Below are 230,686 nucleotides of genomic sequence, written 5' to 3'. Positions count from 1 at the left end.
GCGGGAACGGCGAGGGCGACGACGGCACCAGCCCCGAGAAGCTGCTCACCCCGGTCCTCTCGGCCTTCTGGGACCAGCCGGAGTCCTGGACCCTGGAGACGTACAAACGCCACGACGGGTACGAGGGGCTGAAGAAGGCGCTCGCCATGGCGCCCGACGACCTCATCGCCTACGTCAAGGACTCGGGCCTGCGCGGGCGCGGCGGGGCCGGCTTCCCCACCGGGATGAAGTGGCAGTTCATCCCGCAGGGCGACGGAAAGCCGCACTACCTCGTCGTCAACGCCGACGAGTCGGAGCCCGGGACCTGCAAGGACATCCCGCTCCTCTTCGCCAACCCGCACTCCCTCATCGAGGGCATCGTGATCGCCTGCTACGCGATCAGGTCGTCGCACGCCTTCATCTATCTGCGCGGCGAAGTCGTCCCCGTACTGCGGAGGCTGCACGAAGCCGTACGCGAGGCGTACGAGGCGGGCTACCTCGGCAAGGACATCCTGGGCAGCGGACTCGACCTCGAAGTCACCGTGCACGCGGGGGCCGGCGCGTACATCTGCGGTGAGGAGACCGCGCTCCTCGACTCCCTGGAGGGCCGCCGCGGCCAGCCCAGGCTCCGGCCTCCCTTCCCCGCTGTCGCCGGGCTCTACGCCTGTCCCACTGTGGTGAACAACGTGGAGTCCATCGCATCGGTTCCCGCGATCCTGAACCGGGGCAAGGACTGGTTCAAGTCGATGGGCACCGAGAAGTCCGCCGGTTTCACGCTGTACTCGCTCAGCGGCCATGTCACCAGCCCCGGACAGTACGAGGCACCCCTCGGCATCACGCTGCGCCAGCTGCTCGACATGAGCGGCGGGATCCGCCAGGGCCACCGGCTCAAGTTCTGGACGCCGGGCGGCTCTTCGACGCCGATGTTCACCGACGAACACCTCGACGTACCGCTGGACTACGAAGGTGTGGGCGCCGCCGGATCGATGCTCGGCACCAAGGCGCTCCAGTGCTTCGACGAGACGACCTGCGTGGTGCGGGCCGTCACCCGGTGGACCGAGTTCTACGCGCACGAGTCCTGCGGCAAGTGCACACCGTGCCGCGAAGGGACGTACTGGCTGGTCCAGTTGCTCCGCGACATCGAGGCCGGGAAGGGCGTGATGTCCGACCTCGACAAGATCAACGACATCGCGGACAACGTCAACGGCAAGTCGTTCTGCGCGCTCGGCGACGGCGCCGCCTCACCGATCTTCTCCTCGCTCAAGTACTTCCGCGAGGAGTACGAGCAGCACATCACCGGCAAGGGCTGCCCGCTCGACCCGGCCCTGTCGACCGTCTGGGCCGACGAGCCCCGCCACACCTCGGAGGTGAACGCATGACAGTGACGACAAACAGTGCTCCCTCCGGGGGCGGCGAGGCCGCGGTGCCGCCCGAGGACCTGGTGTCGCTGACCATCGACGGCATCGCGATCTCCGTCCCCAAGGGGACCCTGGTCATCCGCGCCGCCGAACAGCTCGGCATCGAGATCCCGCGCTTCTGCGACCACCCGCTCCTCGACCCCGCGGGCGCCTGCCGCCAGTGCATCGTCGAGGTCGAGGGCCAGCGCAAGCCGATGGCCTCCTGCACCATCACCTGCACCGACGGCATGGTCGTCAAGTCGCAGCTGACCTCGCCGGTCGCCGAGAAGGCCCAGCACGGTGTGATGGAACTGCTCCTCATCAACCACCCGCTGGACTGCCCGGTCTGCGACAAGGGCGGCGAGTGCCCCCTGCAGAACCAGGCGATGTCGCACGGCAACGCGGAATCCCGGTTCGACGGCAAGAAGCGGACCTTCGAGAAGCCCGTACCGATCTCCACCCAGGTCCTGCTCGACCGCGAGCGGTGCGTGCTGTGCGCCCGCTGCACCCGCTTCTCCAACCAGATCGCCGGCGACCCGATGATCGAGCTGATCGAGCGCGGCGCGCTCCAGCAGGTCGGCACCGGTGAGGGCGACCCCTTCGAGTCGTACTTCTCCGGCAACACCATCCAGATCTGCCCGGTCGGCGCGCTCACATCGGCGGCCTACCGGTTCCGCTCCCGCCCCTTCGACCTGGTGTCGTCGCCCTCGGTGTGCGAACACTGCGCGGGGGGCTGCGCGGCCCGCACCGACCACCGGCGCGGCAAGGTCATGCGGCGGCTCGCCGCCAACGACCCCGAGGTCAACGAGGAGTGGCTCTGCGACAAGGGCCGCTTCGCCTTCCGCTACGCCCAGCGCCCGGACCGGCTCACCACACCGCTCGTACGCAACGAGGACGGTGTCCTGGAACCGGCGAGCTGGCCGGAGGCGCTGGAGCGGGCCGCGAACGGCCTGGCGGCGGCGCGCGGCCGGGCCGGGGTGCTGACCGGTGGCCGCCTCACCGTCGAGGACGCCTACGCCTACGCCAAGTTCGCGCGCGTCGCCCTCGACACCAACGACGTCGACTTCCGCGCCCGGGTGCACTCGGCCGAGGAGGCCGACTTCCTCGCCGCCCGTGTCGCGGGCCGCGGCCGGGATCTCGACGGACAGGGTGTCACCAACACCTCGCTCGAACAGGCTCCGGCCGTCCTGCTCGCCGGATTCGAGTCCGAGGAGGAGGCGCCCGGCGTCTTCCTGCGGCTGCGCAAGGCGCACCGCAAGCACGGGCAGCGCACCTTCTCGCTCGCCACCCACGCCACCCGCGGTCTGGAGAAGGCGGGCGCCACCCTGCTGCCCGCCGCGCCCGGCACCGAGACCGAGTGGCTGGACGCCATCGCGGGCGGGGTCGGTCTCGACGCCGACGGGCAGCGGGCCGCCGAAGCCCTGCGTACGGAGGGCGCGGTGATCGTCGTCGGCGAACGGCTCGCCGCCGTGCCCGGCGCACTCACCGCCGCCGTCCGCACCGCGACCGCCACCGGCGCCGCCCTGGTCTGGGTGCCACGCAGGGCGGGCGAGCGCGGTGCGATCGAGGCGGGCGCGATCCCCGCGCTGCTGCCCGGCGGCCGGCCCGCGACCGACCCGCGGGCCCGTGAGGAGGTGGCCGCGGTCTGGGGCGTACGCGAACTCCCGCACCGCTTCGGCCGGGACACCGGACAGATCATCGAAGCGGCCGCCACCGGCGAACTGGGCGCCCTGCTCGTCGCCGGGGTCGAGACCGCGGACCTGCCCGACCCGGCGCGCGCCGAAGAGGCGCTCGACAAGGTGGGTTTCCTGGTCTCGCTGGAACTGCGGCCGAGCGCCGTCACCGACCGGGCCGACGTGGTCCTCCCGGTGGCCGCGGCCGCCGAGAAGGCGGGCACCTTCCTCAACTGGGAAGGCCGGGTAAGGCCCTTCGAGGCGTCGCTCAAGCCCGAGCAGATGACACGCACCCTGGCCCCGGCCGACTCACGGGTGCTGCACATGCTCGCCGACGCGTTGGACGTCCATTTCGCGATGCCGGACATCAAGTCCGTACGCAACGAGCTGGACCGGCTCGGCGCCTGGACCGGACAGTACGCCGCCGACCCGGCGGGCACGTCCGCCCCGCTGCCCCGCCCGTCCGAGGGCGAGGCCGTCCTGGCCGGCCACCGGCTCCTGCTCGACCAGGGGCTGCTCCAGCAGGGCGACGACGCGCTGGCAGGCACCCGGCACGCGGCCGTCGCCCGGCTGTCGGCCGCGACCGCCGGGGAGACCGGCGTCAAGGACGGAGACCTGCTGGCCGTTTCCGGCCCGGCGGGCGACGTACAACTGCCGCTCCGCGTCACCGAGATGCCCGACCGGGTGGTCTGGCTCCCGCTCAACTCGACGGGCGGCGGCGTCCTGCGCGACACCGGTGCCCGCCCCGGTGAACCGGTGCGGATCTCCGCCGCACCGCCCGCACCCGCCGCACCCGCGGCCACGACGGAGGTGGAGGCGTGACGAACTACTACCTCGCAGCGACCGAGGACCTGTCGATGTTCGGCCGGGACCCCTGGTGGCTGGTTGTCATCAAGGCCGTCTTCTGCTTCGCCTTCCTGATGATCACCGTGCTCTTCTCCATCGTGTGGGAGCGCAAGGTCGTCGCCTGGATGCAGCTGCGCATCGGCCCCAACCGGCACGGCCCCTGGGGCATGCTCCAGTCCCTCGCCGACGGCATCAAACTGATGCTGAAGGAGGACCTGGTCGTCAAGCGGGCGGACAAGTTCGTCTACGTCCTCGCGCCGGTCGTCGCCGCGGTGCCCGCCTTCATGGCGATCGCGGTGATCCCCTTCGGCCCCGCGGACAACGAGGTGTCGGTCTTCGGACACCGTACGACGATGCAGCTCACCGACCTGCCGATCGCGATGCTCTACATCCTCGCGGTCGCCTCGGTCGGCATCTACGGCATCGTCCTGGCCGGCTGGTCGTCCGGGTCGACCTACCCGCTGCTCGGCGGGCTCCGCTCCTGCGCGCAGATGATCAGCTACGAGATCGCGATGGGCGCCGCCTTCGCCTCCGTCTTCCTCTACTCGGGGTCGATGTCGACATCGGCGATCGTGGACGCACAGAAGGACCGCTGGTTCATCGTGCTGCTGCCGGTCTCCTTCATCATCTACATCGTCACGATGATCGGGGAGACCAACCGCGCCCCGTTCGACATGCCGGAGTCCGAGGGCGACCTGGTCGGCGGCTTCAACACCGAGTACTCGTCCATCAAGTTCGCGATGTTCATGCTCGCCGAGTACGTCAACATGGTCACCGTCTCGGCGGTCTCCGCGACCCTCTTCCTGGGCGGCTGGCGGGCCCCGTGGCCGGTCTCCACCTTCTGGGAGGGCGCGAACCACGGCTGGTGGCCGATGCTCTGGTTCGTCATCAAGGTCCAGCTCCTCCTCTTCTTCTTCATCTGGCTGCGCGGCACGCTCCCACGGGTGCGCTACGACCAGCTGATGAAGCTGGGCTGGAAGGTCCTCATCCCGGTCTCCGTGGTCTGGCTGATGCTGGTGGCGACCGTACGGGCGCTGCGCAACGACAACTACGACTACTCCCGGATCGTGCTCTACGGAGCCGGGGCCGTCGTGGCCATCCTGCTGCTCTCCTTCGTCTACGACATCTTCCGCGACAAGCAGGAGAAGCAGGGCAGGGCCGCGGAGGAGGCGGCGGGCCCCGGACCGGCCTTCGACCCGATGGCGGGCGGCTACCCCGTACCGCCCCTGCCGGGACAGACCCTTCCGCCGGTACCCCGGCGGCGCTCACGCACCCAGCGAGAGCTGATTGTCAGTGGCGGCGTGGACACTGTGAGTGACGGAAAGGAGGCCGGTGATGTCTGACCGCTCTACTGGGGCTTCCGGGGACGACGCCCCCAAGACTCCTTGGCAGAATCCGGTGGCCGGCTTCGGCGTGACCTTCAAGGCCATGTTCAAGAAGCGGCTGACCGAGCAGTACCCGGAGCAGGAGAAGACGACGGCGCCGCGCTTCCACGGGCGGCACCAGCTCAACCGCCATCCGGACGGGCTGGAGAAGTGCATCGGCTGCGAGCTGTGCGCCTGGGCCTGTCCGGCGGACGCCATCTACGTGGAGGGCGCGGACAACACCGAGGAGGAGCGCTACTCCCCGGGCGAGCGGTACGGCCGCGTCTACCAGATCAACTACGCCCGCTGCATCCTGTGCGGACTCTGTATCGAGGCCTGCCCCACCAGGGCGCTGACGATGACCAACGAGTTCGAACTGGCCGACAGCAGCCGCGCCAACCTGATCTACACCAAGGAGCAGCTGCTCGCCGGGCTGGACGAGGGCATGGTCGACTCACCGCACTCGATCTTCCCGGGCACCGACGAACAGGACTACTACCGCGGCCTGGTGACCGAGGCCGCCCCCGGCACGGTCCGCCAGACCGCCGTGTCCAAGGGCGAGACGGCGGCCGAACCGGGCGACCGGACACCGGACGAGGGGGCGAGGGCGTGACTTACCTGACCTCCACCGGTGAGGCCGTCCAGTTCTGGGTGCTGGGCACGGTCGCCGTGATCGGCGCGCTCTCCACCGTACTGATGCGGCGGGCCGTGCACAGCGCGCTGAGCCTCGCCGGGACCATGATCATCCTTGCGGTGTTCTACCTGGCCAACGGCGCGTACTTCCTGGGCATCGTCCAGATCGTCGTCTACACCGGCGCGATCATGATGCTCTTCCTCTTCGTGGTCATGCTGGTCGGCGTCACCGCGGCCGACTCGCTCAAGGAGACCATCAAGGGCCAGCGCTGGCTCGCGGTGCTCTGCGGGATCGGCTTCGGCGTGCTGCTGATCGCGGGGATCGCCAATGCCTCGCTCAAGAGCTTCACGGGCCTCGGCAAGGCCAACGCGAACGGCAATGTGCAGGGCCTCGCCGCCCTCATCTTCACCAAGTACGTCTTCGCCTTCGAGATCACCGGCGCGCTGCTCATCACCGCGGCCGTCGGCGCGATGGTGCTCACCCACCGGGAGCGCACCGAACAGGCCAGGACCCAGCGGCAGATGTCCGAGGACCGCGTCCGCAGCAAGCAGCTGCCGCCGCTGCCCGCGCCCGGTGTCTACGCCCGGCACAACGCGGTGGATGTCGCCGGACTGCTCCCGGACGGCACCCCCTCGGAGCTGACCGTCATGCAGACGCTGCGCCAGCGCGGCCAGATCCGCGATGTGTCGAGCGAGGCCATGGCGAACCTCAGGGCGCTGGAGCAGCGCTCCGAGGAGCGGCTCGGCCGTACGTCGGGCCACGGCCACGACGCCGTGGCCCCCGACGACGGCCCGGCCGGCCGTGACGGGCTCGACCGGGAAGAGGAGGAGGCGAAGTGAATCCGGTCAACTATCTGTATCTCGCCTCGTTGTTGTTCACCATCGGTGCGGCCGGGGTGCTGATCAGGCGGAACGCGATCGTGGTGTTCATGTGCGTCGAGCTGATGCTCAACGCCTGCAACCTCGCGTTCGTCGCCTTCTCCCGTATGCACGGAAACCTGGACGGCCAGATCATCGCCTTCTTCACGATGGTCGTTGCCGCCGCCGAGGTCGTGGTCGGGCTCGCGATCATCGTGTCGCTCTTCCGCTCCCGCCACTCGGCCTCGGTCGACGACGCCAGCCTGATGAAGCTGTAAGGGGTCGCTGAACAGTGGAGAACCTGATTGCGCTGCTGATCGCAGCGCCTTTGCTCGGAGCGGCGGTGCTGCTCTGCGGCGGGCGGCGGTTCGACCGTGCCGGCCATCTGCTCGGCACGGTGTTCGCCGCCGCGTCGTTCGTCCTGGCAGCCGTCCTCTTCGTGAACATGCTGGGGAAGAACGCGGACCACCGCACCCTGCACCAGCACCTGTTCAGCTGGATCCCGGTGGGCGGCTTCCGGGCCGACGCCGCCTTCCAGCTCGACCAGCTGTCGATGACCTTCGTCCTGCTGATCTCCGGTGTGGGCACGCTCATCCACATCTACTCGATCGGCTACATGGAGCACGACGAGCGGCGCCGCCGCTTCTTCGGCTATCTGAACCTCTTCCTCGCGGCGATGCTGCTGCTGGTCCTCGCCGACAACTACCTGCTGCTGTACGTCGGCTGGGAGGGCGTGGGCCTCGCCTCGTACCTGCTGATCGGCTTCTGGCAGCACAAGCCCAGTGCGGCGACGGCGGCCAAGAAGGCCTTCATCGTCAACCGGGTCGGTGACATGGGCCTGTCCATCGCGATCATGCTGATGTTCACCACCTTCGGGACCTTCGCCTTCGGTCCGGTCCTGCACTCCGTGGGCGGCGCGTCCGAGGGCAAGCTCACCGCCGTCGGACTGATGCTCCTGCTCGCCGCCTGCGGCAAGTCGGCCCAGGTGCCGCTGCAGTCCTGGCTCGGTGACGCGATGGAGGGCCCGACCCCGGTCTCGGCCCTGATCCACGCGGCGACCATGGTGACCGCGGGCGTCTACCTCATCACCCGCTCCGGGGCGATCTTCAACGCGGCGCCCACCGCGCAGCTCGCCGTCGTGGTGGTCGGCGCGGTGACGCTGCTCTTCGGGGCGATCGTCGGTTGCGCCAAGGACGACATCAAGAAGGCTCTCGCGGGCTCGACCATGTCGCAGATCGGCTACATGATCATGGCGGCGGGCCTCGGCCCCATCGGATACGCCTTCGCGATCATGCACCTCGTCACCCACGGCTTCTTCAAGGCCGGGCTCTTCCTCGGCGCCGGATCGGTCATGCACGGCATGAACGACGAGGTGGACATGAGGAAGTACGGCGGCCTGCGGAAGTACATGCCGGTGACGTTCGTGACCTTCGGCCTCGGCTATCTCGCGATCATCGGCTTCCCCGGCCTCTCCGGCTTCTTCTCCAAGGACAAGATCATCGAGGCCGCCTTCGCGAAGGGCGGCACCGAGGGCTGGATCCTCGGCGGAGCCGCCCTGCTGGGCGCCGGTATCACCGCGTTCTACATGACCCGGGTCATGCTGATGACGTTCTTCGGCGAGAAGCGCTGGGTGCCGGACGCGGAAGGCCACGAGCCGCACCCGCACGAGTCGCCCAGGTCGATGACCATCCCCATGATCATCCTGGCCTTCGGCTCGGTCTTCGCCGGTGCGTTCTTCGGGATCGGCAACCGCTTCCTGCACTGGCTCGAACCCGTCACCGGCCACTCCGAGGGCAACTCACCCATCGGGGCCGGCGTCGTCACCGCCGGGACGATGGTGGTCCTGGTCATCGGCGTCGCCATCGCCTGGCTCGTCTACGGACGCAAGCCGGTGCCCGCGGTCGCCCCCAAGGGCTCGCTGCTCACCCGCGCCGCCCGGCGCGACCTGCTCCAGGACGACTTCAACCATGTGGTCCTGGTCCGCGGCGGCGAGCACCTCACCCGGTCGCTGGTCTACCTCGACCACTCCCTGGTGGACGGCGTCGTCAACGGCACGGCCGCATCCGTCGGCGGGCTCTCCGGCCGGCTGCGCAGACTGCAGAACGGCTACGCCCGCTCCTACGCGGCCTCGATGTTCGGCGGCGCAGTGATCCTCGTCGCCGCGACCCTGCTGATGAGGGCGGTCTGATCACCATGTCCTTTCCTCTCCTGACGGCGACCGCGGCGCTCCCGGCGATCGGTGCGATCGCTACCGCCGCCGTCCCGGCCGCACGGCGCACCGCGGCGAAGTGGCTCGCGCTGCTCTTCTCGCTCGGCACACTCGCCCTGGGCGCCGTCCAGCTCGTCCGCTTCGACCCCGGCGGCGCCCGCTACCAGCTCACCGAATCGCACGCCTGGATCAAGGACTTCGGCGTCCGGTACGAGCTGGGCGTGGACGGCATCGGGCTGGTGATGCTCGCCCTGACCGCCCTGCTCATCCCGTTCGTCATCCTGGCGGGCTGGCACGACGCGGATCCCCTGGAAACGCACAGCTCGCGCTGGCGCCCCACACAGGGCTTCTTCGCCCTGATCCTGGCCGTGGAAGCGATGGTGATCCTCTCCTTCGAGGCCACCGACGTCTTCCTCTTCTACATCCTCTTCGAAGCCATGCTCATCCCGATGTACTTCCTCATCGGCGGCTTCGGGGACCGGGCGCACGCGGGCGGCGACGAGGCGGCGGCCACCCAGCGCTCGTACGCGGCGGTCAAGTTCCTCCTCTACAACCTGGTCGGCGGACTCCTCATGCTGGCCGCGGTCATCGGGCTCTATGTGGTCGCGGGGAACTTCTCGCTCCAGGAGATCGCCACCGCACGGGCCAACGGCTCACTGCACATGGCGACCAGCACCGAACGCTGGCTCTTCCTCGGCTTCTTCTTCGCCTTCGCGGTGAAGGCGCCGCTCTGGCCGCTGCACACCTGGCTGCCCAACGCCATGGGCGAGGCGACCGCCCCGGTCGCCGTGCTGATCACCGCGGTGGTCGACAAGGTCGGCACCTTCGCGATGCTGCGCTTCTGCCTCCAGCTCTTCCCGGAGGCCAGCAAGTGGGCCACCCCGGTGATCCTGGTGCTCGCGCTGATCAGCATCGTCTACGGCGCGCTCCTGGCGGTCGGCCAGCGCGACATCAAGCGGCTGATCGCCTACGCCTCGGTTTCGCACTTCGGCTTCATCATCCTCGGCATCTTCGCGATGACCACCCAGGGCCAGTCGGGCGCGACGCTCTACATGGTCAATCACGGGATCTCGACGGCCGCCCTGATGCTGGTGGCCGGCTTCCTGATCTCGCGGCGCGGCTCGCGGCTCATCGACGACTACGGCGGGGTGCAGAAGGTCGCCCCGGTCCTCGCCGGGACCTTCCTGATCGGCGGTCTCGCCACCCTGTCACTGCCCGGACTCTCCCCGTTCGTCAGTGAATTCCTGGTCCTGGTCGGCACGTTCAGCGCCTACCCGGCCGCCGGGATCGTCGCGACGGTCGGCATCGTGCTGGCCGCGCTCTACGTCCTCGTGCTCTACCAGCGCACGATGACGGGCCCGGTCAGGGCCACGGTGCAGGGCATGGCGGACCTCAAGGTCCGTGAACTGGTCGTCGTACTGCCGCTGATCGCGCTCCTGGTCTTCCTCGGCGTCTATCCGAAGCCGCTGACGGAGATCGTCGACCCGGCCGTGAAGCACACCATGTCCGACGTCCAGAAGAAGGACCCCCAGCCCACCGTGGAGGCCGCGAAGTGAGCGCAACAGCTGTCCACAGCCTGTGGACGACGCAGGCGGCGAGCCCCATCGGCAAGATCCCCACCCCGCACATCGAGTACGCGCAGCTCACCCCCGTGCTGATCGTCCTCGGCGCCGCGATGCTGGGCGTCCTCGTCGAGGCCTTCGTGCCGCGCAAGGGCCGCTACTACGCCCAGGTGTTCCTCACCGTCGTCGCGGTGGTCGCCTCCTTCGCCGCGGTCGTCGCACTGGCCGCCGGCGGGTACGGCTCGACCAAGGCACACATCGCGGCGATGGGCGCGGTCGCGGTCGACGGGCCCGCGCTCTTCCTGCAGGGCACCATCCTGCTGGCCTCGCTGGTGGCGGTCTTCACCTTCGCCGAGCGCAGGCTCGACCCGGAGGTGCACGGCAACCGTACGGACTCCTTCGCCGCGCAGGCCGCTTCCGTACCGGGCAGCGACAGTGAGAAGGAAGCGGTCAGGGCCGGGTTCACCACCACCGAGGTCTTCCCGCTGGCGCTGTTCGCCATCGGCGGCATGCTGGTCTTCCCCGCTGCCAACGACCTGCTGACGCTCTTCGTGGCGCTGGAGGTCTTCTCGCTGCCGCTCTACCTGCTCTGCGCCGTCGCCCGCCGCAAGCGGCTGATGTCGCAGGAAGCCGCCGTGAAGTACTTCCTGCTCGGCGCGTTCTCCTCGGCCTTCCTGCTCTTCGGGATCGCCCTGCTCTACGGGTACGCGGGCTCCGTCTCGTACGCCAGGATCGCCGACGTGGTCGACGGCACCGTGCAGAACGTCGACCCGGCGCTCGCCGACACCATGGGCAACGACGCGCTGCTGCTCATCGGCGGCGCGATGATCCTGCTCGGGCTGCTCTTCAAGGTCGGCGCCGTGCCGTTCCACATGTGGACCCCGGACGTCTACCAGGGCGCGCCGACCCCGGTCACCGGCTTCATGGCGGCGGCCACCAAGGTCGCCGCGTTCGGTGCGCTGCTGCGGCTGCTCTACGTGGTGCTGCCGGGGATGCGCTGGGACTGGCGGCCGGTGATGTGGGCCGTCGCGATCATCACCATGCTGGGCGGGGCGATCGTCGCGATCACCCAGACCGACATCAAGCGGATGCTGGCCTACTCGTCCATCGCGCACGCCGGGTTCATCCTGGCCGGTGTCATCGCCACCACACCGCAGGGCATCAGCTCGGTCCTCTTCTATCTGGTGACGTACTCGTTCGTGACGATCGGCGCCTTCGCCGTGGTCACGCTGGTACGGGACGCGGGCGGCGAGGCCACCCACCTCTCCAAGTGGGCGGGGCTCGGGCGGCGTTCACCGCTGGTGGCGGCGGTCTTCGCCGTCTTCCTGCTGGCCTTCGCGGGTATCCCGCTGACCAGTGGGTTCAGCGGGAAGTTCGCCGTGTTCAAGGCGGCGGCCGACGGCGGGGCCGGCGGTCTGGTCGTGGTCGGTGTGATCTCGTCCGCCATCGCCGCGTTCTTCTACATCCGGGTCATCGTGCTGATGTTCTTCAGCGAGCCGAAGGCGGACGGCCCGACCGTCGCCGTGCCGTCGCCGCTGACGATGACGACGATCGCCGTGGGGGTCGCGGTCACGCTGGTGCTGGGGCTCGCCCCGCAGTACTTCCTTGACCTGGCGGGCCAGGCGGGATCCTTCGCCCGGTAGCCGTACGTCCGCACACGATCTCCGCCGTCGTACGCCGCTGTGTCCGGGGATGTCGGTGCGGGACCCTATCGTGGCAGGAGTGAGATGCGGCGGCCGTGACCGGTGGGAGTGACCGGCCGCCCGGGAGAACGGCGCGACGGGGGACGGACCGATGGAACGCGGGGCGGAACGATGAGCGGGAGTGGCGAGGCAGTGGCCGAGCATACGGAGCAGGCCGGGAGCACGGAGCAGGCCGGGAGCACGGAGCAGGCTGGGCGGACCGCGTCTGCGCGGGGCGCGGAGAGCGAGGCGCTCAGCACTCTGCACCGGGTCTTCGGCTACGAGGCCTTCCGTGGCGAGCAGGAAGAGATCATCGGGCAGGTGGTGGACGGCGGGGACGCCGTCGTGCTGATGCCGACCGGTGGCGGAAAGTCCCTCTGCTACCAGATTCCCGCCCTGGTCAGACCAGGTACCGGCGTGGTGATCTCGCCGCTGATCGCCCTGATGCAGGACCAGGTGGACGCGCTGCGCGCCCTCGGTGTGCGGGCCGGCTTCATGAACTCCACGCAGGACTTCGACGAGCGCCGCACCGTGGAGGCCGAGCTGCTCGCGGGCGAGCTGGACCTGCTCTATCTGGCGCCCGAACGGCTCCGGGTCGACGCCACGCTCTCCCTGCTGAGCCGCGCGAAGATCTCCGTGTTCGCGATCGACGAGGCGCACTGTGTCGCCAGCTGGGGGCACGACTTCCGCCCCGACTACCTGGCGCTCTCACTGCTCGGCGAGCGCTGGCCCGACGTCCCGCGCATCGCCCTGACGGCCACCGCCACCCGCGCCACGCACCAGGAGATCACCGAGCGGCTCGGGATGCCGGACGCCCGGCACTTCGTGGCGGGCTTCGACCGGCCCAACATCCAGTACCGGATCGTCCCCAAGAACGACCCGAAGAAGCAGCTGCTCGCCTTCCTCAAGGAGGAGCACGCGGGGGACGCGGGCATCGTCTACTGCCTCTCCCGGGCCTCCGTCGAGCGGACCGCCGAGTACCTCTGCAAGAACGGCGTGGAGGCCGTGCCCTACCACGCCGGGCTCGACGCGGGCACCCGCGCCGTCCACCAGTCGCGCTTCCTGCGCGAGGACGGCCTCGTGGTGGTCGCGACGATCGCCTTCGGGATGGGGATCGACAAGCCGGACGTCCGGTTCGTCGCCCACCTCGACCTGCCCAAGTCGGTGGAGGGGTACTACCAGGAGACCGGGCGCGCCGGGCGGGACGGGCTGCCGTCCACGGCGTGGATGACCTACGGGCTCCAGGACGTCGTACAGCAGCGGAAGATGATCCAGAGCGGTGAGGGCGGCGAGGCGTTCCGCCGCCGGGCCGCGGCGCATCTCGACGCGATGCTGGCGCTCTGCGAGACGGCGGACTGCCGCCGCGCCCAGCTCCTCCAGTACTTCGGCCAGGAGGCGGCGGCCCCCGCCTGCGGGAACTGCGACACCTGCCTCACCCCGCCCGAGACCTGGGACGGGACGGTGGCGGCGCAGAAGGTGCTGTCGACGGTGGTGCGGCTCGAACGCGAGCGCAGACAGAAGTTCGGCGCGGGCCAGATCGTCGACATCCTGCTGGGCCGCCGGACGGCCAAGGTCATCCAGTTCGACCACGACCAGCTCTCCGTCTTCGGTATCGGCGAGGACCTGTCGGAGGCTCAGTGGCGCGGTGTGGTGCGGCAGTTGCTGGCACAGGGTCTGCTGGCGGTCGAGGGTGAGTACGGCACGCTGGTGCTGACCGGGACCAGTGGTTCGGTGCTTTCGGCGGAGACCGAGGTCCGGCTGCGCAAGGAGCCGGAGAAGCCGGTGGCGGTCAGGGCGGCCAAGGGGGAGAAGAAGTCCAGGTCGGCTGCCGTGGCGGCCGAGCTGCCGGCCGAAGCGGTGCCGGTCTTCGAGGCGCTGCGGAGCTGGCGCGGCAAGCAGGCCAAGGAGCAGGGCGTCCCGGCGTATGTGATCTTCCACGACGCGACACTGCGGGAGATCGCCACGGTGCGGCCCGGCACGCTCGGTGAGCTCGGCGGGATCGGCGGCCTCGGCGAGAAGAAGCTGGCGACGTACGGGGAGGGCGTGCTCGGCGTGCTGGCCGAGCTGGCCGAGCTGGCGGGTACGGGGGCGAGTGCGGGTGCGGACGCGGATGTGACCGCACCGGCATCGTCCGCCTCGTCCGCGCCGTCACCGGGGGCGGCCCGGCCCGGCGGCCCCGGCCCTTCGGCCCCGGCCCGACCCTCCGCCCAGGGTGACCCGGAGGACCCGGGCGCCTGGGACGAGCCGGACTTCGCGGATCACCCGGACGATCCGGAGGCGTTCGGCGGGGCCTGAGCCGGGGAGGACGGAGGAGGCGCGCGGGGGGTGGGGCCGGGCGCCCGCAGCCGTGGCCGCCCCGGGGACGCTCGCCGCCTTGGCCGCCCGCAGCTGCCTGGGTCCAGCCAGTCGCCGTCTTGACGGCCAACCGCAGTCACCGGTTGGCCGACCACCGGCTCTTGGGCCGGCCAACTGCCGCCCCCGGCCGGCCGACCGGCCCTGGGGCCGGCCAACTGCCGCCCCGTCAGCCGCCGGCCCGGGCGGGGCAGCGGCCGACCGCCACCCCGCTCCCCGTCACCCCCCGCCGCTCCGGTTGGCGCGGTCGCGTTGGATGGTGCGGTGGACCGCGTAGGCCGCCCACTCCTCCTTGACCAGGTGGCGCATCGCCGAGCGGGACTTCCAGCCGTCCCTGGCGGCGATCCGGGAGAGGCCCACCGCCGAGACGAGCGCCGCCAGGGCGCGGCTGCGCGGGTCCGGGAAGCCGGCCGCCTCCGCCGTCAGGAAGCGGTCGCGGGCCTGGGCCGACCAGTTCAGCGGGCCCGCCGGATGGCGGTGGTAGGGCAGCAGCCCCGCGAGGCGGTGCGTCTCACGGGTCAGTACGTCCCCGTCCACCAGGTGGTCCAGATACAGCCCCTCCACCGTGCGGCCGGACCGCCGGATCCAGTAACGGGCGCCGACGCCCCCGCCGGACTTCCGCTTCTCCGGGGCCGGCAGCAGCTCCAGCACCCGCCCCAGCACCGGATCGTGCGGCAGCAACGGCTGGTCCACCGTCACCTTGCCGCGCGCCTCGGAGATCCGCCCCTGCAGCTCCAGTTCGGCCAGGGCCGCACCGGCCATCCCGAACTCCAGATAGCGGTTCCGGCAGAACGGCTTGCCCCGGCGCGGGTCCAGGGCGAGGAGCAGCAGCTCCTCGGGGAGCGTCGGCGCTTCCTGGCTCATCGCGCGGGCACGATCCTTCCGGTCACCTCACCGAGGCCGACCCGGGTCCCGTCGGGCCCCGGCGCCCAGGCCGTCATCGTCACCTCGTCGCCGTCCTCCAGGAACGCCCGCTTCCCGTCGTCGAGTTCGAGAGGCCGGGTGCCGTTCCAGGTCATCTCAAGGAGTGAACCGCACTGCTCGGGCGAAGGGCCGCTGACCGTGCCCGAGCCGAACAGGTCCCCGGTGCGGAGCGAGGCGCCGTTGACGGTCGTATGGGCCAGCATCTGGGCAGCCGTCCAGTACATCCCGGCGAAGGGCGGCTCGGATACCGGCTGTCCGTTGACGCTGACCGTGATCCGCAGGTCCAGGCCGCCCGCTTCCTCGGCCGTCGCGTCGTCCAGGTAGGGCAGCAGGGGCAGTTCGCGGGCGGGCGGCGCGGTCCGTGCCGCGTCCAGTGCCTCCAGCGGAGTCACCCAGGCCGAGACCGAGGTGGCGAAGGACTTCCCGAGGAAGGGGCCCAGCGGCACGTACTCCCAGGCCTGGATGTCCCGCGCCGACCAGTCGTTGAGCAGCTGGAGGCCGAAGACATGGTCCCGGTAGCCGGAGAGCGGGACCGGCTCGCCCTGCCGGGACGGGACGCCGACGACGAAGCCGACCTCCGCCTCGATGTCGAGCTTGACCGAGGGCCCGAAGACCGGCGCCGGGTCCGACGGCGCCTTGCGCTGCCCGGAAGGACGTACGACATCGGTGCCCGACACCACGACCGTGCCGGAACGGCCGTGGTAACCGATCGGCAGATGCTTCCAGTTGGGCGTCAGCGCCGCCGAGTCGGGCCGGAAGATGCTGCCGACGTTCGTCGCGTGGTGCTCGCTCGCGTAGAAGTCGATGTAGTCGGCGACCTCGTACGGAAGGTGCATCGTGACGCCCGCCACCGGGTGCAGCAGCGGCTCTATGACCGGCCGGTGCGCCGGGACGGTCACCCAGGCGGTCAGCGCGCGCCGCACATCGCGCCACGCCGTACGGCCCGCCGCGAGCAGCGGGTTGAGCGTGGGGTGTGCGAGCAGCCTGCTGTACGGGGAGCCGAGCGCGGTCGCCGCCGCCCCCGCGTCCAGTACATGGCCGCCGATCCGCACCCCCACCCTGCGCCGGCCGGGATCCTCAAGAGTGGAGAAGACTCCGTACGGCAGGTTGTGCGGGCCGAAGGGGTCGCCTTCGGGGAGGTCGAGCGGGCTCTGCTCAGGCATGGGGTGCTGCCTCGCTTTCAGGTCTGTGGACAGCCCCACGGTACGGGGGCGGGGCGCGCCGCGTCAGCCGCTGAAAGGTTCAGGGGCGTCCCGCCATTTCAAGCCCGTCCGGCGCTTGAGGACACCGGGGGCCGGGGGCTCGCCCCGGCTTCGGGAAGGGGCGGGGAGGGGACAGGCCCGCCGCAGGCGCTCACCCGCACCACGTCCCGGCCGCATCACAACCCACCCGCACCACGCCCCGGCCGCATCACAACCCACCCGCACCACGCCCCACCCGCACCACGCCCCACCCGCACCACGCCCCGGCCGCATCACGCTCCCCGAGCACTGCCCTCCCCGGAGCACCACACTCCACGCCCCGGGCCACCCACGTTTTCGGCCCCTCGGCACCACGCCCGGACAAGGGCCACGCCCCCAGGCACCACGCCCCGGGCCGGGCCCCGTCCCAGGCACCACGCCCTCACGCGCCACCCCGGAGAGGAGGAAGGCGAGAGGAAGAGCGGCCCCATCCCCCCTACCCCGCGATACGCGGAATCCGTTTCTCCCAGCTCCGCCGGAAGACCACCTCGTCCCCCTCCTGGCACACCACCTCGCTCGACGTGATGAAGTCCTGGGCGTCACAGGTGATCTCGGACCGGGTCCGCACGCGGGCGTCCCAGCCGGTCTCCGGGCGGTGCAGCCGGATCGACCAGTCCGAGCGGGTGCGCGCCGACAGCGGATCCGCCTCGTTGATCGTGTACGTCTCCAGCGCGTCCTCGCTGAACTCCAGGCCGTCCGGGTAGATCCGGGTACCTCCGTACCTCGGGTCCACCTCAAGTCGCCAGTCGCCCTTGGCCACATCGCGTACGACAAGACGCTCCGGGCGCTCCTCCGGGTTGTCCGGGTAGACCACCGCGAGCGGCTCCGACTGCTCGGGCTCGTCGAAGGTGATGTGGTCATCGGTGTGCGCGCGGACCGGGAGTTCCATGGTCGAGGCCGCCGGGTCCAGGATCCAGCCGTGCGCCGAGTCGGGCTGCGGCCAGATCCACGGCCAGTACGCGGAGGAGACCGAGAGGCGGATGCGGTGGCCCGGCGGGAAGGTGTGACCGACGCCGTTCAGCTCGAAGGTGAGCGACTCGGTGGTGCCCGGCTCCCACGGATCCGACCGGTCCCGGCCGTGCCGCGCCGAGAAGTTGAGCGCCCCCCGGGTGACCAGTGTGGACGCCCCGTCCGGCGCGACGTCGCAGAGCCGGGCGATGACCTGCCCGGTGGGGACGTCGGAGCGCACCGAGAGATGCACCTTCGCGCGGCCCAGGATCTCGATGGCGGCCTGGCGGACCGGGAATTCGAAGCAGACGGACTTCGCGTCCTCGTCCCGCTGGTCGGGCGGCAGATCGGAGTCGTTGCCGAACGGGAAGAACCGCCCGGCGTCCAGACCGGTCTGCATCGGTGACCTGACCTCCATCGGGTCGCCCTGGAGCGCGTACGACACCGGGGTGACCTGCGGCGACGGCCAGGCCGTATCACCGACCCAGCGGCCGGGCAGCTCCGGGTAGACCGTGGCGGGCGGGTGCGACTCGCTGATCCACGAGCGCAGCAGCGGCTCGGCCATCACCCCGTTGTCCTCGCCCTTGAGGTGGTGGTCCCACCAGCGCAGGGTCTCCTGGAGGAAGCCGATCGCGGGTCCGGGCGGCAGCCCCCGGTCCGGGTACTGGTGCGACCACGGGCCGATCAGCCCCCGTACCCGCGACGGGTCGAGGTTCCCGACCAGCCGCAGGACGGTGTCCCGGTACGGGTCGTGCCAGCCGCCGACGGCCAGGACGGCCGGCTGGACGGCCCGGTAGTCCTCGCAGACGCTGCCGTGCTTCCAGTAGTCGTCGCGCGTCTGATGGGCGAGCCAGGTGTGGATGAACGGCTCGACGGCCTCAAGACGGTTGAGCCACATGTCCCGCCAGACCGAGCCGACCTGCGCCGGGTCCGGGGGGCGCGACACGAAGGCGAGCATCGTGGCCGCCCAGGCGTGCATGTCGACGGCGAGCACCGAGCCGCCCATGTAGTGCACGTCGTTGTCGTAGCGGTCGTCGGCGGAGCAGACCGTGACGATCGCCTTCAGCGGCTCCGGGGCCAGGGCCGCGATCTGGAGCGAGTTGAAACCGCCCCAGGAGATACCGAACATCCCGACCTTGCCGGTGCACCACTCCCTCCCGGCCAGCCAGTTCACCACCTCGACCCCGTCGGCCAGCTCCTGGGCGTCGTACTCGTCACCGGGCATGCCGGTCGAGTTGCCGTGACCGCGTACGTCCACCCGGACGGACGCGTAGCCGTGGCCCGCGTACCAGGGGTGCCGCTGCCAGTCCCGCGGTGCCGTCCAGTCGGACAGCCGGTACGGAAGGTATTCGAGCAGGGCGGGGACCGGTCCGGCCGCGTTGACCGGGCGCCAGATCCTGGCGTACAGCTGCGTGCCGTCCGCGAGCGGGATCCAGACGTCCTCGCGGCGGGTCTCGTACGGGAATTCGGTGCGGATTCGGGCCACGGCAGGCGCTCCTCAGTGGACGGGGTGCATGGTGCGCCTGAGCCAGGGGGCGGCGGCGACGACCGCGAGCCCGGCGACGACGGCGACGGCGCCGTTGACTCCGAAGTACGCCGGGTCGGAGACCTCGCCGTACAACTTCACGATCTGCGCCTGGACGCCGTTGGCCAGGGCGAGGGACAGGAACCAGAGCGCCATCGTCTGGCTGGCGAAGGCGGCGGGCGCGAGCTTGGTGGTGGCGGACATGCCGGAGGTCTCGACGAGGATGTCGCCGAGCCCGAGCAGCGCGTACGAGCCGACGATCCACCAGACGGACATCAGCCAGTCGCTGCCCGTGCGGCCGGACGTGGCGGGGACCATGATCAGGAAGGAGAGCCCGCCGAGGATGGTGCCGATCGCGATCTTGTTGGAGGCGTGCGGCTGGTGCCGGCCCATCCGGACCCAGACGGCGGCGACCACCGGGGCCAGCGCCACCTCGAAGGCGCCGAGCGCCGACGCGTACCAGCCGGCCGGGAAGTGGAAGCCGAAGATGTCCGTCCTGGCGTTGGTCGACGCGAGCAGGATCATCGTCGAGTACGCCTGGAAGAGGATGAAGTTGAAGACCACCGAGGCGAGGAACAGCACGATGTAGGGGCGCAGATGAGCGCGTTCGGGCCTGGTCACGCGGGGGCTGCGGAACATCACGGCGAAGAAGACGACCGGCGCGATCACCGAGACGATGGTCAGCGCGTCGACGGTGCGGTCCAGCGTCAGCCAGCCGGAGAGCCCGAGGACCACGGCGACCACGGCGACGGCCAGCACGCCGCCGACGATCATCCGGACCGCACGGCGCATCGCGGCCGGCGGCAGCGCCTGCTCGGCGCGCTCGGTGCGGCCGGCGATGGTGCGGCGACCCAGGACGTACTGGATCAGACCCAGCGTCATCCCGACGGCGGCCGCCGAGAAGCCCCAGTGCCAGCCCTCGTGGTCACCCAGCCAGGCGGTGACCAGGGGGCCGAGGAAGGCGCCGATGTTGATGCACATGTAGTAGAGCGCGAAACCGGCGTCGCGGCGCTGGTCCTCGGTCCGGTACAACTTGCCGACCAGGGTGGCGACATTCGGCTTCAGCAGCCCCGTGCCGAGCGAGATGAGCCCCAGACCCACCCAGGTCATCCCGGCCGTCGGGACCGCCATCGAGTAGTGGCCGAGTGCGATGAGGATGCCGCCGCCGAGTACCGCGCGGTACGAGCCGAGGATGCGGTCGGCGAGCCAGCCGCCCGCCACCGAGACCAGATAGACCAGCGTGCCGTAGGCGGCGGAGATGGAAGCGGCCGCCCCCGGCGACATGCCGAGACCGTCCTGGTCGACCGCGGCCGTGAAGTAGAGGACGAGGATGGCCTGCATCCCGAGGAACGAGAACCGCTCCCAGATCTCCAGTCCCGACAGGGTCGCCAGACCGCGCGGCTGGCCGAAGAACGAATGGTCGTCGCCCGGCTCCGGCGGGGGCTGGGACGGTGGTGCGAGTCCCGGCTGCGGCTCTGTTCCGGACAAAGGTACTGCTCCCATTCAAATCGAGTTGTTTTGAACATACCGGTCACGCCCGGCATGTGCTCGGGGTGGGCGGGCAGGCGCTCATGGTGATCGAAAGAGGACCGGATACGCTGACTTGAGTGCGGACAGCGACACATCGACAATCCGTGTGATCGTCAGCAGACAGGAGATCCCCTCGTGACCGTCGTCGAGCCATTCGGGCTGAACGTGCGGGACCAGGCACTTGAGGCCGATGTCCAGGCCGGATTGGCGGCTGTCGAGGCCGGGCTGCTCGATGCCACCAAGAGCGACGTCCCTTTCATCACGGAGGCCGCGCAGCATCTGGTACGGGCGGGGGGCAAGCGCTTTCGTCCGCTCCTGGTGATGCTCGCCGCCCAGTTCGGTGACCCGTATGCGCCCGGGGTCGTACCCTCCGCCGTCGTGGTCGAACTGACGCATCTGGCGACGCTCTACCACGACGACGTCATGGACGAGGCGGAAGTGCGCCGCGGGGTCCCCAGCGCCAACGCACGCTGGGACAACTCGGTCGCGGTCCTCACCGGCGACTTCCTCTTCGCACGCGCCTCGCACATCCTGGCCGACCTGGGGCCGGAGGCCGTACGGATCCAGGCCGAGTCGTTCGAACGCCTGGTCACCGGCCAGATCCTGGAGACCGCCGGCCCGCGCGACGGGCACGACCCGGTCAGCCACTACCTCGATGTCATCGCGGGCAAGACGGGATCCCTGATCGCGGTCTCCGGGCGGTTCGGCGCGATGATGTCCGGCGCCGACGAGAGCGTGGTGAACATCCTCACGCAGTACGGCGAGCGGCTCGGTATCGCGTTCCAGCTGGCCGACGACGTACTGGACATCGCGAGCGACAGCCACGAGTCGGGTAAGACACCCGGCACGGACCTGCGGGAGGGCATCCCCACCCTGCCGGTGCTGCGGCTGCGCGCCCAGGCCGCCGAGCACGGCCGCCCGGACGATCTCGCCCTGGTCGAGCTGCTGTCGGGCGATCTGACGGACGACGCCCGGCATACCGAGGCGCTGCGGCTGATGCGGGCCCACCCGGCCCTGGAGCAGGTACGCCAGGACACCGTGCGGTACGCGGAGGAGGCGCGGGCCTCACTGGCGCCGCTGCCCGAGTGCTTCGCGAAGACGGCGCTTGAGGAGCTGTGCGGCGCGGTGGTGCACCGCGTGGGGTGAGGGTGTCGGCTCGATGTCAGTGGGCTCGACGCCAGCCGGCCCCCGATATCAGTCGGTTCGGTGGCAGTCGGTTCGATGTGAGTCGGTTCGATGGCGCAGGACCCGGTCGCGTGTCAGCGGCCGGGTCCTCTGCTGTTCTTCGGGTGCTGTCCGGTGGGCGCCGTCCGTCGAGACCTGTCGGTTGGGCCGGTCGCACGGGGCGGGTCCTTCGGACGGGTGGCCCCTTCCCTGCCGGGCGCTCCCCCTACGGGGCGGTGCGGGTCGCCCGTGGCGCCTGTCATACCGCAGCAGTAGGCGCAGTTGCTCCCGGGGGCTGACGCTTACCGTCCGGGAATTTGGTGAGATGGACGGCACCACACCCCACCGATTCGGGTGAGAATGGCGGCGCGGGGTGGACAAGCGTGACCGTACGGATCGCCGCCGATCACGGAGGTAGGGCACACATGGCACCGAACGACAGTGCAGAGGGCACCGGAAGCGCACAGGACACCGGAGAGGCCGGGAACTCCGCCGCGGGCCGCCGGAAGGCCGCGCGTTATCTCGTCCCGGTCGGAGTGGCGGGGGTGGCGGCCGTGACGATCGGTCTCGTACCCGCACTCGCCAGCTCGGGCGACCCCAGCCTGCCGAAGATCTCGGCGCAGCAGCTCATCGCGAAGATGGCCGCATCGGACACCCAGCAGCTGTCCGGCACGGTGAAGGCCGACGCGGACCTGGGCATCCCGTCACTCGGCGGCCTGGCCGGCACCTTCGGCGGGGGCATGGGCGGCAGCGGTGGTGACGGCGGCGGCAGCGGCGGATCGAGCGCGTCGCCCCAGTCCAAGCTGATGGAGCTGGCATCGGGCACGCACACCCTGCGGGTGGCCGCGGACGGTCCCGACAGGCAGCGGGTGTCCATCCTGGACAGCGCGGCCGAGTACAGCCTGATCCACAACGGCCGGCAGGTCTGGGCGTACGACAGCAAGTCGAACGAGGTCTACCACGCGAAGGCCCCCGCCCGGGCGGGCGGCTCGGCGGGCGGCCGCGAGGACCGTACCGACAAGCTCCCGGCCACCCCGAAGGATCTGGCCGAGCAGGCGCTCAAGGCGGTCGGCCCGACGACATCGGTGAGCGTCGACGGCACCGAACAGGTGGCGGGCCGTGACGCGTACCAGCTGCTCATCAAGCCGAAGCAGTCCGGTTCCACGATCGGTTCGGTCCGGGTCACGGTGGACTCGAAGACCGGCACTCCGCTGAAGTTCACGCTGACGCCGAGCAGCGGTGGCAAGGCCGCCATCGACGTGGGCTTCACCAAGGTCGACTTCGCGAAGCCCGCGTCCTCCGCCTTCTCCTTCACTCCGCCGAAGGGCGCGAAGGTGACGGAGGGCGCCGCCCCCGGGGCCGGTACGCACCGCTCTCCGCAGGGTCCCGGGAAGGACCTGAAGTCCGCCTCGCCGGAGGACTTCAAGGGCCTGAACATCATCGGCAAGGGCTGGACGTCGGTGGCCAGGATCGACACCGGCAGCGGCAAGGGCATCGGCGGCATCGGCGGTGGCACCGGCGGGCTGGGCGGATCCACGGGGAAGAGCGGCTCCGCCGGACAGGGCGGCTCCGCCGCGGACGCGCAGAAGTTCCTCAGCTCGCTGGGAGACAAGGTGACCGGCTCGTTCGGCTCGGGGACGGTGTTCCACACCCGGCTGGTGAACGCGCTGATGACCGACGACGGAAAGATCTTCGTCGGGGCGGTCGACAAGGGCGCACTGGTCAAGGCGGCCAACACGGCCAAGTAGGCCCGACTCGGCCAGTAGGCCCGACACGGCCAGCAGGCCCGACACGGCCAAGTAGGCCCAACACGGCCAAGTAGACCCGACTCGGCCAGCAGGCCCGACACGACGGCGGGTCCGGCACACGCCCCTGGGGCGGCCGGACCCGCCGGGTGTTCTCTGCTCCGTGCGACCGGGGGGCTGGCCGCCCGCTCCGGGGCGCGGCGCTCCGGTCCGGGTGCGTCCCGTTAGCCTGGATCGCACCGTGCGCCGAACACCGCGCCGCCCGGACCGCACCGTGCGCCCCCGCGCCGAACGACGGGACCGTCGCCATGCCAGAAGCCGTCATCGAAACCCATGCCCTGACCAAACGCTTCCGCGGCGGCCAACTCGCGGTGAACCGCCTGGACCTCGCCGTCCCGCGCGGCAGCGTCTTCGGCTTCCTCGGGCCCAACGGCTCCGGCAAGACCACCACCATCCGGATGCTCCTCGGCCTCATCGCCCCGACCTCCGGCACCGCCACCCTGCTGGGCCGGCCGATGCCGCGCGCCGCCCACAGTGTGCTGCCGGACGTCGGCGCGCTCATCGAGGGCCCCGCGCTGTACGGGTTCCTCTCCGGCCGCGACAACCTGCTGCGCTACGACTCCGCCGACCCGCGGGCCGACCCCCGTACCCGGCGCGCCCGTGTCGATGCCGCCATCGAACGGGTCGGGCTCGCCCACGCGGCGGCCAAGAAGGCCAAGGCGTACTCACTCGGTATGAAGCAGCGCCTCGGTCTCGCCTCCGCACTGCTCCAGCCGCGCGGACTGCTCGTCCTGGACGAGCCGACGAACGGGCTCGACCCGCAGGGTATGCGGGAGATCCGGACCCTGGTCAGGGAGTTGGCGCAGGACGGCACCACGGTCTTCCTCTCCTCCCACCTCCTGGACGAGATCGAGCAGGTCTGCACCCACGCGGCTGTGATGGCCCGGGGCACGCTGCTCGCCCAGGGCCCGGTCGCCGAACTCGCGACCCGCGGCCGTCTCGCCGTGGGCACACCCGACCCCGCGGTGGCCGCCCGGGTACTCAAGGAGCGGGGCATCTCCGATGTGGAGGTGGCCGGCGACCGGGTGACGGGGGACATCCCGCCCGCGGACACCGACGTGGCGGACCTGAACGCGGCCCTGGTACGGGAAGGCGTACGGGTCAGGTCCTTCGGCGTCGAACGGGCCTCCCTTGAGGACGCCTTCGTCGCACTCACCGGAGAGGGTTTCGATGTCGCAGGCTGAGGCACCCCGCCAGAAGCAGACCGAGGGCCGCGTGCCTGAGAGCACCGCGCCTGAGGGCCGCATGCCCGAGGGCCGCGTGCGCCAGGCCGGTGCGGACCAGGCCCCCGCCCCCGGGGCGGTGCGTGCGCTGCTGCGCCCCCGTCGGCAGCTCGCCCTCCTCCGCTCCGAGCTGACCACCACCTTCCGCCGCTGGCGCACCCTCGCCCTGCTCGCCGTGCTGGCCGCGGTCCCGGTCCTCATCGGTATCGCCGTCAAGCTGGAGTCCGACCGGGGTTCGACGGCCGGCGATCCCAGCGGCAACGGTCCCGCCTTCCTCTCGGACATCACCAACAACGGCCTCTTCCTCGTCTTCGCGGCACTCGCCGCGACCCTGCCGGTCTTCCTCCCGATGGCCGTCGGTGTCATCGCGGGGGATTCCGTGGCGGGCGAGGCCAGTGCCGGGACGCTCCGCTATCTGCTGGTCGCCCCGGCCGGCCGGACCAGGCTGCTGCTCGCCAAGTTCGTCTGCGCCGTGGCCTTCTGCCTGGCCGCGACCCTGGTCGTGGCGGTCTCCGCGCTCGTGGTGGGGGCGCTGCTCTTCCCGCTCGGCGATGTCACGACGATCTCGGGCACCCGGATCCCGTTCACCGACGGGCTCGGCCGGGCCGCGCTGATCTCGGCCGTGGTCGCCGCCTCGCTCGTCGGCGTCGCGGCCATCGGGCTGTTCGTCTCGACCCTCACCAGCAGCGGAATCGCGGCGATGGCGACGACGGTCGGTCTGGTGATCACGGTGCAGATCCTGGACGGGATTCCCCAGCTGCACGCACTCCAGCCGTATCTGTTCCCGCACTACTGGCTGTCCTTCGCGGATCTGCTGCGGGCACCGGTCTACTGGGACGAGATCGTCAAGAACCTCGGTATGCAGGGCCTTTACGCCGTGGTGTTCGGCTCGGCGGCCTGGGCGCGGTTCACCACGAAGGACATCGCGGCCTGACCGGGAAAGCCCCGGCGGAGCGGGGAAAAGGGAGGGCACGTGCCGTACCGAGAACCGTCCCCCGACGCGGCTCGACACGACACGTACCGTTTCCCCGCCGATATTCTGGAACGCGCACCTTCTGCTGTCAAGACGCTACGTATCGTCCCCGGTCGCGACGGGTGAATAGACTTATGCGGTGAACCTCACGCCCAATCCCGCGCGCCGGAGCGAGAAATCGCAGCAGGCGATTCTCGCGGCCGCCCTCGCGCTCTGTATCGAGCGGGGGTACGCCCGCGTCACGATCGAGTCCATCGCCGCCCGCGCCGGAGTGAGCAAGAAGACGATCTACCGCTGGTGGCCGTCGAAGGGCGCCCTGGTGCTCGAAGCGCTGGACGACGCGGTCATCCGGACCCGTCCCTTCCCGGATACCGGCGACCTCGCCGCCGATCTCCACTCCCAGATGACCGGCGTGGTGCGGCTCCTGGCACATCCGCCGCTCGGCCCCGCGTACGCCGGGATCCTCACCGAGATCCAGTACGACGAAGAACTCGCCAGGACCGTGCAGGAACAGTTCATCGACCCACGGGTCAAGGGGGCCACGGCCCGGCTGCGCAGCGCCCAGGAGCAGGGCGTGCTCCCCGGGGACGCGGACGTCAACCTCGCTGTGGAACTGCTCTACGGCCCGCTCTACTACCGGCACAGCCTGCGCAGACCGCCGCACAACGCGGAGGAGATCACCCGGCTGATCGCCCAGGTCCTGAAGTCCCTGGGCGGCTGAGGCCGGTCGGGTCCAGCCGCTCCGGCGGCGCGGCGGGGCCGTCCGCTGCCAGCAGCTCGGCCGCGAGCCGGGCCGCCCGCGCCCGTGTCCGGTGCGCGTTCCGCAGGGCATCCCAGGTCAGCAGCGTCAGCGCCAGCCACACCAGCGCGAAGCCCGCCCAGCGCTCCGGCGGCATCGCCTCATGGAAGTACAGGATGCCGAGGCCGAACTGGAAGACCGGCGCCAGATACTGGAGCAGGCCCAGGGTCGAGAGCGGTACGCGGATGGCCGCGGCGCCGAAGAGGATCAACGGGATCGCGGTGACCAGACCCGTGGACGCGAGGAGCGCCCCGTGGGCGGGGGAGCCGAACGTGGCCTCGCCCCGGGCCGTGAGGAACACCAGATAGGCCAGCGCGGGCAGGAACTGCACCGCCGTCTCGGCCGTGAGCGACTCCAGACCGCCGAGGTTCACCTTTTTCTTGGCCAGCCCGTACGTCGCGAAGGAGAAGGCCAGCATCAGCGAGATCCAGGGCGGCTTGCCGTATCCGATGGCCAGGACGAGGACCGCAACCGCCCCGGTGGCGACGGCCGCCCACTGCGCGGGGCGCAGCCGTTCGCCCAGGATCAGGACGCCCATCGCGATGGTGACCAGCGGGTTGATGAAGTAGCCGAGCGACGCCTCGACGACCTGACCGTTGTTCACGGCCCAGATGTAGCCGCCCCAGTTGACGCTGATGACCGCCGCGGCGACGACCACGAGGCCCAGCCTGCGCGGTGTACGGACCAGTTCGCCGATCCACGCCCAGCGCCGTGTCACGAGCAGCGCGATCAGCACGACGCCCAGGGACCACACCATGCGGTGGGCCAGGATCTCCATGGCGCCGGACGGCTTGAGCAGGGGCCAGAACATCGGGACGAGCCCCCACAGCACATACGCCGCCGCACCGTTCAGGAACCCCGCACGCTGCTCGCTGCTGCCCTTCACGGACCCTCCCCTGAGATCGCCCGGCAGCCGCCGCCGGAGGCGTGGCACATGCCCAGGGCGTGACACCTGCCGAAGGCGTGACACATACGGAGTCGAAGGTACGGGAGGAGGACCCGCCTGTCATGCCCGTGTCGTCATACGGTCATGACAGGCATACGGCCGTACGGTCGCGGCGCGGGTCCGCGTGGGTTCGCGCCCCGCTTACGCGAGCGCCGCTCCGCTTACGCGAGCGCCGCCGCGATCGAGTCCGCGATCGGGGTGGTGGGGCGCCCCGTCAGCCGGGCCAGATCGCCGCTCGTGGCGGCCAGCCGGCCGCGCTCGATGGCCTCGTCCACGTCCACGAGGATCGCCGCGAACGCCTCCGGCAGACCCGCACCGACCAGGACCTCCTGGTGGGCGGCGGCCGGGACGTTCCGGTAGGTGATCTCCTTGCCGGTGGCCTTCGCGACCTCGGCCGCGTACTCGGAGAGGGACCAGGCGACGTCACCGCTCAGCTCGTAGGCCCGGCCCAGGTGACCGTCCGACACGAGCACGGCGGCCGCGGCCGCCGCGTAGTCCGCGCGGGCCGCCGACGCGATCCGGCCGTCCCCCGCGTTGGCGACGACCGCGCCGTGCTCCAGGACCGGCGCAAGGTTCCCGGTGTAGTTCTCGTTGTACCAGCCGTTGCGCAGGAAGGTGTACGGAAGCCCGGAGTCCAGGATCAGCTGCTCGGTCACCTTGTGCTCGGCGGCCAGCTCGAAGTCGGCATCCGGGCCGCCCAGGATGCCCGTGTACGCGAGCTGGGCGACGCCCGCGGCCTTCGCCGCCTCGATGACCGCGGTGTGCTGTGGCACGCGCCGGCCGACCTCGCTCCCGGAGATGAGGAGCACCCGCTCACCGGAGCGGAACGCCCCGGTGAGGCTCGCCGGGTCGTTGTAGTCGGCGATGCGCAGCTCGACCCCGCGCGCCGCCAGACCGGCGGCCTTCTCCTTGCTGCGGACGACGGCGGCGACCTGGTCCGCGGGGACCCTGGTGAGCAGCTCATCGATGACGAGGCGGCCGAGTGCCCCGGTGGCTCCGGTGACGACGATGCTCATGTGGTGATGCTCCCTGGTTCGGAATTGCTGCGCCGCGGTTCGGATCCCCGCGCTCTTGAGCCCGGATCTCCGCGCTCTCGCACTCACCCTACGAGGGGTACTAACCAAAGGAAAGTACCCACTTTGAGGTAAGGTACTGGCATGGACGTAAGTGAACGGGTGGCGGGCCGGTGGCCCGACGTCAACCAAGCGATGTGCCCCTCGCGGCTGATCCTGGAACATGTCACCAGCCGCTGGGGTGTGCTCGTACTGGCCGCGCTCCTGGAGCGTTCGTACCGCTTCAGCGAGCTGCGCCGCCACGTGGGCGGGGTCAGCGAGAAGATGCTCGCCCAGACGCTGCAGACGCTGGAGCGGGACGGTTTCGTGGACCGCGACGCCAAGCCCGTCATCCCGCCGCGGGTGGACTACTCGCTCACGCCGCTCGGCAGGGAGGCCGCCGAGCAGGTGTGGGGGCTCGCCCGCTGGACCGAGCAGCGGATCGATGAGGTGTTCACGGCACGCGAGACATACGACAGGGCCCGGCCCTGAGGGAACGGGACCGGGCCCCGGGCGGCGCCTGCTGACGCCCGGTCGGAAGCTGAGGCGTCCTCAGCCCGCGACCGTCCAGGTGTCGTTGCCGGCGAGCAGCGCGGCGAGGTCGCCCTTGCCGCGCTGCTCGACCGCCGCTTCGAGCTGCGTGTTCATCAGGGTGTCGTAGACGGGCCGCTGGACGTCGCGGAGCACGCCGATGGGGGTGTGGTGCAGGGTGTCCGCGTCGGCGAGGCGGGAGAGGGCGAAGGCGGTGGTCGGTGAGGCGGCCCGCGCGTCGTGGACCAGGATCCGCGCTTCGTTCTCCGGGGTGACGTCGACGACTTCGAGGTCGCCGGTGGCCTGGTCGCGGACGACGCCCTTGGGAGCCTCGGGGGTGCCGAAGCGGATGGGCTGCCCGTGTTCCAGACGGATGACCGCCTCCTGGGCCTGCTCACGGTCCTTGAGTGCCTCGAAGGCGCCGTCGTTGAAGATGTTGCAGTTCTGGTAGATCTCGACCAGGGCCGTTCCGGGGTGGTCGGCCGCCGCGCGCAGCACGCTCGTGAGGTGTTTGCGGTCGGAGTCGACGGTGCGGGCCACGAAGGACGCCTCGGCGCCGATGGCCAGTGACACCGGGTTGAAGGGGGAGTCGAGCGAGCCCATCGGCGTCGACTTGGTGATCTTGCCGACCTCGGACGTCGGTGAGTACTGGCCCTTGGTCAGCCCGTAGATCCGGTTGTTGAAGAGCAGGATCTTGAGGTTGACGTTGCGGCGCAGGGCGTGGATGAGGTGGTTGCCGCCGATGGAGAGCGCGTCGCCGTCGCCCGTGACGACCCAGACGGACAGGTCGCGGCGGGAGGTGGCCAGGCCGGTGGCGATCGCCGGGGCGCGGCCGTGGATGGAGTGCATCCCGTACGTGTTCATGTAGTACGGGAAACGGGACGAGCAGCCGATGCCCGAGACGAAGACGATGTTCTCCTTGGCGAGGCCGAGTTCGGGCATGAAGCCCTGTACGGCGGCCAGGACCGCGTAGTCGCCGCAGCCGGGGCACCAGCGGACTTCCTGGTCGGACTTGAAGTCCTTCATGGACTGCTTGGCCTCGGCCCTGGGCACCAGGTGCAGGAGTTCGTTGGTGTCAGGCATCGGTGGCCTCCTTGAGTGCCGTCGCGAGCTGTTCCGCCTTGAACGGCATGCCGTTGACCTGGTTGTAGGAGACCGCGTCGACCAGGTACTTCGCCCGGACGAGCAGGGCGAGCTGACCGAGGTTCATCTCCGGGATCACGACCTTGCCGTACCGCTTCAGGACCTCGCCGAGGTTGGCGGGGAAGGGGTTGAGGTGGCGCAGATGGGCCTGGGCGATGGGGACGCCGTCCCTGCGGAGCCGGCGTACCGCCGCGGTGATCGGTCCGTATGTCGAGCCCCAGCCGAGGACCAGGGTGCGCGCGCCGTCCGGGTCGTCGACGGTCAGGTCGGGGACCTCGATGCCGTCGATCTTGGCCTGGCGGGTGCGGACCATGAAGTCGTGGTTGGCGGGGTCGTAGGAGATGTTCCCGGTGCCGTCCTGTTTCTCGATCCCGCCGATGCGGTGTTCGAGCCCCGGGGTGCCGGGCACCGCCCAGGGGCGGGCCAGGGTCTGCGGATCGCGTTTGTACGGCCAGAACGCCTCGGTGCCGTCGGCCAGCTCGTGGTTGGGGCCGGTGGCGAACTGCACGCGCAGGTCGGGGAGTTCACCGGTCTCGGGGATGCGCCACGGCTCGGAGCCGTTGGCGAGGTAGCCGTCCGAGAGCAGGAGGACCGGCGTCCGGTAGGTCACCGCGATCCGGGCGGCGTCCAGGGCCGCGTCGAAGCAGTCCGCCGGGGTCTTCGGCGCGATCACCGGGACGGGGGCCTCGCCGTTGCGGCCGAACATGGCCTGGAGAAGGTCGGCCTGTTCGGTCTTGGTGGGCAGTCCGGTGGAGGGGCCGCCCCGCTGGATCGCGACGACCAGCAGCGGCAGTTCGAGCGAGACGGCCAGGCCGATGGTCTCCGACTTCAGCGCGACACCCGGACCCGAAGTGGTGGTCACCGCGAGGGACCCGCCGAATGCGGCGCCCAGGGCGGCGCCGATGGCGGCGATCTCGTCCTCGGCCTGGAAGGTCCGCACCCCGAAGTTCTTGTGCTTGGAGAGCTCGTGCAGGATGTCCGACGCCGGGGTGATCGGGTACGAGCCGAGATACAGCGGCAGATCCGTCTGCCGGCCGGCGGCGATCAGCCCGTAGGACAGGGCCAGGTTCCCGCTGATGTTGCGGTAGGTCCCGGCCGGGAACGCGGTGGCGGCCGGTTCGACCTCGTACGAGACGGCGAAGTCCTCCGTCGTCTCACCGAAGTTCCACCCCGCGCGGAACGCCGCCACGTTCGCCTCGGCGATCTGCGGCTTCTTCGCGAACTTGGCCCGCAGGAACTGCTCGGTGTTCTCGGTCGGCCGGTGGTACATCCACGAGAGCAGCCCCAGCGCGAACATGTTCTTGCTGCGCTCGGCCTCCTTGCGGGAGAGCCCGAACTCCTTGAGCGCCTCGATGGTGAGGGTCGTCAGCGGGACCGGGTGGACCTGGTACGCGTCCAGCGAGCCGTCCTCCAGCGGGGAGGCCGGATAACCCACTTTCGCCATCGGGCGCTTGGTGAACTCGTCGGTGTTGACGATGATGTCCGCGCCCCGCGGCACATCGGCGATGTTCGCCTTGAGCGCGGCCGGGTTCATCGCGACGAGGACGTTGGGCGCGTCGCCCGGGGTGAGGATGTCGTGGTCGGCGAAGTGCAGCTGGAACGAGGAGACACCCGGCAGAGTGCCGGCGGGCGCACGGATCTCGGCCGGAAAGTTCGGCAGCGTCGAGAGGTCGTTGCCGAACGAGGCGGTCTCCGAGGTGAACCGGTCTCCCGTGAGCTGCATTCCGTCACCCGAGTCGCCCGCGAAGCGGATGATCACCCGGCTCAGCCGGCGTACCTCTTTGGGGCTCTTGGCGGTCTTGGGGCTCTTGGCGCCTTCGGCACCGCTGCGCACTTCGGTGCTGCCTTCTCCGGCGGTGCTGCCTTCTCCGGTGCCGGCCTGTGCGGTGCTGCCTTCTCCGGTGCTGCCCTGTTCGGTGCTGCCGTCCTTCTCGATCGGATCGGCGCTGCCGTCCTTGTCGATCAGAAGGGCGCGTCGTTCGCCGACAGCGGTCTCGTCGGATCCGTCGGCCTGCTCGGCTGGGCTACTGACCTGGCTGGTCACTGAACTGGACCTCCCTCGGGCGGCTGCTCGGATGTGCCCGGCTGCGCGGGCACACCGGAACCCACCCTACGACGGTAAGGGTGGCCTTCCCTGGAAGACTCATAGGGCGGACGTCTTTTTGAGACGGTGGATTGCCCCGATTTAATGCCATTAAAGCCGCCCATCCCGGCCCCCGGTGTCATCGGATGCTTGCGCTCGGTACTCATCCTTTGGTTCTAGGTCCAGGTCGGGGCCGCTCCTGCGGTACGGCCCCGACCTCGGTGTCTGACAGGGTGTCAGGTAATTACGACTTCAGATAGGTCAGCACCGCGAGCACCCGACGGTGATCCCCGTCACTCGGGGAGAGCCCGAGCTTCAGGAAGATATTGCTGACGTGCTTCTCCACCGCCCCGTCACTGACGACCAACTGCCTGGCCACCGCCGAGTTCGTACGCCCCTCGGCCATCAGCCCCAGCACCTCGCGCTCACGCGGAGTCAGCCCGGCCAGCACATCCTGCTTGCGGCTGCGGCCGAGTAGCTGCGCCACGACCTCCGGGTCGAGGGCGGTCCCGCCCTGTGCCACCCGGACCACGGCGTCCACGAACTCCCTGACCTCGGCGACCCGGTCCTTCAGCAGATAGCCGACGCCCCGGCTGGATCCGGCCAGCAGCTCGGTGGCGTACTGCTCCTCCACGTACTGCGAGAGGACCAGCACCCCGACCCCCGGGTACTCCTTGCGCAGCCGTACGGCCGCCCGTACCCCCTCATCGGTATGGGTGGGCGGCATCCGTACGTCCGCGACCACCACATCCGGCAGCGACTCCTGCGCCGCCAGGTCCCCGACCGTCTTGATCAGCGCCTCCGCATCCCCGACCCCGGCGACGACGTCATGACCGAGGTCGGTCAACAACCGGGTCAGGCCCTCCCTCAGCAGCACTGAATCCTCGGCGATGACCACACGCACTCTGTCCTCCACGACGCTGAAGCCCCCCACTTGATGACAATCCCTGCCCGCCGGTCCCTGCCTGCGCCCACCAGCATCCCAGCTTCGGGGGCCTAACGGGCGTGAGCCGGGATCATCGGGTGCGGCAGGACGGCGGGGGAGATGGCGGGGAGATGGCGGGGGAGACGGCGGGCCGTCCGGGTTTTCAGTCGCGCCAGGGCAGTTCGGCCGTGATGGTCGTCGGGCCCCCGGGCGGTGAGTCCACGACCAGCAGCCCGTCGACGGCGCCGAGCCGCTCCGCGAGCCCCGCGAGGCCGCCGCCCGCCGCACCCGCGGTGAGGTCGCCACCGCCACCGGCACCGCCCCGGCCGTCGTCGGTCACCTGGAGCATGATGCGGTTCTCCACCCGCCAGACGTCCACGCTCGCGCGGGTGGCCCGCGCGTGCTTGCTGACGTTCTGCAGGAGCTCCGAGACGGTGAAGTACGCGATGCCCTCGATTGCGGCGGCGGGCCTGGCCGGCAGATCCACCTCCACCTGCACCGGAGCCGTGCACCGGGTGGCGATCGAGGAGAGCGCCGCGTCGAGGCCGCGGTCGGTGAGGACGGCCGGGTGGATACCGCGGGCCAGATCCCGCAGCTCCTGCAACGCCGTCTTGACCTCGCCGTGCGCCTCGTCCACCATCCGGGCCGCCGCCTCCGGGTCCGCCGTCAGCTTCTCCCTGGCCAGCCCGAGGTCCATGGCGAGCGCCACCAGGCGGGCCTGTGCGCCGTCGTGGAGGTCCCGTTCGATACGGCGCAGATCCGCCGCCGCCGTGTCCACGACCACCCCGCGGTCCGACTCCAGCTCGGTCACCCGGGTGTCCAGCGGCGACGGGCCGAGCAGCCCGAGCACCAGCATCCGGTCGACCCCGGCCAGCCCGCGGATCACCCACGGCGTGGCGAGGACGAAGGCCAGACCGCTCAGGCTGGTCAGGGCTATCTCGAAGGGACTGTCGAGATAGACGCTGTGCGTGGCGTCGCCGTACAGCTGGATGCCGCCCGTGTTCGTGAAGGCCGGGAACACCCACTGCCACAGCGGGTACGTGAACATCGCCCACGCGTACGTCCACAGGACCACCGAGACCGAGAAGGCGAAGACGGCCCACGGGAAGTGCACCAGCGCGTAGACCAGCTGACGCCAGGACGACCCGCTCTTCAGCACGGCACCCGCCCACGACATCATGCCGCCGGTCCTGCCCCGTACCGGAGCGGGCTCCGCGATGTCCACCCGCAGCAGCGCCCGCGCCCTGGCCCGCTCCATCACCCCCAGGCCCCGGCACACGGCCAGGCCGACGGCGAGCAGCGGGATGCCGATGAAGGTCACCAGGAGACCCGCACTCAGCGAGAACATCGTGATCCCGAAAACGAAGAGCACGGTGCTGATCGGCAGCGAGAGCAGCAGATACCCGAACTCCCGCCAGGTGCGGCCCTCGAACGGCGCACGCAGCACCGCTGGTACGCGGTGGTCCCGGGTACTGATGCCGTGATACGTGGCCATGGCGATGTCCATTTCTCTTCGTCCGGCGTGACCGGTGTGGTGGGCACGCCCGGCTGTCCGTGTCCATGCTTCCGGCCCGGAGCGCCCGCGACCATGAGGAGGGGGCCCGTCTTCGAGCGGGGGTTTTCCCCACCCCTGGGCTGTAGCCAGTGCCCGTGTCCGTGCCGGTGCCCGTGATGGCGCCTGTGCCCGTGTCCGTGCCGGTGCCGGTGCCGGTGCCGGTGCCGGTGCCAGTGCCCGTGGTGGTGGCGTGGTGTGCGGCGAACCGGTTGCGTGAGGCGGGCGGGCCGGGGCCGCGCTGCGGGACGACCCCGGCGCGCGCAGACCGCTCGGCCGGTGACGCGTCAGCCGCGGTCGCGCCAGGGCAGTTCGGCCGTCACCGTGGTCGGGCCGCCGACCGGGGAGTCCAGGACGAAGAGGCCGTCGACGGCGCCGAGCCGGTCGGCGAGCCCCGCCATACCCGTGCCGCCGTCGAGCCGCGCCCCGCCGCGTCCGTTGTCCTCGACCCGGATCAGCAGCCGGTCGGCCGAGCGCCACACCTCCACCGAAGCGGAGCGCGCCTGGGCATGCTTGCTGATGTTCTGCAGGAGTTCCGAGACGGTGAAGTACGCGATGCCCTCGATGGCCTCGGCAGGCCGCTCCGTGAGATCGACACGTACCTGCACCGGAGCCGTGCACCGGGTGGCGATCGAGGAGAGCGCCGCGTCGAGGCCGCGGTCGGTGAGGACGGCCGGGTGGATACCGCGCGCCAGGTCCCGCAGCTCCTGCAGGGCCAGTTTGACCTCGCCGTGCGCCTCACCGACCATCACGGCCGCAGCGTCCGGATCCTCCAGGAGCTTCTCCTTGGCCAGGCCGAGCCCCATGGCGAGCGCGACAAGGCGGGCCTGTGCGCCGTCGTGGAGGTCCCGTTCGATACGGCGCAGATCCGCCGCCGCCGTGTCCACGACCACCCCGCGGTCCGACTCCAGCTCGGCGATCCGGCGCTCCAGCTCGTCGGAGGGCGCGAGCAGCCCGCGGACCATGGCCCGGTCGACGTTGGCCAGACCGCGCGCGAGGAACGGCAGCACCGGCCAGAGCACGAACAGGCTCGTCAGGACCAGTGCGAAGGTCAGCACACCCCACGGCAGCCGGATGAACCCGTACAGCATGGCCCGCCATCCCACCGGGTCCTTGAGGCTCATCCACAGCCGGGTGAAGAAGCTGCCGCCGCGCTTCACGAACAGCGGGCTCGGCTCCTCCATCCGGACCCCCAGCAGCCGCCGCGCCCTGGCCCGCTCCGCGCGGCCGAACTGCCGCGCCCCGAGCAGCCCGACCGCGAGCAGCGGCAGCCCCACCACGGTGACGGCCAGCCCGCCGCCCAGGGCGATCATGAACAGGACGTAGACGAAGCCGACGATCGCGTACGGCAGGTTCACCAGGAGGTGGGCGATCTCCTTCCAGGTGTACCGGTCGAACGCGAAGCGCGCGGGCGGTGGCCGGTCGGAGTCGAGAGGGCGGGAGCTGATCGCGGTCATGCGCCAAGAGTGCCGGGCCCCCGGGGCGGATGCCATGGGGCGGATTGGTGGGACGAAGTAGGGATAACCCCACCATGCGGCGGGCCGGGTGCCGGACGCTGTGCAGGATCCGGCTGCTTACCAAGTCTTTATCAGGGCCTAGACTCCCGTGCGTACGGATCGTCGGGAGCGGCGGACGTGGCGGATATGACGGTTGTGACGGACGAGGCGACGAAAAGGGCGCAGGGAGCGAGGGCCGGACGTGCCGGGACCGATCGTTGCCGCAGCGGACCGGGTGGCGCTCGCCGCAGGTCACACGAGTCACGCGGGTCACACGAGTCACACGGGTCACATGAGTCATGCGGGTCATGCGGGTCACATGGGCTATGCGGCTCACGCCGAGCACGCTGGCTATACGCACTACTTCCACATGTACTCGGTCGTCGGTGTGCTCGCCGTCGTCGGTGTGCTCTTCGTCGCCGTGGCCTTCGGGGCCGGGCGGCTCCTGCGGCCCGTGGTGCCGACGCCCGAGAAGCTGCTCACCTACGAGTGCGGTGTCGACCCCGTCGGCGAAGGCTGGGCGCACACCCAGGTCCGCTACTACGTCTACGGCTTCCTCTACGTGATCTTCGCGGTGGACTCGATCTTCCTCTTCCCGTGGGCGACCGTCTTCGCGGCCGACGGATACGGGGCTGCGACGCTGGTGGAGATGTTCATCTTCCTCGGCTTCCTGGCCGTGGGACTGCTCTACGCATGGAAGAAGGGCGTCCTCGAATGGACGTGACGAACCCCGCCGGCCTCCCGGGCCCGGCCGACCTGCCGGACCCGCAGCTGCCGGGTGCTCAGTTGCCGGGTACTCAGCCGCAACGTCTCGGTGTGCTCTCCCGGCTGGCCCCCGAGCCCATGAAGGTGGTCCTCAACTGGGGCCGCCGGTACAGCCTGTGGGTCTTCAACTTCGGCCTCGCCTGCTGTGCCATCGAGTTCATCGCCGCCTCGATGGCCCGGCACGACTTCATCCGGCTCGGCGTGATCCCGTTCGCCCCGGGCCCCCGCCAGGCCGACCTGATGATCGTCTCGGGCACGGTCACGGACAAGATGGCACCCGCGGTCAAGCGTCTCTACGAGCAGATGCCGGAACCGAAGTACGTCATCTCCTTCGGCGCCTGCTCCAACTGCGGCGGCCCGTACTGGGACTCGTACTCCGTGACCAAGGGCGTCGACCAGATCATCCCCGTCGACGTGTACGTACCGGGCTGTCCGCCCCGCCCTGAAGCGCTGCTCCAGGGCATCCTGAAGCTCCAGGAGAAGATCGCCAGGGAGTCGCTCGGCGAGCGCTACTCGGCGCCCTCAACCGCCCAGTTGACCAGCGGCCTCATCACCCCGCCGCCGGTGCCGGGGGCCGGACAGTGACCCACCCCTACGACCGGCTCCCCGAAGCCGTCACCGAACTCTTCGGCGCGGAAGCCACCGCCGGGCACAGCTACGACCTGCTCACCGTCGACGTACCGGCCGCCTCCTGGCTCGCCGCGCTGGAGACCGCAAGGGACCGGCTCGGCTGTACGTACTTCGACTGGCTGACCGCGGTCGACGAACCGGACACCGGCTTCCGGGTCTGCGCCCATGTCGTGGCGCTCGAAGGCCGTACGGTGCGCCGGCTGCTCGTACGCACCACGGTCCCGCACACCGCGCCCGTCCTGCCGACCGCCGTGGAGCTCTACGCGGGCGCCAGCTGGCACGAACGCGAGACGCACGAGATGTTCGGCGTCACCTTCACCGACCATCCGCACCTGGTGCCGCTGTTGCTGCCCGAGGGCTTCGAAGGCCACCCGCTGCGCAAGGACTTCGTCCTCGCGGCACGCGTCGTGAAGGCCTGGCCGGGTGCGAAGGAGCCGGGAGAGTCCACGGCCGGGCACGGCGCGGGAGCCGGTGGCGCGAGGCGCCGCCAGATGCTGCCGCCCGGCGTCCCCGACCCGAACGAGTGGGGCCCGCAGAAGGGCCAGCTGCCCCCCGCCCCGGCCCGTCCGGCCCGCGCCGCACGGGCGGCGGGTGCCGCACGGGCGGCGGGCGACCGCCCGGCCCGGCGCGCCCGCACCGCGAACGAGGGCTCGGCGAGCCAGACACCGGCCACGGCGGGGGACGGGGAGAACCAGGCGTCGGCTCCTGCGCCTGGGCCGGCCCCGGCACCGGACCGGTCCGAAGGGACAGCGGACCGGCCCGAAGGAACAGCCCGGTCGCGTACCCGTACGGAGAGGACGGGCGCCGGTACGGAGGAGACGGGTACCGGTACGGAGAGTCGGGCGCCCGGCACGGAAGCGCGAGGCACGGTTGCGCCGGGCACGGGTACGGATGCGCCGGGTACGGCTGCCACCGAGGCGCCGGGCGCGGCTACCGGCGCGCGGGCTGCGGGTGCGCGGGGTACGGCTGTGCAAGGTACGGAAACTCCGGGTGCGTCCCCGAGGGCGTCCACCGGACGGCGACCCTCCGGTCCCCGGCGGAGCCGGAGCGTGTCCGAGGGGTCCACCTCCCAGCGGGCGCCCGGGAACACAGCGCCCCCGGCGTCCTCACCCGCCCCGGCGGGCAGCGACGACGCGCCCTGGCGCAACGCCCGCCCGGCCTTCGAACCGCCACAGAGCCCGGCCACGGGGGAGGAGCCCACCGAGGCCCCGGCCCCGGCCGACCGGGCACCCGAGACCCCGGCCGCCCCGGCCGGTCAGCCACCGGAAGAGCGGCCCGCCGGTGACGACGCCACGGGTGACGACGCCACGGGTGACGACACGACCGGAACCGAGGCCGGACCGCAGCCGGACGGCGGAGAATCCGCGCCCGGCTCCGGGACCGCATCCGCCCCCGACACCACATCCGCCCCGGAAACCGCGCCCGGCCGCGAAACCACACCCGGCCCCGCCCCCGAATCGGCCCCCGGCCCCGCCACAGACACCCCTCAGGGCGAGGGCAGCCATCAGGCCCCCCGCCCGGACACCCCCGCCGGAGGCGATACCGCGTGAACGACGTACTCGGCGTCGCCATCCGGCTGGTCATCGTCTTTGTGGCTTTCCTCGTGCTCCCGCTGCTCGTGGGGCAGACCGAGCACAAGGTCATGGCCCATATGCAGGGCCGCCTCGGCCCCATGTATGCGGGCGGGTTCCACGGCTGGGCCCAACTCGTCGCGGACGGGGTGAAGTTCGCGCAGAAGGAAGACGTCGTCCCGGCCGATGCCGACCGGCGGGTCTTCCAGCTCGCTCCCGCCGTCGCCCTCCTCCCGTACCTGCTCGTCCTGCTGGTCATCCCGATCGGGCCGGGCGAGAGTGCCGTCGGGCAAGTGGTCGACGCGGGGATCTTCTTCGTGCTGGCCGTGCTGGGGGTCGGCGTGCTCGGCTCGCTCATGGCGGGCTGGGCGTCGGCCAACAAGTTCTCGCTCCTCGGCGGGATCCGTACCGCCGCACAGCTCCTCGCCTACGAACTGCCGATGCTGCTCGCCGCCGCCTCCGTCGCGATGGCGGCCGGAACGGTCTCGCTGCCCGGCATCCTGGACGCGTTCGCGTGGTGGTGGATCCCGTGGCAGATCGTCGGCGGGCTGGTCTTCTTCACCGCGGGGCTGGCCGAACTCCAGCGCCCGCCCTTCGACATGCCCGTCGCCGACTCGGAGATCATCTTCGGCGCCTACACCGAGTACACGGGGCTGCGCTTCGCGCTCTTCCTGCTCTCCGAGTACGCGGGCATCGTCATCCTCTGCGGACTCACCGCCGTGCTCTTCCTCGGCGGCTGGCACGGCCCCTGGGGCAGCGACGGACTCGGCTGGGTCTGGATGCTCCTCAAGACGGCCGTTCTGGCTTTCGGGGTGATCTGGCTCCGGGTGACCTATCCGCGACTCCGTGAGGACCAGCTCCAGAAGCTGGCCTGGACCGTACTCATTCCGCTGGCCCTCGCGCAGATCGCGCTCACCGGCATTGTGAAGGTGGCGATCGGCTGATGCCCCCCGTTCCCGGCTCCGGTCTGGCCAAGGGCCTGGCTGTGACGCTCCGCACGATGACGAAGAAGACGGTCACCGCGCAGTATCCGGACGTCCAGCCCGAACTGCCGCCGCGTTCGCGCGGCGTCATCGGGCTGTTCGAGGAGAACTGCACCGTCTGCATGCTCTGCGCCCGTGAGTGCCCGGACTGGTGCATCTACATCGACTCGCACAAGGAGACGCTCCCGGCGGCCGCGCCGGGCGGCCGCGAGCGCAGCCGCAATGTCCTCGACCGGTTCGCGATCGACTTCGCCCTCTGCATGTACTGCGGTATCTGCATCGAGGTGTGCCCTTTCGACGCGCTCTTCTGGTCCCCGGAGTTCGAGTACGCGGAGACGGACATCCACGAACTCACCCACGAGCGCGACAAGCTCCGCGAGTGGATGTGGACGGTACCCGCGCCGCCCGCGCTCGACCCGGGGGCCGAGGAGCCCAAGGAGATCGCCGCGGCCCGCAAGGCAGCCGACAAACTCGAAGCCGCCCACCAGGCCGAACAGGCGGCCCAGCAGGAGCAGCAAGCCCAGCAGGAACAAGACACCCAGCAGCAACAGGAGTCCCAGCAGTCCCAGCAGGAACAGGAGGGGGAGGCGTGAGCCGCGCAGCAGACATGGTTGCCGTCGCAGCCGCGAGCCACCCCGGGTTCCTGTCCCCGACGGGCGTCGAGATCGCCTTCCTCCTCGTCGGTGTCGCTACCTTCGGCGCCGCGCTCATCACCGTCACCACCAAGCAGCTGGTGCACGCCGCCCTCTGGCTGATCGTGGCGCTCGGCGGTCTTGCCGTCGAATACCTGCTGCTGACGGCCGAGTTCATCGCCTGGGTGCAGGTACTGATCTACGTCGGTTCCGTCGTCGTCCTCCTGCTCTTCGGACTGATGCTCACCAAGGCCCCTATCGGCCGCTCCCCGGACGCCGATTCGGAGAACCGCTGGGTGGCGCTCGTCGTAGCTGCCGCAGCGGCCGCCGCTCTCGTCTGGGTGGTCGCCGACGCGTTCCGTACGACCTGGATCAACCTCCACGGACCGGTCCAGGGCTCCACCGAAGTCACCGGGGAGATCCTCTTCCGCAACTGGGTACTGCCCTTCGAAGCGCTCTCGGTGCTCCTGCTGGCCGCCCTCGTCGGGGCAATCGTCCTGTCCCGGAAGAACAGCGCGGCGACCGGAGGCAGCGCAGCACCCAGCAACATCGCAGTACCCGGCGGCAGCGCAGCACTCAGCGACAGCGCACCCACGGGAGCCACCCCCACGACCGGGGACAGCCCGGCCACGGGAGCGACCCCCACGACCGGGGACAGCGCGGCCCCCGGGAACGGCGCCCCCGGGAACGGCGCACCCCGGGACAGCAGGGGGCAGCGCTGATGCACCTCGTCTATCCGGCTGTGCTCGCAGCCCTCCTCTTCTGCACCGGGCTGTACGGAGTCCTCGCCCGCCGCAACGTCATCCTGATCCTGATGTCCGTCGAGCTGATGCTCAACGCCGTCAACCTCAACCTCGTCGCCTTCGACGTATGGCTGCGCGACAGGCTCCACTCCGGGCAGGCCCTCACCCTCTTCACGATCGCCATCGCCGCCGCCGAGATCGGCATCGGCCTCGCGATCGTCCTCGCGGTCCACCGGAACCGCGGTACGACGGACATCGACCAGCTCCGCGACACCGCCGAATCACCGGCCCCGGACGACCCGGAAGAACCCGACGACCCGGACGGCCCCGACGACCCGGGCGGCCCTGACGACCCCGGCCACCCGGACGGACCGGACGACCCCCACGGACCCGAACACCCCCACGGCCCCGACGACCCCCACGGAGACGCCCGCGAGGAGAAGGCAGAGGCTGCCGCGTGACCACGACGACCCTCGCCGTCCTCGTTCCCCTCCTTCCCTTCCTGGGAGCGGTGGCAGGACTCCTGCTCGGCCGTGTCGCGCCCGGATTCGTCCGGCCCCTGGCCATCCTTCCGACGCTCGCCGCAGCCGCGCTCGCCATCACCGTGGCCGTCCGGCAGAGCGGCGGGCGCCCCATCGAAGCGGCCACCCGGCTGACCCCCACCGGCTCCGTACCCGTCGACCTGTCCCTGTACATCGACGGCTTCGCCGCGCTCGTCGCCGTCCTGGTCGTGGTCGTCGCCGGATGCGTGCAGATCTACTCGACCGCGTACCTCCGCGACGACCCGCGCTACCCCTCGTACGCGGCGATCGTCTCGCTCTTCACCTCCGCGATGCTGCTCGTCGTCTACTCGGGCGACCTGATGGTGCTGCTCGTCGGCTGGGAGGTCATGGGTATCTGCTCGTACTTCCTCGTCGGCCACTACTGGGAGACCCCCGAAGCCCGCTCCGCCTCCCTCAAGGCGTTCCTGGTCACCAAACTCGGCGATGTCCCCTTTCTGATCGGCCTGTTCGCGCTCGCCACCGACGCCGGAACGTTCCGCATCACCGGCATCCTGCACACCGTCTCCGAAGGCGGGCTCCACCACCCGACAGTGACCGCCCTGCTGCTGCTCGCCGGCGTCGCCGGGAAGTCCGCGCAGTTCCCGCTGCACACCTGGCTGCCCGACGCGATGGCAGGCCCCACCCCCGTCTCCGCCCTGATCCACGCGGCCACCATGGTCGCCGCCGGTATCTACTTCACCGCCAGGCTGCTCCCTGTCTTCGCGGCGTCGGCCGCCGCCATGACCGTCCTCGCCGCCATGTCCGCCGTCACCATGATCGGATCGGCGCTCGCCGCCCTCGCCCAGGACGACATCAAACGCGTACTCGCCTACTCGACCATCGGCCAACTCGGCTATATGTCGGGCGCCCTGGCAGCCGGCGACCGCGGGGCCGCCGTCTTCCACCTCCTCTCGCACGGCGCGTTCAAAGCACTCCTCTTCCTCGGCGCCGGTGTCGTCATCCACGCCGCGGGCACCAACTCGCTGGCCGCCATGAGCCGCATGGACAACCTGCCCCGGCGCATCCCCGACGCCTTCTGGACGATGACGATCGCCCTGCTCGCACTCGCCGCGATCCCGCCCTTCGCCGGATTCTTCTCCAAGGAGTCCGTCCTCGGCGCCGCCGAGAACACCGCACTCGGCCACAGCGCCACCGCCCCGGCGGGCGCAGGCTGGACCGTGCTCGTCGCAGGACTCGTCACCGCCCTGCTGACCGCCGCCTACGCCACCCGGCTCTGGCTGCTCGCCTTCCGCGGCAAGGGCAACGAAGCCCCCGACCACGGCAAGCAGCCCCTCGCCATGAACGGTGTGCTCTGGCTCCTCGCCGTCCCCACCATCGGCTTCGGCCTCACCGCAGGACGCCTGTCCGGCTGGTTCGACGGCCACAGCCTCACCCCGACCCTCACCACCTCCGTCCTCGGAACCGGAGTCGCGCTCGTCGGCGGACTCGTCACCTACGGCACCTGGCGCCACACCACGGCCATGGCCCAACAGCCCCCGATCGGCGCCGTCACAGCCCACCCCGACGCCGACCCCGGCACCGTCGAAGCCGAAGCCATCGCGACCCACCGCTCCATCTACGGCAGCATCGCCTCGGCCCCCGACCCCCTCGACCCCGGCAGACTGCTCCTCGGCCCGCTCCACCGCCACGCGGCGTCCGGCTTCCACCTCGACGCCCTGTACACCGCCGTATGCGTACGCCCCGTACTCGCCGCGGCCCAACTGGTCCGCTTCCTGGACCGCGAGGTCATCGACACCTACGTACGCGGTGCGAGCGCCGCACCCCGCTGGCTGGGCGCCGCCTTCCGCCGCGCCCAGACCGGCAATCCGCAGACCTACCTCAGCGCCCTGCTCGCCGGATCCGTCGTCCTGGTGATCGCCGCCGTCGCCCTTGCCAACGCCTACGCCGGATCGTGAGCCGTGATCGATATCAGCGCGTCCGTGATGCAGTTCCTTCTGGCGTTCATCGTCGCCGCCCCGGCCATCGGCGCCGTCGCCGCGCTCCTGCCCGCACCGCCCGGACTCCGGGGCCGCTCACCCCGGCAGGCCGTACTGCGCCACGGTGTGATCGTCACCGGCGCCGTGCTCATCGCCGCGATCGTCCTCGCGCTCGGCTTCGACCGTGACCACCCGTCGAAGATGCAGGCCACCACTGACATCAGCTGGATCCCGGCGCTCCACGTCCGCATCCATCTCGGTACAGACGGCATCTCGCTCCCCCTCCTCGTACTGACCGCGCTGCTGACCTTCCTCTGCGCGCTCTACTCCTGCTTCAAGCTCCCCGCGGGCCCGTCCCCCAAGGCGTTCGTCGCGCTCGTCCTCCTCCTCGAATCGGGGACGCTCGCCACCTTCGCCGTCCTCGACCTGGTCCTCTTCTTCCTGGCCTTCGAGATGGTCCTCATCCCGATGTACTTCCTCATCGCCCGCTGGGGCGGCGCCGGACGCACCGCGGCCGCCCGGAAGTTCATCCTCTACACCCTGCTCGGCTCCGTCGTCATGCTGCTCGGTCTCCTCCTCATCGGCGTGAAGAGCGGCACACTCGACATGGTGGCACTCGCCACTGACAACGGCCGCGGCCTCACCCACGGCACCCAGGTCGTCGCGGTGCTCGCCATCGCCGCCGGCCTCGCCGTGAAGGCCCCGATGTGGCCGCTGCACAGCTGGCTCCCCGACGCCCACACCGCCGCCCCCACCGCGGGCTCGGTCCTCCTCGCCGGGGTCATGCTCAAGATGGGCACGTACGGACTGGTCCGCATCGCCCTGCCCGTCGCACCCGAGGGCATGCACACCTTCGCCCCCTACCTGGCGGCCTTCGCCGTCACCGGGATCATCTACGGATCGCTCGCCTGCCTCTCGCTCGCCCGGCGCGGCAACAGGGGCGACCTCAAGCGGCTCATCGCCTACTCGTCCGTCGGCCACATGGGATTCGTACTCCTCGGCATCGCCTCGATGACCCCCACCGGAGTCAACGGGGCGCTCTTCGCCAACATCGCGCACGGCCTCATCACCGGACTGCTCTTCTTCCTGGTGGGCGCGGTGAAGGACCGGCACGGCACCGCCGACCTGGACACGCTCGCCGGAGCGGCCGGCGCCGCCCTCTACGGCCGGGCCCCCCGGCTCGGCGGTCTCCTCGCCTTCGCCGCCGTCGCCTCGCTCGGCCTGCCGGGACTCGCCGGATTCTGGGGCGAGATGCTCACCATGTTCGGCGCCTTCGACCCGGCCGCGGGGCTCAGCCGTCCCGCCTTCCTCACCTTCATGTCCCTCGCTGCCCTTGGCACCCTGCTGACCGCCGCGTACCTCCTCCTCGTCGTACGCCGTGTCTGCATGGGCGGGACACCACCGCAGGCACAAGCCGCCACCGCCGGCACCCGGGAAGCCCCCGGCCACGCGCCCCGGAGCGACGGGCCCCGGAGCCACGCACCCCAGGCCCATGAGATCCCGGGCGCCCGGATCCAGGACGTCCAGGGTTACGAGCTCGCCACCTGGAGCCCCCTCGTCGTCCTCACCGTCCTCGCCGGACTGTGGCCCGCTGCCCTGCTCGGCCTCACCGACCCGGCCGTGCAGAAGCTCCTCGCAGGAGGCAAGGCATGAGCTCCCTCGTCCAGTCCGTCGACTGGCTCGCGATCGCGCCGCCCGTCATCGTCGCCGGGACCGCGCTGATCATCCTGGTCGCCGACCTCTTCGTCCCCGAACACCGCAAGCCGCTGCTCGGCTGGACCGCGGTCGCCGGGCTCGTCGCCGCCGTCCTCATGCTGCTGCCCCTGCGCCACGGCGACCGCTCCACCTTCTGCCTCACCACCGGAGGCGCGGCCTGCAGCTACACCGCGGACCACTTCACCCTCGCCATCCAGCTGCTCGTGCTCGGCGGCGCCCTGCTCACCGCTCTGCTCTCGATGAGCGACACCGGCGGCGACCGTCTCCCGGCCGGCGAGTTCTGGTTCCTGCTCCTCGCCTCCGCCTCCGGCGCCGCGCTGCTGCCCGCCTCCCGGGACCTCGCCACCCTCGTCGTCGCCCTCGAAGTGGCCTCCCTGCCGGCCTTCGCCCTCGTCGGCCTCAGACGCGGCGACCGCCTCTCGTCCGAAGCGGCCCTCAAGTTCTTCCTCTCGTCGGTCACCGCGACCGCCGTCACCCTGCTCGGCGTCAGCTTCGTCTACGCGGCCACCGGCACCCTGTACCTCACCCGTATCGCCACCGCCAGGACCGACCCGCAGCTCGACACCCTCGCCGAGGCCGGAGTCGTCCTCACCCTCGTCGGCTTCGCCTTCAAGACCGCCGCCGCGCCCTTCCACTTCTGGGTCCCCGACACCTACGCCGGGGCGCCGCTGCCCGTCGCCGCCTACCTCTCCGTCGTCGGCAAGGCCGTCGGCTTCTCCGGGCTGATCCTCGTGACCGTCGTCGCCTTCCCCGGCTACGCCGACATCTGGGGCCCCGCCGTCGCCGTACTCGCCGCCCTCACCATGACCGTCGGCAACACCGCGGCGCTGCGCCAGCGGGCCGCCCGCGCCCACAGCGCGGTCCGGCTCCTCGCCTGGTCCTCCATCGGCCAGGCCGGATATCTGCTCGTACCGGTCGCGGCCGCCGCGTACACCTCGGACGGTGAGATCGGCTCCACCGTCGCGTACGCCCTCATGTACGCCGTCGTGAACATCGGCGCCTTCGCCACCGTGGCGCTCGTCGCGCGCTCCTGCCCCGGCAGGCGCCTCGGCGACTACCGCGGCCTCTACGCCACCCGGCCCCTCACCGCCCTCGCGCTCGCCTTCTTCCTGCTCTGCCTGGCCGGGCTGCCTCCCGGCATCATCGGACTCTTCGCCAAGGTCACCGTCTTCCAGAGCGCGGTCGACGCGGGCCTCGGCTGGCTGGCCGTCGTCATGGCCGTCAACGTCGTCATCGCCCTCTCCTACTACCTCCGCTGGACGGCTGTGCTATTCCGCACACCCTCCGCGACGACAGCCACCCCCGCACCCGCCGCCACCGCCGGAACCCCGGCCGGCGAAACCCGTACAGGCCCCCGCATCCCCCTCCCGCTCACGCTCACCGTCGCCCTCACGGCCGCCGCCGGCGCCGTACTCTCCGTCGCCCCCCAGCTGGCCCTGCACTTCGCGTCCGGCAGCCTCTTCTGAGTTTTGCTACGGTCTTCGGCCGGGCGCACACCACGGACGGCGCTCCGGCGCACACTCCGGGGCACCGGCGGTACGACACCGGAGAGCACCACCCGATGGCCCGCCGCGGAGCCGTGCGCAGGGACTATGGGGCTACAGGGCTCTACGGGGCCACCGGGAACTACGAACGAGGAGCAAGCAGTGCTGAGCGGGTTCAAAGACTTCATCCTCCGCGGGAACGTCATCTCACTGGCCATCGGCCTCGCCGTGGGATCCGCCTTCACCGCGGTCGTCACCGCGCTCAGCACCGCCTTCATCACCCCCCTGATCGGCCTCGCCACCAGCTCCGCCATGGGCGACTTCAGCAAGGCCGAGTTCACCGTCGACGGCGCGCACTTCCGCTACGGGCTCCTCATCAACGCCGGAGTCGCCTTCCTGGTGACCGCCGCTGTCCTCTACTTCTGCGTCGTCGTCCCGCTGGCCAAGATCCAGTCCCGCTTCACCGCCGACAAGCCCATCGACATCAAGGCCGCCCTCCGCGACTGCCCGTACTGCTACACCGAGATCCCGGCCATCGCCTCCCGCTGCGCCCACTGCACCAGCCAGATCGAGCCCCTGCCGGAAGCCCTGGAACTGGCGAAGATCCCCGCCCAGGGCTGATCCACCCGTACGGCGCACACCACCGGACGCGCGCACAAGGGAACTAGCCTCCCTCGCCTGGCGTTGACCAGTGAGGGAGGGTCCACTGGACAGTGGACCGGACTGAGCGAAGGTTCCCCGCCGCACGATTTGGAGGGCGTACCGTGCACCGCCGGCACAACGGGCTGAGGACCGCAGTCCTCCTCGGGGGCCTCTCGGCCCTCCTCATCGTCATCGGCAGCTTCTTCGGCCGTACGGGCCTGATCGTCGCGCTCGTCGTCGCACTCGGCACCAACGCCTACGCCTACTGGAACAGCGACAAGCTCGCCCTGCGCGCCATGCGGGCCCGCCCTGTCAGCGAGTTCGAGGCCCCGGCGCTCTACCGGATCGTCCGCGAGCTCTCCACCGCGGCCCGCCAGCCCATGCCCCGGCTCTACATCTCGCCGACCCAGGCGCCGAACGCCTTCGCCACCGGGCGCAATCCGCGCAACTCCGCGGTCTGCTGCACCGAGGGCATCCTCCAGATCCTCGACGAACGCGAACTGCGCGGCGTCCTCGGCCATGAGCTCAGCCATGTCTACAACCGCGACATCCTGATCTCGTCGGTCGCCGGCGCCCTGGCCTCCGTCGTCATGTTCCTCGTCAACTTCGCCTGGCTGATCCCCGTCGGCCGCTCCGAGGACGACGAGGGCCCCGGCCTCATCGGTATGCTGCTGATCATGATCCTGGGCCCGCTGGCCGCGTCCCTCATCCAACTGGCCGTCAGCCGCTCACGCGAGTACGAGGCCGACGCGTCGGGCGCCCAGCTCACCGGTGACCCGCTCGCTCTCGCGGGCGCCCTGCGCAAGCTCGACGCCGGTACGAAACAACTGCCGCTGCCCCCCGAGCCCCGGATCGAGACCGCGAGTCACATGATGATCGCGAACCCTTTCCGTCCCGGTCAGGGACTGTCCAAGATGTTCTCCACGCACCCGCCCATGACGGAGCGCATCTCCCGACTCGAACAGATGGCAGGCCCCCGTCCATGAAGACCATCCTCAACGTCATCTGGCTCATCCTCTGTGGCTTCTGGCTGTTCCTCAGCTATGTGCTCGCGGGTGCGTTGCTCTGCGTCACGATCATCGGCATCCCCTTCGGGATCGCCGCGTTCCGTATCGGGGTCTACGCGCTCTGGCCCTTCGGCTACATGGCGGTGGACCGCTCCGACGCCGGCGCCCCCTCCTGCGTGGGCAACGTCCTGTGGCTGGTCCTGGCCGGCTGGTGGCTCGCGCTCGGCCATATCGTCACCGGGATCGCCCTGTGCGTCACGATCATCGGGATCCCGCTCGGTATCGCGAACTTCAAGCTGATTCCCCTCTCCCTGATGCCCCTGGGCAAGGAGATCGTCCCCACGGACCAGCCCTTCACCGCCCGCTGAGCCGGACCGGACAGCTTCCCCCGGGCCCGCACCAGGACCACAGGTCGCGGTGCGGGCCCCGCCACGACCTGCGACGCAACCAGCCATGCCGCCCCGGCGTCCCTGTTTAAGACACCGAACGTAAGGCAGGCTCTGCTCATGGGAATCATCAGTTGGATCATCCTCGGACTGCTCGCAGGAGCCATCGCCAAGATCCTGCTCCCCGGCCGTGACCCGGGCGGCATCGTCGGCACCACCCTGATAGGCATCGTGGGGGCCTTCATCGGCGGCTGGGGCGCCTCCCATTTCTTCCACCACCCGGTGACCAAGCACTTCTACGACGGCGCGACCTGGATCTCCGCCATCGCGGGCGCCCTGGTCCTGCTGATCGTCTACCGGCTGCTCTTCGGCAACTCCCGCTCACACCGCTGACCGTGTACCGGCCCCGGACCCCGCGTACCGGAGTACCCGGGGCGCCGGACACCACCGGTCATCCGCGGCCGGCCGGGCCTCCGAGCCCTGTCTCCCGCAGTGTGATGTTCAACCGTCCGCCCCGCAGCCCCACCGCCGGATCAGCCGTCCCGGGGAGGACCTTCGGCACACCGTGGTACGCGAACCGCGAAGGTCCTCCGAAGACGAAGAGATCCCCGGACGCCAGCTCTACATCCGTATAGGGCCGCCCCCGCCCCTCCGGATTCCCGAACCGGAAGACGCACGTATCGCCCAGGCTCAGGGACACCACCGGGGCGGCGCACCGCTCCTCACGGTCCTGGTGCATACCCATCCGCGCGTCACCGTCGTAGAAGTTCACCAGCGCCGCATCGGGCGCGTACCCGGCACCGGCACCCCTGGTCTCCCGGGCATCTCCGGTCCCCCTGGCACCCGCGGTCTCCCGGGCACCCGCGGTCTCCCGGGTGCCCCCCGCGTCCCGGGCGCCCCTGGTCTCCCCGGCACAGCCGGCCTCCCCGTAGGCCTCCGTCACCGCGGACCGCCCCAACTCCGCCAGCCACTCCGGGAGTTCGGCCACCCGTGCGCCGTTCACATCATCGGCGGTCCGTGCGTACCGGTACGGCTGCCAGTGCCACCCCAGACACACCGTCCGTACGGACATCACGCCCCCGCCCGGCAACCGCGTATGCCGCAGCGGCACAGGCCCCCGCGCCCACTCCCGGCACGCCGCGACCAGCTCCCCTTGGCGCTCCACCGACAGCCACTCCGGCACATGCACCGCCCCGGGAGCGACCTCCGCCCGGTCCCGCGGAAACAGCCCGGTCATACCCCGGCACCCGCCCCGCCGTCCCGGCCGCCCCAGCGCCGCGTTCCGCCCCAGCGCTGATTGCGGCCCCAGCGCCCAGTGCGCCCCCGGCGCCCCGTTCGGCCCCAGCGCCCCGCCCTCACGACGCCGGTACCCCTTCGAGCCCCAGCAGCCACCGCTTGCGCTCCAGCCCGCCCGCGTAACCGCGCAGCGCCCCGTCCGCCCCGATCACCCGGTGGCACGGCCGTACGACCAGCAGGGGATTGCGCCCGATCGCGGTGCCCACGGCCCGCACTCCGGCGCCCGCGAGCCCGATGCGCCCCGCCAGCTCCCCGTACGAGACCGTGGCGCCGTACGGCAGACCGTCCAGCGCCGCCCACACCCGCTGCTGGAACGCGGTGCCACCGGCCGCGTAATCGATCGCGAAGCGGGTCGACCCACCGGTGAAGTAGGCCCGCAGCTGTTCGGTGATCCAGTCGAAGGCGGCCGGATCCCGCCGCCACCCCGCCCCGGCAGCGTCCTCGGCGGTCACCCCGCCCTTCTGTCCCGGCACGGACAGCGAGGCCAGCGCCACACCGCCGCGTGCTTCGGCCGACTCCTCGCCCACCAGCAGCAGCTCACCGAGCGGACTGTCGGCCGTCGTGTAGACCGTCATCGGTCGCTCCCTTCCTCGCAGCGCCCCGGCGGCAGTTCCACCGGGACACCTACGAGTCTGCGATCCCCCGACCATCCGGACCGGCGGATTTCGGACGCCACATGTCCCGCCGGACAGCGGCAGCGCCGGATCGCCGTAGCGTCGGACCGCCGGGGGAGCAGGAGATCAGCGGTAGTTCACGAACTGCAGCGCGAAGTCGAAGTCCTTGCCCTTCACCAGCGCCTGCACGGCCTGCAGATCGTCCCGGCTCTTGGAGCTGACCCGCAGCTCGTCGCCCTGGACCTGCGCCTTGACGCCCTTCGGGCCCTCGTCGCGGATGACCTTCGCGACCTTCTTGGCGTTGTCCTGCGAGATGCCCTCCTCGATGGAGGCGAAGATCTTGTACTCCTTGCCGGACAGCTGCGGCTCGCCCGCGTCCAGCGCCTTGAGCGAGATCCCGCGCTTGATCAGCTTGGTCTGGAAGACATCGAGAATCGCGGTGACCCGCTCCTCGGTGTTCGCCTGCATCAGGATCTTCTCGCCCGACCAGTCGATCGAGGCGCCGACGTTCTTGAAGTCGTAACGCTGGGAGATCTCCTTGGCGGCCTGGTTGAGGGCGTTGTCGACCTCTTGCCGCTCGACCTTCGAGACGATGTCGAAACTGGAGTCGGCCATGTCCTGTGGCTCCTTGTATCGGGGTGCGATGAATCGGATGTGGTGAAACGGATGTACTGAATCCGGTGTGCTGAAACGGGTGCGCCGAGGGGGACGACCGGCGTCCCGGCCTGCTGCGCGCAAGCCTAAGCGCTGCGCCACGGCCGCCCCCGCCCGTCCCTGATCAACCGGGTGGCGAAGCACCCCGGGTCATCAGGTATCGTTTACGTCGTTGCCACGGAGTCCCGCGACACAGCGGTTCCGTAGCGGCAAACCCCCGGCGGTGTGCCCGAGTGGCCAAAGGGAGCAGACTGTAAATCTGCCGGCTCAGCCTACCCAGGTTCGAACCCTGGCGCCGCCACCGGAATCAGCCTCTGACCAGCATGTCTGGTCAGAGGCTTTCTGGTTTTCCGGGGCTTTCCGGGGCTTTCCGGCTTTCTGGCTTTCTGGTTTTCCGGCGGTCCGAGCCCGTGCCTCGCCGCTACGGCTTTCCGCGCGGCCGGCAGCTACGGCTGCGCCCCGGCGTCCGCGAGCCGGAAGGCCAGCTCCGTCTCCCACTTGGACATGTCCGGCTCCTCCCGCGGATCCGTCTTGTAGATCTCCAGCCGGCAGCCCCACTCCTCGACCACGTCGGCCTTCTCCACGTCCCACTCCATGCCGCGCGCCGCGGCATACTCCAGTAGGCCCGCCGTCACCCCCAACAGCTCATCCGGGTGCCCGATATGGGTGACCGTCAGATACCGGCCGGCGGGCAGTGTCCCGGCGAAGACCTCACCCGTGTCGGCGTCCATGGAGTCGGTGCCCCCGGCCGCGCCCTCCGGTGGACGCGCCACCGGTACGCCCGCCTCGACCTCCATACCGCGTTCCACGTCGATGACGTCGTACCGGAAGAACGGCGCACCCGCTGGTTCGATCCCGCGTTCCGCGAGCCAGCCGAACACCTCGGACAGCCGGTCGGCGACCACCGGGAACGTGTCCATGGTGACGGTCTCCTTGATCGCCGCGTACGGCTGCGCCGCCCGCTCGGCGGCCACGGGTGGGTTCTGCATCAGTTGCCCGCCACATCCTTCACGGCGACCGACACCGGCACCGAGCCGCCGATCAGCTCCAGGGTCAGACCCGCCGTCGCCGGGGTCTCGATCAACTCGGCCAGTACCGCGGCCACATCGTCGCGGGGGACCTCGCCCCGGCCGGTCGTGGCCTCCAGGCGTACCTGCCCGGTGCCCGCTCCGTTCGTCAGCGCGCCGGGGCGCAGCACGGTGCAGTCGAGAGTGCGCCGGGCGCGTACGGCGTCGTCTGCCGCGCCCTTGGCCCGGAGGTAGGCGTCGAAGACCTCGTCGCCCCGGTGGGCGGTGTCGGCGCCCATGGCCGAGACGATGAGATACCGGCGTACGCCCGCCTGTTCGGCGGCGTCCGCGAGCTTGACCGCCGCGTCGCGGTCCACGGTGTCCTTGCGCTCGACGGTGCTGCCGGGGCCCGCGCCCGCCGCGAAGACCACCGCGTCGGCGCCCGACACCGCCTGGGCGACCTGGTCGACGGTGGCCGATTCCAGGTCCAGGACGACCGGCTCGGCCCCGGCGGATCTCAGGTCGTCGGCCTGTCCGGCGGCGCGGATGATGCCCGCGACCTCGTCACCGCGCGCGGCGAGCAACCGCTCCAGCCGCAGCGCGATCTGACCGTGTCCACCTGCGATGACAATGCGCATGTTTCCGACGGTACGCTCCGGCGGCCCCGCGCGCTCAGGAACCCCGTACGGAGGCCTCGGATACACCACTTGCGCGAGTGGCGGCCTGGCGGGCCGGGCCCGAGCACCCGCCGACGCCCCACGCTGGGGCGCCGTGCTCGGAGGCCGCGCTCAGGCGCCGGGGCCGGTCCGCCCCTGGCGCGGCAGTCCGAGCGTGCCGGGTGCGGTCGAGTCGCAGTACTCGCGCACCGCGTTGGTCCGTGCCACGACCCGCCCGCGGTGGATGACGATCCTGCTGTACGCGAGGGACAGCACCGCGGAGAGCTGGTCGCCGCGTACGGCGAGGAGCTCGGCGGGGAAGCCCGCCTCCACCCGCACCTCGGGGAGCGCCATGGCCTCGCGCGGCGCCGAACTGACCGCGCCGTACGCCTCGTCGGGCCGTAGCCCGCTCTGGGACGCCAGCAGATACGCGGCCTCCAGCGGGTCCCCGCGGCCGACCGGATTGGTCAGGTCGCGCAGCGCGCCGCTGCCCGCGGCGACCCGTACCCCCGCGGAGCGGAGCAGTCGTACGGGCGCGGTCCCGCGGCTCTCGACGCCGCCGCACCCGCCCTGCGGCTGGCAGACCACGGTGACGCCCGCGGCGGCAAGCCGCCCCGCCGCACGGACCGCGGTGTCGTGCGGAAGCCGGGAGAGCCCGCCGCAGGGGCCGATGGCGACGCCGGGGCGCAGCCCGCCGCACATGGCGGCGAGCCGGGCCAGCCGGGCCGGGTCGTCACCCTCGGTGTGCAGATCGACGGCGCAGCCGTGCTCGGCGGCGACTTCGAGGACGGCCTGGGTGTATCCGGTCGGGTCGGGATCGAGGTCCGGGCAGCCCCCGACCACCGTGGCGCCCATCTTTACGGCGTCGTGCAGCATGGCGAGGCCGTCCGCGCCCGCGACGCCGGTGAGCAGCCGGGGTACGGCGACCGTGGTGAGGTCGGTGAGCCCGCGCAGCGACCGCCGGGCCTGGAGTACGGCCTCCATCGCGCCGAGCCCTTGGACGTCCCCGATCCGGATGTGCGAGCGCAGCGCGGTGGCCCCGTGTCCGAGCTGGAGCAGGGCGGCTTCGGTGGCGCGGCGCTGGATGTCGGAGACCGCCCCGCTGGTGTCCGGCCCCGGACCCGGCCCGGCGACGGCGGTGAGGGCGGTGTCGCTGTGGGCGTGCGGTTCGGCGGGCGCGGGGAGCAGCAGATAGCCGTCGAGCTCGATACGGGGGGCGGCGGAGGCGCGGGAGCCGGGCACGGTGAGGCTGCCGGCGGTGCCCACGGCTTCGATGTACCCCTGGCTGATGCTGACGTCCACGGTGCGGCCGTCGGCCAGGCGGGCCCCGCGAAGCAGGAGCGCGGTGGTGTCTGCGGTGGCTCCTTCGGGAGGCCGCGGCTGGCTGTCGGGCATCGCGCTCCTGGGTACTGGGCCGGGCGTGACGTGCGAGGTCACGCAGCGTGAAGCGAGCCTATGGGGAAGGCTGGCCCCGCTTCGAGGAGGGGCGGATTAGTCGTACTGGGAGTGACTCCGGTGGCCGACGGGCCTTGTGGGCCGAACGGCGGTGGAAGGGGCTGGTGGGAGCCGGGCGGGAGGCGGGACGGCGTGGTGGAGAGAGGGCCGGGAGAGGGGTGAAGAGAGGGCCGGGAGAGGACGGGGAGAGGGGTGGAGAGAGGGCCGGGCGAGGGGCCCTCATAAGGATTTGGGCGACGGCGAATGACCGTGTAATGTCTTCATCGCTCGCCCCAATAGCTCAGTCGGTAGAGCGTCTCCATGGTAAGGAGAAGGTCTACGGTTCGATTCCGTATTGGGGCTCTGGTGCGGGAGCCCTCACCTTCGGGTGAGGGATTCCGTAGCAAAGCGGTGTAGCTCAGTCGGTAGAGCAAGCGGCTCATAATCGCTGTGTCACCGGTTCAAGTCCGGTCACCGCTACACACGGTAGCCGATGGTGGGCTCGGTCCTTCGATCGGCTACTCTTTTATGCGTTCATCCGTCCATCCGTCCAAGGAGCACTCACGTGGCTGCCACCGACGTCCGCCCGAAGATCACGCTGGCCTGCGTGGAGTGCAAGGAGCGGAACTACATCACCAAGAAGAACCGGCGTAACGACCCGGACCGTCTTGAGATGAAGAAGCACTGCCCGCGCTGTAACTCGCACACCGCGCACCGCGAAACCCGCTGACCCGAGCTTTCTCCACGGGTACAGCTCTCCACAGGCACAGACATGAGGTCGCCCCCTAGCGGGGGGCGGCCTCATGTCATTTCTGCGGTTACTCGCGGTTATTGTGATTCTTTCTGATTCCCGGCACTCCACCAGGAGGTAGTGAGCCATGGCGCTCGACCAGTCGTTCGTGGGGCGGACCTATCCGCCCTCCGCGCCGTACGAGGTGGGCCGGGAGAAGATCCGCGAGTTCGCCGAAGCGGTGGGCGACCCGAATCCCGCGTACACCGACACGGAGGCGGCGAAGGCGCTCGGGCATGCCGATGTCATCGCCCCGCCGACGTTCGTCTTCTCGATCACCTTCAAGGCCGCGGGCGTCGTCGTGCAGGATCCGCAGCTGGGTCTGGACTACACGCGGGTGGTGCACGGCGACCAGAAGTTCGCCTACCGGCGCCCGGTCCGGTCCGGGGACCGGCTGACGGTCACTTCGACCATCGAAGCGATCAAGTCCCTTGCCGGAAACGACATCATTGATATTCGCGGTGAGGTGCACGACGAGTCAGGTGAGCTCGTCGTGACGGCGTGGACGAAGCTGGTCGCGCGTGCGGCCGGGGAGGCGTGACGGTGGCAGCGAAGATCTCCTACGAGAGCGTCGAGGTCGGCACCGAGCTGCCGGCGCAGTCGTTCCCGGTGTCGCGGGCGACGCTGGTGCAGTACGCGGGTGCCTCCGGCGACTTCAACCCGATCCACTGGAACGAGAAGTTCGCGGTGGAGGTCGGACTCCCCGATGTCATCGCACATGGGATGTTCACCATGGCCGAGGCGGTCCGGGTGGTGACCGACTGGGTCGGCGACCCGGGCGCGGTCGTGGAGTACGGCGTCCGCTTCACCAAGCCGGTCGTCGTCCCGAACGACGCCGACGGCGCAGTGATCGAGGTCAGCGCCAAGGTCGGAGCCCTCGTCGGTGAGCCCGACGACAGAACGGTGCGGGTGGACCTGACGGCGATGAGCGACGGCAAGAAGGTACTGGGCATGTCCCGCGCCGTGGTGCGCCTCGCCTGAGGCGCGGTGCCGGGGGCCGTGCGGGCCCGGCGCGCGGCGGCGGAAGCCGTGGTGTGCTGACACGGGCAGGGGGCGCTCGCGTGGGCGGGCGCCCCTTGCCGCGTACCGGAACGGTCCGGGCGGGCGGCCGCGCCCTTCGTCCGCGCATGGGGATGGGTCCGGGCGGGCGGCCGTCAGCGCCTCTTGACTTAGTTAGTTATCAGCCACTAACTTACTCGTATGGTCAGGATGAGCGCAGAGGAGCGGCGCGAGAGCGTCATCCGCGCGGCGATGGTCGAATTCGCCCGCGGTGGCTATCGCGGCACCTCCACCGAGGTGATCGCCAAGCGGGTGGGCGTCTCCCAGCCGTATCTCTTCCGGCTCTTCCCGAACAAGGAGGCCATTTTCCTGGCGGCGTCCGAGCGCTGTGTCGAGGAGACCACGGCCGTCCTCACGAGGGCGGCGGACGGGTTGGCGGCGGAGGAGGCCCTCCATGCCATGGCGCGGGCCTACCAGTCGCTCATCGCCGAGGACCCGGACAAGCTGCTGATGCAGATGCAGGTCTATGTGGCGGCGGCCTCCGCGGCGGCGTCGGGGGACCGTGAGTTCGGGGAGGCGGCGCGTGCCGCGTGGATGGGGCTGTACGACGCGGTTCATCTGGCTCTGGGCGCCGACGTCGACGAGACGACGACGTTCCTGGCGTACGGGATGCTGGTCAACACGCTGGTCGCGCTGGGGTTCGCCCCGGAGCACCGGGTGTGGACCGGCTTCTACGACTCGGCGCAGCCCAAGAAGTGAGTGAGCGGCGGCACTACTGAGGGCCCCGGTGGGGGAGCATCCGGACCCATGGCCGCGAAACTTAGTAATCAATAACTAATCAAGCCGGACGGACCACCGCCCGGCCCGCCAGCAGGGGGAGAAGTGAACGGACCGACAGCCCGGCGCGCAGGCGCCACCTGGGCTCTGATCATCACCAGCGTCGCGGGATTCATGGCGGCCCTCGACAACCTCGTCGTCACCACAGCACTGCCCTCGATCCGCCAGGATCTCGGCGGCGCGCTGAAAGACCTCCAGTGGACGGTGAACGCGTACACGCTCACCTTCGCCGTCCTGCTCATGTTCGGCGCCGCCCTCGGCGACCGGTTCGGCAGGCGCAGGCTCTTCCTCACCGGCCTCACGGTCTTCACCGGCGCCTCGGCCGCGGCGGCCCTCGCCCCGGGGATCGCCCCGCTCATCGCCGCCCGTGCCGTGCAGGGCCTCGGCGCCGCGGTCATGATGCCGCTCACCCTGACCCTGCTCACCGCCGCCGTACCCGCCGCGCGCCGGGGCGCCGCCCTCGGGATCTTCAGCGCCGTCACCGGCCTCGCCGTGGCCAGCGGCCCGCTCATCGGCGGCTCCCTCACCGAGCACCTCTCCTGGCAGTGGATCTTCTGGCTCAATGTGCCGGTCGGCCTCGCCCTGCTCCCGCTCGCCCGGCTGCGCCTCGCCGAATCGCGCGGACCCGGCGCCCGGCTCGACATTCCCGGCACCCTCCTGGTCAGCGGCGGCCTGTTCGGTGTCGTCTACGCCCTCGTCAACGGGCAGACGGACGGCTGGTCCAGTACGCCGATCCTCACCAGCCTCCTCGCCGGTCTCGCCCTACTGGCCGGCTTCGTCCACCACGGCTTCCACCACGCCCGCCCCATGCTCCCCATGCGGCTCTTCCGCAACCGCGCCTTCGCAGGGATCAACGGCGCGTCCCTGCTGATGTTCCTGGGCATGTTCGGCTCGATATTCCTGCTGAGCCAGTTCTTCCAGGGCGTCCTGGGCTACTCGCCGACCCAGGTCGGACTGCGGATGCTGCCCTGGACCGGGATGCCGCTGATCATCGCGCCGTTCGCGGGCGCCCTCTCCGACCGGATCGGCGGCCGGCCCGTCGTCGCCGCGGGCCTCGCGCTCCAGGCGGCCGGGCTCGCGCTCTTCGCGCTGCTCATCGGCCCGGACGTGTCGTATCCGACGATCCTCCCGGCACTGATGCTCGGCGGAGCCGGCATGGCGCTGTACTTCGCCCCCGCGTCCAGCGTGGTCATGTCCAGCGTCCGCCCCGCCGAGCAGGGCATCGCGTCCGGCGCCAACAACGCCCTGCGCGAGGTCGGCGGCGCGCTCGGCATCGCCGTCCTGGGCGCGGTCTTCGCGGCCCGCGGCGGATACGGAACGCCCGCCTCCTTCACCGACGGGACAGTCCCCGCCCTGTGGATCGGCGCCGCAGCGGTCGCGGTCGCGGCGCTCGTCGCCCTGCTGATCCCGCGGCGCGGCGCACCGGGGCCCGCGGACCTGGCACCGGAGCCCGGCACGGACCGCGAGACGGCCGCCGTCCGAGCCGCCGCCTGAGCCGCCGCCTGAGCCGCTCGCCTGAGCCGCCGTCCGAGCCGCTCGCCCGAGTCACCCGTACGTGAATGATCCTCCGCACCAGAACGGCCCCGCCCGACCGGCGGGGCCGTTCTCGTACGCTGGGCCCGTGCAGGAACTCCTTGAAGCCCCACTCGCCCCCCTGACCACCTTCCGCCTCGGCGGCCCCGCGACCCGGCTGGTCACGGCGGAGACCGACGCCGAAGTCGTCGAGGCCGTCCGGGAGGCCGACGCCGAAGGCACCCCGCTGCTCGTCATCGGCGGCGGCTCCAATCTGGTCATCGGCGACAAGGGGTTCGCCGGCACCGCCCTGCGGATCGCGACACGCGGCTTCTCGCTCTCCGGTACGGCGCTGGAACTCGCGGCCGGCGAGACCTGGAGTGACGCCGTCACCCGTACCGTCGAAGCCGGACTCGCGGGCATCGAGTGCCTGGCCGGGATCCCCGGCTCCGCCGGTGCCACCCCGATCCAGAACGTGGGGGCGTACGGCCAGGAGATCTCGTCGACCCTCACCGAGGTCGTCGCGTACGACCGTACGACCGGCGAGACGGTCACCCTCTCGAACGCCGAGTGCCGGTTCTCGTACCGTCACAGCCGCTTCAAGGCCGAACCCGACCGCTATGTGGTGCTCCGGGTGCGTTTCGCGCTCGAAGACGCGGACGGGCTCTCGGCGCCCGTCAAGTACCCGGAGACGGCCCGCGTCCTCGGGGTCGAGGCGGGCGACCGGGTACCGGCGGCGACGGTCCGCGAGACCGTGCTGAAGCTGCGCGCGGGCAAGGGCATGGTGCTGGACGCCGACGACCACGACACCTGGTCGGCCGGATCGTTCTTCACCAATCCGATCCTCGACGACACCCAGTTCGCCGCGTTCCTGGCGCGCGTGCGCGAGCGACTCGGAGCGGAGACCGCGCCGCCCGCCTTCCCGGCGGGGGAGGGACTGACCAAGACATCGGCGGCCTGGCTGATCGACCGGGCGGGCTTCACCAAGGGGTACGGCACCGGCCCCGCCCGTATCTCCACCAAGCACACACTCGCCCTCACCAACCGGGGCCGGGCCACCACCGAGGACCTGCTCGCACTCGCCCGCGAGGTGGTCGCGGGGGTGCACGAGGCGTTCGGCGTGACCCTGGTCAACGAGCCGGTGACGGTCGGCGTCAGCCTGTAACCGGGGCCGGGGCCGGGGCCGGGGCCGGAGCCGGGGCGGGAGGCTGCGGCCGCCCGCCCCTCATAGGCGTACGCACATACGCACGCACGTACATACATACGCGGGCTCAGCCGGCAAGCCAGTCGTCGATGCCGGAGAGCAGCTTCCGCCGGACATCTACGGGCGCCGCCGAGCCGAGCACCGACTGCCGCGCCAGCTCGGCCAGTTCGGCGTCGGTGAAACCCTGCGCCCGCGCCAGCTCGTACTGGGCCGCCAGCCGCGACCCGAACAGCAGCGGGTCGTCCGCACCGAGCGCCATCGGCACCCCGGCCTCGAACAGCTTTCGCAGGGGTACGTCCTCGGGCTTCTCGTAGACGCCGAGCGCCACGTTCGACGCCGGGCAGACCTCACAGGTCACCCCGCGCTCGGCCAGCCGCCGCAGCAGCATCGGGTCCTCCGCCGCCCGCACCCCGTGCCCGATCCGCGCCGCGTGCAGATCGTCCAGACAGTCCCGCACCGACGAGGGCCCGCTCAGCTCACCTCCGTGCGGTGCCGCCAGCAGACCGCCCTCCCTGGCGATCGCGAACGCCCGGTCGAAGTCCCTCGCCATACCCCGGCGTTCGTCGTTGGAGAGACCGAAACCGATCACCCCGCGGTCCGCGTACCGCACCGCCAGCCGCGCCAGGGTCCTGGCGTCCAGCGGGTGCTTCATCCGGTTCGCGGCGACCACCACGCGTATGCCGAGCCCGGTCTCCCGCGACGCCGCGTCCACCGCGTCCAGGATGACTTCGAGCGCCGGGATGAGCCCGCCGAGGAACGGGGCGTACGACGTGGGGTCCACCTGGATCTCCAGCCACCCCGAGCCGTCCGCGACATCCTCCTGGGCGGCCTCGCGCACCAGCCGCTGGATGTCGTCGGGGGTGCGCAGACAGGACCGCGCGATGTCGTACAGCCGCTGGAAGCGGAACCAGCCGCGCTCGTCGGTGGCCCGCAGCTTCGGAGGCTCACCGCCGGTCAGTGCCTCAGGCAGGTGCACGCCGTATCTGCCGGCCAGCTCCAGCAGCGTGGTGGGCCGCATCGAACCGGTGAAGTGCAGGTGCAGATGGGCCTTGGGCAGCAGCCGGATGTCACGTACTCGCTCCATCCAAGGATCCTGCCGTACGGAACCGCCGCACCGGTAGCCGCTTTCCCCCAACGAGGAGACGGCCGAACGAAGAAACGGGCCCCCGGTGAGAACCGGAGGCCCGTTTTTCGGCAGTCGGCCCGTGTCAGTCCGTCGCCTCGGCCAGCAGCTTCTGGATCCGGGAGACGCCCTCGACCAGGTCCTCGTCACCGAGCGCGTACGACAGACGCAGGTACCCGGGTGTGCCGAACGCCTCACCGGGGACCACGGCGACCTCGACCTCGTCCAGGATCAGCGCGGCCAGCTCCACCGAGCTCTGCGGGCGCTTGCCGCGGATCTCCTTGCCGATGAGCGCCTTCACCGACGGGTACACGTAGAACGCGCCCTCCGGCTCAGGGCAGAGCACACCGTCGATCTCGTTGAGCATCCGCACGATGGTCCTGCGGCGCCGGTCGAAGGCGGTACGCATCTCGACGACGGCCTCCAGGTCCCCCGACACTGCGGCGAGCGCGGCCGCCTGCGAGACGTTGGAGACGTTGGAGGTGGCGTGCGACTGCAGATTGGTCGCGGCCTTCACGACGTCCTTCGGGCCGACGATCCACCCCACGCGCCAGCCGGTCATGGCGTACGTCTTGGCCACGCCGTTGACCACGATGCACTTGTCGCGCAGCTCGGGCACGACGGCGGGCAGCGAGGTGAACTCGGCGTCGCCGTAGATCAGGTGCTCGTAGATCTCGTCCGTCAGTACCCACAGGCCGTGCTCGACGGCCCAGCGGCCGACGGCCTCGGTGTCGGCGCGGCTGTAGACGGCGCCCGTCGGGTTGGAGGGCGAGACGAAGAGGACGACCTTCGTCCGCTCCGTACGGGCGGCCTCCAGCTGCTCGACGGAGACCCGGTAGCCGGTGGTCTCGTCGGCGACGACCTCGACCGGGACACCGCCCGCGAGCCGGATCGACTCGGGGTACGTGGTCCAGTACGGGGCCGGGACGATGACCTCGTCGCCCGGGTCGAGGATCGCGGCGAACGCCTGGTAGATGGCCTGCTTGCCGCCGTTGGTGACGAGCACCTGGGCTGCCTCGACCTCGTAGCCCGAGTCGCGCAGGGTCTTGGCGGCGATGGCGGCCTTCAGCTCGGGGAGCCCCCCGGCCGGGGTGTAACGGTGGTACTTCGGGTTGCGGCAGGCCTCGATCGCGGCCTCGACGATGTATCCGGGCGTGGGGAAGTCGGGCTCACCGGCACCGAAGCCGATCACCGGTCGCCCGGCGGCCTTCAGCGCCTTCGCCTTGGCGTCGACGGCCAGGGTGGCGGACTCGGAGATGGCACCGATGCGGGCGGAGACCCTGCGCTCGGTCGGAGGAGTTGCGGCGCTCATGGGGCCCATGGTCCCAGACCGGAATCGGACTCGGCACACAGGTTTCGATGGGCGGACACCGGGCCGGACCCCGGCCCGGCGGACGACCGGACAACAGCCGTACGCCGCGCGGGAACCGGGCCGGAACCGGGCCGCGACCGTAAGGACACGGGCCGGCCGGGGCCGTCCCGGCCGAAGCTGTTCGACGTCAGGCCCCCGACCACGTACACTCACTCGTCGTTGGCCTCCACCAGCCGGCCGGCCGAGCGCACTCCGTGCACCTGGTCGGATGCGGTAGGTTGGGGGAACCACAAAGGGTCGTAGCTCAATTGGTAGAGCACTGGTCTCCAAAACCAGCGGTTGGGGGTTCAAGTCCCTCCGGCCCTGCTACACACACCTTCGCCAGGCTGTGTGCGCATGTACGTACATCTATGCACCGCCGTGCGGCTCCACCGGGCGCGGCACGGCCACGACCCGGAATCAGGTGAGAGATCGTGACGGACGCCGTCGGCTCCATCGACGTGCCTGATGCGCAGGATGAAGCGCCGGAGTCGAAGAAGGCGCGCAAGGGCGGGAAGCGCGGCAAGAAGGGGCCCTTCGGCCGCCTCGCGCTCTTCTACCGCCAGATCGTCGCGGAACTGCGCAAGGTCGTCTGGCCGACTCGTAGCCAGCTCTCGACCTACACCACCGTGGTGATCGTTTTTGTCGTCATCATGATCGGCATCGTGACCGTGATTGACTATGGCTTCAACCAGGCCGCCAAGTACGTCTTTGGCTGATCCGCGAAAGACGCCGGGAGCGGCGTCTTTTTCGCATGTTCCACCCGATTTGTATCCAGGAAGAAGCAGCCACCGTGTCTGACCCGAACCTGAACGAGGCCGTCGAGCCGGGCGAAAGCTTCGAGTCCGCAGAGGACGAGCTCGACATCGTCGAGGCGGCAGACGCTGTGGAGCCGGACCGGGCCGAAGCCGCCGACGCCGTCGCCGGTGAGCCCGCCGAGGAGTCCGCCGTGCACGCCGAGGGCGACGCCGAGGCCGTGGCGGAGACCGCCGACGACGCCCAGGCCGCCGCCGATGTGGCAGCCGCCGCGGAAGAGGCCGAGGACGAGGAGGCCGCCGAGGCCGCCGCCGACGTGCCCCCGGTCGACCCGGTCGAGGCCCTGCGCCAGGAGCTCCGCGGTCTGCCCGGCGAGTGGTACGTCATCCACACGTACGCCGGTTACGAGAAGCGTGTGAAGGCCAACCTGGAGCAGCGCGCCGTCTCGCTGAACGTCGAGGAGTTCATCTACCAGGCCGAAGTGCCCGAGGAAGAGATCGTCCAGATCAAGAACGGCGAGCGCAAGAACGTCCGCCAGAACAAGCTTCCCGGTTACGTCCTGGTCCGGATGGACCTCACCAACGAGTCCTGGGGCGTCGTCCGTAACACCCCCGGAGTCACCGGCTTCGTCGGCAACGCCTACGACCCGTACCCGCTGACGCTCGACGAGATCGTCAAGATGCTCGCCCCGGAGGCCGAGGAGAAGGCCGCCCGCGAGGCCGCCGAGGCCGAGGGCAAGCCGGCTCCGGCCCGCAAGGTCGAGGTCCAGGTGCTCGACTTCGAGGTCGGCGACTCGGTCACCGTCACGGACGGCCCGTTCGCGACGCTCCAGGCGACGATCAACGAGATCAACGCCGACTCGAAGAAGGTCAAGGGTCTCGTCGAGATCTTCGGCCGCGAGACCCCGGTCGAGCTCAGCTTCGACCAGATCCAGAAGAACTAGGGTCTGTCCGGCCGATCTTCGTGGGCCCGCGACGCCTGGCACGGCACCTCGCGGCGTTGTCGGCGTCGCCCCGGTACGTCCAGTACAGGGGCGATCCTCCGCCTTGCGAGGTACCGCACCAGACGCCGCGGACTGATCCACGAAGATCGGCCGGTCAGACCCTGGCGGCCCCTGCCGCACGGAGCTTCCGGTACACACACCTTCCAAGCAGGTCAGACCCGGCTCACGCCCTGTCTGACCTGCTTGGTTTTTGGTCGCGCAGCTATACCCGTTATCGTTGCGCGGTATGCCTCCGTCCGGATGACCGGATGGCGGCGAAACACTCTCACTAGGACCCGGAGAGAGCAATGCCTCCCAAGAAGAAGAAGGTCACGGGGCTCATCAAGCTCCAGATCAAGGCCGGCGCGGCCAACCCGGCTCCGCCGGTCGGCCCCGCGCTGGGCCAGCACGGCGTCAACATCATGGAGTTCTGCAAGGCCTACAACGCCGCGACCGAGTCGCAGCGTGGCATGGTCGTGCCGGTGGAGATCACGGTCTACGAGGACCGCTCCTTCACCTTCGTCACCAAGACCCCGCCGGCCGCGAAGCTGATCCTCAAGGCCGCGGGCGTGGAGAAGGGCTCCGGCGAGCCGCACAAGACCAAGGTCGCCAAGATCACCGGCGAGCAGGTCCGTGAGATCGCCACGACCAAGATGCCCGACCTGAACGCCAACGACATCGAGTCCGCGGCCAAGATCATCGCCGGCACCGCCCGTTCCATGGGCGTCACGGTCGAGGGCTGATCAAGCCCCCCTCAGCACCACAGTGGAAGGGCCAGCGCCGGCCCGTACCACGACTCCCACTCCCCAACTAGGAGCAGAAGTGAAGCGCAGCAAGACTCTCCGCGCTGCGGACGCCAAGGTCGACGCGGACAAGCTGTACGCCCCGCTCGAAGCCGTCCGCCTCGCCAAGGACACCTCCACGACCAAGTTCGACGGCACCGTCGAGGTCGCCATGCGTCTGGGTGTCGACCCGCGCAAGGCCGACCAGATGGTCCGTGGCACCGTGAACCTGCCGCACGGCACCGGCAAGACCGCCCGGGTCCTGGTCTTCGCGACCGGTGACCGTGCTGCGGCCGCGGAGGCCGCGGGCGCCGACATCGTCGGCGCCGACGAGCTCATCGACGAGGTGGCGAAGGGCCGTCTGGACTTCGACGCCGTCGTCGCCACCCCGGACCTCATGGGCAAGGTCGGCCGCCTCGGCCGCGTGCTCGGTCCGCGTGGGCTCATGCCGAACCCGAAGACCGGAACGGTCACCCCGGACGTGACGAAGGCTGTCACGGACATCAAGGGCGGCAAGATCGAGTTCCGCGTCGACAAGCACTCGAACCTGCACTTCATCATCGGCAAGGTCTCCTTCGACGAGACGAAGCTGGTCGAGAACTACGCCGCCGCGCTGGAGGAAGTCCTCCGTCTGAAGCCGTCGGCCGCCAAGGGCCGCTACATCAAGAAGGCCGCGCTGGCCACCACGATGGGCCCCGGCATCCCGCTGGACGCCAACCGCACCCGCAACCTCCTCGTCGAGGAGGACCCGGCCGCCGTCTGATCCTGCGGATCGGCAGGCAGCCGCAGGACGCGCGCTGTGAGCCGGGCCCCGTACCTCTCCCGAGGTACGGGGCCCGGCTTCGTCGTGCCGGCCCCGTTGCCGCTCTTCCGGTCTTCGCCGGACGCCGCCCCGCCGCCCCGGCAGAATGGTCCGTACGGCCAACGGGACCTGAGGGGCGGGCACTTCATGGGCGGCACGACGGTACGGTGGCGGCGCTCGGCGGCTGTGACGGCGCTGGCACTGGCCGCGCTGGCAGGCTGCTCGACGGGCGGGGGTACGGGCGCCGGCGCGGGCGGTACGAGCGCAGGCCCGGCGTCGCCGGGGCGTACGGCCGCACGGGGCTCCGTACCGCGCCCCGTCACCGCGCTTCAGGCAGTCGACCGGAGCACCGGCCGCGCCCGGTCCGCCAGGGTCGAGGGGACGGCCGTCCTGGGCCCGGGGATCTCCACCCGGATGACGGGCACCATGGCGTGGGACGGCTCAGTCACCGGCTCCCTGGACATCACGTACACCGGTGGCGCCCTGGCGGACACACTGCGGCAGGCAGGCGCGGGCAGCACCGTCAGGGCCCGCTACCGGCGCGACGCCTACTACGCCGACATGGGTCCCGGCTTCGCCGCGAGGACGGGCGGCAGGCGCTGGATCAGATACGGCTACGCGGACCTCACCCGGCTGATGGGGCCCTCCGGCGCCGCACTGCGCGACCAGATGCGGAAGGCCGCCCCCGACCAGGGTGTGAAGGCGCTGCTGGCCTCGGGTGACGTGCACCGGGCCGGGCAGACCGACATCCGGGGGGTGCCGGCCACGCACTACTCGGGCACGCTCGACGTCGCCGCGCTGACCGAGCGGGACTCGGCGCTCACCCCGGCCGCACTGAAGGCGGTCAGGGCCCAGCTCACCGCTGCCGGGATCAGCACCGAGACGGTCGACATCTGGGTGGACCGGAACGACCTGCTGGTCAAGAAGACGGAGCGTGGCAGGCTGAAGACCGGGACGTACAGCTCCACCGTGTACTACTCCGACTACGGCACGGCGGTACGCGCCGACGCACCGCCCGCGGGTGACACCACGGACTTCACCGACCTGCTGAAGACGCCGGTCTCTACCCCCGCGCCGGGTGCCTAATCCGCTGCCGGGGAACGGATTTGCTCGGCGTGCCCCCGTTCACGTACTCTTCCGAGGAAGCCAAAGACCGCTGGTCGTTGCCGTGTGCTCGTAAGAGGGCGCGGTGGCCGAAGGATCCGCTGGAAGCGGGCGACTCGCGTAGGTGATCGTGGAAGTGCTCCCGGATCCGTCCGGTCGAGCGCGCGCCCCGTGCACCTGTGCCGGGGCGTTTCGTCTGTCCAGCCCCTTCTGAGCGGTCCTCATCACCCGGAAGGAGGCCGACGCTCTATGGCAAGGCCCGACAAGGCTGCCGCGGTAGCCGAGCTGGCGGACAAGTTCCGCAGCTCGAACGCCGCTGTGCTGACCGAGTACCGGGGTCTCACCGTGGCCCAGCTCAAGCAGCTGCGCCGTTCGCTCGGTGAGAACGCCCAGTACGCCGTGGTGAAGAACACGCTGACCAAGATCGCGGCCAACGAGGCCGGGATCAACACGCTGGACGACCTGTTCGCAGGTCCGACGGCGGTTGCCTTCGTCACCGGTGACCCGGTGGAGTCGGCGAAGGGTCTTCGTGACTTCGCCAAGGAGAACCCCAACCTCGTCATCAAGGGCGGTGTCCTTGATGGCAAGGCGCTGTCCGCGGATGAGTTCAAGAAGCTCGCGGACCTCGAGTCCCGCGAGGTTCTGCTCGCCAAGGTGGCCGGTGGAATCAAGGCGTCGATGGCCAAGGCCGCGGCGACTTTCCAGGCCCCGCTGTCGGAGTTCGTCCGTACCGCGGACGCCCTTCGCGCCAAGGTCGAGCAGGGCGGTGCCGGTACGCCGGCTCCCGCCGAGGCCGACGCCGAGTAATTCGGCTTCGCGTCGCAGCGGGCCCGTACGCCCGCCGTCATATACACCCGGCACCTGCCGAAAAAGTGGAAGGACGCCATCATGGCGAAGCTGTCCCAGGACGAGCTGCTCGAGCAGTTCGAGACCCTGACCCTCATCGAGCTCTCCGAGTTCGTGAAGGCCTTCGAGGAGAAGTTCGACGTCAAGGCTGCCGCCCCGGTCGCCGTTGCCGCCGCCGGTGGTGCCGCCGCCGGTGCCGCCGAGGCCGTCGAGGAGCAGGACGAGTTCGACGTCATCCTCACCGGTGCCGGCGACAAGAAGATCCAGGTCATCAAGGTCGTGCGTGAGCTGACCTCGCTGGGTCTCAAGGAGGCCAAGGACCTCGTGGACGGCGCCCCGAAGCCCGTCCTCGAGAAGGTCGCCAAGGAGGCCGCTGACAAGGCCGCCGAGTCCCTCAAGGGCGCCGGCGCCTCGGTCGAGGTCAAGTAATTCCCGGGAGTCTCCGGACTCCCTCGTACGTCATCGGCGTACACCGCACAGCGAAGGGCGATCACCCATCCGGGTGGTCGCCCTTCCGCGTGCCTGACGCCCCTCCCGCCTGCCTTGCTCTTCCCGCCGTGGCGAGTATGGTGATCTTCGTTGCGCGCCGGGCCTGGTGCCCCCTCTCGCTCCCGCAGCGTGGCCGACGGCGACCCCCGAGGGGTGGGGGGCCTTGACGAACCGCACGGAGCGCGCAATTCTCAGGACGCGTCGTCACATCGATCCGTATCCGAGGCATGGATCGGCGGCGAAGAGGGAAGCTTTGACGCAGGTGTTGAGAAGAAGAATGAGGGTCTCCCAGAACCCGCTCTGGACATCAGTGAGCCCAGTGGCTACACTGACCCTTTGCGCTGCCTGTTAGCTGCCTCCTGCCCGTCACCAGGGGCATGCCCACGCTTGAGCATCGATGACTGCCCTCCCTGACCTGGGATGTCTTCCTCTGTGCCCCGCTTGGGACCGGTACGCGCGTAGTGAGTCCGAGCCCTCGGAAGGACCCCCTCTTGGCCGCCTCGCGCAACGCCTCGACCTCCAATACGAACAACGGCGCCAGCACCGCCCCGCTGCGCATCTCCTTTGCAAAGATCAGGGAGCCCCTTGAGGTTCCGAACCTTCTTGCGCTGCAGACCGAGAGCTTTGACTGGCTGCTCGGAAATGCCGCCTGGAAGGGTCGCGTCGAGGCCGCTCTCGAGAGCGGACAGGACGTTCCCACCAAGTCCGGTCTGGAAGAGATCTTCGAAGAGATCTCGCCGATCGAGGACTTCTCGGGGTCGATGTCGCTGACGTTCCGCGACCACCGTTTCGAGCCCCCGAAGAACTCGATCGACGAGTGCAAGGACCGCGACTTCACGTTCGCCGCCCCGCTCTTCGTCACGGCCGAGTTCACCAACAACGAGACCGGTGAGATCAAGTCTCAGACGGTCTTCATGGGCGACTTCCCGCTCATGACCAACAAGGGCACCTTCGTCATCAACGGCACCGAGCGTGTCGTGGTGTCCCAGCTGGTCCGCTCGCCCGGTGTCTACTTCGACTCCTCCATCGACAAGACGTCCGACAAGGACATCTTCTCGGCCAAGATCATCCCGTCCCGGGGTGCCTGGCTGGAGATGGAGATCGACAAGCGCGACATGGTCGGTGTCCGCATCGACCGCAAGCGCAAGCAGTCCGTCACCGTCCTGCTCAAGGCGCTCGGCTGGACCACCGAGCAGATCCTGGAGGAGTTCGGCGAGTACGAGTCGATGCGCGCCACCCTGGAGAAGGACCACACCCAGGGCCAGGACGACGCACTGCTCGACATCTACCGCAAGCTGCGTCCGGGCGAGCCGCCCACGCGCGAGGCCGCTCAGACGCTGCTGGAGAACCTCTACTTCAACCCGAAGCGCTACGACCTCGCGAAGGTCGGCCGCTACAAGGTGAACAAGAAGCTCGGCGCCGACGAGCCGCTCGACGCCGGTGTGCTCACCAGCGACGACGTCATCGCCACCATCAAGTACCTGGTCAAGCTGCACGCAGGCGAGACCGAGACGGTGGGCGAGTCCGGCCGCCAGATCGTCGTCGAGACCGACGACATCGACCACTTCGGCAACCGCCGTCTGCGCAACGTCGGCGAGCTCATCCAGAACCAGGTCCGTACCGGCCTGGCCCGGATGGAGCGCGTCGTGCGTGAGCGCATGACGACCCAGGACGTCGAGGCGATCACGCCGCAGACCCTGATCAACATCCGGCCGGTCGTCGCCTCCATCAAGGAGTTCTTCGGCACCAGCCAGCTGTCCCAGTTCATGGACCAGAACAACCCGCTGTCGGGTCTCACCCACAAGCGCCGCCTGTCGGCTCTTGGCCCGGGTGGTCTCTCCCGTGAGCGGGCCGGCTTCGAGGTCCGTGACGTGCACCCGTCCCACTACGGACGCATGTGCCCGATCGAGACGCCCGAAGGCCCGAACATCGGTCTGATCGGTTCGCTCGCCTCCTACGGCCGGGTCAACGCGTTCGGCTTCGTCGAGACGCCGTACCGCAAGGTAGTCGACGGTGTCGTCACCGACGACGTCGACTACCTGACGGCCGACGAGGAAGACCGCTTCGTCATCGCCCAGGCCAACGCGACGCTCTCCGACGACATGCGGTTCACCGAGCCGCGCGTCCTGGTCCGCCGCCGTGGCGGCGAGGTCGACTACATCCCCGGCGACGACGTCGACTACATGGACGTCTCGCCGCGCCAGATGGTGTCGGTCGCGACCGCGATGATCCCGTTCCTGGAGCACGACGACGCCAACCGTGCCCTCATGGGCGCGAACATGATGCGTCAGGCCGTGCCGCTCATCCAGTCCGAGGCGCCGCTGGTCGGCACCGGCATGGAGTACCGCTGCGCGGTCGACGCCGGTGACGTCCTCAAGGCGGAGAAGGACGGTGTGGTCCAGGAGGTATCCGCGGACTACGTCACCATCGCCAACGACGACGGCACGTACTCCACGTACCGGATCGCCAAGTTCTCCCGCTCGAACCAGGGCACATCGGTCAACCAGAAGGTCGTCGTCAACGAGGGCGACCGGGTGATCGAGGCCCAGGTGCTGGCCGACGGTCCGGCGACCGAGAACGGCGAGATGGCGCTCGGCAAGAACCTCCTTGTCGCCTTCATGCCGTGGGAGGGTCACAACTACGAGGACGCGATCATCCTGTCGCAGCGCCTCGTCCAGGACGACGTCCTCTCCTCGATCCACATCGAGGAGCACGAGGTCGACGCCCGTGACACCAAGCTCGGCCCGGAGGAGATCACCCGGGACATCCCGAACGTCTCCGAAGAGGTCCTCGCCGACCTCGATGAGCGCGGCATCATCCGTATCGGTGCCGACGTCGTCGCCGGCGACATCCTGGTCGGCAAGGTCACGCCCAAGGGCGAGACCGAGCTCACCCCGGAGGAGCGTCTGCTCCGTGCGATCTTCGGTGAGAAGGCGCGCGAAGTGCGCGACACCTCGCTGAAGGTGCCGCACGGCGAGATCGGCAAGGTCATCGGCGTCCGCGTCTTCGACCGCGAAGAGGGCGACGAGCTGCCGCCCGGCGTGAACCAGCTGGTCCGCGTCTACGTCGCGCAGAAGCGCAAGATCACCGACGGTGACAAGCTCGCCGGCCGTCACGGCAACAAGGGCGTCATCTCGAAGATCCTGCCGATCGAGGACATGCCGTTCCTGGAGGACGGCACCCCGGTCGACATCATCCTCAACCCGCTGGGTGTCCCGTCCCGGATGAACCCGGGCCAGGTCCTGGAGATCCACCTCGGCTGGCTCGCCAGCCAGGGCTGGAAGGTCGAGGGCAACGAGGAGTGGATGGAGCGCCTCAAGTCCATCGGCGCCGACCACGTCGCCCCCGGCACCAACGTCGCCACCCCGGTCTTCGACGGTGCGCGCGAGGACGAGATCTCCGGTCTCTTCGAGTCCACCATCCCGAACCGCGACGGTGACCGCATGGTCCTCCCGTCCGGCAAGGCCCGGATGTTCGACGGCCGCTCCGGCGAGCCGTTCCCGGACCCGGTCTCGGTCGGGTACATGTACATCCTCAAGCTCCACCACCTGGTCGACGACAAGCTGCACGCGCGTTCGACCGGCCCGTACTCGATGATCACCCAGCAGCCGCTGGGTGGTAAGGCTCAGTTCGGTGGACAGCGCTTCGGTGAGATGGAGGTGTGGGCGCTGGAGGCATACGGCGCCGCCTACGCCCTCCAGGAGCTGCTGACGATCAAGTCCGACGACGTGACCGGCCGCGTGAAGGTCTACGAGGCCATCGTCAAGGGCGAGAACATCCCCGAGCCCGGCATTCCCGAGTCCTTCAAGGTGCTCATCAAGGAGATGCAGTCGCTCTGCCTCAACGTGGAGGTGCTGTCCTCGGACGGTATGTCCATCGAGATGCGCGACACGGACGAGGACGTCTTCCGTGCAGCGGAGGAGCTCGGTATCGACCTGTCCCGGCGAGAGCCGAGCAGCGTCGAAGAGGTCTGACGGGTTGGCCGGCCGCCTCGCGCTGAGGCGGCCGGCTCTCCCCGGACCCGTTCAGACCATTGCTGAAGTGCCCATTTTTCTCGCTGACGCGAGGGGCTCGAACCCCCGAAAGAGGGATTGACGACAAGTGCTCGACGTCAACTTCTTCGACGAGCTGCGGATTGGCCTCGCCACCGCGGACGACATCCGGACCTGGTCCCACGGCGAAGTGAAGAAGCCGGAGACCATCAACTACCGCACCCTCAAGCCCGAGAAGGACGGACTCTTCTGCGAGAAGATCTTCGGCCCCACCCGGGACTGGGAGTGCTACTGCGGCAAGTACAAGCGTGTCCGCTTCAAGGGCATCATCTGCGAGCGCTGCGGCGTCGAGGTCACTCGCGCCAAGGTGCGTCGTGAGCGGATGGGCCACATCGAACTGGCCGCTCCCGTCACCCACATCTGGTACTTCAAGGGTGTCCCGTCCCGTCTGGGCTACCTGCTGGACCTCGCGCCGAAGGACCTCGAGAAGGTCATCTACTTCGCCGCGTACATGATCACCTTTGTGGACGAGGAGCGCCGGACGCGCGACCTGCCCTCGCTGGAGGCGCACGTCTCCGTCGAGCGCCAGCAGGTCGAGAACCGCCGCGACTCGGACCTGGAGGCCCGCGCCAAGAAGCTCGAGACCGACCTGGCCGAGCTGGAGGCCGAGGGCGCCAAGGCCGACGTGCGCCGCAAGGTGCGCGAAGGTGCCGAGCGCGAGATGAAGCAGCTGCGCGACCGTGCGCAGCGCGAGATCGACCGTCTCGACGAGGTGTGGAGCCGCTTCAAGAGCCTCAAGGTCCAGGACCTGGAGGGCGACGAGCTGCTCTACCGCGAGCTGCGTGACCGCTTCGGCACGTACTTCGACGGCTGCATGGGCGCCGCCGCGCTGCAGAAGCGCCTGGAGTCCTTCGACCTCGACGAGGAGGCCGAGCGCCTCCGCGAGATCATCCGTACCGGCAAGGGCCAGAAGAAGACCCGTGCGCTCAAGCGCCTCAAGGTCGTCTCCGCGTTCCTGCAGACCAGCAACAAGCCCAAGGGCATGGTGCTGGACTGCGTACCGGTCATCCCGCCGGACCTGCGTCCGATGGTGCAGCTGGACGGTGGCCGCTTCGCGACCTCCGACCTGAACGACCTGTACCGCCGTGTGATCAACCGCAACAACCGCCTCAAGCGTCTCCTCGACCTCGGCGCCCCCGAGATCATCGTGAACAACGAGAAGCGGATGCTGCAGGAGGCCGTCGACGCGCTGTTCGACAACGGCCGCCGCGGTCGCCCGGTCACCGGTCCCGGCAACCGGCCCCTGAAGTCCCTGAGCGACATGCTCAAGGGCAAGCAGGGCCGTTTCCGTCAGAACCTCCTCGGCAAGCGTGTGGACTACTCCGCGCGTTCCGTGATCGTCGTCGGCCCGCAGCTCAAGCTGCACCAGTGCGGTCTGCCGAAGGCCATGGCGCTGGAGCTCTTCAAGCCGTTCGTGATGAAGCGCCTGGTCGACCTGAACCACGCGCAGAACATCAAGTCGGCCAAGCGCATGGTCGAGCGCGGCCGCACCGTGGTGTACGACGTCCTCGAAGAGGTCATCGCCGAGCACCCGGTGCTGCTGAACCGTGCACCGACCCTGCACCGCCTGGGCATCCAGGCCTTCGAGCCGCAACTGGTCGAGGGCAAGGCCATCCAGATCCACCCGCTCGTCTGCACCGCGTTCAACGCGGACTTCGACGGTGACCAGATGGCCGTCCACCTGCCGCTGTCGGCAGAGGCGCAGGCCGAGGCCCGCATCCTGATGCTGTCCTCGAACAACATCCTGAAGCCGGCCGACGGCCGTCCCGTCACCATGCCGACCCAGGACATGGTGCTCGGACTGTTCTTCCTCACGACCGACGAGGCGGAGCGCAAGGTCATCGGCGAAGGCCGGAACTTCGGTTCCGCGGCCGAGGCGATCATGGCCTTCGACAACCGCGAGCTGTCGCTGCAGGCGAAGGTCGACATCCGCTTCCCGGTGGGCACCATCCCGCCGCGCGGCTGGGTGCCGCCGGTCGCCGAGCCGGGCGAGCCCGAGTACCAGCCGGGCGACACCTTCCGGCTGCGTACGACCCTGGGCCGCGCGCTCTTCAACGAGCTGCTGCCCGAGGACTACCCGTTCGTCGACTACTCGGTGGGCAAGAAGCAGCTCTCCGAGATCGTCAACGACCTGGCCGAGCGCTACCCCAAGGTCATCGTGGCGGCGACGCTCGACAACCTGAAGGCGGCGGGCTTCCACTGGGCGACCCGGTCCGGCGTCACCGTCGCCGTGTCGGACATCGTCGTCCCGGAGGCCAAGAAGGCCATCGTCCAGGGCTACGAGGCCCAGGACGAGAAGGTCCAGAAGCAGTACGAGCGCGGTCTGATCACCAAGGACGAGCGCACGCAGGAGCTCATCGCGATCTGGACCAAGGCGACCAACGAGGTCGCCGAGGCGATGAACGCGAACTTCCCCAAGACCAACCCCATCTTCATGATGGTTGACTCGGGTGCCCGAGGAAACATGATGCAGATGCGGCAGATCGCCGGTATGCGTGGTCTGGTGTCGAACGCGAAGAACGAGACCATCCCGCGTCCCATCAAGGCGTCCTTCCGTGAGGGTCTCTCCGTCCTGGAGTACTTCATCTCCACGCACGGTGCCCGTAAGGGTCTCGCGGACACCGCCCTGCGTACCGCCGACTCGGGTTACCTGACCCGTCGTCTGGTGGACGTCTCGCAGGACGTGATCATCCGCGAGGAGGACTGCGGCACCGAGCGCGGTCTGAAGCTCAAGATCGCGGTCAAGGGCGAGGACGGTGTGCTCCGCAAGACGGAGGACGTCGAGACCTCGGTCTACGCCCGCATGCTCGCCGAGGACGTCGTCATCGACGGCAAGGTCATCGCGCCGGCCAATGTCGACCTCGGCGACGTCCTGATCGACGCCCTGGTGGGCGCCGGTGTCGAGGAGGTCAAGACCCGCTCGGTCCTGACCTGCGAGTCCGCGGTCGGCACCTGTGCCTTCTGCTACGGACGTTCGCTGGCCACCGGCAAGCTGGTCGACATCGGTGAGGCGGTCGGCATCATCGCCGCCCAGTCCATCGGTGAGCCCGGCACCCAGCTGACGATGCGTACCTTCCACACCGGTGGTGTGGCCGGTGACGACATCACGCAGGGTCTGCCGCGTGTCGTCGAGCTCTTCGAGGCCCGTACGCCCAAGGGTGTCGCGCCGATCTCCGAGGCTGCGGGCACCGTCCGCATCGAGGAGACCGAGAAGACGAAGAAGCTCGTCGTCACCCCGGACGACGGCAGCGAGGAGACGCCCTTCCCGATCTCCAAGCGGGCCCGTCTGCTCGTGGGCGAGGGCGACCGCGTCGAGGTGGGCCAGAAGCTCACCGTGGGTGCCACCAACCCGCACGACGTGCTGCGTATCCTCGGCCAGCGCGCGGTCCAGGTCCACCTGGTCGGCGAAGTCCAGAAGGTCTACAACTCGCAGGGCGTGTCGATCCACGACAAGCACATCGAGATCATCATCCGGCAGATGCTCCGCCGGGTGACGATCATCGAGTCCGGCGACGCGGAGCTGCTGCCGGGCGAGCTCGTCGAGCGCTCGAAGTTCGAGACCGAGAACCGTCGTGTGGTCACGGAAGGCGGCCACCCGGCCTCCGGCCGTCCGCAGCTGATGGGTATCACCAAGGCCTCGCTGGCCACCGAGTCGTGGCTGTCGGCGGCGTCCTTCCAGGAGACGACCAGGGTCCTCACCGACGCGGCGATCAACGCCAAGTCGGACTCCCTGATCGGCCTCAAGGAGAACGTCATCATCGGTAAGCTCATCCCGGCCGGTACGGGCCTCGCCCGCTACCGCAACATCCGGGTGGAGCCCACCGAGGAGGCCAAGGCCGCGATGTACTCGGCCGTCGGCTACGACGACATCGACTACTCGCCGTTCGGCACCGGCTCCGGCCAGGCCGTTCCGCTGGAGGACTACGACTACGGTCCGTACAACCAGTAAGGCGCATGTCTGACGAAGGGCGGTCACCCTGCGGGGTGGCCGCCCTTCGGCGTACCGGCGTGCTGTCCTCCCGGTGCTGTCGTACGCGCCTGTCTCTCAGGGGTGCTGCTGGAGGTACGGCTGGAGATGGTGCAGCCGGGTGTAGTAGTCGGGGTGGGAGGAGAGCAGCTTGCTGAGCTGTCCTTCTTCCTTCCGGGACGGCATCACAGCCCCTTGCGGCGGGTACTGGCCGTACTGCCCATACTGCGAGTACTGCGAGTACTGCGCGTACTGGGCTGCTTGGGCGGCGGCCGCCCTCTGCTGCTCCTGTGCGTAGTGCAGCTTGTTCAGTACGGCCGCGAGCATGGGAGCGAACCCCAGGGCCGCGGCGTGCTGGTCGGCGCGGAGTTCGGCACGCCGGCTGACGGCGGCCAGGGCGTACGGCACGGCCAGGAGCAGCAGCGGGATTCCGTACAGGCTGCTCAGGGTGGCGATGGCCAGGCTGCCGAACACCAGGGCGAGGATTCCGCCGAGGAAGCACGAGCAGCCCCGGGAGGCACGGAAGACGCCCGAGGCGATGGCCCGCACCGCTCGCCACACGAGCCTGCCGGGCAGCGCGTACCAGTAGCCGAGCAGCGACGACCAGGTGTGGCCTCCGACGTGGTGGCCGAGTTCGTGAGCCAAAACCGCGGCGAGTTCACCGTTGGGCAGGTTGTCCAGGGCGAACCGGGTGACGCCGACGATGTGGCCGGCCGCCCCCACCGCGTTGAGACTGGTGCTGTCCTCGATCCACAGCTCGTACGTGCGGACCTCGACGCCCGCGCGTGCGGTGACCTCACGCCAGACGGGCTCCAGGCGGGCCCGTTCGTACGGAGTGGGGTAGCGCAGCCGCAGGACGTGACGGGCCAGAGCGCTCTCGGTCGGGCGATGGAAGATCAGGACTCCGCTGACCAGCCAGATCAGTACGAGAATCAGGCCGATCCCGCCGAAGAACGCGGAAAGCAGCACCATGACGAGCAGGCTGCACAGCAGGTTCGGGAGGTGCAGCAGCAGGTTTCCGACAGCCGCGGCGTCGGCCCCCCGCTGGTGCGCGGCGATATGGACGCGGCGCTGGGCGGTGCTGATGTGGTGGGGATGGACGGGGGGCTCCGGTGGGGGCGGGGCCGGCGCCGCCGCCGGGGGCGGAGCGTACTGCGGCGGTACGGCGGCCCGGAATGCCGTATCGCTCGGGTACTGCGGTGGTGCGGGGGTGTGCGGTGGTTGGGGGTGCGGGGGTGGTTCCGGGGTTTCGGTCGGGCCGGGGTACTGCGGTGGTTCTGGTGGTTGGGGGTGCGGGGGTGATTCCGGGGTTTCGGTCGGGCCGGGGTACTGCGGTGCGTCCGGGGTTTCGGTTGTGCCTGGATACTGCGGCGGTACGGGCGCTCGGGGGTACGCCGGTGGGGCCGGGGGGTTCCCGGTGGGCGGTGGCTGGGCAGGTTCGGGCGACTGGACCATGGCGATGTTCCTTCGGAGTGGCGTGACGTCAGCCGATGAGCAGTGAAGCGGGCAGGAGCGCGGTGCCGACGCAGAACGCGATGAGGCCGGTACGGATCCAGCGGTGCTTCCGGACGGCGATCCGGCTGGTCTCGGCGAGGGCCACCGTGAACACGGCAGTAGGATTCCGGGCGGTGTCCGCGAGCGCGGTTTCCAACTGGCCTGCCCTGACCGCCTGTTGGATGTCGCCGAAGTAGCAGAGCGGCTGCCCCGGGGCCCAGTCGCGGGTGCGGTAGCGCGGCAGCACGGCCAGTAGCAGGGCGAACAGCGAAAGGGCGAGCCCCGCCGCGCCCGACCACCAGAAGAAGGCAGCCGGCACCGACAGCGCGTTCGGCGTCCAGCCGTGCCCGGCGAGCAGCGCGCTGAAGACACCCGCGGTCATGCCCAGCGCCGCCACCAGCACGGCTGCCTTGTTGTCGGCGCGTGCTATCTCCGCCCGCAGCTCCACGAGAAGCCGCTCGGCCGGCAGTTGCTCCGCGGGCGGGGCGCCGGGTGCGCAGGCGGGGACGCGCGCGTCCGGCAGGGGACCGGGCGCCGGGCCCGGTCCGGGTATGGGCTCGGGGGAGGGTGAGGGTAAGAGGCCAGGCGCGTCCGGCAGGGAATCGGGTACGGGCCCGGCGCCGGTGGCCGGTGCGGTCGCGGGCCCGGACCCGTCGCCGTCCCGGGGCCCCCGCGGTGCCGGAAGGGTCTCCGGGGCGGTCATACCGGGGCACCTCCCGAAGGGGGGTGCGGCGGCATGGGGGGCGCCGGGGGTGTCTCGCGCCCGTACGTGCCGGGGGCCGGCGGCGCGCCCTGGGGGCTGCCCGGTTCCGGCGCACCGTAGGGCGGCCGGGACTCCTCCCCGGTCGGCAGCGCCTGCGCCTCGCCGGGCATGGGCGGCGCCATCCCCGGCCCCACCTGCTGACGGATGAGATCGTTCACCACGCGCAGCGCGTACTTGGCCGACTCCGCCTTCTGATAGTCCTCCAGGGCGTCCCCGCCGATCAGTTCGAGCTGGCTCTGGATGAGAGAGAGCTGGTCGCGGCGGATCCCGCTGGTGGCAGCCTGGGTGTCCTCCGGATGCTGGGCGAGATGCAGAGCCCAGGCGGCCACCCCGCCGTGCTGAAGATGGAACTGGTAGAACTCGATCTTCTTGGCCATCAGTTCGTGCTCATTGCGCAACTGTGTCGCCCGCAGCTCATGTTCCTGCTGCGCCAGCCGCATCCGGTACTCGTGCTCCGGGGCGAGCATCTCGTTCTCGTACCGCAGATCCCGCTTGCGGCGCCGGTGGGCGATCGCCTCGTCGTCCTGGCGCATCCGGACCGTGCAGGTGACCTGGACGCCGATACCGGCGGCGAAGTCGACCGTCTGGAGTTCCTTCTGCACGGCGGACTCTGCACCCGCACTGTCCTCGATCGGGTACTGGCGGCCGACCGGCCGGGTGAGCTGCTGCAGTTCCCTGGTGAGCCGGGCCGGCACATCGCGTTCGCCTGAGGTCACGAAGCGGACCGGATCAGCGACCCGCCAGGTCAGATCGGCGCTCACACCGAAGGAGAACGCGTCGTCGTCACTTGGCAGTTGCACCTCCAGCTGGACGCTGTGGCTGCCCATGTCCACTTCGTACACCGAGGTGTAGCGGCGGCTCGCGGCCTCCGAGCGGGTGGGCCGGTGCGGCGGCAGGAAGGCGTCGTACTCACCCTTCGCCGTGGTGAAGACCAGCGCGTGGTCGATCGCGGTCATCGTCCTGCGGGCCGTGTAGTCGAACCGCGAGACGGGCCGGTACGTGAGCACGGGGTCGATCAGATGGCTGTGCCGGTCGGCGTTCTGCTGCCACTCCGGCTGACGGCGGAAGTCCGCCATGCGGGTCAACTCCTCGATGGATCTGATGGAAGACGGACATACCCCGGCTCAGGCACTCCGCGGACTGAGGACCGACAGCAACCGGTCGGCGATCCGGGGACGCTGCGGTGAGCCGTCCGCGGACCGGAGGGTGCGCAGCAGATGGTCCAGCCGGCCGCGGTCGGCGGCCGTGGTGACCAGCTCCGGAAGCAGCAGGGCCAGCGCCTGTCCGGCTTCGGGCCGGCGCTCACCCGCGTACAGCCAGGTCCGCAGCGCGTCCAGCGCCTCCCTGGTGTGTGCGCGGTCCCCCAGGGCAGTGCGCCACAGCGTGGCCAGATCGCGGGCCGGGCCGGCGTCATAGCTGCCGGACTCGGCGTACCAGTCGACCAGGCTGCCTTCTTCGTCGCTGTCACAGGCGCGTACGAAGGCGGCGAGGGCGAGCCCGCGGACCGGAGCGGTGTCCTGGAGCAGCCTGACGAGCTCGGCGAGCATCTCGCCGCGGTTGCCGCCGGAGAGCAGCAGGGCGGTGGACTCCGTGAGATTGCGGCTCTCCGCCGCGCTGCTGTCCTCGGCCCTGGCGCGGGCCGCGAGCGCCTGGAGCGCCGGCGCCGCCAGGTCCGGGCGCACCGGAGCGAGCAGCGCGAATGCCCGGATGGCGGTCCAGCGGCGGGCCCAGTGCGCGTCGCTGCACCACTGCGTCAGCAGCCGCAGGATCGCGGGTGCCTCCAGCAGCTGGGCCAGAGTCAGCGCGTTCGCCGCTGTCACCCGGGGTCCGAAGGAGCGGGAGAGTGCCCACCCGTCGACCAGGGCTGCGATCGCCGACGGGAGATCGGCCGCCGCCAGCATCGCGGCCGCGGCTGCCGCCCGGGTGCGGACGAGCGGCCGGCCGTCCCCGGCGAGCTGTTTCAGCCAGTCCACCAGGGCGGGGCGCGCGGAGGGGTGGCCGGTCCATACCTCGGTGAGCAGGGTGTGCGCTGTCCGCGGCTCCCGGAAGTGCGCCAGATACTGCGGGACGGGCCCCCAGTCGGTCGACTCGTTCCGGGTCACGCCCTCGGCGCGGGCCAGGGCGAGTCGGTCGGCCGCCGACGGTCCGAACACGGGGATCGAGGGCTCCTGCTCGGGATGCTGGAGACGCTGGAGGTTGACGAAGAGCCGGTCGCCGAGCTCGGCGGCCAGAACGTAAGGAGCGCCGTCGAACACGGAGAGTGAGATCAGGAACGCCTTGTCCCGCAGCCCCAGTTCGCTGTCCGGGGCACCCAGCCAGTCGCGGCACTGCTTCTCCACCGCGCCGAGGCTGAAGCCGGCGAGCCCTGCGAGCGCTGCCGGGGTGCCGTCGTACGCGGCCAGGCGTCCGGCGAATTCGGCGGCCTCCGCGCACCGGTGGTGGCCGTGCGCGAGGAACTCCCGCACCGGATCGAGTGCCAGCAGTCGCTCGGTCTCCGCGCCACCGCGGTGCCGCGCGGCGAGGAAGGCCCGCAGCACCTCCTCGGCGGGTGGCGGCTCCCAGCAGAAGGGCGTGACACCTGGCAGGTACGGGGACGCTTCGACGGTGATCACCAGATAGCCGTCGTCGAACTGCTTGAGCCGGTCCGCCGCCGCGTACAGATGGGCGTCCCGCAGCGGCCTGTTGCGGCTCAGTGGCATGTCGCACAGCACGTGCCCGCCGGAGCTGGTGAGCTGGGCGGGCAGCGCCGAAGGGCCGGTCTCCGGCTGCAGCGCCCGGACCGTGGGCACCCCCAGCCGGTCCAGCAGCATCAGCGCCGCTGTCCGGCGGCCGGTCGCGTGCTGACCCGACAGTACGAGGACCCGCTCGGTGCGCAGGCGCCGCAGGGCGTCCGCGAAGGCCGGGCCCTCGACGAAGTCGCCGGACAGCCGGTCCAGTTCCGCGCGCGGGATCTCCCCGGCGGAGTAGACGGAACCGGCCGCCGAGGTGTGGTGGTGGATCTCGGTCTTGCCGCCCATGAAGACGTCGCCCGCGACCTGGCCACCGGATACACCGTGCTGCGCCCCGCCGACCAGGGAGCCGCCGAAGGACGCCGCCGATTCGAGGATGAACTCCGGTGCGTGGGCGAAGAGTTCGCGCTGCGCCGCACGTGCCTCCTGGGACCGTTCCTCCGGCTCGGCGGGTTCGGCGGGCTGCGCGGACCCGGCGGGGCGGCTGTCGCCGGGCGGCGGCTGCGGCGCGTCCGGTGCGGCCGCGCTCTGCGGGCCGGCGGCGGGCTGCGACGGTGCTGTTGCGCTCACGGTCGCCCCGTCCCCTCCGGCTCGCCCCTGCCGCCCAGGTGTACGTCGCCGGTCACCGTGCCGCCCGAGACCCCGTGCTGGTCACCGCCGACCAGGCTGCCGCCGAACCGGGGAGCGCCGGCACCGAAGTTGAAGACGGCTCCGGCGCTCCTCGTGCCGGCGGTGCCCGCTGTGCTGCCCGAGGTACCGGCGGGCCGGGACGCGGCCCCGCCGGGCAGGGGCACGGGGTCCTGGTCCGGCGCCGGGCGGTCCCCCGATCCGTCCGGCGCCGGAGTCTCTGCCGTCCCGCCGGGCCCGGTGCCCGGCACCGGGCCGTGCAGCCAGGCCGCCAGTGGCCCGTTCTTGCCGGTCGCGGTGATGGCGTGGAAGGCGCTCCTGGGAATGCCGGGGTGGTCGTGCCGGATGATCCCGTCGTGCACGCTCTGCGCGACACAGAGCGCGAAGTCGTCCGAGCGCTCCCGCAGGGCGGCTCGCAGCACCTCGGCGTCGAGCAGCCGGCAGGCGTGGTTGAGGTCGGTGCCCACCCAGCCGTTCTGGTCGATCGCTACGTACCCGGTGGAGACCACGGCACGCAGCCGGATCTGCGCCGACCGGGACGCCATCCGGTTCACCGCGCGCAGCTGGGCCGGAACCTCGGTCAGCAGCGCCCGCAGCAGTGCGGTCACCGAGGCGTTGGCATCGATCAGTTCCATCACGCAGTCACCGCGGTCGGCACGCAGCCGGTACGTCTCGTCGATGCCTGCGCTCTCCAGGGCGCGGTCGGCGATGCCGTACAACATACGTCGCAGGTACGCCTGCTCGATGTCGTCCCGGTCGCTGTACTTCTCGATGTCCAGCAGCAGGATCGTCCGGCTCACGGGGTCGTTCATGGTCACCTCTCGGGCGGTATTCCGGCGTGGGCAGCAGCTTCGGCTCTGCGAGCGCGCAGTGGTGAGGGCACCTGACGCACTGGAAGTGTGACCGTGTGCACAGAGTCGCTCCGGATGAACGGACGCTCACTCTCAGTCAGCGGTTCCCGTGCGACGGGCGTCCATGGCGGGCTGCCCGGCACGCGCGATCAGGCGCAGCACATCCGGCCGGGTGATCACCAGAGTCCGTCGTCCGGTGACCACGGCTCCGCGCTCCCGCAACTCCTTGAGCAGCCGCTGGACCATCTCCCGTGAGGCGCCGACGGAGCCCGCGAGCTCCTGTTTGCTCAGGGGTACGGTCAGCTCGATTCCCTCTTCGGTGCGCCGGCCGTGCGTACGTGCGAGATCGAGCAGCAGCACGGCGAAGCGTTCCCGCACGGCCATGGAGGCGAATTCCAGCCGGCGCCGGTCCGCGGCGCGGGTCCGGTCCGACGCCAGCCCGAGGAGGGCGAAGGAGATGGCGGGAGAGCGGCCGAGAAGCCCGGTGAAGCGCTCGTGCTCGACGGCCACGGCGCGGACCGGCTCCAGTGCGGTCACCGTCGCCGAGCGGGGGCGGCCGGTCAGCGCGGCGGACTCGCCGATGACGTCGCCGGGCCCGCGCAGGGCGAGCAGGGCCTCGTACCCGTTGGCGGCCGATGCGGTGACCTTGGTCCAGCCGGTCAGGATGAACAGCACATGGGAGGACGGCTCGCGCTGATGGAGCAGGGTGACTCTGGCCGCGAAGGCCAGTTCATGACCGAGCGCGAGCAGCGCCGCCCGGTCCTCGCTCTCCAGCCGGGCCAGAAACGGAACGCGATCGTCCAGTCCTCCGTCGCCGGGTAAGTACGCTGCTGTCATATCGGCCCCCGAATCAGCACAGCGGATCGATCAACGTAGCCGACGGAGCGCTGCTCCGGGTCCGGAGGGCCGGGTCGATCCGGGATGATCTCCGGGCGGGCCGGTCCGGGCCCCGGAAGCCGCCGCGGCGGAGGTGTGACGTCTCGGTGCGTTACGGCCCGGGGCATTTGTTTTGACCGCAGTCGATGCGGTAGGTACGCTCTGACCTTGTGCCTGGGGTGTGCCCTGGCTCCTGTGCGTGTCTTCAACCGCATGACGAGCTGTAAGTGACCACCGCAATCTGCTGCCCTTCCCGCTGCTTCGGCGGGGGTCTGCGGTATTCGACACACCCGACCGCGTGGGTCGGAGTGGTTCCAGGTTAGTTTCACTACACGGCACACAGAAACCGGAGAAGTAGTGCCTACGATCCAGCAGCTGGTCCGTAAGGGCCGGCAGGACAAGGTCGAGAAGAACAAGACCCCCGCGCTCGAGGGCTCGCCCCAGCGTCGTGGTGTCTGCACCCGTGTCTTCACGACCACCCCGAAGAAGCCCAACTCGGCGCTCCGCAAGGTCGCGCGTGTTCGTCTGACCTCCGGCATCGAGGTCACGGCCTACATCCCGGGTGAGGGACACAACCTGCAGGAGCACTCGATCGTGCTCGTGCGTGGTGGCCGTGTGAAGGACCTGCCCGGTGTTCGCTACAAGATCATCCGCGGTTCGCTCGACACCCAGGGTGTCAAGAACCGCAAGCAGGCCCGCAGCCGCTACGGCGCCAAGAAGGAGAAGTAAGAATGCCTCGTAAGGGCCCCGCCCCGAAGCGCCCGGTCATCATTGACCCGGTCTATGGTTCTCCTCTTGTCACCTCGCTGATCAACAAGATCCTGCTGAACGGCAAGCGTTCCACCGCCGAGCGGATCGTGTACGGCGCCATGGAGGGTCTTCGCGAGAAGACCGGCGCCGACCCGGTCATCACGCTGAAGCGTGCCCTTGAGAACGTCAAGCCGTCTCTTGAGGTCAAGTCCCGCCGTGTCGGTGGCGCCACCTACCAGGTGCCGATCGAGGTCAAGCCCGGTCGCGCCGCCACCCTCGCGCTGCGCTGGGTCGTCGGCTACTCCCGCGCCCGTCGCGAGAAGACGATGACCGAGCGGCTCACCAACGAGCTGCTCGACGCCTCGAACGGTCTTGGCGCTGCCGTCAAGAAGCGTGAGGACACCCACAAGATGGCCGAGTCCAACAAGGCCTTCGCGCACTACCGCTGGTAGTCGCTACCCACATCGAGACCGAGAGAAGATTGAGCCTTATGGCCACCACTTCGCTTGACCTGGCCAAGGTCCGCAACATTGGGATCATGGCCCACATCGACGCGGGCAAGACGACCACCACTGAGCGGATCCTCTTCTACACCGGTGTGAGCTACAAGATCGGTGAAGTCCACGACGGCGCAGCCACGATGGACTGGATGGAGCAGGAGCAGGAGCGCGGCATCACGATCACGTCGGCCGCGACGACCTGCCACTGGCCGCTCAACGATGTCGATCACACGATCAACATCATCGACACCCCGGGTCACGTCGACTTCACCGTCGAGGTGGAGCGTTCGCTCCGCGTCCTCGACGGCGCCGTCACCGTGTTCGACGGTGTCGCGGGCGTCGAGCCGCAGTCCGAGACCGTCTGGCGTCAGGCGGACCGCTACGGCGTTCCGCGTATCTGCTTCGTCAACAAGCTGGACCGTACCGGTGCCGAGTTCCACCGCTGCGTCGACATGATCGTCGACCGCCTCGGTGCGGTGCCGCTGGTCATGCAGCTCCCGATCGGCGCCGAGGCCGACTTCAAGGGCGTCGTCGACCTCGTGACGATGAAGGCCTTCGTCTGGTCCGCCGAGGCGACCAAGGGCGAGATGTACGACATCGTCGACATCCCGGAGACCCACATCGAGGCGGCCGACGAGTGGCGCGGCAAGCTGCTCGAAGCCGTCTCGGAGAACGACGACGAGATGATGGAGCTGTACCTGGAGGGCGAAGAGCCCACCGTGGAGCAGCTGCACGCCGCGATCCGCCGTATCACCCTTGCTTCCAAGGGCAGCGCGGACTCCGTCACCGTCACTCCCGTCTTCTGTGGCACGGCCTTCAAGAACAAGGGCGTCCAGCCCCTGCTCGACGCGGTCGTCCGCTACCTGCCGTCCCCCCTGGACGTCGAGGCCATCGAGGGCCACGACGTCAAGGACCCCGAGACCGTCGTCAAGCGCCAGCCGTCCGACGACGAGCCGTTCTCCGGTCTTGCGTTCAAGATCGCGAGCGACCCGCACCTCGGCAAGCTCACCTTCGTCCGGATCTATTCGGGCCGCCTTGAGGCCGGCACCGCGGTGCTGAACTCGGTCAAGGGCAAGAAGGAGCGCATCGGCAAGATCTACCGCATGCACGCGAACAAGCGTGAGGAGATCGCGTCGGTGGGCGCGGGCGACATCATCGCCGTCATGGGGCTGAAGCAGACCACGACCGGTGAGACGCTCTGCGACGACAAGCAGCCGGTGATCCTGGAGTCCATGGACTTCCCGGCGCCGGTCATCGAGGTCGCCATCGAGCCCAAGTCCAAGGGTGACCAGGAGAAGCTGGGTGTCGCCATCCAGCGGCTCTCGGAGGAGGACCCCTCCTTCCAGGTCCACTCGGAGGAGGAGACCGGCCAGACCATCATCGGTGGTATGGGCGAGCTCCACCTTGAGGTGCTCGTCGACCGCATGAAGCGCGAGTTCCGCGTCGAGGCGAACGTCGGCAAGCCCCAGGTCGCGTACCGCGAGACGATCCGCAAGACCGTCGACCGTATCGACTACACGCACAAGAAGCAGACTGGTGGTACCGGCCAGTTCGCGAAGGTGCAGATCGCGATGGAGCCCATCGAGGGCGGCGACGCAAGCTACGAGTTCGTGAACAAGGTCACCGGTGGCCGCATCCCCCGTGAGTACATCCCCTCGGTGGACGCGGGTGCGCAGGAAGCCATGAAGTTCGGCATCCTGGCCGGTTACGAGATGGTGGGTGTCCGCATCACCCTTCTCGACGGTGGCTACCACGAGGTCGACTCCTCGGAGCTCGCCTTCAAGATCGCCGGTTCGCAGGCGTTCAAGGAGGGTGCCCGCAAGGCGTCCCCCGTGCTCCTGGAGCCGATGATGGCCGTCGAGGTCACCACGCCCGAGGACTACATGGGCGATGTCATCGGCGACCTCAACTCCCGCCGTGGCCAGATCCAGGCCATGGAGGAGCGCAGCGGCGCTCGCGTCGTGAAGGGCCTCGTGCCCCTCTCGGAGATGTTCGGCTACGTCGGAGACCTCCGCAGCAAGACCTCGGGTCGCGCAAGCTACTCGATGCAGTTCGACTCCTACGCCGAGGTTCCGCGGAACGTCGCCGAGGAGATCATCGCGAAGGCCAAGGGCGAGTAACTCTTCCGAGTCCACGCTTTAGGCTTGTCACCGGAGCCACTGGGGCATTCGTCGCAGAGCACAAGCAATGCGACGGGTGCCCCGGGCCCCGGCATCCCAGCAAAGATCACCTGGCGCCGATGAAGCAAGGCGTACAGAACCACTCCAGGAGGACCCAGTGGCGAAGGCGAAGTTCGAGCGGACTAAGCCGCACGTCAACATCGGCACCATCGGTCACATTGACCACGGTAAGACGACCCTCACGGCCGCCATTACCAAGGTGCTGCATGACGCGTACCCGGACCTGAACGAGGCCTCGGCCTTCGACCAGATCGACAAGGCTCCCGAGGAGCGCCAGCGCGGTATCACGATCTCGATCGCGCACGTCGAGTACCAGACGGAGCAGCGTCACTACGCGCACGTCGACTGCCCGGGTCACGCGGACTACATCAAGAACATGATCACGGGTGCGGCGCAGATGGACGGCGCCATCCTCGTGGTCGCCGCCACCGACGGCCCGATGCCGCAGACCAAGGAGCACGTGCTCCTGGCCCGCCAGGTCGGCGTTCCGTACATCGTCGTCGCGCTGAACAAGGCCGACATGGTGGACGACGAGGAGATCCTTGAGCTCGTCGAGCTCGAGGTCCGTGAGCTCCTCTCCGAGTACGAGTTCCCGGGCGACGACCTGCCGGTCGTCAAGGTCTCGGCGCTCAAGGCCCTTGAGGGCGACAAGGAGTGGGGCAACACCGTCCTCGACCTGATGAAGGCCGTCGACGAGTCGATCCCGCAGCCCGAGCGTGACGTCGAGAAGCCGTTCCTGATGCCGATCGAGGACGTCTTCACGATCACCGGTCGTGGCACCGTCGTCACCGGTCGTATCGAGCGTGGTGTCCTCAAGGTCAACGAGACCGTTGACATCGTGGGCATCAAGCAGGAGAAGACCACCACCACGGTCACCGGCATCGAGATGTTCCGCAAGCTGCTCGACGAGGGCCAGGCCGGTGAGAACGTCGGTCTGCTCCTCCGTGGCATCAAGCGCGAGGACGTCGAGCGCGGCCAGGTCATCATCAAGCCCGGTTCGGTCACGCCGCACACCGAGTTCGAGGGCCAGGCCTACATCCTGTCGAAGGACGAGGGTGGCCGTCACACCCCCTTCTTCAACAACTACCGCCCGCAGTTCTACTTCCGTACCACGGACGTAACGGGCGTCGTGACCCTTCCCGAGGGCACCGAGATGGTCATGCCGGGCGACAACACCCTCATGAGCGTCTCGCTGATCCAGCCCGTCGCCATGGAAGAGGGCCTGAAGTTCGCCATCCGTGAGGGTGGCCGGACCGTCGGCGCCGGCCAGGTCACGAAGATCATCAAGTAATCACTTGACGGTCTGACCTGGTCGCTCACACAGAGCACCTGGTAACAGCAGAGGGCCCCCGGCCCGCCGTTCGCGGCGGACCGGGGGCCCTTCTGTGTGTGCGTGTTGTTCGTTTTGTTCATGTTGTGCGTGTGTTGCGCGGGTGTGTTCCCGTACGTGGTTCTGTTCGCGTACGCGGGGTGTGTTCGCGTACGAGGGCGTGCGGGGGAGCGGGTGGTGCGGGGCCGGGCGGTGTGCCGTACGGCTACACGTCCCTGACCGGCCGCCACAGCCAGGGGAGCGCACCCGGGCCGAGGCCGGCCACGGTCGGCCCGGCCGGGTTCCCGGCGGTCCCGGCTGTCCTGGCGCCCTCGGCCAGCAGCGCGGCGCCCTGGAGTGGTACGACGCCGTCGGTGCGGCGCAGCACCTTCCCGTTCAGCAGGAGCTGGAGGCGGCCCCGGTCGTCCTGGCCGAGCAGTGCGGGCGCCGTGGACCGGGCGCTGGTGCGGTCGCCGGTGCGGTCGCCGGTGCGGTCACCGGTGCGGTCGCTGGTGCGGTCATCGCCCAGGTGCACATGGGTCGTCGCGGCCGTCGCCGGCCTGCGGTAGTACACGTCCACCCCGCCGCCCGGCGCGGCGACCGCGGTGGGGACGTCGCCGGGGAGCGGCAGCAGCGGTTCCGGGCGCAGCGCCACCGGTCCGCCCGCCGTGGTCTGGGCCCAGTGGTGCACGGTGTCCCGGCCCGATGCGAACACATGGACCAGGCCCGCCGAGTCGACCGTGGCGGAGAGCCCGTCCTGTATCTGGCCGCCGCCCAGGCTCCGCCAGGGGGACCAGTTCCCCGCGGTGGACCGTACCCGGGTGCTGATCGACTGGGCGGCGTCGCGCAGGAAGAGATGCACCTGGCCCGTACGGTCGGTGACCGCGACCGGGACGCCCGTCCTGCGGCCCCGGTCCGGGTCGCTCTCCGGATTGCCGAGCCCCGTCCACGCCGCGAACTTCCCGCCGGGCGTGCGCTGTTGGAGCAGCACTATCTCGCGGGTGTTGGCCGATCCGTGCCCGGCAATCGAGGAGAAGCGCAGCCCGAACAGCAGCTGCCGGCCGTCCTTGAGCGCGGTCGCGCCGAGGGTGGGGGCCAGCGGCCCGCCGCCCAGGTCGTCAGGCGGCCCCCACTGCCCGCTGCCCGGCGTCGTCTCCCGCCAGCGCACCGCGCGCAGGCCGAGGACCCCGTACCCGACGAGCCGCCCTTCCTCCTCGGTGGTGAGCACGGGGCGCGGGCCCGGATAGCGGTAGTGGGTGGACCGGACCCACCCCTTCTTGTTGGTCAGGGGTCGGCCGATACCCACGTTGTAGTCGCCGCAGCCGCCCGGATTCCCGCACTCCCAGGCCTCGTTGCCGCCGTACGGGAGAAGATTCGCGGCCTTCTGGGCGAGCACCCCGGGGGACAGGTTCTTCGGCCAGTGGCGGTTGTAGTAGCCGCGGTACGCGGTGGCGACGAAGGCCGGCACCTCGCCCTTGCCCCGGGTCGCCTCCGCCACCCAGCGGATCATCGCCGCCCAGCTGAACGAGGCGGTGGCGGTGTGGTCCGCGTGGTCGGAGTAGCCGACCTGCTCGCTGTCCTTGCGGCGCACCGCGGTCGGGCTGTGCTGGATGTCCGGATCCGGGTCCAGGGTGTGGATCACGGTCGGCCGGTACTGAACCATCAGCCCGGTGAGCACGTCGACCAGGGCGTCGTACGTGTACGAGTCGGTCTCCTGGAGCGGGGAGCCCTCGGCCACCACGGTCGGGAGGTTGAGCCCCCGGTCGGTCCAGAGCGACGGAAGGCCGAGCCGGCCGTGCGAGGTGTGCATGGCCGTGTTGAGGAAGACCAGTTCGACCCGGCGGGCGCCCCGCGCCAGTGTGTTGACCTCGGCCCGGCGCCCGCCGCGCAGGGTGACGACGTCCTTCTGCCACGCGGTGAACGGCGGGAGGCCCAGCTGCACCGCGTACGCCTGGCGCAGGCCCTGGTGGCGGGCCGACGAGTAGGCGGGCTTGTCGGGGGCGGGGTGCGGCTGCCCCGCGACGACATTGATACCGGTGGCCTCGCCCGCGGTGACGTACACACAGACCAGCGGGGTCCCGGAGTCCAGCATCCGCTGGGTGTCCGGATTCATGAAGTACATGTCGTCGTCCGGGTGAGCCAGTATCTGCATCAGCCGGTCATGCCTGGCTATGGATATCGCCTTGCCCGGCATCGGGTCCGCGGTGCCGGTGGTGCGGCGCGGCGACTCGGGTACGGAGCACGCGGTGAGCGCGGCTGACACCGCAGCCGTACCCAGCCCACCGAGCACGAGGCGACGGGAGGGGCCGGACCCCTGGTCAGTGGGGCCTGGCCCCTGCGGTATCCCCGGCGATATCCCCATGGTGAAGGTGCTCCGTCCGTTCCCCTGCACGGGCCCTCCCGTGCTCTCCCGGTCTGCTTGACGGGGTTCTCCGACCGGAGGTTGCTTCCGGCCGGGCCGCCGCCCCTCCGTACCGCCCGTCTCAGCAACCGGACGGCTGGGCACAGGCGTTCTCGCCGGGACGATTGTGGAGGGGAGACACTGGGGCGGACGACCGCCCGCCGCACACGGGCGGCCGCCGTCTGCGCCCGACAGGAAGGGACACCTGTGACACCGCCAACCACGAGTTCTTCGAAGGACAAGCTCGCTGCCCTGCGCAACGAGATCGAGCACCGCAACCCGGCCCAGCCCGAGTTCCACCAGGCAGTCCACGAAGTGCTGGAGAGCCTGGCGCCGGTGCTGGCCGTGCGGGACGACTACGCGCAGGCGAGCCTGGTGGAGCGCCTCTGCGAGCCCGAGCGGCAGATCATCTTCCGGGTGCCGTGGCAGGACGACCGGGGGAGGGTCCACGTCAACCGCGGTTTCCGGGTGGAGTTCAACAGCGCGCTCGGCCCGTACAAGGGCGGTCTGCGCTTCCACTCGTCGGTGAACCTCGGCATCGTGAAGTTCCTCGGCTTCGAGCAGGTCTTCAAGAACGCGCTGACCGGTCTGGGCATCGGCGGCGGCAAGGGCGGCAGCGACTTCGACCCGCACGGCCGCTCCGACTCCGAGGTCATGCGCTTCTGCCAGTCCTTCATGACGGAACTCCACCGTCACATCGGCGCGCACACCGACGTGCCCGCCGGTGACATCGGCGTCGGCGGCCGGGAGATCGGCTATCTCTTCGGCCAGTACCGCCGCATCACCAACCGCTGGGAGTCCGGCGTCCTCACCGGCAAGGGCCTCTCCTGGGGCGGCTCGGCGATCAGGCCCGAGGCGACCGGCTACGGGAACGTCTACTTCGCCGCCGAGATGCTGCGCCGCCGGGGCGAGGACGTACAGGGCCAGACCGCGGTGGTCTCCGGCTCCGGCAATGTCGCCATCTACACCATCGAGAAGCTCAAGGACCTCGGGGCCAACGCCCTGACCTGCTCAGACTCCGGTGGTTACGTCATCGACGACAAGGGCATCGACGTCGAACTCCTCAAGCAGGTCAAGGAGGTCGAGCGCGCCCGCATCAGCGAGTACGCGGAGCGCCGCGGTGCGTCCGCCCGGTACATCACCGGCGGCAGCGTCTGGGACGTCCCCGCCGACATCGCACTGCCGTCGGCCACCCAGAACGAACTGGACGCCGACGCCGCCGCCACCCTCGTACGCAACGGGGTCAAGGCGGTCTCCGAGGGCGCCAACATGCCCGCCACCCTGGAGGCCGTGGACGTCCTGCGCGAGGCGGGGGTCGCCTTCGGCCCCGGCAAGGCGGCCAACGCGGGTGGCGTCGCGGTCAGCGCCCTGGAGATGCAGCAGAACGCGGCCCGCGACAGCTGGACGCCCGCACGCGTCGAGGACGAACTGCTGCAGATCATGCGCGACATCCACCACACCTGCTACGAGACCGCCGAACGCTACGGCGCCCCCGGCGACTACGTGACCGGCGCCAACATCGCCGGTTTCGAACGGGTAGCGGACGCGATGCTGGCCCAGGGCGTCATCTGACGGGCCCGCTGAAACACCTGGTGGGACTGGCCCCGCTCCCGGTGGAGCGGGGCCAGTCCGCTGTGCGATGTGCGGCGTTGCCGCGAGCCGGGCGGGTCAGTCCTCGACGAAGAGGTCGTCCGCGGTGGTGGCGGTGAGCGCCCGGTCGAGCCAGGTCAGGAGAGTCTCCGGGTCGGTGCAGCTGGTGACGCGGTCGGCCACGGCCTGACTGGTCTCGATCCCGCGCCGGTCAAGGATCCGCAGCACGGACTTCGCCTCACCTTTCGCCTCGCCCTTCGCCTCACCCTGGGCTTCCCCTTCCGCACGACCCTCCGCCCGCAGGCGCTGGGAGGTCTCCGAACGGAAGAAGGAGAGGTCGGCGGCCATGAGTTTCCTCCAGATCGCGGCGGCCGGGTTGTCCCCCAGGCCGAGTTCGGTGAGTTCGGCGAGAATCGTCGCCGTATCGGGGTCGACGGTCTTGAGTGCGGGTGCCAGCGCCTTCAGTATGGCAGGCGCATACGGCTTCTTACCGTGTGTGATCGCGGAGAACACGGCGAGCGGTACGTCACGGGCCGCGGCCGACACCTCGGTCACGACCGGGACGTTGTGCGGGCCCAGCACCAGGGGGCGCACCGTGAGAGAGGGCCATTCCGGTGGGCCGATACGGATCGGTCCGGTCGCCCAGCGTGCGGTGGCCTCGTCCTGGCAGACCACCAGCAGGACCGGACCCAGACCGTACTTGGCGTGCAGATGGGCCAGGTAGTACGCCCAACTGCTGTATTTGGCCGGGTCCTTCCTGCCCTGGGCCTCGACGGCCAGCAGATAGCCGTCGCCTCCGGCCGTGTCCACCCGTAACAGCGTGTCGAGGCGGCGCTCCAGCGGCTTCGTCTCGGTGAGATCAGTGGGCAGCTGGGAGACGGCCACGGCCTCGGGGAACGGGATGCCCAGCGTCCCGAAGGTCCGGGTGAAGATCCCCGGGTCCTCCTGGAAGATGCGGTGCATCGCCTCGTGTGATGAGTTGACCATGGAGAAGAGACTGGGGGGGATAGGTCCCTGGCATATGCCAAACCGGCGTGGTTCACTCGATGAGGTGATGGAGGCGACGCCGGCGGTCTCTGCCGGAACCTCGCCCGGCGCCCCTGCCTCGTTCTCCAGGCGCCCCGCGGCCGCAGTGGCGAGGGCTGGGGTACAGTCTCCGGCCGCGATTGGCGTCCGTGGTGACCCGTATGGCAGACTATCGGGGTTGCTCGGTTGAGTGCCGATGCTGCGCGCCTCCCGTCGGGAGGACTGGAAGCAAGTCCCACAGTACTCGTCGCCCCAACTGCCGTAAGGCAGCGCTGAGGCGGACGTACGGGAATCTTCCGGGAAGTGTCAGCGGGGTGCCGACCAGGCGCCCGGTGGGTGTTCGTCCCCCGGCTCGCGGTCACTGGCCCGCACCCCTTTGCTGGGAAATCCTCCGGGAGATCTTCGAAGAGGGAATGCGACACGCCCGACCGCGTGGGTCGGAGGCGGATGCAGGACCTGCCGGGTCCCAGAGCGTTACGAGAGACAGGACTACTGAGTAGCCATGGCGGGACAGAAGATCCGCATCCGGCTCAAGGCCTACGACCACGAGGTCATCGACTCTTCGGCAAAGAAGATCGTCGAGACGGTGACGCGCACTGGTGCGTCGGTCGCAGGCCCGGTGCCGCTGCCCACTGAGAAGAACGTGTACTGCGTCATCAAGTCGCCGCACAAGTACAAGGACTCGCGCGAGCACTTCGAGATGCGCACGCACAAGCGCCTCATCGACATTCTCGACCCCACGCCGAAGACGGTCGACTCGCTCATGCGTCTCGACCTGCCGGCGGGCGTCGACATCGAGATCAAGCTCTGAGGTGACGCGCGAGATGACTAAGAACATCAAGGGCGTCCTGGGCGAGAAGCTCGGCATGACCCAGGTCTGGGACGAGAACAACCGGGTCGTCCCGGTGACCGTCGTCAAGGCCGGGCCGTGCGTCGTGACGCAGGTCCGTACGAACGACACCGACGGCTACGAGTCGGTCCAGATCGCCTTCGGCGAGATCGACCCTCGCAAGGTGAACAAGCCCCTCAAGGGTCACTTCGCCAAGGCCGACGTGACTCCGCGCCGCCACCTGGTGGAGCTCCGCACCCCTGACGCCAGCGAGTACACGCTGGGCCAGGAGATCACCGCCCAGGTGTTCGAGTCCGGCATCAAGGTCGATGTCACGGGCAAGAGCAAGGGCAAGGGCTTCGCCGGTGTCATGAAGCGCCACAACTTCAAGGGTGGCAAGGCTTCCCACGGTGCCCACCGTGTGCACCGCAAGCCGGGCTCCATCGGTGGCTGTGCCACCCCGGGCCGTGTCTTCAAGGGCATGCGCATGGCGGGCCGCATGGGCAACGAGCGGGTCACCACCCAGAACCTGACCGTCCACGCCGTTGACGCGGAGAAGGGTCTGCTGCTCATCAAGGGCGCGGTCCCCGGTCCGAACGGCGGCCTCGTCCTGGTCCGTACCGCGGCCAAGGGGGCTTGAGGAACCGATGAGCACCATTGACATCCTTTCGCCGGCAGGCGACAAGGCCGGGACCGTCGAACTCCCCTCGGAGATCTTCGACGCCAAGGTCAGCATCCCGCTGATCCACCAGGTCGTTGTCGCACAGCTGGCCGCGGCCCGTCAGGGCACGCACAAGACCAAGCGTCGCGGCGAAGTCCGCGGTGGCGGTAAGAAGCCTTACCGCCAGAAGGGCACCGGCCGCGCGCGCCAGGGTTCGACCCGTGCGCCGCAGTTCGCCGGCGGTGGCGTCGTCCACGGCCCGCAGCCGCGTGACTACTCGCAGCGCACCCCCAAGAAGATGAAGGCCGCCGCCCTGCGCGGAGCCCTCACCGACCGGGCGCAGAACGCTCGCATCCACGTCGTCTCCGGCGTGGTCGAGGGCGCTGCCTCCACCAAGGCCGCGAAGTCCCTGCTGGGCAAGGTCAGCGAGCGCAAGCACGTGCTCCTGGTCGCCGAGCGTTCGGACGAGGCCGCGTGGCTCTCCGCCCGCAACCTGCCCCAGGTGCACCTCCTGGAGCCGGGCCAGCTGAACACGTACGACGTGCTCGTATCCGATGACGTGGTCTTCACCAAGGCCGCCTTCGAGTCCTTCGTGTCTGGCCCCAAGGCCACCACTGAGACCGAAGGGAGCGCCGTCTGATGGCTGAGACGACCGTTACCAGCAAGACCTTCACGGACCCGCGCGACGTCCTCGTCAAGCCGGTTGTTTCCGAGAAGAGCTACGCGCTGCTCGACGAGAACAAGTACACGTTCATCGTCGCGCCGGGCTCCAACAAGACCCAGATCAAGCAGGCCGTGGAAGCGGTCTTCTCGGTCAAGGTCACCGGAGTCAACACGATCAACCGCCAGGGCAAGCGCAAGCGCACCCGCACCGGGTTCGGAAAGCGCGCTGACACCAAGCGCGCCATCGTGACCCTTGCCGAGGGCGACCGTATCGACATCTTCGGCGGTCCGACCGCCTGACGGCGGTCTGGATCGTCCGGAATCGGACGAGGACTGAGAAATGGGTATCCGCAAGTACAAGCCGACGACCCCGGGCCGTCGTGGCTCCAGCGTCGCCGACTTTGTCGAGATCACGCGGTCCACGCCGGAGAAGTCGCTGGTTCGCCCTCTGCACAGCAAGGGCGGCCGTAACAACACCGGCCGGATCACCGTTCGCCACCAGGGCGGCGGACACAAGCGTGCCTTCCGTGTGATCGACTTCCGTCGTCACGACAAGGACGGCGTGCCGGCCAAGGTCGCGCACATCGAGTACGACCCGAACCGCACCGCGCGCATCGCGCTGCTCCACTACGCGGACGGCGAGAAGCGCTACATCCTCGCCCCGGCCAAGCTGGGCCAGGGCGACCGGGTGGAGAACGGTCCGGGCGCAGACATCAAGCCGGGCAACAACCTGCCGCTGCGCAACATCCCGGTCGGTACGACCATCCACGCCATCGAGATGCGTCCCGGTGGCGGAGCGAAGATCGCCCGCTCCGCGGGTGCTTCGGTCCAGCTGCTCGCGAAGGAAGGCGCCATGGCGCACCTTCGTATGCCGTCGGGCGAGGTCCGCCTGGTCGACATCCGCTGCCGCGCCACCATCGGCGAGGTCGGCAATGCCGAGCAGTCGAACATCAACTGGGGCAAGGCCGGCCGTATGCGCTGGAAGGGCGTCCGCCCGACCGTCCGCGGTGTCGTGATGAACCCGGTCGACCACCCGCACGGTGGTGGTGAGGGCAAGACCTCCGGTGGTCGCCACCCGGTCAGCCCGTGGGGTCAGAAGGAGGGTCGTACTCGCTCGCCGAAGAAGGCTTCGAGCAAGTACATCGTCCGCCGCCGCAAGACGAACAAGAAGCGCTAGGAGCGGGTTTAGATGCCGCGCAGTCTCAAGAAGGGGCCTTTCGTCGACGGACACCTTGTCAAGAAGGTGGACGTACAGAACGAAGCAGGCACCAAGAACGTCATCAAGACCTGGTCCCGGCGCTCGATGATCATCCCGGACATGCTGGGACACACCATCGCGGTGCACAACGGCAAGATCCACGTCCCGGTGTTCGTCACCGAGTCGATGGTCGGCCACAAGCTCGGCGAGTTTGCGCCGACCCGCACCTTCCGCGGCCACGTCAAGGACGACCGCAAGTCGAAGCGCCGCTAAGGCGGGGTGCGAAGACTATGAACGACACCGAAGGGACAACCATGGAAGCCAGGGCCCAGGCGCGGTACATCCGCGTCACGCCCATGAAGGCCCGCCGCGTGGTGGACCTTATCCGTGGCATGGATGCCACGGAGGCTCAGGCGGTCCTGCGTTTCGCCCCGCAGGCCGCGAGCGTGCCGGTTGGCAAGGTGCTTGACAGCGCCATCGCCAACGCCGCACACAATTACGACCACACCGACGCCGGCAGCCTCGTCATCTCCGAGGCGTACGTCGACGAGGGCCCGACCCTGAAGCGGTTCCGTCCGCGCGCCCAGGGCCGTGCCTACCGGATCCGCAAGCGGACCAGCCACATCACCGTGGTCGTCAGCAGCAAGGAAGGAACCCGGTAATGGGCCAGAAGGTTAACCCGCACGGGTTCCGGCTCGGCATTACCACGGACTTCAAGTCCCGTTGGTACGCCGACAAGCTGTACAAGGACTACGTCAAGGAAGACGTCGCCATTCGTCGCATGATGACGAAGGGCATGGAGCGCGCCGGTATCTCGAAGGTGGAGATCGAGCGCACCCGCGACCGCGTCCGCGTCGACATCCACACCGCTCGTCCGGGCATCGTCATCGGCCGCCGCGGCGCCGAGGCCGACCGCATCCGCGGCGAGCTGGAGAAGCTGACCGGCAAGCAGGTCCAGCTCAACATCCTTGAGGTCAAGAACCCCGAGACGGACGCTCAGCTGGTGGCCCAGGCCGTCGCCGAGCAGCTCTCCTCGCGTGTCTCCTTCCGTCGCGCCATGCGCAAGAGCATGCAGTCGACGATGAAGGCCGGCGCCAAGGGCATCAAGATCCAGTGCGGTGGCCGTCTCGGCGGCGCCGAGATGTCCCGTTCGGAGTTCTACCGCGAGGGCCGTGTGCCGCTGCACACGCTCCGCGCGAACGTGGACTACGGCTTCTTCGAGGCCAAGACGACCTTCGGCCGTATCGGCGTGAAGGTCTGGATCTACAAGGGCAATGTCAAGAACATCGCCGAGGTCCGTGCCGAGAACGCCGCGGCCCGTGCGGGTAACCGCCCGGCCCGTGGTGGCGGCAGTGACCGTCCGGCAGCCGGCGGCCGTGGTGGCCGTGGCGGCGAGCGTGGCGGCCGCGGCCGCAAGCCGCAGCAGTCCGCTCCGGCAGCCGAGGCCCCCAAGGCCGAGGCTCCCGCCGCCGCTGCTCCGGCTGAGAGCACTGGAACGGAGGCCTGACCGACATGCTGATCCCTCGTAGGGTCAAGCACCGCAAGCAGCACCACCCCAAGCGCAGTGGTATGGCGAAGGGTGGCACTGAGGTCGCATTCGGTGAGTACGGCATCCAGGCTCTGACGCCGGCGTACGTGACGAACCGCCAGATCGAGGCTGCTCGTATCGCGATGACCCGCCACATCAAGCGTGGCGGCAAGGTCTGGATCAACATCTACCCGGACCGCCCGCTCACCAAGAAGCCCGCCGAGACCCGCATGGGTTCCGGTAAGGGCTCCCCGGAGTGGTGGATCGCGAACGTCAAGCCCGGCCGGGTGATGTTCGAGCTGTCCTACCCGAACGAGAAGGTCGCTAAGGAGGCGCTGACCCGCGCCGCCCACAAGCTTCCGATGAAGTGCCGCATCGTGCGGCGCGAGGCAGGTGAGTCGTGATGGCGGCCGGTACCAAGGCGACCGAGCTGCGCGAGCTGAACGACGAGGACCTCGTCGCCAAGCTGCGTGAGGCCAAGGAAGAGCTGTTCAACCTCCGCTTCCAGGCGGCGACCGGACAGCTCGAGAACCACGGTCGGCTCAAGTCCGTCCGTAAGGACATCGCCCGGATCTACACCCTGATGCGTGAGCGCGAGCTGGGCATCGAGACGGTGGAGAGCGCCTGATGAGCGAGATGAATGTGACTGAGACGACTGAGCAGCGCGGTTTCCGCAAGACCCGTGAGGGTCTGGTCGTCAGCGACAAGATGGACAAGACCGTCGTCGTCGCTGTCGAGGACCGCGTCAAGCACGCCCTGTACGGCAAGGTCATCCGCCGTACGAACAAGCTCAAGGCGCACGACGAGTCCAACGCCGCCGGTGTCGGCGACCGCGTCGTCATCATGGAGACGCGGCCGCTCTCGGCGACGAAGCGCTGGCGCATCGTCGAGATCCTCGAGAAGGCCAAGTAAGAATCCCTGAGCTCATCGCTCAGGTCAGTTCCGCCAGGCTCGGCGGGGGTTCCGTGTGCATGACGTATACGGAATCCCCGCCGGGAACCGGCAGACGATCAGGAGACAGACGTGATCCAGCAGGAGTCGCGACTTCGCGTCGCCGACAACACGGGTGCGAAGGAAATTCTCACCATTCGTGTTCTCGGTGGCTCGGGTCGCCGCTACGCGGGTATCGGTGACGTAATCGTCGCCACCGTCAAGGACGCGATCCCCGGTGGCAACGTGAAGAAGGGTGACGTCGTCAAGGCGGTCATCGTTCGCACCGTCAAGGAGCGTCGTCGTCAGGACGGCTCGTACATCCGCTTCGACGAGAACGCCGCCGTCATTCTCAAGAACGACGGCGACCCCCGCGGCACCCGTATCTTCGGCCCGGTGGGCCGTGAGCTGCGCGAGAAGAAGTTCATGAAGATCATCTCGCTCGCGCCGGAGGTGCTGTAAGCATGAAGATCAAGAAGGGCGACCTGGTTCAGGTCATCACCGGTAAGGACCGCGGCAAGCAGGGCAAGGTCATCGTCGCCTACCCCACGCAGAACCGTGTCCTCGTCGAGGGTGTCAACCGGGTCAAGAAGCACACCAAGGCCGGCCAGACCGCTCGTGGTTCGCAGACCGGTGGCATCGTGACGACCGAAGCCCCTGTCCACGTCAGCAACGTTCAGCTGGTGGTGGAGAAGGACGGCAAGAAGGTCGTCACCCGCGTCGGCTACCGCTTTGACGACGAGGGCAACAAGATCCGCGTTGCCAAGCGGACCGGTGAGGACATCTGATGACTGCCACCACTGCGCCGCGTCTCAAGACGCGCTACCGCGAGGAAATCGCCGGCAAGCTGCGTGAGGAGTTCTCGTACGAGAACGTCATGCAGATCCCCGGTCTCGTCAAGATCGTGGTCAACATGGGTGTGGGCGACGCCGCCCGCGACTCCAAGCTGATCGACGGTGCCATCAAGGACCTCACCACGATCACCGGCCAGAAGCCGGCCGTGACCAAGGCCCGCAAGTCGATCGCGCAGTTCAAGCTGCGCGAGGGGCAGCCGATCGGCTGCCACGTCACCCTCCGCGGTGACCGCATGTGGGAGTTCCTGGACCGTACGCTGTCGCTCGCGCTTCCGCGTATCCGTGACTTCCGTGGTCTGTCGCCGAAGCAGTTCGACGGCCGTGGCAACTACACCTTCGGTCTCACGGAGCAGGTCATGTTCCACGAGATCGACCAGGACAAGATCGACCGGGTCCGGGGCATGGACATCACCGTGGTCACCACGGCGACCAACGACGACGAGGGTCGTGCCCTCCTTCGTCACCTCGGCTTCCCGTTCAAGGAGAACTGACCGTGGCGAAGAAGTCCCTGATCGCTAAGGCCGCCCGCAAGCCGAAGTTCGGCGTCCGCGGATACACCCGCTGCCAGCGCTGCGGCCGGCCCCACTCCGTCTACCGCAAGTTCGGCCTGTGCCGTGTGTGCCTTCGTGAGATGGCCCACCGCGGCGAGCTGCCGGGCGTGACCAAGAGCTCCTGGTAATTCCCCTTTCGGGAATTGTCGGAGGCTCTCGGTAAGCATCTGGTCGGCAGAAGCCCTCCTCCGCATGCCGTAGGCTTGCGGGGTTGGGCCTCTGCCGCCCGACCGCCCGCGGGCCCAGCCCGCTGACAAAACGCTTACTACGCCGTAGGTCCCCGCACCGCACCCGTCCCGCCACTGAGCGGGGAGAGGGATGGCGCATACAGGAAACCCCGGCGAGAGAGGCCGAAGGCCAATTCATGACCATGACTGATCCCATCGCAGACATGCTCACGCGTCTGCGTAACGCAAACTCGGCGTACCACGACTCCGTCGTGATGCCGCACAGCAAGATCAAGTCGCACATCGCGGAGATCCTCCAGCAGGAGGGCTTCATCACCGGCTGGAAGACCGAGGACGCCGAGGTCGGCAAGAACCTCGTTCTCGAGCTGAAGTTCGGCCCGAACCGCGAGCGCTCGATCGCCGGCATCAAGCGGATCTCGAAGCCGGGTCTGCGTGTGTACGCGAAGTCCACCAATCTGCCGAAGGTTCTCGGCGGCCTGGGCGTGGCGATCATCTCCACGTCCCACGGTCTCCTGACCGGCCAGCAGGCCAGCAAGAAGGGCGTAGGTGGGGAAGTCCTCGCCTACGTCTGGTAGTCGGGAACGGAGGAAAAGCTCATGTCGCGAATCGGCAAGCTCCCCATCCAGGTTCCCGCCGGTGTGGACGTCACCATCGATGGCCGCACGGTCGCGGTGAAGGGCCCCAAGGGGTCCCTCTCGCACACCGTCGCGTCGCCGATCGAGGTCACCAAGGGCGAGGACGGCGTGCTCAACGTCGTCCGTCCTAACGACGAGCGTCAGAACAAGGCCCTTCACGGCCTGTCCCGCACGCTGGTGGCGAACATGATCACCGGCGTGACCACGGGATACACCAAGGCGCTCGAAATCAGCGGTGTCGGTTACCGCGTCCAGGCGAAGGGCTCCAACCTGGAGTTCGCCCTGGGCTACAGCCACCCGATCGTCGTTGAGGCCCCCGAGGGCATCACCTTCAAGGTCGAGTCGCCCACGAAGCTCAGCGTCGAGGGCATCGACAAGCAGAAGGTCGGCGAGGTCGCCGCTAACATCCGCAAGCTGCGGAAGCCCGACCCGTACAAGGCCAAGGGCGTCAAGTACGCCGGCGAGGTTATCCGCCGCAAGGTCGGAAAGGCGGGTAAGTAAGCCATGGCATACGGAACAAAGATCGCCAAGGGCGACGCGTACAAGCGCGCTGCCATCAAGCGTCGCCACGTCCGTGTCCGCAAGCACATCTCCGGCACGCCGGAGCGCCCGCGCCTGGTCGTGACGCGTTCCAACCGCAACATCGTTGCGCAGGTCATCGACGACATCGCGGGCCACACGCTCGCCTCGGCGTCGACCCTGGACACCTCGATCCGCGGTGGCGAGGGCGACAAGAGCGCCCAGGCCCAGCAGGTCGGCGCGCTCGTCGCCGAGCGTGCCAAGGCCGCGGGTGTCGAGGCTGTCGTGTTCGACCGTGGTGGCAACAGGTACGCCGGGCGCATTGCCGCTCTGGCTGACGCCGCCCGCGAAGCCGGGCTGAAGTTCTGAGCCCCGGTTCCGGGACTAACGGACGTAACAGAGAGAGGTAAATCCAATGGCTGGACCCCAGCGCCGCGGAAGCGGTGCCGGTGGCGGCGAGCGGCGGGACCGGAAGGGTCGCGACGGTGGCGCTGCCGCCGAGAAGACCGCTTACGTTGAGCGCGTAGTCGCGATCAACCGCGTTGCCAAGGTTGTCAAGGGTGGCCGTCGCTTCAGCTTCACCGCGCTCGTCGTGGTCGGAGACGGTGACGGCACCGTAGGTGTCGGATACGGCAAGGCCAAGGAAGTTCCCGCGGCCATCGCCAAGGGCGTCGAAGAGGCCAAGAAGAGCTTCTTCAAGGTCCCGCGTATCCAGGGCACCATCCCCCACCCGATCACGGGCGAGAAGGCCGCAGGCGTCGTCCTGCTCAAGCCTGCTTCCCCCGGTACCGGTGTGATCGCCGGTGGCCCGGTGCGTGCCGTTCTGGAGTGCGCCGGCGTCCACGACATCCTGTCGAAGTCGCTCGGCTCCGACAACGCGATCAACATCGTGCACGCGACCGTGGAGGCCCTCAAGGGCCTGCAGCGTCCCGAGGAGATCGCGGCCCGCCGCGGTCTGCCCCTTGAGGACGTCGCCCCCGCGGCTCTGCTCCGTGCGCGTGCGGGAGCGGGTGCGTAATGGCTCGCCTCAAGATCACGCAGACGAAGTCGTACATCGGCAGCAAGCAGAACCACCGCGACACCCTGCGTTCGCTCGGGCTCAAGCGCCTGCACGACGTGGTTGTCAAGGAGGACCGCCCCGAGTTCCGCGGAATGGCTCAGACCGTCCGCCACCTCGTGACGGTTGAGGAGGTCGACTGACATGGCGGAGAACAACCCGCTGAAGGTCCACAACCTCCGGCCCGCCCCGGGCGCCAAGACCGCCAAGACCCGTGTGGGCCGTGGTGAGGCGTCCAAGGGTAAGACCGCAGGTCGTGGTACCAAGGGCACCAAGGCCCGTTACCAGGTTCCGGAGCGCTTCGAGGGCGGGCAGATGCCCCTCCACATGCGTCTCCCGAAGCTGAAGGGCTTCAAGAACCCGTTCCGCACCGAGTTCCAGGTGGTCAACCTGGACAAGCTCGGCGCTCTCTACCCCGAGGGTGGAGAGGTCACGGTGGCCGACCTGGTCGCCAAGGGCGCGGTGCGCAAGAACAGCCTCGTCAAGGTCCTGGGCCAGGGCGAGATCTCGGTGGCGCTGACGGTGACGGTTGACGCCGTCTCCGGCTCCGCCAAGGAGAAGATTGCCGCCGCTGGCGGCACCGTCACCGAGCTCGTCTGAGACGACTCGATGACCTGAACACCCAACCGGGGATGCCTTTTTGAAAGGGCATCCCCGGTTGGTCGTTCCTAGCGGGGCAGGGTCGCCGGTATGGTGGCGCTGCACTGTCGGTATTCAGCGTGGGGCGACCGCGCGACTACCGATCGACACATATACCGTCCATCGTCGAATTCTCAAGACCGTCACCTCTACGCAGACGCGCGGGGGTCGCAGGAGGCACCGTGCTCACCGCGTTCGCCCGAGCGTTCAAGACGCCCGACCTGCGCAAGAAGCTGCTGTTCACACTTGCCATCATCGTGGTCTACCGGCTCGGAACACACATCCCGATCCCCGGTGTCAGCTACTCGAACGTCCAGCAGTGTCTGGACCAGACGAAGACCAACCAGGGTCTCTTCGGTCTGGTCAACATGTTCAGTGGTGGCGCACTGTTGCAGATCACCATCTTCGCGCTCGGCATCATGCCGTACATCACGGCGAGCATCATCCTGCAGCTGCTGACCGTGGTGATCCCGCGGCTGGAAGCCCTGAAGAAGGAAGGGCAGTCCGGTCAGGCGAAGGTCACGCAGTACACGCGTTATCTGACCGTGGCGCTCGCGATCCTCCAGGGCACCGGTCTGGTGGCGACCGCCCGGTCCGGCGCGCTCTTCGGCAGCTGCCCCGTGGCCAACCAGATCGTCCCCGACCAGTCGATCTTCACCACCGTGACCATGGTCATCTGCATGACCGCGGGCACCTGCATGGTCATGTGGCTGGGCGAGCTCGTCACCGACCGCGGCATCGGCAACGGCATGTCGATCCTGATGTTCGTCTCCATCGCGGCCGGCTTCCCCGGCGCGCTGTGGGCCGTCAAGCAGCAGGGCAAGCTGGCCGGCGGCTGGATCGAGTTCGGGGCCGTGATCCTGGTGGGTCTGGCGATGGTCGGGCTGGTCGTCTTCGTGGAGCAGGCCCAGCGCCGTATCCCCGTTCAGTACGCGAAGCGCATGATCGGCCGGAAGTCCTACGGCGGCACGTCGACGTACATCCCGCTCAAGGTGAACCAGGCCGGTGTGATCCCGGTCATCTTCGCCTCGTCGCTGCTCTACATCCCGGGCCTCATCGTGCAGTTCAGCGGTTCGACCGCCGGCTGGGCGACCTGGATCAAGGACAACCTGGTCAAGGGTGACCACCCGGCCTACATCGTCACGTACTTCCTGTTGATCGTCTTCTTCGCCTTCTTCTATGTGGCGATCTCGTTCAACCCCGAGGAAGTCGCGGACAACATGAAGAAGTATGGTGGCTTCATCCCGGGCATCCGGGCTGGCCGACCGACCGCTGAGTACCTGAGCTACGTGCTCAACCGGATCACCTGGCCGGGGTCGCTGTATCTGGGTGTGATCGCTCTTGTCCCAACGATGGCGTTGGTGGGCTTCGGCGCGAACCAGAACTTCCCGTTCGGCGGGACGAGCATCCTCATCATCGTGGGTGTGGGTCTGGAGACCGTGAAGCAGATCGAGAGCCAGCTCCAGCAGCGTAATTACGAAGGGTTCCTCCGCTGATGCGTATCGTCCTCGTCGGACCGCCCGGGGCGGGCAAGGGCACGCAGGCCGCGTACCTTGCCAAGGACCTGGTCATCCCGCACATCTCCACGGGTGACCTCTTCCGTGCCAACATCAGTCAGGGCACGGAGCTGGGCAAGCAGGCCAAGGCGCTGATGGACGCCGGCGAGCTGGTCCCCGACGAGGTCACCATCGGGATGGCCCAGGAGCGGATGTCCCAGGCCGACGCGGAGGACGGTTTCCTCCTCGACGGTTTCCCGCGCAATGTCGTCCAGGCCCAGGCGCTCGACGCGTGGCTCAGCGCCGAGGGACAGAGGCTGGACGCGGTGCTGGACCTGGAGGTCCCCGAGGACGAGGTCGTGAAGCGGATCGCGGGACGGCGCATCTGCCGCAACGATTCGAGTCATGTGTTCCACGTCGAGTACAGCCGCCCGAAGAAGGACGGCGTCTGCGACATCTGCGGCGGCGAGCTCTACCAGCGCGGTGACGACACCGAGGCGACGGTGCGCACCCGGCTGGAGGTCTACCACACGCAGACCGAGCCGATCATCGACCACTACAAGGCCCAGGGCCTGGTGTCGACGATCTCCGCGCTCGGCAAGGTCACCGAGGTGACCGAGCGGGCCCTGGCGGCCTTGCGGGCCGACAAGGCCGACAAGGTCTGAAACAGGCAGCAGCAGTAGGTGTACGTACGGCCGCGGTGTCCCCAGGGCGCCGCGGCCGTACTGTTGAGCAGTTGGATCCGGTCAGAGGCGGAAGGCAATTTCGATGGTGGAGATCAAGACTCCCGAGCAGATCGCGAAGATGCGTGAGGCGGGGCTGGTCGTCGCCGCGATCCACGCCGCGACCCGTGAGGCGGCCGTGCCCGGCGCCACCACGCACGATCTGGACCAGGTGGCCCGCAAGGTGCTCGCCGACCACGACGCGAAGCCGAACTTCCTCGGCTACGGCGGGTTCCCCGCCACGATCTGCACCTCCGTGAACGAGGTCGTGGTGCACGGCATCCCGGACGAGAAGACCGTCCTCAAGGACGGCGACATCATCTCGATCGACTGCGGCGCGATCATCGACGGCTGGCACGGCGACGCCGCCTACACCGCGTTCGTCGGCACCGGACACGCCCCCGAGCTGGTCGAGCTCTCCCGGGTGACCGAGGAGTCGATGTGGGCCGGGATCGCGGCGATGAAGAAGGGCGGTAGGCTCGCCGAGGTATCGAAGGCGATCGAGGGCTACATCCGCCGCCAGCCCCGCCCGGCCTCCGGCAAGTACGGGATCATCGAGGACTACGGCGGCCACGGCATCGGCTCCGAGATGCACATGGACCCGCATCTGCTGAACTACGTCGACAAGCGCCGCCTCATCGGCCGGCACAACCCGAAGCTGGTCCCGGGCTTCTGCCTGGCGATCGAGCCGATGGTCTCGCTGGGCACACCCCGCACCCAGGTGCTGGAGGACGACTGGACGGTCATCACGACCGACGGAACCTGGTCCTCGCACTGGGAGCATTCGATCGCGCTGACCGACGAGGGCCTGCTCGTACTGACCGCGCCGGACGGCGGCAAGGCCAAACTGGCGGAGCTGGGTGTGACGACGGCCCCCGACCCGCTCGGCTGACCCGGTCGGCTTAAGGATCTTGACAGTGGGGCATCCTTCCCGGATTCGTCTTTATGGATGCCCTGACGTAGACTGACTCGTCGGCTCGCGTATACCCGTATGTCTTCATGCATGTCATGTCGGCCTGCGTGCTTTACGGAGCCGATCAAGGTAGCCGATTCGAAGGGCGAAGCGTGGCCAAGAAGCAAGGTGCCATCGAAATCGAGGGCACCGTGATCGAGTCCCTCCCGAACGCAATGTTCAAGGTGGAACTTCAGAACGGTCACAAGGTCCTAGCGCACATCAGCGGCAAGATGCGGATGCACTACATCCGTATCCTCCCGGATGACCGGGTCGTCGTGGAGCTGTCTCCGTACGACCTGACGCGTGGTCGGATCGTCTACCGCTACAAGTAGATCTTGCCCGCACCCCGCCTCGCGGCGCGGTGGTGGCACCGACCCGGAGAACCTGACATCCCATGAAGGTCAAGCCGAGCGTCAAGAAGATCTGCGACAAGTGCAAGGTGATCCGCCGTCACGGTCGGGTCATGGTCATCTGCGACAACCTGCGCCACAAGCAGCGCCAGGGCTGACGCACGACCTGCACCTCGCAGTTCTTCGCGCGACGCACGTAAATACGTACATACGCAGGGCCCGCCCAGCCGACACGGCGGGCGACACCTCCGGCGGGGGCCGGGGACCCGGAACAGCGGCTACGCATCGGTAGCCGCTTTCGTCCGGGAGAGGCTCTGCGGAAGACCCCCGATATCAACAGGAGCCATTGAATGGCACGCGTTTCAGGTGTTGACATCCCGCGCGAAAAGCGCGTGGAGGTTGCCCTCACCTACGTCTTCGGCATCGGGCGCACCCGGTCCAAGGAAGCCCTGGCCGCCACCGGTGTTGACCCCAACACCCGCGTTCGTGATCTGGCCGAGGAAGACCTGGTCAAGATCCGCGAGTACGTGGACGCCAACCTCCGCACCGAGGGTGACCTCCGCCGCGAGATCCAGGCCGACATCCGCCGCAAGGTCGAGATCGGCTGCTACCAGGGTCTGCGCCACCGTCGTGGGCTTCCGGTCCACGGCCAGCGCACCAGCACGAACGCTCGTACCCGCAAGGGCCCGCGTCGCGCGATCGCCGGTAAGAAGAAGCCGGGCAAGAAGTAGTCCTCAGCAGGGACGCTGTTCAGCGGTCTTCGCTGTAGGACCGATCACCTCCACTCCACCGGGAGTAAGACATGCCTCCTAAGGGCCGTCAGGGTGCTACCAAGAAGGTGCGCCGCAAGGAAAAGAAGAACGTCGCTCACGGGCATGCCCACATCAAGAGCACGTTCAACAACACGATCGTCTCGATCACGGACCCCTCGGGCAACGTGATCTCCTGGGCCTCCGCCGGCCACGTCGGCTTCAAGGGCTCGCGCAAGTCCACCCCCTTCGCCGCGCAGATGGCCGCCGAGTCGGCCGCCCGCCGCGCGCAGGAGCACGGCATGCGCAAGGTCGACGTCTTCGTCAAGGGTCCCGGCTCCGGCCGTGAGACCGCGATCCGCTCGCTCCAGGCCACCGGCCTCGAGGTCGGTTCGATCCAGGACGTCACCCCCACCCCGCACAACGGCTGCCGCCCCCCGAAGCGGCGTCGCGTCTGACGCTCCGGCGTCGGACTGTTCTCCAGGGTTACGCGGGCGGTACGGCCTCTTTCCGGCGTACCGCCCGTACTCTTGTAGAACTCGTACTCTTGTAGTACGTGCATCACAGCAGTACGCGCACCACAGCAACACCTTGGGGGCGTCAAATAGTGGGCGCCCACGACTGAAGGATCACCGCATGCTTATCGCTCAGCGTCCGTCGCTGACCGAAGAGGTCGTCGACGAGTACCGCTCGCGGTTCGTGATCGAGCCGCTGGAGCCGGGCTTCGGCTACACCCTCGGCAACTCGCTCCGCCGCACGCTTCTCTCCTCCATTCCCGGCGCCGCTGTCACCAGCATCCGCGTCGACGGTGTCCTGCACGAGTTCACCACCGTGCCGGGCGTCAAGGAGGACGTGACCGACCTCATCCTCAACATCAAGCAGCTGGTCGTCTCGTCGGAGCACGACGAGCCGGTCGTGATGTACCTGCGCAAGCAGGGTCCCGGCCTGGTCACCGCCGCCGACATCGCGCCGCCGGCCGGTGTCGAGGTGCACAACCCCGACCTGGTCCTCGCCACGCTGAACGGCAAGGGCAAGCTGGAGATGGAGCTGACCGTCGAGCGCGGTCGCGGCTATGTCTCCGCCGTGCAGAACAAGCAGCTGGGCCAGGAGATCGGCCGTATCCCGGTCGACTCCATCTACTCCCCGGTGCTGAAGGTCACGTACAAGGTCGAGGCGACCCGTGTCGAGCAGCGCACCGACTTCGACAAGCTGATCGTCGACGTCGAGACCAAGCAGGCCATGCGCCCCCGTGACGCCATGGCATCGGCTGGCAAGACCCTGGTCGAGCTGTTCGGTCTGGCCCGCGAGCTCAACATCGACGCCGAGGGCATCGACATGGGCCCGTCGCCGACGGACGCCGCGCTCGCCGCCGACCTGGCCCTGCCGATCGAGGAGCTGGAGCTCACCGTCCGGTCGTACAACTGCCTCAAGCGCGAGGGCATCCACTCCGTGGGTGAGCTCGTGGCGCGTTCCGAGGCCGACCTGCTCGACATCCGCAACTTCGGTGCGAAGTCGATCGACGAGGTCAAGGCGAAGCTGGCCGGTATGGGCCTCGCGCTCAAGGACAGCCCGCCCGGATTCGACCCGACCGCCGCCGCCGACGCCTTCGGCGCGGACGACGACGCGGACGCCGGTTTCGTGGAGACCGAGCAGTACTGACACACCTCCGGCCGGGACCCCGGGACTTCCGGGGCCCCGGCCGTGCACTTCCGGCGGGCAGCAGCCCGCCGGTAACTGACACCGGTACCTGATACGGCCGGTGCAGATCACAAGGAGAAACACCATGCCGAAGCCTGCCAAGGGTGCCCGTCTGGGCGGCGGCGCCGCGCACGAGCGTCTGCTTCTCGCGAACCTCGCGAAGTCGCTGTTCGAGCACGGCCGCATCACCACGACCGAGGCCAAGGCTCGCCGCCTGCGTCCGGTCGCGGAGCGTTTCATCACCAAGGCGAAGAAGGGCGACATCCACAACCGTCGCCTCGTGCTGAAGTCGATCACGGACAAGGGCGTCGTCCACACGCTCTTCACCGAGATCGCCCCCCGGTACGAGAACCGCCCCGGTGGCTACACCCGCATCACCAAGATCGGCAACCGTCGTGGCGACAACGCCCCGATGGCGGTCATCGAGCTGGTCGAGGCGCTGACCGTGGCCCAGGAGGCCACCGGTGAGGCCGAGGCCGCGACCAAGCGTGCCGCCAAGGACGCTGCCCCGAAGACCGAGGCCCCGGCCGAGGTCGTCGAGGACGCCAAGCCGGTCGAGGCGGAGTCGAAGGACGCCTGAGCCCACTGAGGCCAGTATTCTGAAGACAGCTGAACGGGCTCGTATCTCCCTCCGGGGCGGTGCGGGCCCGTTCTTCTTGTGGGGGGTGGGCGGCGCGGTGGTACGCGCCGCCGGGACGTGCGGCGGGGCGGGGTGCGTGAGGCTGAGAGGATGCGCTGGTGAGCGATGAGGTGGAACCCGGTTCGGTACGGGTGCGGCTGGACCTTGCGTACGACGGCAGGGACTTCTCCGGCTGGGCGAAGCAGAACGAACGGCGCACGGTGCAGGGCGAGTTGGAGTCCGCCATCCGTACGGTGACCCGGTCGGCCAGGACGTACGACCTGACGGTCGCCGGACGCACCGACGCCGGGGTGCACGCCCGCGGCCAGGTCGCCCAGGTCGACCTCCCGCGCGAGGTGTGGGAGGAGCACCGCGGGATGCTGCTGCGACGGCTGTCCGGGCGGCTGCCCCAGGACGTCCGGGTGTGGCGGGTGGCCGAGGCGCCGCCGGGGTTCAACGCCCGGTTCTCGGCGATCTGGCGCCGGTACGCCTACCGGGTGAGCGACCGGCCCGGCGGGGTCGATCCGCTGCTGCGCGGGCATGTCCTCTGGCACGACCGGGAGCTGGACCTGCCCGCGATGAACGCCGCTTCGCAGGCGCTCATCGGGGAGCACGACTTCGCCGCGTACTGCAAGAAGCGCGAGGGCGCGACCACCATCCGCACCCTCCAGCAGCTGCTCTGGGAGCGCGGCACGGACGGGATCGTCACCGGGACCGTGCGGGCCGACGCCTTCTGCCACAACATGGTCCGCTCGCTGGTGGGCGCGCTTCTCGCGGTCGGTGACGGGCACCGGCCGGCCGAGTGGCCGGGGGAGGTGCTGGCCGCCGCGGTGCGCGATTCCTCGGTGCGCGTGGTGCGGCCACATGGTCTGACCCTGGAGGAAGTGGGCTACCCTGCCGACGAGTTGCTGGCCGCCAGGAGCCGTGAGGCACGTAATATGCGGACGCTGCCGGGGGCCGGCTGCTGCTGAGACGGGGCGGCCGGACGGGCCCCGGGACAGCGCACACCGGACGGCGCCACGCGCGGAGCGGACCGGACAGCGCACACCGCCGACGTACGGAGGAGACCCGATGCCCCAGCCCTCCGCGGCCGGACCCTTCCCCCCGGAACCGACCCCTCCGGAACCCACTCCTCAGAAAGCGCCATCCCGGGAAGCGCCATCTCAGGAGCCCGCCCCCCAGGAGCCGATCCCCCCGGAGTGGGGCGCGCTGCCGCTGACCGTGGTGATGCCGACGTACAACGAGGCTGCCAGCCTGCCGCGTACCGCCGACGCCGTGCTGTCGCTGCCGCTGCCCGGCCTCCAGCTGAAGGTGGTCGACGATGCCAGCCCCGACGGGACCGGCCGGCTGGCCGACGAGCTGGCCGCCGGTTACAACGCGGCGGGCGCCCCCGGAGCCCGGCCGCGGATGACCGTGCTGCACCGCACCGAAAAGGACGGCCTGGGGCGCGCCTACGCGGCCGGGATGCTGGCCGCGCTGGACGAGGGCGCCGAGTACGTCGTACAGATGGACGCCGACGGCAGCCACCCCGCCGCTGTCGTGCCGCAGCTGCTGGGCACCGCCCTGGCGACCGGCGCGGGCTTCGTCGTCGGCAGCCGGTATGTCGACGGCGGCTCGCTGGACGAGGACTGGGGGCTGCACCGGAAGGTCCTGTCGCGCTTCGCCAACCAGTACGCGCGCACCATCCTGGACACCCGGATCCGTGACATCACCGCCGGTTTCAACCTGTGGCGGGCGCGGACGCTGCGCGCGGTGGACCTGACGACGCTGGGCAGCGCCGGGTACGGCTTCCAGGTGGAGCTGAAGTTCCTTGCCGTACGCCGCGGTTACAACGGTGTGGAGATCCCGATCCGCTTCGAGGAGCGCACCGACGGGGTCTCCAAGATGGACCTGGCGACACAGGTCGAGTCCGCGCTGCTGCCGCTGCGGCTGAGGCTGCGGCACCGGGGCGGCGGCGCGGCCGGCTGAGTCCCGGGCGGGGGCGGGTTCAGCCCGCCGGGGCGGTGGCCGCCGCCGAGGCCTGGGCCTGGCCGCGCGCCACGATCTGCCGGAAGGTGAACTCCGCGACGTCGTCGCCCGCCGTGAAGACACTGGCGTCGGACTGGGTGACGTTCTTGCCGCTGGTGAAACCGCCGACCGTGAAGTAGGCGTAACGGCCGTAGGCGTTGGCGGTCCTGCGGCAGACCGAGCCGTTGCGGCAGAAGGTGGGCACACCCGCGCCGTTGAGCGAGGCTATACCGCCGGCCGACTGCTTCATCGCCTTCCGGGCCTGCGCTTCGGTGTCGAAGACCGCGACACCGATGGTGACCGCGATGCCTCCGGTGCTGAACGTCGCCCGGATGACCTGCCCGCAGCCGTTGCCCACCAGCACCGACCCGAGCGCACCCTGGGTGACCGACGCGCAGGCGGTGGTGCGGTGCGTGGCCGCCTTCCGGTACGTGTGGTCGCCGACCGCGATCGTCGGGCGGGGGAAGAGGGTGGCGGCGCTGAGCGGGGCGGTGTCCTTCTTCGAGCTGGAGATGAACTCCTTGGGGTCGGGCGGCGGAGCAGGGGCCTTCGGCGTGAAGGACGGCAGCGCCTCGCCGCTCCTGGTCGGCAGCGCCTCGGGGGAGGGGAGGTTCTTGCCCGACGTACCGGATCCGCCGCCCGCGGCGACGACCACGGCCGCGACGAGGGATCCCACCACGGCGGTCGCCACGACCCCGCCACCGATCAGCAGCAGTTTCCTGCGCCGGCCGCGCGCGGCGCTCTCGTCGGCCATCGCCGCCCAGTCGGGTGTTCCGCCGGGGGCCCCACCAGGAGCCCCGCCGGTCCCGCCGGGTGTCCGGCCGCCCGGGGCCTGCCACCCGCCGCCCGCGCCGTTGCCGGCGTTGCTGTTGTTGTCGGTGTTCCGCTGCGAATCCCCCGGCCCCCAGGAGGGCCCCCCTTGCCCGAAGCTCATGCCGCGCATACTAATCGCGCTCCGCCGGGCCCGAGCCCCCAGGGGCACCGGAATCCGGTTGCCCTCCTGGGGCGGCCGTGGGCGACAATCCGGTGCATGGGACATCTTGAAGCGGGCCATCTTGAGTACTACTTGCCGGACGGGCGGGTGCTGCTCGGTGATGCCTCGTTCCGGGTGGGCGACGGAGCGGTGGTGGCCCTGGTGGGGGCCAACGGCGCCGGGAAGACCACCCTGCTCAGGCTGATCGCGGGGGAGATCCAGCCGCACGGCGGGACCGTCTCGGTGAGCGGCGGTCTCGGCGTGATGCGGCAGTTCGTCGGCTCGGTCCGCGACGACCGTACCGTCCGTGACCTGCTCGTCTCGGTCGCGCAGCCGCGGATCCGGGAGGCCGCCCGCGCCGTGGACGCCGCCGAGCACCTGATCATGACCGTCGACGACGAGTCGGCGCAGATGTCGTACGCGCAGGCCCTGAGCGACTGGGCCGAGGCCCAGGGGTACGAGGCCGAGACCGTCTGGGACATGTGCACCATGGCGGCGCTCGGTGTCCCGTACGACAAGGCGCAGTTCCGCGAGGTGCGGACGCTCTCCGGCGGCGAGCAGAAGCGGCTGGTCCTGGAGGCGCTGCTCCGGGGGCCCGACGAGGTGCTGCTCCTCGACGAGCCTGACAACTACCTGGACGTACCGGGCAAGCGCTGGCTGGAGGAGCGGCTGAAGGAGACCCGTAAGACGGTGCTCTTCGTCTCCCACGACCGGGAGCTGCTGTCGCGGGCCGCCGAGAAGATCGTGAGTGTGGAGCCGGGCCCCGCGGGCTCCGACGTCTGGGTGCACGGCGCCGGGTTCGACACGTACCACGCGGCCCGCAAGGAGCGCTTCGCGCGGTTCGAGGAGCTCAAAAGGCGCTGGGACGAGGAGCACGCCCGGCTGAAGGCGCTGGTGCTGCGGCTGCGGAACCAGGCGGCGAGCAGCCCGGACATGGCATCGCGCTACCGGGCCATGCAGACCCGCTTCCAGAAGTTCGAGGAGGCAGGGCCGCCGCCCGAGCCGCCGCGGGAGCAGGAGATCAGCATGCGGCTGCGCGGCGGCCGTACCGGTGTACGGGCCGTGACCTGCGAGAACCTTGAGCTGACCGGGCTGATGAAGCCCTTCTCGCTGGAGATCTTCTACGGTGAGCGGGTAGCGGTACTCGGCTCCAACGGATCGGGCAAGTCCCACTTCCTGCGGCTGCTGGCCGGCGACGACGTCGCGCACACCGGCCAGTGGAAGCTGGGCGCCCGGGTCGTCCCCGGCCACTTCGCCCAGACCCACGCGCATCCGGAGCTGCTGGGCCGCACCCTCGTCGACATCCTGTGGACGCAGCACGCCAAGGACCGCGGGGCTGCCATGGGGGTGCTGCGCCGGTACGAGATGGAGCGCCAAGGTGACCAGCTCTTCGACCGGCTCTCCGGCGGCCAGCAGGCGCGCTTCCAGATCCTGCTCCTGGAGCTGGCCGGCACCACGGCGCTGCTCCTCGACGAGCCGACGGACAACCTGGACCTGGAGTCGGCCGAGGCGCTGCAGGACGGGCTGGAGGCGTACGAGGGAACGGTGCTGGCGGTCACCCACGACCGCTGGTTCGCGAAGTCCTTCGACCGGTATCTGGTCTTCGGCTCGGACGGCGTCGTCCGCGAGACGACCGAGCCGGTGTGGGACGAGCGGCGGGTGGAGCGGGTGCGGTAGCCGGACCAGCCGTTTTGACCCATCCGGGGCGGCGCGGGTAGTCTCGTGGACTGTTATACGTATCGGCTGCGTCGTTCTCATGCGAAGGGCCCTTACGTAAGTTCCCTGGAGCAGTTACCAGTGGCTCGCATACGGGCAGCGTCCCGGCACTGTGAGCCCCAGCTGCATGATCGCTTCAGCGGTGACATGTGTCTGGACCCCATCCACTGAAGAAGCGAAGGCTACGAAGTGCGTACGTACAGCCCCAAGCCCGGCGATGTCACTCGCCAGTGGCACATCATCGACGCGCAGGACATCGTCCTGGGCCGTCTGGCGACGACCGCCGCCACCCTCCTGCGGGGCAAGCACAAGGCGATCTACGCCCCGCACATGGACATGGGTGACTTCGTCATCATCATCAACGCCGAGAAGGTCCACCTCTCCGGCAACAAGAAGACCCAGAAGATGGCGTACCGCCACTCCGGCTTCCCGGGTGGTCTGCGTTCCGTCCGCTACGACGAGCTGCTCGAGAAGAGCCCCGAGAAGGCCATCGAGAAGGCCATCAAGGGCATGATCCCCAAGAACACCCTGGGCCGTCAGGTGCTCTCGAAGCTGAAGATCTACGCGGGAGACCAGCACCCGCACGCTGCCCAGCAGCCCGTCCCGTTCGAGATCACCCAGGTCGCGCAGTAACTCCGGCCACCACCTAAGACGTAAAGAAAGATCTGAGGAGAATCGTGGCCGAGACCACTGCAGAGAACCCCGTGGCGGGCACCGAGGGCGAAGAGACCTTCGCCGAGGTGACCACCTTCGAGTCCGAGGTTCCCGTCGAGGGCGAGTACACCAGCGAGTCCCTCGCGGGCCGCTTCGGTGACCCGCAGCCCGCGGCCGGCCTGGGCCGCCGCAAGAACGCCATCGCCCGCGTCCGGATCGTCCCGGGCACCGGCAAGTGGAAGATCAACGGTCGCACCCTTGAGGACTACTTCCCCAACAAGGTGCACCAGCAGGAAGTCAACGAGCCCTTCAAGGTGCTCGAACTCGACAACCGCTACGACGTCATCGCCCGCATCTCGGGCGGCGGCGTCTCCGGTCAGGCCGGCGCCCTGCGCCTCGGCGTGGCCCGCTCGCTGAACGAGGCGGACGTGGACAACAACCGCGCCACGCTGAAGAAGGCCGGCTTCCTCTCCCGCGACGACCGTGCGGTCGAGCGCAAGAAGGCCGGTCTCAAGAAGGCCCGTAAGGCCCCGCAGTACAGCAAGCGCTAAACACGGCTTGCAGGGCCGTATGCACGACCCTGTTCGTACGTTTCGCCCCGGCGGCACCTTCTGTGCTGCCGGGGCGTTCGTTTATCGGGTCCTCCGGCGTATAACGGCACAAGACGTTCACAGCGCTCAGAGACCTGGGTATTCGGAATTTCTCGGAGCATCTTTCGGAGGACAGCAGTGGGACGACTCTTCGGCACGGACGGTGTGCGCGGTGTCGCCAACGTGGACCTGACGGCGGAGCTCGCGCTCGGCCTCTCGGTCGCGGCGGCGCACGTACTCGCCGAGGCGGGCACATTCGAGGGCCATCGGCCGAAAGCGGTGGTCGGACGCGATCCGCGGGCGTCCGGGGAGTTCCTGGAGGCCGCCGTCGTGGCCGGCCTCGCGAGCGCGGGCGTGGACGTCCTGCGCGTCGGTGTGCTGCCCACCCCGGCGGTGGCGTATCTCACCGGTGCGCTGGGCGCCGACTTCGGCGTGATGCTCTCCGCCAGCCACAACGCCATGCCGGACAACGGCATCAAGTTCTTCGCGCGCGGCGGCCACAAGCTCGCCGACGAGCTGGAGGACCGCGTGGAGAAGGTCTACGACGAGCACCGCACCGGCGAGCCGTGGGAGCGCCCGACCGGCGCGGGCGTGGGCCGGGTCCGCACGTACGACCAGGGCTTCGACCAGTACGTCGCCCACCTCATCGGTGTCCTGCCCAACCGGCTCGACGGCCTCAAGGTCGTCCTGGACGAGGCGCACGGCGCGGCCTCCCGGGTCTCGCCCGAGGCGTTCGCCCGCGCCGGGGCCGAGGTCGTCACACTGGGCGCCGAGCCCGACGGGCTGAACATCAACGACGGCTGCGGCTCGACCCATCTGGCGCTGATCAAGGCCGCCGTGGTCGAACACGGCGCCGACTTCGGCATCGCGCACGACGGCGACGCCGACCGCTGCCTCGCCGTGGACGCGTCCGGCGAGGAGGTCGACGGCGACCAGATCCTCGCCGTCCTGGCCCTCGCCATGCGCGAGGCGGGCACCCTGCGGCGGAACACCGTGGTGGGCACCGTGATGTCCAACCTCGGCTTCAAGATGGCCATGGAACGCGAGGGCATCGAGCTGGTCCAGACGGCGGTCGGTGACCGCTACGTACTGGAGTCGATGAAGGAGCACGGTTACGCCCTGGGCGGCGAGCAGTCCGGCCATGTCATCGTCCTGGACCACGCGACGACCGGCGACGGCACCCTCACCGGACTGATGCTGGCCGCCCGGGTCGCGGCCACCGGCCGCACCCTGGCCGAGCTGGCCGGTGTGATGGCGCGGCTGCCGCAGGTCCTGGTCAATGTGCCGGACGTGGACAGGACCCGGGTCGCCACATCGGCGGAGCTGCGGGCGGCGGTGACCGAGGCCGAACACGAACTGGGCTCGACCGGCCGCGTACTGCTGCGCCCCTCCGGCACGGAGCCGCTGGTACGGGTCATGGTCGAGGCCGCGGACATCGACCAGGCGAAGACGGTGGCGGCCCGGCTGGCCGACGTGGTCAAGTCGGCGCTGGGTTAGGGCTGTCCGGCCGGCGCGTTGCGCGTACAGCGCGTGCGGCGTCGGAGACCTGCCGTACGCGCAGCGCAGGGCACGGCGGGGGGCCAGGTCAGGACCGACCCGGCCCCCGCGCCCGGTCGGCCCCGCCTCAGTGCTGTGCCTGGCGGCGGCGTACCGACAGCAGGGCCTTCTGCGCCAGCAGCGTCAGCGTGCCCGCGACCACGATCCCGCCCAGGTTCGCGAGCAGCTGGCTGGCCGAACCCCAGGTCTGGGCGTAGTCGCCGTAGGTGAACGCCACCGCGGCGTTGGCCGCCGCCGGTACCGTCGTCACGGAGATGGCCACCCCGATCAGCGCCCCCGACTTCGCCGAGGTGAGCGAGAGCGTCCCCGCGATGCCCGCGAGGAACGCCACCACGAAGGACAACCGGTCCGGCTGCCAGACGAACGACGTGTTCGGGCGGTCCGCCTCGATCATCCGCAGGGTGAAGAGCCCCAACTCGTCCATGGCCCAGGCGAACCCGGCCGTCAGCACCATCGCGATCGCGAACCCGCCGATCAGCGCCCCCAGCGACCGCCCCACCAGGCGCGGAGCCCGCTGTACGAGCGCCGTCGAGATCCCCGCCAGCGGCCCGAAATCGGGTCCCACCGCCATCGCGCCCACGATCAGGATCGCGTTGTCGAGCATCACACCGCAGGCGGCCAGCATCGTCGCCACGGACATGAACGCCACATAGGTGACGCTGAACGTGGACTCCTCCTCGGTCGCCTGGGTCAGCTCCTCCCACAGCACCGCGTCGGAGCCTTCACCGGGCGCCTGGGCCTCGGCCCGGTCGGCGTGCTCGGAGAGCGTCAGGTCGATGTTCTCGGCCGTGACCGAACCGGTCCGGTCGATGCCGAGCCCGCGCAGCGCGTCGATCAGCCCGTCGCCCGCCTCCCGTGCCACATCGCACAGCACCAGGTCACCCTGCGGATCGCGGGCCGCCCCCGGCATCACCACGAGATGGGTGGTGCCCACCGTCTCCCCGATGAGGTGCAGCACCTCGTCGGTACGGTCGGCGGGCACGATCAGACGCAGATGCAGCACGCGGGCTCTCCCGGCGGTTCAGAGTTTGCGCAGCGAGAGACGCTGGACCTTGTGGTCGGGGCCCTTGCGCACGACGAGAGTGGCACGGCTGCGCGTCGGCGCCACATTCTCCACCAGGTTGGGGTGGTTGATGGTCCGCCACATCGTGCGCGCGTAGTCCAGCGCCTCGTCCTCGGGAACCTGGGTGTACTTCCTGAAGTACGAGGAAGGGTCCTGGAACGCGGTCGCGCGCAGCTTCCTGAACCGGTTCAGGTACCAGCTCTCGATGTCCTCGGCGCGCGCGTCCACGTACACGGAGAAGTCGAAGTAGTCGGCGAGGCCGATCCGGGTGCGGCCGTCGCTGCCGGGGAGCGCGGGCTGCAGCACGTTCAGCCCCTCCACGATGAGGATGTCGGGCCGGCGCACCGTCAGCCGCTCGTCCGGCACGATGTCGTAGATCAGGTGGGAGTAGACCGGCGCGGTGACCTCGTCCCTGCCGGACTTCACGTCGGCGACGAACCGGGTGAGGGCCCGGCGGTCGTACGACTCGGGGAAGCCCTTGCGGCCCGTGAGGCCGCGCCGCTTCAACTCCTCCATCGGATACAGGAATCCGTCGGTGGTGACCAGCTCGACGCGCGGATGCTCGGGCCAGCGGGCGAGCAGCGCCTGCAGCAGTCGGGCCACGGTGGACTTGCCCACGGCGACGCTCCCGGCGACCCCTATGACGAAGGGGGTGCCGTGCTGTGTGCCGTGGCCGTTGCCCGCGTCGCCCAGGAAGGTGTTGAGCGCCCCGCGCAGCCCGTCCGACGCCTGGACGTAGAGGTTGAGCAGCCGGGACAGCGGGAGATAGATGTCGCGCACCTCGTCGAGGTCTATGACGTCACCGAGTCCGCGGAGCTGCTCCACCTCGTCGGCGGTGAGCGGCAGCGGGGTCTTCTCCCGCAGGGCGCTCCACTCGGTACGGGTGAGGTCGACGTAGGGAGTCGCCTCCGGCCTGGGCCGGTGGGCGCTCCGCGGCGGCGGGGAGACCGGAGAGATCACCCGTTCATTGTGACGGCTGTGTGACACCACCGGCGGGTGGGGTGTGTCACTCGGGGGCTCCTGGGTGCGGGAGGGCCGGCCGCTGCGGGCTCTGCGGGCGGCTCCGCCGTAGGCTGCCGGGATGTGCGGAATCGTGGGGTACGTCGGCGGGCAGTCGGCGCTTGATGTGGTCGTCGCGGGTCTCAAGCGGCTGGAGTACCGGGGCTACGACTCGGCCGGCGCCGCGGTGCTCGCCGACGGCGGGCTGGCGGCCGCGAAGAAGGCGGGGAAGCTCGCCCATCTGGAGAAGGAGCTGGCCGAGCGGCCCCTGCCCACCGGAGGGACGGGAATCGGGCACACCCGCTGGGCCACCCACGGGGCGCCCGACGACGTGAACGCGCACCCGCATCTGGACAACGCCGGCCGGGTGGCCGTCGTCCACAACGGCATCATCGAGAACTTCGCCGCACTGCGCACCGAACTGACCGGACGCGGACATGACTTGGCGTCCGGGACGGACACGGAGGTCACGGCGCATCTGCTGGCCGAGGCGTACTCCTCGTGCGGGGACCTGGCGGAGGCGATGCGGCAGGTGTGCCGCCGGCTGGTCGGGGCGTTCACCCTGGTCGCGGTCCACGCGGACGAACCGGATCTGGTGGTCGGGGCGCGGCGGAACTCACCGCTGGTGGTGGGCGTTGGAGAGGGTGAGTCCTTCCTCGCTTCGGACGTGGCCGCGTTCATCGCCCATACGCGGTCCGCGATCGAGCTGGGCCAGGACCAGGTGGTGGAGCTCCGCCGGGACGGAGTGCTCGTCACCGACTTCGACGGGGCACCGGCCGACGTCGTCCGTCCGTACCCCGTCGACTGGGACGTCTCGGCAGCGGAAAAGGGGGGTTATGGCTCTTTCATGCTCAAGGAGATCGCCGAGCAGCCGAAGGCTGTCGCCGACACCCTGCTGGGGCGTATCGATACCGGCGGGCTGCTGACGCTCGACGAGGTACGGATTCCCGCCGCGGTCCTGCGCGAGGTCAACAAGGTGGTCATTGTCGCCTGCGGGACCGCGTTCCACGCGGGGATGATCGCCAAGTACGCCATCGAGCACTGGACCCGGATCCCCTGCGAGACCGAGCTCGCCAGCGAGTTCCGCTACCGGGACCCGATCCTCGACCAGCAGACACTGGTGATCGCCATCTCGCAGTCCGGCGAGACCATGGACACCCTGATGGCGTTGCGCCACGCCCGCGAGCAGGGCGCCAAGGCGCTGGCCATCTGCAACACCAACGGGTCGACCATCCCGCGGGAATCGGACGCGGTGCTCTATACGCACGCCGGGCCGGAGGTGGCCGTCGCTTCGACCAAGGCCTTTCTGACGCAGCTGGTGGCCTGTTATCTCGTCGCGCTCTATCTGGGCCAGGTGCGCGGTACGAAGTGGGCGGACGAGATCCGGGCCGTCATCCGTGAGCTGTCCGCCGTCTCCCGCCAGGTCGAGCGGGTGCTGGAAACCATGGAGCCGGTAAGGGAGTTGGCGCGGTCGCTCGCGGACAAGGACACCGTGCTGTTCCTCGGCCGGCATGTGGGGTATCCGGTCGCGCTGGAGGGCGCGCTGAAGCTCAAGGAACTCGCCTATATGCATGCGGAGGGGTTCGCGGCGGGCGAGCTCAAGCACGGTCCCATCGCTCTGGTCGAGGAGGACCTGCCGGTGGTCGTCGTGGTGCCATCGCCGCAGGGGCGGTCGGTCCTGCACGGGAAGATGGTCTCGAACATCCAGGAGATCCGGGCACGCGGTGCGCGGACCATCGTCATCGCCGAGGAGGGGGACGAGGCCGTCGTGCCGTACGCCGACCACCTGATCCGGATCCCGGCCACGCCCACCCTGCTGCAGCCCCTGGTCGCCGCCGTTCCGCTGCAGGTCTTCGCCTGCGAACTGGCGACCGCGCGGGGCAACGAGGTCGACCAGCCGCGCAACCTCGCGAAGTCGGTGACGGTCGAGTGAGTCGGGTGAGCTGGGTGGGCTGGGTGAGTCGGGTGAGTCGGGTGGATCGGGTGAGTCGGGTGGATCGGGTGAGAGGTGGCTGGTGATGGGGCGGTTGGTAATGGGGTGGCTGGTGAGGGGGTGGTCGGCCGTGGAGCGATTGGCGCGACTGGTGGTGGCCCGGCCGGTGGTGGTCCGGTGATCGTCGGGGTCGGGATCGATGTCGCGGAGATCGAACGGTTCGCCGCAGCGCTGGAACGGACCCCGGAGATGGCCCAACGGCTCTTCCTGCCCGAGGAGTTGCGGCTCCCCGGTGGGGAGCGGCGGGGAATCGCCTCGCTGGCCGCCCGGTTCGCTGCCAAGGAGGCGCTGGCCAAGGCGCTCGGCGCACCCGGGGGGCTGCGCTGGACGGATGCCGAGGTGTTCGTGGAGGAGGGGGGCCGCCCCCGGCTGCGGGTGACCGGCACGGTAGCGGCGCGCGCCGCCGAACTGGGCGTGCAGTCATGGCATGTCTCGGTCAGCCATGACGCGGGGGTGGCCTCGGCGGTCGTGATCGCGGAGGGGTGAGGGGTGAGGGGGCCGCGTGGGGTGAGGGGTTCGCAGGGGTGGGGCGAGCTGCATGGGGCGAGCCGCATGGGGTGATCGTCAGGGGGAAGTTGTCGTGCGTGTGGGGCCGGATGCAGGCGGCCCTGCGTACGGGGCCTCTGTGCGGGTGCGGGTGCGGGCGGGAGGGCGTGCGGCCGGGTGAGGTCGGCGTGGCGTGGGCCGCGGGCGGTTGAGAGCGGCGGGGCGACAGTGGAGGGTTGAGACATGCGTACTGCCTACAGCGTGGAAACCGTACGGACCGCCGAGCGCGAACTGATGGCGAGGCTGCCCGAAGGGGCCCTCATGCAGCGGGCCGCAGCCGGGCTCGCCGCCGCCTGCGCGGATCTGCTGGGGAAGGTGTACGGCGCCCGGATCGTCCTGCTCGTCGGGAGCGGGGACAACGGCGGGGACGCCCTGTACGCGGGCGCACGGCTGGCCCGGCGCGGCGCCGGGGTGGCGGCGGTGCTGCTGGCCCCCGACCGCGCCCACCAGGGCGGCCTGCGGGCACTGCTCGCGGCCGGCGGACGGGTCGACGACGTCTCGGTGGTCGGCCGGGCCGACCTGGTGATCGACGGGATCACCGGTATCGGCGGCCGGGGCGGGCTGCGGCCCGACGCGGTGGCCGCGCTCTGGGCGGTGTCCGACGCGGTGCCGGTGGTCTCCGTGGACCTGCCCAGCGGGGTGTCCGCCGACACGGGTGAGGTCGTCGGCGAGGCTGTACGGGCGGATGCGACCGTGACGTTCGGCGCGTACAAGCCCGCGCTGCTCATCGATCCGGCCGCCGAGTACGCCGGGGCCCTGCGCCTCGTGGACATCGGGCTCGACCTGCCCGTCGTACCGGACCTGGAGTCCCTGCAGTACGCGGATGTGGCGGAGCTGCTGCCGGTGCCGTCGACGGAAAGCGACAAGTACCGGCGGGGCGTCGTCGGCATCGTCGCCGGGTCGGCGCGCTATCCGGGAGCGGCCGTGCTGGCCGTGGCGGGTGCGCTGCGGGGCGGCGCGGGGGCGGTGCGGTATGTCGGGCCCGCGGCCGACGCGGTGATCGACCGGTTCCCGGAGACGCTGGTGCACGCGGGGCCGCCGTCGAAGGCGGGACGTGTCCAGGCGTGGGTCGTGGGACCCGGCCTCGGGGACGACACGTCGGTGGTCGGTGACCTGCTGGCATCGGACGTACCGGTACTGGTGGACGCGGACGGGCTGCGGCATCTGGACGCCCCGGCCGTACGGGCCCGGTCGGCGCCCACGCTGATCACTCCGCACGCGGGCGAGGCGGCCGCCCTGCTCGACGTGTCACGCGAGGAGGTCGAGGGGGCGCGGCTCACGTCGGCACGGGCACTGGCTTCGCGCTACGGGGCGACCGTCCTGCTCAAGGGTTCGACCACCCTCGTCGCGGCCCCCTCCGGCGACACACCGGTCCGGGTGAACCCGACCGGCACGCCCTGGCTGGCCACGGCGGGCAGCGGTGATGTGCTGTCGGGCCTGGCGGGATCGCTGCTCGCGGCCGGACTGGACGCCCGGGACGCGGGCTCCGTCGCGGCCTATCTGCACGGCCTGGCGGCACGCCGCTCTTCCGGCGGGGCCGCCGTGGTCGCCCAGGACGTGGCCGACGGGATCGCGGGGGCCTGGCGGGACGTCTGCGGGTGAGGGGTGAGGGGTGAGGGGTGAGGGGTGAGGGGTGAGGGGTGAGGGCGCCTGTCTCTCCCCCGTCCCCGCCTTGTCATTACCGTGCTGTCCGTCCAGCGCCGTCCGTTCCGTTCGGTTTCGCTTTCCCCTCGATTCGCTGCGTCCGGAAGGCTGCCCGCCCCCGTGTGCCGGGTGATTCGTCCCGTGTCCTGGGTGGGCCGGTCCGTGCCGGGGCGGTCCGCCGTCGCCGGGTGGGGGCCCGCGCTCTGAGAGACTGGGGCGCGATGACGGGGACGGACAGATGGCTGAGGCACGTAGATGACCGGGACGCGTAGTGACTGGGGCACCGAGCCGGCCGGAGCGCTGAGATGAGCGCGGCGACGACCGGGGAGCCCATGCGGGCACGCGCCGAGATCGATCTTGGTGCGCTGCGCGCCAACGTGCGCGCACTCCGGGCCCGAGCGCCCCGTGCCCGGCTCATGGCTGTGGTCAAGGCGGACGCGTACGGCCACGGCATGCTGCCCTGCGCCAGAGCCGCACTCGCGGCCGGAGCCGACTGGCTCGGCACCGCGACCCCGCAGGAGGCCCTAGCCCTGCGCGCTGCCGGAATCCGTGCCCGGCTGCTCTGCTGGCTCTGGACGCCCGGCGGGCCGTGGCGGGAGGCGATCGAGGCCGATATCGACGTGTCCGTGGGCGGCATGGGGGCGCTCGACGAGGTGCGGGCCGCGGCGCGGGCAAGCGGCCGCACGGCACGTATCCAGCTCAAGGCCGACACCGGTCTCGGCCGTGGCGGGTGCCAGCCCGCCGACTGGCCCGAACTCGTCGGCGAGGCTGTCGCAGCTGAGGCCGAGGGGCTGGCCGTGGTCACCGGGGTCTGGTCGCACTTCGCGTGCGCCGATGAGCCGGGCCACCCGTCCATCGCCGCGCAGAAGGACCGCTTCGACGAAGCCATCGCGTACGCCGAGAAGGCGGGACTCAGCCCCGAGGTCCGGCACATCGCCAACTCACCGGCCGTACTGACGCTGCCCGGGACGCAGTACGACCTGATCCGTCCGGGCGTCGCGCTCTACGGGATCTCGCCCGTCCCGCAGCTCGGCAGCGCCGCGGACTTCGGACTGCGCCCCGTCATGACGCTCAGCGCACGCCTGGCCATGGTCAAACATGTACCGGCCGGGCACGGTGTCAGCTACGGCCACCACTACATCACCCCGTCCGAGACCACCCTCGGCCTGGTCCCCCTCGGCTACGCGGACGGTGTCCCGCGCCACGCTTCGGGCAGGGGCCCGGTGCTGGTCGGCGGCAGAGTACGGCGGGTCGCGGGCCGGATCGCCATGGACCAGTTCGTCGTGGACCTGGACGGTGATGAACCGCCGGCGGGCGCCGAGGCGGTGCTCTTCGGGCCGGGCGACCGGGGTGAGCCGACCGCCGAGGACTGGGCGGAGGCCGCGGACACGATCGCGTACGAGATCGTCACCCGTATCGGGCCACGTGTGGACCGTGTGTACGTGAACGAGGAACCGGACGGTGAGCAGCCGGCCGGGTGACCAGGGGCGGGTCGGCGGACAGCGGGTCGGTGTGGGCTGGGTGGCGAGTGTTTCTGCCGTGAGCGTCCGGGCCGCGGAAGTTCAGTGGCCGGGGCACAAGCCGGGCTACGTGCAAGCCGGGCGATGCACAAGCCGGACTACGCACAAGCCGGACTACGCACAAGCCGGACTACGCACAAGCCGGACGATCATGAGCCGGACGACCAGGAGGAGAGCGGCATCGTGAGCGAGAACACCAGCGCGAATGTGGTCCAGGCCGCAGCGGCGGGCGTCGGCTGGCGAAGGGCCGGGGGCATCGCCGGCGCCGCGATCGGGGTACTCGCGGCCGGTGCGGCAGCGGGTGTGGCGGTCGAGCGGCTGACGGTCGGCCGCGGTATGCGCAAGAAGGCACGGCTCGCGCTCGACGCTTCGGGCCCGTACGGCTCACTGCGCGGCACGCCGGGCCGGGCGATCGCCGACGACGGCACGGAGATCTACTACGAGGTCGACACGGCGGACGAGGCCGATGCGCGCGACGCCTTCGAGCTGGGGCCGCCCGGGGACGCCACGGGGCAGGGCGGCGACGAAGCACCCGGCACGAAGCCGGGCGGGACCGGTGCGGCCGGGGCCTCGGGAGCGACCGCAGCCGGAGCGGCCGGCGGCGGTCGGGCGTCCGGGACATCTGCAAAAGGCCGGCCGGCCGGGGCGGCTGAGCGGCGTCCGGCCGGGCGCGGAGCGGCTCAGCCCGCCACTGTCGTCTTCTCGCACGGCTACTGCCTCAACCAGGACTCATGGCACTTCCAGCGCGCGGCGCTGCGCGGTGTGGTCCGTACCGTCCACTGGGACCAGCGCAGCCACGGCCGCTCGGAGCGTGGCCGGGCGCAGGCCGAAGGCGTACCGCTCACCATTGACCAGCTCGGCCGGGACCTGAAGGCGGTGATCGACGCGGCGGCGCCGGAGGGGCCTCTGGTGCTGGTGGGGCACTCGATGGGCGGGATGACGATGATGGCGCTCGGCGACCAGTTCCCCGACCTGATCAGGGACCGGGTGGTCGGCGCCGCCTTCGTCGGCACCTCCTGCGGGAAACTCGGGGAGGTCAGTTTCGGACTGCCGGTGGCGGGTGTGAACGCCGTGCGGCGCGTGCTCCCCGGCGTACTGAAGGCGCTCGGTACCCAGACGGAGCTGGTGGAGCGGGGGCGGCGGGCCACTGCGGACCTGTTCGCCGGGCTGGTCAAGCGGTACTCGTTCGGTTCGAAGGATGTCGATCCCGGCGTGGCCCGGTTCGCGGAACGGCTGATCGAGGGCACTCCGATCGATGTGGTCGCGGAGTTCTATCCGGCCTTCACCGACCACGACAAGGCGGACGCGCTGGCCGCGGACTTCGCCGAGGTGCCCGCACTCGTCCTGGCCGGCGAGAACGACCTGGTGACACCGAGTGCGCACAGCCAGATTATCGCCGATCTGCTGCCCGCGGCCGAGCTGGTCATCGTCCCCGACGCCGGGCACCTGGTCATGCTGGAGCATCCGGAGATCGTGACCGGCCGGCTGGTGGAGTTGCTGGCGAGGGCGGGCGCGGTACCGGCAGACGCTAACGTTGGCCTGTATGGAAGCCCCGCACAGCCCGGCAGCTGACACGGCCGCCGCCGCATTCGACATCCGTCTGACCATCGACTCCCCCGACCGTATGCAGGAGTTGGGCCGTCGCCTCGCCGTACTGCTGCGCCCCGGCGATCTGGTGATGCTCTCCGGCGAACTCGGCGCGGGCAAGACCACTCTCACCCGCGGCCTGGGCGAGGGGCTCGGCGTGCGGGGCGCGGTCACCTCACCGACCTTCGTCATCGCCCGGGTCCATCCGCCGCTGGGGGCCGGCCCCGCGCTGGTGCATGTGGACGCGTACCGCCTGGGCGGTGGGCTGGACGAGATGGAGGACCTCGACCTGGATGTCTCGCTGCCCGAATCGGTGATCGTGGTCGAGTGGGGGGACGGGAAGGTCGAGGACCTGTCGGACGACCGCCTCCGCGTGGTCATCGAGCGGGGCGTGGGCGACACGGACGACGAGCGGCGCGTGGTGACGGTCAGCGGGTACGGAGCCCGCTGGGCGGAGGAAACCCAGCGTGAGGAGTCCCAGCGGGAGGGGTCCCAGCGTGAGGCGATCCGACGGGCAGCCTCCCAGCCGGAGGAAACCCGGCGGGCGGAGACCCGGCGGGCGGGGCTTGAAGCGCTTCGGGCGCTGGGGGAGGGCTGAGCGAGGGAACCCGGGCGCTCGTCGGGCCGAGGAGGGGGTGCAGGCGTACGCGTCTGCGTATCCGGAAATTCACCCCGTACTTTCCGACAAGCCGTCGGCAAGGTGTTGCACAGATCCCACCGGCCGTGGTCACATGGATACCAAGACTTGGTTAGGTCTACCTAACCATGCCTGATCGAGGAGGCCGCCATGTCCGCATCGGAGACCGAAGCGAAGTCGCCGTCCCCCATGTCTATGCGCGATCTGCTCGCCTCCTGCGAGGCGGCGAACGCCGTGTCCACACCACCGCGGGCCCCCGAGCCGGAGCCTGCCCCCGTCACCGGGGAGCCTGAAGAAGAGCGTGACGCCGCGTAATCCGTATGGGTTAATGCTCGGCTGCGTCGGTCGGCCGTGGGCGGATGCAGGGATCACGCGGTTCGCGTGAAACGGGTCCGGGCGAGCAGAGCCGGGCGAGCGCGGCTGGGGCGAGTGGGGCTGGGGTGAGTGGGGGCAGTGCGCGGCCCGGAGTTGCAGAAGGTCATGGCGCCACGACGATCGCTTACGGCACCACGACGATCTTCGTACCGTACGTCGCGAGCGGCCACATCGCGTTGCCGTCCGCGCGCTTCATCCGGATTCCGCCGGTCTTCTGCTCGGGGTCGGGGCTGGCCATCGAGTTGTCCGTGGCCGCGCTGAAGCCGACCGTCACCCCGTTGACGCTGGCGAACCGCACCACGTGTTCGATCGGAACCCCGTCGGAGCCCACCGTGCTGCCTGTGCGCGAAGTCACCTGGTAGGCCCCTGGTCGCGGGCTGACGGCACTCGGCATGACCTCGAAGGTCCGTACGCCGGCACCGGTGTCGCTCACCAGCCACACCCGTTTCGCCGCCAGCGAGTACACGACGCGGGAGCCCGCACCCGAGCGCGGCGGCACCGCGTGGCTGTTCTGGTTTCCCGGCTTGGGAGTGCTCGACGGGCTGGCCGGGGAGGTCGCGGAGGACGAGGGCTTGGGGGCGGCAAGGCTGGCCGGGGCATTCGCCGACGCCTGGTAGGCGAGGAAGCCGACCACGGCAAGAGCTGCCCCGGTGAGCCCGGCCACGATTCCCGAGCTGCTCCTTGACACCTGACGCTCCCCATTTCTCGTACGTATGAATTCTCGGTGACGTTAGCAGCAGTGGGCTGACCGGACGGGGCGCCGTGCCTCCGTCCCGGGAGCCGTAGGCTGTTCGTGTGCTTCTGCTCGCCGTTGATACCGCCACGCCCGCCGTCACCGCAGCCCTCCACGACGGGACATCCGTGGTCGCCGAGTCCAGCCGGACCGACGCCCGCCGCCATGGGGAACTACTGCTGCCCGCCGTCGACCATGTCCTCGCCGAAGCCGGACTGAAGCTGGACGCCGTCACGGGCATCGTCGTCGGCGTCGGGCCGGGACCTTACACCGGGCTGCGGGTCGGGCTGGTGACGGCCGCCACATTCGGTTCCGCGCTCGGCGTGCCCGTGTACGGGCTGTGCACGCTGGACGGTCTTGCCTACGCGTCCGGGCTCGAAGGCCCCTTCGTTGTCGCGACGGACGCACGGCGCAAAGAGGTCTACTGGGCGCGGTACGACGGATTCCGCACACGGCTGGGCGAGCCCGCCGTGGACCGGCCTGCGGACATCGCGGAGCAGGTCGCGGGGGTGCCCGCGGTGGGGGCCGGCGCGCTGCTCTACCCCGACGTCTTCCCCGACGCGCGAGCTCCCGAGCACGTATCGGCGGGGGCCCTCGCGGCTCTGGCAGCCGAGAAACTGACGCGGGGCAGCGACGCCGACAAGGGCGGTGCCGACGCGGCAGAGACGGATGGACGCGACACGGTGACTGCTGAAGGGTTCCTTCCGGTCACGCCGCTCTATCTGAGGCGCCCTGACGCCCAGGTGCCCAAGAACTACAAGGTGGTCACCCCGCAGTGACAGCCGTACTGCGCGAGATGCGCTGGTGGGACATCGCGCCCGTGCTGGAACTGGAACACGAGCTGTTCCCCGACGACGCCTGGTCCGACGGCATGTTCTGGTCCGAGCTGGCCCACGCGCGCGGGCCGGCCGCGACCCGGCGCTACGTTGTCGCGGAAACGGACGAACGGATCGTCGGTTACGCGGGGCTCGCGGCCGTCGGCGGCATGGGCGACGTACAGACGATCGCATCGGCGCGGGATCAGTGGGGCACCGGCCTCGGCGCCGAGCTGCTCAGCGATCTCCTCAGACACGCCACCGCCTTCGAGTGCGCCGAGATCCTCCTCGAAGTACGGGTCGACAACATCCGTGCCCAGAAACTCTACGAACGCTTCGGCTTCGAGCCCATCGGCTTCCGCCGGGGCTATTACCAGCCGGGCAATGTGGACGCGCTCGTCATGCGCCTCGAACTGCGCCCGGAAATGGGCCTCGCACAAGGAACAGAGATCCATGGCTGACGAACCTGTCGTACTCGGTATCGAGACCTCCTGCGACGAGACGGGGGTCGGTATCGTCCGCGGTACGACGCTGCTGGCGGACGCCGTCGCTTCGAGCGTCGACACGCATGCCCGTTTTGGCGGCGTGGTCCCGGAGATCGCTTCGCGGGCGCACCTGGAGGCGATGGTTCCGACCATCGAACGCGCCCTCAAGGACGCCGGGGTCGCCGCGAGGGATCTCGACGGCATCGCAGTGACGGCGGGACCCGGTCTCGCGGGGGCGTTGCTGGTCGGTGTATCGGCGGCGAAGGCGTACGCCTACGCGTTGGGTAAACCGTTGTACGGCGTCAACCATCTGGCATCCCACATCTGTGTGGACCAGCTGGAGCACGGGCCATTGCCCGAGCCGACCATGGCCTTGCTGGTGTCCGGCGGACACTCGTCGCTGCTGCTGGCGCCCGACATCACTGCGGATGTCCGGCCCCTGGGCGCGACGATCGATGACGCGGCCGGCGAGGCCTTCGACAAGATCGCGCGCGTGTTGAACCTCGGCTTTCCGGGCGGCCCGGTCATCGACCGGCTGGCCCGGGAGGGAGACCCGAAGGCGATCGCGTTCCCCCGCGGGCTGACGGGGGCACGGGACGCGGCGTACGACTTCTCGTTTTCCGGGCTCAAGACATCGGTGGCGCGCTGGGTCGAGGCGAAGCGGGCGGCAGGCGAGGAGCTTCCCATAAGAGACGTGGCGGCGTCGTTCCAGGAGGCGGTCGTCGATGTCCTCACGCGTAAGGCTGTACGTGCCTGTAAGGACGAGGGTGTCGACCACCTGATGATCGGTGGTGGTGTCGCCGCCAATTCCAGGCTGCGGGCGCTCGCCCAGGAGCGCTGCGAGCGGGCCGGCATCAGGCTGCGGGTGCCGCGCCCCGGGCTGTGTACGGACAACGGGGCCATGGTTGCGGCGCTCGGTGCCGAAATGGTGGCGCGGAACAGGGGGGCGTCGGACTGGGCCCTGTCTGCGGACTCGTCGCTGCCGGTGACGGACCCGCATGTGCCGGCGGTGGCATCGGATCAGGCGGCGGGAACCGGGCATGCCCAGATGGACGGTGACCCGGGGCATGGGCAAACAGGCGGCCACGGGCATGGTGGCGGGCACGTACACGACCATGACCACGTCCACGAAATCAGCAAGGACAACCTCTACTCATGACCGTCGCGCTGATGTGGGAGGCCCGTGCGGTCGATGGGCGGGGTGCTGAACTGCTGGAGTGGGTACGGCAGCAGGCAGCACAGGCACAGGCGGTGGCTCTCGGCGCCGACATGGACGCTACAGAGGGCCCGCTGCGCCGCGAGTTTCTGCGTGCCCCTCAGGACCGAGTGCTGGTCCTCACCTGGTGGGACGCGCCTTACGATGCGGACCTGCCCGAACTACCCGAACCCGACGCCGGTTTGATCACACGGGCGGTCCACCGTTGGCGTTTTGAATCGGTAGGGGTGGAGTAGGACCGCTGTGGCTGTGCTGTCCTGCTGCCATTCCTACTCCGCGTAGTTGCGCGGCGTGTTCAGGTAGACGTGGCCGGTCGGGCTGACCCAGGTGGTGATTCCGGTGACTGAGTCCCGTGTGACAGTCCAGTTGCCCCGGTGCTTCATGAGGTGGTGGCGACGGCAGACCGGGATGAGATTTTCCGGGACTGTCTGCCCGCCTGATTCGGGACGGTCGTGATCGAACTTCTTGACGTGGTCAAGGTCGCATCGCTGTGCTGGCATGCGGCAGGACGGGAAGGCGCACTGCTGGTCCCGGGCGACGACATGGCGTTCAGTTTCGGCGGTGGGGCGGTAGGTGGTGGGGTCTGTCTTGATGAGTAGCCCTGTTCTGGGGTGAGTGATCAAGCGGCGCCAGATCGTCCCCTCGGCGAAAGCGAGGGTGCGGGCCTGTGTGGCGGTGATGGGGCCGTAGCCCTTCAGTTCCGCTGGGTCTTCGCTCGCGCCGATCAGTACGTCAAGGGGCACGGTGACGTGCACCAGGGCGGTAGGGGCAGCGGAATAGTGCCCGGAGAGGCCTTGGGGGGCCTTGGGGTTCGCGGGCAAGTTCGAACCGGTCGGCAGTACCGGGCGGTTGAGGATGAGATCAGCCAGGGCGTCCACTCGACGCTGGCTCAGGGTGCGGTTGTCCACGACGAGGGTGGTGGCGTGGGCGTCGACTGCTTGGTCGAAGCGGGCTCCGAGCTCCGCAGGTACGGTGGCGCCCCAGGTGACCATGCCGTCGTCTTGCGGATAGCGGACGATCTCCCGCTCTTTCGTGCGCAGTTCCAGTCGGCGTTGGTAGCCCTCGGGGTCCGCCTTGATCACCTGACGGCGCAGCGCTCGGGAACTCTGGCCGGTGGCCTGGGTGGGCATCCTCGTCGCCATGGCCGACTCGACTCGGGCGGCAGCCTGTGGTTCGAGAACCCGGCAGGCGTTGGCGAGATTCCTGGCCTGCATGTAACAGATCTCTCCGCCTTCGAGCAGGCCGAGCGTCCCGGCGTACCGGCCGGCCAGTTCCTTGGCGATCTGAAGCCGCTCGGTGGCGGTGGAGTTGCTGATGCGCAGTGCACACGCCACTTCTTCGGTGGCGTAGTCCCCGTGGTTCAGGAGTTGGGTGTCGACATCGCTCTCACCGGTGGGCGCTGCCTCGGCATGAGCGGCGATGTCCGCCAGCAGATGGACTTGGCGGGCAGCGAACCATGCTGCGTGGCGCTCAAGGACGGCCAGGGCGTCGATACGTCCGCGCGGTGACAGTTTCTTTGTCTCCAGGGATCCGAGCAGCGCAGCAGTCTGGGCTGACGGGGCTGTTCCTCTTAGATGGGCGGCCCAGTCATCCGGTGTCTGGGGTCCGGCTGCGACAGATGGAACTGACGGGGCTTCCGGTCCTGGTCCCGGGGGTGATGCTGCTGCCGGTGTTGACGGTGTTGTCGGCGCCGACCGAGTTGGTGGAGTTGAAGGAGCGGGTGGATCCGGCTGGTCTGGTGAGCCGGGCAGTCGGAGCTGGACGTTTTCGTCCGCCCCGTCCGCCCCGTCCGGCCCTTTCGGCGTGACTGGCTCGGCCGGTTCGTTTACCCCGCCCGTCGACATGCTCAGTGGCTCGTGTTCGCTGGATGAACTGAACGTCCCGGATGAAGCAGGTGATTCAGACTCAGCTCTGTCCAGTACAGCGGTCCGGGAGCCATACGTCAGCCGGGCGGTCTCGATTCGGCTTACGCGGATGGGCCGAGTGGCCCGGCTGGTCCCTACCTTTTGGCGCGTCTGATCAGTCTGGATGGTCATGGCCCACACCCCCGTGATTGGCCTCAACTCTCGCCGTCCCCTTTGGCAAGTCGTCTCCCTATCGTTACTCACTCTCTGTAGTAATGCCAGCTCGCTGCGGGCTTTCACTCGTATGAATGGCAGATCCGGAGGATGGAACTCAACATCTCGACCTTGTCGTAGCCATAGATGAGAGGTGTCGGACGCTCGCCCGTAGGGCATCTTTCGGGTGTAAGGGCAGGGGGCAGCGGGGTTCATCGTCCGCAGGTGTCCGGTCAGGCCGCGCGGGTGTGACCGTAAGGCCCACCGGTCTGAGCAGGTGTTGTTCGGTCTGGCCAGTTGCGCCCAGTCCGGAGTGGAATGGATTCAGCCGAGCCGTCTTCCCTCTACGCTGTGGCGCCATGCCTCCCACATCGCCCGCCATGGACCTCGACCCCGCCCGTCGTGCCGCCTTCGCTCAGGAACTGCAGCGCGCGCTCATGGCGCAGTGCGCCGGGTCGGTGGCAGCGTTGCGTGGGTCGCTTGCCCGGGGGACATCGGATCCGTACAGCGACATTGACATTGCCTGGATGGTGCCCAGTGCGCAGTTCGATACCTGTGTGGCTGCCGTCGAGCGCTGCCTGGGGGCAGTGCGAGCAGTCGTCTCGCTGCGGAGCGATCCCGATGTGCGACGGTCCTGCGGTCGAAGGCTGTTGTTCCTGGCCTTCCGGGATATGCCGCTGTTCTGGCGGCTGGATCTGGAGATCACGACATTGTCTTCTGAGCCGGCCGAGCCGGCCGAGCCGGCCGAGCTGGCTGGAACGGCCGGAACGGTCAATCGTGTCGGCGTGGCCGGGCCGGTCAGTCGGGTCAGCCCGGCCGGCCCGGCGGGAGGAAGTAGCCCTCGGGGGCAGGTGCAGGCGCAGATATCGGGAGACGGCGCATCAGCAGGGCTGGGAGACCCCGAGTGGTCTCTTGCGACCAGTGCGCTCGCCAATGCAGTGGCGGTCGTCAAGGCAGTGCTCCGCGGGCAGCCGGAGGTGGCAGCGGGACTGCTGAAGCGCGGTCTGAGCCGGGTCGGTGCCGGAGGGCCGGCGAGCGGCCGGTGGCGGGCGGACGTCATTCGGCTCGCCGACGCGGCCGCCTGCCACGAGCCCGCTCAGCGCCCCCTCGCCGATCAAATCAAACGTCTCGCGGCCGAGCTGCTGCCGGAGTGACCACCCGGAGCGCGACCGGCACCCGGACGGCGTACACCGGCTCTCACCTGTGCCACCCGTCCCGTGCCGCCCCCCTGCGGTGTGCACTCCACGGCACCGCGGCCCCCAGGCCCCCCGCCCCCTCGGCAATCACCTCTGCCCGAATCCCCCCGGGCCCCCACCCACTCTCAGGAGCAACTGGTCCCGTAAGCCGGCACTTTCCCGTCCAGCAGATAGGCGTTCGCCCTGCCGTCGATGCACGCGCTGCCGTTTCCGTACGAGCAGTGGCCCTCGCCGCCCTTCCAGGTGACCAGCACTCCGACTCCCTTCCCGAGCCGCCGCGCCATGGCCTTCGCCCCGCCGTACGGGGTGGCGGGGTCACCCGTGTTGCCGATGACCAGAATCGGCGGCGCGCCCTTCGCGCTGACCTCCATATGCTTCATTGCCCCCTTGACCGGCCAGTACGTGCACTGGTTCAGGGCCCACGCGAACTGTGCGCCGAACAGCGGCGACGCCTTCCGGAAGGCGGGCAACTGCCGTTCGATCTCCGCCTTCCCCACCGGGACGCCGAAGTCGGCGCAACTGGTGGCCGCGAAGACGTTGTTGCTGTTCGAGTAGTGCCCCTTGGCGTCGCGACCCGTCATGCTGTCCGCCATCGTGAGCAACGGCGCGGGGTTGTGTGTACGGAGGTACACGGCGACCGCGTTCGCCATGCGCGGCCAGCCGGAGTCCGGTGAGTACAACGCGCCCTCGATCGCCGTCAGGGCGAGCGAATCGGTGAGCGTGCGGCCCGTCCTCGCGCCTGCGGGGTGCTTCTCCAGGCCGGTCACCAGATCGGTGAGTACCTTCTCCACCCCCTCGGGGGTGGAGCGGTGCAGCGGGCAGAGATACGTGGCCGCGACACAGGAACGCGCGAAGTGGTCCAGCGCCAGCTGAAAGCCCTTCAGCTGGTACAGGGCCCCTTGCGTGAAGTCCTTGTCGGGGTGCATGACGCCGTCCAGCACCGCACGGCCCACCTTCCCGGGGAAGAGATGGGCATAGGTCGCGCCCAGCTCCGTGCCGTACGAGAAGCCGTAGTAGTTCAGCTTCCTGTCGCCCACGGCCGCACGAATCCGGTCTAGGTCCCTGGCCACATTGGTGGTCGTCAGATACGGCAGGAGAGGGCCGGACTTCTTCGCGCAGTGCGCCGCGAAGTTACGGGTCGCGTCCATCCACTGCCGGACCTCGGTGGGGGTGTCGGGCGTGGAGTCGACCGAGTTGAGCGCATCGGTCTCCCGGTCGGTGAGACAGTTGACGGGCTCGCTGTTGCCGACTCCGCGCGGATCGAAGCTCACCAGGTCATAGCGGGTGTTGAGCTTCGCGAACGTAGGCGTGAAGGCAGGCAGCGTGTCGACACCGGAGCCGCCGGGGCCGCCGAAGTTGTAGATGAGTGAACCGATGCGCTTGCCGGGCCCTGTCGCGCGATGACGGATCAGTGCCAGCGGGATCGTTTTTCCCCCGGGTTTGGTGTAGTCGAGGGGAACGTTCAGCGTGGCGCAGGTCCAGCCGGAGCCCGGCGCCTTTCCCCCGCCCTGCGCCTGGGAAGGGGCGGGGCACGTGGTCCAGGCCGACGGGGCCGGGGCCGGAGGCCTGGCGACGGCGCCCTCGGCCGTCGACGGGGTGTCAGCTGCTGTCGGCGTGTCAGCAGGCGACGCTGTGGCAGCAGGCGGGGCCGGTACGGCCGCGACCGCCGGCCCGCCAAGCAGCAGGGAAGCGGCAGCGGCGCACCCCACAGCACGGCCGAATGCACGACGAGGCACGCCGATCCATGTCTTACGGGGCGGCTCGTGGGCGGGAGCTGCCGGAGGCGGCGTACGGAACGACGTACGCAGCGACGACAGGAACAGTGTACGAAGCGGTGCGGGGTCGGGCAGGGGGAGCAGTGCGGGGCCGGGCGGGGAGAGCGGCGCGGGGCCGGGCGCGTGGAATCGTGCGGGGAGGGACGAGCGGAGCGACAAACGCGCCGACAGGCGCGATGGCTTACGAGGCGTCATATTTTCATCCTCTGACGACCCGTCGGATACCGCCTGGCACACGGGCCGTACGGGGGACAGGCAGACAGTGGCCGATCGCCCGGCCCGCCCGACTTCAGCAAGCCGACCCCACTACCCCCGACCCCACTACCCCCGACCCCACCACCCCTGACCCCACCACCCCCGTTCCAGCACACCCGCCCCCAGCACGCCCAGGTTGCCCGCCGGGGCAATTCGGATCCGGATTGCCGACCGGCTCTTCGGCGCTTGGTGCCTGTACGCGTAACCTTGAAGGATGGAACGCACGGGCCGGGGGGAAGGGCCGCAAGTGAGCTGGTTCTGGTGGGTGTTCATATTCTTCATGGTCGGCGGCTTCGGCTGGGTCGCGGATACGGGCCGCACCGCGCTGCGCACTCGCCATGAGCGCCGGATGGAGCGGCTGGAGACAGCTGAGCGGGAGCGCAGGGAGATCGAGGCGGCGAACAAACCGCCCGAGCCGGTCTGCGGCTGCACACACCACCTCGCCAAGCACGACCGGCAGGGAAAGTGCCATGAGACCGTCGAAGTACCGATGTCCTGGGATGAGAACAAGAAGCCGCTGAGCTTCGAGCCAGGGGTTTGCAACTGTCAGCAGTACGTGGGTCCGCAGCCGTTGTCCCAGGTGTACGCGGAAGATCTGACCGACCTGGCCTGACCGACCTGGCCTGACCGGCCTGCCACGACCGGCCGCCGACCGGCAACGCCGGCCCTGCTTGACGGGGCCCTGGCTGATGAGACCCGGCTTGACGAGGCCCACCCCCGGTGGAGAGAGCCGAAGGGACACAGGGAGCAGCGTCAGGCCCTGTCGCTCCGACAGGCCCTGTCGCCCCGTCAGGAACCGGCAGGCTGCCCGATCAGCATCATCGGCGCGCCCGCGACCCGGGTGAGGATCACGGTGGCCGCGTTGGGTCCCTGGGGCTTGACCCGGCGGCGTACCTCCTCCGGTTCGACTGCCGAGCCGCGCTTCTTGACCGTGAGGTTCCCGACTTCCCGCTCTCGCAACAGGGCTTTCAGCCTTTTCAGGCCGAAGGGGAGTTCATCCGTGATCTCGTAGGCCGTCGCGTACGGCGTCGGGCGCAGTTCGTCCGCCGTGATGTAGGCGATGGTCTCGTCGATGAGCCCGCCGCCGAGCTCCTCGGCCACCTCGGCGACGAGATGGGCGCGGATGACGGCGCCGTCCGGTTCGTACAGATACCGGCCCGGCGTCCGTACTTCGGGGTCGGGGAGTCCGCGGTCTGTGAGGGTGGCTCCTGACGGAAGCAGGGTGGCGCGGCGCAGCCCCGGTTCCGTGCCGAACCAGAGGACCGCTTCCTTGACGTCACCGCTGTCGGAGATCCACTCCGCTTCGGCGCCACTGGGGACCATCTCGTGCGGGATGCCGGGAGCGATCTTGATAGCGCCCGCTGTCCCGTGCGACGGACCGGAGGCGATTCGGTCGGTCACTGCACCCGTGGCCCAGGACAGCGGCGGTGAGTACGCCTCGGGGTTGAAGATCCGGCCCCGCCCGCCACGCCGTGCAGGGTCGACGAAGACCGCTTCGTACGGATCTGTGACGACCTGTGACACATCTGTGCACCGCACCTCGATCAGGCTGCTCAGCCCGAGGACGGCGGCGTTGGCCCGTACGACTTCGGCCGTCAGCGGATCACGGTCGACCGCCAGTACGGAGATCCCGGCGCGGGCGAACGCCAACGCGTCCCCGCCGATACCGCAGCACAGGTCGGCGACGTTGCGTACGCCCAGGCCGGCGAAGCGGCGGGCGCGGTACTCGGCGACGGATTTACGTGTGGACTGTTCCACGCCGTTGGGCGTGAAGAACATCCGGTGCGCGTCGTCGGCGCCGAATTTCGGGACGGCCCGCTGCCGCAGGCGCGCCTGGGCGAGGGCCGTGGAGACCAGCTCGGTGGGGTACGTGCGGCGCAGCCGGGTGGCGACGGCCAACTCCTGGGAAGGGTCGTACTCCCGTAGCGAGGCGAGCAGGGCGGCGCCCTCATCGGTGAACAGCGTGGTGAAGGCGTCGAGGTCGGTCACCCGTCCATTGTGGGTGATGCGGTTCATGTGGTTCGTGTGGGTGATCCGGGTGGCTTCGGGTAGTGCGGATGGTGCCGGATATGGGGGCCGGATGCGGTGGGGGCGGTGCCCGGCGTGGTGCGGGCGGGCGCAGCCGTACGTCCGGTGAGGCCTTGAGTGGTACACGGCGCACGGCGCACACCACACGGCACACGACGCCCCCGGCCGGGGCCGGGAGGAGGAAGCCGCAGCAGACATGGCCGGGGCTCATTGGCACTCCGCTTGACCGAGTGCTAACTGCCGTCCTAGTCTCAGTTCTGGCACTCCCCACGGGAGAGTGCCAAATCTGGCGACGGGCCGGTCCGGCACCCGCGACGACGGATCCATCCGGTCGCCACTCAGACAGTTCACCCCGTGAGATCTCCGAAGGGGGAGACCGGATCGTGTCGACAACCAGCTCCAAGGTTGCCATTAAGCCGCTCGAGGACCGCATTGTGGTCCAGCCGCTCGACGCCGAGCAGACCACGGCCTCCGGCCTGGTCATTCCGGACACCGCCAAGGAGAAGCCCCAGGAGGGCGTCGTCCTGGCCGTGGGTCCGGGCCGCTTCGAGAACGGCGAGCGTCTTCCGCTCGACGTCAAGGCCGGCGATGTCGTGCTGTACAGCAAGTACGGCGGGACCGAGGTGAAGTACAACGGCGAGGAGTACCTCGTCCTCTCGGCTCGCGACGTTCTCGCGATCGTCGAGAAGTAATTCACCGACGTATTTCTTGATCTGCGCCCCTGGCCCCGCATCTGCTGTGTTCGCACAACGAGTGACGGGCACCCGGGGGCGCAGTTCGTTTTGAGAGGACTGAATCAGCTCCATGGCGAAGATCCTGAAGTTCGACGAGGACGCCCGTCGCGCCCTTGAGCGCGGCGTCAACAAGCTTGCCGACACGGTCAAGGTGACGATCGGCCCCAAGGGCCGCAACGTCGTCATCGACAAGAAGTTCGGCGCTCCCACCATCACCAACGACGGTGTCACGATCGCCCGTGAGGTCGAGCTCGACGACCCGTACGAGAACCTCGGTGCGCAGCTGGTGAAGGAGGTGGCGACCAAGACCAACGACATCGCGGGTGACGGCACCACCACCGCCACCGTGCTGGCCCAGGCGCTGGTCCGCGAGGGTCTGCGCAACGTCGCCGCCGGCGCTTCGCCCGCCTCCCTGAAGAAGGGCATCGACGCCGCGGTCAAGGCTGTGTCCGAGGAACTCCTCGCGACCGCCCGCCCGATCGATGACAAGTCCGACATCGCCGCTGTCGCCGGTCTCTCCGCTCAGGACAAGCAGGTCGGTGAGCTCATCGCCGAGGCCATGGACAAGGTCGGCAAGGACGGTGTCATCACCGTCGAGGAGTCGAACACCTTCGGCCTGGACCTGGACTTCACCGAGGGCATGGCCTTCGACAAGGGCTACCTCTCGCCGTACATGGTGACCGACCAGGAGCGCATGGAGGCCGTCCTCGACGACCCGTACATCCTGATCCACCAGGGCAAGATCGGTTCGATCCAGGACCTGCTGCCGCTCCTTGAGAAGGTCATCCAGGCGGGCAGCTCCAAGCCGCTGCTGATCATCGCCGAGGACGTCGAGGGCGAGGCCCTGTCGACTCTGGTCGTGAACAAGATCCGCGGCACCTTCAACGCGGTCGCGGTCAAGGCCCCCGGCTTCGGCGACCGCCGCAAGGCGATGCTCGGCGACATGGCCACCCTCACCGGTGCCACGGTCATCGCCGAGGAGGTCGGCCTCAAGCTCGACCAGGCCGGTCTCGACGTGCTGGGCACCGCCCGCCGCGTGACCATCACCAAGGACGACACCACCATCGTCGACGGCGGTGGCAAGGCTGACGAGGTCCAGGGCCGCGTCAACCAGATCAAGGCCGAGATCGAGTCCACGGACTCCGACTGGGACCGCGAGAAGCTCCAGGAGCGCCTCGCGAAGCTGGCTGGCGGCGTGTGCGTGATCCGTGTCGGTGCCGCCACCGAGGTGGAGCTCAAGGAGAAGAAGCACCGTCTGGAGGACGCCATCTCCGCGACCCGCGCCGCGGTCGAGGAGGGCATCGTCTCCGGTGGTGGCTCCGCTCTGGTGCACGCGGTCAAGGTGCTCGAAGGCAACCTGGGCAAGTCCGGTGACGAGGCGACCGGTGTCGCGGTCGTCCGCCGCGCCGCTGTCGAGCCGCTGCGCTGGATCGCCGAGAACGCCGGCCTTGAGGGCTACGTCATCACCTCGAAGGTCGCCGAGCTCGACAAGGGCAACGGCTTCAATGCCGCGACCGGTGAGTACGGCGACCTGGTGAAGGCCGGCGTCATCGACCCGGTCAAGGTCACCCGCTCCGCGCTGGAGAACGCCGCGTCCATCGCTTCGCTGCTGCTCACGACCGAGACCCTGGTCGTCGAGAAGCCGGTGGAGGAGGAGCCCGAGGCGGCCCACGGTCACGGCCACTCGCACTGAGGCTGACCTGACGCACGTCTGAGGCCCGGCGCCCCTTCGAAATGAAGGGGCGCCGGGCCTCGCGGTGTTACGGGACGGGTCTCAGGCGGTACGGGGGCTGGGCAGCAGGGGCCTTGGGGTAGGGGTAGGGGTAGGGGTACGGGGAGCAGGCCTTGGACTACGGCTCGTGGTCAGGGTCCGGGCCCGGGATCCGGGGGCCCGGACCGGCCCAGGCCCGGCTCAGGCCCGGCCCAGGCCCGGCTCAGGCCCGGCTCAGGCCCGGCCCAGGCCCGGCCCAGGCCCGGCTCAGGCCCGGCTCAGGCCCGGCCCAGGCCCGGCCCAGGCCCGGCTTGGTCTGGCCCGTTCGGCCCCGGCTCGCCCCGCTTCTGTCCCGCCTTGTCCTCGACTAGGCGGAGTGCGTCAGGTCCGAGGGAAGTACCGGATCCGCGAACTCCCGCCCCGACGCGTACCGTTCGAGCTCATCCAGAGCCTGGTCGGCCATCCGGTGCAGCTCACCCCCGAGCGATCCTGCGACATGTGGCGTGAGCAGGACGTTCGGCAGGTCGTAGAGCGGGGAGTCCGTGTACGGGGTCTCGGGATCCGTCACATCCAGCACCGCGTGGAGCCGCCCGCTCGACAGCTCGGGAAGCAGCGCGTCCTCGTCGATCAGCGAGCCACGGGCCGTGTTGATCAGCGTCGCCCCCTCCCGCATCGCGGCCAGCTGGCGGGCTCCGATCATGTGCCGGGTGGCCGGAAGCTGCGGGGCGTGCACGCTGACGATGTCGCTGTGGGCGCACAGTTCGTCCAGCGGTGCCGGCTCCACACCGAGCGCGGTGGCCTCGGCGGTACCGACGTACGGGTCGTACAGCAGGACCCGGAGATCGAAGGGGCGCAGCAGCTCGATCACCCGGCGGCCGATCCGGGAGGCTCCGATGATCCCGACGGTGCGGTGGTAGTTGCCCGCACCGTCCAGCTCGTCCCGCCAGTCCTGGTCGCCGCGCATCTCGCGGTACCGGCGGGCGGACTGCAGGACACGCTTGTTGGCGAGCAGGATCGCGGCGAGGGTGTACTCGGCCACCGGCAGCGCATTGGCCGCGGCGGCCGAAGCGACGGTGATGCCGCGTTCCCAGCACGCCTCCGTGATGTGGTGCTTGACCGAGCCCGCCGCGTGGACGACGGCGCGGAGCCGGGGCGCGGAATCCAGGATCCGGGGAGTGAGCGGGGTCGCACCCCAGCAGGTGAGGAGGACTTCGGCCTCGGCGAGCGCTGTGGCGACCTCGGCCGTGGGGTGCGCCAGGTCGTGGGCGACCAGTCGACTGTCCGTACGAGCCAGGGCATTGAGCCGGACGTGGTGGCGCTCGGCGAAAAGTCGTTCCACGATGCCCGGAGCCATCGCGAGCAGGACACCCGGCCGATTGTCAGTGGCGTGGTGCATGGTGGTCCCAGTGCTCCTTCTCGGTTGCTCCGGGCGCAGCCCGGTAGGAGTCGGCCCGGTCTGTGGCGGCCCGGGTGGGGGCGCCACAGACCGCGGCAGCCCGGGTGGGGGCGGCTCGGGTGTGGTGGCTCGGGCCGGGGCGGACGGCGGCGGTCATTTGACACTTCCGGCGGTGAGGCCCGCCTTCCAGTGCCGCTGGAGGGAGACGAAGGCGACGATCAGGGGGATGACGGCGAGGAGGGAGCCGGTGACCACGAGCGGGTAGAAGCTCGGCTCGCCATGGGTGTTGGTGTTCCACGAGTACAGGCCGAGGCTCAACGGGAAGAGATCGCGGTCCGAGAGCATGACCAGGGGGAGGAAGAAGTTGTTCCAGATCGCTGTGAACTGGAAGAGGAAGATCGTCACAAATCCCGGCATCATCATGGGCATACCGATGGACCAGAAGGTCCGAAGCTCACCGGCCCCGTCGATCCGGGCCGCTTCCAACGCCTCGTTCGGTATGTAGCCGGCGCTGAAGACCCGGGCGAGGTAGACGCCGAACGGGTTGACCAGGACCGGGATCAGCACCGACCAGTAGGTGTTGACGATGCCGATCTTGCTCGCGAGCAGATACATCGGCAGTGCGAGTGCGGTGGTCGGCACCAGCACACCGAGCAGGACGAGTCCGAAGAGCTTCTCCTTGCCCCGGAACTCGTACTTGTCGAAGGCATATCCGGCGGCGACGCAGATCAGCGAGCAGAGGACGGCGCCCACACCCGCGTACAGCAGGCTGTTGCCGTACCAGCGGAAGTAGACGCCGCCACCGTAGGACGTCAGATCGGAGATGTTCTGGCCGAGGTTGAAGCCCTTGAAGGAGAAGGCGTTGCCCGAGAGCAGCCCGCCGGTGTCCTTGGTGGAGGCAGTGACCAGCCAGATGAGCGGGAAGAGCATGTAGACGACGGCGAGCACCAGCGCGCCGTTGACAGCGGTCTTCGACAGCCACCGGTTCTTCGGTGCCGGGCGGGGGCTCATGCGTTCTTCCCCTTACGGCCGGTGAAGCGGGTGACGAGGAACGACAGCAGTGCGGCAGTGAGAGCCAGCAGCACGGATGCGGACGCCGCGAGCCCGTAGTCGTTGCGGGAGAAGGCGGCCGTGTACGCGTACATGTTCGGTGTCCAGGTGGAGGAGACGGCGGACCCGGCGCCGCTGTTGAGGATCAGCGGCTCGGTGAACAACTGGAGCGAGCCGATGATGGTGAACAGCGCGACCATCACGACGGAGGCGCGGATCAGCGGGAGCTTGATACTGACGGCGGTGCGCCAGCCGCCGGCGCCGTCCACGGTGGCCGCTTCGAGGACCGATCGGTCGATGGCCTGGAGGGCGGCGTAGAAGATCACCATGTTGTAGCCGAGCCACTCCCACAGCGCGATGTTGACGACGGAGGGGAGAGCGCCCGACGAGGAGAAGAAGTTGAAGCCGATACCGCCCGAGTGCATCGCGGAGACCACGGGGCTCAGTCCGGGTGTGTAGAGGTAGACCCAGACCAGCGCCGCGATGATGCCGGGTACGGCGTGCGGCAGAAAGAGCGCGAGCTGGAAGAAGCGCTTGGCGCGGGCCAGCGCGGAGTCCAGCAGAAGTGCGAGTGCGAGGGCGCCGCAGACCATCAGGGGGATGTAGATGACGCAGTATCCGAGCAGTACGCCGAAGCCCTCGCGGAAGGCCCGGTCACCCAGCGCCGCCGCATAGTTGTCGAGACCCGAGAACACGGACTCGGAGCCGCCGAACCCCAGTCCCGACTGCTTCTCGGTGAAGAGGCTGAGCCAGACCGCGTATCCGATCGGCACCAGCATCACAGCGGTGAAGAGGACGAAGAACGGGGTCAGCAGAATCGCGGCGGCGCGGGTGCGGGCCTTCATACCGGTCAGCCCTCGACCTTCAGTCCGCGCTTCTTCAGTTCCTGGACAGTCGCGTCATGGCCGGCCTTGACCGATCCGGTGACCGTGGCGCCGCCACTGGCGACCTTGCCGAACTGGTCCTTGATCGCGGTGTTGGTGGTGCCGGTCGCCGGCCCCCAGGTCCAGCCCTGTTTGATCGACGCTGCCGCGGTGCCGAACAGCTGGTAGATGTCCTGGCCGCCGTAGTACGAGGCGTCGAAGGCCTTCTTCGCGGCGGGCAGCAGCTCGGTCGCGGCCGGGTAGGCGCTGGACGTGCCCGAAGCGATACGGGCCTTGATGCCGTCCTGCGTGGTCGACATCCACTTGGCGAACTCGACGGCCGCTTCGGCGTGCTTGCTGTCCTTGGTCACGGCCCAGGTGGAGCCACCGAGCATGCCGCTGGCGGCCTGTCCGTCCCAGGTCGGCATGGGCGCGATGGCCCACTTGCCCTTCTGCTCGGGCAGGGTGGACTTCAGGACTCCGGCCCCCCAGGCGGCGCCCAGATAACCGATGGTGCCGCTGTTCTTCAGGGAGTTGGTCCACTCAGGGCTGAACGACGCCTGCGACCGGATCAGATCATCCTTGATGAGCCCCTGCCAGTATCCGGAGACCTTGGTGGTGGCGGAGTCCGTGGTGTTGATCTTCCAGGTGTCCGCGTCCGCCTTGAACCACTGGGCGCCGGCCTGCCAGGCCATCGCCTCGAAGGTGGTCGGGTCGTCCGGGAAGAAGGTGCCGATCCGGGCCTTCTTGTCGGCCTTCTTGACCTTCTCCGCCGCCTTGCGGAAGTCGTCCCAGGTCTTGGGGACCGCGATGCCGTACTTGCTGAACAGGTCCTTGCGGTAGTAGAAGGCCTGCGGCGACGCGTCGAACGGGACGGCCCAGTTCTTACCGCCCAGTGTGGTCTGCTCGACAGCCTGCGGCAGGAACTTCTTCTTGACGTCGTCGGTCATGTACTTGCTGATGTCCTGGAGCGCGCCCTGGCTGACGTACTCAGGCAGCTGGGGGTACTCGATGGAGACCAGGTCGGGGGCGTTGCCGGCCTTGACCGCGTTGGAGATCTTGGCGTAGCCGCCCGCGTTGCCGGACGGGATCTCCTCGTACTTCACCTGAATGTTCTTGTGCGAGGCGTTGAACGCGTCCACGGTCTCCTTGGAGCCCTTGGCCCAGCCCCAGAACGTGATGCTCACAGGCTTGCCGTCCGTGCCCTTCGCGGAGTCGTCGCCGCTGCTGCCGCAAGCCGTGAGGACGGCCAGGGCGGTGGCGGCGCCGGCTATGGAAAGGGTCGTTCTGCTCCAACTGCGGCTCACAGCGAGACTCCTGAGTTAGCGGCGACATTGACGTTGGCCGTGATCCTTGGCCCCGCAATGACCGAAGTCAAGAGCGAAAGATTGAATGATCGAAAAAAGATCAGAGTGTTATCGAAATCTGGTCCGAATCTGGTCCGGGGTGCTCAGGTCTCGGGCACGCAGCTCTCGGGCACCCAGACCTCAGACACCCACTGCGAGTTACCGGGGCGCGGCGGCCCCGCAGGAGGCCCGTACGTGCAGTCTGGGCAGCAGTGCCAGATGCTGACCGGCCTCCTGCTCCTGGCGCTCCTCCGCCCTGGTGCGTGGCCCCGTGCTCAGCCGCTCGACCAGCAGCCGGGTCCCGTACAGCCCGACCTGGCGTTTCGGCGGTGCCACCGCGGTGAGCGGTGTGTCCGCGAGGGCGGCCACCTCGTCGTCATAGGCGACCAGAGCCAGATCCTCCGGTACGCGTACGCCCAACTCGGCCAGGCGCTGCACCAGATGAATGGCGTCCACGTCGTTGTGGACCAGGGCAGCCGTCACGCCCCCAGTGGCCACCGCGGACTGCACGGCCCGTACGGCCTCCTCGAAACGGCCCCGGTCCAGCTCGGCCGGCACCGAATCGATCACGGGCCGCGGCTGCTCAAGACCCAGCGCCCCCAGGGCCTCCTCGTACCCCGCCCGTACGGCGAACGCAGTCGGGCTGTCCGTACGCGCGACCAGCAACGGCGCGCCATGGCCGAGGCGGACCAGATGGCGCACGGCCAGCAGAACTCCGTGCCGGTGGTCGGAACAGACCCGGTCCATGTCGTCGAGAGGGCTGCCCAGCGCGGGCTGCCGTTCCAGAAGCACGGCGGGCACCGGCAGCTCCGACATCCAGTCGCCGTAAGCCGCCTGGTCGCCCGCCGCCTGCCAGCCCGGCGCGATCAGCACCCCCTCGGCGCCCGACGCCAGCAGGCCCTCGGTGCGGGCCTTGTCCTCCTCGGGGCGGTAGTCGGAGATCCGCAGGATCAGCCGTGCGCCGGCCTGCGCGGCCGCATCGTGCGCACCTCTGATCACCTCGGCGAAGTAGTACGTCGCGGAGGGTGCCAGCAGCCCGAGAACAAGTCCGCCGCTCGTCTGGGCCGCGGTTCCGGCCAGGGTTTTTGCGACCGACGCTCCTGTCGGCCGCGGCCAGGAGACCGAGCCGTGCACGCGGTCGAGCAGGCCGCGTTCCGCCAGTGTCTCGACGTCCCGCCGGGCTGTGACGGGGGAAACGCCGAGCTGCGCCGCAAGATCGGATACGCGGGCCGATCCCTGCTCCCGTACGAGTGCGAGCAGTCGGTCATGGCGTTCGTCGGCACTCTCGCGCACGGCGGCGGTCCCCTCGTGGTCCGGTGGTCGGCTGGTGTGGTGGCGGCTGGTGCGGTGGCGGGCCGGGCCGGGCGAATGCCACGGTCAGACCCTAGTGCAGTGTGATCGAACGATGGAAGTTTCGATCATTCGTCACTCTTGTATTGACGTTCGATCATCCAGGGGTTCAGGATTCCGGGCGACGCCGAAGTCCGCCCCCAGGGAGCATCATGCTGAGCCCGATCCCGTCGAGCGGACCCGGCCGCCCCGGTCCGAACGGTCAGCCTGTTCAGCCAAACCCGCAAAGCGAGTTCAGCCCGCTCGCCCGGCCGGCCCTGCCCGGCGAGTCCGCCAGGCTCGCCGAGCCCGCCCCGCCCGGCCACGCCGGGCGGCTCAGCCCGTACACCGGCTGGGTTCGTGCCGACTGGGAGGCCGCCGCCGATGAACTGCTGCTGGCTGTGCGGCCCTATGCGTCGCCCCGTCATGGTCTGATCAATCTCCCCGGCCACCGGCCCAGTTGGTCGGGTGCACGCTCCGACGGCCTTGAAGGGTACGCCCGCACCTGGCTTCTCGCCGCCTTCCGGGTCGCGGGAGCGGAGGGCCGTGATCCGCATGGCTTCCTCCCGCGCTATGCCGAGGGCCTCGCGGCCGGCACGTCACCCGGCCCGCAGGAGAGGGACGAGGGAACGGACACCGGCGGTGCGGACCGGTGGCCCCGGATGGCGGACACGTCGCAGGCCGTCGTGGAATCCGCATCCGTAGCGCTCGGTCTGCGCCTTACCCGGCCCTGGCTCTGGGACTCCCTGGACGACCGCACACAGCAGCAGGCCGTCGAATGGCTGCTGCCCGCGCTCGGACCGTCGCCGGTGAACAACAACTGGTGGCTCTTCGGCCTCACCGTCGCCGGATTCCTGCAGGACGCCGGGATCGAAACCGAACGGGCACGGCGGACGATCGACCGAGCGCTGGAGCGCATCGAGGAGTGGTGGCTCGGCGACGGCTGGTACAGCGACGGACCCAACCGTTCCTTCGACCACTACAACGCGTGGGCCATGCACTTCTATCCGGTTCTGCACGCCCACCTCGCCAGGGATGAGGAACTGCTCGCCCGGTACGGGCCGCGGCTGCACGCCCATCTCGACGCGTACACGCGGATGTTCGGTGCGGACGGTGCGCCCATGCCGTACGGCCGCTCGCTCAGCTACCGGTTCGCCGCCGCAGCCGCCCCTTGGCTCGGGGCAATGACCGGCCACACCCCACTGACGCCGGGTGCCACCCGCCGCCTGGCATCCGGAACCCTGCGGTACTTCCTGGACCGGGACGTGGCTGGGCAGCGGGACGAGGCGCCGCAGCCACGCTCAAGGCCGGGGGAGCCGCCGGCCCCGGTGGACCCGCCCGCCCGTGCCCGGAGCCGTGCGGCACGACGTCACGCGACCGATGAACGCGGACTGCTCACCCTGGGCTGGCACGCCCCGTACGATCCGATCGTCCAGCCGTACTCGGGCCCCGCGTCGCCCTACTGGGCGTCCAAGGGGTTTCTGGGGCTGCTGCTGCCCGCCGGTCATCCCGTGTGGACGGCGGTGGAGGAGCCCTTGCCGGCCGAGACGGAAGACGCCGTGACCGTACTGGATCCGCCTGCCATGCTCGTCCAGTCCACCGTGGCAGACGGCCTCGTACGGCTTCACAACCACGGCAGTAACCACGTCGGCGAGGACGACGAACCGGGATACTCCCGCTACGCGTACTCCACCCGTACCGGATTCACGACCGTCGACCCACCGACCGCATCGACGGCACCGGCCGCACCGGCCCCACCGACCGCACCGACCGCACCGACCCCACCGACCGCACTGCGCGACAACCACTTCGCCCTGGTCATCGATGGTGAGTCCACCTCCCGCGGCCCCGCCACGCCCCTTGCTTCCGGGCCCGGTTGGGTCGCTTCCGTGACCACACCGCTGCCCGGAGTACGGATCGTCTCCGCGACGATGGCCCACGGCCGTGCGGAGCTCCGTGCGCACCTGGTGGCCGGTGCGGACGTCGGTACGCCCGTACGCCAGACCGGCTGGGCCCTCGCCGCAACGAGCCCGTCCGGCGAGGGCGCCACACACACTCCGCCCGCCGCCGCGGTGCAGACCGCCTCCCCCTTGGCCGCTCAGCCGGCCACCTCTCTGACGGCCCAGCTCCACCCCCTCCACGGCTACACCGGAACGGCACACCAACTCGACGCAGGCCACACCCTGTTCGGCCCGGCCTCGCGGATTCTGACGCTCGACGGCGTCACCACCGCGCCCCTTTCGCTCTTCGTCAGCCTCGCTTCGCTCACTGCCGAATGGGATCCCGGCCCCGTCGCCGCCCTCGCGTACATCCGTGTCAGAGCTCCCCGCACGATCCACGTGACCTGGCAGGACGGCACCACCGCCGTACTGCAACTCCCGGAACCTCCGGAGGAACGATGAGACTTCGCCCCGCGCGTACCCCTCTGGCCGCACCCGCAGCGACCGGCCTGACAGCGACCGGCCTGACAGCAACCGGCCTGACAGCAACCGGACTGGTCACCACCGCACTGCTCACCACCGCACTGCTCACATCCGCACCGGCCACCCCAGCCCAGGCAGCTCCCCACCCCGGAGCCACCTACCACGTCGACTGTTCGGCCACCCCCGCTGCCCCCGCCGGGCCAACCACCCCCACCCGGAGCAACGGCTCGGCACTCCACCCCTGGACCACCCTCGACGAGGCCAACGCCCACACCTACGGCCCCGGCGACCGTCTCCTCCTCAAACGAGGCGCGACGTGCACAGGTTCCCTCGCTCCGAAGGGGGCCGGCTCCTCCCGTGCCCCCTTCACCATCGCCGCCTACGGTCCCGGCGGCGGACGCGCCGCGATCGACGGTGCCGGCGCGCACGACGCCGTACTCCTCTCCAACACCCAGTACGTACACCTGTCCGGACTGGAGATCACCAACGCCGCCGACCCCGGCAGCGAGCGCAACGCCGTCCGGCTTCGCCTCACCGACTACGGCACCGCCCACGGCTTCGAGATCGACCACCTCTACATCCACGACGTACGCGGCGGCGATGCCAAGACACTCACCGGTTCCAGCGCCATCCACATCGACGTCGAGGGCACGGCGAAGGCCAGCAGTTACGACGGCCTGGACATCCACCACAACCGCATCGAGAACGTCGACCGCGAAGGCATCTACTTCAAGTCGACGTTCTCCAAGCGGGATCTGGTCGGCGAGCAACAGGACCCGAACGCCTACCCCGGCCCCTGGACCCCGTCCACCGGCGTCCGTGTCCACGACAACACTCTGAAGTCCATCGGCGGCGACGGGATGAAGCTCGACACCACCAGCGGCGCGATCGTGGAGCGCAACCGGGTCGACGGATTCCAGCTGCGTTCACCCTCAGCCAACGCCGGCATCTGGACGTTCAACACGGATGACACCCTGATCCAGCACAACGAGGTCTCGGGCGGCGGGAACAGCCACGACGGCATGTCGTTCGACGCGGACGGCGCCTCCAGCCACACGGTCTTCCAGTACAACTACAGCCACGACAACCAAGGCGGCTTCCTGCTGGTCTGCCCCTACAGCGGGGCGAAGACGGTCGACACGGTCGCCCGGTACAACATCAGCCACAACGACGGCGCCCGGCTGCTCCAGAACTGCGCCGGCCCCATCCTCAACACCCAGATCTACAACAACTCGTTCTCCAACAAAGAGACGATCCCCGGGTACCTGGTCCAGGACGACAACAGCAGCCCCGCCACCACCCGGCACGAACAGCACATCCGCAACAACATCTTCGTGAGCTACGGAACCGGCGGCTACGGCTTCTCCCACCCGACGGCCGGCCTGGCACTCGATCACAACGCGTTCTACGGGATCGACATGACCCGCCCCGACCCCGGGGGCATCACATCCGACCCGCTGCTGCGCGACGACTTCCGCCTGACGAAGGGCTCCCCGGCCATCGGCGCCGGAACAGCCATCGCCGACAACGGCGGGAAGGACTACTTCGGCAACAGGCTCAAGCCCGGCGCTCCCAGCATCGGCGCCTACGCCGGACCGGGCGTCAACCGCTGATCAGGCGCCTGCGCGGACCGGGCACCAACCGGAGACCAGGCACCAGCCGCCATGACGTGGGAGCCGGGGCCCGGCGCCGGCGACCCGCGGGTGCCGTCACTGCGGACCGTACTTGCGGCCCGTCCTGGAGGTAATCCCTCCGAGCAGGCCGCGCGGCGCCAGCTTCGCCGCGCCCATCAGCGCCTTGTACCGGGGGTCGGGAATCGACAGGGACTTCCCGCGTGCGAGATCGGCGAGCGCCGCCGCGACCACCTTGTCCGCGTCCAGCCACATCCACCCGGGGATGTTGTCCGTCCCCATGCCCGCCCGCTCATGGAACTCCGTACGTACGAAACCGGGGCACAGCGCCATCAGCCGCACCCCCGAGCCGCTCAGATCCCTGGCCGCACCCTGGGTGAACTGCACGACCCAGGCCTTCGAAGCGCCGTACGTCCCGCGCGGCAGGAACGCCGCGACGGACGCCACATTGACGACGCCACCGCGACCGCGGTCCCGCATCCCCGGCACGGCGGCGGACGTCAGCCGCAGAACTGCCTCGCAGTGCACCTTGAGCATGGTCAGTTCCTCGGCCATCGGGACGTCGAGAAAACGGCCCTTGTTGCCGAACCCGGCGTTGTTGACCAGCAGGTCGACCGCGCTCCTGGAATCCGAGAGCCGCTCCTCGACGAGGGCGATGCCCGCGTCGGTGCCGAGGTCCGCCGTCAGGACCTCGGCCTCGATGCCGTGCCGGTCGTGCAGCTCGGTCGCCTGCTCCTGCAACCGCCCGGTGTCGCGGGCCACCAGCACGAGGTTGTGCCCGTCCGTGGCCAGTCGCCGCGCGAAGGCGGCCCCGATTCCCGCTGTCGCGCCCGTGATCAGTGCTGTCGTCATGGCCGGAACGTTAGTGCCCCGCCCCGCGCGGCCGGCGACCGTGCATCCTGCCGTCACCGTGGGCGGCCCGGTGACTCCGTCCCCGAGTCCTCCGCCGGGCTCTCCCCGGCACCCCTCCCGGGTAATAGCCGACCAGCGACAATCGGCGTCTGCCCCAAGTAGCACTTATGCTCGGCTCATGATCGAGGCCCGTCATCTCCGCGTTCTGCGCGCCGTAGCCGCCACCGGTTCCTTCTCCGCCGCCGCCCGCGAACTGGGCTGCACCCAGCCCGCGGTCAGCCAGCAGATGAAGGCCCTTGAGGCGTCGTCGGGTACGACGCTGCTGATCCGTACGGGCCGCGAAATGCGCCTCACACAGGCGGGCGAGGCGCTGGTCCGCCACGCGGGCGGCATCCTCGCCGGGCTGACGGCCGCCGAGGAGGAGGTGGCGGCCATCGCCGGGCTGCGTGCGGGCCGGGTGCGGCTGGTGTCGTTCCCCAGCGGCAGTTCGACCCTGGTGCCCACCGCCCTGGCCGCGCTGCGGGCCGCCCACCCCGGCACCCGGGTCTCCCTGGTCGAGGGGGAACCGCCACGCTCCGTCGAGATGGTGCGCGACGGGGACTGCGATGTGGCGCTCGCCTTCCGGTACGGGCCCGCCACGGACGAATGGGACGACCTGGTCGTACGGCCACTGCTCACCGACCGTATGGTCGGCCTGGTCCCCGCGGGGCACCGGCTGGCCGACGCGGAGGCCATCACGGTGGGCGATCTGGCCGACGAGTCCTGGATCGCGGGCTGCCCGCGCTGCCGCCTGCAACTCGTCGAGGTCTGCGAGAGTGCGGGCTTCACCCCCAGGATCGACTTCGCCACGGACGACTATCCGGCCGTGATCGGCCTGGTCGGCGCGGGCCTCGGGGTCGCCGTGCTGCCGGAGCTCGCGATCGAGTCCGTACGCCCCATGGGGGCCAGGACGGTATCGGTGGAACCGGCGGTCCAGCGCGAGATCGTCGCACTGACACTCCCGGACCTCGCCCAGGTCCCCGCGGTGGCGGCGACCCTGGACCGGCTCGCCCGGGCCGCCGCACGCTGAACGCCGCATCACCACGTGCCTGCCTGCCCGCCGTTCCGGGCGGGGGCGGCGAAGCGGAAGCCTGCCGGGGTGGGGCGAGGGGTGCGAAGGGCGGGCGGCGCGGCGGAGGACGTGCTGAAGAGGGCTGGAGACGTGCTGGAGACGTGCTGAAGAGGGCGTACCGAGGTGCGTATTCAAAGGGGTACGTACGCATACGGTCATGGGGCCATGCAGGCATCCGGACCGGTGACGGATGATCGTGCAGGAACGTTTCCCCTCAAGGCTGCGGCGCTACAGGGCTATGCCGGCCCCGGTCCGTTCGGGGTCGCGGCGGTGATCAGCCGGTTGCGTGCGCGCCCCATCAGCTCCTCGCGTTCGTCCTCGGTCAGGCCGCCCCACACGCCGTAGGGCTCCCGTACGGCGAGTGCGTGCGCCGCGCACTCGGCGCGGACCGGGCAGCGCATGCACACCTCTTTGGCCGAGGTCTCACGCGCGCTGCGCGCCGCGCCCCGTTCGCCCTCCGGGTGGAAGAAGAGCGAGCTGTCCACTCCGCGGCAGGCCGCGAGGAGCTGCCAGTCCCATAGGTCGGCGTTGGGTCCGGGAAGGCGGGAAAAATCTGCCATTGCTTGTCCCCTTGAAGCCGTTGCTGAGGCGGGGGCGGTGATGTCGACCGCACCCGCGACCGTCCATCCACGATGTAAGTAGATGTAAATATGACTCATTGCGAATCTAGTCATAGACACCAGCAAAATGGAAGAAAAGCAGCTGAACGGGTCATTACCTTGCAAACTAGACAAATGGGGCGTGGAACTCTCCTCCGCGACCGAGTCCTCACGTAGAGTGCCGAAGGCGGCCGTCCGGCCCGTAACTCTTTCGAGTGACCATCGTTGAGAGAGCGTGGGCGGTTGAATAAAAAGCGCTCGGGCACATGTCCGAGAGGCGTCGACCGCGCAGGTGACGATTAGTACCCAGCCTGGAGGCTCAAGGTGACGCGCATCAGCTGCGGAGGGCGGTCATGACATCCGTCCTCGTCTGCGACGATTCCCCGCTTGCCCGAGAAGCGCTCCGTCGTGCCGTTGCGACGGTGCCCGGCGTCGAGCGTGTGACGACGGCGGCCAACGGTGAGGAAGTCCTCCGCCGCTGGGGAGCCGACCGTTCGGACCTGATTCTGATGGACGTACGCATGCCCGGTCTGGGCGGGGTGGAGACGGTGCGCCGGCTCCTCTCGGCCGACCCCGGCGCGCGGATCATCATGCTGACGGTCGCGGAGGATCTGGACGGTGTCGCCCTGGCGGTCGCCGCCGGTGCCCGCGGCTATCTGCACAAGGACGCCTCCCGCGCCGAACTGCGCGCGACGGTCACGCAGGCGCTCGCCGACCCGACCTGGCGGCTCGCCCCCCGGCGCCTCCGTTCGGCCGAAATGGGCGCGGCGCCCACGCTCACAGCGCGTGAGATCCAGGTACTCGAAGGAATGAGTCACGGACGGTCGAACGCGGAGATCGGACGGGAGCTCTTCCTCTCCGAGGACACGGTGAAGACCCACGCCAGGCGGCTTTTCAAGAAGCTCGGCGCCTCGGACCGTGCACACGCGGTGGCCCTCGGTTTCCGGTGGGGCCTGGTTCGTTAGAGGATGGCCGGCAGGACCCCGTCCGCTCGATGGCGGACGGGGTGGCGGACGCCCCAACTCTGTTTCCCGCGTGATGCCGCATCCTTGAGGTGTGGAGTTCCTCGGGGACGAGTCGTTCGAGCGGGAGGGGAGGGCGCAGCGGATGAGTTCCGGCGCACCTGCTCATAACGCTTCAGTGCACAACTACGAGCGCGGTGAAGCGGACGGTCCGGTGCCAGGGCACCATGGACCGATGCGCGACGACGAGGCTGCCAATGCCCATGGGGCCATCGGGGCGCTCGTCCATCTCGCTGTCGACGGAGACCAGCAGGCCACGCACGACCTGTTGGCACACGTCCATCCGCTGGCCCTGCGCTACTGCCGTACGCGGCTGAACAGGCTGCCCGGAGATGCCCGGCACTTCGTGGAGGACCTCGCTCAGGAGGTCTGTGTCGCCGTCCTGATGGCGCTGCCGCGGTACAAGGACACAGGCAGGCCTTTCGAAGCCTTCGTCTTCGCCATCGCCACCCACAAGGTCGCCGATCTTCAGCGCGCCGCTATGCGCCACCCCGGTTCCACGGCCGTGCCGTCGGACGAGATGCCGGAGCGGCCGGATGATTCGCTCGGCCCCGAGGAGCGCGCGCTGCTCAGCAGCGATGCCGCCTGGGCCAGGAAGCTGCTTGCCAACCTCCCGGAGAACCAGCGTGAGCTGCTGGTGCTGCGCGTCGCCGTCGGGCTGACCGCCGAGGAGACCGGGCAGATGCTGGGGATGTCGCCGGGGGCCGTACGGGTCGCTCAGCACCGTGCGCTGAGCCGGTTGCGGGCACTGGCCGAGCAGTAGGCACTGGCCGAGCCGTAGGTACCGGCCGAGCAGTAGTACTCGCCGAGCCGTACGGATCGGGGGCAGGCCGGGGCGCGGCGCAGCCGGTGGGGTCCGGCGCAGGCACCGGGCCACGCAGGCAGTCGGCTCCCCGGTGCAGGCAGTTCCCCCGTGCGGCCCTCGGCCGGGCCTCCGGGCCCCGGGCGCCGGGGACATTCATCACAGATCCGGCCGGCCCTTCCGCACTCACCGGCAGCCGTCAACCGGCAGGCACGGCAGCGGCCGGAGCCGCCCGGCGGCCGTAACCGGGAGGTGGCGGCGGACCTTCGTGGCTTCCGGTGGGCCGGGGGCCCGGGAGCGCCGCTGTCAGTAGAAACCTCCAAGGATTCCCGATCGGGCTGATCGTGGAATGAGACGCCCCTCCGGCCCGTTAGCATGGACATCCGCACCGATCAAGGCCATTTGGGGAAGGTGTCATGACTGCAAACGTCGACGGAGTGCCCGAGAAATTCGCGACGCTCGGGCTGACATACGACGACGTGCTGCTGCTGCCGGGCGCATCGGAAGTGCTCCCGAACGCCGTCGACACCTCGTCCAGGATCTCGCGGAACGTCACCGTGAACATCCCGCTGCTGTCCGCCGCCATGGACAAGGTCACCGAGGCCCGGATGGCCATCGCGATGGCCCGGCAGGGCGGCGTCGGTGTGCTGCACCGCAATCTCTCGATCGAGGACCAGGCCAACCAGGTCGATCTGGTCAAGCGCTCCGAGTCCGGCATGGTCACCGACCCGATCACGGTGCACCCGGACGCGACGCTGCGCGAGGCCGACGAGCTGTGCGCCAAGTTCCGTATCAGCGGTGTCCCGGTGACCGACGCGGCGGGCAAGCTGCTCGGCATCGTCACCAACCGCGACATGGCTTTCGAGTCCGACCGCAACCGCCAGGTGCGTGAGGTCATGACCCCGATGCCGCTGGTGACCGGCAGGGTCGGCATCTCCGGGACCGACGCCATGGAGCTGCTGCGGCGACACAAGATCGAGAAGCTTCCGCTGGTCAACGACGCGGGCATCCTCAAGGGCCTGATCACGGTCAAGGACTTCGTCAAGGCCGAGAAGTACCCCAACGCGGCGAAGGACGCCGAGGGCAGGCTGCTCGTCGGCGCCGCCGTCGGCGCGAGCCCGGAGGCGCTGGACCGCGCCCAGGCGCTCGCCGAGGCCGGAGCCGACTTCCTGATCGTCGACACCTCGCACGGCCACAACAGCAACGCCCTCAACTGGATGGCGAAGATCAAGTCGGGCGTCTCCGTGGACGTCATCGGCGGGAACGTCGCGACCCGCGACGGCGCGCAGGCGCTGGTCGACGCGGGTGTGGACGGCGTCAAGGTCGGCGTCGGACCCGGTTCGATCTGCACCACGCGTGTGGTCGCCGGTATCGGAGTACCGCAGGTCACGGCGATCTACGAGGCCGCGCTCGCCGCGCGTGCCGCCGGTGTGCCGGTGATCGGCGACGGCGGCCTCCAGTACTCGGGGGACATCGGCAAGGCGCTGGCCGCCGGCGCCGACAGCGTGATGCTGGGCAGCCTGCTCGCCGGGTGCGAGGAGTCGCCCGGTGAGCTGCTGTTCATCAACGGCAAGCAGTTCAAGTCGTACCGCGGCATGGGCTCGCTCGGCGCGATGCAGACGCGTGGCCAGGCCCGTTCGTACTCCAAGGACCGCTACTTCCAGGCCGATGTGTCGTCCGACGACAAGCTCGTACCCGAGGGCATCGAGGGGCAGGTGCCCTACCGCGGCCCGCTCGGCAATGTCCTGCACCAGCTCGTCGGCGGGCTGCGCCAGACGATGGGCTACGTGGGCGCGGCCAGCGTCGACGAGATGGAGAGCAAGGGCCGGTTCGTCCGGATCACGTCGGCGGGGCTCAAGGAGAGCCACCCGCACGACATCCAGATGACGGTCGAGGCGCCGAACTACGCACGGCGCTGAGGCATACGTACCGTACGCACCACCGCGGAAGCCCGCGGGCCGGACGGCCCGCGGGCTTCCGCGTGCGCGTCGGGGATACTGGAACGGCAGACGTAGAGGGAAAGGCCACACATCGTGACTGAGATCGAGATCGGGCGCGGCAAGCGCGGCCGCAGGGCGTACGCGTTCGACGACATCGCCATTGTGCCGAGCCGGCGCACCCGGGACCCGAAGGAGGTCTCGATCGCCTGGCAGATCGATGCCTACCGGTTCGAGCTGCCGTTCCTGGCCGCTCCGATGGACTCGGTCGTGTCCCCGGAGACCGCCATCCGCATCGGTGAGATGGGCGGCCTCGGAGTCCTGAACCTCGAAGGTCTGTGGACGCGGTACGAGGACCCGCAGCCGCTGCTGGACGAGATCGCCGGGCTGGACGAGGAGACCGCGACGCGGCGTCTCCAGGAGATCTACGCCGCTCCGATCCAGGAGGAGCTGATCGGCCGGCGGATCAAGGAGGTGCGCGACTCGGGTGTGGTCACCGCGGCCGCGCTCTCCCCGCAGCGCACCGCCCAGTTCTCCAAGGCCGTCGTCGACGCGGGCGTCGACATCTTCGTCATCCGCGGTACGACGGTCTCCGCCGAGCATGTCTCGGGCGCTGCCGAGCCGCTGAACCTGAAGCAGTTCATCTACGAACTGGACGTCCCGGTGATCGTCGGCGGCTGTGCGACGTACACCGCCGCGCTGCACCTGATGCGTACCGGAGCGGCCGGTGTGCTCGTCGGCTTCGGCGGCGGCGCCGCGCACACCACGCGCAATGTGCTGGGCATCCAGGTCCCGATGGCGACCGCGGTCGCCGATGTGGCCGCGGCCCGCCGGGACTACATGGACGAGTCCGGCGGCCGCTATGTGCATGTCATCGCGGACGGCGGGGTCGGCTGGTCGGGCGACCTGCCGAAGGCCATCGCCTGCGGCGCGGACTCGGTCATGATCGGCTCGCCGCTGGCCCGTGCGTCGGACGCGCCCGGCAAGGGGCACCACTGGGGCATGGAGGCCGTCCACGAGGATGTGCCGCGCGGCAAGCTGGTGGACCTGGGCATGGTCGGCACGACCGAGCAGGTCCTCTCCGGGCCTTCCCACATCCCGGACGGTTCGATGAACTTCTTCGGGGCGCTGCGCCGCTCGATGGCGACGACGGGGTACAGCGAACTCAAGGAGTTCCAGCGCGTCGAGGTGACGGTGGCGGACGCCCAGCACAAGCGCTGAGCCGACGGTGGCACCGGTACCGGTCGGGTGCCGGTGCCGCACGCGTCGTGCCGTACGCGGGGCCCGGACCGCAGCAGCGGTCCGGGCCTTCCGCTGCGCCGCGCGTCGGGTGCGCGCGAGCGGGCGGCGCCGTCAGAGGGCGCGCTTCATGCCCGCGAAGGACGCTCCCACGGCGATCGCTATGAAGAGGTAGCTGAGGAAGTTCCCGTCGGCCCGCCAGGCTTCGTTGAGCCATCCGAAGTGCTGGAAGAACAGCTCGGACACGGAGACCTGGAGCTGCTTGGACGCGATGACCGCCTCGCCGAGCAGCTGCCCGAAGTAGACGGACGCAAGCGCCAGGACGGCGCCGACGGCTGCGAGCCCGACATGGTCGCCGCCCACCTTGCCCGCGGCGAAACCGATGAGGAAGCCCACGGCGATCGCCGCGTATCCGAACTCGTGCTTGGTGGCGCCGATGACACCGCCGTACGCCGCGCCCGCCACCAGGGCGGTGAGCACGGCGGCCACGATGCCGCCGGCGATGTTGACCCTGGCCGGGGCGGCCTGGGGAGCCATCGGGTAGCCGAAGCCCGGGGGCTGGGGCTGGGGCTGCGGCTGCGGCGGCAGCCCGTCCGAGGACGGATCCGGTGTCTGGGGCGGTGGCGCTGGCTGGGTCATGTCGGGGTCCCCCCTGGGACAGAAACGCACGGTCGCGGAAGATGCGCACGGTTGTGCGAGAAGCGAACGCCGCACGTTAACAGTCCCCACCGACATCCACACAGGAAATTCACACCGGACAATCCGCGCCGGACGTTCATGCCGGATACCCACGCCGGGCATTCGGGCCCGGCGTCCGCGCCGGATGTTCATGCCTGACATCCGCGCCTGACATCCGCGCCTGATATCCGCGCCAGGCCGTGCGCCCGGCGGCGCGGGCGGGGGTCAGAGCCGGTGGGCGGCTCCCACCGGGGTGGCCCCTCTGGTGTCCAGCAGGAGCTGGGCCTTCACCGCGAGCCCCTGGAGGTCGTATGTGCGGTGGTGCTGGAGCAGCACGGTCAGATCCGCGCCCGCCGCCGCCTCGTAGAGGGAGTCCGCGCGGGGGACCGGGAGGTCGCGGATGCGCCAGTCCGGGACGTACGGGTCGTGGTAGCTCACCGACGCGCCCAGATCCATCAGCCGGCGGGCGATCTCGCCGGCCGGGGAGTTCTGCCGGTCGGCGAGATCGGGCTTGTAGGTGACGCCGAGCAGCAGGACGCGGGCGCCGCGTGCCGACTTGCCGTGCTCGTTGAGGAGGGTGGCGCAGCGCTGGATGACGTACTGCGGCATCCGGTCGTTGACCTGCTGGGCGAGTTCGACCATGCGCAGCGGGCGGACGGTGTGCGGCGGTCCCGCGGTGTCGACGGGTACGCCGTGGCCGCCCACACCGGGGCCGGGCCGGAACGGCTGGAAGCCGAAGGGTTTCGTCTCGGCGCAGCGGATGACGTCCCAGAGGTCGACGCCCAGCTCGTGGCAGAGCACGGCCATCTCGTTGACGAGGGCGATATTGACGTGCCGGTAGTTGGTTTCGAGCAGTTTGGTCATTTCGGCTTCGCGGGGGCCGCGTGCCCGTACGACCTTGTCACTCAACCGGCCGTAGAAGGCCGCGGCGGATTCGGTGCAGGCGGGGGTCAGACCGCCGATGACCTTGGGTGTCGCCGCGTAGGAGTGGGTCCGGTTGCCCGGGTCGAGGCGGCTGGGGGAGTACGCGAGGTGGAAGTCCCGGCCGGCCCTGAGTCCTGAGCCCTCTTCGAGGAGGGGGCGCAGGATTTCCTCCGTGGTGCCCGGGTAGACGGCCGATTCGACGATCACCGTGGTGTGCGGGCGCAGCCTGGCGGCGAGGGCCCGGGTAGCGTCGGTGACGGGGGCCAGGTCGAGTGCCCGGTCCTCGCCCAGGGGGGTGGGCGCGCAGATGACGGCGGTACGGACCCGGCCCAGTTCGGCCGGATCGGTGACGGGCCGGAAGCCCCCCGAGAGCATCCGGCGGATGTCGGCCGCGCTGAGGGAGCCGTCGACGGGGGTGTGGCCGGCGGCGAGTTGCAGCAGCCGGCGGGGGTCGGTGTCGTAACCGATGGTGACGAGGCCGGTGGCGACGGCGGCCTGGGCGAGCGGCAGGCCGAGGTGGCCGAGTCCGATCACGGCGAGATCTGCGGGCATGGGTGATCCGTCCTTCCCAATAGCCGGAGGGGGACGAGTGCGCAAGTCCTGTGGACAGAGCAATGTCAGGTTAGGAGTAAATATGACCGATTTGCGGTATTGGGCGGGCCGGGGTGTCCGTGTGTTGTCCACAGGCGGTGGCTGAAGTGGGAGATCGCGGACAGAATCGAGGGTGCACCGGACACCGCTTCGGCGGCCTGATCAACGGGAGGCAGCAGTGAGGACAGCGACACTGGGGCCCGAGGAGCGCGTACAGGCGCTCGCCGGGATGGCCGAGCGTGAACTGGACGTACTGGTCGTGGGGGGCGGCGTGGTCGGCGCGGGCACGGCGCTGGACGCCGCGACGCGCGGCCTGGCGACCGGCCTGGTCGAAGCGAGGGACTGGGCATCGGGCACATCGAGCCGGTCGAGCAAGCTCATCCACGGCGGCCTGCGCTATCTGGAGATGCTCGACTTCGCTCTCGTACGGGAGGCGCTGAAGGAGCGCGGACTGCTCCTGGAGCGGCTCGCACCCCACTTGGTGAAGCCGGTCCCCTTCCTGTATCCGCTGCAGCACAAGGGCTGGGAACGCTGGTACGCGGGCTCGGGGGTCGCGCTGTACGACGCGATGTCGGTCTCGTCGGGCCACGGCCGGGGGCTTCCGCTGCACCGGCATCTGACCCGTAAGCACGCCCTGCGGCTGGCGCCCGCGCTGAAGAAGGACGCGCTGGTCGGCGCCTTGCAGTACTACGACGCACAGGTGGACGACGCACGCCATGTGGCGACGCTGGTGCGGACGGCCGCGAGCTACGGCGCGCTGGTGGCGAACCGGGCCAAGGTGACGGGATTCCTGCGGGAGGGTGAGCGGGTCGTCGGCGCGCGGGTGCAGGACTCCGAGGGCGGCGGGGAGTACGAGATCCGCGCCAAGCAGGTCGTCAACGCCACCGGGGTGTGGACGGACGACACCCAGGGGCTGATCGCCGAGCGCGGGCAGTTCCATGTGCGGGCGTCGAAGGGGATCCACCTGGTCGTACCGAAGGACCGGATCCACTCGACGACGGGGCTCATCCTGCGCACCGAGAAGTCGGTGCTCTTCGTCATCCCGTGGGGGCGCCACTGGATCGTCGGCACCACGGACACGGACTGGGACCTCGACAAGGCGCATCCGGCCGCGTCCAGCGCGGACATCGACTATCTGCTGGAACACGTCAACTCGGTGCTGGGTGTGCCGTTGACGCGGGACGACGTGCAGGGTGTGTACGCCGGTCTGCGGCCCCTGCTGGCCGGGGAGTCCGATGCGACCAGCAAGCTCTCCCGGGAGCACACGGTGGCCCATCCGGTACCGGGCCTGGTGGTCGTCGCGGGCGGGAAGTACACGACGTACCGGGTGATGGCGAAGGACGCGGTGGACGAGGCGGTGCACGGGCTGGACGAGCGGGTCGCCGAATGTGTCACCGAGAACGTGCCGCTGATCGGAGCCGAGGGGTACAACGCCCTGTGGAACGCGCGGGCGCGCATCGCGAAGCGGACGGGCCTGCACGTGGCCCGGGTGGAACACCTGCTGAACCGCTTCGGCGCGATGACCCAGGAGGTCCTCGACCTGATCACCGAGGACCCCTCACTGGGTGAACCGCTGGGCGGCGCTGACGACTACCTGCGGGCGGAGGTCGTGTACGCGGCCTCGCACGAAGGGGCCAGGCACCTGGACGACGTACTCACCCGGCGTACCCGGATCTCGATCGAGACGTTCGACCGGGGCACGCGCAGCGCACGGGAGGTGGCCGCGCTCATGGCCCCGGTGCTGGGCTGGGACAAGAGCCGTATCGAGGCGGAGGTCGAACACTACGAGAAGCGGGTCGAGGCGGAACGTGAGTCGCAGCGCCAGCCGGACGACCTGACGGCGGACGCGGCCCGGCTGGGGGCGCCGGACATCGTGCCGCTGGAGTGAGGCGGCGGGGCCGGGCTGTGCCAGGGCGGGTGCCGCTGGGGCCGGTGGGGCGGGGTGTTGGTCTGGGCTGGGCCGGTGGGACTGGGACTGGGACTGCGCAGGGCCGGTGGGGCTGGGGTGGTTGGTCTGGACCGGTGGGCCGGAGTCGGTGGGGTGGTCGTCTGGACCGGTCGGCCGGAGTCGGTGGGGCCGGGGCTGTCTGGCCGGAGTCGGTACGGTCGGGGAGGGGCCCGGCCGTACCGGGGCGGGGGAGGCCCGGCCTGGTGGGCTCAGGGTTCAACTGGAGCGGGCCGGGGGCGTACTGAGGGGCGGATCGAGAGAGGGAGGAGGTTTCGGGTGGGCCGGGAGTCCACGTCGGGGAGTGTGCCCGGGTGATGGTGCGTGAGGTCTGAAGAGGCCGAGTGCCTGTGTGACCTCGGGTTCTCCGGGCAGGGACGGGCAGAAAGTGGGGCGGTGCGGCCGGGCGGTACCGGGATACGCCGCGGTGGCGGGCGGCGGGTGCGGCGCCCGCGTGGCAGGAAACGCCTCCCGCATGGCCCATGATGGTCGCCCACGGACCCGGCACCATCATCGGTGCCGGAGTGAGAGACAATGAACGCTCTGCCAGGGCGGGTTGAACGCAGAGGGGACGCATGTCGGAGGCGGAGCAGGCGAAGGACACCAAGGGGCGCCTCCTGGCTGGGCGGTACCGGCTTGGGGGTGTGCTCGGCAAGGGCGGCATGGGCACCGTCTGGCGGGCGGTGGACGAGACACTCGGCCGCACCGTCGCGGTGAAGGAACTGCGTTTCCCCTCAGCCATCGACGAGGACGAGAAGCGCAGGCTCGTGACGCGTACGCTGCGCGAGGCCAAGGCGATCGCCCGTATCCGTAACAACGGAGCGGTCACCGTCTACGACGTGGTGGACGAGGACGACCGTCCGTGGATCGTCATGGAGCTGGTCGAGGGCTGTTCCCTGGCCGAGTTGGTACGGGAGAAGGGCGCCCTCACGCCGGTCCGCGCGGCCGAAGTGGGCCTCGCGATCCTCGACGTGCTGCGCCTCGCGCACCGTGAGGGCATCCTGCACCGCGATGTGAAGCCGTCCAATGTGCTGATCGCCGAGGACGGCCGGGTCGTGCTGACCGACTTCGGGATCGCGCAGGTCGAGGGCGACCCGTCGGTGACCTCGACCGGAATGCTGGTCGGCGCCCCCTCGTACATCTCGCCCGAGCGGGCCCGCGGCCACAAGCCAGGCCCGCCGGCCGACCTGTGGTCGCTGGGCGGCCTGCTGTACGCGAGCGTCGAGGGTGTGCCGCCGTACGACAAGGGGTCGGCCATCGCGACCCTCACCGCGGTGATGACCGAACCGCTGGACCCGCCGAAGAACGCGGGCGCCCTCTCGGAGGTCATCTACGGTCTGCTCGCCAAGGACCCGGCCCAGCGTCTCGACGACGCGGGCGCCCGGCGGCTGCTGAATGACGTGATCCACGCCCCGAAGGTGCCGGAACCGGCCGCCGAGCCCGCGGCGGACGCGACGCGTGTCGTGCCGCTGCCGCCGGTCCCCGAGGAGCCCAAGGGCGCGGGGAAGCCGGGCGCGGGGGAGTCCAGACCGGCGAAACCCGCGAAACTCACCAAGGAGCCGAGGGCTGCCAAGGAGTCCAGGTCCGGCAAGGAAGCCTGGCCGCAGAAGGTCAGGGACACCGCGGCGGCCGACCGGGTGCGCGGTGCGCTGAACTCCGTACGGAACGCCAGGTCCGAGCCTGCTCCGGCCAAGCCCGCCACCGCACCCGCCGGGCCGCCCGCCCGGGTCAGGGCGCCGATCACCGATGTCGTGCCGCGCCGCACCCTGGTGATAATCGCGGCCGTTGTGGCACTCGCGGTGCTCGGAACCGTCCTCGCCTTCGCGCTCGGCGGGGGCGACAAGGGCAATCAGAGCAAGTCCCCAGGTGACAAGAGCGCTTCGAGTGGTGCGACGGCCGGGAGCGACGGCAAGAACGACGGCAAGAACGACGGCAAGGGCACGGACAGCGGGAAGACGGACGACCAGGGCAAGAACGGCGATCAGGGCAAGGGGCAGAGCAGCGGGAGTGCTACGCCTTCGTCCGACGACGAGCCGTCCAAGCAGCCCGACGGTGATGCGCTGCCCAGCGGGTACAAGAAGGTGACGGACGGTCGGTTCCACTTCACGATGGCGATGCCTGCCGGGTTTCACCGCACGGCCATAGCGGGGGTGAGTTCGGGCGGGATCTACAACAAGTCCCGGGGCGGCTTCCCGCGTGTGCAGATCGACTTCAACGGCTCGCCCAAGGATGACGCCGCTGCTGCCTGGAAGGCCGCGGTCGGCGGTCTGTCGGCCAGCGTCGGCGGTTACAAGCACCTCGGCATACACAAGGTCGAGTACAACGGCTATCCGACGGTCGCGGACTGGTCGTTCGAGCGTGACCAGAACGGTCAGCGGGTCCGGGTGCTGAACAGGGGATTCAAGGTGGACGCCAAGAGCGGCTACTCCATCATGGTCAGCTGCAAGGCGAGCGAATGGGACGGCGGCGAGTGCACCACGCTGCGTAATACGGCGTTCAAGACATTCGCTCCCAAGAAGTGACTCAGGACACGTATTGTGAGAGGACGCGGACCGTACGCAGCCGCAATGGGCCTGTAATCGACCGTATTTGACGGATTGATACGGATGGATGCGGTCCCCGAGACCAGGGAACAGCGCGCTCCGGGGAGGCGTCGTGGACGAGTACGCGGGAAGGGTCCTTGCCGATCGCTACCGCCTTCCGCTGCTGTCCGGCGACGAGTTCGAGCCCGCGGAGGTCCGGGCGTTCGACACCTACAGCGGACAGGAAGTCCTGGTCCGGCAGGTGCCGCTGCCGGAGGTCGTGGACGCGGAGATGCTCGACGAGACCGGCTCGGGGGCAAGCTTCGGGGCGGGGCCGGGTACCTGGCCAGGGGGCGGGGCGGGGCACGGGGTGTCCGATGCGCGGGGCGCGTCGGCCCGTACCACCCGCATGCCCGCCGATCCCGCGGTACGGCGGGCCATGGAGGCGGCGCAGTCCGCAGCGCAGATTCCCGACCATCCCCGGCTGGACCAGGTCTTCGACGTCTTCGCCGAGGGCGGTTCGCTCTGGGTGGTCAGCGAACTGGTCGAGGCCACCCCGCTGGCCGTGATGCTCGCCGAGCGCCCCCTGAACCCGTACCGCGCGGCGGAGATCGCGTCCGACGTGCTCACCGCGCTGCGTGTGCTGCACGCCCACGGCTGGACCCACCGCAACATCACCACCCGTACGGTGCTGGTCTGCGACGACGGCCGCGTGGTCCTGACGGGGCTGGCAGCCGGAGCGGCCGAGGAGGCGCTGTGCGGTTATGACCCGGTGCCGGCCGACGACTTAGCGCAGCCGGCGGTCGGTGGAGGGGGCAGCGGCGGGGATACCCGAGGCGGACGCCCCACGTCCGAGCCCTCGGCCGCGCCAGGAGCGGATACCGGCCGGGCGCTGACGGTGCAGCAACGTCCTTCCGGTACACAGGCGTCCGGTACACAGGCGCTCCCGGCCGGACCGGGGCTGCCGCCCGGCTACACCCAGGACGAGCGGCCGGGGCAGCCGCTCGGCGCGGTGTACGACCAGGCGCAGAACACGACGTCGCCGACGTCCCGCACACCCCGTACGCCTCACACACCCCACACCCAGGGAGGACCGGGCGGCCCGGGCCTGCCCGGGCCCAGGGGTGGTGACGACGCCGTTTCGGCGGGGGATGTCCGTGCCGCGCGGGCCGGGGCCATAGCGGCCTACCGCGCCGGGGCGCGGGCTGCGGCACGCGTCAGTGAGGACGGGCGGGGCGACGACAGCGGGGGGTTCCCCGTGCAGCGCCCCGCGTCCGATCCTTCGCAGGCCGGGAGACAGGGCTCGCCGGGGGTGCCGGAACCGGCCGGGTCGCCGGGATCGCAGGGACCGGCCGGGTCGCCGGGATCGCAGGGACCGGCCGGGTCGCAGGGATCGCAGGGACCGGCGGACTTCTGGCATGGAGCGCAGCCGCGTTCCGGCGCGGGGAACGGCATGCGCCCCGACACCATGCGCCCCGAGGACCTGCGTGGCGACGACCTGCGCGGTGCCCATGACCGTGAGGCCTTTGATCGTGATGCCCGGGATGGCGATGCGTCGATCCGTGATGCTCAGATCCGTGACGGGCACGATCGCGACCCGCAGGACCACGGTGCCTGGAACCGGGATGTCCAGGCTCCCCAGGCTCCCCAGGCTCCCCTCGCCCCCCACACCGCCGTCGCCGTGCCGGACGGTTGGGGGCAGGGCCCGGCGGGGGCCACGGTGCCCGCGCCTCGGGGGCCCAGGACGCCGCTTGCCGCCGAGCGGGCCCGGCAGGCCCGTATCACCGTTGTGGGCGCCGTCACCGAACGGTGGGCGCCCGAGCAGGCCGGCCCTGTCCACGGCAACTGGCAGCTCGCGGCGCCGGTCGGGCCCGCCACCGATCTGTGGGCGCTGGGCGCGCTGCTCTTCCGGGCCGTCCAGGGCCATGCCCCGTACCCGGAGGAGAGCGCGGCCGAACTCGTCCAGCTGGTCTGCGCCGAGCCTCCCGCGTACGCCGAGGAGTGCGGTCCGCTGCGGCCCGTCGTGGAGTCGCTGCTGCGTCAGGACCCCACGGAGCGCCCGGAGATAGAGGAGCTGCGCGGCTGGCTCCGCTCGCTGGTGCGGTCGGCGCCCGAGCCCGACGCCGGGCAGGGGATCGTGCCCGTCCCGCCCGCCGACGCCACCCGGCTGCCGATCAAGCGCCGCAGGGGCGAGCTGGTCCGCCGTCGCCGCCGCAACCCGGGTGCGGACGGCGTACACGGCCGCCACCGCCAGCAGCGCAGGAGTGGAAGGCGAAGAGAGCAGGGCCCGGCCGGACCCCTCCGCCCGGTGGAGTCGGCGCAGCCCATGCACTCCGTTGCGGCGGGCCCGTCCGAAAGGCACGCGCCGGGAGGCGGACAGCCCCGGCCGGACGCGAAGCCGCGCTCGCTCGGGCGGACACTGCTCGTCGTCATCCTGGTCGTTCTGGTCGCCGCCCTCGTGTACGCGCTGAAGTTCATGCCGAAGGCCGACGACTCCGCGCGGGGCGGCAGCGGTGCGCCTGCCTCCGTACCGACCGGTTCGGCGTCCGGGCAGCAGGGCTCGCCGCAGCAGGGCTCCCCGCAGTCCGCGTCGGCCGGGACACCCCGGTCGCCGCAGGGCACGGAGCCCGACAGCGGTGGCCCCGCGGCCGGTTACGCCGTCCGTAAGGACCCCGAAGGGTTTCAGGTGGCGGTGGCCAAGGACTGGGAGCGCAGGCCCGTCAACGACGCGGGTCAGGTGCGTTTCATCGGCGGCGATTTCGAACTCGTCGTCGTCCCCGGCCGCGACAGCGTCAAGGACGACGGCGCCGATCCGATGGCGTACCAGCGCAACAAGGAACGGGAGCTCAAGCCGTTCCGTGACTCCACGTGGTCGTCCGCTTCGGGGCTGCGCCGGATAGACGTCGGCAAGCAGGCCATGGCCGAAGGACAGTTCACCTGGCAGGACAGCAGCGGGCGCGAGGTGTACGTCCGTAATGTGGCCATGATTATCGCGGGCCGCTACCACATCGTGCAGGTCATCGGCCCCGAAGCGCAGCGGGACAAGGTCACCGAAATCTATGAACAGGCCGTGGCCACCTACCGAACGGTGAAGTGAGAGGACTGCGCGATTCCCGTCACAGTGCGGTATCACGGCCCGCCCCGAGGTTCCAAGACCGAATATCCGTCCGTAACCTGGCAGCCAAGGGAACGGACAGGGGCACGTGGAACACACTCACAACGCGGACTTGGTGCTCGCCGGTCGTTATCGGCTGGGCGAACTCATCGGTCGCGGCGGCATGGGCAAGGTCTGGCGGGCTCACGACGAGGTGCTGCACCGGACCGTCGCCGTCAAAGAACTGACGGCCGGTCTGTACGTGTCGGAGGCCGACCGGGCCGTCCTGCACGCCAGGACGCAGAAGGAAGCGCGGGCGGCCGCGCGCATCAACCATCCCGGGGTCGTCACCGTCCATGACGTCATCGAGTTCGACGACCGGCCGTGGATCGTCATGGAGTACATCGACGGCCCGTCACTTGCCGACGTGGTCAAGGAGTCGGGCGCGCTCGCCCCCCGCGAGGCCGCCCGGGTGGGACTGCATGTGCTGGGAGCGCTGCGCGCCGCGCACGCGGCGGGGGTACTCCACCGCGATGTGAAACCGGGCAACGTGCTGCTCGCCCACGACAGCCGGGTCCTCATCACCGACTTCGGCATCGCCGCGATCGAGGGCGACTCGGAGATCACCAGGACCGGCGAGATCGTCGGCTCCATCGACTACCTGGCCCCGGAGCGGGTGTACGGCGAGGAGCCCGGCCCCGCGTCCGACCTCTGGTCGCTGGGCGCCACGCTCTTCACCGCCGTCGAGGAGCGCTCGCCCTTCCGCCGCACCTCGCCGATCTCCACACTCCAGGCCGTCGTCAACGACGAGCCGCCGAAGCTCACCCGGGCCGGGCCGCTCACCCCCGTCATCACCGGACTGCTGCGCAAGGACCCCGCGGAACGGCCGGGACCCGCCGAGGCGGAGCGCATGCTGCTCGACGCGATGGAGGGGCGCAAGCCGCGGCAGGCCGAGGCGTACGTCCCGACGCAGCTGGTCGCCGAGGGCATGCTCCAGGACGCCACACCCACGAGCCGGATCAGTATGCCGTCCGGTGCGGATGCGCCCGCCGGACAGGCGGCTGCCCCGCCCGTACCGGAGGCGATACCGGCGGAGATACCGGCAGCGGCATCCACGGCCCTGTCCGCACCCGCACTCGGGACCGTGCCGGCCGCCGGGCCCGCCACCGCGCCCGGGACCGCGCCGGGTTCCGGGGCCGGTGCTCCGTCCCCGGCCGGCCCCGCCGGGCGGAAGCGGCGCCGGATACGGACCGGGGCCCTGGTCCTCGCGCTCGCCGTGGTCATCGGTGCCGGGGTCGGCTTCGGCATCATGAAGTACGGGAACGGGGGCAGCCGTTCCGGCGGCGACACGGCCTCGGGAACCGGCGGCTCGGGCGGCGGTCAGCAGCCCAAGCCGCGCGGAGGCATACCGGCGGGCTGGCACCGGGTGACCGAGCCCGAGGGTTTCAGTCTCGTTCTGCCCAATGGCTGGAAGCGTCAGATGGACGGCTCCAACGAGATCGACTACACGCCGGACGACGGCAACCACTTCATCCGGATCAGCATCGACAAGAGCCCGGACTACTCGACCCCCTACCTGCATGAACTCGCCCTGGAACCGCAGCTGAAGCGTCTCCCCGACTACCGGCGGATCACGCTGCACGTGAACAACTTCCGCGACGAGGACGCCGCGCTCTGGGAGTTCACCTGGACCGAGACCAAGGGGCAGCCGGGGAAGCGCCGGGCCATCGACCAGATGTACAACGTGAACCACGGCCAGGCCGAGTACGCGATCTACATGGGCGGGCCGGCCAAGGACTGGGACCGCAGCCGGTTCGACACGATCCTGCGCTACTGGCAGCCGCCGGGCTGAACCCGGCCGGTGCGGTGCGGAGCGCGTCTCCGTACATGCTCCGGCCGGCGCCGCTGCTGCGCGGCGTCCGTGCGGCATGATGGACCCCCGGGGGACGTAGGGGGACAAGTGGCACAGGATCCGCGTAACAGCCGTCTGAGTAACAGCCGCCTGATCGCCGGACGTTATCTGGTGGGGGACCGGATCGGCCGCGGCGGTATGGGTACGGTCTGGCGGGCCACCGACCAGCTGCTCGGGCGGGAGGTCGCCGTCAAGGAGCTGAACACGGAGACCGGGGCTGCCCCGGCGTCGGCGCTGCGTGAGGCGCGGGCGGTCGCGCAGATCAAGCATCCGCATGTGATCGTCGTCCACGACGTGGTCGTCGAGGACGAACGCCCGTACATTGTCATGGAGCTGGTGGTCGGCGGTTCACTGGCCGACCGGCTCTCCGCGCACGGCCCGGTGGGCACCCGGGAGGCCGCGCGGATCGGGGTGGCGCTGCTGGGCGCGCTCCGGGCGGCGCACGCCAGGGGCGTACTGCACCGGGACATCAAGCCCGGCAATGTCCTGCTGGAGAGCGACGGCCGGGTGGTCCTCACCGACTTCGGGATCGCGCGGCTCGACGGGGCGACCACGATCAGCGAGCCGGGAGCGTTCTTCGGCTCCCCCGAGTACACCTCGCCGGAACGGGTGCAGGGCGCGGTGGCCGGGCCCGCGTCCGACCTCTGGTCGCTGGGCGCGCTGCTGTGTGCCGCGCTGAGCGGGGAGTCGCCCTTCCACCGGGATTCGCTGGTCGGGGTGGTGCACGCGGTGGTCACCGATGAGATCCGCCCGCCCGCCGGGGCCGGGCCGCTGCTGCCCGTCGTCCTGGGTCTGCTCGAACGGGATGCGGCCCGCCGGATGGGCGTGGACGAGGCGGAGCGGCTCCTGGGGGTGTATGTGGGGGGATGCGCTGGTGGCGGCATCCCTTTCGTGCCGGATACCCCTTCTGTGCAGGATGCCCCTCCCGCGCCGAGCGCCCCCGCCGCGCCCGGTTCCTCAGCCACTCCGGACCCCGCACCCGTCCCGGATCCCGCACCCGTCCCCAACGTGCCACCTGCCCTGAATGTCGCACCCGCCCCGGATCCCGCACCCGTCCCCAACGTGCCACCGGTCCCGAATGTCGCACCCGCCCCGGATCCCGCACCCGTCCCCAATGTGCCACCCGTCCCGGACGTCGCACCCGCCCCGGGTCTCTCCCTCGCCCCAGGCGCCTCTCTCACCCCGGATCCCGCACCCGCCCCCGGCGCCTCACCCACCCCGGAGATGCCGCCTCCCGCCGCCGGGCCACTCGCCGGGTCGGCCGCCGTGTCCCCCGCCGGGTCGGCCGCCGTGTTCCCCGACGGGCTGCCGTCCCGGCCCCCGCGACCCGTGCTCCGGCGGGCCGCCCTCGTCGGGGGAGTGCTGGCCGCCGGGGTCACCGGGGCCGGGATCGTCCTGTACGGGCTCGTCCTGTATGGGATCGGCGGCGCGGGAGCGGATCGTACGGGCAGCGCCGCACCGTCCCGGAGCGTGACCTCCGTACCGGCCGCTGGGCCCACGGCCACCGCGGACCACGGAACGCGGCAGCATCCGGGCCGCGCGGCGGGGCCCGGTTCCACTCCCGCGGGGACGCCGGCCCGCCGGGCGTCGCCGGCGCCGCCCGGGTACCGCAGGGCCGACGACCCCGGGGGCTTCTCCCTCGCCGTCCCGGACGATGCCACCCGTTCCACCGACGAGAAGCGCGTCTACTACCTGACGCCAGGGCAGGTCTTCCGTATCGGCATCCGGATCCACGGCGGCCCCGGCGGCGGGCCGATGGCGACACAGCGCGCATCGGACGCGGCGGGGCCCCGTACCAACCCCGGGTACCGGGACGGCACCGTCACCGCGGCGACGCACGACGGACATGAGGCGGCGCTCTGGGAGTTCACCTGGAACGGTTACTCCAGGGGTGAGGGCGCCCGTCACACGTACGACCTCTGCTGGGAGCAGGACGGCCGCCTCTACGACGTCTGGGTGTCGGCGCCGGTCGGCCGCCTCGGCACGGCGCAACGCCACTTCACCACGGCCGTCGGCTCCTTCACCGTGCCGACGGCAGCGGGTGGCACCGCGGACCGCCGCTGAAGTCCGGGGCCGCTGTTGGTCATGGTCGCCATGGCTCCAGCGGTCAACCCGCCTGATCAGGGGTTATGTCGCCAGCGATCACTGGCGGCATATGTGGGGACCGTGAAAAGGCGTTACTGATGGGTACCGAAACGCTGCGCCGGGGCATAGCCTCCCCTCATGACGGACTCGCAGGCTCCCACCGCCACGGCCCCCCAGGGCACGAACCCGATCGCCCCCGCCCCTTCCGGAGTGCGTACCGCGGCCGATGTGGTCACCCCCGAGGTGGTCGCCCAGCTGACCCGCGGTGTGGTGGGTTCCGGACGGACGGCCAACCACACCCCGTTCACCGGCGGGAAGCTGGCCGATCTGCCCGAGTCGACCCCGGACGACGTCGCGACCGCCTTCGAGCGGGCCCGCGCCGCCCAGGCCGCCTGGGCCGCGACCCCCGTCCGGACCCGGGCGGCCGTCCTGCTGCGCTTCCACGACTTGGTGCTCTCCCGGCAGGCCGAGGTCCTCGACCTCATCCAGCTGGAGACCGGCAAGGCCAGGCTGCACGCCCACGAAGAGGTCCAGGCCGTCACCGTCGCGGCACGCCACTACGGCCGCAAGGCGCCCTCGTATCTCAAGCCCAAGGGGCACACCGGCGCGATCCCGACGTTCACCAAGGTCACCGAGGTGCGCCAGCCGCGCGGTGTGGTGGGCCAGATCGCCCCCTGGAACTACCCCTTCGAGCTCTCCATCGGCGACGCCCTGCCCGCCCTCGTCTCCGGCAACGCCCTGGTGATGAAGCCGGACACCGAGACCGCCCTGACCGCGCTCTGGGCCCGGGACCTGATCATCGAGGCCGGACTGCCCGCCGAGGTCTTCCAGGTGGTGCTGGGCGATGGCCCGGTCATCGGACCCGAACTGGTCAAGCGCGCCGACTTCGTCTCCTTCACCGGCTCGACCCGCACCGGCCGCGAGGTCGCCCGTGGCGCGGCCGACCGGCTGATCGGCGTCTCCCTCGAACTGGGCGGCAAGAACGCCATGCTGGTCCTGGAGGACGCGGACATCGAGAAGGCGGCCGCGGGCGCGGTCCGCGCCTGCTTCTCGTCGGCGGGCCAGCTCTGCATCTCCATCGAGCGGCTGTACGTCCACGAGTCGGTCGCCGACGCGTTCCTGGAGCGTTTCGCCGCACGCACGAAGGCGATGCGCCTCGGCGCCTCGCTCGCCTACGGCGCCGACATGGGCTCCCTCGCCGGAGAACGGCAGCTGGAGGCCGTACGGCGGCACGTGGACGAGGCGGTCTCCAAGGGCGCCACCGTGATCGCGGGCGGGGTGCACCGTACGGACATCGGCCCGCTCTTCTACGAGCCGACCATCCTGGAGGGCGTCGAGGCGCCGATGGCCGTCTGCAATGAGGAGACCTTCGGCCCGGTGGTCTCGGTCTACCGCTTCCAGGACGAGGACGAGGCGGTCGCGACCGCCAACGCCACGCCCTACGGCCTCAACGCGAGCGTCTGGACCAGGAGCGGAAGCCGCGGTCACGCGGTCGCGACCCGGCTGCGGACCGGCACGGTCAACATCAACGAGGGGTACGCGCCCGCGTACGGCAGCGTGCAGTCCCCGATGGGCGGCATGAAGGACTCGGGACTCGGCCGCCGGCACGGCTCGGAGGGCATCCTCAAGTACACCGAGGCGCAGACCGTCGCCCACCAGCGGGTGATGCCGATGGCGCCGTCCTTCGGTATGGACGACGAGAAGTACGCCGCCTTCATGAGCCGCAGCCTCAGGGCGATGAAGGCCCTGCGGCTGCGCTGACCCTGCCCTGCCGACCGCCCTGACCCCCTGCGCTGCCCCTGTCCGGCTCCGTACCCCGCTCATTGCCCACGAGGAGAGTCCATGTCACAGGAGAACTCTGTCCGCGGTGAGGACGCGGCCGACGCACCGTACGACTACGACGTCCTGGTGGTCGGCTCCGGCTTCGGCGGCTCGGTCACCGCGCTGCGGCTCACCGAGAAGGGGTACCGGGTCGGCGTCCTGGAGGCGGGCCGCCGCTTCACGCCGGGCACCCTCCCCAGGAACTCCTGGGACATCAGGAACTACCTCTGGGCCCCGGCGCTCGGCCTCTACGGCATCCAGCGCGTCCACCTCCTCGGCAATGTCATGGTGCTGGCGGGCGCGGGGGTCGGCGGCGGCTCCCTCAACTACGCCAACACGCTGTACGTCCCGCCGGAGCCGTTCTTCAAGGACCGGCAGTGGGCGTCCATCACGGACTGGCGGGACGAACTGGCGCCCTACTACGACCAGGCGCAGCGCATGCTCGGGGTGCGGATCAACCCGACGATGACGCCGTCGGACGTCCATCTGAAGGCGTCCGCCGACGCGATGGGGGTGGGGGACTCCTTCCACCTGGCGCCCGTCGGTGTCTTCTTCGGTGACGGAGAGGACTCGGACGGGACGGCGCGTGCCGAGCCGGGCCGCGCCGTCGACGACCCCTACTTCGGTGGGGCGGGCCCCTCCCGCAAGGCGTGCACCGAGTGCGGCGAGTGCATGACGGGCTGCCGCCACGGAGCGAAGAACACCCTCACCGAGAACTACCTCTACCTCGCGGAGAAGGCGGGCGCGGTCATCCACCCCCTGACCTCCGTGACCGCGATAGCCGAGCACGGCGAGGGCGGATACCGGGTCACCACGGTCAGGACCGACGCCCGCAAGAAGGGGCCGCGGGTGCTGCGGGCCCGGCAGGTGGTGGTCGCCGCGGGGACGTACGGCACCCAGACCCTGCTCCACACCATGCGGGACCAGGGGCTGCTGCCGCGCCTTTCGCCGAAGCTCGGGGAACTGACCCGCACCAACTCCGAGGCGCTGGTGGGCTCGCAGACCACGGACCGCCGCTACCGCAGGAAACACGGCGTACCGAAGGCCGACTTCACCCGGGGTGTCGCGATCACCTCGTCGATCCACCCGGACGCGAACACCCATATCGAGCCGGTCCGGTACGGCAAGGGGTCCAACGCGATGGGCGCGATGTCCATCATCCAGGTGCCCTTCGGATCGAGGCGGGTCCTCGGGTGGCTCGGCAATGTCGCCAGACACCCCTGGCTGACGGCCCGTTCACTCTCCAACCGGCGCTGGTCCGAGCGGACCATCATCGGTCTGGTGATGCAGTCGCTGGACAACTCCCTGACGACCTACCGCAAACAGGGGGGAATCGGCCGGGGGCTGCTGACGGCCAGGCAGGGCCATGGCGCGCCCAACCCGAAGCAGATCGCCGAGGGCACCCGGGCCGCGACCCTGATCGCCGAGGAGATCAACGGCTTCGCCGGGTCGAACGTCGGCGAGCTGATGGGGACCCCCCTGACCGCCCATTTCCTGGGCGGCTGCCCGATCGGTGCGTCGGCCGACGAGGGGGTGATCGACCCGTACCACCGGCTGTACGGGCATCCGGGGATCTCCGTGGTCGACGGGTCGGCGGTCTCGGCGAACCTCGGCGTCAACCCTTCGCTGACCATCACCGCGCAGGCGGAGCGCGCCATGTCGTTCTGGCCCAACAAGGGCGACGCTGATCCGCGCCCCGCGCAGGGGGAGCCGTACGAGCGTCTCGCCGCCGTCGAACCGGGGTCACCGGCCGTACCGGCTTCAGCTTTCGGCGCGCTGAGGCTGCCGTTCCTGGAGGTGCCGGTGGTTCCGCCGAAGAGGCCGGCGGGCGCCGATGAGCCCGCGGGGCCACGGAAGTAGCCTGCCTGTCGGGCGGCTCGTGGTGTGCGGGAGGGCTGCACCCCCCTCCGAGTGCAGCCCTCCCGAGACGCCGCCGCCCGGCCCTGTCGTGGTGCTGACGCACACGGGTGGGGCCACTGGTGGCTATGCATGGATGACCGGCCGGCCCGCTGAATGGTTGCTTCCGCACCCCTGGAATCCTTGTGTGACCTGCATCACCCGGCAGTACGGAGCCAGGGGCCCGTGGAGCTGACTCCACGGGCCCCTGGTCTGCGGCACCGGCGTCAGGGCAGCACCGGTGCGGGGTGGCGGCGCCGGGGGGTGGGCGCCGCGGAGAGTGTGAGGCGGGACGCGGACGGAAGTGCGGGACGGGGCCGACGGTCCCGCTGGAGCTCCACCCGTACAGCCGGAGCTCCACCCGTACAGGAAGGGGTGCCGGTTCAGGGCTGTCGGCTCCGGGCGTCCCCGGAACCGACGGCCGTGGGTGACCGGGCCGCTGTCCCCTGCCGCCCGGTCACACGCGCTGCGGTGTGGTCCCACGACGCACCTGCAGTACGTCACACACCTCAGCGAAGCCACGCGTGGTTTTCTCTTTTCCAACAGGCCGCCCCTGGCTGACACGGACGCCTGGACCAACGAAGTGCCGCCGGGCCCGGTCACGCGCCGTACGGGTGAGAGCGGGCCCGAACTCAGATACGGGCTGTCCCCGGCCGGCTCAGATCCGCCCCCGGCACAGTTCGAGCACGGTCATCGCGAGCCCCGTACCCGGTTTGCCGAGCGCCTCGCTGTAGTGGCCAAGGACCTCCATCTCGCGCGAGAGGTTCACCCGGCGTCCGCCGGATGTCATCCGGGCGTCCTGGATGACGGCCGACACCGCCATCCGCTCCTGGATCAGACCGATGATCCGGTCGTCGAGGCTGTCGATGCGCCCGCGCGCGCCCGTGATCACGCCCGCGGCCTCACCGCTGTGCGCTCCCGTGCCGTGCAGGTCGGTGCCGGTGCCGGCCTCGGAGCTGATGCCGGTGGCGGCCTCGGCGTTGATGCCGGTGCTGATATCCGTGCTGATGCCGGTGCTCATGTGTCCGGTGCTCATGTGTCCGTGCTCCTGGAGGGATACGGCCCCCGAACGGCAGCTCCGGAATGCACAGGCGCCCCGGACCTTGCCGGTCCGGGGCGCCTGGGGAAGTGTCTGTCAGTGGCTCAAGCAGCAGAACCAGAGGACCCGTGGCAGCCGGACGGGCCGGTGCCATAGGTAAAGACGAAGGTCAGCTGCTGATGCACGGCCCCAGTATGGACGGCCTTCGGAGGGAGAGACAAACCGGTTTCCCGGGCCCCGTTAGAATCGACATACAAGACCCCGTGACAAGACCCCCTTTCCCGCCGGAAGGCCGCCCCGTGCCAGCAGCACCCCCCGCCGCCCCCGACGTCGTCCTCGTCGTCGACTTCGGCGCGCAGTACGCCCAGCTCATCGCCCGTCGCGTCCGTGAGGCGCGGGTCTACAGCGAGATCGTGCCGTCCACCATGCCGGTGGCCGAGATGCTGGCGAAGAACCCGAAGGCGATCATCCTCTCCGGTGGCCCGTCGTCCGTGTACGCGCCGGGCGCGCCCTCGCTCGACCGGGCGCTCTTCGAGGCCGGGGTCCCGGTCTTCGGTATGTGCTACGGCTTCCAGCTCATGGCGTCCACGCTCGGCGGCACGGTCGACGACAACGGCGCCCGCGAGTACGGCCGGACCGCACTCACCGTCTCCAAGTCCGCCTCGACCCTATTCGAGGGCACCCCGGCCGAACAGCCGGTGTGGATGTCGCACGGCGACGCCTGCTCGGCCGCCCCCGAGGGGTTCACGGTCACCGCGTCCACCGACGTCGTACCGGTCGCGGCCTTCGAGAACGACGAGAAGAAGCTGTACGGCGTCCAGTACCACCCCGAGGTGCTGCACTCCACCTACGGCCAGCAGGTCCTGGAGCACTTCCTCTACCGGGGCGCGGGCATCGACCCGGCCTGGACCACGACCAACGTCGTGGAGGAGCAGGTTGCCCTGATCCGCGAGCAGGTCGGCACCAAGCGGGCCATCTGCGGGCTCTCCGGGGGTGTCGACTCCGCCGTCGCCGCCGCACTGGTGCAGAAGGCCATCGGCTCCCAGCTGACCTGCGTGTACGTCGACCACGGGCTGATGCGCAAGGGCGAGACCGAGCAGGTCGAGAAGGACTTCGTCGCCGCCACGGGCGTCCAGCTCAAGGTGGTCGACGCCGAGGACCGCTTCCTGACCGCGCTCAAGGGTGTCTCGGACCCCGAGGAGAAGCGGAAGATCATCGGCCGTGAGTTCATCCGGGTCTTCGAGCAGGCCCAGGCCGAGATCATCGCCGACGCGGGTGAGGATGTCGCGTTCCTGGTGCAGGGCACGCTGTACCCGGACGTGGTCGAGTCCGGCGGCGGCACCGGCACCGCCAACATCAAGTCCCACCACAATGTGGGCGGGCTCCCCGACGACATCGAGTTCAAGCTGGTCGAGCCGTTGCGCCAGCTCTTCAAGGACGAGGTCCGGATGGTCGGCCAGGAGCTCGGCCTGCCGGACGAGATCGTCCACCGTCAGCCGTTCCCGGGCCCCGGTCTCGGGATCCGTATCGTCGGCGAGGTCACCAAGGAGCGGCTCGACCTGCTGCGCGAGGCCGACGCCATCGCCCGCGAGGAGCTCACGGCCGCCGGTCTCGACCGCGAGATCTGGCAGTGCCCCGTGGTGCTGCTCGCGGACGTCCGGTCGGTCGGCGTCCAGGGCGACGGCCGCACGTACGGCCACCCGATCGTGCTGCGGCCCGTCTCGTCCGAGGACGCCATGACGGCGGACTGGACGCGCCTGCCGTACGAGGTGCTGGGGAAGATCTCGACGCGGATCACGAACGAGGTCGCCGATGTGAACCGGGTGGTGCTCGATGTGACGAGCAAGCCCCCGGGCACCATCGAGTGGGAGTAGCAGGCAGGGTGCTGTAGGCAGCGGGGTGCGGGCGGCCTGCCGCCCGGCTCCGCCTCCCCTCCGTACACCTCGCTGTACACCCGCGCCTCCGCACAGCCGACGAGCGCCGCCCTCCCGGACATCCGGGAGGGCGGCGCTTCGCCGTCCGGCCCGGCGCCTGCGTCCGGCCTGTCCTTTCCGTACGGCCGTCCCCTGCGTCCGGCCCGTCCCTTCCGCCGTCCCCCGGCCCGCTCTCTCCACCGCGCGCACTCCCCACCGGACGATTCTGTTCACCGCATGACTCTGTTCACCTGCGGTAACGCGCGGTAGCTTCCGGCCATGACTGAGATGCCAGCCCCGATACCGGCCGCTGCCCCCGCCTCCGACCCCGCCTCCACCCCTGGGCCGGCCGCGGTCCCGGCTGCGTCCGCGCCCGCGCCCGTACCGGTCGATCAGCTCCGGTTCGCGATGCCGCCGGTGCACGAGACGCCGGCCGATGAGCGGCAGTACCGGAAGGCGAGGCTCGCGGGGGCGCTGCGGCTCTTCGGGCGGTACGGGTACGAGGACGGGGTCTCCGGCCACATCACGGCCCGCGACCCGGGGTACCCCGACTGCTTCTGGGTGAACCCCTTCGGGGCGCCGCTGGCGGAGCTGGGGGCGGACGATCTGATCCTGGTCAGCGGGGACGGCCAGGTCGTCGAGGGCCGCCACCACGTCAACCAGGCCGCCTTCGCGGTGCACGCCCAGGTGCACCGGGCCAGGCCCGCCGTCGTGGCGGTCGCCCACAGCCACTCGGTGCACGGGCGGGCGTTGTCCGCGCTCGGCGAACTCCTGGACCCCATCACCCAGGAGTCCTGTGCCTTCTACGAGGACCACGCGCTCTACGACTCGTACACGGGCGTCGTCGTGGACGAGGAGGAGGGCGGCAGGATCGCCGCCGCGCTCGGCGACCGCAAGGCGATCATCCTCCGCAACCACGGGCTGCTGACCGTGGGCGATTCGGTCGACGCAGCGGCCTGGTGGTTCATCACCCTGGAACGCTGCTGCCAGGTCCAGCTCGCCGCACGGGCCGCCGGAAAGCCGGTACTGATCGACCACCGGAACGCGGTCGCCACCCGTGACCAGCTGGGCAGCGATCTGGTGGCCTGGATCAACTACCAGCCGCTGTGGCGGCAGATCAGCGGAACCGGTCCCGGCGCGGAGGCGTGAACAACACCCGTACGAGCGTGTCCGCCTGGACGCCCGGCACGCTCGCGCGGCCCCGGCACACCGGGGCGTCCCGCACACCCGTCAACCTGACGTGGCGTCAATCATCCTCCCTGACCTGACCTGCTGTGTCTGCGGCACCGTGAGTGCGGCACAATCCCCTTGAAACGCAAGGAAGTTCAAGAGCGTGCAGGGATTTGCACAGGGCGGGAAAAGGGCGGCGTTCTGCGTGGCGGTACAGGAAGCAAGACAGGGCGAAGGTCCGCACGCCGGGGCGCACGGCGGCGGCTGCACCTGCCCGGACTGCCCGCACGGCGCACGCGAGGGACACCGGCGCGCCGTTGCCGCGTTCCTCGCCCGGCGGGACGGACTCGCGGCCGGTGAGGGCCTGCCCGCCGGGGTCGCGCACTCGGCCGGGGCGTCACGGCAGTGGGTCTCCGACGAACTGACGGAGTCGGCGCGCACAGTGGCCGAACGCGGCCGGGAGGCCGGCGCCGCCTGGTTCCGGCAGGTATGGGTGCGCACGCTGCTGGTGGTGTGGGGGAGCGCGGTGGTCCTCGTGCTCGCCGAGGCGGTGACCGCGATCGGCGCGGGCTGGAGCACGGCCCGTACCGCCGGGCTGATCGCCGCTGTGCTCACCGCCGCACTGCTGACCGGCGCGGCCCGTACCCACCGGGCGCGCGGGGGAGTCCTGGCCCCCGTGATCGGCGAGGACAACCGGCTCTCCACCTCCCGGGCGGTCGCCGGGGCGTGGGTGCTGCTCGTCGTCTTCTCCGTCCTGGTGCTCTCGCTGCAGCTCGCCGGGGCGTCCGGCCACGGCGAGCGCGACGCCCTGATGGCCGGACTCGATCTGGCCCGCGGCGCGGGCCTGGCGGCCGTCCTCGCCCTGGTCTGCGCCGTCGCGGTGGGAGTGCGGCGCATGGTCGCGCTGCGGGTGCTGGCCCAGAAGCTCCAGAAGGCCCGCGCCGACCGCCCGCGCGCCGCCGATCTGCTCACCGACGACTCGGGGCGCGGCAGCTTCGCGGATGTGCAGTACGTCCTGGTCAGTTCGGCCGCCGTGCTGTTCGCTGCCGTACGCCTGGCCCGCCGTCCCGGTCAGCTGCCCGACCTCCCGTGGGGGCTCGCGCTCCTGGTCGTCGTCTCGGCCGTGACGTATGTCGCGGGCAAGTACGCGGAGGGCGGCAGGCCCGTGGTGCTCTCGGTGGTCAGGGCACGGGAGGCCGGGGACCTGGACGCCCCGATCCGTACCGGTGACGACATCGAGATCCGCGGTGCGGGCTTCGTGCCGCCGGGGGCCGGAACCCCGGACCGGCTGGCCCGGATGGTGGTCCGGATCGGCACGGTCCACGTCCATGTGCCGCTGGTCCCGGTGCCGGGTGGTTTCGCCAACCCGTCGGACACGGTGCTGACGGTGCCCGTACCGGTGGAGGTCGAGCCGGGCCGGGTGGAGGTACGGGTGGTGACGGCGGCCGGGGTGGAGACGGCGGCCTGCGAGATCGACGTGACGGACTGAGGCCCCGCCCGGCGTCAGCGGGCGAACTTCTCGACGGCGTCCGGGGTGACCGGGGTGAAGAAGTTGACGAGGTTGCCGTCGGGGTCGCGGAAGAGCAGCGACCTGTTGCCCCACGGCATCGTGGTGGGCCCGCTGACGAAGTCCCCGACCAGGCCGCCCAGATTCCCGTGTACGCGGTCCACGTCGTCGACGAGGAACTCGATGATCACGCTGTGGTTCTCCGCCGGGCGGGCGGAACCCGGGGCGAACAGCGGGACGGTGCGCGTGCCGGCGATCGCCAGGGTGGCGTGCGGGGTGCGCAGCTCGGCGAAGTCCTCGGTGGCCCAGGCCGCCTGCACCCCGGTGGCCTTCTCGTAGAAGCCGACGAGCCGTGCCACGTCGCCGGTGATGATGCGGACCGATACAAAATCCATGGTGTTCTCCCTGGTGGGTGAGGTGTGGTGAGTGTGGTGCGGTGAGTCCGGTGTGGTGCTCACTCCGCAGGTTAGGACCAATAGAGGACAGAATCGGTCCGGTATGCGGATTAGGATCGGCGCCATGTCCCGACCCACCGCACGTGTGCTGACTCTTCTGGAGCTGCTGCAGTCGGGCGGCATCCGCACGGTTGCCGAACTCGCCGGCCGGCTCGGCGTCGACGGGCGCACGGTGCGGCGGTATGTGGACCAGCTGGTCGACCTCGATGTGCCCGTGGAAGCGGTACGCGGCCGGTACGGGGGCTACCGGCTCGCCCCCGGTTACCGCCTGCCCCCGCTCATGCTCAGCGACGACGAGGCCCTCGCCGTGCTGCTCGGCCTGATCGCCGGCCGCCGGGCGGGCCTGATGACGGCGGGCACTGCGGGTGCTGCGGGCACGGCCGGCGCTGCGGGTCAGGCGGTCCAGGCGGGAACAGCGGGTGAGACGGCCGCGGCCAAAATCCGCCGGGTGCTCCCGGCGCGGGTGGCCCGCAGGCTCGACACGGTCCTGGACTCCCTCGCGTTCACGGCGCCGCCGGGCGAGTTCCCCGCCCCGGACGCCGATGTCCTGCTCACCCTCGCCGACGCGGTACGCCACCGGCGGCCGGTCTCGGTCAAGTACACCGACCGCGAGGGCCGGCGCAGCGAACGTGCGCTGCACCCGTACGGGATCGTCGCCCACTCGGGCCGCTGGTACGTCACGGGCGCGGACCCCGGGATCGGCGAGGACCGGACCTTCCGGCTCGACCGCATCACGGACGCGAGGGCCCTGCCCGGCTCGTTCGACGAGCCCGCCGGGCCGGATCCGGCCCAGCGTGTGGTGTCGGGGTTCGCCACGGCCGCGTACCGGTACGAGGTGGTCCTGCGGATCCGGGGGACGGCCGGCCATGTCCGTACCCGGCTGCCTGCCACCGTCGCCACCGTGGTGGAGACCGCGCCCGCGGAGGGTGAGGACCCGGCGGCCGAGCGCTGGCTGCGGGTCGAGCTGCGGGTGGAGCGGCTCGACTGGCTGCCGCCGGTACTCGCCTCGCTGGACCGGCCGTTCGTCATCGAGCGCCCCGCCGAACTGCGCGACCTCGTCACCGCATTCGCCGACCGCCTCGCCTCCTGCGCCCGGCAGACCTGACGTACGGAAGCCTGGTGTCCGGCAGTCCCGGCGTACGGGATCCGGGTCTCCCGGAGAGGCACCCCGGGCGGCGGGGCGCGGAGCACCGGGACGCAGAATCATCTACGGCGTCCGCCGGACCGGCACGCGCCACGGGCAATCGGAGAGGCAGGGCCAGACCATGGTTCAGGGATACCGGACGGGCACACCCATCGGGATCGGCGGCAGCGTCGGGATCGGCGGCAGTGCGCGGGGCCGGAGCGGCGGCTGGAAGGAGACCGCCCGGCGGTACTCGCTGCTGCCGTTGCGGATCTTCCTCGGCGTCACCTTCCTGTACGCCGGTATCGACAAGCTCACCGATTCGGCCTTCCTGCATGCCACGGGAGCCGGTTCGCTCGGCGAGCTCCTGCACTCCGTACGCGGCTCGGCGGCCGTCCCGGCCCTCGTGGACCTGGCGCTGAAGAGCCCGGCCGGCTTCGGTTACGCCATCGCCATCGGTGAACTCGCCGTCGGCATCGGCACCCTGCTGGGACTGTTCGGCCGGGTCGCGACGCTCGGCGGCGCCCTGATCTCGCTGAGCCTCTGGCTGACGGTGAGCTGGCAGTCCACGCCGTACTACTACGGCAACGACCTCGCCTACCTCATGGCCTGGCTGCCGCTCCTGCTCGCCGGGTCGCCGCTCCTCTCGGTGGACGCCCTGCGGGCGGACCGGCGCCGTATGCCGTAACCGACCGTGCTGGCGATGCCTGCCAGCACCAGACCGGCGGCGAGCACCGGCAGTCCGGCGACCGCCGGGATCCGCCAGAGACCGCCCGCCTCGCCCAGGTAGAGGGCCGCGATGCCCAGCAGCACCAGGCCCGCGACGGCCCTGCCCGGCCGGAACTCGTGCAGGAACCTCCGCTGCGGGCGACCGGGCCGTGGTTTTCCGGGTCCCGGTTCTCCGAGTCGCGGTTCTCCGGGCCGTGGTTCTTCGGGCCGTGGTCCTCCGAGTTGTGGGTCGCCGGGTCGTGGGTCTCGGGGCCGGGCTTCTCCGGGCCGCGCTTCTCCGGACCCCTGTTCTCCGGCCCGTGTTCCCTCGCCGTCACCGTGCACGGGTCACCTCCGCCTGTCCCAGGCCGACCTCCAGATGGAGATCGACCGTGCCTCCGGCCCTGCTGCCGCTCTGCGGGGGGAGCGTCACCGTTCTGTCCCGGGCGGGGGAGATGTCGATGTCCCGCTGGTGCTCGCCGGGCAACTGGATGTCTCCGAGCCCCACTTCGGCATGGAGGCGCACGGTCACGTTCTCCGGTACGACGACCGCCACCCGGCCCGCGCCGACCTCCACATGGGTACGTACGGAGGCGCCCGGCGGTACGGTCAGCCGCCGGAGATCCAGGGTGCCGACCCCGGTGCCCACCCCGTACCGCGGGTGCACCGCCGACACCGACGCGGGCCGCCACTCCGTGCGCACCCAGTGCGTGGTGACCGTCTTCGGCAGGGCGCTCACGCCCGCCAGCAGCGCCGTCGTGACCACCGCCAGGAAGAGTGTGCCGGACCCGGTGCGGCCGAGGAACGAGCTGAGCAGCAGGCCGAGGCCGAAGACGGCGAGTGCGCAGGCCAGCCCGGTCTGCAGGCTCACCGTGAGCGGGTGGCCGTGCCGGGAGAGCCCGGTACCGAGGCCGGCCGCCAGCAGCGCGCACAGGAAGACCCGGCCGCCGATGCCGCGCGGCCCGCGGTTCGCCACCGGCACCGGCCCGGCCGACCCGGACAGCCGGCGGAACGGCCGCGGATCCGGTGCGGCCCCGGACGGCCCCCAGAGATAGCCGGTGCCGACCGGTCCCGTGGTGCCGTCCTTGACGATCGGGTCCCGCCACCAGGAAGGACCGCCCGGCGCGGGCGGGGCCTTCGTCTCCGGCGGCGCGTCCGCCACCGTCTGCCCGGCCGCCCGCTGCCCGGCGGGTTTCTGCCCCGCCGCGCGCTGTCCGGCAGCCGGTTCCGGGGCATCCGGGGCCGCGAGCCTGCGCCGCTCCGACCAGACCGCGGAGCCCGCGGTGGCCAGCGACAGCAGCGCGGCGAAGACCAGCACCGTCACGTAGTGCAGCATCGACAGGAACAGCCCGCAGCCGACCAGCGCGAAGAGCACCGCGGCCATGGAGGCGCCCTCGACCCGCCCGGTCAGCAGCCTGCGCGCCTCGTTCTCGTCCTCACCGTCCAGCTGGATCAGCAGCCAGGCGAAACCGTAGAAGATCAGCCCGACGCCGCCGGTCGCCGCGAGCACCCCGAGGACGACGCGGAAGACCACCGGATCCAGGTCGAAGTGTCGGCCGAGTCCCCCGCAGACCCCGGCGACCACCTTGTTGCTCCGGTGGCGGCGCAGCTGCGGGGGCGGCTCGCTCTGGGGCGGCGGGGTGGTCGGCGGCGGGGTTGTCATACCCCCATGGTGACGGGCGGCCAGGCCGGGCGGGGACCGTGAAGACCCTGGCCGGTCCCTGATTTCGGCCCGCGGAACCAGAGGGTTTTCCCTGATGTCCCGGACGGGCCGTCCATGTGACGATCGGTCCATGCCAGTTGCCCCGCCCCGTGCCGCCGGTGCCGCAGCCGAGACCCCGGACGAGCCCGCACCGCGCAAGCTGTACCGCAGCGCCGAGGGGCGGATGCTGGGCGGCGTGGCGCGGGGGCTCGCCGGTCATCTGGGGGTGCCAGTCTCCTGGGTGCGGGCCGCGTTCATCGTGCTCTTCGCGCTGGAGGGGCTGGGGGCGCTGCTGTATGCCGCGTTCTGGTTCGTCGTGCCGCTCGGCGCCGGCGGGGTCGGGCAGCGCGGGGTGCCGTCGCCGTTCGAGGAGTCGGCGGACGGCCGCCGCAGACTGCGCAAGCCCGACCGGGGCCAGATCGTCGCCCTCATCGCGCTGATCATCGGGGTGGCCGCGTTCATCGGGAACGTGGACATCGGCGGCGACGCCAGCCCGTACATCTGGCCCGTCCTGCTCATCGGTGCCGGTGTCGTCCTCGTCTGGCGCCAGGCGGACAACACCCGCCGCGCTCACTGGGCCGAGGTCGGCCGCAGCAGCAGGCTCCTCCCGGTGGGGCGGGCGCTGGCGGGCGTGGTGCTGGTCGGCGCCGGGCTCGCCGCGTTCATCGTGATCCGCGGCTCGTCCGCGCAGCTCGGCAATGTCCTGACCGCCGCGCTCGCCGTGGTCGCCGGGATCGCCCTGCTCACCGGTCCGTGGCTCATCCGGATGACCCAGGACCTCTCGCAGGAGCGGCTGATGCGTATCCGCGCGCAGGAGCGTGCGGAGGTCGCCGCCCATGTCCACGACTCCGTACTGCACACCCTGACGCTGATCCAGCGCAACGCCGATGAGCCGGGCGAGGTGCGCAGGCTGGCCCGCGCCCAGGAGCGCGAACTGCGCGCCTGGCTCTACCGCCCCGAGGGCACCGGCAAGGACAAGGACGACGAACCCGAGACCCTCGCCGACGCCGTCCGGAAGTCCGCCGCGGAGATCGAGGACAAGCACGGGGTGCCGCTCGAAGTGGTGGTCGTCGGGGACTGCCCGCTGGACGAGAAGCTGTCGGCCCAGATGCAGGCGGCACGCGAAGCCATGGTCAACGCGGCCAAGTACGGTGGCGAGGGCGGTGCCGTACAGGTGTACGCGGAGGTCGAAGGCCGTACCGTCTTCGTGTCGGTACGCGACCGGGGGCCCGGCTTCGATCTCGACGCGGTGCCCGCCGACCGGATGGGCGTCAGAGAATCGATCATCGGCCGTATGCAGCGCAACGGCGGTACGGCAAGGCTGCGTTCCGCTCCCGAGGGCGGCACCGTAGTGGAACTGGAGATGGAGCGAGCATGACCGAGCCTACCGACCGCACCGACCGCACCGGGGCCGGCGGTGCCCCTCAGGCCACCGAGGCGTCTCAGGCCGGCGAGCAGCCGTACGCCCCCGCCGGGAGCGGGCTGCCGGGGCCGGGGGAGAGCCGCCGGGTCAGGGTGGTCCTCGTCGACGACCACCGGATGTTCCGTACCGGGGTGCAGGCGGAGATCGGCCGCACCGAGACGACGGGCGTCGAGGTGGTCGGCGAGGCGGCCGATGTCGACCAGGCGGTCACCGTCATCAAGGCCACCCGCCCCGAGGTCGTCCTCCTCGACGTCCATCTGCCGGGCGGCGGCGGGGTCGAGGTGCTGCGCCGCTCGGCCGCGCTGATGTCCGACCCGGATCACCCGGTCCGCTTCCTCGCCCTGTCCGTCTCGGACGCGGCCGAGGACGTCATCGGGGTCATCAGGGGCGGCGCCCGCGGTTACGTCACCAAGACGATCACCGGCAGCGACCTGGTCGACTCGGTCTTCCGCGTCCAGGACGGCGACGCGGTCTTCTCCCCGCGCCTCGCCGGATTCGTTCTCGACGCCTTCGCCTCCACGGACGCCCCGCCGGTCGACGAGGACATGGACCGTCTGACCCAGCGCGAGCGGGAGGTGCTGCGCCTCATCGCCCGCGGATACGCGTACAAGGAGATCGCCAAGCAGCTCTTCATCTCGGTGAAGACGGTCGAGTCGCACGTCTCGGCGGTGCTGCGCAAACTCCAGCTGTCGAACCGCCATGAACTGACCCGCTGGGCGACGGCACGCCGGCTGGTCTGAGGGGGCGGTGGCCCGGGCCGTCCGGACCTGTCGGGGCTCGGCTGAGCTCCCACGGCGGGCGCGTGCAGGGGGCAGGCGGGCGGTGCGGCGGTATGGGCAGGTACGGCCAGAGATGGCCAGGGCCGGGCAGGGAGCGGGCGTATACCGTATGTGTTGGGTCATCGCCGTACGTGACGAGGTAAAAAGGGTGCAAAACAGGTAACCCCTGGCGCCCATAGGGCATCTTTCCCCCCGTGATGAGCCTGACGGGAACCCCGTTCTTCCTCGCCGCGATCGCCATGATGGGCGTCGCGGTGCTGCTGCCCCTGCTGCTGTGGGGGCGCGTCGCCGGCCCCGCGGCCGTACGCGGTGCGGCGCGGCTGGTGATGGTGCTGTTCGCGCAGGCGACCGCGGTGCTGGTCGTCTTCGTCGCGGTGAACAACAGCAACGGCCTGTACGACAGCTGGGCCGACCTGCTCGGCACCGGGAACCACGTGGTCGCCGCCCCCGACCTCGGTGCCGACGGCCTCGGCGGGCGCCAGCTCGCCTCCGAGCCGCACCAGCGGGCCGTGTTCAAGCCGGTGGCCGACCCGCGCATGGGCGGCGTACGCAAGACGGTCATGACCGGGCAGGTGTCGGGGGTGCGCGGTGAGGTGTACGTCTGGCTGCCGCCCGAGTACAACGAACCCGCCTACCGCCACCACTCCTTCCCGGTGGTCGAACTGCTCTCCGGCTTCCCCGGCACGGCGAAGGCCTGGTTCTCCAGCCTCGACGCGGGCAAGCAGCTGGCACCGATGATGAAGCGGGGCGAGGTCGCCCCGTTCATCCTGGTGTCGCCGCGCACCTCACTCCTCGGCAGCCAGGACACCGGCTGCGCCAATGTCTCCGGGGTGATCAACGCGGACACCTGGCTGAGCGTCGACGTGCCGAGGATGGTGACCGACACCTTCCGGGCGAAGCACGGGGCCGCCGGGTGGGCGGTCGCCGGCTACTCGGCGGGAGCGCACTGCGCGGTCAAGCTGGCGCTCGCCCACCCCGACCGGTACCACACGGCCGCCGGGCTCTCCGGATACAACGACCCCGCGGCCGAGCGGGCCTCCATCACCGCCAAGGACCCGGCGCTGCGGCGCACGAACAACCCGCTGTGGATCCTGCGCCACGCCAAGACCCCGCCGCGCGTCTCCCTCTTCCTCTCCGGTGCGCCCCGCGACGGCTACCGGGACGGACTCGCCCTGCGCCGCGCCGCCAAACCGCCCACATCGGTGCAGGTCATCCCGGTGACGGGCGGACACAGCCTGGCGGTCTGGCGCAAGCAGGTGCCTGATGTCTTCACCTGGCTGAGCGCACAGTTCCGACCAGGGGTGCGCACGGGCGCGCCGATCGGTCAGGTGCCCGCCACCGGCCGGGTCGCGCCCGCGAAGGGCATCTGACCGACCGGCGCCAGCCTGACCGGCGCGCCGGGGTGCGGGGCGTGGATCATCTGCCCACCGCCCACATAGATGCCGACGTGACTGATCCCGGAGTAGAAGAACACCAGGTCGCCGGGGGCCAGTTCGGAGCGGCCCACCCGCTGTCCGGAGTTGATCTGGGTGTACGTGGTGCGCGGGAGCGACACCCCCGCCGAGCGGTACGCGGCCTGGGTCAGGCCCGAGCAGTCGAAGGACGAGGGCCCGGTGGCTCCCCAGACGTACGGCTTGCCGAGCGCGCCGTAGGCGAAGGCGACCGCCCGCGCGGCCCGTGAGCCGGTGGCGGCGACCGGGGTGCGCACGGCCGACCGGCCGGCGGCCTGCGGAGCGGCGGAACGGCCGGTGCCCCCGGACTCGTACGAGGCGCGCTCGGGCGCCGACAGCCGGGAGAGCAGCGCGCGGGCCGCGCGGATCTTGCTCTGCACGGTGGTCTTCTGCCTCTTCAGATCGGCCTGCCGGCCGCGCAGCGTGCCCAGCGTGGCGTCCGCTTCGGAGCGCAGCCGGGCGAGCTGTCCGAGCTGCCTGCGCACCCCGCCGACCTCGGCGGCCTGCCGGTCGCCGATCCGCTCCACATACGCGGCCCGGTCCAGGTAGTGCGCCGGGTCGGACGAGAGGAACAGCTGGAGCGACGGGTCGACGGCTCCGTCGCGGTACTGGGCCGACGCCGTCGAGGCGAGGGCCGAGCGCGCGGTGTTGAGCTGCGCCGTCCGGCGGGCCGCCTGGTCGCGCAGCGAGCGCAGCGACTTCTCCGACGCCGCGGTCTTCTCCTTCGCCCCGTCGTACTTCTCGGTGGCGGTCTCCGCCTCCCGGTACAACCTGTCGACCTGCGCCTTGACCTGCGCCGGGGTGAGGCGCGGTGCCGCGTGGCCGACGCCCTGGAAGGCGGTGGCGGATGCGGCACCCGCGAGGGTGAGGGTCGCGGCGGTCCGGGCCGCGGGGCCGGTGAGCGGGTGCTGCCTGGGTTTTCGGTGAGCGGCCACGAGGGCGGTCACGTCCTTCCGTACGTCCTTGCCGTGTCCGCCGTGCCGTATCCGTCCGTACTGCTGTCCATCCGTACTGACGGGCCCGGGGCCCCGGAGCGGATACGTGTCCGGCGGCGGCCCGCACAGGGGGAGCGGGCCGCCGCCGGAGGTCTCGGCGGTGATGCCCGGTGGCCGCCCGGTCATGGGACGGCGGTGGGGAGCCGGTCATCTGGGCAAGAACGCTAGGCCTGGCGTTATGGGAACGAGACCCTATGGGACATAGTGACCGAATCTGGCCGCCCTTCTGCTGTATGGGGCCGGGGGTGACCGGATGGGACCGGACCGCTGCCGTATCCGTGGCGTACCGCTGCCGTACCGGTGGCGGGCGGCCGAAGGGCGGTGGCTAAGGTCGAATCCCATGGACGTACTCATCAACGCCTTCGTCGGTCTGCACATCATCGGTATCGCCGCACTGCTCGGCGGCTTCCTGACCCAGATGAAGGCGATGCGCACGGGCGAGGCCCGGTTCGGGCCCGCGATGCTGCACGGCGCGCTGACGATGCTGGTGACCGGGGTGGCGCTGGTCGGCCTGAACCAGGCGCAGGGCAACACCATCAACACCGTCAAGATCGGGATCAAGCTGGCGGTCCTGGTGGTGATCCTCGGACTCGTCTATGTGAAGCGCGACGACGAGCGGATCGAGAAGGGCCTCTTCGGGGCGGTCGGCGGCCTGACGATCGTGAACATCTTCATCGCGGTGCTGTGGACCTGAGCGGTGCTGCGGACCCCGGCGGCGCTCCGGACCTGAGCGGGCTCGCCCGGCCAGGTCCGGCCGAAGGGCCGCGCCCTACCTCCGTACGGCTGACAGCTCGCGCACCGTAGCCATGTCGCTGAACGGGATCAGCCGGTCGCCGACGATCTGGTACGGCTCGCTGCCCTTCCCCGCGACCAGCACGATGTCGGTCGGCCCGGCGGCGGAGAGAGCGAACGCGATGGCGTCCCGGCGGTCGGCGATCCGCTCGAACGGGGTACCGGTGGCCGTCAGCCCCGGAGCGATCTGGTCCATGATCGCCTCGGGGTCCTCGTCACGGGGGTTGTCCGATGTCAGCACGCACAGATCGGAGTGCGTCCCGGCGATCTCGCCCATCCGGGCCCGCTTGGTGGCGTCGCGGTCGCCGCCGCAGCCGAAGACCGTGATGACGCGGGCGGCGGCGAAGTCCCTGAGGGCGGCGAGCACCTTGTCCAGGGAGTCGGGCGAGTGCGCGTAGTCCACGATCACGGACGCGCCCTGCGGAGCCTCGAACCGTTCCAGCCGCCCGGGTACCGGAGGCATCCGGTCGAGCGCCGCCACCAGACCGGCCAGGTCATGGCCCAGAGTGTGGCACGCGGCCAGGGTGGCCAGTGCGTTGGCGACCGAGAACCTGCCCGGCACCGGGATCGCCGCCGGATACTTGCGCCCGTCGTGGTGGAGCGTGAACCGGGTACCGAAGGCGTCCATGTCCAGGTCGGTCGCCCGGTAGTCCGCTTCGGCGTCCAGGGCGTACGTGCGGACCAGCCCCGGCATCATCGCCGGGACCAGCGCGCAGACCGGGTCGTCCGCGTTCACCACGGCGCGCCGGCAGAGCCCCCCGAACAGCCTGAGTTTGGCGTCCCGGTAGTGCTCCATCGTGCCGTGGTCGTCCAGGTGGTCCTGGGTGAGGTTGGTGAAGATGCCCACGTCGATGAAGGAATGGTCGATCCGGTGGTTCAGCAGGCCCATCGAGGTGGCCTCCAGGACCACGGTGCCCACCTCGTGGTCACGCATGTGCCCCAGCAGATACTGGAAGTCCGGTGACTCCGGAGTGGTCAGCACGGAGCGCGGCATCGGGATCGACTCGTCCCCGATCCGGTTCCCGCCCGTCCCGATCACACCCACCTTCGCGCCCTCGGCGATCCGCAGCACGGACTCCACCATGTACGAGACGGACGTCTTCCCGTTGGTACCGGTGACGGCCACCATGTCCATCGCCCGGCCGGGCTCTCCGTAGTACCGCGAGGTGATCAGCGCGGCGGCCTTACGGGTATCGGCCACCCTGACGACGCAGGCACCGTCCGCCGACGGCCGTACCGCGGCGGGAAGTCCGGGCGCGGGTTCCTCGACGAGCACCGCCACGGCGCCCCGCGCCAGCGCGGAACCGACGGCCTCCGGCCCGCCCTCGCGATGTCCGGGCACCGCGACGAAGAGCGAACCCGGCGAGACGCGGTGGGCATCGAAGCACGCTCCCGCGGTGACTCTCGTCCCCGGATCGCCCAGCAGTACTTCGTGGTCGTGCCCGGCCAGCAACTCGCTCAACTTCACAGGGGTCCTCTCAGGGTGCGGCCGGCCCGCCGGCGGTCGCGGGAAGCGACACCGGCGGTACGCCCGGGGGCGCGGGGCTGCGGGGGTGGTGGGGCTACGGGGGTGGTGGGGCGGAGACGCGGAGTCGCGTCGGAGGCGCTTCACAGGCGCGTTCGCGTGAGCCCACCGCGGGGCTCAGGAGGGGCCCGGAGTTGCTAGCCGTGGCCGTGCAGCGCACGGCAGCAGCGCGCCCGGGGCGCGACGGGACCCAGTGCGCGCGGGGCCCGGACCGGGCTCTCCGTCACCGCATGTTCATGTCCCATACCAGGAGTGTACGCGCCCGGAGCGACGGACCCTGCGGGGGCGGAGCGACCCCGCGGAGGCTGGGAGCCTGTTGGCCTGCTGCTACGTGAATTGCCCTGCCGCTACGCGGGGTGCCCTGCCACTACGCGGGCCGGACGCTGCCGTAGATCGGCATGTAGTAGATCGACTCCTCGCGCACATACGCGCCGGGCTTAGGGGCGTGGATCATCATCCCGTTGCCGATGTACATCCCGACATGGCTGATGTCGTCGTAGAAGAACACCAGGTCACCGGGGCGCAGGTCCTTCGTCGCGACCCGGGTGCCGGTCTTCACCTGGTCCCAGGTGGTCCGCGGGAGGTCGACGCCCGCCGCCTTCCAGGCGGCCTGGGTGAGGCCCGAGCAGTCGTACGAGCTGGGTCCGGTGGCGCCCCAGACGTACGGCTTGCCGATCTGGGCGCGCGCGAACGCGAGGGCCGTCGCGGCCTTGCTCGACGGCGTACCGGAACCGGAACCGGAACCGGAGGAGCCCGATCCGGAACCGGTCTTCGAACCGCTGCCGTCGCCCGTCCCCGCGCCGCCTGCCTTCTCCGCCGCCCTGCGCTTCTTCTCCGCCGCGGCCTGCTCCTGCGCGAGTTTCCCGGCCTTGCGTCTGGCCTCGTCCTCCTTCTTCTTCTCCAGCGCCGCGAGCCGCGCCTTCTCCTCGGCCGTCAGCTTCGAGAGCAGCCCGCGCGCCTCGGCGAGCTTCGACTGCACGGACTCCTTGCTCGTCCTCAGCGCCGCCTGGGCCTCGGTCAGGCCCTCCAGGCTGCGCGCGGCCTCCCCGCGCTTCCCGGCCGCCGACCGCTGCTGGGTCCGGTAGTCGGCGACGGCCTTCTCCTGGCGGTTGCCGAGCCGCTTCATCAGCTGGTCCTGGTCGAAGTACGACTGGGGGTCGTCGGCGAGGAGCAGGGTCGCGGTGGTGGCGAGGGTGCCCTCGCGGTACTGGGCTGCGGCGTAGGTGCCGAGTGTGCGGCGGGAGTCGTTCAGCTTCGCGGTGCGCCGGGCGACCTGGTCGAGGAGGGTGTCGACCGTTCGGCGCTGGGCAGCGGTGGCCTCCCGGGCCTGGTTGTACTGCTGGGTGGCGGTTCCGGCCTGGCGGTAGAGCCCGTCGACCTTCTTCCGCACCTCTTCGATGCCCGGTTTTTCGATGCCGGGCTTCGGCTTCGCCAGGGGCGCGGGCGCGGCACCGGCGCTCTGGGCGAACAGCGAAACCGAGGCAAGGGCCGCTGTGGTGATGCCGATGGCGGGGGCGGTACTGCGTACGCGGGGACGCGGTCTGCGGTGCGTTGCCAAGACGGGCCGTTCCTTCCGTGGACCGCCTGCCGGGTCGGTGGATCCCGGCTCTGCCTGCCGTGCGTCGTACGTCACACATCGCGGCGCACCGGTACGGCAGAACGGACTCGGCGCGGACCACTCGCTCCGGCGCGGTTCGCCGAAGGGGTACGTGCGGTCCTGAGCGACGAGGTACGTGCGGTCCTGAGCGAGCAAGATAGCCAACTCCCGTGACCCGGGGGAAGACTGATGTTCGATATGCCCGATACGTTTTCGTGACCTTGTGGCCGGGCAGCTACGGCGGCCGGGGCGCGGGGCGGCCGTACCCCCGGCCCGCTTTCCGGTCGGGCGTACGGCCCCGGACTGTCACTGGCTCGGCCTAGACTCGGTAGACGATGAGCAGCCTCTTTGACGACAACTTCCTGGCGAACCTCCAGCCCCCGGAGGAAGAGCCCCCGCCGCCCGCCGAGGACTCCGCCGGCGGCCACACCGGAGGGGGCCACCCCCCGGAGGAGGTTCCGCACGACCTCTTCGGTGGTGCCTGGCACGCCACCGAGGGGGCGGCGCCCCGGCGTGAGGCGTACTACCGCGACGGCGCCCCGCGCCCCGCCGTGGACCCTGCCGCGCTGCTCGAAGGGCTGAACGCCGAGCAGCGCGCCGCCGTCGTGCACGCCGGCTCCCCGCTGCTCATCGTGGCCGGCGCCGGTTCCGGCAAGACCCGGGTGCTGACCCACCGGATCGGGCATCTGCTCGGCTCGCGCGGGGTGCACCCCGGCCAGATCCTCGCGATCACCTTCACCAACAAGGCCGCGGGCGAGATGAAGGAGCGCGTCGAGGAGCTGGTCGGCCCGCGCGCCCAGGCGATGTGGGTCATGACCTTCCACAGCGCGTGTGTGCGCATCCTGCGCCGCGAGTCGAAGAAGCTCGGCTTCACCTCATCGTTCTCGATCTACGACGCCGCCGACTCCAAGCGGCTGATGGCCCTGGTCTGCCGCGATCTGGACCTGGACCCGAAGAAGTTCCCGCCGAAGTCCTTCAGCGCCAAGATCTCGAACCTGAAGAACGAGCTGATCGACGAGGAGACCTTCGCGGGGCAGGCTGGGGGCACATCCCAGACGGAGGCCGGGGGAGGTTTCGAGAAGACCCTCGCCGAGGCGTACACGCTCTACCAGGCACGGCTGCGCGAGGCCAACGCGCTGGACTTCGACGACATCATCATGACGACGGTTCATCTGCTCCAGGCGTTCCCGGACGTCGCCGAGCACTACCGGATGCGCTTCCGGCACGTCCTGGTCGACGAGTACCAGGACACCAACCACGCCCAGTACACGCTGGTACGCGAACTGGTCGGCCCGTCCGGTGAGGGCAGGGCCCCGGGCGAGCTGTGCGTCGTCGGTGACGCGGACCAGTCCATCTACGCGTTCCGCGGGGCCACGATCCGCAACATCCTCCAGTTCGAGGAGGACTACCCGGACGCGACCACGATCCTCCTGGAGCAGAACTACCGCTCCACGCAGACGATCCTCTCCGCCGCCAACGCGGTCATCGAGCGCAACGAGAACCGCCGCGCCAAGAACCTCTGGACCGAGGCCGGCGAGGGCGCGAAGATCACCGGCTATGTCGCGGACACCGAGCACGACGAGGCGCAGTTCGTCGCCGACGAGATCGACCGGCTGACCGACGCGGGCGATGCGAAGGCCGGTGACGTCGCCGTCTTCTACCGGACCAACGCTCAGTCCCGTGTCTTCGAAGAGATCTTCATCCGGGTCGGTCTCCCGTACAAGGTCGTCGGCGGGGTCCGGTTCTACGAGCGCAAGGAGGTCCGTGATGTGCTGGCCTATCTGCGGGTGCTGGCCAACCCCGAGGACACCGTCCCGCTCCGCCGGATCCTCAACGTGCCCAAGCGCGGTATCGGCGACCGCGCGGAGGCCATGATCGACGCACTCGCCCAGCGCGAGAAGGTCGGCTTCCCGCAGGCGCTGCGCCGGGTCGACGAGGCGTACGGCATGGCGGCCCGCTCGGCCAACGCCGTGAAGCGGTTCAACGTCCTGATGGAGGAGCTGCGCACCGTCGTCGAGTCGGGCGCGGGGCCCGCCGTGGTGCTGGAGGCGGTTCTGGAACGGACCGGCTATCTGGCCGAGTTGCAGGCATCCACCGACCCGCAGGACGAGACCCGCATCGAGAACCTCCAGGAACTCGCCGCTGTCGCCCTGGAGTTCGAGCAGGATCGCAGCGACGAGGAGGGCACGGGCACGCTCGCCGAATTCCTGGAGAAGGTCGCCCTGGTCGCCGACTCGGACCAGATCCCCGACGAGGACGAGGACGGCTCAGGAGTCATCACCCTGATGACGCTCCACACGGCCAAGGGGCTGGAATTCCCCGTGGTGTTCCTGACCGGTATGGAGGACGGTGTCTTCCCGCACATGCGTGCGCTGGGGCAGGTCAAGGAGCTGGAGGAGGAGCGGCGGCTCGCCTATGTGGGGATCACACGCGCCCGCGAGCGGCTGTATCTGACGCGCTCGACGCTGCGCAGCGCCTGGGGCCAGCCCTCGTACAACCCGGCGTCGCGCTTCCTTGAGGAGATCCCCGCGCAGCATCTGGAGTGGAAGCGCCTGGGCGCGACGTCGGCCCCGGCGGGCCCGACGTCGGGGATCACCTCGTCGCTGTCGTCCTCGCTGTCCTCGTCGCGTGCGCGCGCGGGCTCCGGCGGAGCTTCGGGGTTCGCTACGCGGCGGGCCGGTGAGAAGCCGGTCATCACGCTGAACGTGGGGGACCGGGTCACGCACGACCAGTTCGGCCTGGGGACCGTGATGCAGGTGACGGGATCGGGCTCGGATGCCCAGGTCACGGTGGACTTCGGCGACGAGCGCCCGAAGAAGCTGCTGCTGCGCTACGCACCGGTCGAGAAGCTGTAGGGGGCGGGTTACGGGTCAGGGTCGGGAGTTACGGGTCAGGGCCGGAGGCTACGGGCCAGGGGTGCGCGGTGTGGCAGTCCGTGTCCCGGCGGTCCGTATCCCTGCGGTCCGTGTCCCTGCGGTCCGTGTCCCGGACGGGTCGGTTCAGGTCGGGTCGAGGCCGTGGCTGCGGAGCCACGGCAGCGGGTCGATCGCAGCGCCGCTGTGGGGCCGCACCTCGAAGTGCATATGCGGACCGGTCGAGTTACCGGAGCTCCCGGAGTACGCGATGACCTGACCCGCCTTGACGGAGCCGGACCGGATCTTGGTGCTGCTGAGATGGCAGTACCAGGTCTCGGTGCCGTCGGACGAGGTGACCATGGCCATGTTGCCGTAGGCGTTGTTCCACTGCGTACGGATGGTGCCGTCGGTCGCGGCCATGACGGGTGTTCCGTAGGAGACCGGGAAGTCGATACCGGTGTGCACGGACATCCAGTTGACCCCGGCCTGCCCGAAGTAGGCGCTCAGGCCCTTCTGCGTCACCGGCAGGACGAACTTCGGCCGCGCGGCCTCCTTGCGCGCGGCCTCATCCTCGGCCTTCTTCTTCGCCGTGGCCTGCCGCTCCTTCAGGTCGATGCGCTCCTGCGTACGGCTGGCGCGGTCGGCGAAGTCGTCGGCGCCGTGGCTGAGGTCCGCGAGCTGGCCGTCCAGCTTGCTGTTGGCGGCCACCGGCTTGACGGACGACGTGTCGGCGGCCGCCTGCGTGGCTGTGCCGCTGTCCGTGTTGCCCTCGCCGATGCCTCCGACGGTGGCGGCTGCGGCTCCGGCCACCCCCATCACACAGACGGAGGGGACCCCGATGGTCAGCAGCGCGGAGCGCTTGGCAGGCGTACGACGACGGCCTCCCCGGCCACCCGGTGCGCGGCGCGCCAGGGGGCCGGGTACGGGTACGGAGCTGGGTTCAGTGCCGAAGCCGGTGCCGGGGCCAACTCCGAAGCCGGTACCAGGTCCAGTGCTGCCGGGTTCGGTGCCGGGGTCAGTGCTGCGGGGTTCGGTGCCGGTTTCGTGGGGCAGTTCGGGCTCGCTGAACCCGCCCGGGCCGTCGTGGCCGGCGAACGCCGGGAATTCGGCGGTGTGTTCCGGCCCGGTGACATCGGCGAGGTCGACTGCGGCGAACTGCTGTGTTGCGTGCGGGGTCGGCGTAGGCGCGTGCGGGGCGGCCGTACCGGCGGAATTCCAGGCGGTGGCGTCGTGAGCACCTGTGTCGGTGTCCGGGCCATGAGCGCCGTTGGCGATCGGACCGGTGCTGTACGTGCCGGTGCCGGTGCCGGTGCCGTAACCGGCCGGGCCGTAGCCGGTCGTGTCGTGGTCAGCCGTCCCGAAGCCGGCGTTGCTGTAGCCGTCCGGCTGCGCGAGCCACTGCTGAGTGGCGGCCTGACCGTTCTCGAACTTGCTGGTGTACGCAACGGCGTTGGAGTTCCAGGCTGCCGCGTCCCACTGGCCCGTCGTGTCGTAGCTGCCCGTGTCATGACCGGCCAGGGCCTGTGCCGGAAAGCCGTAGCTCTGTGCTTGTGCTTGCGGCTGAGGCTGGAGCGGCCACTGGCCGGTCGGCTGGTACGTCGCGTCATATCCGAGCGTTCCGTGGGAACCGGTGTCCCACTGCGTGGCGTCGTACTCCCCGCTGTGTCCTGCCTGGGGGGCCTGGGGGGCCTCGTGCCTGCCGGGCGGGTAAGCGTCCGTCAGCTCACCGAAGAGCGGGTCGACGGCGAACGTGCCGGTGGGGCTGCCGGTGGCGTAGCCGTCGTTTCCGACGTACCCGGCGTGGGTGTGCTGGTCGTTCACCAACGTCTCTCTCGCCTCGGCGGCAGGGGCCCTGCCTCGGGGGCACCCCCAGGGGAAGCAGTGGCGCGACTGTACCCGGCGGTACATGGCGGCGACAATCTTCGGCAGGTACCGGACGAGCGGAAAACGGGCATTCGGCCGTCTTTCGAGGCTCCATGTGCACACCCTTGGCCGGGCGTTCGGGAAGCGTTCGACGTACCCACGTCTTTTGACTGTTCGTGCTCACTTTCTTTCGCTCGCTCTTTCACGCTTCCGGTCACCCTTTCCCGCCACGGGTCAGGCGACTGAAATGACGTTTTCCGGTGGACCGTCGGAAGCCTCGCCGGACGACTCAAGTGCCTGCCTGATGGCGGCGGCCACGGCCGGGTGCACCGGCAGGGCGAGGTGTCCGATGCCGCTGACCCTGACATTGGTGGTGATCAGATCGGGGTGGTTGATGCAGCCGGCTTCGACCGGAATCATCAGATGGTCGAGTTCGCTCCAGAAACTCACGAACCGGGTACGGCACCCGGGCGCCGGGCTGCGCAATTCCTCAATCACGTCCGAGTGGGGCAGCATCTGCCGTACGAGTGGATGGGCGCTCATCAATTGAGCGATCTGGGTCCCCTCGTGCGGCGTGCCGAGCGTGACGACCGTGTGCACCCTTCTGTCACCGTCCAGTCGCTGTACGTAGTACCGGGCGATCAGGCCGCCGAGGCTGTGTCCGACGATGTCGACGTCCTGGTGCCCCGTACGGGCGCAGATCTCCTCGATGTGCTCTCCCAGCAGCTCGGCCGCCGCCCGGATGTCGCAGGTCAGCAGCGAGTAGTTGAGCGATTCCGGATGCTGCCAGCCGTGCCGCAGGAGGGACCGGCGCAGCAGGACGAAGACGGAACGGTTGTCCACGAAGCCGTGGAGCAGCACGACGGGGCGATGTCCCTGGTCGGAAGGTGGGAGGTGCTTGACCGTGCCCTTTCCGGAACGTGGCTGTCCGGAGCCCGGCCGTCCCGAGCCCGGTTGTCCGGAGCGCGGTTGCCCGAGCGGCCGCCCGGGCGGGCTGTGGAACGGAGCACCGAAGGTTCCGCCGGCGGGCGGCCCTGTGGGGTTATCGGTGCTGTCGGAGCCACCGTCGGTGCCGCTCACGCCTGTGGTTCCTGTGGTTCCTGTGGTTCCGCCGGGCGGGGCGCTCAGTGACAGGTCGATCCGACGCTCATCGGCGATGCCGGACGGGTAGAGGAGCATATGCCCCGCCAGTACCGCCAGGTCGAGGGCTGTGGCGCGCAGTGGTACGGAGGAGACCTGGAGCTGATGCAGCAGCCATTGGGGGGAGAGGAAATCCGGCAGCACCTTCATGGGGCGACCTCCCGAACCGCGAACGGGGGCGACCTTGTCCCCGCACGCACTCATGGGTGCCACGGAAGAGTCCCTGACTGACATAACCGGCATGTCATTTTCCGTGCCATCCACCGTGCAGCCGATGGTACGGGTGATGCGGCTCTCTCGCCTTGCGGCTCCCGTCACGCGCCACCTGGGGGTGTGCCTCGGTGCCCGGCACGCTCGCCAGGCTGCCGGGCGGCCGCCGGGATCTGGCTGCCGCGCATCCGGCGCGGCGTGGGGTGTGGCGCGCAGTGAATGTGTCCCGTGTGTGATTTCCCCCTCCCTGACCGCCGTGAAACGGCTGGTTGCGGGATGCTGTGGATAACGTTCGTTCACGTTCGTTCGCATCGTGCATGGAGGCAGTGATGGGTGTGGTCGGTCCGATCCGCGTAGTGGTCGCCAAACCGGGTCTCGACGGGCACGATCGCGGGGCGAAGGTCATCGCGCGTGCGCTGCGGGATGCCGGCATGGAGGTCATCTACACCGGCCTCCACCAGACGCCCGAGCAGATCGTGGGGACCGCGATCCAGGAGGACGCCGACGCGATCGGCCTCTCCATCCTGTCCGGCGCCCACAACACGCTCTTCGCGAAGGTGATCGAACTGCTGAAGGAGCGCGAAGCGGAGGACATCAAGGTCTTCGGCGGCGGAATCATCCCGGAGGCGGACATCGCACCGCTGAAGCAGCTGGGTGTCGCTGAAATCTTCACCCCGGGCGCGACGACGACCTCCATCGTGGACTGGGTCCAGGCGAACGTACGCCAGCCCGCAGGCGCCTGACAGCCCACGGCTGACCGTTTGCTGTACGGACGGTGACCGCACGGCTGGCGACCGTGTGGCTGTTGGCCGTCGACCGCACGGGTAGTGGCTGTGCGGCCGTCGACCGTACGGGTAGTGGCTGTGCGGCCCTCGACTGTGTGGCTGTACGGCCGTCGACCGGCTGGCTGGCGACTGTATGGCTGCGCTGCTGTGTGGCTGCGCGGTCGGCTGTGCCGAGCCCTACGTCGATCTCGACCTCGGCCCCGTCCCAATGTCGGCCCTTTGGCCAACCCCGGATCGTCTTCTGACCGCCCGGCGCCTGGCCTGTCGGCGGCCTGTCGTCTGCCCTGCCCCTCTGGCTGTCCGAACCGATTGGCTGTCCGAACCGACTGCCAGTCCGAACCGACTGGCAGTCCGTGCAGCCCTGCAGCCCGTGCAGCCCGGTGGTCATCCACGCGCGGCGGCTCAGAAGCCCCGTAACCCGGCCTGCCCTGCGCCCCAGGCAACCTGTGAGACCCGGCGGTGGGTGGGTGGCCCCTGGGGACCCGGCAGGGCATCCGAGGTGACCCATGGGGCCTGGCAGGCCGTCCGATCCGTGCAGCCCGGGGCAGCAGGGCCGCTTGGGCTGCGGCTATAGTCCCCCCTTCGCCCTCCCAGGGAGTGCCCGGCGCGGTCTGTGGGGAGCCGCGGCGCGCTGTGGAACCGGTCGTGCGGCCTCACGCTCCAGCATTCATCTCCTCCGGCGAAGTCACCTCCCCTGACAGTTCTGCGGCCATCGCCGCCCGCAAGCGCAATGTCGACACCAGGCGCTGGAATGCCTCCGACCAGTAGCCACCGGCCCCGGGTGATGCGCCCTCCGGTTCATCCGGGATCGCGGTGAGGGCCTCCAGGCGTGACGCTTCCATGGGATTCAGACACCGTTCGGCCAGCCCCATGACGCCGCTGAAGCTCCACGGATAGCTCCCCGCATCACGGGCGATCTCCAATGCGTCCATTACGGCGCGGCCCAGCGGCTCCGACCAGGGGACATCGCAGACGGCCAGCAGTTGGAACGCCTCCGACAGTCCGTTCCCGGCGATGAACTCGGCCACCCAGCACGCCCGTTCGCCCTCCGGCAGTGCGGCCAGCAGCTTCGCGCGCTCAGCGAGGGAGGCAGTGCCGGGACCCGAGAGCAGGGCGCGCGACCATGCGGTGTCCCGCTGCCGCACCGCGGCCCTGCACCATGCCGCATGCAGTTCCTCGCCCCACCCGTCCGCCACCGGCAGGGCGACGATCCGGCCGGGCGGGCGGCCTCCCAGCCTGCTGCTCCACACGCCTAGCGGAGCCGCCTCCACCAGCTGGCCGAGCCACCAGGACCGCTCGCCCCGGCCGCCCGGCGGCACTGCGGAGACGCCGTCGCGCTGCATCGCCGCATCGCACTCGTGCGGCGCTTCGACCGATATCCGGGCCTGGTCCTCGGACAGGTCCAGACTGATGCACGTCATCGCGCGGTCGGCCATCCGGGCGGCGAGTGCGGACGTAGGAAGTGCGGAGAGCAGCTCGGCCGCAGTGGAGCGGACATTGCGGCTGCGATCGGCCAAGGCTCGCTCCAGGAAAGGTTCGTCCTCGACCACGAGGTCGGTGCGCAACGAGTCGAGAAACATCAGACGGTCCTCGGCACGCTCCGTGGACCACGTGGTGGTGAGCAGATCGATCCCGGCCGCCGGTGCGTCGGACCGTACAGCGGTGAGCAGCGCCACGCGCTCGGCGAACAGCCCCTCCTCCCAGAGGTTCCGGACGGCCTCCGTGTCCGTGGGCGCGGGCAGTCCAGCGCCCCCTGGCGTGCTGCGCAGCGCGAACTTCCACTCAGGGTTGAGCCTGGCGAGCCACAGGCCTCGCGCTCCGGCGAAGGCGAGCGCCTGCGGACGCAGATCCGTACGTGACCGTGCGGCGTCGAGGAGTGCGTCCAACTGCGAGGCGGGCGCACGGTATCCGTGCCGGAGCGCTACCGCGAGCCACTGGGGCAGCAACTCGGTGAGATCGGGTGCGGCGCCGCGCCGTCCACCGGAGCCCTGCGGCCCGGACCGGCCGGCCAGCAGCTGGGCCAGTCTCCGCCTGGCCGGTTCGGGCGGCTCGGGCCGTGGGTCGTCCGGGGCAGGAGGCGGTGGCACGGCTGCGACAGCGGGAAGCAGCCCCGCCCTGCGTCGCACGGTCTGCAGCGCTGCGGCGTCCAGCAGCGGGAAGTCTCCTGCCGACGTCGGCCTGCGATCGGTGCCGAGCAGAGCCGAGGTCACAAGCTCTTCCCAGGTCATGGTGTGCGTGCTGGTCATCGGTTCCCTCCTTGAGCGTGGACTCCGTGAGCATGGACATGGGCATGGGCGTGGGCATGGGCATGGGCGTGAGCAGGAATGTGAACGTGGATCAGAATGAGATGGATGCGCCGATACGCCGCTGTGCCGATGCCTGGTGTGCAGTGCACCGAGCCGCCACCGAGCCGACGCACGGCGCAGCGGCCCGCACCAGTCCGCGCTGGCCCCATCTGCCAAGTTCAGGTCAGCGGTACGGCTTCCGCCGTACCCGGCGTCCAGGCCGTGAGTGGAGTGAAGCCTCGGTGGCCGCACTCCCCGAAAACGGTGACCGGGCCGCCGCCGGAGAGCGCGGTGAGCCTCCACAGTCCGGACCTGGCCGAAGAGCCCGGCGTGAGGGGCAGGGCAGTCCCTTCCTCGGCGTCGGCCAGTTGCCAGCCGCTGCTGCCTCCGGCGCCGGGGACCGGTATGACGGACGACAGGGTTACCGGCCAGGAACTGAGCCAGGGGTCGTCACGCAGCGCCAGCCCGTACGCCCTGACGGCGGCGCCGGTCGATATCCCCTCGGGCGGGCCGGCTGCCCGTCCCGCTGGGCCGAACCGCTCGCCCAGCGCGGCCCGTAGCTGACCTGCTCCCGGGTAGGGCGTCAGCTCTGCATCCAGTGTCAGGCCCACGGGCAGAGCTGTCCCCGGTGCCCTGCCCGCTGCGCCGAAGTCCAGCAGCTGCGCTGTGCGTCCCGAGCTGCTGCCGTACAGCCAGATACGGCGGGTGGTGAGTCTTTCGTCGGAGGAGTCCTGCTGGGAGAGGACCAGCCACCTGTCCCGGACCGGCAAACCCCCGGCTGGTACGGGCAGTCCGACGCGCATACGCACCGTCGTGGCCAGCGCCTCCGGCAGCAGGTCACGCCCGAGCCAGGCCCTGTCCAGCAGATGCAGCATCGCGCACTCCTCCAGCAGCCGGGCGGGCCAGCCGTGGCCGGATGACGGGATGGCGCCCAACTCCCTTACTCTGGCGGCGAGTCCGGGGGCCTGGGCGTCGACCATGCGGGCCGCGGTCTCCTCCCACAGTCCGTACCCCGCCTGCTCCGCGCCGGCCAGCCCACTCCGCAGCAGGTCGTCCAGGCGCTGTTCCAGCTCAGTGGTGCCCGCGGTGACCCGCTCGGCCCGGCGCTCCGCCCGCCGTCTCGCCGCTTCCGGGTCCGGCTGATTCCTGGCCCCCGCACCCGGGCCACTGACGGAACTCCCCTTCTCCCGGGCTGTCCTGCGGCCTTCGAGCCACTCGGCGGCCCACCCCGGGGGCGTCACCGTTTCCCTCACCGTCACGTCCGCGGCAGCCCAGAGCAACAGCAGCCCCAGCGCGTGCTTGCACGGAAACTTCCGGCTGGGGCAAGTGCACTTGTACGCCACACCCGCTATGTCGACCACAGTCCGGTACGGCTTGCTTCCGCTTCCGCTGCACAGCCCCCACACGGCCTCCGGACCGCTCGTCCACCCCGCTTCCGACCACGGCCCGGACGAGCCCCCGAGCCTGCTCCCCGCCTTGCGTGACGCCACGTCAGGAGCCAGTGCCAGCACCTGGTCCGCGGACCAGCGCACCCCCTGCCGAACGCCCCGCCGAACGTCCTGCCGAACCCCCTGCTGATTCATGGCTCCGAAGGTACGTGCTGCCACTGACAACAGGCTCTGAGCTGCGTAAACAGTCGATTGTCAGTGCCATGGTGCACGGTGGGGACCACATCAGGTCGCCGATCTGGAGGGGGATCCATGACCACGCCCGAAAGCACCGCCGCAGAGGTTCTGAGGCCGCATGCCGAGGACGCATTCGCCCACGAACTGCGCGCGCTCGCAGCCGCCGACGACCGCCCGCGTCCCGAGCGCTGGAAGCTCTCGCCCTGGGCCGTGGCCACCTACCTCCAGGGCGGCACGCTGCCCGACGGGACGGTGATCACCCCCAAGTACGTCGGACCGCGGCGCATCGTCGAAGTCGCCGTCACCACCCTCGCGACCGACCGTGCGCTGTTGCTGCTCGGAGTTCCGGGCACCGCCAAGACATGGGTCTCCGAGCATCTCGCGGCGGCCGTGAGCGGCGACTCCACCCTGCTCGTCCAGGGCACGGCCGGGACACCGGAGGAAGCGATCAGATACGGCTGGAACTACGCGCGGCTGCTGGCCCACGGGCCGAGCCGTGAGGCCCTGGTGCCCAGCCCGGTCATGCGGGCGATGGCGGACGGGACGACCGCACGCGTCGAGGAGCTGACCCGGATCCCCGCCGATGTGCAGGACACCCTGATCACGATCCTGTCCGAGAAGACCCTGCCCATCCCGGAGCTGGGCCAGGAGACACAGGCGGTCCGCGGATTCAACCTGATCGCCACCGCCAACGACCGCGACCGCGGGGTCAACGAGCTGTCCAGCGCGCTGCGCCGGCGTTTCAACACCGTGGTCCTGCCGCTGCCTTCCACCGCCGATGCGGAGGTCGACATCGTCTCTCGGCGCGTCGATCAGATCGGCCGGTCGCTCGATCTGCCGGCCGCTGCCGAAGGCATGGACGAGATCCGCCGGGTGGTGACCGTCTTCCGCGAGTTGCGCGGCGGGGTCACTTCCGACGGGCGCACCAAGGTCAAGTCCCCTTCGGGCACGCTGTCCACAGCCGAGGCGATCTCCGTCGTCACCAACGGCCTCGCTCTCGCCGCCCATTTCGGTGACGGGGTGCTCCGTCCGTCCGATGTCGCCGCAGGTCTGCTGGGCGCGGTCGTACGCGAGCCGGCCGCCGACCGGGTGATCTGGCAGGAGTATCTGGAGACGGTGGTACGGGAGCGGGACGGCTGGAAGGACTTCTACCGGGCGTGCCGCGAGGTCTCGGTATGACCGGGACCACGGCTTGCCCCGTACCCGGTGCGCACCGCGCGCGGGAGTCCGCCGTCACCGGGCAGAGCCGTTCCCCGGCAGCGCACGAGCTGTCCGCGCGCACCGCGCACCACGTGCCGGCCGGCCCGCTGCTGCTCGGCGTCCGGCACCACGGTCCGGGTTCGGCCCGTGCGGTACTGGCCGCGCTGGACGCCGTGGTGCCCGACGCCGTGCTGGTCGAGGGGCCGCCGGAGGGGGACGCGTTGCTGCCGCTCGCAGCGGACGAGGGCATGAGGCCACCGGTGGCGCTCCTCGCCCATGTGGTGGGCGATCCGGGCCGGGCGGCGTTCTGGCCCCTGGCGGAGTTCTCCCCGGAGTGGGTGGCGATCCGCTGGGCGCAGCGACGTGGAGTGCCGGTCCGGTTCATCGATCTGCCCTCGGCCCACTCCCTGGCGATGGCCGATGAGGACCCCGCTCATGAACCTGTGGATCCGGTTGCGGACGGGCCCGGTGACAGCGGGGCCGAGGGGACTTCCGCCGGTGTGCGGATCGACCCCATCGGAGTGCTGGCCGAGACCGCAGGCTATGACGACGCCGAGCGCTGGTGGGAGGACGTCGTGGAGCACCGCGGCTCCGGTGGCCCGGGCGGCGCTCGTGGCTCCGGCGGCTCCGGCGGCTCCGGCGGTTCCGGCAGTTCCGGCGGTTCCGGCGGTTCCGGCGGTTCCGGCAGCCACGGTGGGAGCGGCGGCCCCGGTGGGCGCGGCCCGGGGAATGATCCTCTCGCGCCGTTCGCCGCACTCTCCGAAGCCATGGCGGCGCTCCGTGAGACCTACGGGGATGCGGGATTTCCCCGGGACCGGGTCCGCGAGGCGTATATGCGGATCCAACTTCGAGCGGCGAGGCGGGAGTTCGACGGCCCGGTGGCGGTCGTCTGCGGTGCCTGGCACGTTCCTGCCCTGGCGGTGAAGACCACCGTCGCGGCCGACCGGGCCCTGCTCAAGGCACTGCCCAAGGTGAAAGCAGAGATGACCTGGGTGCCGTGGACCCACCGGAGGCTCGCCCGGCGCAGCGGATACGGCGCGGGTATCGAGTCGCCCGGCTGGTACGGGCACCTGTTCGGTGCCGGTGACCGCCCGGTCGAGCGCTGGATGACCAAGGTCGCACGCCTGCTGCGCGACGAGGACCAGCAGGTGTCTTCCGCCCATGTCATCGAAGCCGTACGGCTCGCGGTGACGCTCGCCGCACTGCGCGGGCGCCCGCTGCCGGGGCTGACCGAGACGACCGACGCGGTGAAGGCGGTGATGTGCGAAGGGTCCGACGTACCGCTCGGGCTCGTCCAGGACCGGCTTGTCGTCGGCGAGGTGCTCGGAGAGGTCCCGGATGCCGCTCCTGCCGTACCTCTCCAGCGTGATCTGACCCGGGCCCAGCGTGCACTGCGGCTGCGTCCGGAAGGTGCCGGACGAGACCTGGACCTCGACCTGCGCAAGGAGACGGATGCCGGGCGGTCCCGGTTGTTGCACCGGTTGAGGCTTCTCGGGGTCGCCTGGGGCGAACCAGGCCGGGGCCGGGCGAGTACGGGCACGTTCCGGGAGAGCTGGCGGCTGCGCTGGGAACCGGAGCTGTCCCTGCGGGTTGCGGAGGCCGGCATGTGGGGGACGACCGTGCTCTCCGCCGCCACTGCCAGAGCCGCGTCCCAGGCCGTGTCCGCGACCGCCCTCGCCTCCGTCACCGCCCTTGCCGAGCAGTGTCTCCTGGCCGAACTGCCCGATGCGCTCCCGGTGGTGATGCGGGCCCTCACCGACCGCGCCGCGCTCGATACCGATGTAGGGCATCTCGCCGGTGCACTGCCCACGCTGGCCCGTTCCCTGCGGTACGGAAATGTGCGCTCCACCGGTACGGCGGCGCTCGCCGAGGTGACGGTGGGCCTGGCCGAGCGGATCTGCGTCGGTCTGCCATCGGCCTGTACGGGGCTGGACACGGACGGGGCGAACGAGATGCGGACCCATGTGGAGGGGGTCCACGCCGCGATCGGGCTGCTGCCGGATGCCGCGGGGCTGCGCGAGCGGTGGACCGAGGCGCTGCGCAGACTCTCCACTCGCGAATCCGTCACCGGGCTGATACGCGGGCGGGCTGTCCGCCTCCTGCTGGACGACGGGCAGCTCGCCGAAGAGGAGACAGCACGGCTCATGGGACTCGCCCTGTCGCCGGGCGCACCGCCCGCCGATGCCGCCGCCTGGATCGAGGGCTTTGTCGGCGGGGCCCCATGGGCGGGCACGCTCCTGGTCCACGACGAGCGGTTGCTCGGGCTGGTCGACGCGTGGCTGACGGGTGTTCCGGCGGAAGCGTTCACCGGCGTACTTCCGTTGCTGCGCCGTACGTTCTCGGCGTACGAGCCGGGCGTTCGCCGCACACTCGGCGAGCTCGTCGGACGCGGAACCGGCCCGGGTGGGGGCGGCCGGACCGGCGGAAGGAGTGGGGCCAGTGGGGACAGCGGGGCCGGGCGGGTCGGCGGGAGGGCCGAAGAATCGCTGCCCGGGTTCGGGGCCGGGCTCGATGCGGGGCGGGCTGGCGCGGTCCTGCCGGTGGTGCGGCTGCTCCTCGGCGGCTCAGCGGCCTCGCCGGCAGCCCGGGGGCCGGACGGGAAGGGAGAGACGGCCGGGTAGGTGGAGGGCCGAGCCGACGGCCGGCCGGCGGCCTGACAGGTGTCAACGATCCGATGGGGGAGCGCAGATGAACACGGTGGAGGAACGGCTGCGGCGCTGGAGGCTCGTCCTCGGGGGTGATGCGGCGGAGAGCGCCGGGGTGTCGCTCGGAGGCAGGGACGCAGCGATGGACGGGGCGCTCGGCGCGCTGTACGGCAACGGAAAGAAGGGAGGCGGACGGAGTGGCGGCCGGACGGCCGGGCTCGGGGCATCCGCACCGTCCGTCGCCCGCTGGCTGGGTGACATCCGTACGTACTTCCCGAGTTCGGTCGTCCAGGTGATGCAGCGCGATGCCATCGAACGCACAGGGCTGTCCGCCCTGTTGCTCGAACCGGAGATGCTGGAGGCCGTCGAGGCGGATGTGCACCTGGTCGGGACGCTGCTCTCGCTCAACAAAGCGATGCCCGAGACGGTCAGGGAGACGGCGCGAGCCGTCGTCCGCAAGGTGGTCGAGGAGTTGGAGAAGCGGTTCGCGGCGAAGATGCGGACCTCGGTCGGCGGTGCGTTGGACCGTTCCGCCAGGATCAGCAGACCGCGCCACCGGGACATCGACTGGGACCGCACCATCCGCGCCAACCTGAAGAACTATCTGCCGGAGTACGGCACGGTCGTTCCCGAGCGGCTCATCGGCTACGGTCACGCGGCCCGCTCGGTGAAGAAGGACGTCATCCTCTGCATCGACCAGTCGGGCTCGATGGCCGCATCGGTGGTCTATGCGTCGGTGTTCGGCGCGGTTCTCGCATCGATGCGCTCCCTCTCCACCCGCCTCGTCGTCTTCGACACGGCCTTTGTCGATCTGACGGAACAACTCGATGACCCCGTCGATGTCCTCTTCGGCACCCAACTCGGCGGCGGCACGGACATCAACAGGGCCCTGGCGTACTGCCAGAAGCAGATCACCCGGCCGACGGACACGGTGGTGGTGCTGATCAGCGACCTGTACGAGGGAGGGATACGGGACGAAATGCTGAAGCGGGTCGCGGCGATGAAGGCGTCGGGCACCCAGTTCGTCACGCTGCTCGCCCTGTCGGACGAGGGAGCACCGGCGTACGACCACGCCCATGCGGAGGGGCTGGCCGCACTGGGGGCACCCGCCTTCGCCTGTACGCCTGATCTCTTCCCGGACGTCATGGCCGCAGCGATCGAAAGGAGGCCCTTGCCCGTACCGGATACGGCGATGCGCCTGTGACCGGTACTGCGATGCGCCAGTGACCGACACCGTGATGCGCCAGTGACCGGACTCCGCTTTGCATCAGTAACCGGCTACCGCGGTGCACCGGTGCCCGGACGCCGCGGTGCACCCGCAGGAGGCCGCACGGCCGGGCCGCCGGGCGGGCGGCCGTTCATGGCGCCCCGTCCGCTGTGTCATCGGTCACCCTCGGCGACGTGGCGGACGCACTCCTCACCGGCGCTGTACCGCGTTCCTGACCGCTCCCTCGCCGCGTCGGCACAGCTCACCGGGCGGTTTCCCGGGGCGGTGGGGCCGCGCTGTCCGGGACGGGGGTTTGTGACCGTAATCACCGCGCAGGTGTGATCTGCGATTTAGGGACCCGGCGCCCACGGGGATAACCTGCGAGACGGACATGCCGCGTACTCGGACACCGTCTACGCCTCCCCAGTGACAGCGCAGTCACGTTGCCCTTCGCGGCACGCCCACGCAGACAAGTAACCGCGATCACTACTGCGACGACGATTTAAGCAAAGGGAGACGGACGCGCGTGGACCTGTTCGAGTACCAGGCGAGGGACCTCTTCGCCAAGCACGGTGTACCGGTGCTGGCCGGTGAAGTCATCGATACGCCTGAGGCGGCGCGCGAGGTGACCGAGCGTCTGGGCGGCAAGGCCGTCGTCAAGGCGCAGGTCAAGGTCGGCGGCCGTGGCAAGGCCGGCGGTGTGAAGCTCGCCTCCGACCCGGCCGACGCCGTGGCGAAGGCCGACGCCATTCTGGGCATGGACATCAAGGGCCACACGGTCCAGAGGGTCATGCTGGCCGAGACGGCGGACATCGCGGAGGAGTACTACGTCTCCTTCCTCCTCGATCGCACCAACCGCACCTTCCTCGCCATGGCCTCGGTCGAGGGCGGCGTGGAGATCGAGGTCGTCGCCGAGGAGAACCCCGACGCGCTGGCCAAGATCCCGGTCGACGCCAACGAGGGCTGCACCCCGGAGAAGGCCGCGGAGATCGTGGCCGCGGCGAAGTTCCCGGCCGAGATCGCCGGCCAGGTCGCCGACGTGCTGCAGAAGCTGTGGACCGTCTTCATCAAGGAGGACGCGCTCCTCGTTGAGGTCAACCCGCTGATCAAGTCCGGCGACGGCAAGATCATCGCCCTTGACGGCAAGGTCTCGCTCGACGAGAACGCCGACTTCCGCCAGCCCGACCACGAGGCGCTTGAGGACAAGGCAGCAGCCAACCCGCTCGAGGCTGCCGCCAAGGCCAAGAACCTCAACTACGTCAAGCTCGACGGCGAGGTCGGCATCATCGGCAACGGCGCGGGGCTCGTCATGAGCACCCTCGACGTCGTCGCGTACGCCGGTGAGAAGCACAGCAACGTGAAGCCCGCCAACTTCCTCGACATCGGTGGCGGCGCCTCCGCCGAGGTCATGGCGAACGGCCTGGAGATCATCCTCGGCGACCCGGACGTCAAGTCCGTGTTCGTCAACGTCTTCGGCGGCATCACCGCGTGCGACGAGGTCGCCAACGGCATCGTCCAGGCGCTTGAGCTCCTCAAGTCGAAGGGCGAAGCGGTCACCAAGCCGCTGGTCGTCCGTCTCGACGGCAACAACGCGGAGCTGGGTCGCAAGATCCTGTCGGACGCCAACCACCCGCTCGTGCAGCGTGTGGACACCATGGACGGCGCGGCCGACAAGGCCGCCGAGCTCGCGGCTGCGAAGTAAGGGAACAGGTCACCAACACCATGGCTATTTTCCTGACCAAGGAAAGCAAGGTCATCGTCCAGGGGATGACCGGCGCCACCGGCATGAAGCACACCAAGCTCATGCTCGCTGACGGCACCAACATCGTCGGCGGCGTGAACCCCCGCAAGGCCGGCACCTCCGTCGACTTCGACGGCACCGACGTCCCCGTGTTCGGCACGGTCGCCGAGGCCATCGAGAAGACCGGTGCCGACGTCTCGGTCCTCTTCGTGCCGCCGGCCTTCTCGAAGGCCGCCGTCGTCGAGGCGATCGACGCCGAGATCCCGCTCGCGGTCGTCATCACCGAGGGCATCGCCGTCCACGACTCGGCCGCGTTCTACGCGTACGCCAAGTCGAAGGGCGACAAGACCCGGATCATCGGCCCGAACTGCCCCGGCCTGATCACCCCCGGCCAGTCCAACGCCGGCATCATCCCGGGCGACATCACCAAGCCCGGCCGTATCGGTCTCGTCTCCAAGTCGGGCACGCTGACCTACCAGATGATGTACGAGCTCCGTGACATCGGCTTCTCGTCGGCCGTCGGCATCGGTGGCGACCCGGTCATCGGTACGACCCACATCGACGCCCTCGCGGCGTTCGAGGCGGACCCCGAGACCGACCTCATCGTGATGATCGGTGAGATCGGCGGCGACGCCGAGGAGCGTGCGGCCGACTACATCGCGAAGAACGTGACGAAGCCGGTCGTCGGCTATGTCGCGGGCTTCACGGCGCCCGAGGGCAAGACCATGGGCCACGCAGGCGCCATCGTCTCCGGCTCCTCCGGCACCGCCCAGGCGAAGAAGGAAGCGCTGGAGGCCGCGGGCGTCAAGGTCGGCAAGACGCCGACCGAGACGGCCAAGCTGGCTCGGGCGATCCTCGCCGGCGCGTAGCGGACCCGGGTTTCCCGGACAGTCCCAGCACTGCGGAGCGGGCCCGTTCCTCCTGGTTTTCAGGGGGTGCGGGCCCGCTCGTGCGTGCTGGGGCGGGAAGCCTCGGAGTTGACCGGGCGGGTGTGGTGAGGCCCGGCCGGGTCAGCGCAGTTGTGGCACCAGGCGTTCCGGGCCGTTCGCCGGGAGCGTCCGGAGCCTCTGCTGCAGCTTCTTGTCCTCGGCGGTCAGCCGCTGCGGGCCCCCGCGTGGCGGGACACCCTGCACGCGGTGCGGGGCCCCGGTCGGCCGTGCGTAGTGAGTGGGGGCCGTGACCAGCGTGAACGCCGTCAGGGCCGTCAGCAGGACAATGCTCCCGATGGTGAGCCGCGTCCAGAACCGGGTTCTGCGCTCACTCCCGGTCCGTACGGCGCGGGCCTCCGGGAGCGCGGCTTCGAGCCCGGTGAGGGCGAGGGCACCCAGGCGTTCCCGGAACTGCCCGGGTTCTTCCAGCCCGGGCAGGGACCGGGCCACGGCGGCCCGCGCGTAAAGCAGCCGGTTCGCGGCGGCGCGGGTGGTCGCCTCTGTCTCGGCCGCGGTCTCGGGGAGGTCGAGACCGAGTCCGTCGTACAGCAGCAGGGTGCGCCGGTAGGCGGGCGGCAGGCGGAGCACGGCCTCGCGCAGCGGGCCCTGTACGGGGTCCGTGGTGCGGGGGTCGGGGCGCGCGCCCTTGCGGCTCAGCCGGCGCCAGGGCGACACGGCGTACTCGTACGCCGCAGCGCGTACCCAACCCGCCGGGTCGCGGTCCGTCGCGACCTCCGGCCATCGCTGCCACGCCAGGTGGAACGCGCGCTCGACCGCCTGCCCGGCGAGACGGCGGCGACCGGTGAGCACATAGGTCTGGTGTACGAGACCGGGTGCGGCCTGGGCGTAGAGCATGTCGAAGGCTTCGGAAGGGGTGAGAGCGGGGGCGCTGGACGAATCTTCCGGGCCGGACGCGCTCGCTGCCTCTGCGGTGCTTGCCTCGGCGGCCGTTGCCTCTGTGTCCGTCGCTCCCGTGTCCGTCGCTCCCGCGCTTGTCGTCTTCGCGGCCGTTACGTCTGTCGCCGTTGCGTCCGCGGTCGTTGCGTCCGCGGCCGTTGGCTCTGCGGTCGTGGCCTCTGACGGTGTCGCGTCCGCAGGTGCTGCAACAGGGACTGCCGCTTCCGTAGGTGCCGTGTCCGTAGGCGTCGTGTTCGCGGGCGCCGTGTCCGCGGGTGCTGAGTCGGGAGGTGCCGCTTCTCCGGGTGCCCCATCAGGAGGCACGACTTCTGACGGCTGTTCCTTCGCGCGAGGTGCCTCTGGCGGTGCTGCCTCGTGCTGGCCTTGCGCCGGCTGCCCGGCGCCCGGCGGCTTCGCCCGGCGTGCTCGGCGCCGCTTCTTCGGGGAGCGCAGTTCCGTCATGCGGTGCCCCCGGCGCTGCTCACGGCAGAGAGCGAGTCCGAAAAGTGCATAAACGTATATTGAGTGACACGACCGGCCTTTGCCTGTTACGCGGTGAAAGCGCGTGTCGTTGGCAGCATGGCCCGCGTGATTCAGATGACCGAACGCAGCCCGTCGCTCGCCCCCGTGCGGAGCCGGTCCGCCGTGCTGGCCGACTGTGTGCTGCGAGGCGGACTCGCGGCGGCGCTCGGACTCGGCTCGCTGACCGTGCTGGTGATGCTGCTGTGGATCAGCTCGCCCTATCCCGACAGCGGGCCCGGTGGCGCACTGCATGTCACGGCCGCGCTGTGGCTGCTCGCCCATGGCACCGAGCTGACCAGGCATGACACCACATCCGGGGTGCCTGCCCCGCTGGGCCTGGTGCCGATGCTGCTGGTGATCCTGCCGGTATGGCTGGTCCAGCGGGCCGCGCGTGCCGCGTTCGACCCGGCGAACGGCCGCCCGGGTCCCTCGGTGCACGGCGCTCTCGCGGCGGTGACCAGTGGCTATCTCCTGGTGGCCGCCCTGGTGACGTGGTACGCGTCGGACGGGCCGCTGTCCGTCCGGCCGTTGAGCGCACTGTGGCATCTGCCGCTCGTCGCCGGAGTCGCGGCCGGGGTGGGCGTGTGGCGGGCGCGGGCCTTCCCGCGTGAGCCGTTCAGTGGCTGGGGGCGCGCACCGTACGCCGGTGGTGGGGCGCTTCCCGCCGGCGTGCGACGTGCACTCCGCGACCCCCGGGTGCCGACCGCGCTGCGGGCCGGAGTCGCTGCCGTCGCTGTGCTGGCGGGTGGGGGTGCGCTGTTGGTCGGCGGTTCACTGGTGTGGCACGGGGGCGCCGCGCAGGAATCGTTCCTGCGGTTGACCGGCGCCTGGTCGGGGCGGTTCACCGTGCTGCTGCTGGCCGCCGCGCTCGTACCCAACGCGGCGCTGTGGGGGGCTTCGTACGCACTCGGTCCCGGTTTCACCCTCGGTACCGGTTCCGTGGTGACACCGCTCGTGGTCACCGGAAATGCCGCGCTGCCCTACTTCCCGCTGCTGGCCGCTCTGCCGGGGCCGGGCAGCGGGACGCCGCTGACCTGGGCGGTCGCGGGTGTGCCGGTGGCAGCGGGGGCCGTGCTCGGCTGGTTCGTGACACGGGTACGGGACGACGGCCGGGCCGGGACCTTCGGCGGTACCGCGCTCATGGCCCTGTCGGCGGCAGTCGTCTGTGCGGCGGTGATGGCCGGTCTGGCTGCTCTGTCCGGCGGACCGCTCGGTACTGGAAGGCTGACGTCCTTCGGCCCGGTGTGGTGGCACACCAGCGTGGCCACGCTCGCCTGGACCGTGGGAACCGGCCTTCCCGTGGCACTCCTCCGGCGCTGGTGGGCGCTGCGCAGCAGCCGGGCCGGTGCCGCTGCCGGGTCCGGGGCCGCTGGGGTGGAGGCCCCTGCGGACAGAGAGGCCACTGCGGACGGAGTGGCAGCGGTGCGGGTGGGGGTGCAGGCTCCGGCGGAAGTTCAGGCCCGGATGGGCGTCGCTCCGGCGGAGGCCCCGGCCTCCGCGAAAGCCATGGCCCCGGGCCCGGTGGGAGACCCGGCCCCGGTGGAGCCGGAGGCGCACGAAGGCGGGGGCATGGGTGCCTCTGGAGAGGCCGAGGGGAAGGGGGATGTTCCCGCAGGCGACAGCAGCGGCGACAGCAACGGCGGCAGCGACGACGGAGCGCGCGCGGGGCGGTGGGCTGCGCTGCGGGCCCTGTCCGGGCGGCTGTTCGCGAAGTTCCCTCTCACGGATGCACAGGACACGTTCCCGTCCTCCACCTCTACTTCCACCTCCACCCCTACTTCCACCTCCACGTCCTCATCGGCCGGATCTCCCGGGTTCTCCGAACCCCCCGCCGCATCGCCGCTCCCATCCGGAGACGCGGGCGCTGTCAAGCAGCCCCGCCGGTCCGAGCAACTACAGCGGTCCGAGGAGGCCGAGAATGCCGACGAGGGCGGTGCCGACGCCCCCGAGAGCCCGGAAGCTGTCAGCCCGGCCGGCCTTCCCGCACAGTCCGACGGAGCCGAGGGTGAGCCTTCGCGTGGTGACGGCCCTGGTCACGATGGTCACGATGCCGGTTCCAGCACCGGAACCGGCCCGGACATCGGGCCGCCGGTGCCCCGTACCGACGAGGACTGAGCCGCACAACCCTCAGCGCGACCGCCGGCTTCCGCCCGCGTACGCCCTCGTACCTACTTCTTCGTGCCGAGAACCGGAACCAGTGAGTGCGGCAGCTTCTTGTTGCAGGCGATCTGGCCCTGCTTCGTCAGGGCGTCGTTCACACAGGTGTAGTAGTCCCGGTACACGAGCTGCGCCGAGAACGTCAGGATCACGATCAGCAGCGCGAGTCCCGCGGTCACCAGGCCGCTCACCGCAGCGGTGATCTGCTGCTTGGACGAGGCGGCCGACGCACCGGCGTACGGACCGGTGTACGGGCCCCCGTACGGACCCGGTTGCCCACCGGGGGCAGGCGGTGCCGTCGGCGCCGGAGGGACGTCAGGACTGGGCTGCCGCCCGTCGGCCGGAGGCGGGGGCGTCGGAGGCATCGGGGGCGCCGCCTGCTGCGGCGCTGTCGAGGAGGCGGCGCCCCGGTGCGCGCCGGAGCCCGTCTGCGGCTTGGCGCGCAGGGCGCTGACGCCCCAGTAGACCGCGAGTGCGCCGAGCAGCAGGCCGATCTCCGGCAGGTTGAAGAGGGCGAAGAAGAACGCCCACATTCCGGCGAGCAGCGCATAGCGCGCCCGGCGCTGGGCCGGGTCCTTCGGATCCCAGCGCAGGGACGGACCAGGGCCGCCCTGGCCGCCGTTCCGCCCGTTTCCCGGGTCGTCCGGGCCGCCCGCCGGTCGCTGAGGGCCGCCGCCGAACCCGCCGTCATGGCGGCCCGGCTGAACCGGGCTCCACTGGCCTCCCCGGCCGTGGGACGACGAATCCGACGGAGACGAGCCGTCGCCGCCATCCCCCTCGCCGCTCCCGCTCCCGCCGCCGTTTCCGTCACCGCCCGCCGGGTGCTGCGGCTGCCGGGGCCGCCACGGCTGCTCGGGCCGGTCGGCGGGCGGCGGTGCGAACGGGTTGTCGTCGTCGGGTTCCGTCGAGGAGGGCCGGCGTTCCCGCAGCAGCATGGAGCCCTGCCCGTGCAGCGGGGTGCGGAGAGTCGCGCGGTGGCGTCGGTCCTGCATCTGGTGAACGTCTTCCCCTCGATCGGTTCCTGCCCGGGAGACAGGTCCTGTCCCCAGACGCTACCTCTCGGCCGTGCCCCCGTCCCGTGGGGGCCTTTCGGTGTGCCGGTATCGTTGCCGACGGTCGGCGCGTTCGTAGAGTTCCCCGTATCGGGGGCTGCGCTCTATTCGTACGACCGCACAAGTCGTATCCAGAAAGGGCCCCGCCGTGGCCTCCCCGTCCTCTCCCGCCCGTCTGGTCGTGCTGGTCTCCGGTTCCGGAACCAATCTGCAGGCCCTGCTCGATGCCATCGCCGCCGATCCGGCCGGCTATGGAGCCGAGATCGTCGCGGTCGGCGCCGACCGCGACAACATCGCCGGACTCGACCGCGCCCGCGACGCCGGACTGCCGACCTTCGTCTGCAGGGTGAAGGAGTACGCGGACCGCGACGCGTGGGATGCGGCGCTGGCCGAGGCCACCGCCGCCCACGCACCCGACCTGGTCGTGTCGGCCGGTTTCATGAAGATCGTGGGGAAGCGGTTCCTCGCGGCCTTCGGGGGCCGGTTCGTCAATACGCATCCGGCCCTGCTGCCCGCGTTCCCCGGCACTCACGGAGTGCGCGACGCGCTCGCGTACGGGGCCAGGGTCACCGGCTGCACCGTCCACTTCGTCGACGACGGCGTCGACACCGGTCCGATCATCGCGCAGGGTGTGGTCGAGATCCGGGAGCAGGACGACGAAAGCGCTCTTCATGAGCGCATCAAGGAAGTCGAGCGGAAGCTGCTCGTCGATGTCGTGGGGCGTCTGGCCCGTAACGGCTACCGCATTGAGGGACGAAAGGTTCAGGTCGGTGCACACCGAGAACACCGTTAAGCCCATCCGGCGCGCGCTCGTCAGCGTCTACGACAAGTCGGGTCTGGAGGAGCTGGCCCTCGGGCTGCACGAGGCGGGCGTCACGCTCGTCTCCACCGGATCCACCGCGGCGAAGATCGCCGCTGCCGGTGTGCCGGTCACCAAGGTCGAGGAGCTCACCGGTTTCCCGGAGTGCCTCGACGGCCGGGTCAAGACGCTGCACCCCCGGGTGCACGCCGGGATCCTCGCCGATCTGCGCCTGGAGGACCACCGCAGGCAGCTCGCCGAGCTGGAGGTGGAGCCCTTCGACCTGGTCGTGGTGAACCTCTACCCCTTCACCGAGACCGTCGCGTCCGGCGCCACACCGGACGAGTGCGTCGAGCAGATCGACATCGGCGGCCCCTCGATGGTCCGCGCCGCTGCCAAGAACCACCCGTCGGTGGCGGTCGTCACCAGCCCCGGCCGGTACGCGGACGTCCTCACCGCCGTCAGGGGCGGCGGCTTCGACCTCACCGCGCGCAAGCGGCTCGCGGCCGAGGCATTCCGGCACACCGCCGCGTACGACGTGGCGGTCGCCGGCTGGTTCGCCGACGGTTACGCGGCGGCCGACGACAGCGGCTTCCCCGAGTTCCTCGGTGCGACGTACGAGCGCGGCAACGTCCTGCGCTACGGCGAGAACCCGCACCAGGGCGCCGCGCTGTACGTCTCCGGTACGGGTGGTCTCGCCCAGGCCGAGCAGCTGCACGGCAAGGAGATGTCGTACAACAACTACACGGACACCGACGCCGCGCGCCGGGCCGCCTACGACCACACCGAGCCCTGTGTGGCGATCATCAAGCACGCCAACCCCTGCGGTATCGCGGTCGGTGACGACCTGGCGGAGGCGCACCGCAAGGCGCACGCCTGCGACCCGGTCTCCGCGTACGGCGGTGTGATCGCGGTCAACCGTCCGGTCACCGTGGAGCTGGCCGAGCAGATCGCCCCCATCTTCACCGAGGTCGTCGTCGCTCCGGCATACGAGGACGGCGCGGTCGACGTGCTGGCGCGCAAGAAGAACATCCGGGTGCTGCGCTGTCCCGAGGGGCCGTCGGCCGCCACCGAGGTCAAACAGATCGACGGCGGCGCGCTGCTCCAGGCCACCGACCGGCTGCAGGCCGAGGGCGACGACCCGGCGAACTGGACGCTGGCGTCCGGTGAGGCGCTCGGTGCGGCCGAGCTGGCCGAGCTGTCCTTCGCCTGGAAGGCGTGCCGGGCTGTGAAGTCCAACGCGATCCTGCTCGCCAAGGACGGCGCGTCCGTCGGTGTGGGGATGGGCCAGGTCAACCGGGTCGACTCCGCGAAGCTCGCCGTCGAGCGTGCGGGCGAGGAGCGGGCGCGGGGGGCGTACGCCGCATCGGACGCGTTCTTCCCGTTCCCGGACGGCTTCGAGATCCTGGCGGACGCCGGGGTCAGGGCCGTGGTGCAGCCGGGCGGTTCGGTCCGTGACGAGCTGGTCGTGGAGGCCGCGAAGAAGGCGGGCGTGACGATGTACTTCACGGGGACGCGGCACTTCTTCCACTGAGCGACACCACTGGGCCACGCCACTGGGCCGCTGATTACCAGCGATGTGGGGCCGTACGGCCGAGGGCCGCAACTCCGCGCGATATGCGCCGGGTTGCGGCCCTCGGGGCTCAGCAGGGTGCGGGTCAGCCGACCTTGACGACCACGGTCGAGCAGATCTTGTCCGCGAACGTCTGCTTCTTGGAGTCCCACGCCGGCCACAGCCAGCCCAGGTAGCAGGCGAGGCTGTCCACGAAGTGGGCGAGGTAGCGGACGAAGGACATGCCGAAGCCCAGGTACTGGCCGTCGGCCTCGCGCCGCAGGCTGATGCCCAGGGCCTTCTTCCCGATGAACTGGCCGGTGGTGCCCTCCTTGTACAGCTTGAAGAGCCCGAGCCCGATACCGACGAGGACACCGATCACGACGAGCGCGGAACCGGCGCCACCGCCGACGCCGCCACCGATGCCGACGATGATGCCGTACGGGACGCCGATGACCAGGCCGTCGATGAACATGGCGCCGCACCGGCTCCACCAGCCGGCGAACGGGGGCATGCTGCCGTAACCGCCGGGCTGCTGGGGGTAGCCGCCGCCGTAGTTCTGCTGGACCGGCGGGGCCTGCGGGTAGCCGTAACCGGGCTGCTGCGGCACGCCCTGCGGAGCCTGCTGCGGGTATCCGTAGCCCGGCTGCTGGGGCTGGCCCTGCGGCTGCTGCCCCGGCGGCGGGCCGTAGGGGTTGTTCGGGTTCGGTTCGCCGAAGCTCATGGCTGAATTCCTCCGTTGGTTCTGCGGGGACGGCGCGGTTCGAGCGGAGGATTGGTGAAGAAACGACAGAGCGGTCTGCCCCCCGGTACTGGCCGCGACACTGCGATCCACATCGTTCTCAATGCCGCGTAAGTTTGTCCAGTCGGAGACCGTATGCGTTGTGCAAGTGCAACTTGGGCGATCACGCCGCCCCTGAAAGAATGGCTCGTATGACAGCCCAGATTCTCGATGGCAAGGCCACCGCGGCCGCGATCAAGTCCGATCTGACCGTCCGCGTGGCGGCCCTCAAGGAGAAGGGAGTGGCCCCCGGTCTCGGCACTCTGCTCGTCGGCGACGACCCCGGCAGCCGCTGGTACGTCAACGGCAAGCACCGCGACTGCGCCGAGGTCGGTATCGGTTCCATCCAGCGCGAACTCCCCGGCACCGCAACGCAGGAGGACATCGAGGCGGTTGTCCGGGAGCTCAACGAGAATCCCGAATGCACCGGCTACATCGTGCAGTTGCCGCTCCCCAAGGGCATCGACACCAACCGTGTCCTGGGGCTGATGGATCCGGCCAAGGACGCGGACGGGCTGCACCCCACCAGCCTCGGCAAGCTGGTGCTGAACGAGGAGGGCCCGCTGCCCTGCACCCCGTACGGCATCATCCAGCTGCTCCGCCACCACGGTGTGGAGATCGCCGGGGCGCATGTCGTGGTCGTCGGCCGCGGTATCACCGTGGGCCGCTCCATCCCGCTGCTGCTGACCCGTAAGTCCGAGAACGCGACCGTCACCCAGTGCCACACCGGCACCCGTGACCTTCCCGCGTTGCTCAGGCAGGCGGACATCATCGTCTCCGCGGCCGGTGTGCGGCACATCATCAACCCCGAGGACGTCAAGCCGGGGGCCGCTGTCCTGGACGTCGGTGTCAGCAGGGACGAGAACGGAAAGATCGCCGGGGATGTGCACCCCGGTGTCGCCGATGTGGCCGGCTGGGTCTCGCCGAACCCGGGTGGTGTGGGCCCGATGACCCGCGCGCAGCTGCTGGTGAACGTCGTGGAGGCGGCGGAGCGCAGTGTCGGCTGACGCGGCCGCGCTGATGGGGCCGGGGCCCGAGGAGCCGGTGGGGCAGACGGGGCCTGGGGACGGTAAGTCGACGGGGCCTGGGGCTGAGCCCGAGCCGGAGGGTGCGAAGCAGGCGGCCACCGGTAAGTCGGCGGCTTCCGGTAATCCGGCTGGTTCCGGGAGCGCCGGGCCGGAGAGGTCCGATGCGTCCGGGCAGTCCGATGCGTCCGGGCAGTCCGACGAGCCCGCCGGGTCCGCCGCGTCCGGGCAGTCCGGTGCGCCGGAGACTCCCGCCGAGCCCGGCAGCCCTGAGCCCCGGGGCCCCGAGGCAGCCGAGGCCGGGAGCGCCGAGGCCGGAGCCTCCGAAGCCGAGGCTTCCGGGGCCGGGGAGTCCGGGCGTTCCGGGGCGCATCCGGCCACTCCGCAGGAGGAGGCTGGAGCCGAGGGCCCCGAGCCGGGCGAGGCCGGTGCGCCGGAGGGGCGGGACGCGGTCAGCGCGCCCGGCCCGGACGGTGAGCCGGTCCGGACGACCCGGCGCTTCCCCCGCGTGACGCGGGACACCGCGCGGCCCGAGGGCGGCGGCCGGGCGGCCCCCGGTGACGCGCCGGCCCCCGCCAGGCAGTGGCCGCTGCTCACGGTGCTCGTCACCATCGGCGTCGGACTGCTGCTCGTTGCCTTCGACGTGACACGGGTGGGGCTGCTGCTGGTCGGAATCGCTCTGCTCGGCGGTGCCGTGATGCGCGGATGGGTGCGTTCCGTCGGGATGCTCGCGGTGCGTTCACGCTTCACCGACATGGTCACGTACGGCGTACTGGGTTTCCTCATCACGCTGCTGGCGCTCATGGTCCAGCCGAAGCCGTGGCTGGAGCTGCCGTTCCTCGAAGGGCTGATGCGGTTCACCGTGCGGTGACGCCGAACTCCCCTTGCCCGCCGGGCCGCTGACCGGCCGTACGCCTCCCGGGCGGATACCGGAGGCGTACGAGAGGCCGCCGGGACGCCGCCGGGCCGCTCCGGGACGCCGCCGGAAAATAAATGGGAATCAGGGGGAGTGGCCCGCGATTCCCGGGGCAAGCGGACCCTATCCCCCCACGGGTGCTTGCACCCGGCGGTGGCCGCCGGCGCCTCCCCCCCCCCTGGCGCGGGCGGCCACCGCCGCTGCAGGTGGGCAGGGACGAAGCCGGTGTGCGGCGTGCCACACGGGGGCGGGAACCGGGGGCGTGTGGGGTCCGATAGCCTGACGTCGGAAGTCTCTTCACATCAAGATTCAGTTCCGGATGTGAGCTTCGGGGACTTCCCGCACCAGGGGCAGGGACCCCCACCGCCAGCTGTCTTACGGAGAACGCCATGACCCGCACTCCTGTGAATGTCACCGTCACCGGCGCGGCCGGCCAGATCGGCTACGCGCTGCTCTTCCGCATCGCCTCGGGCCACCTGCTCGGCTCGGACGTGCCGGTCAAGCTGCGTCTCCTGGAGATCCCGCAGGGGCTGAAGGCCGCCGAGGGCACCGCGATGGAGCTCGACGACTGCGCCTTCCCGCTGCTCCAGGGCATCGAGATCACGGACGACCCGAACGTCGCCTTCGCCGGGGCCAACGTCGCGCTCCTGGTCGGCGCCCGTCCGCGTACCAAGGGCATGGAGCGCGGTGACCTGCTCGCGGCCAACGGCGGCATCTTCGGCCCGCAGGGCAAGGCCATCAACGACAACGCCGCGGACGACATCAAGGTCCTGGTCGTCGGCAACCCGGCCAACACCAATGCGCTCATCGCGCAGGCGTCCGCCCCGGACGTACCGGCCGACCGCTTCACCGCGATGACCCGTCTCGACCACAACCGTGCGATCTCGCAGCTCTCGCAGAAGACCGGCGTTCCGGTCTCCGAGATCCGCCGTCTCACCATCTGGGGCAACCACTCCGCCACGCAGTACCCGGACATCTTCCACGCCGAGGTCGCGGGCAAGAACGCCGCCGAGACCGTCAACGACGAGAAGTGGCTGGCCGACACCTTCATCCCGACCGTCGCCAAGCGCGGCGCGGCGATCATCGAGGCGCGTGGCGCGTCCTCGGCCGCATCGGCCGCCAACGCCGCCATCGACCACGTCCACACCTGGGTCAACGGCACGGCGGACGGCGACTGGACCTCAATGGGTATTCCGTCGGACGGCTCCTACGGTGTCCCCGAGGGCCTCATCTCCTCCTTCCCGGTCACCACGAAGGACGGCAAGTACGAGATCGTCCAGGGCCTGGAGATCAACGACTTCTCGCGTGCCCGCATCGACGCGTCCGTGAAGGAGCTCGCCGAGGAGCGCGACGCGGTCCGCGAGCTCGGCCTGATCTGATCCGAGCCGATCCCCGTCCGTCTGTACGGAACGTCCCCGGTGACCATGTGGTCGCCGGGGACGTTCCGTTGACGGCATTCCGTCAGGCGTGGTGTGTGTGCGGCCGGGCGGGCGCTCCCCGCTCGTCGGGCTCTCTCAGCTCGTCAGCGCCTTCAGCGCGTTCGCGTCCTGGTGCAGCCGTTCCATCGACTGCCGGTGCAGCCCGGGGCCGAACGTGACGCGGGTGGCGCCCAGAACGCCCAGCTCCCGCGGGGATGGCCCGTCGGGCAGGAAGAGCGCGTTGAGCGGCGCCCCGATCGCGGCTGCCAGGCCGGACAGCTGGTCCGGCGGCGCCATGATCGGGTAGACGCAGTCGGCGCCCGCCGCCACATACCGGCGGGCACGGTCGACGGCCTGCGCCGGGTCCCGTACGCCGCGGATGTACGTGTCCACGCGGGCGTTGATGAACAGCCCGGCTCCCGCCGCCGCGCGGAACGCCGCCAGCCGGTCCGCGTTCTCCCGCGGGTCGTTGAGGACTCCGCCCGAGGAGTCCTCCAGGTTGCAGCCGACGGCGCCGGTGTCGAGCAGCCGCCCGGCGAGTTCCTCCGGCGGCAGGCCGTAACCGGCCTCGATGTCCGCCGAGACGGCCACGCCGAAGCTCTCGACGGCCCGGACGATCCGGCTGATCGCGGTGAACATCTCGTCGGCCGGGGTCTCGCCGTCCGCGTAACCGAGTGCGGCTGCCACTCCGGCGCTGGGGGTGGCGAGCGCCGGGAAGCCGGCTTCCGCGAGGACGCGGGCGCTGGCCGCGTCCCACGGGCCGGGGAGCACCAGCGGGTCGCCGGGCGGCCGGCCCAGATGGAGACTGCGGAAGTCCGTCATGGAGCGGCCCTTCAATGGAGTGGCCCTTCAGTGGTGGGGATCGCGGCGAACCGGCCGGGTCAGTGGCGGTGGGCGAGCGAGCCCGGTGTGTAGTGGCCCGGCACCATGCGGGTCGAGACGGCGAAGCGGTTCCAGGCGTTGATCACGGTGATCGCCGCGATCAGCTGGGCCAGCTCGCCCTCGTCGAAGTGCTCGGCGGCGTGTGCGTACACCTCGTCCGGTACGAATCCGTCGGTCAGCACCGTGATGGCCTCGGTCAGCTCGATCGCCGCGATCTCCTTCGCGGTGTAGAAGTGTTTCGACTCCTCCCAGCCGCTCAGCTGCACGATCCGCTCGACCGACTCGCCCGCCGCGAGGGCGTCCTTGGTGTGCATGTCCAGGCAGAAGGCGCAGTGGTTGATCTGGGAGGCCCGGATCTTGACCAGTTCGAGCAGGGTCGGGTCGACGCCCCTCCTGGCCGCCGCGTCCAGAGTGACCATGGCCTTGTAGACCTCGGGGGCGAGCTTCGCCATATCGAGGCGCGGGGTGTGCTCGGGGAGGTACTCCGGCGCCGCGGCCGATGCGCTGTCCGTGGTGGAAGTCTTGTCCGTCATGTCGTTTCTGCCCCTTCATGCCTTGTTCGTCGTGTGAGTACGACGCTACGTCGGATATGGCGCAGGGGTATGGTCCATTTCCGTGACGGATTCATGGGCCACTTTCGGTGTAGACCTGCATCTGGAACTCACCGGTCCAGGCCTGCGGGTCGGCCTCACGGACGCGCTGCGCCGGGCCGTCCGCACCGGGCGGCTGGCGCCGGGGACCCGGCTGCCCTCCTCGCGTACGCTCGCCGCCGACCTGGGCGTGGCCCGCAATACGGTCGCCGACGCCTACGCCGAACTGGTGGCCGAAGGCTGGCTCACCGCCCGGCAGGGTTCGGGGACGAAGGTGGCCCCGCGCTCCGTACCGCCGGGGGCGCCCGCGCCGCCCCCGGCCCGGCGGCCGCGCCGGAGCGGCCCCACGTACAGCCTCCGGCCCGGTACGCCCGATGTCGCGTCCTTCCCGCGTACGGAGTGGCTCCGGGCGTCGCGGAAGGCGCTGACCGCCGCACCCCACGACGCGTTCGGTTACGGCGACCCGCGGGGCCGCCCCGAGCTGCGGACCGTCCTCGCGGACTATCTGGCGCGGGCCCGCGGTGTCCACGCGGGGCCCGAACGGATCGTGGTCTGCGCCGGGTTCGCCCACGCGCTGATGCTGATGGGGAAGGTGCTGCGGGGGAGACGCGTGCGGGAGGTGGCCGTCGAGTCGTACGGTCTCGATCTGCACTGGGACCTGCTCACCGAGGCCGGGCTGCGCACACGGGCCCTCCCGCTGGACGGGTCCGGCTCGCAGACCGGCGAGCTGGGGCGTGAGGGTGCGGTGCTGATGACGCCGGCGCACCAGTTCCCGATGGGCGTACCGCTCCATCCGGACCGGCGCACGGCCGCCGTCGAGTGGGCCAGAACCACGGGCGGGGTGATCCTGGAGGACGACTACGACGGGGAGTTCCGGTACGACCGCCAGCCCGTCGGGGCCCTCCAGGGGCTGGATCCCGAGCGGGTCGTCTACTGCGGGACGGCCAGCAAGTCCATTGCTCCGGGGCTGCGGCTCGGCTGGCTGGTGCTGCCCGATGCGATGGTGGCCGAGATCCTGGCGGCGAAGGGGAACGCCGACTGGATGTCCAGCTCGCTGGAGCAGCTGACCCTGGCGGAGTTCATCGCCTCCGGTGCGTACGACCGGCATGTCCGCTCGATGCGGCTGCGCTACCGGCGCAGACGCGACCAGTTGGTGGCGGCTCTGGCCGAACGGGCGCCCGGCATCAGGGTGTCGGGGATCGCGGCGGGGCTGCACGCCGTCCTGGAACTGCCCCCGGGCACCGAGCAGTCCGTCGTCCAGGCGGCGGCGTGGCAGGGGCTCGCGCTGGACGGGGGCGCGCGGTTCCGGCACGAGGGCGTGCGGGACGGGCGCGACATGCTGGTCGTCGGGTACGGAACGCCGTCCGACAGCGCATGGGCGGGGGCGCTCGACGCGCTGTGCCGGGTGCTGCCGTAGGGGGCGGTGGGCCCGAACGGGGCCTCCCGGCCCCTGGCCCCGCCTCAGCCTTCGGCCGGTGTCGGTTCGGTCGGGGCCTCTCCGAACCGCGCCAGCGCGAGCGCTCCCGCGACAGCCACCGCGAAGCCTGCCACCGCCAGAGGGGCCAGCCCCTCCCTCGTACGGTCCCCGAGCCAGACCACGCCGACGAGCGCGGGGCCGATGGTCTCGCCGATGACCATGCCGGCCGTGGCCGTGGTCACCGAACCGCGTTGCAGCGCCGAAGTGAGCAGCAGGAAGGCCGAACCACCGCCGACGAGCAGTGCGTAGAGCGCCGGGTTGGTGAAGTCGGCCGAGTCGATGAGGCGGACCGAGACCTCGACCACCCCGAAGCCCACTCCGGAACCGAGGCCGAGCACCAGGGCCCTTGCCCTGCCCTTGAGGCGGCCGGCCGCCGTGCCGACCAGGAAGACCCCGACCGCGACCCCGAGCATCGACCAGCGCAGGGCGGACGACCCCGCGGTGTGACCCTCGGCCCCGGAGGCGAGGCCGAGCATGCCGAGGCCCGCGCAGACGACGGCCACCGCGCCCCATTCGGTGCCGGAGAGCCGGACGCCGAGTACGCGCGATGCCACCACAGCGGTCACCGCCAGACTCGCGGCGAGTGCGGCGCCTACCGCGTAGATGGGGAGCGTGCGCAGGGCGACGATCTGGAGTACGAAACCGAGGCCGTCGAGGCCGAGCCCCACGATGTAGCGCCACTGGCGCAGGGCGCGCAGCAGCAGCGCGGCGTCCACGCCCGAGCCGGTTCCCGGTGCGGAGGCGCGGGCCGCGGCGGCCTGGAGCACGGAGGCCGTGCCGAAGCAGACCGCTGAACCGAGGGCGCAGATCATTCCAAGGAGCACGAAAGGACTCTAGTTGGGCCGGGAAGGGCCCAGCACCGGCCACCCGTCAGAACGGCATCTACTCTGTATCCAGGCTGTACACCGACAGATTCAGTCTGTACACCCACAGACGAAACCACCGGCTGACGCACGCGAAGAGCCGGTACGACGGGGGAGACCGGCAGATGCGCAAGATGAGGTCGGGCGCTGTGGTGCTCGGCGGTATGGGAATACTGGCGGCGACGCTCACCGCCTGCGGCTCCGATGTGGACAAGCGGTGCGTCGATCCCGATACGCACAAGCAGCTGCCCAAGTACGAGTGCACCCACAGCAACGGCCGCGGGACGTACTACTACGGCGGTTCTTCCAAACACGGCAAGGTCTCGGGCGGCAGCTTCAGCAAGCCCTCGGTGCACCGCGGCGGGTTCGGCGGCGGCTCGCACTCCGGCGGCGGTTTCCACTCCAGCGGCGGCTGACCGGACACGGACCGAGCAGGGGTACCCACGGGAACGGGCGGACATCATGCAGCGGCACACCATAGAACCGCGCCCCGGCTGGCAGCAGATCGTCGAGGAGCAGGGGCTGGTCTATCCGCTGACCCGCTATCCGGACGACTCCCTGCGCCCGTACTGGGACGAGAGCGCGTACTACTCGTTCTCCCTTCCCGAGGTCGAGGCGCTGGAGCAGGTGGTCGAGGAACTCCACGCGATGTGTCTCGCCGCGGCCGCCCACATCGTCGCACGGGACCGTTTCGTGGAGCTGGGCATCACCGATCCCAGGCTGGCCAGGCTGGTCGGCGAATCCTGGCACCGCAGGGATGAACTCCCCTCTGTCTACGCCCGGTTCGACCTCCGATACGACGGCAGTGGTCCGGCGAAAATGCTGGAGTACAACGCCGACACCCCCACCTCGCTGGTCGAGGCCGCCAGCCCGCAGTGGTTCTGGATGGAGGACCGCTTCCCCGGCGCCGACCAGTGGAACTCCCTGCACGAACGGCTGGTCGCCGCCTGGAAACGGCAGGCCCGGCTGCTGCCGCCCGGACCGCTGCACTTCGCGCACTCCGAGGCCGACGAACTCGGCGAGGATCTGATGACCGCCGCCTATCTGCGGGAGACCGCCCAGCAGGCCGGGATCGACACCGAGGCGCTCTCGATGGAACGGATCGGCTGGGACCCCCTCTCCGGGCGCTTCATCGACGAGCGGATGCGCTTCATCCGCAGCTGTTTCAAGCTCTACCCGTGGGAGTGGCTGACGACCGACAGCTTCGGTCCGCATGTCCTGGACACGCTCGACAACGGTGGCTCCACCGGCTCCACCTGCTGGATCGAGCCGGCCTGGAAGATGCTGCTCTCCAACAAGGCGCTGCTCGCAGTGGTCTGGGAGCTGTACCCCGGCCACCCCAACCTGCTTCCGGCCTATCTCGACGGGCCACGCGAACTCGCCCTGTCCCGGGGGTACGTCTCCAAGCCGCTGCTCGGCCGCGAGGGTGCGGGTGTCATGCTCCACGAGCCGACCGCGGGCGTGGACGCTGCCCCGGGCCCGGCCCTGGGCACAGGCACGGTGCCGGTACCTGGTGGTGCAGGTACCGGCACCGGAGGTGGTGCCGGTACCTGGGGCGGAACAGTGGGCTCCGTCGCTGGTGTCCGGACCGATGAGGCTTGCTGCTACCAGGAGTTGGCACCGCTCCCTGACTTCGACGGCAACCGGGTGGTGCTCGGCGCGTGGGTCGTCGAGGACGAAGCGGCGGGGCTCGGCATCAGGGAGTCGGCGGGGCCGGTGACCGACGAATACGCCCGCTTCCTGCCCCACGTCATCCTGTAACCCTCGTTGCGTCGCGCCTCCTGCGCATGGCCCCGCACTGGCACGTGCGGACCCGTTTCGCACGGTCCGGAACACCCTGAGCCCCCTCCCGCCCTCACTCGGGGCCGGGCCGGCCAGGGTGCTGCTCGTTCTGCCCGATGAGGGTGTCGAGCTGGGTGGCGAGACCGGAGTGGCGGGCGCTCAGATAGGGGCGGGCCGCCGTCAGTGGGGGGACCAGGGCCGCGGGGTCGTTGTGGGCGAGGGCCGCGTCGAGCCGGCCGAGGGGGGCGCGGGAGGCACGGGGGAGGTCGGTCAGAGCGGTGATCTGTCCGGCCAGGCGGCGCAGCGCTGCGGCGTTGTCGCGGGCCCAGGCGGTGTGGGCACGGTTGGCCGCGCGGCTTTCGCGGGTGGCCTGTACGCGCTGTTCTCCGGTGGTTCCGGCGGAGCCGGGGCGGTTGCGCAGATAGCGGCGCTCGGCGGCCTGGCGGCTGGCGACACCGAGAGGGTGGGCCAGATCGGCCCAACTGGCCCCCGCGTGGCGGGCGGTCTCGATCAGGCCGGTCTCCCATCCGGCGAGCTGCTCGCGGATCTCGCGCAGCAGCAGGAGAGAGGCGAGGGCCTGTTGCGGGCCAGCGTCCGCATCGGCGGGGTCGGCAGCTCGGTCATGGGCGTCGCACACGGCGTGGTCGATGACTTCCAGGGCCGCTGCCGCGGCCAGGAACGAGGCTGGACTCCGCGCGTCGGCGTCGGCGTGGGGCGGCTGGTCGGCG

199 protein-coding genes, 4 tRNA genes and 1 pseudogene (2 of these 204 only partly in view) are annotated in these 230,686 nt (G+C 70.2%); 144 read left to right on the top strand and 60 right to left on the bottom strand.

Features of this window, described 5'->3' with window-relative positions; all coding sequences use genetic code 11:
• The 10 genes from nuoF to recQ form a co-directional block, all read left to right on the top strand.
• Nucleotides 1-1,358: the 3' portion of an NADH-quinone oxidoreductase subunit NuoF gene (gene nuoF / locus ACWGKJ_RS02310; RefSeq protein ID WP_385018724.1), read on the top strand. Its footprint begins 28 nt before the window's first position; 1,358 of the gene's 1,386 nt are visible here — the last part of the coding sequence; the start codon falls outside the window, past its left edge; the stop codon is at nt 1,356-1,358.
• Nucleotides 1,355-3,871, top strand: a complete 2,517-nt coding sequence (locus ACWGKJ_RS02305) for an NADH-quinone oxidoreductase subunit G (protein WP_385018726.1) — start codon at nt 1,355-1,357, stop codon at nt 3,869-3,871. Before nuoF ends, ACWGKJ_RS02305 begins: the two co-directional genes overlap by 4 nt.
• Before the next feature lie 35 nt (nt 3,872-3,906).
• Nucleotides 3,907-5,238 (top strand): NADH-quinone oxidoreductase subunit NuoH, encoded by a 1,332-nt coding sequence (gene nuoH, locus ACWGKJ_RS02300; protein ID WP_385018775.1) that lies wholly within the window; start codon nt 3,907-3,909, stop codon nt 5,236-5,238.
• On the top strand, nt 5,231-5,872 hold the full coding sequence (gene nuoI / locus ACWGKJ_RS02295) for an NADH-quinone oxidoreductase subunit NuoI (protein WP_385018728.1): 642 nt from the start codon (nt 5,231-5,233) through the stop codon (nt 5,870-5,872). The genes nuoH and nuoI overlap by 8 nt, the downstream gene beginning before the upstream one ends.
• Nucleotides 5,869-6,732, top strand: coding sequence for an NADH-quinone oxidoreductase subunit J (locus ACWGKJ_RS02290; protein ID WP_385018730.1), 864 nt, complete (start codon nt 5,869-5,871; stop codon nt 6,730-6,732). Before nuoI ends, ACWGKJ_RS02290 begins: the two co-directional genes overlap by 4 nt.
• Nucleotides 6,729-7,028, top strand: a complete 300-nt coding sequence (gene nuoK / locus ACWGKJ_RS02285; RefSeq protein WP_129773108.1) for an NADH-quinone oxidoreductase subunit NuoK — start codon at nt 6,729-6,731, stop codon at nt 7,026-7,028. Before ACWGKJ_RS02290 ends, nuoK (ACWGKJ_RS02285) begins: the two co-directional genes overlap by 4 nt.
• Before the next feature lie 14 nt (nt 7,029-7,042).
• Nucleotides 7,043-8,938, top strand: a complete 1,896-nt coding sequence (gene nuoL, locus ACWGKJ_RS02280; protein ID WP_385018732.1) for an NADH-quinone oxidoreductase subunit L — start codon at nt 7,043-7,045, stop codon at nt 8,936-8,938.
• 5 nt (nt 8,939-8,943) lie between these two features.
• Nucleotides 8,944-10,515 carry an NADH-quinone oxidoreductase subunit M gene (locus ACWGKJ_RS02275; RefSeq protein ID WP_385018734.1) on the top strand — a complete coding sequence of 524 codons (1,572 nt, stop codon included), beginning with the start codon at nt 8,944-8,946 and terminating at the stop codon, nt 10,513-10,515.
• A complete protein-coding gene (gene nuoN, locus ACWGKJ_RS02270) occupies nt 10,512-12,164 on the top strand; it encodes an NADH-quinone oxidoreductase subunit NuoN (RefSeq protein WP_385018736.1) in 1,653 nt (550 codons plus the stop codon). Before ACWGKJ_RS02275 ends, nuoN begins: the two co-directional genes overlap by 4 nt.
• 171 nt (nt 12,165-12,335) lie before the next feature.
• Nucleotides 12,336-14,498: a DNA helicase RecQ gene (gene recQ, locus ACWGKJ_RS02265; protein WP_385018739.1), complete on the top strand. Its 2,163-nt coding sequence runs from the start codon at nt 12,336-12,338 to the stop codon at nt 14,496-14,498.
• Nucleotides 14,499-14,774: 276 nt separating this feature from the next.
• On the opposite strand, the gene ACWGKJ_RS02260 is transcribed toward recQ, so the two are convergent.
• From ACWGKJ_RS02260 to ACWGKJ_RS02245, 4 genes are all read right to left on the bottom strand, one after another.
• The gene (locus ACWGKJ_RS02260; protein ID WP_385018741.1) at nt 14,775-15,419 is read right to left on the bottom strand and encodes a GOLPH3/VPS74 family protein; all 645 of its coding nucleotides are present in this window, start codon (nt 15,417-15,419) and stop codon (nt 14,775-14,777) included.
• The gene (gene fahA, locus ACWGKJ_RS02255; protein WP_385018743.1) at nt 15,416-16,642 is read right to left on the bottom strand and encodes a fumarylacetoacetase; all 1,227 of its coding nucleotides are present in this window, start codon (nt 16,640-16,642) and stop codon (nt 15,416-15,418) included. The genes ACWGKJ_RS02260 and fahA overlap by 4 nt, the downstream gene beginning before the upstream one ends.
• Nucleotides 16,643-17,156: 514 nt before the next feature.
• Nucleotides 17,157-19,154, bottom strand: coding sequence for a CocE/NonD family hydrolase (locus ACWGKJ_RS02250; protein WP_385018745.1), 1,998 nt, complete (start codon nt 19,152-19,154; stop codon nt 17,157-17,159).
• A gap of 12 nt (nt 19,155-19,166) precedes the next feature.
• Nucleotides 19,167-20,681 carry a peptide MFS transporter gene (locus ACWGKJ_RS02245; RefSeq protein ID WP_385018747.1) on the bottom strand — a complete coding sequence of 505 codons (1,515 nt, stop codon included), beginning with the start codon at nt 20,679-20,681 and terminating at the stop codon, nt 19,167-19,169.
• A 177-nt stretch (nt 20,682-20,858) separates the two neighbouring features.
• Here ACWGKJ_RS02245 and ACWGKJ_RS02240 point away from each other — a divergent pair, with 177 nt between their 5' ends.
• The 5 genes from ACWGKJ_RS02240 (at nt 20,859) to ACWGKJ_RS02220 (ending at nt 26,609) form a co-directional block, all read left to right on the top strand.
• Nucleotides 20,859-21,869 (top strand): polyprenyl synthetase family protein, encoded by a 1,011-nt coding sequence (locus tag ACWGKJ_RS02240; RefSeq protein WP_385018749.1) that lies wholly within the window; start codon nt 20,859-20,861, stop codon nt 21,867-21,869.
• A 443-nt stretch (nt 21,870-22,312) separates the two neighbouring features.
• Complete coding sequence (locus ACWGKJ_RS02235) at nt 22,313-23,635, top strand: LolA family protein (RefSeq protein ID WP_385018751.1); 1,323 nt, start codon at nt 22,313-22,315, stop codon at nt 23,633-23,635.
• A 305-nt stretch (nt 23,636-23,940) separates the two neighbouring features.
• Nucleotides 23,941-24,876, top strand: coding sequence for an ABC transporter ATP-binding protein (locus ACWGKJ_RS02230; protein ID WP_385018753.1), 936 nt, complete (start codon nt 23,941-23,943; stop codon nt 24,874-24,876).
• 61 nt (nt 24,877-24,937) lie between these two features.
• Nucleotides 24,938-25,849, top strand: coding sequence for an ABC transporter permease (locus ACWGKJ_RS02225; RefSeq protein WP_385018755.1), 912 nt, complete (start codon nt 24,938-24,940; stop codon nt 25,847-25,849).
• Between the two features lie 178 nt (nt 25,850-26,027).
• The gene (locus ACWGKJ_RS02220; RefSeq protein ID WP_385018757.1) at nt 26,028-26,609 is read left to right on the top strand and encodes a TetR/AcrR family transcriptional regulator; all 582 of its coding nucleotides are present in this window, start codon (nt 26,028-26,030) and stop codon (nt 26,607-26,609) included.
• Here ACWGKJ_RS02220 and rarD read toward each other — a convergent pair.
• Together rarD and ACWGKJ_RS02210 are read right to left on the bottom strand one after the other, a co-directional pair.
• Entirely contained in the window at nt 26,566-27,573 is a 1,008-nt protein-coding gene (rarD, locus tag ACWGKJ_RS02215; protein WP_385018759.1) for an EamA family transporter RarD, read from the bottom strand. The two genes, ACWGKJ_RS02220 and rarD, sit on opposite strands and share 44 nt — an antisense overlap.
• Nucleotides 27,574-27,794: 221 nt before the next feature.
• Nucleotides 27,795-28,649 (bottom strand): SDR family oxidoreductase, encoded by an 855-nt coding sequence (locus ACWGKJ_RS02210; protein WP_385018761.1) that lies wholly within the window; start codon nt 28,647-28,649, stop codon nt 27,795-27,797.
• A 141-nt stretch (nt 28,650-28,790) separates the two neighbouring features.
• On the opposite strand from ACWGKJ_RS02210, the gene ACWGKJ_RS02205 reads away from it, so the two are divergent.
• The gene (locus ACWGKJ_RS02205) at nt 28,791-29,177 is read left to right on the top strand and encodes a winged helix-turn-helix transcriptional regulator (RefSeq protein WP_385018763.1); all 387 of its coding nucleotides are present in this window, start codon (nt 28,791-28,793) and stop codon (nt 29,175-29,177) included.
• A 60-nt stretch (nt 29,178-29,237) separates the two neighbouring features.
• Here the strand turns inward: ACWGKJ_RS02205 and ACWGKJ_RS02200 are convergent, their stop codons facing one another.
• The 5 genes from ACWGKJ_RS02200 to ACWGKJ_RS02180 form a co-directional block, all read right to left on the bottom strand.
• On the bottom strand, nt 29,238-30,299 hold the full coding sequence (locus ACWGKJ_RS02200; RefSeq protein WP_453315652.1) for a 2-oxoacid:ferredoxin oxidoreductase subunit beta: 1,062 nt from the start codon (nt 30,297-30,299) through the stop codon (nt 29,238-29,240).
• Nucleotides 30,292-32,403: a 2-oxoacid:acceptor oxidoreductase subunit alpha gene (locus ACWGKJ_RS02195; protein ID WP_385029243.1), complete on the bottom strand. Its 2,112-nt coding sequence runs from the start codon at nt 32,401-32,403 to the stop codon at nt 30,292-30,294. Before ACWGKJ_RS02195 ends, ACWGKJ_RS02200 begins: the two co-directional genes overlap by 8 nt.
• A 283-nt stretch (nt 32,404-32,686) precedes the next feature.
• The gene (locus tag ACWGKJ_RS02190) at nt 32,687-33,346 is read right to left on the bottom strand and encodes a response regulator (RefSeq protein ID WP_385029332.1); all 660 of its coding nucleotides are present in this window, start codon (nt 33,344-33,346) and stop codon (nt 32,687-32,689) included.
• A gap of 184 nt (nt 33,347-33,530) precedes the next feature.
• Nucleotides 33,531-34,862, bottom strand: a complete 1,332-nt coding sequence (locus ACWGKJ_RS02185; protein ID WP_385029246.1) for a sensor histidine kinase — start codon at nt 34,860-34,862, stop codon at nt 33,531-33,533.
• 344 nt (nt 34,863-35,206) lie between these two features.
• Nucleotides 35,207-36,376 (bottom strand): sensor histidine kinase, encoded by a 1,170-nt coding sequence (locus ACWGKJ_RS02180; RefSeq protein WP_385029248.1) that lies wholly within the window; start codon nt 36,374-36,376, stop codon nt 35,207-35,209.
• Between the two features lie 358 nt (nt 36,377-36,734).
• Between ACWGKJ_RS02180 and ACWGKJ_RS02175 the strand changes: the two genes are divergently transcribed.
• From ACWGKJ_RS02175 to ACWGKJ_RS02110, 14 genes are all read left to right on the top strand, one after another.
• Nucleotides 36,735-37,139, top strand: a complete 405-nt coding sequence (locus tag ACWGKJ_RS02175; protein WP_385029335.1) for an NADH-quinone oxidoreductase subunit A — start codon at nt 36,735-36,737, stop codon at nt 37,137-37,139.
• A complete protein-coding gene (locus tag ACWGKJ_RS02170) occupies nt 37,130-37,765 on the top strand; it encodes an NADH-quinone oxidoreductase subunit B (RefSeq protein WP_385029251.1) in 636 nt (211 codons plus the stop codon). The genes ACWGKJ_RS02175 and ACWGKJ_RS02170 overlap by 10 nt, the downstream gene beginning before the upstream one ends.
• Nucleotides 37,762-39,360 (top strand): NADH-quinone oxidoreductase subunit C, encoded by a 1,599-nt coding sequence (locus ACWGKJ_RS02165; protein WP_385029254.1) that lies wholly within the window; start codon nt 37,762-37,764, stop codon nt 39,358-39,360. The genes ACWGKJ_RS02170 and ACWGKJ_RS02165 overlap by 4 nt, the downstream gene beginning before the upstream one ends.
• A complete protein-coding gene (locus ACWGKJ_RS02160; RefSeq protein WP_385029257.1) occupies nt 39,357-40,325 on the top strand; it encodes a complex I subunit 1/NuoH family protein in 969 nt (322 codons plus the stop codon). The genes ACWGKJ_RS02165 and ACWGKJ_RS02160 overlap by 4 nt, the downstream gene beginning before the upstream one ends.
• Nucleotides 40,325-40,957 carry a NuoI/complex I 23 kDa subunit family protein gene (locus ACWGKJ_RS02155; protein WP_385029260.1) on the top strand — a complete coding sequence of 211 codons (633 nt, stop codon included), beginning with the start codon at nt 40,325-40,327 and terminating at the stop codon, nt 40,955-40,957. The genes ACWGKJ_RS02160 and ACWGKJ_RS02155 overlap by 1 nt, the downstream gene beginning before the upstream one ends.
• 14 nt (nt 40,958-40,971) lie before the next feature.
• Entirely contained in the window at nt 40,972-41,718 is a 747-nt protein-coding gene (locus ACWGKJ_RS02150; RefSeq protein WP_385029338.1) for an NADH-quinone oxidoreductase subunit J family protein, read from the top strand.
• On the top strand, nt 41,718-42,200 hold the full coding sequence (gene nuoK / locus ACWGKJ_RS02145) for an NADH-quinone oxidoreductase subunit NuoK (RefSeq protein WP_385029263.1): 483 nt from the start codon (nt 41,718-41,720) through the stop codon (nt 42,198-42,200). The genes ACWGKJ_RS02150 and nuoK (ACWGKJ_RS02145) overlap by 1 nt, the downstream gene beginning before the upstream one ends.
• Complete coding sequence (locus ACWGKJ_RS02140) at nt 42,197-44,197, top strand: NADH-quinone oxidoreductase subunit 5 family protein (RefSeq protein ID WP_385029266.1); 2,001 nt, start codon at nt 42,197-42,199, stop codon at nt 44,195-44,197. Before nuoK (ACWGKJ_RS02145) ends, ACWGKJ_RS02140 begins: the two co-directional genes overlap by 4 nt.
• A gap of 27 nt (nt 44,198-44,224) precedes the next feature.
• Nucleotides 44,225-45,871: a complex I subunit 4 family protein gene (locus ACWGKJ_RS02135; protein ID WP_385029341.1), complete on the top strand. Its 1,647-nt coding sequence runs from the start codon at nt 44,225-44,227 to the stop codon at nt 45,869-45,871.
• Nucleotides 45,868-47,400, top strand: coding sequence for an NADH-quinone oxidoreductase subunit N (locus ACWGKJ_RS02130; RefSeq protein WP_385029269.1), 1,533 nt, complete (start codon nt 45,868-45,870; stop codon nt 47,398-47,400). Before ACWGKJ_RS02135 ends, ACWGKJ_RS02130 begins: the two co-directional genes overlap by 4 nt.
• Nucleotides 47,401-47,580: 180 nt before the next feature.
• Nucleotides 47,581-48,039, top strand: coding sequence for an MscL family protein (locus tag ACWGKJ_RS02125; protein ID WP_385029272.1), 459 nt, complete (start codon nt 47,581-47,583; stop codon nt 48,037-48,039).
• A 143-nt stretch (nt 48,040-48,182) separates the two neighbouring features.
• Nucleotides 48,183-49,046 carry a zinc metalloprotease HtpX gene (htpX, locus tag ACWGKJ_RS02120; protein WP_385029275.1) on the top strand — a complete coding sequence of 288 codons (864 nt, stop codon included), beginning with the start codon at nt 48,183-48,185 and terminating at the stop codon, nt 49,044-49,046.
• Nucleotides 49,043-49,435 carry a YccF domain-containing protein gene (locus ACWGKJ_RS02115; protein ID WP_385029278.1) on the top strand — a complete coding sequence of 131 codons (393 nt, stop codon included), beginning with the start codon at nt 49,043-49,045 and terminating at the stop codon, nt 49,433-49,435. Before htpX ends, ACWGKJ_RS02115 begins: the two co-directional genes overlap by 4 nt.
• Nucleotides 49,436-49,573: 138 nt before the next feature.
• The gene (locus tag ACWGKJ_RS02110; protein ID WP_385029281.1) at nt 49,574-49,846 is read left to right on the top strand and encodes a GlsB/YeaQ/YmgE family stress response membrane protein; all 273 of its coding nucleotides are present in this window, start codon (nt 49,574-49,576) and stop codon (nt 49,844-49,846) included.
• A gap of 58 nt (nt 49,847-49,904) precedes the next feature.
• Here ACWGKJ_RS02110 and ACWGKJ_RS02105 read toward each other — a convergent pair whose 3' ends face one another.
• From ACWGKJ_RS02105 to ACWGKJ_RS02095, 3 genes are all read right to left on the bottom strand, one after another.
• Nucleotides 49,905-50,690, bottom strand: coding sequence for an alpha-ketoglutarate-dependent dioxygenase AlkB family protein (locus ACWGKJ_RS02105; protein ID WP_385029284.1), 786 nt, complete (start codon nt 50,688-50,690; stop codon nt 49,905-49,907).
• 118 nt (nt 50,691-50,808) lie between these two features.
• The gene (locus tag ACWGKJ_RS02100) at nt 50,809-51,324 is read right to left on the bottom strand and encodes a methylated-DNA--[protein]-cysteine S-methyltransferase (RefSeq protein ID WP_385029287.1); all 516 of its coding nucleotides are present in this window, start codon (nt 51,322-51,324) and stop codon (nt 50,809-50,811) included.
• Nucleotides 51,325-51,489: 165 nt separating this feature from the next.
• Nucleotides 51,490-51,978 (bottom strand): YajQ family cyclic di-GMP-binding protein, encoded by a 489-nt coding sequence (locus tag ACWGKJ_RS02095; protein ID WP_385029290.1) that lies wholly within the window; start codon nt 51,976-51,978, stop codon nt 51,490-51,492.
• A 258-nt stretch (nt 51,979-52,236) separates the two neighbouring features.
• On the opposite strand from ACWGKJ_RS02095, the gene ACWGKJ_RS02090 reads away from it, so the two are divergent.
• A tRNA-Tyr gene (locus ACWGKJ_RS02090) sits at nt 52,237-52,318 on the top strand.
• Between the two features lie 145 nt (nt 52,319-52,463).
• Here the strand turns inward: ACWGKJ_RS02090 and ACWGKJ_RS02085 are convergent.
• From ACWGKJ_RS02085 to ACWGKJ_RS02075, 3 genes are all read right to left on the bottom strand, one after another.
• A complete protein-coding gene (locus ACWGKJ_RS02085; RefSeq protein WP_385029293.1) occupies nt 52,464-53,006 on the bottom strand; it encodes a GyrI-like domain-containing protein in 543 nt (180 codons plus the stop codon).
• Nucleotides 53,006-53,662 carry an SDR family oxidoreductase gene (locus ACWGKJ_RS02080; RefSeq protein ID WP_385029296.1) on the bottom strand — a complete coding sequence of 219 codons (657 nt, stop codon included), beginning with the start codon at nt 53,660-53,662 and terminating at the stop codon, nt 53,006-53,008. Before ACWGKJ_RS02080 ends, ACWGKJ_RS02085 begins: the two co-directional genes overlap by 1 nt.
• A 150-nt stretch (nt 53,663-53,812) precedes the next feature.
• The gene (locus tag ACWGKJ_RS02075) at nt 53,813-55,075 is read right to left on the bottom strand and encodes an amidohydrolase family protein (protein ID WP_385029299.1); all 1,263 of its coding nucleotides are present in this window, start codon (nt 55,073-55,075) and stop codon (nt 53,813-53,815) included.
• 329 nt (nt 55,076-55,404) lie between these two features.
• On the opposite strand from ACWGKJ_RS02075, the gene ACWGKJ_RS02070 reads away from it, so the two are divergent.
• The 8 genes from ACWGKJ_RS02070 (at nt 55,405) to ACWGKJ_RS02035 (ending at nt 60,417) form a co-directional block, all read left to right on the top strand.
• A tRNA-Thr gene (locus ACWGKJ_RS02070) sits at nt 55,405-55,477 on the top strand.
• Nucleotides 55,478-55,521: 44 nt separating this feature from the next.
• Nucleotides 55,522-55,594, top strand: a tRNA-Met gene (locus ACWGKJ_RS02065).
• An 85-nt stretch (nt 55,595-55,679) separates the two neighbouring features.
• The gene (gene rpmG, locus ACWGKJ_RS02060) at nt 55,680-55,844 is read left to right on the top strand and encodes a 50S ribosomal protein L33 (protein ID WP_006604855.1); all 165 of its coding nucleotides are present in this window, start codon (nt 55,680-55,682) and stop codon (nt 55,842-55,844) included.
• Nucleotides 55,845-55,992: 148 nt separating this feature from the next.
• Complete coding sequence (locus ACWGKJ_RS02055) at nt 55,993-56,445, top strand: FAS1-like dehydratase domain-containing protein (protein ID WP_385029302.1); 453 nt, start codon at nt 55,993-55,995, stop codon at nt 56,443-56,445.
• Nucleotides 56,446-56,447: 2 nt separating this feature from the next.
• A complete protein-coding gene (locus ACWGKJ_RS02050) occupies nt 56,448-56,885 on the top strand; it encodes a MaoC family dehydratase (protein WP_385029305.1) in 438 nt (145 codons plus the stop codon).
• Nucleotides 56,886-57,104: 219 nt separating this feature from the next.
• The gene (locus ACWGKJ_RS02045) at nt 57,105-57,662 is read left to right on the top strand and encodes a TetR/AcrR family transcriptional regulator (protein ID WP_385029308.1); all 558 of its coding nucleotides are present in this window, start codon (nt 57,105-57,107) and stop codon (nt 57,660-57,662) included.
• Nucleotides 57,663-57,785: 123 nt separating this feature from the next.
• A complete protein-coding gene (locus ACWGKJ_RS02040) occupies nt 57,786-59,234 on the top strand; it encodes an MFS transporter (RefSeq protein WP_385029311.1) in 1,449 nt (482 codons plus the stop codon).
• Nucleotides 59,235-59,361: 127 nt separating this feature from the next.
• Nucleotides 59,362-60,417, top strand: a complete 1,056-nt coding sequence (locus tag ACWGKJ_RS02035; protein WP_385029314.1) for a UDP-N-acetylmuramate dehydrogenase — start codon at nt 59,362-59,364, stop codon at nt 60,415-60,417.
• A gap of 106 nt (nt 60,418-60,523) precedes the next feature.
• Here ACWGKJ_RS02035 and ACWGKJ_RS02030 read toward each other — a convergent pair whose 3' ends face one another.
• Entirely contained in the window at nt 60,524-61,540 is a 1,017-nt protein-coding gene (locus ACWGKJ_RS02030) for an adenosine deaminase (RefSeq protein ID WP_385029317.1), read from the bottom strand.
• 124 nt (nt 61,541-61,664) lie between these two features.
• On the bottom strand, nt 61,665-62,891 hold the full coding sequence (locus tag ACWGKJ_RS02025) for a pyridoxal phosphate-dependent aminotransferase (RefSeq protein WP_385029320.1): 1,227 nt from the start codon (nt 62,889-62,891) through the stop codon (nt 61,665-61,667).
• Between the two features lie 293 nt (nt 62,892-63,184).
• Here ACWGKJ_RS02025 and ACWGKJ_RS02020 point away from each other — a divergent pair.
• The 10 genes from ACWGKJ_RS02020 (at nt 63,185) to ACWGKJ_RS01975 (ending at nt 76,692) form a co-directional block, all read left to right on the top strand.
• A tRNA-Trp gene (locus tag ACWGKJ_RS02020) sits at nt 63,185-63,257 on the top strand.
• A 107-nt stretch (nt 63,258-63,364) separates the two neighbouring features.
• On the top strand, nt 63,365-63,649 hold the full coding sequence (gene secE / locus ACWGKJ_RS02015; protein WP_164264060.1) for a preprotein translocase subunit SecE: 285 nt from the start codon (nt 63,365-63,367) through the stop codon (nt 63,647-63,649).
• Nucleotides 63,650-63,723: 74 nt separating this feature from the next.
• Complete coding sequence (gene nusG, locus ACWGKJ_RS02010) at nt 63,724-64,629, top strand: transcription termination/antitermination protein NusG (protein WP_385029323.1); 906 nt, start codon at nt 63,724-63,726, stop codon at nt 64,627-64,629.
• Nucleotides 64,630-64,976: 347 nt separating this feature from the next.
• A complete protein-coding gene (rplK, locus tag ACWGKJ_RS02005) occupies nt 64,977-65,411 on the top strand; it encodes a 50S ribosomal protein L11 (RefSeq protein WP_385029326.1) in 435 nt (144 codons plus the stop codon).
• 79 nt (nt 65,412-65,490) lie between these two features.
• Nucleotides 65,491-66,213 carry a 50S ribosomal protein L1 gene (rplA, locus tag ACWGKJ_RS02000; protein ID WP_385029329.1) on the top strand — a complete coding sequence of 241 codons (723 nt, stop codon included), beginning with the start codon at nt 65,491-65,493 and terminating at the stop codon, nt 66,211-66,213.
• Between the two features lie 186 nt (nt 66,214-66,399).
• Entirely contained in the window at nt 66,400-67,338 is a 939-nt protein-coding gene (locus ACWGKJ_RS01995) for a hypothetical protein (protein ID WP_385022181.1), read from the top strand.
• Between the two features lie 267 nt (nt 67,339-67,605).
• Nucleotides 67,606-68,163 (top strand): 50S ribosomal protein L10, encoded by a 558-nt coding sequence (rplJ, locus tag ACWGKJ_RS01990; protein ID WP_164264064.1) that lies wholly within the window; start codon nt 67,606-67,608, stop codon nt 68,161-68,163.
• 81 nt (nt 68,164-68,244) lie between these two features.
• Nucleotides 68,245-68,631, top strand: coding sequence for a 50S ribosomal protein L7/L12 (gene rplL, locus ACWGKJ_RS01985; RefSeq protein ID WP_385022185.1), 387 nt, complete (start codon nt 68,245-68,247; stop codon nt 68,629-68,631).
• 551 nt (nt 68,632-69,182) lie between these two features.
• Nucleotides 69,183-72,665 carry a DNA-directed RNA polymerase subunit beta gene (gene rpoB, locus ACWGKJ_RS01980; protein ID WP_385022188.1) on the top strand — a complete coding sequence of 1,161 codons (3,483 nt, stop codon included), beginning with the start codon at nt 69,183-69,185 and terminating at the stop codon, nt 72,663-72,665.
• 127 nt (nt 72,666-72,792) lie between these two features.
• Nucleotides 72,793-76,692, top strand: a complete 3,900-nt coding sequence (locus ACWGKJ_RS01975) for a DNA-directed RNA polymerase subunit beta' (RefSeq protein ID WP_164264067.1) — start codon at nt 72,793-72,795, stop codon at nt 76,690-76,692.
• Nucleotides 76,693-76,788: 96 nt separating this feature from the next.
• Here the strand turns inward: ACWGKJ_RS01975 and ACWGKJ_RS01970 are convergent, their stop codons facing one another.
• From ACWGKJ_RS01970 to ACWGKJ_RS01945, 6 genes are all read right to left on the bottom strand, one after another.
• Complete coding sequence (locus tag ACWGKJ_RS01970; RefSeq protein WP_385022193.1) at nt 76,789-77,682, bottom strand: M48 family metalloprotease; 894 nt, start codon at nt 77,680-77,682, stop codon at nt 76,789-76,791.
• Between the two features lie 511 nt (nt 77,683-78,193).
• A complete protein-coding gene (locus ACWGKJ_RS01965) occupies nt 78,194-78,727 on the bottom strand; it encodes a Pycsar system effector family protein (protein WP_385022346.1) in 534 nt (177 codons plus the stop codon).
• A 176-nt stretch (nt 78,728-78,903) separates the two neighbouring features.
• The gene (locus ACWGKJ_RS01960) at nt 78,904-80,043 is read right to left on the bottom strand and encodes an SPFH domain-containing protein (RefSeq protein WP_385022196.1); all 1,140 of its coding nucleotides are present in this window, start codon (nt 80,041-80,043) and stop codon (nt 78,904-78,906) included.
• A gap of 48 nt (nt 80,044-80,091) precedes the next feature.
• A complete protein-coding gene (locus ACWGKJ_RS01955) occupies nt 80,092-82,266 on the bottom strand; it encodes a hypothetical protein (RefSeq protein WP_385022199.1) in 2,175 nt (724 codons plus the stop codon).
• The gene (locus ACWGKJ_RS01950; protein ID WP_385022202.1) at nt 82,263-83,135 is read right to left on the bottom strand and encodes a hypothetical protein; all 873 of its coding nucleotides are present in this window, start codon (nt 83,133-83,135) and stop codon (nt 82,263-82,265) included. The genes ACWGKJ_RS01955 and ACWGKJ_RS01950 overlap by 4 nt, the downstream gene beginning before the upstream one ends.
• Nucleotides 83,136-83,267: 132 nt before the next feature.
• Nucleotides 83,268-84,011: a Crp/Fnr family transcriptional regulator gene (locus tag ACWGKJ_RS01945; protein WP_385022205.1), complete on the bottom strand. Its 744-nt coding sequence runs from the start codon at nt 84,009-84,011 to the stop codon at nt 83,268-83,270.
• A gap of 396 nt (nt 84,012-84,407) precedes the next feature.
• On the opposite strand from ACWGKJ_RS01945, the gene rpsL reads away from it, so the two are divergent.
• The 4 genes from rpsL to tuf all read left to right on the top strand — a co-directional run bounded on the left by rpsL (nt 84,408) and on the right by tuf (nt 88,771).
• Nucleotides 84,408-84,779 carry a 30S ribosomal protein S12 gene (gene rpsL / locus ACWGKJ_RS01940; RefSeq protein ID WP_003948652.1) on the top strand — a complete coding sequence of 124 codons (372 nt, stop codon included), beginning with the start codon at nt 84,408-84,410 and terminating at the stop codon, nt 84,777-84,779.
• Nucleotides 84,780-84,781: 2 nt separating this feature from the next.
• A complete protein-coding gene (gene rpsG / locus ACWGKJ_RS01935; RefSeq protein WP_164264073.1) occupies nt 84,782-85,252 on the top strand; it encodes a 30S ribosomal protein S7 in 471 nt (156 codons plus the stop codon).
• A gap of 38 nt (nt 85,253-85,290) precedes the next feature.
• Nucleotides 85,291-87,420, top strand: coding sequence for an elongation factor G (fusA, locus tag ACWGKJ_RS01930; protein ID WP_385022210.1), 2,130 nt, complete (start codon nt 85,291-85,293; stop codon nt 87,418-87,420).
• Between the two features lie 157 nt (nt 87,421-87,577).
• Complete coding sequence (tuf, locus tag ACWGKJ_RS01925) at nt 87,578-88,771, top strand: elongation factor Tu (protein ID WP_385022213.1); 1,194 nt, start codon at nt 87,578-87,580, stop codon at nt 88,769-88,771.
• A gap of 244 nt (nt 88,772-89,015) precedes the next feature.
• Here the strand turns inward: tuf and ACWGKJ_RS01920 are convergent, their stop codons facing one another.
• Complete coding sequence (locus ACWGKJ_RS01920) at nt 89,016-91,151, bottom strand: PIG-L family deacetylase (protein ID WP_385022216.1); 2,136 nt, start codon at nt 91,149-91,151, stop codon at nt 89,016-89,018.
• Nucleotides 91,152-91,397: 246 nt separating this feature from the next.
• On the opposite strand from ACWGKJ_RS01920, the gene gdhA reads away from it, so the two are divergent.
• Nucleotides 91,398-92,762 (top strand): NADP-specific glutamate dehydrogenase, encoded by a 1,365-nt coding sequence (gene gdhA, locus ACWGKJ_RS01915; RefSeq protein ID WP_385022219.1) that lies wholly within the window; start codon nt 91,398-91,400, stop codon nt 92,760-92,762.
• 96 nt (nt 92,763-92,858) lie between these two features.
• On the opposite strand, the gene ACWGKJ_RS01910 is transcribed toward gdhA, so the two are convergent.
• The gene (locus ACWGKJ_RS01910; RefSeq protein WP_385022222.1) at nt 92,859-93,767 is read right to left on the bottom strand and encodes an RpnC/YadD family protein; all 909 of its coding nucleotides are present in this window, start codon (nt 93,765-93,767) and stop codon (nt 92,859-92,861) included.
• 541 nt (nt 93,768-94,308) lie between these two features.
• On the opposite strand from ACWGKJ_RS01910, the gene rpsJ reads away from it, so the two are divergent.
• The 32 genes from rpsJ (at nt 94,309) to ACWGKJ_RS01750 (ending at nt 112,615) form a co-directional block, all read left to right on the top strand.
• Nucleotides 94,309-94,617: a 30S ribosomal protein S10 gene (rpsJ, locus tag ACWGKJ_RS01905; RefSeq protein WP_003948644.1), complete on the top strand. Its 309-nt coding sequence runs from the start codon at nt 94,309-94,311 to the stop codon at nt 94,615-94,617.
• Nucleotides 94,618-94,630: 13 nt separating this feature from the next.
• Nucleotides 94,631-95,275 carry a 50S ribosomal protein L3 gene (gene rplC, locus ACWGKJ_RS01900; RefSeq protein ID WP_385022225.1) on the top strand — a complete coding sequence of 215 codons (645 nt, stop codon included), beginning with the start codon at nt 94,631-94,633 and terminating at the stop codon, nt 95,273-95,275.
• A gap of 7 nt (nt 95,276-95,282) precedes the next feature.
• Nucleotides 95,283-95,936, top strand: a complete 654-nt coding sequence (gene rplD / locus ACWGKJ_RS01895) for a 50S ribosomal protein L4 (protein WP_385022228.1) — start codon at nt 95,283-95,285, stop codon at nt 95,934-95,936.
• The gene (gene rplW, locus ACWGKJ_RS01890) at nt 95,936-96,259 is read left to right on the top strand and encodes a 50S ribosomal protein L23 (RefSeq protein WP_385022231.1); all 324 of its coding nucleotides are present in this window, start codon (nt 95,936-95,938) and stop codon (nt 96,257-96,259) included. Before rplD ends, rplW begins: the two co-directional genes overlap by 1 nt.
• 40 nt (nt 96,260-96,299) lie before the next feature.
• Complete coding sequence (gene rplB, locus ACWGKJ_RS01885; RefSeq protein ID WP_385022234.1) at nt 96,300-97,136, top strand: 50S ribosomal protein L2; 837 nt, start codon at nt 96,300-96,302, stop codon at nt 97,134-97,136.
• 12 nt (nt 97,137-97,148) lie between these two features.
• Nucleotides 97,149-97,430 (top strand): 30S ribosomal protein S19, encoded by a 282-nt coding sequence (rpsS, locus tag ACWGKJ_RS01880; RefSeq protein ID WP_164264446.1) that lies wholly within the window; start codon nt 97,149-97,151, stop codon nt 97,428-97,430.
• Nucleotides 97,431-97,471: 41 nt separating this feature from the next.
• Nucleotides 97,472-97,819: a 50S ribosomal protein L22 gene (gene rplV / locus ACWGKJ_RS01875; RefSeq protein ID WP_006604878.1), complete on the top strand. Its 348-nt coding sequence runs from the start codon at nt 97,472-97,474 to the stop codon at nt 97,817-97,819.
• Nucleotides 97,819-98,664 carry a 30S ribosomal protein S3 gene (gene rpsC, locus ACWGKJ_RS01870; RefSeq protein WP_385022238.1) on the top strand — a complete coding sequence of 282 codons (846 nt, stop codon included), beginning with the start codon at nt 97,819-97,821 and terminating at the stop codon, nt 98,662-98,664. The genes rplV and rpsC overlap by 1 nt, the downstream gene beginning before the upstream one ends.
• Before the next feature lie 5 nt (nt 98,665-98,669).
• A complete protein-coding gene (gene rplP / locus ACWGKJ_RS01865; RefSeq protein WP_164264448.1) occupies nt 98,670-99,089 on the top strand; it encodes a 50S ribosomal protein L16 in 420 nt (139 codons plus the stop codon).
• Nucleotides 99,089-99,313: a 50S ribosomal protein L29 gene (gene rpmC, locus ACWGKJ_RS01860; protein WP_028812369.1), complete on the top strand. Its 225-nt coding sequence runs from the start codon at nt 99,089-99,091 to the stop codon at nt 99,311-99,313. Before rplP ends, rpmC begins: the two co-directional genes overlap by 1 nt.
• A complete protein-coding gene (gene rpsQ, locus ACWGKJ_RS01855) occupies nt 99,313-99,597 on the top strand; it encodes a 30S ribosomal protein S17 (RefSeq protein WP_385022243.1) in 285 nt (94 codons plus the stop codon). The genes rpmC and rpsQ overlap by 1 nt, the downstream gene beginning before the upstream one ends.
• Before the next feature lie 111 nt (nt 99,598-99,708).
• Nucleotides 99,709-100,077 (top strand): 50S ribosomal protein L14, encoded by a 369-nt coding sequence (gene rplN, locus ACWGKJ_RS01850; RefSeq protein ID WP_003966950.1) that lies wholly within the window; start codon nt 99,709-99,711, stop codon nt 100,075-100,077.
• Between the two features lie 2 nt (nt 100,078-100,079).
• The gene (gene rplX, locus ACWGKJ_RS01845) at nt 100,080-100,403 is read left to right on the top strand and encodes a 50S ribosomal protein L24 (protein WP_164264450.1); all 324 of its coding nucleotides are present in this window, start codon (nt 100,080-100,082) and stop codon (nt 100,401-100,403) included.
• A complete protein-coding gene (rplE, locus tag ACWGKJ_RS01840) occupies nt 100,403-100,960 on the top strand; it encodes a 50S ribosomal protein L5 (protein WP_164264451.1) in 558 nt (185 codons plus the stop codon). The genes rplX and rplE overlap by 1 nt, the downstream gene beginning before the upstream one ends.
• A 2-nt stretch (nt 100,961-100,962) precedes the next feature.
• Nucleotides 100,963-101,148 (top strand): type Z 30S ribosomal protein S14, encoded by a 186-nt coding sequence (locus ACWGKJ_RS01835; protein WP_024491590.1) that lies wholly within the window; start codon nt 100,963-100,965, stop codon nt 101,146-101,148.
• A 236-nt stretch (nt 101,149-101,384) separates the two neighbouring features.
• Entirely contained in the window at nt 101,385-101,783 is a 399-nt protein-coding gene (gene rpsH, locus ACWGKJ_RS01830) for a 30S ribosomal protein S8 (protein WP_164264452.1), read from the top strand.
• Between the two features lie 21 nt (nt 101,784-101,804).
• A complete protein-coding gene (rplF, locus tag ACWGKJ_RS01825; RefSeq protein ID WP_164264453.1) occupies nt 101,805-102,344 on the top strand; it encodes a 50S ribosomal protein L6 in 540 nt (179 codons plus the stop codon).
• Nucleotides 102,345-102,347: 3 nt separating this feature from the next.
• A complete protein-coding gene (gene rplR, locus ACWGKJ_RS01820; protein WP_385022250.1) occupies nt 102,348-102,731 on the top strand; it encodes a 50S ribosomal protein L18 in 384 nt (127 codons plus the stop codon).
• Between the two features lie 46 nt (nt 102,732-102,777).
• Nucleotides 102,778-103,380, top strand: a complete 603-nt coding sequence (gene rpsE, locus ACWGKJ_RS01815; protein ID WP_385022253.1) for a 30S ribosomal protein S5 — start codon at nt 102,778-102,780, stop codon at nt 103,378-103,380.
• Nucleotides 103,380-103,562 carry a 50S ribosomal protein L30 gene (rpmD, locus tag ACWGKJ_RS01810; RefSeq protein ID WP_383032037.1) on the top strand — a complete coding sequence of 61 codons (183 nt, stop codon included), beginning with the start codon at nt 103,380-103,382 and terminating at the stop codon, nt 103,560-103,562. Before rpsE ends, rpmD begins: the two co-directional genes overlap by 1 nt.
• A 1-nt stretch (nt 103,563) precedes the next feature.
• On the top strand, nt 103,564-104,019 hold the full coding sequence (gene rplO, locus ACWGKJ_RS01805) for a 50S ribosomal protein L15 (RefSeq protein ID WP_385022257.1): 456 nt from the start codon (nt 103,564-103,566) through the stop codon (nt 104,017-104,019).
• Nucleotides 104,020-104,240: 221 nt separating this feature from the next.
• On the top strand, nt 104,241-105,554 hold the full coding sequence (secY, locus tag ACWGKJ_RS01800; RefSeq protein WP_385022260.1) for a preprotein translocase subunit SecY: 1,314 nt from the start codon (nt 104,241-104,243) through the stop codon (nt 105,552-105,554).
• Nucleotides 105,554-106,219, top strand: a complete 666-nt coding sequence (locus tag ACWGKJ_RS01795) for an adenylate kinase (protein ID WP_385022263.1) — start codon at nt 105,554-105,556, stop codon at nt 106,217-106,219. The genes secY and ACWGKJ_RS01795 overlap by 1 nt, the downstream gene beginning before the upstream one ends.
• A 103-nt stretch (nt 106,220-106,322) precedes the next feature.
• The gene (map, locus tag ACWGKJ_RS01790; protein WP_385022266.1) at nt 106,323-107,168 is read left to right on the top strand and encodes a type I methionyl aminopeptidase; all 846 of its coding nucleotides are present in this window, start codon (nt 106,323-106,325) and stop codon (nt 107,166-107,168) included.
• A gap of 173 nt (nt 107,169-107,341) precedes the next feature.
• The gene (gene infA / locus ACWGKJ_RS01785; RefSeq protein ID WP_003956442.1) at nt 107,342-107,563 is read left to right on the top strand and encodes a translation initiation factor IF-1; all 222 of its coding nucleotides are present in this window, start codon (nt 107,342-107,344) and stop codon (nt 107,561-107,563) included.
• A gap of 62 nt (nt 107,564-107,625) precedes the next feature.
• Nucleotides 107,626-107,739, top strand: a complete 114-nt coding sequence (gene rpmJ / locus ACWGKJ_RS01780) for a 50S ribosomal protein L36 (protein WP_003956441.1) — start codon at nt 107,626-107,628, stop codon at nt 107,737-107,739.
• A 192-nt stretch (nt 107,740-107,931) separates the two neighbouring features.
• Nucleotides 107,932-108,312: a 30S ribosomal protein S13 gene (gene rpsM, locus ACWGKJ_RS01775; RefSeq protein ID WP_164264459.1), complete on the top strand. Its 381-nt coding sequence runs from the start codon at nt 107,932-107,934 to the stop codon at nt 108,310-108,312.
• A 71-nt stretch (nt 108,313-108,383) separates the two neighbouring features.
• Nucleotides 108,384-108,788 (top strand): 30S ribosomal protein S11, encoded by a 405-nt coding sequence (rpsK, locus tag ACWGKJ_RS01770; protein WP_125496499.1) that lies wholly within the window; start codon nt 108,384-108,386, stop codon nt 108,786-108,788.
• A 178-nt stretch (nt 108,789-108,966) separates the two neighbouring features.
• Nucleotides 108,967-109,989: a DNA-directed RNA polymerase subunit alpha gene (locus tag ACWGKJ_RS01765; protein ID WP_164264460.1), complete on the top strand. Its 1,023-nt coding sequence runs from the start codon at nt 108,967-108,969 to the stop codon at nt 109,987-109,989.
• 124 nt (nt 109,990-110,113) lie between these two features.
• Complete coding sequence (gene rplQ / locus ACWGKJ_RS01760) at nt 110,114-110,608, top strand: 50S ribosomal protein L17 (RefSeq protein WP_164264461.1); 495 nt, start codon at nt 110,114-110,116, stop codon at nt 110,606-110,608.
• Nucleotides 110,609-110,766: 158 nt separating this feature from the next.
• Nucleotides 110,767-111,618 (top strand): tRNA pseudouridine(38-40) synthase TruA, encoded by an 852-nt coding sequence (gene truA, locus ACWGKJ_RS01755; RefSeq protein ID WP_385022272.1) that lies wholly within the window; start codon nt 110,767-110,769, stop codon nt 111,616-111,618.
• Nucleotides 111,619-111,874: 256 nt separating this feature from the next.
• A complete protein-coding gene (locus tag ACWGKJ_RS01750; RefSeq protein WP_385022276.1) occupies nt 111,875-112,615 on the top strand; it encodes a polyprenol monophosphomannose synthase in 741 nt (246 codons plus the stop codon).
• A gap of 19 nt (nt 112,616-112,634) precedes the next feature.
• On the opposite strand, the gene ACWGKJ_RS01745 is transcribed toward ACWGKJ_RS01750, so the two are convergent.
• Nucleotides 112,635-113,588, bottom strand: coding sequence for a hypothetical protein (locus ACWGKJ_RS01745; RefSeq protein WP_385022279.1), 954 nt, complete (start codon nt 113,586-113,588; stop codon nt 112,635-112,637).
• 96 nt (nt 113,589-113,684) lie between these two features.
• Between ACWGKJ_RS01745 and ACWGKJ_RS01740 the strand changes: the two genes are divergently transcribed.
• The 4 genes from ACWGKJ_RS01740 (at nt 113,685) to glmM (ending at nt 118,084) form a co-directional block, all read left to right on the top strand.
• Nucleotides 113,685-115,304 carry an ABC-F family ATP-binding cassette domain-containing protein gene (locus tag ACWGKJ_RS01740; protein WP_385022282.1) on the top strand — a complete coding sequence of 540 codons (1,620 nt, stop codon included), beginning with the start codon at nt 113,685-113,687 and terminating at the stop codon, nt 115,302-115,304.
• Nucleotides 115,305-115,532: 228 nt separating this feature from the next.
• Entirely contained in the window at nt 115,533-115,976 is a 444-nt protein-coding gene (gene rplM, locus ACWGKJ_RS01735; protein WP_385022285.1) for a 50S ribosomal protein L13, read from the top strand.
• Nucleotides 115,977-116,020: 44 nt separating this feature from the next.
• Nucleotides 116,021-116,548: a 30S ribosomal protein S9 gene (gene rpsI, locus ACWGKJ_RS01730; protein ID WP_385022288.1), complete on the top strand. Its 528-nt coding sequence runs from the start codon at nt 116,021-116,023 to the stop codon at nt 116,546-116,548.
• Nucleotides 116,549-116,725: 177 nt separating this feature from the next.
• On the top strand, nt 116,726-118,084 hold the full coding sequence (gene glmM, locus ACWGKJ_RS01725; protein WP_385022291.1) for a phosphoglucosamine mutase: 1,359 nt from the start codon (nt 116,726-116,728) through the stop codon (nt 118,082-118,084).
• Nucleotides 118,085-118,211: 127 nt separating this feature from the next.
• Here glmM and ACWGKJ_RS01720 read toward each other — a convergent pair whose 3' ends face one another.
• Together ACWGKJ_RS01720 and coaA are read right to left on the bottom strand one after the other, a co-directional pair.
• Nucleotides 118,212-119,147 (bottom strand): DUF389 domain-containing protein, encoded by a 936-nt coding sequence (locus ACWGKJ_RS01720; protein ID WP_385022294.1) that lies wholly within the window; start codon nt 119,145-119,147, stop codon nt 118,212-118,214.
• Nucleotides 119,148-119,165: 18 nt separating this feature from the next.
• A complete protein-coding gene (gene coaA / locus ACWGKJ_RS01715) occupies nt 119,166-120,167 on the bottom strand; it encodes a type I pantothenate kinase (RefSeq protein ID WP_385022297.1) in 1,002 nt (333 codons plus the stop codon).
• 121 nt (nt 120,168-120,288) lie between these two features.
• Here coaA and glmS point away from each other — a divergent pair, with 121 nt between their 5' ends.
• The 7 genes and pseudogenes from glmS to ACWGKJ_RS01680 all read left to right on the top strand — a co-directional run bounded on the left by glmS (nt 120,289) and on the right by ACWGKJ_RS01680 (nt 128,448).
• The gene (glmS, locus tag ACWGKJ_RS01710) at nt 120,289-122,139 is read left to right on the top strand and encodes a glutamine--fructose-6-phosphate transaminase (isomerizing) (protein ID WP_385022300.1); all 1,851 of its coding nucleotides are present in this window, start codon (nt 120,289-120,291) and stop codon (nt 122,137-122,139) included.
• A gap of 177 nt (nt 122,140-122,316) precedes the next feature.
• Nucleotides 122,317-122,685: a holo-ACP synthase gene (locus tag ACWGKJ_RS01705; RefSeq protein ID WP_385022304.1), complete on the top strand. Its 369-nt coding sequence runs from the start codon at nt 122,317-122,319 to the stop codon at nt 122,683-122,685.
• A gap of 243 nt (nt 122,686-122,928) precedes the next feature.
• On the top strand, nt 122,929-124,347 hold the full coding sequence (locus tag ACWGKJ_RS01700) for an NAD(P)H-hydrate dehydratase (protein WP_385022307.1): 1,419 nt from the start codon (nt 122,929-122,931) through the stop codon (nt 124,345-124,347).
• A gap of 347 nt (nt 124,348-124,694) precedes the next feature.
• On the top strand, nt 124,695-125,870 hold the full coding sequence (gene alr, locus ACWGKJ_RS01695; protein ID WP_385022310.1) for an alanine racemase: 1,176 nt from the start codon (nt 124,695-124,697) through the stop codon (nt 125,868-125,870).
• Nucleotides 125,871-126,092: 222 nt separating this feature from the next.
• Nucleotides 126,093-127,481, top strand: a complete 1,389-nt coding sequence (locus ACWGKJ_RS01690) for an alpha/beta fold hydrolase (RefSeq protein WP_385022313.1) — start codon at nt 126,093-126,095, stop codon at nt 127,479-127,481.
• A pseudogene (gene tsaE, locus ACWGKJ_RS01685) lies at nt 127,453-127,950 on the top strand (tRNA (adenosine(37)-N6)-threonylcarbamoyltransferase complex ATPase subunit type 1 TsaE); the annotation flags it as partial. The gene ACWGKJ_RS01690 and the pseudogene tsaE, both read left to right, overlap by 29 nt.
• A 333-nt stretch (nt 127,951-128,283) precedes the next feature.
• Nucleotides 128,284-128,448 carry a hypothetical protein gene (locus ACWGKJ_RS01680; protein WP_385022316.1) on the top strand — a complete coding sequence of 55 codons (165 nt, stop codon included), beginning with the start codon at nt 128,284-128,286 and terminating at the stop codon, nt 128,446-128,448.
• Between the two features lie 184 nt (nt 128,449-128,632).
• On the opposite strand, the gene ACWGKJ_RS01675 is transcribed toward ACWGKJ_RS01680, so the two are convergent.
• On the bottom strand, nt 128,633-129,196 hold the full coding sequence (locus ACWGKJ_RS01675; RefSeq protein WP_385022319.1) for a hypothetical protein: 564 nt from the start codon (nt 129,194-129,196) through the stop codon (nt 128,633-128,635).
• A 107-nt stretch (nt 129,197-129,303) separates the two neighbouring features.
• On the opposite strand from ACWGKJ_RS01675, the gene tsaB reads away from it, so the two are divergent.
• The 4 genes from tsaB to ACWGKJ_RS01655 are packed head-to-tail and all read left to right on the top strand — an operon-like array spanning nt 129,304 to nt 131,993.
• Nucleotides 129,304-130,020, top strand: a complete 717-nt coding sequence (gene tsaB, locus ACWGKJ_RS01670; RefSeq protein ID WP_385022322.1) for a tRNA (adenosine(37)-N6)-threonylcarbamoyltransferase complex dimerization subunit type 1 TsaB — start codon at nt 129,304-129,306, stop codon at nt 130,018-130,020.
• Nucleotides 130,021-130,037: 17 nt separating this feature from the next.
• Entirely contained in the window at nt 130,038-130,517 is a 480-nt protein-coding gene (gene rimI, locus ACWGKJ_RS01665) for a ribosomal protein S18-alanine N-acetyltransferase (protein ID WP_385022350.1), read from the top strand.
• Nucleotides 130,510-131,700 (top strand): tRNA (adenosine(37)-N6)-threonylcarbamoyltransferase complex transferase subunit TsaD, encoded by a 1,191-nt coding sequence (gene tsaD / locus ACWGKJ_RS01660; RefSeq protein WP_385022325.1) that lies wholly within the window; start codon nt 130,510-130,512, stop codon nt 131,698-131,700. The genes rimI and tsaD overlap by 8 nt, the downstream gene beginning before the upstream one ends.
• A complete protein-coding gene (locus ACWGKJ_RS01655) occupies nt 131,697-131,993 on the top strand; it encodes a hypothetical protein (RefSeq protein WP_385022328.1) in 297 nt (98 codons plus the stop codon). Before tsaD ends, ACWGKJ_RS01655 begins: the two co-directional genes overlap by 4 nt.
• 33 nt (nt 131,994-132,026) lie before the next feature.
• On the opposite strand, the gene ACWGKJ_RS01650 is transcribed toward ACWGKJ_RS01655, so the two are convergent.
• Nucleotides 132,027-133,268 carry a DUF222 domain-containing protein gene (locus tag ACWGKJ_RS01650; protein WP_453315658.1) on the bottom strand — a complete coding sequence of 414 codons (1,242 nt, stop codon included), beginning with the start codon at nt 133,266-133,268 and terminating at the stop codon, nt 132,027-132,029.
• Nucleotides 133,269-134,194: 926 nt separating this feature from the next.
• On the opposite strand from ACWGKJ_RS01650, the gene ACWGKJ_RS01645 reads away from it, so the two are divergent.
• Nucleotides 134,195-134,968, top strand: coding sequence for a nucleotidyltransferase domain-containing protein (locus tag ACWGKJ_RS01645; RefSeq protein WP_385022331.1), 774 nt, complete (start codon nt 134,195-134,197; stop codon nt 134,966-134,968).
• A gap of 167 nt (nt 134,969-135,135) precedes the next feature.
• Here ACWGKJ_RS01645 and ACWGKJ_RS01640 read toward each other — a convergent pair whose 3' ends face one another.
• Nucleotides 135,136-136,746 carry an alpha/beta hydrolase gene (locus tag ACWGKJ_RS01640; RefSeq protein ID WP_385022334.1) on the bottom strand — a complete coding sequence of 537 codons (1,611 nt, stop codon included), beginning with the start codon at nt 136,744-136,746 and terminating at the stop codon, nt 135,136-135,138.
• A 541-nt stretch (nt 136,747-137,287) separates the two neighbouring features.
• On the opposite strand from ACWGKJ_RS01640, the gene ACWGKJ_RS01635 reads away from it, so the two are divergent.
• Entirely contained in the window at nt 137,288-137,653 is a 366-nt protein-coding gene (locus tag ACWGKJ_RS01635) for a hypothetical protein (protein WP_385022356.1), read from the top strand.
• Between the two features lie 176 nt (nt 137,654-137,829).
• Here the strand turns inward: ACWGKJ_RS01635 and ACWGKJ_RS01630 are convergent, their stop codons facing one another.
• A complete protein-coding gene (locus tag ACWGKJ_RS01630; protein WP_385022338.1) occupies nt 137,830-139,056 on the bottom strand; it encodes a THUMP-like domain-containing protein in 1,227 nt (408 codons plus the stop codon).
• 395 nt (nt 139,057-139,451) lie between these two features.
• Between ACWGKJ_RS01630 and groES the strand changes: the two genes are divergently transcribed.
• Complete coding sequence (gene groES / locus ACWGKJ_RS01625; RefSeq protein ID WP_164262571.1) at nt 139,452-139,760, top strand: co-chaperone GroES; 309 nt, start codon at nt 139,452-139,454, stop codon at nt 139,758-139,760.
• A 112-nt stretch (nt 139,761-139,872) separates the two neighbouring features.
• Complete coding sequence (groL, locus tag ACWGKJ_RS01620) at nt 139,873-141,495, top strand: chaperonin GroEL (protein WP_385022343.1); 1,623 nt, start codon at nt 139,873-139,875, stop codon at nt 141,493-141,495.
• Nucleotides 141,496-141,880: 385 nt separating this feature from the next.
• Here the strand turns inward: groL and ACWGKJ_RS01615 are convergent, their stop codons facing one another.
• The 5 genes from ACWGKJ_RS01615 to ACWGKJ_RS01595 form a co-directional block, all read right to left on the bottom strand.
• A complete protein-coding gene (locus tag ACWGKJ_RS01615; protein ID WP_385033149.1) occupies nt 141,881-142,909 on the bottom strand; it encodes a hydroxyacid dehydrogenase in 1,029 nt (342 codons plus the stop codon).
• Between the two features lie 153 nt (nt 142,910-143,062).
• The gene (locus ACWGKJ_RS01610) at nt 143,063-143,920 is read right to left on the bottom strand and encodes a carbohydrate ABC transporter permease (RefSeq protein WP_385033146.1); all 858 of its coding nucleotides are present in this window, start codon (nt 143,918-143,920) and stop codon (nt 143,063-143,065) included.
• Entirely contained in the window at nt 143,917-144,804 is an 888-nt protein-coding gene (locus ACWGKJ_RS01605) for a carbohydrate ABC transporter permease (RefSeq protein ID WP_385033143.1), read from the bottom strand. The genes ACWGKJ_RS01610 and ACWGKJ_RS01605 overlap by 4 nt, the downstream gene beginning before the upstream one ends.
• A 5-nt stretch (nt 144,805-144,809) precedes the next feature.
• Complete coding sequence (locus ACWGKJ_RS01600; protein WP_385033140.1) at nt 144,810-146,129, bottom strand: ABC transporter substrate-binding protein; 1,320 nt, start codon at nt 146,127-146,129, stop codon at nt 144,810-144,812.
• A gap of 198 nt (nt 146,130-146,327) precedes the next feature.
• On the bottom strand, nt 146,328-147,461 hold the full coding sequence (locus tag ACWGKJ_RS01595) for a substrate-binding domain-containing protein (RefSeq protein WP_385033138.1): 1,134 nt from the start codon (nt 147,459-147,461) through the stop codon (nt 146,328-146,330).
• Between the two features lie 209 nt (nt 147,462-147,670).
• On the opposite strand from ACWGKJ_RS01595, the gene ACWGKJ_RS01590 reads away from it, so the two are divergent.
• Together ACWGKJ_RS01590 and ACWGKJ_RS01585 are read left to right on the top strand one after the other, a co-directional pair.
• Nucleotides 147,671-149,899 (top strand): DUF2264 domain-containing protein, encoded by a 2,229-nt coding sequence (locus tag ACWGKJ_RS01590; RefSeq protein ID WP_385033135.1) that lies wholly within the window; start codon nt 147,671-147,673, stop codon nt 149,897-149,899.
• Nucleotides 149,896-151,533, top strand: a complete 1,638-nt coding sequence (locus tag ACWGKJ_RS01585) for a right-handed parallel beta-helix repeat-containing protein (RefSeq protein ID WP_385033132.1) — start codon at nt 149,896-149,898, stop codon at nt 151,531-151,533. Before ACWGKJ_RS01590 ends, ACWGKJ_RS01585 begins: the two co-directional genes overlap by 4 nt.
• Nucleotides 151,534-151,629: 96 nt before the next feature.
• Here ACWGKJ_RS01585 and ACWGKJ_RS01580 read toward each other — a convergent pair whose 3' ends face one another.
• Nucleotides 151,630-152,403 carry an SDR family NAD(P)-dependent oxidoreductase gene (locus ACWGKJ_RS01580; protein ID WP_385033129.1) on the bottom strand — a complete coding sequence of 258 codons (774 nt, stop codon included), beginning with the start codon at nt 152,401-152,403 and terminating at the stop codon, nt 151,630-151,632.
• 178 nt (nt 152,404-152,581) lie between these two features.
• Between ACWGKJ_RS01580 and ACWGKJ_RS01575 the strand changes: the two genes are divergently transcribed.
• Nucleotides 152,582-153,472 (top strand): LysR family transcriptional regulator, encoded by an 891-nt coding sequence (locus ACWGKJ_RS01575; protein WP_385033126.1) that lies wholly within the window; start codon nt 152,582-152,584, stop codon nt 153,470-153,472.
• A 278-nt stretch (nt 153,473-153,750) separates the two neighbouring features.
• On the opposite strand, the gene ACWGKJ_RS01570 is transcribed toward ACWGKJ_RS01575, so the two are convergent.
• Nucleotides 153,751-154,074, bottom strand: coding sequence for a WhiB family transcriptional regulator (locus tag ACWGKJ_RS01570; RefSeq protein ID WP_250299396.1), 324 nt, complete (start codon nt 154,072-154,074; stop codon nt 153,751-153,753).
• Between the two features lie 392 nt (nt 154,075-154,466).
• Here ACWGKJ_RS01570 and ACWGKJ_RS01565 point away from each other — a divergent pair, with 392 nt between their 5' ends.
• The 4 genes from ACWGKJ_RS01565 to ACWGKJ_RS01550 all read left to right on the top strand — a co-directional run bounded on the left by ACWGKJ_RS01565 (nt 154,467) and on the right by ACWGKJ_RS01550 (nt 159,095).
• The gene (locus ACWGKJ_RS01565) at nt 154,467-155,078 is read left to right on the top strand and encodes a response regulator transcription factor (protein ID WP_003948568.1); all 612 of its coding nucleotides are present in this window, start codon (nt 154,467-154,469) and stop codon (nt 155,076-155,078) included.
• A 232-nt stretch (nt 155,079-155,310) separates the two neighbouring features.
• Nucleotides 155,311-155,898: a sigma-70 family RNA polymerase sigma factor gene (locus ACWGKJ_RS01560; protein WP_266854188.1), complete on the top strand. Its 588-nt coding sequence runs from the start codon at nt 155,311-155,313 to the stop codon at nt 155,896-155,898.
• 455 nt (nt 155,899-156,353) lie between these two features.
• A complete protein-coding gene (guaB, locus tag ACWGKJ_RS01555; RefSeq protein WP_385033123.1) occupies nt 156,354-157,856 on the top strand; it encodes an IMP dehydrogenase in 1,503 nt (500 codons plus the stop codon).
• A 114-nt stretch (nt 157,857-157,970) separates the two neighbouring features.
• Nucleotides 157,971-159,095, top strand: coding sequence for a GuaB3 family IMP dehydrogenase-related protein (locus tag ACWGKJ_RS01550; RefSeq protein ID WP_385020558.1), 1,125 nt, complete (start codon nt 157,971-157,973; stop codon nt 159,093-159,095).
• Between the two features lie 132 nt (nt 159,096-159,227).
• Here the strand turns inward: ACWGKJ_RS01550 and ACWGKJ_RS01545 are convergent, their stop codons facing one another.
• Together ACWGKJ_RS01545 and ACWGKJ_RS01540 are read right to left on the bottom strand one after the other, a co-directional pair.
• Nucleotides 159,228-159,752 (bottom strand): hypothetical protein, encoded by a 525-nt coding sequence (locus ACWGKJ_RS01545; protein WP_385020555.1) that lies wholly within the window; start codon nt 159,750-159,752, stop codon nt 159,228-159,230.
• Between the two features lie 264 nt (nt 159,753-160,016).
• Nucleotides 160,017-161,267 (bottom strand): nucleotide sugar dehydrogenase, encoded by a 1,251-nt coding sequence (locus tag ACWGKJ_RS01540; RefSeq protein WP_385020552.1) that lies wholly within the window; start codon nt 161,265-161,267, stop codon nt 160,017-160,019.
• 217 nt (nt 161,268-161,484) lie between these two features.
• Here ACWGKJ_RS01540 and ACWGKJ_RS01535 point away from each other — a divergent pair, with 217 nt between their 5' ends.
• The 7 genes from ACWGKJ_RS01535 (at nt 161,485) to ACWGKJ_RS01505 (ending at nt 176,545) form a co-directional block, all read left to right on the top strand.
• Nucleotides 161,485-163,194: a glycerol-3-phosphate dehydrogenase/oxidase gene (locus tag ACWGKJ_RS01535; RefSeq protein ID WP_385020549.1), complete on the top strand. Its 1,710-nt coding sequence runs from the start codon at nt 161,485-161,487 to the stop codon at nt 163,192-163,194.
• 632 nt (nt 163,195-163,826) lie between these two features.
• Nucleotides 163,827-165,773, top strand: a complete 1,947-nt coding sequence (locus tag ACWGKJ_RS01530) for a serine/threonine-protein kinase (protein WP_385020546.1) — start codon at nt 163,827-163,829, stop codon at nt 165,771-165,773.
• A 133-nt stretch (nt 165,774-165,906) separates the two neighbouring features.
• A complete protein-coding gene (locus tag ACWGKJ_RS01525) occupies nt 165,907-168,870 on the top strand; it encodes a protein kinase (RefSeq protein WP_385020543.1) in 2,964 nt (987 codons plus the stop codon).
• Nucleotides 168,871-168,976: 106 nt separating this feature from the next.
• Nucleotides 168,977-170,719, top strand: a complete 1,743-nt coding sequence (locus ACWGKJ_RS01520; protein WP_385020540.1) for a serine/threonine-protein kinase — start codon at nt 168,977-168,979, stop codon at nt 170,717-170,719.
• A gap of 198 nt (nt 170,720-170,917) precedes the next feature.
• Nucleotides 170,918-172,843, top strand: a complete 1,926-nt coding sequence (locus ACWGKJ_RS01515) for a protein kinase domain-containing protein (protein WP_453315657.1) — start codon at nt 170,918-170,920, stop codon at nt 172,841-172,843.
• Nucleotides 172,844-173,002: 159 nt separating this feature from the next.
• Nucleotides 173,003-174,625, top strand: coding sequence for a succinic semialdehyde dehydrogenase (locus ACWGKJ_RS01510; protein WP_385020534.1), 1,623 nt, complete (start codon nt 173,003-173,005; stop codon nt 174,623-174,625).
• Between the two features lie 81 nt (nt 174,626-174,706).
• Nucleotides 174,707-176,545, top strand: coding sequence for a GMC oxidoreductase (locus ACWGKJ_RS01505; protein ID WP_385020532.1), 1,839 nt, complete (start codon nt 174,707-174,709; stop codon nt 176,543-176,545).
• A gap of 694 nt (nt 176,546-177,239) precedes the next feature.
• Here ACWGKJ_RS01505 and ACWGKJ_RS01500 read toward each other — a convergent pair.
• Entirely contained in the window at nt 177,240-177,542 is a 303-nt protein-coding gene (locus ACWGKJ_RS01500) for a chorismate mutase (RefSeq protein ID WP_385020591.1), read from the bottom strand.
• Between the two features lie 377 nt (nt 177,543-177,919).
• Between ACWGKJ_RS01500 and guaA the strand changes: the two genes are divergently transcribed.
• The 3 genes from guaA to ACWGKJ_RS01485 all read left to right on the top strand — a co-directional run bounded on the left by guaA (nt 177,920) and on the right by ACWGKJ_RS01485 (nt 182,192).
• Nucleotides 177,920-179,494, top strand: coding sequence for a glutamine-hydrolyzing GMP synthase (gene guaA / locus ACWGKJ_RS01495; RefSeq protein ID WP_385020528.1), 1,575 nt, complete (start codon nt 177,920-177,922; stop codon nt 179,492-179,494).
• 327 nt (nt 179,495-179,821) lie between these two features.
• A complete protein-coding gene (locus ACWGKJ_RS01490; protein ID WP_385020588.1) occupies nt 179,822-180,682 on the top strand; it encodes a class II aldolase/adducin family protein in 861 nt (286 codons plus the stop codon).
• 226 nt (nt 180,683-180,908) lie between these two features.
• Nucleotides 180,909-182,192 carry a hypothetical protein gene (locus tag ACWGKJ_RS01485; RefSeq protein WP_385020585.1) on the top strand — a complete coding sequence of 428 codons (1,284 nt, stop codon included), beginning with the start codon at nt 180,909-180,911 and terminating at the stop codon, nt 182,190-182,192.
• Between the two features lie 14 nt (nt 182,193-182,206).
• On the opposite strand, the gene ACWGKJ_RS01480 is transcribed toward ACWGKJ_RS01485, so the two are convergent.
• The gene (locus tag ACWGKJ_RS01480; protein ID WP_385020582.1) at nt 182,207-182,605 is read right to left on the bottom strand and encodes a VOC family protein; all 399 of its coding nucleotides are present in this window, start codon (nt 182,603-182,605) and stop codon (nt 182,207-182,209) included.
• 124 nt (nt 182,606-182,729) lie between these two features.
• Between ACWGKJ_RS01480 and ACWGKJ_RS01475 the strand changes: the two genes are divergently transcribed.
• Nucleotides 182,730-183,770: a helix-turn-helix transcriptional regulator gene (locus ACWGKJ_RS01475; protein ID WP_385020525.1), complete on the top strand. Its 1,041-nt coding sequence runs from the start codon at nt 182,730-182,732 to the stop codon at nt 183,768-183,770.
• A gap of 160 nt (nt 183,771-183,930) precedes the next feature.
• Entirely contained in the window at nt 183,931-184,476 is a 546-nt protein-coding gene (locus ACWGKJ_RS01470) for a DoxX family protein (RefSeq protein ID WP_385020522.1), read from the top strand.
• A 354-nt stretch (nt 184,477-184,830) separates the two neighbouring features.
• Here the strand turns inward: ACWGKJ_RS01470 and ACWGKJ_RS01465 are convergent, their stop codons facing one another.
• Entirely contained in the window at nt 184,831-186,159 is a 1,329-nt protein-coding gene (locus ACWGKJ_RS01465; RefSeq protein WP_385020519.1) for a PspC domain-containing protein, read from the bottom strand.
• A 130-nt stretch (nt 186,160-186,289) separates the two neighbouring features.
• On the opposite strand from ACWGKJ_RS01465, the gene ACWGKJ_RS01460 reads away from it, so the two are divergent.
• From ACWGKJ_RS01460 to ACWGKJ_RS01450, 3 genes are all read left to right on the top strand, one after another.
• Nucleotides 186,290-187,576: a PspC domain-containing protein gene (locus ACWGKJ_RS01460; protein ID WP_385020516.1), complete on the top strand. Its 1,287-nt coding sequence runs from the start codon at nt 186,290-186,292 to the stop codon at nt 187,574-187,576.
• The gene (locus tag ACWGKJ_RS01455; RefSeq protein ID WP_385020513.1) at nt 187,573-188,361 is read left to right on the top strand and encodes a LuxR C-terminal-related transcriptional regulator; all 789 of its coding nucleotides are present in this window, start codon (nt 187,573-187,575) and stop codon (nt 188,359-188,361) included. The genes ACWGKJ_RS01460 and ACWGKJ_RS01455 overlap by 4 nt, the downstream gene beginning before the upstream one ends.
• Before the next feature lie 236 nt (nt 188,362-188,597).
• Nucleotides 188,598-189,770 carry an alpha/beta hydrolase gene (locus ACWGKJ_RS01450; protein WP_385020579.1) on the top strand — a complete coding sequence of 391 codons (1,173 nt, stop codon included), beginning with the start codon at nt 188,598-188,600 and terminating at the stop codon, nt 189,768-189,770.
• Here the strand turns inward: ACWGKJ_RS01450 and ACWGKJ_RS01445 are convergent.
• A complete protein-coding gene (locus ACWGKJ_RS01445; RefSeq protein ID WP_385020510.1) occupies nt 189,725-190,786 on the bottom strand; it encodes a C40 family peptidase in 1,062 nt (353 codons plus the stop codon). The genes ACWGKJ_RS01450 and ACWGKJ_RS01445 overlap by 46 nt on opposite strands.
• Before the next feature lie 400 nt (nt 190,787-191,186).
• Here ACWGKJ_RS01445 and ACWGKJ_RS01440 point away from each other — a divergent pair, with 400 nt between their 5' ends.
• Nucleotides 191,187-191,540 (top strand): hypothetical protein, encoded by a 354-nt coding sequence (locus ACWGKJ_RS01440; RefSeq protein WP_385020507.1) that lies wholly within the window; start codon nt 191,187-191,189, stop codon nt 191,538-191,540.
• A gap of 75 nt (nt 191,541-191,615) precedes the next feature.
• On the opposite strand, the gene ACWGKJ_RS01435 is transcribed toward ACWGKJ_RS01440, so the two are convergent.
• Both ACWGKJ_RS01435 and ACWGKJ_RS01430 read right to left on the bottom strand, forming a co-directional pair.
• Nucleotides 191,616-193,106 carry a UDP-N-acetylmuramoyl-L-alanyl-D-glutamate--2,6-diaminopimelate ligase gene (locus ACWGKJ_RS01435; RefSeq protein WP_385020504.1) on the bottom strand — a complete coding sequence of 497 codons (1,491 nt, stop codon included), beginning with the start codon at nt 193,104-193,106 and terminating at the stop codon, nt 191,616-191,618.
• 424 nt (nt 193,107-193,530) lie between these two features.
• Nucleotides 193,531-194,721 carry a C40 family peptidase gene (locus ACWGKJ_RS01430; protein ID WP_385020501.1) on the bottom strand — a complete coding sequence of 397 codons (1,191 nt, stop codon included), beginning with the start codon at nt 194,719-194,721 and terminating at the stop codon, nt 193,531-193,533.
• 374 nt (nt 194,722-195,095) lie between these two features.
• Between ACWGKJ_RS01430 and pcrA the strand changes: the two genes are divergently transcribed.
• Nucleotides 195,096-197,615 (top strand): DNA helicase PcrA, encoded by a 2,520-nt coding sequence (gene pcrA, locus ACWGKJ_RS01425; protein WP_385020498.1) that lies wholly within the window; start codon nt 195,096-195,098, stop codon nt 197,613-197,615.
• 144 nt (nt 197,616-197,759) lie between these two features.
• Here pcrA and ACWGKJ_RS01420 read toward each other — a convergent pair whose 3' ends face one another.
• Both ACWGKJ_RS01420 and ACWGKJ_RS01415 read right to left on the bottom strand, forming a co-directional pair.
• The gene (locus ACWGKJ_RS01420) at nt 197,760-199,436 is read right to left on the bottom strand and encodes a peptidoglycan DD-metalloendopeptidase family protein (RefSeq protein WP_385020495.1); all 1,677 of its coding nucleotides are present in this window, start codon (nt 199,434-199,436) and stop codon (nt 197,760-197,762) included.
• 276 nt (nt 199,437-199,712) lie between these two features.
• Nucleotides 199,713-200,768, bottom strand: coding sequence for an esterase/lipase family protein (locus ACWGKJ_RS01415; RefSeq protein WP_385020492.1), 1,056 nt, complete (start codon nt 200,766-200,768; stop codon nt 199,713-199,715).
• A gap of 389 nt (nt 200,769-201,157) precedes the next feature.
• Between ACWGKJ_RS01415 and ACWGKJ_RS01410 the strand changes: the two genes are divergently transcribed.
• A complete protein-coding gene (locus ACWGKJ_RS01410) occupies nt 201,158-201,571 on the top strand; it encodes a cobalamin B12-binding domain-containing protein (RefSeq protein ID WP_385020489.1) in 414 nt (137 codons plus the stop codon).
• 695 nt (nt 201,572-202,266) lie between these two features.
• Here the strand turns inward: ACWGKJ_RS01410 and ACWGKJ_RS01405 are convergent.
• Nucleotides 202,267-203,859, bottom strand: a complete 1,593-nt coding sequence (locus ACWGKJ_RS01405) for a DUF5691 domain-containing protein (RefSeq protein ID WP_385020486.1) — start codon at nt 203,857-203,859, stop codon at nt 202,267-202,269.
• Nucleotides 203,860-204,077: 218 nt separating this feature from the next.
• Nucleotides 204,078-205,481, bottom strand: a complete 1,404-nt coding sequence (locus ACWGKJ_RS01400) for an SWIM zinc finger family protein (RefSeq protein ID WP_385020483.1) — start codon at nt 205,479-205,481, stop codon at nt 204,078-204,080.
• 117 nt (nt 205,482-205,598) lie between these two features.
• Between ACWGKJ_RS01400 and ACWGKJ_RS01395 the strand changes: the two genes are divergently transcribed.
• From ACWGKJ_RS01395 to sucD, 5 genes are all read left to right on the top strand, one after another.
• A complete protein-coding gene (locus tag ACWGKJ_RS01395; RefSeq protein ID WP_385020480.1) occupies nt 205,599-206,702 on the top strand; it encodes an ATP-binding protein in 1,104 nt (367 codons plus the stop codon).
• A complete protein-coding gene (locus ACWGKJ_RS01390) occupies nt 206,699-209,344 on the top strand; it encodes a DUF5682 family protein (RefSeq protein WP_385020477.1) in 2,646 nt (881 codons plus the stop codon). Before ACWGKJ_RS01395 ends, ACWGKJ_RS01390 begins: the two co-directional genes overlap by 4 nt.
• Nucleotides 209,345-209,411: 67 nt before the next feature.
• Complete coding sequence (locus tag ACWGKJ_RS01385) at nt 209,412-210,572, top strand: VWA domain-containing protein (RefSeq protein WP_385020474.1); 1,161 nt, start codon at nt 209,412-209,414, stop codon at nt 210,570-210,572.
• Between the two features lie 529 nt (nt 210,573-211,101).
• Complete coding sequence (gene sucC / locus ACWGKJ_RS01380; protein ID WP_327295775.1) at nt 211,102-212,277, top strand: ADP-forming succinate--CoA ligase subunit beta; 1,176 nt, start codon at nt 211,102-211,104, stop codon at nt 212,275-212,277.
• Between the two features lie 20 nt (nt 212,278-212,297).
• The gene (sucD, locus tag ACWGKJ_RS01375; RefSeq protein ID WP_385020471.1) at nt 212,298-213,185 is read left to right on the top strand and encodes a succinate--CoA ligase subunit alpha; all 888 of its coding nucleotides are present in this window, start codon (nt 212,298-212,300) and stop codon (nt 213,183-213,185) included.
• A 141-nt stretch (nt 213,186-213,326) separates the two neighbouring features.
• On the opposite strand, the gene ACWGKJ_RS01370 is transcribed toward sucD, so the two are convergent.
• On the bottom strand, nt 213,327-214,100 hold the full coding sequence (locus ACWGKJ_RS01370; RefSeq protein WP_385020468.1) for a sigma factor-like helix-turn-helix DNA-binding protein: 774 nt from the start codon (nt 214,098-214,100) through the stop codon (nt 213,327-213,329).
• A gap of 639 nt (nt 214,101-214,739) precedes the next feature.
• Between ACWGKJ_RS01370 and ACWGKJ_RS01365 the strand changes: the two genes are divergently transcribed.
• Entirely contained in the window at nt 214,740-216,779 is a 2,040-nt protein-coding gene (locus ACWGKJ_RS01365) for a cell division protein PerM (protein WP_385020573.1), read from the top strand.
• Nucleotides 216,780-216,832: 53 nt separating this feature from the next.
• On the opposite strand, the gene ACWGKJ_RS01360 is transcribed toward ACWGKJ_RS01365, so the two are convergent.
• Entirely contained in the window at nt 216,833-217,813 is a 981-nt protein-coding gene (locus tag ACWGKJ_RS01360) for a hypothetical protein (RefSeq protein ID WP_385020465.1), read from the bottom strand.
• A gap of 208 nt (nt 217,814-218,021) precedes the next feature.
• Between ACWGKJ_RS01360 and purN the strand changes: the two genes are divergently transcribed.
• Both purN and purH read left to right on the top strand, forming a co-directional pair.
• Nucleotides 218,022-218,666 carry a phosphoribosylglycinamide formyltransferase gene (gene purN, locus ACWGKJ_RS01355; RefSeq protein WP_385020462.1) on the top strand — a complete coding sequence of 215 codons (645 nt, stop codon included), beginning with the start codon at nt 218,022-218,024 and terminating at the stop codon, nt 218,664-218,666.
• Nucleotides 218,584-220,206: a bifunctional phosphoribosylaminoimidazolecarboxamide formyltransferase/IMP cyclohydrolase gene (purH, locus tag ACWGKJ_RS01350; RefSeq protein ID WP_385020570.1), complete on the top strand. Its 1,623-nt coding sequence runs from the start codon at nt 218,584-218,586 to the stop codon at nt 220,204-220,206. Before purN ends, purH begins: the two co-directional genes overlap by 83 nt.
• A gap of 124 nt (nt 220,207-220,330) precedes the next feature.
• On the opposite strand, the gene ACWGKJ_RS01345 is transcribed toward purH, so the two are convergent.
• The gene (locus ACWGKJ_RS01345; RefSeq protein ID WP_385020459.1) at nt 220,331-220,948 is read right to left on the bottom strand and encodes an RDD family protein; all 618 of its coding nucleotides are present in this window, start codon (nt 220,946-220,948) and stop codon (nt 220,331-220,333) included.
• A 209-nt stretch (nt 220,949-221,157) separates the two neighbouring features.
• On the opposite strand from ACWGKJ_RS01345, the gene ACWGKJ_RS01340 reads away from it, so the two are divergent.
• The 3 genes from ACWGKJ_RS01340 to ACWGKJ_RS01330 all read left to right on the top strand — a co-directional run bounded on the left by ACWGKJ_RS01340 (nt 221,158) and on the right by ACWGKJ_RS01330 (nt 224,325).
• A complete protein-coding gene (locus ACWGKJ_RS01340) occupies nt 221,158-222,012 on the top strand; it encodes a bifunctional methylenetetrahydrofolate dehydrogenase/methenyltetrahydrofolate cyclohydrolase (RefSeq protein WP_385020456.1) in 855 nt (284 codons plus the stop codon).
• On the top strand, nt 222,002-222,901 hold the full coding sequence (locus ACWGKJ_RS01335) for a DUF3017 domain-containing protein (RefSeq protein WP_385020453.1): 900 nt from the start codon (nt 222,002-222,004) through the stop codon (nt 222,899-222,901). Before ACWGKJ_RS01340 ends, ACWGKJ_RS01335 begins: the two co-directional genes overlap by 11 nt.
• A gap of 434 nt (nt 222,902-223,335) precedes the next feature.
• Nucleotides 223,336-224,325 carry a malate dehydrogenase gene (locus tag ACWGKJ_RS01330; protein WP_385020450.1) on the top strand — a complete coding sequence of 330 codons (990 nt, stop codon included), beginning with the start codon at nt 223,336-223,338 and terminating at the stop codon, nt 224,323-224,325.
• 135 nt (nt 224,326-224,460) lie between these two features.
• Here ACWGKJ_RS01330 and ACWGKJ_RS01325 read toward each other — a convergent pair whose 3' ends face one another.
• Nucleotides 224,461-225,186, bottom strand: coding sequence for an isocitrate lyase/PEP mutase family protein (locus ACWGKJ_RS01325; RefSeq protein ID WP_385020447.1), 726 nt, complete (start codon nt 225,184-225,186; stop codon nt 224,461-224,463).
• A 59-nt stretch (nt 225,187-225,245) separates the two neighbouring features.
• Nucleotides 225,246-225,779, bottom strand: a complete 534-nt coding sequence (locus tag ACWGKJ_RS01320; RefSeq protein WP_385020444.1) for a carboxymuconolactone decarboxylase family protein — start codon at nt 225,777-225,779, stop codon at nt 225,246-225,248.
• A gap of 82 nt (nt 225,780-225,861) precedes the next feature.
• Between ACWGKJ_RS01320 and pdxR the strand changes: the two genes are divergently transcribed.
• Nucleotides 225,862-227,253 (top strand): MocR-like pyridoxine biosynthesis transcription factor PdxR, encoded by a 1,392-nt coding sequence (pdxR, locus tag ACWGKJ_RS01315; protein WP_385020441.1) that lies wholly within the window; start codon nt 225,862-225,864, stop codon nt 227,251-227,253.
• A 44-nt stretch (nt 227,254-227,297) separates the two neighbouring features.
• Here the strand turns inward: pdxR and ACWGKJ_RS01310 are convergent, their stop codons facing one another.
• Nucleotides 227,298-228,125: a DMT family protein gene (locus ACWGKJ_RS01310; RefSeq protein WP_385020567.1), complete on the bottom strand. Its 828-nt coding sequence runs from the start codon at nt 228,123-228,125 to the stop codon at nt 227,298-227,300.
• A 176-nt stretch (nt 228,126-228,301) separates the two neighbouring features.
• Here ACWGKJ_RS01310 and ACWGKJ_RS01305 point away from each other — a divergent pair, with 176 nt between their 5' ends.
• Entirely contained in the window at nt 228,302-228,592 is a 291-nt protein-coding gene (locus ACWGKJ_RS01305) for a hypothetical protein (RefSeq protein ID WP_385020438.1), read from the top strand.
• 46 nt (nt 228,593-228,638) lie between these two features.
• Complete coding sequence (locus ACWGKJ_RS01300; protein WP_385020435.1) at nt 228,639-229,937, top strand: glutathionylspermidine synthase family protein; 1,299 nt, start codon at nt 228,639-228,641, stop codon at nt 229,935-229,937.
• 94 nt (nt 229,938-230,031) lie between these two features.
• Here ACWGKJ_RS01300 and ACWGKJ_RS01295 read toward each other — a convergent pair whose 3' ends face one another.
• On the bottom strand, nt 230,032-230,686 hold the 3' portion of the coding sequence (locus ACWGKJ_RS01295; RefSeq protein ID WP_385020432.1) for a type III effector protein. Its footprint extends 8 nt past the window's final position; the window shows 655 of its 663 coding nt (coding positions 9-663); its start codon lies off the right edge, out of view; its stop codon occupies nt 230,032-230,034.

The sequence above is a fragment of the Streptomyces sp. NPDC054757 genome, from assembly GCF_053612185.1.
This window is presented reverse-complemented; position numbering and strand designations above follow the sequence as displayed.

Coding starts and splice junctions, on each gene's coding strand:
- ACWGKJ_RS01345 (WP_385020459.1), bottom strand. CDS start 220,948: ATGAGCTTCGGCGAACCGAACCCGAACAACCCCTACGGCCCGCCGCCG.
- ACWGKJ_RS01910 (WP_385022222.1), bottom strand. CDS start 93,767: ATGGTCAACTCATCACACGAGGCGATGCACCGCATCTTCCAGGAGGAC.
- rplB (WP_385022234.1), top strand. CDS start 96,300: ATGGGTATCCGCAAGTACAAGCCGACGACCCCGGGCCGTCGTGGCTCC.
- rpsE (WP_385022253.1), top strand. CDS start 102,778: ATGGCTGGACCCCAGCGCCGCGGAAGCGGTGCCGGTGGCGGCGAGCGG.
- ACWGKJ_RS01970 (WP_385022193.1), bottom strand. CDS start 77,682: ATGGTGCTGCTTTCCGCGTTCTTCGGCGGGATCGGCCTGATTCTCGTA.
- ACWGKJ_RS01645 (WP_385022331.1), top strand. CDS start 134,195: ATGGACCTCGACCCCGCCCGTCGTGCCGCCTTCGCTCAGGAACTGCAG.
- ACWGKJ_RS01515 (WP_453315657.1), top strand. CDS start 170,918: ATGGGTACGGTCTGGCGGGCCACCGACCAGCTGCTCGGGCGGGAGGTC.
- ACWGKJ_RS02095 (WP_385029290.1), bottom strand. CDS start 51,978: ATGGCCGACTCCAGTTTCGACATCGTCTCGAAGGTCGAGCGGCAAGAG.
- ACWGKJ_RS01410 (WP_385020489.1), top strand. CDS start 201,158: ATGGGTGTGGTCGGTCCGATCCGCGTAGTGGTCGCCAAACCGGGTCTC.
- ACWGKJ_RS01440 (WP_385020507.1), top strand. CDS start 191,187: ATGGACGTACTCATCAACGCCTTCGTCGGTCTGCACATCATCGGTATC.
- ACWGKJ_RS01570 (WP_250299396.1), bottom strand. CDS start 154,074: ATGGCAGATTTTTCCCGCCTTCCCGGACCCAACGCCGACCTATGGGAC.
- ACWGKJ_RS02180 (WP_385029248.1), bottom strand. CDS start 36,376: ATGACCGCGATCAGCTCCCGCCCTCTCGACTCCGACCGGCCACCGCCC.
- rplV (WP_006604878.1), top strand. CDS start 97,472: ATGGAAGCCAGGGCCCAGGCGCGGTACATCCGCGTCACGCCCATGAAG.
- map (WP_385022266.1), top strand. CDS start 106,323: ATGGTGGAGATCAAGACTCCCGAGCAGATCGCGAAGATGCGTGAGGCG.
- ACWGKJ_RS01470 (WP_385020522.1), top strand. CDS start 183,931: ATGGTTCAGGGATACCGGACGGGCACACCCATCGGGATCGGCGGCAGC.
- ACWGKJ_RS01740 (WP_385022282.1), top strand. CDS start 113,685: ATGGGACATCTTGAAGCGGGCCATCTTGAGTACTACTTGCCGGACGGG.
- ACWGKJ_RS01325 (WP_385020447.1), bottom strand. CDS start 225,186: ATGACGGACTTCCGCAGTCTCCATCTGGGCCGGCCGCCCGGCGACCCG.
- ACWGKJ_RS01575 (WP_385033126.1), top strand. CDS start 152,582: ATGATCGAGGCCCGTCATCTCCGCGTTCTGCGCGCCGTAGCCGCCACC.
- ACWGKJ_RS01630 (WP_385022338.1), bottom strand. CDS start 139,056: ATGAACCGCATCACCCACAATGGACGGGTGACCGACCTCGACGCCTTC.
- ACWGKJ_RS01320 (WP_385020444.1), bottom strand. CDS start 225,779: ATGACGGACAAGACTTCCACCACGGACAGCGCATCGGCCGCGGCGCCG.
- ACWGKJ_RS01405 (WP_385020486.1), bottom strand. CDS start 203,859: ATGACCAGCACGCACACCATGACCTGGGAAGAGCTTGTGACCTCGGCT.
- rplW (WP_385022231.1), top strand. CDS start 95,936: ATGGCTGAGACGACCGTTACCAGCAAGACCTTCACGGACCCGCGCGAC.
- ACWGKJ_RS01995 (WP_385022181.1), top strand. CDS start 66,400: ATGGGCGGCACGACGGTACGGTGGCGGCGCTCGGCGGCTGTGACGGCG.
- ACWGKJ_RS01540 (WP_385020552.1), bottom strand. CDS start 161,267: ATGCCCGCAGATCTCGCCGTGATCGGACTCGGCCACCTCGGCCTGCCG.
- rpmJ (WP_003956441.1), top strand. CDS start 107,626: ATGAAGGTCAAGCCGAGCGTCAAGAAGATCTGCGACAAGTGCAAGGTG.
- ACWGKJ_RS02075 (WP_385029299.1), bottom strand. CDS start 55,075: ATGCCCGACAGCCAGCCGCGGCCTCCCGAAGGAGCCACCGCAGACACC.
- ACWGKJ_RS01950 (WP_385022202.1), bottom strand. CDS start 83,135: ATGAACGACCCCGTGAGCCGGACGATCCTGCTGCTGGACATCGAGAAG.
- ACWGKJ_RS01305 (WP_385020438.1), top strand. CDS start 228,302: ATGCGCAAGATGAGGTCGGGCGCTGTGGTGCTCGGCGGTATGGGAATA.
- ACWGKJ_RS02150 (WP_385029338.1), top strand. CDS start 40,972: ATGGTTGCCGTCGCAGCCGCGAGCCACCCCGGGTTCCTGTCCCCGACG.
- ACWGKJ_RS02275 (WP_385018734.1), top strand. CDS start 8,944: ATGTCCTTTCCTCTCCTGACGGCGACCGCGGCGCTCCCGGCGATCGGT.
- ACWGKJ_RS01750 (WP_385022276.1), top strand. CDS start 111,875: ATGCCGACGTACAACGAGGCTGCCAGCCTGCCGCGTACCGCCGACGCC.
- ACWGKJ_RS01370 (WP_385020468.1), bottom strand. CDS start 214,100: ATGCTCTACGCCCAGGCCGCACCCGGTCTCGTACACCAGACCTATGTG.
- ACWGKJ_RS02045 (WP_385029308.1), top strand. CDS start 57,105: ATGGTCAGGATGAGCGCAGAGGAGCGGCGCGAGAGCGTCATCCGCGCG.
- ACWGKJ_RS01605 (WP_385033143.1), bottom strand. CDS start 144,804: ATGAAGGCCCGCACCCGCGCCGCCGCGATTCTGCTGACCCCGTTCTTC.
- rpsK (WP_125496499.1), top strand. CDS start 108,384: ATGCCTCCTAAGGGCCGTCAGGGTGCTACCAAGAAGGTGCGCCGCAAG.
- ACWGKJ_RS01300 (WP_385020435.1), top strand. CDS start 228,639: ATGCAGCGGCACACCATAGAACCGCGCCCCGGCTGGCAGCAGATCGTC.
- ACWGKJ_RS01400 (WP_385020483.1), bottom strand. CDS start 205,481: ATGAATCAGCAGGGGGTTCGGCAGGACGTTCGGCGGGGCGTTCGGCAG.
- ACWGKJ_RS01480 (WP_385020582.1), bottom strand. CDS start 182,605: ATGGATTTTGTATCGGTCCGCATCATCACCGGCGACGTGGCACGGCTC.
- ACWGKJ_RS01385 (WP_385020474.1), top strand. CDS start 209,412: ATGAACACGGTGGAGGAACGGCTGCGGCGCTGGAGGCTCGTCCTCGGG.
- ACWGKJ_RS01560 (WP_266854188.1), top strand. CDS start 155,311: ATGCGCGACGACGAGGCTGCCAATGCCCATGGGGCCATCGGGGCGCTC.
- recQ (WP_385018739.1), top strand. CDS start 12,336: ATGAGCGGGAGTGGCGAGGCAGTGGCCGAGCATACGGAGCAGGCCGGG.
- ACWGKJ_RS01505 (WP_385020532.1), top strand. CDS start 174,707: ATGTCACAGGAGAACTCTGTCCGCGGTGAGGACGCGGCCGACGCACCG.
- ACWGKJ_RS02130 (WP_385029269.1), top strand. CDS start 45,868: ATGAGCTCCCTCGTCCAGTCCGTCGACTGGCTCGCGATCGCGCCGCCC.
- ACWGKJ_RS02080 (WP_385029296.1), bottom strand. CDS start 53,662: ATGCGCATTGTCATCGCAGGTGGACACGGTCAGATCGCGCTGCGGCTG.
- ACWGKJ_RS01795 (WP_385022263.1), top strand. CDS start 105,554: ATGCGTATCGTCCTCGTCGGACCGCCCGGGGCGGGCAAGGGCACGCAG.
- rimI (WP_385022350.1), top strand. CDS start 130,038: ATGCGCTGGTGGGACATCGCGCCCGTGCTGGAACTGGAACACGAGCTG.
- ACWGKJ_RS02210 (WP_385018761.1), bottom strand. CDS start 28,649: ATGAGCATCGTCGTCACCGGAGCCACCGGGGCACTCGGCCGCCTCGTC.
- nuoI (WP_385018728.1), top strand. CDS start 5,231: ATGTCTGACCGCTCTACTGGGGCTTCCGGGGACGACGCCCCCAAGACT.
- guaB (WP_385033123.1), top strand. CDS start 156,354: ATGACTGCAAACGTCGACGGAGTGCCCGAGAAATTCGCGACGCTCGGG.
- rpsS (WP_164264446.1), top strand. CDS start 97,149: ATGCCGCGCAGTCTCAAGAAGGGGCCTTTCGTCGACGGACACCTTGTC.
- rpsG (WP_164264073.1), top strand. CDS start 84,782: ATGCCTCGTAAGGGCCCCGCCCCGAAGCGCCCGGTCATCATTGACCCG.
- ACWGKJ_RS02085 (WP_385029293.1), bottom strand. CDS start 53,006: ATGCAGAACCCACCCGTGGCCGCCGAGCGGGCGGCGCAGCCGTACGCG.
- ACWGKJ_RS02235 (WP_385018751.1), top strand. CDS start 22,313: ATGGCACCGAACGACAGTGCAGAGGGCACCGGAAGCGCACAGGACACC.
- ACWGKJ_RS01460 (WP_385020516.1), top strand. CDS start 186,290: ATGCCAGTTGCCCCGCCCCGTGCCGCCGGTGCCGCAGCCGAGACCCCG.
- ACWGKJ_RS02030 (WP_385029317.1), bottom strand. CDS start 61,540: ATGGAGCGAGTACGTGACATCCGGCTGCTGCCCAAGGCCCATCTGCAC.
- ACWGKJ_RS02115 (WP_385029278.1), top strand. CDS start 49,043: ATGAAGACCATCCTCAACGTCATCTGGCTCATCCTCTGTGGCTTCTGG.
- rpmD (WP_383032037.1), top strand. CDS start 103,380: ATGGCTCGCCTCAAGATCACGCAGACGAAGTCGTACATCGGCAGCAAG.
- ACWGKJ_RS01745 (WP_385022279.1), bottom strand. CDS start 113,588: ATGAGCTTCGGGCAAGGGGGGCCCTCCTGGGGGCCGGGGGATTCGCAG.
- ACWGKJ_RS01465 (WP_385020519.1), bottom strand. CDS start 186,159: ATGACAACCCCGCCGCCGACCACCCCGCCGCCCCAGAGCGAGCCGCCC.
- pcrA (WP_385020498.1), top strand. CDS start 195,096: ATGAGCAGCCTCTTTGACGACAACTTCCTGGCGAACCTCCAGCCCCCG.
- ACWGKJ_RS01360 (WP_385020465.1), bottom strand. CDS start 217,813: ATGCAGGACCGACGCCACCGCGCGACTCTCCGCACCCCGCTGCACGGG.
- ACWGKJ_RS01450 (WP_385020579.1), top strand. CDS start 188,598: ATGAGCCTGACGGGAACCCCGTTCTTCCTCGCCGCGATCGCCATGATG.
- ACWGKJ_RS01585 (WP_385033132.1), top strand. CDS start 149,896: ATGAGACTTCGCCCCGCGCGTACCCCTCTGGCCGCACCCGCAGCGACC.
- rplQ (WP_164264461.1), top strand. CDS start 110,114: ATGCCGAAGCCTGCCAAGGGTGCCCGTCTGGGCGGCGGCGCCGCGCAC.
- ACWGKJ_RS01490 (WP_385020588.1), top strand. CDS start 179,822: ATGCCAGCCCCGATACCGGCCGCTGCCCCCGCCTCCGACCCCGCCTCC.
- ACWGKJ_RS01510 (WP_385020534.1), top strand. CDS start 173,003: ATGACGGACTCGCAGGCTCCCACCGCCACGGCCCCCCAGGGCACGAAC.
- ACWGKJ_RS01530 (WP_385020546.1), top strand. CDS start 163,827: ATGTCGGAGGCGGAGCAGGCGAAGGACACCAAGGGGCGCCTCCTGGCT.
- ACWGKJ_RS02055 (WP_385029302.1), top strand. CDS start 55,993: ATGGCGCTCGACCAGTCGTTCGTGGGGCGGACCTATCCGCCCTCCGCG.
- ACWGKJ_RS02260 (WP_385018741.1), bottom strand. CDS start 15,419: ATGAGCCAGGAAGCGCCGACGCTCCCCGAGGAGCTGCTGCTCCTCGCC.
- sucD (WP_385020471.1), top strand. CDS start 212,298: ATGGCTATTTTCCTGACCAAGGAAAGCAAGGTCATCGTCCAGGGGATG.
- nuoH (WP_385018775.1), top strand. CDS start 3,907: ATGTTCGGCCGGGACCCCTGGTGGCTGGTTGTCATCAAGGCCGTCTTC.
- ACWGKJ_RS01580 (WP_385033129.1), bottom strand. CDS start 152,403: ATGACGACAGCACTGATCACGGGCGCGACAGCGGGAATCGGGGCCGCC.
- rpsJ (WP_003948644.1), top strand. CDS start 94,309: ATGGCGGGACAGAAGATCCGCATCCGGCTCAAGGCCTACGACCACGAG.
- alr (WP_385022310.1), top strand. CDS start 124,695: ATGAGCGCGGCGACGACCGGGGAGCCCATGCGGGCACGCGCCGAGATC.
- rpsM (WP_164264459.1), top strand. CDS start 107,932: ATGGCACGCGTTTCAGGTGTTGACATCCCGCGCGAAAAGCGCGTGGAG.
- rpsH (WP_164264452.1), top strand. CDS start 101,385: ATGACCATGACTGATCCCATCGCAGACATGCTCACGCGTCTGCGTAAC.
- nuoK (WP_385029263.1), top strand. CDS start 41,718: ATGCACCTCGTCTATCCGGCTGTGCTCGCAGCCCTCCTCTTCTGCACC.
- groL (WP_385022343.1), top strand. CDS start 139,873: ATGGCGAAGATCCTGAAGTTCGACGAGGACGCCCGTCGCGCCCTTGAG.
- ACWGKJ_RS02185 (WP_385029246.1), bottom strand. CDS start 34,862: ATGGCCACGTATCACGGCATCAGTACCCGGGACCACCGCGTACCAGCG.
- purH (WP_385020570.1), top strand. CDS start 218,584: ATGTCGTGGGGCGTCTGGCCCGTAACGGCTACCGCATTGAGGGACGAA.
- rplK (WP_385029326.1), top strand. CDS start 64,977: ATGCCTCCCAAGAAGAAGAAGGTCACGGGGCTCATCAAGCTCCAGATC.
- rplE (WP_164264451.1), top strand. CDS start 100,403: ATGACTGCCACCACTGCGCCGCGTCTCAAGACGCGCTACCGCGAGGAA.
- rplF (WP_164264453.1), top strand. CDS start 101,805: ATGTCGCGAATCGGCAAGCTCCCCATCCAGGTTCCCGCCGGTGTGGAC.
- rpsQ (WP_385022243.1), top strand. CDS start 99,313: ATGAGCGAGATGAATGTGACTGAGACGACTGAGCAGCGCGGTTTCCGC.
- rplO (WP_385022257.1), top strand. CDS start 103,564: ATGGCGGAGAACAACCCGCTGAAGGTCCACAACCTCCGGCCCGCCCCG.
- fahA (WP_385018743.1), bottom strand. CDS start 16,642: ATGCCTGAGCAGAGCCCGCTCGACCTCCCCGAAGGCGACCCCTTCGGC.
- rpsC (WP_385022238.1), top strand. CDS start 97,819: ATGGGCCAGAAGGTTAACCCGCACGGGTTCCGGCTCGGCATTACCACG.
- glmS (WP_385022300.1), top strand. CDS start 120,289: ATGTGCGGAATCGTGGGGTACGTCGGCGGGCAGTCGGCGCTTGATGTG.
- ACWGKJ_RS01390 (WP_385020477.1), top strand. CDS start 206,699: ATGACCGGGACCACGGCTTGCCCCGTACCCGGTGCGCACCGCGCGCGG.
- ACWGKJ_RS02225 (WP_385018755.1), top strand. CDS start 24,938: ATGCCCGAGGGCCGCGTGCGCCAGGCCGGTGCGGACCAGGCCCCCGCC.
- ACWGKJ_RS01565 (WP_003948568.1), top strand. CDS start 154,467: ATGACATCCGTCCTCGTCTGCGACGATTCCCCGCTTGCCCGAGAAGCG.
- ACWGKJ_RS02175 (WP_385029335.1), top strand. CDS start 36,735: ATGGGCTATGCGGCTCACGCCGAGCACGCTGGCTATACGCACTACTTC.
- tsaD (WP_385022325.1), top strand. CDS start 130,510: ATGGCTGACGAACCTGTCGTACTCGGTATCGAGACCTCCTGCGACGAG.
- rplP (WP_164264448.1), top strand. CDS start 98,670: ATGCTGATCCCTCGTAGGGTCAAGCACCGCAAGCAGCACCACCCCAAG.
- ACWGKJ_RS02170 (WP_385029251.1), top strand. CDS start 37,130: ATGGACGTGACGAACCCCGCCGGCCTCCCGGGCCCGGCCGACCTGCCG.
- ACWGKJ_RS02100 (WP_385029287.1), bottom strand. CDS start 51,324: ATGACGGTCTACACGACGGCCGACAGTCCGCTCGGTGAGCTGCTGCTG.
- rplD (WP_385022228.1), top strand. CDS start 95,283: ATGAGCACCATTGACATCCTTTCGCCGGCAGGCGACAAGGCCGGGACC.
- ACWGKJ_RS01365 (WP_385020573.1), top strand. CDS start 214,740: ATGACCGAACGCAGCCCGTCGCTCGCCCCCGTGCGGAGCCGGTCCGCC.
- ACWGKJ_RS02230 (WP_385018753.1), top strand. CDS start 23,941: ATGCCAGAAGCCGTCATCGAAACCCATGCCCTGACCAAACGCTTCCGC.
- ACWGKJ_RS02305 (WP_385018726.1), top strand. CDS start 1,355: ATGACAGTGACGACAAACAGTGCTCCCTCCGGGGGCGGCGAGGCCGCG.
- ACWGKJ_RS02105 (WP_385029284.1), bottom strand. CDS start 50,690: ATGACCGGGCTGTTTCCGCGGGACCGGGCGGAGGTCGCTCCCGGGGCG.
- ACWGKJ_RS02205 (WP_385018763.1), top strand. CDS start 28,791: ATGGACGTAAGTGAACGGGTGGCGGGCCGGTGGCCCGACGTCAACCAA.
- ACWGKJ_RS01545 (WP_385020555.1), bottom strand. CDS start 159,752: ATGACCCAGCCAGCGCCACCGCCCCAGACACCGGATCCGTCCTCGGAC.
- ACWGKJ_RS01945 (WP_385022205.1), bottom strand. CDS start 84,011: ATGACAGCAGCGTACTTACCCGGCGACGGAGGACTGGACGATCGCGTT.
- ACWGKJ_RS01395 (WP_385020480.1), top strand. CDS start 205,599: ATGACCACGCCCGAAAGCACCGCCGCAGAGGTTCTGAGGCCGCATGCC.
- fusA (WP_385022210.1), top strand. CDS start 85,291: ATGGCCACCACTTCGCTTGACCTGGCCAAGGTCCGCAACATTGGGATC.
- ACWGKJ_RS01590 (WP_385033135.1), top strand. CDS start 147,671: ATGCTGAGCCCGATCCCGTCGAGCGGACCCGGCCGCCCCGGTCCGAAC.
- ACWGKJ_RS02155 (WP_385029260.1), top strand. CDS start 40,325: ATGCCCCCCGTTCCCGGCTCCGGTCTGGCCAAGGGCCTGGCTGTGACG.
- ACWGKJ_RS01415 (WP_385020492.1), bottom strand. CDS start 200,768: ATGAAGGTGCTGCCGGATTTCCTCTCCCCCCAATGGCTGCTGCATCAG.
- rplC (WP_385022225.1), top strand. CDS start 94,631: ATGACTAAGAACATCAAGGGCGTCCTGGGCGAGAAGCTCGGCATGACC.
- ACWGKJ_RS02200 (WP_453315652.1), bottom strand. CDS start 30,299: ATGCCTGACACCAACGAACTCCTGCACCTGGTGCCCAGGGCCGAGGCC.
- rpmC (WP_028812369.1), top strand. CDS start 99,089: ATGGCGGCCGGTACCAAGGCGACCGAGCTGCGCGAGCTGAACGACGAG.
- rplJ (WP_164264064.1), top strand. CDS start 67,606: ATGGCAAGGCCCGACAAGGCTGCCGCGGTAGCCGAGCTGGCGGACAAG.
- ACWGKJ_RS02110 (WP_385029281.1), top strand. CDS start 49,574: ATGGGAATCATCAGTTGGATCATCCTCGGACTGCTCGCAGGAGCCATC.
- ACWGKJ_RS01680 (WP_385022316.1), top strand. CDS start 128,284: ATGTCCGCATCGGAGACCGAAGCGAAGTCGCCGTCCCCCATGTCTATG.
- rplX (WP_164264450.1), top strand. CDS start 100,080: ATGAAGATCAAGAAGGGCGACCTGGTTCAGGTCATCACCGGTAAGGAC.
- ACWGKJ_RS01310 (WP_385020567.1), bottom strand. CDS start 228,125: ATGATCTGCGCCCTCGGTTCAGCGGTCTGCTTCGGCACGGCCTCCGTG.
- rplR (WP_385022250.1), top strand. CDS start 102,348: ATGGCATACGGAACAAAGATCGCCAAGGGCGACGCGTACAAGCGCGCT.
- ACWGKJ_RS01960 (WP_385022196.1), bottom strand. CDS start 80,043: ATGGCGGACTTCCGCCGTCAGCCGGAGTGGCAGCAGAACGCCGACCGG.
- ACWGKJ_RS01610 (WP_385033146.1), bottom strand. CDS start 143,920: ATGAGCCCCCGCCCGGCACCGAAGAACCGGTGGCTGTCGAAGACCGCT.
- ACWGKJ_RS01615 (WP_385033149.1), bottom strand. CDS start 142,909: ATGCACCACGCCACTGACAATCGGCCGGGTGTCCTGCTCGCGATGGCT.
- rplL (WP_385022185.1), top strand. CDS start 68,245: ATGGCGAAGCTGTCCCAGGACGAGCTGCTCGAGCAGTTCGAGACCCTG.
- ACWGKJ_RS02025 (WP_385029320.1), bottom strand. CDS start 62,891: ATGAGCGCCGCAACTCCTCCGACCGAGCGCAGGGTCTCCGCCCGCATC.
- ACWGKJ_RS01765 (WP_164264460.1), top strand. CDS start 108,967: ATGCTTATCGCTCAGCGTCCGTCGCTGACCGAAGAGGTCGTCGACGAG.
- ACWGKJ_RS01475 (WP_385020525.1), top strand. CDS start 182,730: ATGTCCCGACCCACCGCACGTGTGCTGACTCTTCTGGAGCTGCTGCAG.
- ACWGKJ_RS01700 (WP_385022307.1), top strand. CDS start 122,929: ATGCGTACTGCCTACAGCGTGGAAACCGTACGGACCGCCGAGCGCGAA.
- ACWGKJ_RS02135 (WP_385029341.1), top strand. CDS start 44,225: ATGCAGTTCCTTCTGGCGTTCATCGTCGCCGCCCCGGCCATCGGCGCC.
- ACWGKJ_RS01655 (WP_385022328.1), top strand. CDS start 131,697: ATGACCGTCGCGCTGATGTGGGAGGCCCGTGCGGTCGATGGGCGGGGT.
- ACWGKJ_RS01330 (WP_385020450.1), top strand. CDS start 223,336: ATGACCCGCACTCCTGTGAATGTCACCGTCACCGGCGCGGCCGGCCAG.
- ACWGKJ_RS01455 (WP_385020513.1), top strand. CDS start 187,573: ATGACCGAGCCTACCGACCGCACCGACCGCACCGGGGCCGGCGGTGCC.
- ACWGKJ_RS01920 (WP_385022216.1), bottom strand. CDS start 91,151: ATGGGGATATCGCCGGGGATACCGCAGGGGCCAGGCCCCACTGACCAG.
- ACWGKJ_RS01340 (WP_385020456.1), top strand. CDS start 221,158: ATGACAGCCCAGATTCTCGATGGCAAGGCCACCGCGGCCGCGATCAAG.